General features: G+C 69.5%; 192 protein-coding genes, 4 tRNA genes, 3 pseudogenes and 1 riboswitch (1 of these 200 only partly in view). Of the genes and pseudogenes, 88 read left to right on the top strand and 111 right to left on the bottom strand.

The annotated features are described in order from the left end of the window. Positions 1-965 precede the first annotated feature (965 nt). Together ACIA8X_RS03065 and ACIA8X_RS03070 are read right to left on the bottom strand one after the other, a co-directional pair. Positions 966-1601: pseudogene (locus ACIA8X_RS03065) on the bottom strand (hypothetical protein); the annotation flags it as partial. A 63-nt stretch (positions 1602-1664) separates the two neighbouring features. Beyond that, a complete protein-coding gene (locus tag ACIA8X_RS03070) occupies positions 1665-2909 on the bottom strand; it encodes an RNA-guided endonuclease InsQ/TnpB family protein (RefSeq protein WP_399457668.1) in 1245 nt (414 codons plus the stop codon). Between the two features lie 27 nt (positions 2910-2936). Here ACIA8X_RS03070 and tnpA point away from each other — a divergent pair, with 27 nt between their 5' ends. Then, positions 2937-3353, top strand: a complete 417-nt coding sequence (gene tnpA / locus ACIA8X_RS03075; protein WP_393454201.1) for an IS200/IS605 family transposase — start codon at positions 2937-2939, stop codon at positions 3351-3353. 190 nt (positions 3354-3543) lie between these two features. Here the strand turns inward: tnpA and ACIA8X_RS03080 are convergent, their stop codons facing one another. Then, the gene (locus ACIA8X_RS03080) at positions 3544-4788 is read right to left on the bottom strand and encodes a PP2C family protein-serine/threonine phosphatase (protein ID WP_399457669.1); all 1245 of its coding nucleotides are present in this window, start codon (positions 4786-4788) and stop codon (positions 3544-3546) included. 180 nt (positions 4789-4968) lie between these two features. Between ACIA8X_RS03080 and ACIA8X_RS03085 the strand changes: the two genes are divergently transcribed. Continuing rightward, entirely contained in the window at positions 4969-5430 is a 462-nt protein-coding gene (locus ACIA8X_RS03085) for a hypothetical protein (protein ID WP_393454195.1), read from the top strand. 108 nt (positions 5431-5538) lie between these two features. On the opposite strand, the gene ACIA8X_RS03090 is transcribed toward ACIA8X_RS03085, so the two are convergent. Beyond that, positions 5539-5856, bottom strand: coding sequence for a hypothetical protein (locus ACIA8X_RS03090; RefSeq protein WP_393454192.1), 318 nt, complete (start codon positions 5854-5856; stop codon positions 5539-5541). A gap of 129 nt (positions 5857-5985) precedes the next feature. Here ACIA8X_RS03090 and ACIA8X_RS03095 point away from each other — a divergent pair, with 129 nt between their 5' ends. Then, positions 5986-6906: a hypothetical protein gene (locus tag ACIA8X_RS03095; protein WP_399457670.1), complete on the top strand. Its 921-nt coding sequence runs from the start codon at positions 5986-5988 to the stop codon at positions 6904-6906. 62 nt (positions 6907-6968) lie between these two features. On the opposite strand, the gene ACIA8X_RS03100 is transcribed toward ACIA8X_RS03095, so the two are convergent. Then, positions 6969-8291, bottom strand: a complete 1323-nt coding sequence (locus ACIA8X_RS03100; RefSeq protein WP_399457671.1) for a PLP-dependent aminotransferase family protein — start codon at positions 8289-8291, stop codon at positions 6969-6971. 78 nt (positions 8292-8369) lie between these two features. Here ACIA8X_RS03100 and ACIA8X_RS03105 point away from each other — a divergent pair, with 78 nt between their 5' ends. Next, the gene (locus tag ACIA8X_RS03105; protein WP_399457672.1) at positions 8370-9170 is read left to right on the top strand and encodes an alpha/beta fold hydrolase; all 801 of its coding nucleotides are present in this window, start codon (positions 8370-8372) and stop codon (positions 9168-9170) included. A gap of 51 nt (positions 9171-9221) precedes the next feature. Here the strand turns inward: ACIA8X_RS03105 and ACIA8X_RS03110 are convergent, their stop codons facing one another. Then, on the bottom strand, positions 9222-9422 hold the full coding sequence (locus tag ACIA8X_RS03110; RefSeq protein ID WP_393454180.1) for a hypothetical protein: 201 nt from the start codon (positions 9420-9422) through the stop codon (positions 9222-9224). Between the two features lie 154 nt (positions 9423-9576). Between ACIA8X_RS03110 and ACIA8X_RS03115 the strand changes: the two genes are divergently transcribed. After that, positions 9577-10581 (top strand): endonuclease/exonuclease/phosphatase family protein, encoded by a 1005-nt coding sequence (locus tag ACIA8X_RS03115; RefSeq protein ID WP_399457673.1) that lies wholly within the window; start codon positions 9577-9579, stop codon positions 10579-10581. A 29-nt stretch (positions 10582-10610) separates the two neighbouring features. Beyond that, positions 10611-12566, top strand: a complete 1956-nt coding sequence (locus tag ACIA8X_RS03120; protein WP_399457674.1) for an FUSC family protein — start codon at positions 10611-10613, stop codon at positions 12564-12566. 175 nt (positions 12567-12741) lie between these two features. Here the strand turns inward: ACIA8X_RS03120 and snpA are convergent, their stop codons facing one another. Next, positions 12742-13401 carry a snapalysin gene (gene snpA / locus ACIA8X_RS03125; RefSeq protein ID WP_393454171.1) on the bottom strand — a complete coding sequence of 220 codons (660 nt, stop codon included), beginning with the start codon at positions 13399-13401 and terminating at the stop codon, positions 12742-12744. A gap of 183 nt (positions 13402-13584) precedes the next feature. On the opposite strand from snpA, the gene ACIA8X_RS03130 reads away from it, so the two are divergent. Then, on the top strand, positions 13585-14529 hold the full coding sequence (locus tag ACIA8X_RS03130; protein WP_393454168.1) for a LysR substrate-binding domain-containing protein: 945 nt from the start codon (positions 13585-13587) through the stop codon (positions 14527-14529). Between the two features lie 22 nt (positions 14530-14551). On the opposite strand, the gene ACIA8X_RS03135 is transcribed toward ACIA8X_RS03130, so the two are convergent. After that, complete coding sequence (locus ACIA8X_RS03135) at positions 14552-16630, bottom strand: PhoX family protein (RefSeq protein WP_399457675.1); 2079 nt, start codon at positions 16628-16630, stop codon at positions 14552-14554. A gap of 287 nt (positions 16631-16917) precedes the next feature. Between ACIA8X_RS03135 and ACIA8X_RS03140 the strand changes: the two genes are divergently transcribed. Then, a complete protein-coding gene (locus ACIA8X_RS03140; RefSeq protein ID WP_399457676.1) occupies positions 16918-18633 on the top strand; it encodes a VWA domain-containing protein in 1716 nt (571 codons plus the stop codon). Positions 18634-18781: 148 nt separating this feature from the next. Further along, entirely contained in the window at positions 18782-20497 is a 1716-nt protein-coding gene (gene metG, locus ACIA8X_RS03145; protein ID WP_399457677.1) for a methionine--tRNA ligase, read from the top strand. A gap of 56 nt (positions 20498-20553) precedes the next feature. Here the strand turns inward: metG and ACIA8X_RS03150 are convergent, their stop codons facing one another. From ACIA8X_RS03150 to ACIA8X_RS03160, 3 genes are all read right to left on the bottom strand, one after another. After that, positions 20554-21549, bottom strand: coding sequence for an NUDIX hydrolase (locus ACIA8X_RS03150; protein ID WP_399457678.1), 996 nt, complete (start codon positions 21547-21549; stop codon positions 20554-20556). Further along, positions 21546-27647 (bottom strand): hypothetical protein, encoded by a 6102-nt coding sequence (locus ACIA8X_RS03155; RefSeq protein ID WP_399457679.1) that lies wholly within the window; start codon positions 27645-27647, stop codon positions 21546-21548. Before ACIA8X_RS03155 ends, ACIA8X_RS03150 begins: the two co-directional genes overlap by 4 nt. Positions 27648-27858: 211 nt before the next feature. Further along, positions 27859-28206, bottom strand: a complete 348-nt coding sequence (locus ACIA8X_RS03160; RefSeq protein ID WP_393454152.1) for a DoxX family protein — start codon at positions 28204-28206, stop codon at positions 27859-27861. Between the two features lie 228 nt (positions 28207-28434). Between ACIA8X_RS03160 and ACIA8X_RS03165 the strand changes: the two genes are divergently transcribed. Together ACIA8X_RS03165 and ACIA8X_RS03170 are read left to right on the top strand one after the other, a co-directional pair. Continuing rightward, positions 28435-28911, top strand: coding sequence for a hypothetical protein (locus ACIA8X_RS03165; RefSeq protein WP_393454149.1), 477 nt, complete (start codon positions 28435-28437; stop codon positions 28909-28911). A gap of 29 nt (positions 28912-28940) precedes the next feature. Next, entirely contained in the window at positions 28941-29306 is a 366-nt protein-coding gene (locus ACIA8X_RS03170; RefSeq protein ID WP_093907565.1) for a PH domain-containing protein, read from the top strand. 76 nt (positions 29307-29382) lie between these two features. On the opposite strand, the gene ACIA8X_RS03175 is transcribed toward ACIA8X_RS03170, so the two are convergent. Together ACIA8X_RS03175 and ACIA8X_RS03180 are read right to left on the bottom strand one after the other, a co-directional pair. Next, a complete protein-coding gene (locus ACIA8X_RS03175; protein WP_393454146.1) occupies positions 29383-29598 on the bottom strand; it encodes a hypothetical protein in 216 nt (71 codons plus the stop codon). 178 nt (positions 29599-29776) lie between these two features. Continuing rightward, positions 29777-29974 carry a hypothetical protein gene (locus ACIA8X_RS03180; RefSeq protein WP_399457772.1) on the bottom strand — a complete coding sequence of 66 codons (198 nt, stop codon included), beginning with the start codon at positions 29972-29974 and terminating at the stop codon, positions 29777-29779. Between ACIA8X_RS03180 and ACIA8X_RS03185 the strand changes: the two genes are divergently transcribed. The 3 genes from ACIA8X_RS03185 to ACIA8X_RS03195 all read left to right on the top strand — a co-directional run bounded on the left by ACIA8X_RS03185 (position 29939) and on the right by ACIA8X_RS03195 (position 35395). After that, positions 29939-30583, top strand: a complete 645-nt coding sequence (locus tag ACIA8X_RS03185; protein WP_399457767.1) for a nucleotidyl transferase AbiEii/AbiGii toxin family protein — start codon at positions 29939-29941, stop codon at positions 30581-30583. The genes ACIA8X_RS03180 and ACIA8X_RS03185 overlap by 36 nt on opposite strands. 68 nt (positions 30584-30651) lie before the next feature. Continuing rightward, positions 30652-33846 carry an FG-GAP repeat domain-containing protein gene (locus ACIA8X_RS03190; protein WP_399457680.1) on the top strand — a complete coding sequence of 1065 codons (3195 nt, stop codon included), beginning with the start codon at positions 30652-30654 and terminating at the stop codon, positions 33844-33846. A gap of 121 nt (positions 33847-33967) precedes the next feature. Continuing rightward, positions 33968-35395: a VCBS repeat-containing protein gene (locus ACIA8X_RS03195; protein ID WP_399457681.1), complete on the top strand. Its 1428-nt coding sequence runs from the start codon at positions 33968-33970 to the stop codon at positions 35393-35395. On the opposite strand, the gene ACIA8X_RS03200 is transcribed toward ACIA8X_RS03195, so the two are convergent. The 3 genes from ACIA8X_RS03200 to aspS form a co-directional block, all read right to left on the bottom strand. Beyond that, a complete protein-coding gene (locus tag ACIA8X_RS03200; protein WP_399457682.1) occupies positions 35388-36398 on the bottom strand; it encodes an MFS transporter in 1011 nt (336 codons plus the stop codon). The genes ACIA8X_RS03195 and ACIA8X_RS03200 overlap by 8 nt on opposite strands. A gap of 171 nt (positions 36399-36569) precedes the next feature. Continuing rightward, positions 36570-37556 carry an intradiol ring-cleavage dioxygenase gene (locus ACIA8X_RS03205; RefSeq protein WP_399457683.1) on the bottom strand — a complete coding sequence of 329 codons (987 nt, stop codon included), beginning with the start codon at positions 37554-37556 and terminating at the stop codon, positions 36570-36572. A gap of 131 nt (positions 37557-37687) precedes the next feature. Then, entirely contained in the window at positions 37688-39451 is a 1764-nt protein-coding gene (gene aspS / locus ACIA8X_RS03210; RefSeq protein ID WP_399457684.1) for an aspartate--tRNA ligase, read from the bottom strand. Positions 39452-39652: 201 nt separating this feature from the next. Here aspS and ACIA8X_RS03215 point away from each other — a divergent pair, with 201 nt between their 5' ends. After that, positions 39653-41881 carry a SpoIIE family protein phosphatase gene (locus ACIA8X_RS03215; protein ID WP_399457685.1) on the top strand — a complete coding sequence of 743 codons (2229 nt, stop codon included), beginning with the start codon at positions 39653-39655 and terminating at the stop codon, positions 41879-41881. Here ACIA8X_RS03215 and ACIA8X_RS03220 read toward each other — a convergent pair. Next, the gene (locus tag ACIA8X_RS03220; protein WP_399457686.1) at positions 41776-42909 is read right to left on the bottom strand and encodes an AI-2E family transporter; all 1134 of its coding nucleotides are present in this window, start codon (positions 42907-42909) and stop codon (positions 41776-41778) included. The two genes, ACIA8X_RS03215 and ACIA8X_RS03220, sit on opposite strands and share 106 nt — an antisense overlap. A 265-nt stretch (positions 42910-43174) precedes the next feature. On the opposite strand from ACIA8X_RS03220, the gene ACIA8X_RS03225 reads away from it, so the two are divergent. Further along, positions 43175-44044 (top strand): Bro-N domain-containing protein, encoded by an 870-nt coding sequence (locus ACIA8X_RS03225; RefSeq protein WP_393454122.1) that lies wholly within the window; start codon positions 43175-43177, stop codon positions 44042-44044. 79 nt (positions 44045-44123) lie between these two features. Here ACIA8X_RS03225 and ACIA8X_RS03230 read toward each other — a convergent pair whose 3' ends face one another. The 3 genes from ACIA8X_RS03230 to ACIA8X_RS03240 all read right to left on the bottom strand — a co-directional run bounded on the left by ACIA8X_RS03230 (position 44124) and on the right by ACIA8X_RS03240 (position 47809). After that, positions 44124-45095 carry a pirin family protein gene (locus tag ACIA8X_RS03230; RefSeq protein ID WP_393454119.1) on the bottom strand — a complete coding sequence of 324 codons (972 nt, stop codon included), beginning with the start codon at positions 45093-45095 and terminating at the stop codon, positions 44124-44126. A gap of 115 nt (positions 45096-45210) precedes the next feature. After that, complete coding sequence (locus tag ACIA8X_RS03235) at positions 45211-47154, bottom strand: YncE family protein (RefSeq protein WP_399457687.1); 1944 nt, start codon at positions 47152-47154, stop codon at positions 45211-45213. Between the two features lie 181 nt (positions 47155-47335). Continuing rightward, positions 47336-47809 carry an SseB family protein gene (locus ACIA8X_RS03240; protein WP_093907574.1) on the bottom strand — a complete coding sequence of 158 codons (474 nt, stop codon included), beginning with the start codon at positions 47807-47809 and terminating at the stop codon, positions 47336-47338. A 179-nt stretch (positions 47810-47988) separates the two neighbouring features. Here ACIA8X_RS03240 and ACIA8X_RS03245 point away from each other — a divergent pair, with 179 nt between their 5' ends. The 6 genes and pseudogenes from ACIA8X_RS03245 (at position 47989) to ACIA8X_RS03270 (ending at position 53220) form a co-directional block, all read left to right on the top strand. After that, complete coding sequence (locus ACIA8X_RS03245) at positions 47989-48825, top strand: intradiol ring-cleavage dioxygenase (RefSeq protein WP_399457688.1); 837 nt, start codon at positions 47989-47991, stop codon at positions 48823-48825. Positions 48826-48954: 129 nt separating this feature from the next. Continuing rightward, complete coding sequence (locus tag ACIA8X_RS03250) at positions 48955-50781, top strand: acyl-CoA dehydrogenase (protein ID WP_393454110.1); 1827 nt, start codon at positions 48955-48957, stop codon at positions 50779-50781. A gap of 166 nt (positions 50782-50947) precedes the next feature. Next, positions 50948-52243, top strand: a complete 1296-nt coding sequence (locus ACIA8X_RS03255; RefSeq protein ID WP_393454108.1) for a M18 family aminopeptidase — start codon at positions 50948-50950, stop codon at positions 52241-52243. Between the two features lie 59 nt (positions 52244-52302). Continuing rightward, positions 52303-52551, top strand: a complete 249-nt coding sequence (locus ACIA8X_RS03260) for a DUF6458 family protein (protein ID WP_393454106.1) — start codon at positions 52303-52305, stop codon at positions 52549-52551. Between the two features lie 40 nt (positions 52552-52591). Next, a pseudogene (locus ACIA8X_RS03265) lies at positions 52592-52726 on the top strand (AraC family transcriptional regulator); the annotation flags it as partial. Continuing rightward, complete coding sequence (locus ACIA8X_RS03270; RefSeq protein WP_393454104.1) at positions 52723-53220, top strand: LURP-one-related/scramblase family protein; 498 nt, start codon at positions 52723-52725, stop codon at positions 53218-53220. The pseudogene ACIA8X_RS03265 and the gene ACIA8X_RS03270, both read left to right, overlap by 4 nt. Before the next feature lie 10 nt (positions 53221-53230). Here ACIA8X_RS03270 and ACIA8X_RS03275 read toward each other — a convergent pair whose 3' ends face one another. Continuing rightward, positions 53231-54028, bottom strand: a complete 798-nt coding sequence (locus ACIA8X_RS03275; protein ID WP_399457689.1) for a carbon-nitrogen family hydrolase — start codon at positions 54026-54028, stop codon at positions 53231-53233. A 200-nt stretch (positions 54029-54228) separates the two neighbouring features. Here ACIA8X_RS03275 and ACIA8X_RS03280 point away from each other — a divergent pair, with 200 nt between their 5' ends. Together ACIA8X_RS03280 and ACIA8X_RS03285 are read left to right on the top strand one after the other, a co-directional pair. Further along, on the top strand, positions 54229-55053 hold the full coding sequence (locus ACIA8X_RS03280) for a maleylpyruvate isomerase family mycothiol-dependent enzyme (RefSeq protein WP_399457690.1): 825 nt from the start codon (positions 54229-54231) through the stop codon (positions 55051-55053). A 305-nt stretch (positions 55054-55358) separates the two neighbouring features. Next, the gene (locus ACIA8X_RS03285) at positions 55359-56132 is read left to right on the top strand and encodes an SAM-dependent methyltransferase (protein ID WP_399457691.1); all 774 of its coding nucleotides are present in this window, start codon (positions 55359-55361) and stop codon (positions 56130-56132) included. A 22-nt stretch (positions 56133-56154) separates the two neighbouring features. Here the strand turns inward: ACIA8X_RS03285 and ACIA8X_RS03290 are convergent, their stop codons facing one another. Then, the gene (locus ACIA8X_RS03290) at positions 56155-57450 is read right to left on the bottom strand and encodes a nitrate/nitrite transporter (protein ID WP_393454092.1); all 1296 of its coding nucleotides are present in this window, start codon (positions 57448-57450) and stop codon (positions 56155-56157) included. Further along, positions 57447-58109 carry a GntR family transcriptional regulator gene (locus tag ACIA8X_RS03295; RefSeq protein WP_393454089.1) on the bottom strand — a complete coding sequence of 221 codons (663 nt, stop codon included), beginning with the start codon at positions 58107-58109 and terminating at the stop codon, positions 57447-57449. The genes ACIA8X_RS03290 and ACIA8X_RS03295 overlap by 4 nt, the downstream gene beginning before the upstream one ends. 205 nt (positions 58110-58314) lie before the next feature. Between ACIA8X_RS03295 and ACIA8X_RS03300 the strand changes: the two genes are divergently transcribed. After that, positions 58315-59214 carry a D-alanyl-D-alanine carboxypeptidase family protein gene (locus ACIA8X_RS03300; protein ID WP_393454086.1) on the top strand — a complete coding sequence of 300 codons (900 nt, stop codon included), beginning with the start codon at positions 58315-58317 and terminating at the stop codon, positions 59212-59214. 83 nt (positions 59215-59297) lie between these two features. Here the strand turns inward: ACIA8X_RS03300 and ACIA8X_RS03305 are convergent, their stop codons facing one another. The 4 genes from ACIA8X_RS03305 to ACIA8X_RS03320 all read right to left on the bottom strand — a co-directional run bounded on the left by ACIA8X_RS03305 (position 59298) and on the right by ACIA8X_RS03320 (position 64987). Then, positions 59298-60737 carry a dihydrolipoamide acetyltransferase family protein gene (locus ACIA8X_RS03305; protein ID WP_399457692.1) on the bottom strand — a complete coding sequence of 480 codons (1440 nt, stop codon included), beginning with the start codon at positions 60735-60737 and terminating at the stop codon, positions 59298-59300. 10 nt (positions 60738-60747) lie between these two features. Continuing rightward, positions 60748-61752, bottom strand: a complete 1005-nt coding sequence (locus ACIA8X_RS03310) for an alpha-ketoacid dehydrogenase subunit beta (RefSeq protein ID WP_393454080.1) — start codon at positions 61750-61752, stop codon at positions 60748-60750. Position 61753: 1 nt separating this feature from the next. Then, a complete protein-coding gene (pdhA, locus tag ACIA8X_RS03315; RefSeq protein WP_393454077.1) occupies positions 61754-62932 on the bottom strand; it encodes a pyruvate dehydrogenase (acetyl-transferring) E1 component subunit alpha in 1179 nt (392 codons plus the stop codon). Positions 62933-63421: 489 nt separating this feature from the next. After that, a complete protein-coding gene (locus ACIA8X_RS03320; protein ID WP_393454074.1) occupies positions 63422-64987 on the bottom strand; it encodes a protein kinase in 1566 nt (521 codons plus the stop codon). Between the two features lie 386 nt (positions 64988-65373). Here ACIA8X_RS03320 and ACIA8X_RS03325 point away from each other — a divergent pair, with 386 nt between their 5' ends. Then, the gene (locus ACIA8X_RS03325; RefSeq protein ID WP_393454071.1) at positions 65374-67080 is read left to right on the top strand and encodes a protein kinase; all 1707 of its coding nucleotides are present in this window, start codon (positions 65374-65376) and stop codon (positions 67078-67080) included. 120 nt (positions 67081-67200) lie between these two features. Here the strand turns inward: ACIA8X_RS03325 and ACIA8X_RS03330 are convergent, their stop codons facing one another. Both ACIA8X_RS03330 and ACIA8X_RS03335 read right to left on the bottom strand, forming a co-directional pair. Next, the gene (locus ACIA8X_RS03330; protein ID WP_093907591.1) at positions 67201-67743 is read right to left on the bottom strand and encodes a bacterial proteasome activator family protein; all 543 of its coding nucleotides are present in this window, start codon (positions 67741-67743) and stop codon (positions 67201-67203) included. A gap of 86 nt (positions 67744-67829) precedes the next feature. Continuing rightward, positions 67830-68381, bottom strand: a complete 552-nt coding sequence (locus ACIA8X_RS03335) for a PadR family transcriptional regulator (protein WP_393454067.1) — start codon at positions 68379-68381, stop codon at positions 67830-67832. A 1117-nt stretch (positions 68382-69498) separates the two neighbouring features. Here ACIA8X_RS03335 and ACIA8X_RS03340 point away from each other — a divergent pair. After that, entirely contained in the window at positions 69499-69804 is a 306-nt protein-coding gene (locus tag ACIA8X_RS03340) for a hypothetical protein (protein WP_393454064.1), read from the top strand. A gap of 129 nt (positions 69805-69933) precedes the next feature. Here ACIA8X_RS03340 and ACIA8X_RS03345 read toward each other — a convergent pair whose 3' ends face one another. Next, a complete protein-coding gene (locus tag ACIA8X_RS03345; protein WP_393454061.1) occupies positions 69934-70914 on the bottom strand; it encodes an NAD(P)H-quinone oxidoreductase in 981 nt (326 codons plus the stop codon). A 264-nt stretch (positions 70915-71178) separates the two neighbouring features. On the opposite strand from ACIA8X_RS03345, the gene ACIA8X_RS03350 reads away from it, so the two are divergent. Both ACIA8X_RS03350 and ACIA8X_RS03355 read left to right on the top strand, forming a co-directional pair. Further along, positions 71179-72198, top strand: coding sequence for an ATP-binding cassette domain-containing protein (locus ACIA8X_RS03350; RefSeq protein ID WP_393454058.1), 1020 nt, complete (start codon positions 71179-71181; stop codon positions 72196-72198). Beyond that, positions 72195-73043: an ABC transporter permease gene (locus ACIA8X_RS03355; RefSeq protein WP_399457693.1), complete on the top strand. Its 849-nt coding sequence runs from the start codon at positions 72195-72197 to the stop codon at positions 73041-73043. Before ACIA8X_RS03350 ends, ACIA8X_RS03355 begins: the two co-directional genes overlap by 4 nt. A gap of 33 nt (positions 73044-73076) precedes the next feature. Here ACIA8X_RS03355 and ACIA8X_RS03360 read toward each other — a convergent pair whose 3' ends face one another. From ACIA8X_RS03360 to pdhA (ACIA8X_RS03385), 6 genes are all read right to left on the bottom strand, one after another. Next, entirely contained in the window at positions 73077-74183 is a 1107-nt protein-coding gene (locus tag ACIA8X_RS03360; protein ID WP_393454052.1) for a potassium channel family protein, read from the bottom strand. Then, positions 74171-75547 carry a molybdopterin molybdotransferase MoeA gene (locus tag ACIA8X_RS03365; RefSeq protein WP_393454049.1) on the bottom strand — a complete coding sequence of 459 codons (1377 nt, stop codon included), beginning with the start codon at positions 75545-75547 and terminating at the stop codon, positions 74171-74173. Before ACIA8X_RS03365 ends, ACIA8X_RS03360 begins: the two co-directional genes overlap by 13 nt. Further along, positions 75544-76491, bottom strand: coding sequence for an NTP transferase domain-containing protein (locus tag ACIA8X_RS03370; RefSeq protein ID WP_399457694.1), 948 nt, complete (start codon positions 76489-76491; stop codon positions 75544-75546). The genes ACIA8X_RS03365 and ACIA8X_RS03370 overlap by 4 nt, the downstream gene beginning before the upstream one ends. Before the next feature lie 69 nt (positions 76492-76560). Next, a complete protein-coding gene (locus tag ACIA8X_RS03375; protein WP_399457695.1) occupies positions 76561-78081 on the bottom strand; it encodes a dihydrolipoamide acetyltransferase family protein in 1521 nt (506 codons plus the stop codon). A gap of 17 nt (positions 78082-78098) precedes the next feature. Continuing rightward, positions 78099-79103 (bottom strand): alpha-ketoacid dehydrogenase subunit beta, encoded by a 1005-nt coding sequence (locus ACIA8X_RS03380; RefSeq protein WP_393454040.1) that lies wholly within the window; start codon positions 79101-79103, stop codon positions 78099-78101. Next, a complete protein-coding gene (pdhA, locus tag ACIA8X_RS03385; protein WP_393454037.1) occupies positions 79100-80236 on the bottom strand; it encodes a pyruvate dehydrogenase (acetyl-transferring) E1 component subunit alpha in 1137 nt (378 codons plus the stop codon). The genes ACIA8X_RS03380 and pdhA (ACIA8X_RS03385) overlap by 4 nt, the downstream gene beginning before the upstream one ends. A gap of 190 nt (positions 80237-80426) precedes the next feature. Between pdhA (ACIA8X_RS03385) and ACIA8X_RS03390 the strand changes: the two genes are divergently transcribed. Beyond that, complete coding sequence (locus ACIA8X_RS03390) at positions 80427-80912, top strand: Lrp/AsnC family transcriptional regulator (protein ID WP_399457768.1); 486 nt, start codon at positions 80427-80429, stop codon at positions 80910-80912. Between the two features lie 53 nt (positions 80913-80965). Here the strand turns inward: ACIA8X_RS03390 and ACIA8X_RS03395 are convergent, their stop codons facing one another. After that, positions 80966-81556 carry a TetR/AcrR family transcriptional regulator gene (locus ACIA8X_RS03395; RefSeq protein ID WP_393454034.1) on the bottom strand — a complete coding sequence of 197 codons (591 nt, stop codon included), beginning with the start codon at positions 81554-81556 and terminating at the stop codon, positions 80966-80968. After that, complete coding sequence (locus ACIA8X_RS03400; RefSeq protein ID WP_393454031.1) at positions 81553-83070, bottom strand: 3-hydroxyacyl-CoA dehydrogenase; 1518 nt, start codon at positions 83068-83070, stop codon at positions 81553-81555. The genes ACIA8X_RS03395 and ACIA8X_RS03400 overlap by 4 nt, the downstream gene beginning before the upstream one ends. Before the next feature lie 160 nt (positions 83071-83230). On the opposite strand from ACIA8X_RS03400, the gene paaN reads away from it, so the two are divergent. Next, on the top strand, positions 83231-84922 hold the full coding sequence (paaN, locus tag ACIA8X_RS03405; RefSeq protein ID WP_399457697.1) for a phenylacetic acid degradation protein PaaN: 1692 nt from the start codon (positions 83231-83233) through the stop codon (positions 84920-84922). Between the two features lie 8 nt (positions 84923-84930). Here the strand turns inward: paaN and ACIA8X_RS03410 are convergent, their stop codons facing one another. From ACIA8X_RS03410 to ACIA8X_RS03420, 3 genes are read right to left on the bottom strand one after another with little or no spacing between them, the layout of a single operon-like run. Next, a complete protein-coding gene (locus tag ACIA8X_RS03410) occupies positions 84931-85677 on the bottom strand; it encodes a TrmH family RNA methyltransferase (RefSeq protein WP_393454025.1) in 747 nt (248 codons plus the stop codon). Beyond that, the gene (locus tag ACIA8X_RS03415) at positions 85674-86900 is read right to left on the bottom strand and encodes an HTTM domain-containing protein (protein WP_393454022.1); all 1227 of its coding nucleotides are present in this window, start codon (positions 86898-86900) and stop codon (positions 85674-85676) included. Before ACIA8X_RS03415 ends, ACIA8X_RS03410 begins: the two co-directional genes overlap by 4 nt. Continuing rightward, the gene (locus ACIA8X_RS03420) at positions 86897-87739 is read right to left on the bottom strand and encodes a DUF5819 family protein (protein ID WP_393454019.1); all 843 of its coding nucleotides are present in this window, start codon (positions 87737-87739) and stop codon (positions 86897-86899) included. Before ACIA8X_RS03420 ends, ACIA8X_RS03415 begins: the two co-directional genes overlap by 4 nt. A gap of 246 nt (positions 87740-87985) precedes the next feature. On the opposite strand from ACIA8X_RS03420, the gene ACIA8X_RS03425 reads away from it, so the two are divergent. Beyond that, the gene (locus ACIA8X_RS03425) at positions 87986-89119 is read left to right on the top strand and encodes an acyl-CoA dehydrogenase family protein (protein WP_393454016.1); all 1134 of its coding nucleotides are present in this window, start codon (positions 87986-87988) and stop codon (positions 89117-89119) included. Positions 89120-89165: 46 nt separating this feature from the next. Here ACIA8X_RS03425 and ACIA8X_RS03430 read toward each other — a convergent pair whose 3' ends face one another. The 4 genes from ACIA8X_RS03430 to ACIA8X_RS03445 all read right to left on the bottom strand — a co-directional run bounded on the left by ACIA8X_RS03430 (position 89166) and on the right by ACIA8X_RS03445 (position 92767). Then, positions 89166-89495: a rhodanese-like domain-containing protein gene (locus ACIA8X_RS03430; RefSeq protein WP_393454751.1), complete on the bottom strand. Its 330-nt coding sequence runs from the start codon at positions 89493-89495 to the stop codon at positions 89166-89168. A gap of 109 nt (positions 89496-89604) precedes the next feature. Further along, a complete protein-coding gene (locus tag ACIA8X_RS03435) occupies positions 89605-90507 on the bottom strand; it encodes a J domain-containing protein (protein ID WP_393454013.1) in 903 nt (300 codons plus the stop codon). A gap of 238 nt (positions 90508-90745) precedes the next feature. Continuing rightward, positions 90746-92230 (bottom strand): DUF2252 domain-containing protein, encoded by a 1485-nt coding sequence (locus tag ACIA8X_RS03440; RefSeq protein ID WP_393454010.1) that lies wholly within the window; start codon positions 92228-92230, stop codon positions 90746-90748. A 171-nt stretch (positions 92231-92401) separates the two neighbouring features. Continuing rightward, a complete protein-coding gene (locus ACIA8X_RS03445) occupies positions 92402-92767 on the bottom strand; it encodes a winged helix-turn-helix transcriptional regulator (RefSeq protein WP_393454007.1) in 366 nt (121 codons plus the stop codon). Between the two features lie 119 nt (positions 92768-92886). On the opposite strand from ACIA8X_RS03445, the gene ACIA8X_RS03450 reads away from it, so the two are divergent. Continuing rightward, entirely contained in the window at positions 92887-93537 is a 651-nt protein-coding gene (locus ACIA8X_RS03450) for an FMN-dependent NADH-azoreductase (RefSeq protein ID WP_393454004.1), read from the top strand. Between the two features lie 108 nt (positions 93538-93645). Here ACIA8X_RS03450 and ACIA8X_RS03455 read toward each other — a convergent pair whose 3' ends face one another. Both ACIA8X_RS03455 and ACIA8X_RS03460 read right to left on the bottom strand, forming a co-directional pair. Next, positions 93646-93819 (bottom strand): hypothetical protein, encoded by a 174-nt coding sequence (locus ACIA8X_RS03455; protein ID WP_393454001.1) that lies wholly within the window; start codon positions 93817-93819, stop codon positions 93646-93648. Between the two features lie 28 nt (positions 93820-93847). Next, positions 93848-95335: a glycosyltransferase 87 family protein gene (locus tag ACIA8X_RS03460; protein ID WP_399457698.1), complete on the bottom strand. Its 1488-nt coding sequence runs from the start codon at positions 95333-95335 to the stop codon at positions 93848-93850. Between the two features lie 257 nt (positions 95336-95592). Here ACIA8X_RS03460 and ACIA8X_RS03465 point away from each other — a divergent pair, with 257 nt between their 5' ends. The 5 genes and pseudogenes from ACIA8X_RS03465 to ACIA8X_RS03485 all read left to right on the top strand — a co-directional run bounded on the left by ACIA8X_RS03465 (position 95593) and on the right by ACIA8X_RS03485 (position 103655). After that, positions 95593-95955, top strand: coding sequence for a DUF1304 domain-containing protein (locus tag ACIA8X_RS03465; RefSeq protein WP_393453995.1), 363 nt, complete (start codon positions 95593-95595; stop codon positions 95953-95955). A gap of 331 nt (positions 95956-96286) precedes the next feature. After that, positions 96287-96491, top strand: a pseudogene (locus ACIA8X_RS03470) (LUD domain-containing protein); the annotation flags it as partial. Positions 96492-96827: 336 nt separating this feature from the next. Further along, the gene (locus ACIA8X_RS03475) at positions 96828-100550 is read left to right on the top strand and encodes a helix-turn-helix domain-containing protein (RefSeq protein ID WP_399457699.1); all 3723 of its coding nucleotides are present in this window, start codon (positions 96828-96830) and stop codon (positions 100548-100550) included. 927 nt (positions 100551-101477) lie between these two features. Further along, positions 101478-102239: a ribosome-inactivating family protein gene (locus ACIA8X_RS03480; RefSeq protein WP_128434007.1), complete on the top strand. Its 762-nt coding sequence runs from the start codon at positions 101478-101480 to the stop codon at positions 102237-102239. A 153-nt stretch (positions 102240-102392) separates the two neighbouring features. After that, complete coding sequence (locus ACIA8X_RS03485; protein WP_399457700.1) at positions 102393-103655, top strand: hypothetical protein; 1263 nt, start codon at positions 102393-102395, stop codon at positions 103653-103655. Between the two features lie 184 nt (positions 103656-103839). On the opposite strand, the gene ACIA8X_RS03490 is transcribed toward ACIA8X_RS03485, so the two are convergent. After that, a tRNA-Leu gene (locus ACIA8X_RS03490) sits at positions 103840-103923 on the bottom strand. 494 nt (positions 103924-104417) lie between these two features. Between ACIA8X_RS03490 and ACIA8X_RS03495 the strand changes: the two genes are divergently transcribed. The 6 genes from ACIA8X_RS03495 to pknB all read left to right on the top strand — a co-directional run bounded on the left by ACIA8X_RS03495 (position 104418) and on the right by pknB (position 112611). After that, positions 104418-105287: an FhaA domain-containing protein gene (locus ACIA8X_RS03495; RefSeq protein WP_393453982.1), complete on the top strand. Its 870-nt coding sequence runs from the start codon at positions 104418-104420 to the stop codon at positions 105285-105287. Positions 105288-105297: 10 nt separating this feature from the next. Continuing rightward, positions 105298-105813 (top strand): FHA domain-containing protein, encoded by a 516-nt coding sequence (locus tag ACIA8X_RS03500; RefSeq protein ID WP_393453979.1) that lies wholly within the window; start codon positions 105298-105300, stop codon positions 105811-105813. 98 nt (positions 105814-105911) lie between these two features. After that, positions 105912-107498, top strand: a complete 1587-nt coding sequence (locus tag ACIA8X_RS03505) for a Stp1/IreP family PP2C-type Ser/Thr phosphatase (protein WP_393454748.1) — start codon at positions 105912-105914, stop codon at positions 107496-107498. A gap of 27 nt (positions 107499-107525) precedes the next feature. Continuing rightward, positions 107526-108962: an FtsW/RodA/SpoVE family cell cycle protein gene (locus ACIA8X_RS03510; protein WP_399457701.1), complete on the top strand. Its 1437-nt coding sequence runs from the start codon at positions 107526-107528 to the stop codon at positions 108960-108962. Beyond that, positions 108959-110434, top strand: a complete 1476-nt coding sequence (locus ACIA8X_RS03515; RefSeq protein WP_399457702.1) for a peptidoglycan D,D-transpeptidase FtsI family protein — start codon at positions 108959-108961, stop codon at positions 110432-110434. The genes ACIA8X_RS03510 and ACIA8X_RS03515 overlap by 4 nt, the downstream gene beginning before the upstream one ends. A 170-nt stretch (positions 110435-110604) precedes the next feature. After that, a complete protein-coding gene (gene pknB, locus ACIA8X_RS03520; RefSeq protein WP_399457703.1) occupies positions 110605-112611 on the top strand; it encodes a Stk1 family PASTA domain-containing Ser/Thr kinase in 2007 nt (668 codons plus the stop codon). A 74-nt stretch (positions 112612-112685) separates the two neighbouring features. Here the strand turns inward: pknB and ACIA8X_RS03525 are convergent, their stop codons facing one another. Genes ACIA8X_RS03525 through ACIA8X_RS03550 form a run of 6 tightly spaced genes read right to left on the bottom strand, consistent with a single transcriptional unit; the run spans position 112686 to position 117162 of the window. Then, positions 112686-113453 (bottom strand): class E sortase, encoded by a 768-nt coding sequence (locus ACIA8X_RS03525; RefSeq protein WP_393453967.1) that lies wholly within the window; start codon positions 113451-113453, stop codon positions 112686-112688. 6 nt (positions 113454-113459) lie between these two features. Then, entirely contained in the window at positions 113460-114812 is a 1353-nt protein-coding gene (locus tag ACIA8X_RS03530) for a class E sortase (protein WP_399457704.1), read from the bottom strand. Further along, a complete protein-coding gene (locus ACIA8X_RS03535; RefSeq protein WP_393453961.1) occupies positions 114809-115447 on the bottom strand; it encodes an aminodeoxychorismate/anthranilate synthase component II in 639 nt (212 codons plus the stop codon). The genes ACIA8X_RS03530 and ACIA8X_RS03535 overlap by 4 nt, the downstream gene beginning before the upstream one ends. Continuing rightward, on the bottom strand, positions 115444-115641 hold the full coding sequence (locus ACIA8X_RS03540) for a hypothetical protein (RefSeq protein ID WP_399457773.1): 198 nt from the start codon (positions 115639-115641) through the stop codon (positions 115444-115446). The genes ACIA8X_RS03535 and ACIA8X_RS03540 overlap by 4 nt, the downstream gene beginning before the upstream one ends. Before the next feature lie 17 nt (positions 115642-115658). Next, positions 115659-116366 carry a class E sortase gene (locus ACIA8X_RS03545; protein ID WP_393453958.1) on the bottom strand — a complete coding sequence of 236 codons (708 nt, stop codon included), beginning with the start codon at positions 116364-116366 and terminating at the stop codon, positions 115659-115661. Positions 116367-116385: 19 nt separating this feature from the next. After that, entirely contained in the window at positions 116386-117162 is a 777-nt protein-coding gene (locus tag ACIA8X_RS03550) for a DUF881 domain-containing protein (RefSeq protein WP_393453955.1), read from the bottom strand. Positions 117163-117304: 142 nt separating this feature from the next. Here ACIA8X_RS03550 and crgA point away from each other — a divergent pair, with 142 nt between their 5' ends. After that, positions 117305-117559, top strand: coding sequence for a cell division protein CrgA (crgA, locus tag ACIA8X_RS03555; protein WP_356579566.1), 255 nt, complete (start codon positions 117305-117307; stop codon positions 117557-117559). Positions 117560-117883: 324 nt separating this feature from the next. On the opposite strand, the gene ACIA8X_RS03560 is transcribed toward crgA, so the two are convergent. Then, positions 117884-118771, bottom strand: a complete 888-nt coding sequence (locus tag ACIA8X_RS03560; RefSeq protein ID WP_399457705.1) for a rhomboid family intramembrane serine protease — start codon at positions 118769-118771, stop codon at positions 117884-117886. Positions 118772-118874: 103 nt separating this feature from the next. Next, positions 118875-119408, bottom strand: a complete 534-nt coding sequence (locus ACIA8X_RS03565) for a peptidylprolyl isomerase (protein ID WP_393453949.1) — start codon at positions 119406-119408, stop codon at positions 118875-118877. 325 nt (positions 119409-119733) lie between these two features. Here ACIA8X_RS03565 and ACIA8X_RS03570 point away from each other — a divergent pair, with 325 nt between their 5' ends. Continuing rightward, a complete protein-coding gene (locus ACIA8X_RS03570; RefSeq protein ID WP_393453946.1) occupies positions 119734-120447 on the top strand; it encodes a DUF5324 family protein in 714 nt (237 codons plus the stop codon). 554 nt (positions 120448-121001) lie between these two features. Here the strand turns inward: ACIA8X_RS03570 and ACIA8X_RS03575 are convergent. After that, positions 121002-121074: transfer RNA gene (locus ACIA8X_RS03575), tRNA-Ala, on the bottom strand. A gap of 182 nt (positions 121075-121256) precedes the next feature. On the opposite strand from ACIA8X_RS03575, the gene ACIA8X_RS03580 reads away from it, so the two are divergent. Both ACIA8X_RS03580 and ACIA8X_RS03585 read left to right on the top strand, forming a co-directional pair. Continuing rightward, the gene (locus ACIA8X_RS03580; RefSeq protein ID WP_031484606.1) at positions 121257-121805 is read left to right on the top strand and encodes a DNA-binding protein; all 549 of its coding nucleotides are present in this window, start codon (positions 121257-121259) and stop codon (positions 121803-121805) included. Between the two features lie 346 nt (positions 121806-122151). Continuing rightward, complete coding sequence (locus ACIA8X_RS03585; RefSeq protein ID WP_399457706.1) at positions 122152-123939, top strand: serine/threonine-protein kinase; 1788 nt, start codon at positions 122152-122154, stop codon at positions 123937-123939. A gap of 259 nt (positions 123940-124198) precedes the next feature. On the opposite strand, the gene ACIA8X_RS03590 is transcribed toward ACIA8X_RS03585, so the two are convergent. Together ACIA8X_RS03590 and ACIA8X_RS03595 are read right to left on the bottom strand one after the other, a co-directional pair. Then, positions 124199-125497 carry a hypothetical protein gene (locus tag ACIA8X_RS03590; protein ID WP_393455603.1) on the bottom strand — a complete coding sequence of 433 codons (1299 nt, stop codon included), beginning with the start codon at positions 125495-125497 and terminating at the stop codon, positions 124199-124201. Between the two features lie 393 nt (positions 125498-125890). Next, positions 125891-126019, bottom strand: coding sequence for a DLW-39 family protein (locus ACIA8X_RS03595; protein WP_003999697.1), 129 nt, complete (start codon positions 126017-126019; stop codon positions 125891-125893). Between the two features lie 347 nt (positions 126020-126366). Between ACIA8X_RS03595 and ACIA8X_RS03600 the strand changes: the two genes are divergently transcribed. Then, a complete protein-coding gene (locus ACIA8X_RS03600; protein WP_393455606.1) occupies positions 126367-126741 on the top strand; it encodes a DUF6344 domain-containing protein in 375 nt (124 codons plus the stop codon). A 215-nt stretch (positions 126742-126956) separates the two neighbouring features. Here the strand turns inward: ACIA8X_RS03600 and ACIA8X_RS03605 are convergent, their stop codons facing one another. From ACIA8X_RS03605 to gyrB, 5 genes are all read right to left on the bottom strand, one after another. Continuing rightward, a complete protein-coding gene (locus ACIA8X_RS03605; protein WP_393455609.1) occupies positions 126957-127700 on the bottom strand; it encodes an AAA family ATPase in 744 nt (247 codons plus the stop codon). A 78-nt stretch (positions 127701-127778) separates the two neighbouring features. Then, a tRNA-Ile gene (locus tag ACIA8X_RS03610) sits at positions 127779-127855 on the bottom strand. A gap of 111 nt (positions 127856-127966) precedes the next feature. Beyond that, the gene (locus tag ACIA8X_RS03615) at positions 127967-128773 is read right to left on the bottom strand and encodes a DUF3566 domain-containing protein (RefSeq protein WP_393455612.1); all 807 of its coding nucleotides are present in this window, start codon (positions 128771-128773) and stop codon (positions 127967-127969) included. Positions 128774-128791: 18 nt separating this feature from the next. Next, positions 128792-131389, bottom strand: a complete 2598-nt coding sequence (gyrA, locus tag ACIA8X_RS03620; protein WP_393455615.1) for a DNA gyrase subunit A — start codon at positions 131387-131389, stop codon at positions 128792-128794. A gap of 42 nt (positions 131390-131431) precedes the next feature. Further along, the gene (gene gyrB / locus ACIA8X_RS03625) at positions 131432-133492 is read right to left on the bottom strand and encodes a DNA topoisomerase (ATP-hydrolyzing) subunit B (protein WP_393456317.1); all 2061 of its coding nucleotides are present in this window, start codon (positions 133490-133492) and stop codon (positions 131432-131434) included. A gap of 522 nt (positions 133493-134014) precedes the next feature. On the opposite strand from gyrB, the gene ACIA8X_RS03630 reads away from it, so the two are divergent. Continuing rightward, positions 134015-134422, top strand: a complete 408-nt coding sequence (locus ACIA8X_RS03630; RefSeq protein ID WP_393455618.1) for a hypothetical protein — start codon at positions 134015-134017, stop codon at positions 134420-134422. Between the two features lie 144 nt (positions 134423-134566). Here ACIA8X_RS03630 and ACIA8X_RS03635 read toward each other — a convergent pair whose 3' ends face one another. From ACIA8X_RS03635 to dnaA, 5 genes are all read right to left on the bottom strand, one after another. After that, on the bottom strand, positions 134567-135130 hold the full coding sequence (locus ACIA8X_RS03635; RefSeq protein WP_393455620.1) for a DUF721 domain-containing protein: 564 nt from the start codon (positions 135128-135130) through the stop codon (positions 134567-134569). Then, on the bottom strand, positions 135127-136248 hold the full coding sequence (recF, locus tag ACIA8X_RS03640) for a DNA replication/repair protein RecF (RefSeq protein ID WP_393455623.1): 1122 nt from the start codon (positions 136246-136248) through the stop codon (positions 135127-135129). The genes ACIA8X_RS03635 and recF overlap by 4 nt, the downstream gene beginning before the upstream one ends. Before the next feature lie 157 nt (positions 136249-136405). After that, the gene (gnd, locus tag ACIA8X_RS03645) at positions 136406-137281 is read right to left on the bottom strand and encodes a phosphogluconate dehydrogenase (NAD(+)-dependent, decarboxylating) (protein ID WP_393455626.1); all 876 of its coding nucleotides are present in this window, start codon (positions 137279-137281) and stop codon (positions 136406-136408) included. Positions 137282-137457: 176 nt separating this feature from the next. Beyond that, the gene (gene dnaN / locus ACIA8X_RS03650; protein ID WP_093907643.1) at positions 137458-138588 is read right to left on the bottom strand and encodes a DNA polymerase III subunit beta; all 1131 of its coding nucleotides are present in this window, start codon (positions 138586-138588) and stop codon (positions 137458-137460) included. Between the two features lie 884 nt (positions 138589-139472). After that, entirely contained in the window at positions 139473-141371 is a 1899-nt protein-coding gene (gene dnaA, locus ACIA8X_RS03655) for a chromosomal replication initiator protein DnaA (RefSeq protein ID WP_393455631.1), read from the bottom strand. Between the two features lie 382 nt (positions 141372-141753). Here dnaA and rpmH point away from each other — a divergent pair, with 382 nt between their 5' ends. The 9 genes from rpmH to ACIA8X_RS03700 all read left to right on the top strand — a co-directional run bounded on the left by rpmH (position 141754) and on the right by ACIA8X_RS03700 (position 148683). Then, a complete protein-coding gene (gene rpmH / locus ACIA8X_RS03660) occupies positions 141754-141891 on the top strand; it encodes a 50S ribosomal protein L34 (RefSeq protein WP_005482975.1) in 138 nt (45 codons plus the stop codon). 21 nt (positions 141892-141912) lie between these two features. Next, positions 141913-142284, top strand: coding sequence for a ribonuclease P protein component (rnpA, locus tag ACIA8X_RS03665; protein WP_093907646.1), 372 nt, complete (start codon positions 141913-141915; stop codon positions 142282-142284). Beyond that, a complete protein-coding gene (gene yidD / locus ACIA8X_RS03670; RefSeq protein WP_393455634.1) occupies positions 142281-142634 on the top strand; it encodes a membrane protein insertion efficiency factor YidD in 354 nt (117 codons plus the stop codon). Before rnpA ends, yidD begins: the two co-directional genes overlap by 4 nt. A 3-nt stretch (positions 142635-142637) precedes the next feature. Continuing rightward, positions 142638-143912 carry a membrane protein insertase YidC gene (gene yidC / locus ACIA8X_RS03675; RefSeq protein WP_393455637.1) on the top strand — a complete coding sequence of 425 codons (1275 nt, stop codon included), beginning with the start codon at positions 142638-142640 and terminating at the stop codon, positions 143910-143912. 15 nt (positions 143913-143927) lie between these two features. Beyond that, entirely contained in the window at positions 143928-144440 is a 513-nt protein-coding gene (locus tag ACIA8X_RS03680; protein ID WP_393455640.1) for a protein jag, read from the top strand. A 124-nt stretch (positions 144441-144564) separates the two neighbouring features. Further along, positions 144565-145281: a 16S rRNA (guanine(527)-N(7))-methyltransferase RsmG gene (gene rsmG, locus ACIA8X_RS03685; RefSeq protein ID WP_393455643.1), complete on the top strand. Its 717-nt coding sequence runs from the start codon at positions 144565-144567 to the stop codon at positions 145279-145281. Between the two features lie 298 nt (positions 145282-145579). Continuing rightward, positions 145580-146653, top strand: coding sequence for a ParA family protein (locus ACIA8X_RS03690; protein WP_393456320.1), 1074 nt, complete (start codon positions 145580-145582; stop codon positions 146651-146653). Beyond that, entirely contained in the window at positions 146650-147744 is a 1095-nt protein-coding gene (locus ACIA8X_RS03695; protein WP_393455646.1) for a ParB/RepB/Spo0J family partition protein, read from the top strand. The genes ACIA8X_RS03690 and ACIA8X_RS03695 overlap by 4 nt, the downstream gene beginning before the upstream one ends. A 321-nt stretch (positions 147745-148065) precedes the next feature. Then, complete coding sequence (locus ACIA8X_RS03700; protein ID WP_393455649.1) at positions 148066-148683, top strand: GNAT family N-acetyltransferase; 618 nt, start codon at positions 148066-148068, stop codon at positions 148681-148683. 72 nt (positions 148684-148755) lie between these two features. On the opposite strand, the gene trxA is transcribed toward ACIA8X_RS03700, so the two are convergent. The 7 genes from trxA to ACIA8X_RS03735 form a co-directional block, all read right to left on the bottom strand. Next, complete coding sequence (gene trxA / locus ACIA8X_RS03705; protein ID WP_031484651.1) at positions 148756-149088, bottom strand: thioredoxin; 333 nt, start codon at positions 149086-149088, stop codon at positions 148756-148758. 40 nt (positions 149089-149128) lie between these two features. Then, on the bottom strand, positions 149129-150097 hold the full coding sequence (gene trxB / locus ACIA8X_RS03710; RefSeq protein ID WP_393455654.1) for a thioredoxin-disulfide reductase: 969 nt from the start codon (positions 150095-150097) through the stop codon (positions 149129-149131). A 170-nt stretch (positions 150098-150267) separates the two neighbouring features. Next, positions 150268-151185: a hypothetical protein gene (locus ACIA8X_RS03715; RefSeq protein ID WP_393455657.1), complete on the bottom strand. Its 918-nt coding sequence runs from the start codon at positions 151183-151185 to the stop codon at positions 150268-150270. Further along, entirely contained in the window at positions 151182-151922 is a 741-nt protein-coding gene (gene sigM / locus ACIA8X_RS03720; RefSeq protein ID WP_393455660.1) for an RNA polymerase sigma factor SigM, read from the bottom strand. The genes ACIA8X_RS03715 and sigM overlap by 4 nt, the downstream gene beginning before the upstream one ends. 20 nt (positions 151923-151942) lie before the next feature. Continuing rightward, entirely contained in the window at positions 151943-153643 is a 1701-nt protein-coding gene (locus ACIA8X_RS03725) for a protein kinase family protein (protein WP_393455663.1), read from the bottom strand. A gap of 137 nt (positions 153644-153780) precedes the next feature. After that, positions 153781-156027 (bottom strand): murein biosynthesis integral membrane protein MurJ, encoded by a 2247-nt coding sequence (gene murJ / locus ACIA8X_RS03730; protein WP_393455666.1) that lies wholly within the window; start codon positions 156025-156027, stop codon positions 153781-153783. Between the two features lie 45 nt (positions 156028-156072). Next, the gene (locus ACIA8X_RS03735; protein ID WP_399457707.1) at positions 156073-158481 is read right to left on the bottom strand and encodes a DUF6049 family protein; all 2409 of its coding nucleotides are present in this window, start codon (positions 158479-158481) and stop codon (positions 156073-156075) included. Between the two features lie 266 nt (positions 158482-158747). On the opposite strand from ACIA8X_RS03735, the gene ACIA8X_RS03740 reads away from it, so the two are divergent. Then, on the top strand, positions 158748-160190 hold the full coding sequence (locus tag ACIA8X_RS03740) for a CCA tRNA nucleotidyltransferase (protein WP_393455672.1): 1443 nt from the start codon (positions 158748-158750) through the stop codon (positions 160188-160190). 121 nt (positions 160191-160311) lie between these two features. Here ACIA8X_RS03740 and ACIA8X_RS03745 read toward each other — a convergent pair whose 3' ends face one another. The 4 genes from ACIA8X_RS03745 to ACIA8X_RS03760 all read right to left on the bottom strand — a co-directional run bounded on the left by ACIA8X_RS03745 (position 160312) and on the right by ACIA8X_RS03760 (position 164188). Beyond that, on the bottom strand, positions 160312-160845 hold the full coding sequence (locus tag ACIA8X_RS03745; protein ID WP_393455675.1) for a hypothetical protein: 534 nt from the start codon (positions 160843-160845) through the stop codon (positions 160312-160314). A 109-nt stretch (positions 160846-160954) separates the two neighbouring features. Next, positions 160955-162232, bottom strand: coding sequence for an MFS transporter (locus ACIA8X_RS03750; RefSeq protein ID WP_399457708.1), 1278 nt, complete (start codon positions 162230-162232; stop codon positions 160955-160957). Between the two features lie 145 nt (positions 162233-162377). Beyond that, positions 162378-163460 carry an inositol-3-phosphate synthase gene (locus ACIA8X_RS03755; RefSeq protein WP_393455681.1) on the bottom strand — a complete coding sequence of 361 codons (1083 nt, stop codon included), beginning with the start codon at positions 163458-163460 and terminating at the stop codon, positions 162378-162380. A 44-nt stretch (positions 163461-163504) separates the two neighbouring features. Continuing rightward, positions 163505-164188, bottom strand: a complete 684-nt coding sequence (locus ACIA8X_RS03760) for a PadR family transcriptional regulator (RefSeq protein ID WP_393455684.1) — start codon at positions 164186-164188, stop codon at positions 163505-163507. Positions 164189-164540: 352 nt separating this feature from the next. On the opposite strand from ACIA8X_RS03760, the gene ACIA8X_RS03765 reads away from it, so the two are divergent. After that, entirely contained in the window at positions 164541-167225 is a 2685-nt protein-coding gene (locus tag ACIA8X_RS03765; protein ID WP_393455687.1) for a transglycosylase domain-containing protein, read from the top strand. A gap of 221 nt (positions 167226-167446) precedes the next feature. Next, the gene (locus tag ACIA8X_RS03770) at positions 167447-168946 is read left to right on the top strand and encodes a glycosyltransferase family 87 protein (RefSeq protein WP_399457709.1); all 1500 of its coding nucleotides are present in this window, start codon (positions 167447-167449) and stop codon (positions 168944-168946) included. 115 nt (positions 168947-169061) lie between these two features. Here ACIA8X_RS03770 and ACIA8X_RS03775 read toward each other — a convergent pair whose 3' ends face one another. The 3 genes from ACIA8X_RS03775 to ACIA8X_RS03785 form a co-directional block, all read right to left on the bottom strand. Next, positions 169062-170093, bottom strand: coding sequence for an alanine racemase (locus ACIA8X_RS03775; RefSeq protein ID WP_393455693.1), 1032 nt, complete (start codon positions 170091-170093; stop codon positions 169062-169064). 98 nt (positions 170094-170191) lie between these two features. Continuing rightward, positions 170192-171310: a peptidoglycan bridge formation glycyltransferase FemX gene (gene femX / locus ACIA8X_RS03780; RefSeq protein WP_345015378.1), complete on the bottom strand. Its 1119-nt coding sequence runs from the start codon at positions 171308-171310 to the stop codon at positions 170192-170194. A 215-nt stretch (positions 171311-171525) separates the two neighbouring features. Further along, on the bottom strand, positions 171526-171837 hold the full coding sequence (locus ACIA8X_RS03785) for a hypothetical protein (RefSeq protein ID WP_126393479.1): 312 nt from the start codon (positions 171835-171837) through the stop codon (positions 171526-171528). Between the two features lie 289 nt (positions 171838-172126). Between ACIA8X_RS03785 and rpsF the strand changes: the two genes are divergently transcribed. The 4 genes from rpsF (at position 172127) to rplI (ending at position 173844) form a co-directional block, all read left to right on the top strand. Then, positions 172127-172417: a 30S ribosomal protein S6 gene (rpsF, locus tag ACIA8X_RS03790; protein WP_005482942.1), complete on the top strand. Its 291-nt coding sequence runs from the start codon at positions 172127-172129 to the stop codon at positions 172415-172417. A gap of 80 nt (positions 172418-172497) precedes the next feature. Beyond that, a complete protein-coding gene (locus ACIA8X_RS03795; protein WP_393455697.1) occupies positions 172498-173097 on the top strand; it encodes a single-stranded DNA-binding protein in 600 nt (199 codons plus the stop codon). 45 nt (positions 173098-173142) lie between these two features. After that, entirely contained in the window at positions 173143-173379 is a 237-nt protein-coding gene (rpsR, locus tag ACIA8X_RS03800; RefSeq protein ID WP_003949403.1) for a 30S ribosomal protein S18, read from the top strand. An 18-nt stretch (positions 173380-173397) separates the two neighbouring features. Continuing rightward, positions 173398-173844, top strand: a complete 447-nt coding sequence (rplI, locus tag ACIA8X_RS03805; protein WP_217212371.1) for a 50S ribosomal protein L9 — start codon at positions 173398-173400, stop codon at positions 173842-173844. A 133-nt stretch (positions 173845-173977) separates the two neighbouring features. On the opposite strand, the gene ACIA8X_RS03810 is transcribed toward rplI, so the two are convergent. After that, the gene (locus ACIA8X_RS03810) at positions 173978-175315 is read right to left on the bottom strand and encodes an MATE family efflux transporter (protein WP_393455701.1); all 1338 of its coding nucleotides are present in this window, start codon (positions 175313-175315) and stop codon (positions 173978-173980) included. Between the two features lie 460 nt (positions 175316-175775). Here ACIA8X_RS03810 and dnaB point away from each other — a divergent pair, with 460 nt between their 5' ends. Then, the gene (gene dnaB, locus ACIA8X_RS03815) at positions 175776-177254 is read left to right on the top strand and encodes a replicative DNA helicase (RefSeq protein WP_393455704.1); all 1479 of its coding nucleotides are present in this window, start codon (positions 175776-175778) and stop codon (positions 177252-177254) included. 60 nt (positions 177255-177314) lie between these two features. Next, complete coding sequence (locus ACIA8X_RS03820) at positions 177315-178706, top strand: serine hydrolase domain-containing protein (protein WP_399457710.1); 1392 nt, start codon at positions 177315-177317, stop codon at positions 178704-178706. 47 nt (positions 178707-178753) lie between these two features. Here the strand turns inward: ACIA8X_RS03820 and ACIA8X_RS03825 are convergent, their stop codons facing one another. Together ACIA8X_RS03825 and ACIA8X_RS03830 are read right to left on the bottom strand one after the other, a co-directional pair. After that, a complete protein-coding gene (locus tag ACIA8X_RS03825; protein WP_393455710.1) occupies positions 178754-179206 on the bottom strand; it encodes a GNAT family N-acetyltransferase in 453 nt (150 codons plus the stop codon). Positions 179207-179215: 9 nt separating this feature from the next. Then, the gene (locus tag ACIA8X_RS03830; RefSeq protein WP_393455713.1) at positions 179216-179674 is read right to left on the bottom strand and encodes a MarR family winged helix-turn-helix transcriptional regulator; all 459 of its coding nucleotides are present in this window, start codon (positions 179672-179674) and stop codon (positions 179216-179218) included. Positions 179675-179814: 140 nt separating this feature from the next. Here ACIA8X_RS03830 and ACIA8X_RS03835 point away from each other — a divergent pair, with 140 nt between their 5' ends. Together ACIA8X_RS03835 and ACIA8X_RS03840 are read left to right on the top strand one after the other, a co-directional pair. Then, entirely contained in the window at positions 179815-181026 is a 1212-nt protein-coding gene (locus tag ACIA8X_RS03835) for an MFS transporter (RefSeq protein WP_399457711.1), read from the top strand. Positions 181027-181112: 86 nt separating this feature from the next. Then, positions 181113-181535: a heme-binding protein gene (locus ACIA8X_RS03840; RefSeq protein WP_393455719.1), complete on the top strand. Its 423-nt coding sequence runs from the start codon at positions 181113-181115 to the stop codon at positions 181533-181535. 86 nt (positions 181536-181621) lie between these two features. On the opposite strand, the gene ACIA8X_RS03845 is transcribed toward ACIA8X_RS03840, so the two are convergent. Then, positions 181622-182488 carry a GNAT family N-acetyltransferase gene (locus tag ACIA8X_RS03845; RefSeq protein ID WP_393455722.1) on the bottom strand — a complete coding sequence of 289 codons (867 nt, stop codon included), beginning with the start codon at positions 182486-182488 and terminating at the stop codon, positions 181622-181624. A 276-nt stretch (positions 182489-182764) separates the two neighbouring features. Between ACIA8X_RS03845 and ACIA8X_RS03850 the strand changes: the two genes are divergently transcribed. Continuing rightward, a complete protein-coding gene (locus ACIA8X_RS03850) occupies positions 182765-183397 on the top strand; it encodes an HAD family hydrolase (RefSeq protein WP_393455725.1) in 633 nt (210 codons plus the stop codon). 415 nt (positions 183398-183812) lie between these two features. Next, a complete protein-coding gene (locus ACIA8X_RS03855; protein WP_393455728.1) occupies positions 183813-185576 on the top strand; it encodes a globin domain-containing protein in 1764 nt (587 codons plus the stop codon). A gap of 12 nt (positions 185577-185588) precedes the next feature. On the opposite strand, the gene ACIA8X_RS03860 is transcribed toward ACIA8X_RS03855, so the two are convergent. The 5 genes from ACIA8X_RS03860 to ACIA8X_RS03880 form a co-directional block, all read right to left on the bottom strand. Further along, positions 185589-186071: an NUDIX domain-containing protein gene (locus tag ACIA8X_RS03860; RefSeq protein WP_393455731.1), complete on the bottom strand. Its 483-nt coding sequence runs from the start codon at positions 186069-186071 to the stop codon at positions 185589-185591. Positions 186072-186230: 159 nt separating this feature from the next. Further along, entirely contained in the window at positions 186231-187136 is a 906-nt protein-coding gene (locus ACIA8X_RS03865; RefSeq protein ID WP_393455734.1) for a LysR family transcriptional regulator, read from the bottom strand. A 235-nt stretch (positions 187137-187371) separates the two neighbouring features. Next, positions 187372-188526, bottom strand: a complete 1155-nt coding sequence (locus ACIA8X_RS03870; protein ID WP_399457712.1) for a cystathionine gamma-lyase — start codon at positions 188524-188526, stop codon at positions 187372-187374. Further along, a complete protein-coding gene (locus tag ACIA8X_RS03875; protein ID WP_393455740.1) occupies positions 188523-189014 on the bottom strand; it encodes a low molecular weight protein-tyrosine-phosphatase in 492 nt (163 codons plus the stop codon). The genes ACIA8X_RS03870 and ACIA8X_RS03875 overlap by 4 nt, the downstream gene beginning before the upstream one ends. Positions 189015-189021: 7 nt before the next feature. Then, the gene (locus ACIA8X_RS03880) at positions 189022-189399 is read right to left on the bottom strand and encodes a phage holin family protein (RefSeq protein WP_393455743.1); all 378 of its coding nucleotides are present in this window, start codon (positions 189397-189399) and stop codon (positions 189022-189024) included. A gap of 60 nt (positions 189400-189459) precedes the next feature. Between ACIA8X_RS03880 and ACIA8X_RS03885 the strand changes: the two genes are divergently transcribed. From ACIA8X_RS03885 to ACIA8X_RS03900, 4 genes are all read left to right on the top strand, one after another. After that, positions 189460-189777 (top strand): cupin domain-containing protein, encoded by a 318-nt coding sequence (locus ACIA8X_RS03885; RefSeq protein WP_393455746.1) that lies wholly within the window; start codon positions 189460-189462, stop codon positions 189775-189777. 162 nt (positions 189778-189939) lie between these two features. Continuing rightward, positions 189940-190152, top strand: a complete 213-nt coding sequence (locus ACIA8X_RS03890; RefSeq protein ID WP_030048440.1) for a DUF5326 family protein — start codon at positions 189940-189942, stop codon at positions 190150-190152. Between the two features lie 331 nt (positions 190153-190483). Beyond that, entirely contained in the window at positions 190484-191218 is a 735-nt protein-coding gene (locus tag ACIA8X_RS03895; RefSeq protein ID WP_393456323.1) for an IclR family transcriptional regulator, read from the top strand. A 98-nt stretch (positions 191219-191316) separates the two neighbouring features. Next, positions 191317-191754, top strand: a complete 438-nt coding sequence (locus tag ACIA8X_RS03900; protein WP_062707976.1) for an SsgA family sporulation/cell division regulator — start codon at positions 191317-191319, stop codon at positions 191752-191754. Positions 191755-192036: 282 nt separating this feature from the next. Here ACIA8X_RS03900 and ACIA8X_RS03905 read toward each other — a convergent pair whose 3' ends face one another. Further along, a complete protein-coding gene (locus tag ACIA8X_RS03905; RefSeq protein WP_399457713.1) occupies positions 192037-193632 on the bottom strand; it encodes a YibE/F family protein in 1596 nt (531 codons plus the stop codon). 320 nt (positions 193633-193952) lie between these two features. Then, positions 193953-194142, top strand: a riboswitch (TPP riboswitch). Here ACIA8X_RS03905 and thiC point away from each other — a divergent pair. Continuing rightward, a complete protein-coding gene (gene thiC / locus ACIA8X_RS03910) occupies positions 194135-195937 on the top strand; it encodes a phosphomethylpyrimidine synthase ThiC (protein WP_399457714.1) in 1803 nt (600 codons plus the stop codon). Its footprint overlaps the riboswitch before it by 8 nt. Positions 195938-196132: 195 nt before the next feature. Here thiC and ACIA8X_RS03915 read toward each other — a convergent pair whose 3' ends face one another. From ACIA8X_RS03915 to ACIA8X_RS03925, 3 genes are all read right to left on the bottom strand, one after another. Further along, positions 196133-197002, bottom strand: a complete 870-nt coding sequence (locus tag ACIA8X_RS03915) for a hypothetical protein (protein ID WP_393455757.1) — start codon at positions 197000-197002, stop codon at positions 196133-196135. A gap of 193 nt (positions 197003-197195) precedes the next feature. After that, positions 197196-198272 carry a metallophosphoesterase gene (locus tag ACIA8X_RS03920; RefSeq protein ID WP_399457715.1) on the bottom strand — a complete coding sequence of 359 codons (1077 nt, stop codon included), beginning with the start codon at positions 198270-198272 and terminating at the stop codon, positions 197196-197198. Positions 198273-198582: 310 nt separating this feature from the next. Next, positions 198583-199695 (bottom strand): LacI family DNA-binding transcriptional regulator, encoded by a 1113-nt coding sequence (locus ACIA8X_RS03925; protein WP_393455763.1) that lies wholly within the window; start codon positions 199693-199695, stop codon positions 198583-198585. A gap of 428 nt (positions 199696-200123) precedes the next feature. Between ACIA8X_RS03925 and hisC the strand changes: the two genes are divergently transcribed. Further along, positions 200124-201203, top strand: coding sequence for a histidinol-phosphate transaminase (gene hisC, locus ACIA8X_RS03930; RefSeq protein WP_399457716.1), 1080 nt, complete (start codon positions 200124-200126; stop codon positions 201201-201203). Positions 201204-201214: 11 nt separating this feature from the next. Here hisC and ACIA8X_RS03935 read toward each other — a convergent pair whose 3' ends face one another. Continuing rightward, complete coding sequence (locus ACIA8X_RS03935; protein ID WP_393455769.1) at positions 201215-201601, bottom strand: cyclophilin-like fold protein; 387 nt, start codon at positions 201599-201601, stop codon at positions 201215-201217. A gap of 142 nt (positions 201602-201743) precedes the next feature. Here ACIA8X_RS03935 and ACIA8X_RS03940 point away from each other — a divergent pair, with 142 nt between their 5' ends. The 4 genes from ACIA8X_RS03940 to ACIA8X_RS03955 all read left to right on the top strand — a co-directional run bounded on the left by ACIA8X_RS03940 (position 201744) and on the right by ACIA8X_RS03955 (position 209060). Continuing rightward, the gene (locus ACIA8X_RS03940) at positions 201744-203252 is read left to right on the top strand and encodes a cytochrome ubiquinol oxidase subunit I (protein WP_399457717.1); all 1509 of its coding nucleotides are present in this window, start codon (positions 201744-201746) and stop codon (positions 203250-203252) included. Positions 203253-203272: 20 nt separating this feature from the next. Beyond that, positions 203273-204292, top strand: a complete 1020-nt coding sequence (gene cydB, locus ACIA8X_RS03945; protein WP_393455775.1) for a cytochrome d ubiquinol oxidase subunit II — start codon at positions 203273-203275, stop codon at positions 204290-204292. A 72-nt stretch (positions 204293-204364) separates the two neighbouring features. Then, complete coding sequence (gene cydD, locus ACIA8X_RS03950) at positions 204365-207868, top strand: thiol reductant ABC exporter subunit CydD (protein ID WP_399457718.1); 3504 nt, start codon at positions 204365-204367, stop codon at positions 207866-207868. 112 nt (positions 207869-207980) lie between these two features. Beyond that, on the top strand, positions 207981-209060 hold the full coding sequence (locus ACIA8X_RS03955) for a peptidoglycan DD-metalloendopeptidase family protein (RefSeq protein ID WP_399457719.1): 1080 nt from the start codon (positions 207981-207983) through the stop codon (positions 209058-209060). A gap of 28 nt (positions 209061-209088) precedes the next feature. On the opposite strand, the gene ACIA8X_RS03960 is transcribed toward ACIA8X_RS03955, so the two are convergent. From ACIA8X_RS03960 to ACIA8X_RS03985, 6 genes are all read right to left on the bottom strand, one after another. Further along, entirely contained in the window at positions 209089-210012 is a 924-nt protein-coding gene (locus tag ACIA8X_RS03960; RefSeq protein WP_393455784.1) for a Cof-type HAD-IIB family hydrolase, read from the bottom strand. Between the two features lie 112 nt (positions 210013-210124). Continuing rightward, a complete protein-coding gene (locus ACIA8X_RS03965) occupies positions 210125-211027 on the bottom strand; it encodes an LLM class flavin-dependent oxidoreductase (RefSeq protein WP_393455787.1) in 903 nt (300 codons plus the stop codon). A gap of 132 nt (positions 211028-211159) precedes the next feature. Beyond that, complete coding sequence (locus ACIA8X_RS03970) at positions 211160-211708, bottom strand: RNA 2'-phosphotransferase (protein ID WP_393455790.1); 549 nt, start codon at positions 211706-211708, stop codon at positions 211160-211162. A 122-nt stretch (positions 211709-211830) separates the two neighbouring features. Beyond that, positions 211831-212763 (bottom strand): MerR family transcriptional regulator, encoded by a 933-nt coding sequence (locus ACIA8X_RS03975; RefSeq protein ID WP_393455793.1) that lies wholly within the window; start codon positions 212761-212763, stop codon positions 211831-211833. Between the two features lie 101 nt (positions 212764-212864). Further along, positions 212865-214622 (bottom strand): SDR family oxidoreductase, encoded by a 1758-nt coding sequence (locus ACIA8X_RS03980; protein ID WP_399457769.1) that lies wholly within the window; start codon positions 214620-214622, stop codon positions 212865-212867. Positions 214623-214630: 8 nt separating this feature from the next. Then, positions 214631-215482, bottom strand: coding sequence for a M24 family metallopeptidase (locus ACIA8X_RS03985; RefSeq protein ID WP_393455796.1), 852 nt, complete (start codon positions 215480-215482; stop codon positions 214631-214633). Between the two features lie 267 nt (positions 215483-215749). On the opposite strand from ACIA8X_RS03985, the gene ACIA8X_RS03990 reads away from it, so the two are divergent. The 6 genes from ACIA8X_RS03990 (at position 215750) to ACIA8X_RS04015 (ending at position 220016) form a co-directional block, all read left to right on the top strand. Beyond that, entirely contained in the window at positions 215750-216751 is a 1002-nt protein-coding gene (locus ACIA8X_RS03990; protein WP_393456329.1) for an ABC transporter ATP-binding protein, read from the top strand. After that, positions 216741-217664, top strand: a complete 924-nt coding sequence (locus ACIA8X_RS03995) for an ABC transporter permease (RefSeq protein WP_393455799.1) — start codon at positions 216741-216743, stop codon at positions 217662-217664. The genes ACIA8X_RS03990 and ACIA8X_RS03995 overlap by 11 nt, the downstream gene beginning before the upstream one ends. Beyond that, positions 217661-218572, top strand: coding sequence for an ABC transporter ATP-binding protein (locus tag ACIA8X_RS04000; RefSeq protein ID WP_393455802.1), 912 nt, complete (start codon positions 217661-217663; stop codon positions 218570-218572). Before ACIA8X_RS03995 ends, ACIA8X_RS04000 begins: the two co-directional genes overlap by 4 nt. 10 nt (positions 218573-218582) lie before the next feature. Further along, on the top strand, positions 218583-219302 hold the full coding sequence (locus ACIA8X_RS04005) for an ABC transporter permease subunit (RefSeq protein ID WP_393455805.1): 720 nt from the start codon (positions 218583-218585) through the stop codon (positions 219300-219302). 125 nt (positions 219303-219427) lie between these two features. Beyond that, on the top strand, positions 219428-219628 hold the full coding sequence (locus ACIA8X_RS04010; RefSeq protein ID WP_393455808.1) for a hypothetical protein: 201 nt from the start codon (positions 219428-219430) through the stop codon (positions 219626-219628). Positions 219629-219910: 282 nt separating this feature from the next. Continuing rightward, positions 219911-220016, top strand: a tRNA-OTHER gene (locus ACIA8X_RS04015). A 193-nt stretch (positions 220017-220209) separates the two neighbouring features. Here the strand turns inward: ACIA8X_RS04015 and ACIA8X_RS04020 are convergent. The 8 genes from ACIA8X_RS04020 to ACIA8X_RS04055 form a co-directional block, all read right to left on the bottom strand. Continuing rightward, positions 220210-221013 (bottom strand): HAD family hydrolase, encoded by an 804-nt coding sequence (locus ACIA8X_RS04020; RefSeq protein WP_393455811.1) that lies wholly within the window; start codon positions 221011-221013, stop codon positions 220210-220212. After that, the gene (gene serS / locus ACIA8X_RS04025; RefSeq protein ID WP_393455814.1) at positions 221010-222287 is read right to left on the bottom strand and encodes a serine--tRNA ligase; all 1278 of its coding nucleotides are present in this window, start codon (positions 222285-222287) and stop codon (positions 221010-221012) included. The genes ACIA8X_RS04020 and serS overlap by 4 nt, the downstream gene beginning before the upstream one ends. A 587-nt stretch (positions 222288-222874) precedes the next feature. Beyond that, complete coding sequence (gene pheA / locus ACIA8X_RS04030; RefSeq protein WP_393455817.1) at positions 222875-223807, bottom strand: prephenate dehydratase; 933 nt, start codon at positions 223805-223807, stop codon at positions 222875-222877. 120 nt (positions 223808-223927) lie between these two features. Continuing rightward, positions 223928-225274, bottom strand: coding sequence for an iron uptake transporter deferrochelatase/peroxidase subunit (efeB, locus tag ACIA8X_RS04035; RefSeq protein WP_393455820.1), 1347 nt, complete (start codon positions 225272-225274; stop codon positions 223928-223930). Positions 225275-225282: 8 nt separating this feature from the next. Further along, positions 225283-227292: a copper resistance CopC/CopD family protein gene (locus ACIA8X_RS04040; RefSeq protein WP_393455823.1), complete on the bottom strand. Its 2010-nt coding sequence runs from the start codon at positions 227290-227292 to the stop codon at positions 225283-225285. Between the two features lie 13 nt (positions 227293-227305). Next, positions 227306-227752: a copper chaperone PCu(A)C gene (locus tag ACIA8X_RS04045; RefSeq protein WP_393455826.1), complete on the bottom strand. Its 447-nt coding sequence runs from the start codon at positions 227750-227752 to the stop codon at positions 227306-227308. Then, positions 227749-228402, bottom strand: coding sequence for an SCO family protein (locus tag ACIA8X_RS04050; protein ID WP_393455829.1), 654 nt, complete (start codon positions 228400-228402; stop codon positions 227749-227751). Before ACIA8X_RS04050 ends, ACIA8X_RS04045 begins: the two co-directional genes overlap by 4 nt. Positions 228403-228498: 96 nt before the next feature. Continuing rightward, positions 228499-228729, bottom strand: partial view of a YcnI family protein gene (locus ACIA8X_RS04055; protein ID WP_393455832.1) — the end only. The gene runs 507 nt beyond the window's last position; only the last 231 of its 738 coding nucleotides appear in the window; the start codon falls outside the window, past its right edge; its stop codon occupies positions 228499-228501.

A 228729-nucleotide genomic window follows, 5' to 3' on the forward strand; every position in this document is an offset into this window, starting at 1 on the left:
GGAAGTTGCTGCGACGCAACCTCCGCCGGGCCCTGCCCCGGCAACTGCACGGGACTCTCCGAAGGTGCTTGCGACAGCGCCTCATTGAGGGCCTGCGCTGGGAGCTGCGCGAGGCCCTGCATGGGGCTGTCGAAGGGGCTCTGCTCGGGGCTGTCGAAGGGGCTCCGCGGCGGGACCTCTGCGGGGAGCAGCGCCGAACTTTGCGGGGCCTCGTGCGGCATGGCCTGCGCGGCACTCCGCCCCGGGACCTCTACGGGACTCTCCGCGGGCTTCTCGGGCTGGACCTGTGCCTGGCCCTGCCCTGGGATCGGTGTGAGTCCCTGTCCCTGGATCGGTGCGGGGTTCTGGACAGGGCTCTGCGCTGGAACCGGTGCGGGAGTCTGCGGGAGCTGCTGCTGCGGCGCCTGCCCCGGAACCTGTGGCGGCAGCTCCGAGGGCTTCTGCGGCAGGGCCTGCGTCGAGTTCCCCGCGAGCGGCTGCGACAGAGCCGGCGTCGAGCCCCCCGCAGGCGAGTGCGGCAGAATCTGCAACGGGCTCTGGCTCCCCGCAGGCGGCTCCGACAGAGCCTGCACCAGGCTCTGACCTCCCGCGGGCGGCTGTGGCTGAGCCTGCATCTGACTGCCCGGCGGGCCCTGCGGCAGAACCTGCTCCGGAGCCTGGCCATGGACCAGGGCCGGGACCTGCGCAGGTGCCTGACCCTGGGCCGGTCGCGGGACCTGCGCAGGTGCATGGCTCTGGACCGGTACCGGGACCTGCAGGGGTGCCTGGCCCGGGACCGGTACCTGCAGGGGCGCCTGGCCCGGGACCGGTACCTGCGCAGGTGCCTGACCCTGGGGCGGTGGAGGGACCTGGACCGGTGCATGGCCCTGGACCCGGACCTGCACAGGTGCACCCGGGACCGGTGCCGGGGCCTGCGCTGCGCCCCGCGGAGGGACCTGCGCCGGACCCCGGGACGGGAACTGCGCCGGGCCGTGTGGCGTCAGGACGATGTCCGTGCCTGCTCCGCCGTCGGGGGAGATGCGGGACAGGGCCTGCTGGTGGAGTTGGTCGAGGGGTGGGCGGTGGCCGCTGCGGAGGATGGTGGCGAGGGCCTTCATGTAGGTCGGCGTCGCCACCGTGCGGCGGCTCGGGGGCGGGGCGATACGGCCGTACACCGCGTTGTTGCGGCCCGAGTCGAGGGGGTTGGCGCGCAGCCACTCCCAGGTCTCCGCGTCGGCGTGCAGGTCGAGGAGGAGGGACGTCGAACCCGGTGCGCGCAGGCGCAGTTCCTCGCGGATCCACTGCCAGGGGAACCCGGTGTAGCGGACCGTCGCGGGGGTCGTGCGGGCCAGCGCCAGGTGGGGCAGGTGCTGGCGGCGGTCCAGTTGGAGCTGGCCGGTGACGAACACGGTGAGCGGGGCCTGCACGGCCGCGGCGGCACGGAGGCGGGTGAGGACGGCCTGCGGCTCCAGGGGGTCGGCGAGTTCCACCACGTTCGCCGTGTCCGTGCCGGACAGCACCGCGGGCGGAACCGCGGCGAGGACCGGGAGCACGGAGGCGGCGTCCACCAGACAGCCCTTGCCCGCCGGCGCGGCGGCCAACAGCAGAACGGTTCCGGGCATCGGTCCCTCCCCATCCCCCGTCGACGATCACGTACAGAGCAGCACCTTGACGTGCTCCCTGGCCTAAAGTCCAGGGATTCCGGCCTGGGTCGTCTGACCCTTCCGGGGGCTTCCTGCTTCACCGCGCTGTGCGGGCATGTGTGCCCGTCTTACCGGCACTCCACAGGCGTTTAGCGTCTCCACCCGTTCGATGGCGACGATTCGACGTCCTTCGAAGAGGACGTTACGGGCCGCGTTGTGGTCGCGGTCGTGCACGGTGGCGCACTCGCCGCATGTCCACTCGCGGACGTGCAGGGGCTTGGGGCCGTCCCGGAATCCGCAGGCCGAGCAGACCTGAGAGGACGGGAAGGCCCGGTCCACCTTGGCGAAGGTGCGGCCGTGCTTGACCGCCTTGTACTCCAGCATGCCGACGAACGCGGACCATCCCGCGTCGTGCACGGACTTGGCGAGCCGGGTGCGGCCGAGGCCGGACACCGCGAGGTCTTCCACGTACACCGCTTGGTTGTCGCGAATGATCTGTGTGGAAGCCTTGTGGTGCCAGTCCCGGCGCCGGTCCGCCACCTTGGCGTGCTGGCGTGCGACCTTGATCCGGGCCTTGGCCCGGTTCTTCGATCCCTTGGCCTTGCGGGACAGCTCCCGCTGGAGGCGCTTGAGTTTCTTCTCGGCCCGGCGCAGGAAGCGGGGGCTGCTGATCTTCCTGCCGTCGGACAGGACGGCGAAGGCGGACAGACCGAGGTCGATACCGGACTCCGCTTCCACCTCGGGGAGGATGTCCGGCTCGGTGTCCACGACGAAGCTGAGGAAGTACCGGCCGGAGCTGTCTTTGGTGACGGTCAGGGACGTGGGCGCGGCCGGAAGCCGACGGGACCACTTGACCTTGAGGCTGCCGACCTTGGCCACGTACACCGTGCCGTCGTCCTGGAGGGAGAAGGCGTTGGTGTTGAGGCGGATCGACTGCCGGGTGTCCTTCTTCGATTTGTAGCGGGGCGGGCCGGCCTTGCGGCCCTGCCGCTTACCCCTGACCGAGTCGAAGAAGTTCTTGTAGGCGGTGTCCAGGTCCCGCAGAGACTGTTGCAGGACGACCGCCGACACGTCGGCGAGCCAGGCGCGTTCTCCGGTGTGCTTGGCCTGGGTGATGCGAAGCCGGGACAGCTCGGCCGACTTCACGTACGGCAGTCCTGCCGCGTGCGCTTCCCTGCGGTCGCGCAGGCAGTCGTTCCACACCACGCGGGCGCACCCGAACGCACGTGCCAGCGCACGGCGCTGGGAGGCGTCCGGGTAGGCCCGGTAGTTGTAGCGGAGCTGCACACCCAAGATCCTACTACGATTGGTCTCATGGACGGGAAGAACGACTACAGGCGTGGCAGGCATGTTGTTTCGGCCATGCATGTGCACTTGGTCTTTGTGACGAAGTATCGGCGCGGGGTGTTCAACGACGAGATACTGATGCGCTGCGAAGAGATCATGCGCAAGGTCTGCGAGGACTTCGAAGCGGAGCTGAAGGAGTTCAACGGCGAACGTGATCACGTCCACCTCCTGGTGCACTACCCGCCCAAGGTCGCCGTCTCGAAGCTTGTCAACAGCCTCAAGGGCGTCTCCGCTCGCCGGATACGGCAGGAGTTCACCGGCCGGATCAACCGCGCCATCATGCACGGGCACCTGTGGTCGCCCTCGTATTTCTCCGCATCGTGCGGCGGAGCACCGTTGGCGATCGTCCGCCAGTACATCGAGCAGCAAAAACGTCCGCTCTAAGGTGCACGTCAGAGCAGCCTTGAGATGCATTCATCCCCGGCGTGAACGCCGGGGCTTTCTGCAAGAGTCCCGGTAACCGCTGCGGCTGCAATGCGGGATCTCAGGACTGTTTACGCCCGATTCCGTCCCCATTCCCCACGACATTCCCCCGGACCTTCCCCACCACCCTCCTCACGACCTTCCTCGCGGCTTACCCTCCGAGTTTCCGCTCGCCATTCCCCTCGCCACTCACCCCGAGTTTCCGCTCGCCATCCCCCTCCCCACTCCCCTCACCCGTCCCCATACCGCCCCTCCTCCGCACCGCGAACACCGTCGTGTCGTCCGCCAGACGCCCACCGCAGTGCAGCAGCGTCCGCTCCCGCACGAACGCGACCAGCGGCGCGGGCCGCGCGAGGCCCGGGTCGGCGGCGACGGCCGCGACGACGTCGGTGGTGAGCGGGTAGAAGTCGCCGTCGCCGTCCCTGGCCTCGGTCACGCCGTCCGTGGTCAGCAGCAGCGTCTCGCCGGGGGCGACGGGCACGCGGATCAGGGGCGGCGGGCCGTCTGCGGGGACGAGGTCGCCGTAGCCGAGGGGGAGTCCGTGCTCGGGCGGGAGGGGCCGTACGCCGTCGGGGCCCACGACCAGCGGGGCGTCATGGCCGAGTACGACGGCTTCCAGCGCCCCCGGCTGCCCGTCGGGGAACCCGAGCAGCACGGCGGTGGCGAACCGGTCGCCCTCCTCCTTGCCGAGCGCCGCGCGCAGCCGGATGTGCCGCTGCATACGCAGCTCCAGGCATACGGCGACCGTCCTCAGGTCCGCCTCGTGGTACGCGGTCTCGCGGAACGTGCCGAGCAGCGCGGCCGCCGCCTCCACCGCGCCGAGCCCCTTGCCCTGGACGTCGCCGAGGATGACGCGGGTGCCGTGCAGGCCGATCTGGATGTCGTAGAAGTCGCCGCCGACCCTGGCCTCGCTGTCGGCGGAGAGATACACGGCCGCGTGGTCGAGGCCGCCCCAGCCGGGGGGAAGCGGGCGCAGCACGGTGCGGCGGATGGTCTCGGTGACGTCCCGCATGTGCAGCACGCGCTGCTCGCCGCGCACCCGGACCACGCAGGCCAGCGTGGCGAGGACGCCACCGATGCCGGCGAGCACGAGGTCGGGCAGGCCGGCCTGGTACTCGTGCGGCAGGACGGCGTCCGCTGCGATGTACGTGGCGGGCGCGAGCACCGCGTACATCGCCGTCCCCCACACCCCGCAGATCGCGGCGGCGATACCGGGCACCAGCACGATCCACGACAGGATCCGGAAGTCGCTGCTGGTCCGGAAGTCGACCAGCACGATGCCGACGAGCAGCAGCAGCGGCGGCACCCAGGCGACACTGCGGCCGCGCACGCGCAGCAGCTGTGCCCGGCGCGTGTCGCCCTGCGGGCCGGCCGAACCGTCGCTTACGGCCCTCATGGGCCTCAGCGAAACACGGCGTTCGGCGGGCCGCATCCGGGTACCAGGGGCTGCGGTGGCCGCCCACCTCAGGGGCGTCGTCCGCAAACGCCGACCGGCCGAAAGCCGTCGCCGACTTGCCAGGCGGCCCGCCCAGGTGTGCCCTTGATGGCGGGGGCGACGAGTGAGAGGAGTGCTCTCATGGCTCATGCGGCACCCGCGTCCGGCGGAGGGACTCCGAGGGCGGTGACCACCGGCCCGAGCGGCAGCCTGCCCGACGTGTTCAGCGAGCGGACGCACCGCATCGCGAGCGTCGCCACACCGGTCACCCTCGGGCTGATCTACGGCTACTGGGCCGCGGCGAACCGGCGCTCCGGCGGCGAGATCACCGGCTGGAACCTGCTCTTCGGCTTCGTCACCGCGGCGGTGTTCATGGCGCTGTACGTGGCCGTGCGCGCCCTCGCGCCCCACATGAGGCGCGAACAGCACGCGATCCTGTGGGCCGCCTTCGCCGGCGCCGCGTTCGGGTTCCTGTACGACCAGACCGGCAAGAGCGTCGTCAGGTCCGCGCTCATGGGGCTCGTGATCGGCGCGGTCTGTTTCGCCGTGCTCTTCTACCGCTACTACACGCACGAGGACGCCCAGGGCCGCCGTATCGGCTGAATCGGCTGCATCGGCCGAGGGACTCACGGAGCGGCCCCGGTGCCGGCGTCGGCGTCGACCGGGACCGGGCCGTTCCCCTTCATCCGCTACTTCATCCACTCATGGGCACTACCGGAACTGGTTCCACGAGGGGTCCCAGTTGTTCCAGGAGCCGTTGTTCCAGTCATGGAATGAGTCGTGGCAGTCGGGTATGTGGCTCTGGCCGGAGTCCACGAAGACGACGATCACCCTGCCGTCGGAGCCCACCAGCCAGTACCAGAACAGGTTGCCGTCGAAGTGGTCACCGCGCACCCTGCATTCGTTGCGCTGGCCCAGTCCACTTTGATCGTCGACGGCCGCCGCCGGGGTCCCGACCGCCGCGACGGCGAGGAATCCACCGGTGAGCAGAGCCGCGGCCATGATCCGCAGGCTCGTGGTGGTGTGCATGATCCGCCTCCTTGCTCCCCTGTCCATGAGACACCCGTTCGGGTGAACGCTCCACCGGAGAGCGGCGGTGTGCGGCCGTATGCAGGCACACCGCTGGCGCCCCGGCCCCCGCGCCCCTTGCCTGAGAGGGTGCTCACCCGTCTGCGGAACGCCCTGTCGGCAGCGCTGATCGCCCTGTCGTGCCTCCTCGTGCCGTTCGGCGCGCTGGCGGCCTGGGTGACGTACGGGCTCGCCGACACCGGCCGCTATGTCACCGCGATGGCGCCGCTCGCCGCGGATCCGGCCGTGCAGAGCGCGGTGGCGGACACCGTCGGGGCCGGGATCATGCACGAGGTCGCTCCCCGGCTCGACGACGCCCTCGGCGCCCGCGACGACAGCGGTACCGTGCGCCCCTTCGTGTACGACGCGGTGCGGTCCTTCACTCGGACCGAGGCCTTCCGCGCGGCGTGGGAGACGGCCAACAGGACGGTCCACGACGCCGTGCTCAGTGCCCTTCGGGACGGGCACGAGGGCACGGTCACCGTCGACATCGCCCCGGTCACCGCCCAGGTGAAACACCAACTCGCGGCGGACAACGTCCCGTTGGCGCAGAACATCCCGGTCGAGCACACCGAGGTCCCCGTGCTCCCGGCACACGAGCTGGACCGGCTCAGGAAGGGGTACCACGTGCTCGAAGTCGCCGGTTTCTGGCTGCCCGTCTCGGCCTCCGTCCTCGCCGCGACCGGCATCACCGTCGCCGCCTGCCGCCGCCGCGCGATCACGGCGACCGCGCTGGGCACGTCCCTCGGCGGCGCGTTCCTGCTGCTCGCGCTCGCGATCGGCCGCCGCCTCACGCTGGCCGACCTGCCCGAGGCGGCCCACCGCCCGGCCGCGGGCGCGGTCTACGACGCCCTGACGCAGACCCTGCGCACGGTCTCCTGGCTACTGATCGCCCTCGGCCTGACGACGGCCCTCGCCTGCCGCCTCACCGACCTGCTCGCGCGACGCCTACGAGCCTCCGCAACGCCCACCGCGGATCCCGCCCCGGAGCCGACGCGAGCCCGAGTCTGACCGCGTCCGCGTCCGGGATGCGGCGCGGGTCGACGACGAAGGCAGGGCAGGGGCCGCCCACCTCACCAACCCCCACGCGCAACACCCGCAAGCACCCGCAGCGCCCGCCGCAGCTCCGCCTCCGCAGCCGACGCGAGCCCCAGTCTGACCGCGTCCGGCGTGCGGTTCGGGTCGACGGCGAAGGCGGGGCCCGGGGTGACGGCGATGCCGTGTGCCGCCGCGGCGGCCGTGAAGGTGTCGGCGCGCCACGGGGTCGGCAGCTCCCACCAGGCGAAACAGGCGCGCGGATCGGACCGTACGGCGAATCCGCGCAGTTCCTCGCCGAGGATCCGCTGCCGGTGCGCCGCGTCCGCCCGCTTCGCCGCGACGAGCCGCGTCACCGTCCCGTCCTCGATCCACCGCACGGCCGCCTCCAGCGCGAACCGGCCCGCGTTCCACCCCCCGGACCGGATGGCGGCCGCCACGGCCTCGCCCCGCTGCGGCGGTGCGACCACGAAGCCGACGGTGAGTCCCGGCGCGACGCGCTTGGAGAGACCGTCGACGACGTGGGTGAGTCGGGGCGCGTGGGCGGCGAGCGGGTCCCCGTCGGCGAGGAAGGACCAGATGCGGTCCTCCACGACCGGGATGCCCAAGTCGGTTACGGTGCCCGCGAGTTGACGACGGCGTTCGTCGCCCATGGTGCGGGACGTCGGGTTGTGCAGGGTCGGCTGGACGTAGAGCGCGGACAGGGAGGCGCTGCGGTGGGCGGCGGCGACCGACTCCGGGCGCGGTCCCTCCTCGTCCGTCGCCAACGGCACCAGGGTGATGCCGAGCCGCGCCGCGATCTCCTTCACCAGGGGATACGTCAGCGGCTCGACGCCGACCCGGCCACCGGGGCGGACGAGCGAGGCGAGGGTCGCGGCGATGGCCTGGCGGGCGTTGCCCGTGAAGTGCAGCCAGTCGGGGCTGGGGCGCCAGTGGGGCGTGACGAGGAGGTCGGCCGCCGCCCGGCGCGCCGGGCCGGTGCCGTCGGCCGGCGCGGGGCGCATCGCCTCCGTCAGGACGTCGGGCCGCAGCAGGGGCGCGAGTGCCGGCGCGAGCAGCTCCGACTGGCCCGGCGCCGAAGGGTAGTTGAGCTCCAGGTTCACCGGCGGCCCGGCCATCGGCTCGGTCAGCGCCCGGCCGACCGGCCCGGTCCCCGCGGCCCGCACGAACGTCCCCCGCCCGACCTCACCGACGACCAGCCCCCGCCGTACGAGTTCGGCGTACACCCGCCCCGCCGTCGACCCTGCGACCCCACGCCGCCGCGCGAACACCCGCTGCGGCGGCAGCCGTTGGCCGGGCTTGAGCCGTCCGGCGGTGATGTCGTCGGCTATGCGGTCGGCGAGGTGCCGATAGTCGTTCACGTGCTTCTCCCCCTGACATTGCACCGAGGGCAAAGATCTTATTGCACCGAGGAGTTGAGCCGATCTAGGGTCGTTCACATGACCCCTTCCACCCCATCCATCTCATATCTCGCATATGAGGACAAAGGCGGCGTCGATACGTCATCGACGCCCCTCGTCCTCATCCACGGCCACCCCTTCGACCGCACGATGTGGGCCCCGCAGACCGAGACGTTCTCCGCCGCCCGCCGGGTGATCGCCCCCGACCTGCGCGGCTACGGCGCCTCCCCGGTCGTCCCCGGCATCACGCTCCTCTCCGACTTCGCCCGGGACATCGAGGCCCTGCTGAACGACCTGAAGGTGGAGACCTGTGTGCTGGCGGGCCTGTCGATGGGCGGCCAGATCGTCATGGAGTGCTACGACCGCTTCCCCGACCGCATCCGCGGCCTGGTCCTCGCGGACACCTTCCCGGCGGCGGAGACGGCTGAGGGCAAGCGGGCGCGGGGCGCCATGGCGGACCGGCTGCTGCGCGAGGGCATGCGCGGATACGCCGACGAGGTGCTGGAGAAGATGGTCGCGCCGTACGCGGACGCCGAGGTCAAGGCCCACGTCCACCGCATGATGACGGCGACGCCGCCCGAGGGCGCCGCGGCGGCCCTGCGCGGCCGGGCCGAGCGCCCCGACTACCGCGCGCTGCTGACCCGCGTCACGGTCCCCGCCCTGGTCGTCGTGGGCGCGGACGACACCTACACCCCGGTCGCCGACGCGGAGGCGATGCACGCGGCGCTCCCGGACTCGACCCTGCGGGTGATCGACGGGGCCGCGCACATGCCGAACCTGGAACGGCCGGGGGAGTTCAACGAGGCGCTGGAAGCGCTTCTGGCCCGGGTCGACGAGTAATCCGTACCCAGGGTCCGCACCCCTGGTCCGCACCCTGGATCTGCACCCCGCCTACGAACCGCTCAGCGCCATGTTCATGACGGCCACGAGCAACACGCAGGCGATCGCCACACCCTGGGTGGCCGTCGCCCAGCCGGGCATCGGCTCGCCCTTCCTGGACGCCGACTGCCTGGCGGTGAAGGCGACCAGCAGCCCGATGACGCCGATGGGGGCGAGCAGCAGGGTCAGCCAGTCGGCCTGGACCTGTGTCATGTCGGATCTCCTCGTTCCACTCGATGACCGGCGCCTCAGCATCAGCCCGCACCACCGGGACCCCTCCCGACCGGCTCTCACGCAACCTTCGCCGCACGGTCCTCGTCTTTGAGGGAGGATTCGGGCATCCCACCCGCGAGCGGAAGGCCGGGCATTGAAGACTGCGGCCACCTGGCCGGCCGCCCTGCTGTTCCTGGGCGTCAGCGCGGTCGTCGGCTGTCGTGTCGCCGACACCGACGGCATCACTCCCGTCACCCAGCTCCTCGCCTTCCTGCCGTGGCTGCTCGTGCCCACCGGGGTCGGGCTGCTGCTCGCGCTGTTCTCCCGCTGGTGGGCCGGCGTCGTATGGGCCGTGGCGCTGCTCGGGCTGCTGGCGTGGTTCATCGAGCCGTACGGGAAGACCGGTGAGCCGGGCGGGCCGCCGCTAGCCTCCTTCCGGGTGCTGACCTCGAACGTCGAGTTCGGGCACGCGACCGACGCGCTCGTCGACGCCGTCCGTCGCGAGAAGCCGGACCTCGTGTTCGTCCAGGAGTGCGAGTACACCTGCGACGCCACGCTCAGGGAGGCCCTCGGCACCGACTATCCGCACCGGGCGGCCCAGGTGGCCGGCGGCTCGGCGGGCTCGGTCGTCCTCAGCCGCTTCCCGCTCACGTCCGCCGACGGCGTCCCCGGCACCATGGCCATGCCCGGCGCCGTCGCCGACGTGCGCGGACACGCCGTACGCCTCCAGCTCGCGCACCCCATGCCGCCGCTGCCCGGCGGGACCGACTTGTGGCGCGAGGAACTCGGTGACCTGCGCGATTTCGCCGCCAAGCACGCCGAGAGAGTCGAGAACTCCGAAACCACTCAACCCCCCCGGTCCACCGAGACCACCGGCGACAGCCGTACGCCCCTGATCCTCGCCGGCGACTTCAACGCCTCCCAGGACCACGCCGCCTTCCGCCGCATCCTCGACACCGGACTGCGCGACGCCACCCGCCTCACCGACGACGACCGCACCCCCAGCTGGCCGGCCCGCACCACGCCCGCCTTCGGCGTGCAGATCGACCACGTGCTGCTCTCCGCCGACTTCTCCGCCCGCGCCGCCCGCTTCCTCGACCTGCCCGGCACCGACCACCGCGCGCTTCTCACCGACGTCACGCTTCACCAGCGCCGATGAGCTGAACGAGGGTGCTCATAATGGGGCGCATGTCCCGCGAGTTCCCCATCGGCCGCACACCTCCCGACTGGCTGGTGCGGAACCTGCGGGCCCAGCCGGCCCCCGTCAACCGGCCGGCCGTGATCCGCGCCGCGATCGCGATCCCCCTGCCCCTGGCCATCGGCCTCGCCACCGGCCGGCCCGAGTACGGCGCCCTCGCCGCCATGGGCGCCCTGAACGGCGTCATCAGCGACACCGCCGCCGCGTACCGCGTCCGCATCCCCACCATCGCGATCCCCCAGCTCTTCGGCGCCGTCGGCATCACCCTCGGCTGCCTCGTGTACGGCCACGGCTGGGTCGCCGTCGCCGCGGTCACCGGCGTCGCGCTGGTCTCCGGGATGATCTCGACGATCGGCGCTGTCGCCTCCGTGTCGGGGCTGTTGCTGCTGCTGACCTGCGTGATCGGGGCAGGGCTGCCGCTGCCCGGCGCGTGGTGGCACGCACCGCTGCTGATGTCCGGCGGCGGGCTGCTCGTCCTCCTCCTCGGGCTGCTCGCCTGGCCGCTGCGGATGGGGGTGCCGGAACGGAGCGCGGTCGCGGACACCTACCGGGCGGTCGCCGACCTGCTCACGGTCTGCGGCAGCGGCAGCAGCCAGGCCTACGACGACGCCCGGCACGCCGTCACCCAGTCCCTGAACGAGTCGTACGACACCGTCCTGGCCCACCGCGCCCGCCATCACGGCCGCAGCCCCGAACTGACCCGGCTGCTGGCCCAGTTGAACGCCATCACCCCGGTCGTGGAGGCCGCCCCCGCGGCACACCTCAGCGGCACCCCCCTCCCGCCCGAGGTCCCGCAGTCCGTACGGCACCTCGCCTCCGCCGTGGAGACCGGCTACGCGGGCCCGACGGCCCTGAACCTGCCCGCCCCCACCACCGAGGCCGCCCGCGCCGTCGGCCACGCCCTGCGCCACACCGCCGAGGTCGTGGCGTCCCCCGACGTGGACCCCCGTGGCATCGACGACCGCCTCGGCCGCCCCGCCGCCCTGAGCATCCGCGCCGCCCGCGCACTGCGCAACGTGACCCTCTCCGCCGCCTCCTGGCGCTACGGCCTGCGCCTGGCCCTGTGCATCGGGCTGGCCCAGGCCCTGGTGTCCCTCATCGCCGTCCCCCGCTCCTACTGGGTCGCCCTGACCATCACCTTCGTCCTCAAGCCCGACTTCGGCTCCGTCTTCTCCCGCGCACTGCTGCGGGCCATGGGCACGGTCGCCGGGCTGGTGATCGCGGCGGCGGTGCTCGCCCAGGTGCCGCGCGGCTGGGCGGACGTACCGACGCTGATGCTGCTCGCGCCGCTGATCCCTGCGCTCACCCCGCGCGGGTACGGCTACCAGACGGCCGCCATCACCCCGGTGATCCTGCTCCTGTCGGACGTCCTGAACCGCGCGGGCACCGCACTGCTGCTCCCCCGCCTCGTCGACTCCCTCCTCGGCTGCGCGATCGCCCTGGTCGCCGGCTACCTCCTCTGGCCGGAGAGCTGGCACACCCGCGTCGGCGACCGGCTCGCGGACGCGGTGGAGGACACGGCACGCTACGTGGAGGGCGCCTTCGGCCCGCACGCCGTGGCCCCCCCGGCCCGCGCCCGCATGCGACGCCGCCTCTACCGCAACCTCTCGGCCATCCGCACAGAATTCCAACGCGCCCTGACCGAACCCCCACCGACGGGCCGCCGAGCGGCGGCGTGGTGGCCGCTGGTAGTGGCAGTGGAACGCATCGTCGACGCGACGACGGCGGCACGGGTACGGGTGAAACACGGGGCGGCCAGGCCGTCGGCGGGGGAAGTATCCCAAGTCGCCCTCCAGCTGAGGGAGTTGGCGACAGGCGTGAGAGAGGCCGAGACCCTGTACGAGGTCCGCACAGATCTGACAGGCCCGGCAGACAGCGTCCTGGAGCCACTGCGCCAGGAGGTGGCGGCGGCAAGAGCAATCGCATCGCCTCACGGAGGAAGCTGAGCGGCAGCCGACATAAGGGGCGCGGGGAACTGCGCGATCAACCACACACAACCCGCAGCCGCACACCAAGACAGACCACCCGAGCTGCTAGGCGCTCCACAAGCCGGCGCGGCCGCCCCGTGCAGGAGGGCGACCGCGCCGGGTGTGGGGGGTGGTCCTTGGCGGAACTGCAGAACTAGTGGGCGACCTTGTGCAGAGCCTTGTCCATCGCCGCAGCGAGCCCATTGGCCCACAACTGCTCCACCCGAGCCCGCTCGTTGGCATCCGGGACGGAATTCGTGCAGGACGTACCGGGCCCGCCACCGGACATCAGCTCACTGCACGGCCCCTCATAGTGGTCCGGCAGCCCGAGCACATGCCCCGTCTCGTGCGCGGTGACGCGAGTCGAGTCGTACTCCTGGTTCTGCTGGTAGTCGAGGAAGATGTACCCGTTGCCGTGCCCGTCGGTCGAGGCGTACGAGCCACGCGGGTCGTTGCCCTCCCGGTAGGTGAAGTCGGCGTTCGAGCCCTCCTGGAGCTGGACGTTGGACACCGAGCCGTTCCATATCTCGGTGCTGCGGGCTATCTGTGCGCTGAACGCGGGCGCGTCGGAGGCGTCGTAGACGACCGTGACGGCCGCGGCCTTCGGGTTCGCGGCGCGCTTCTCGGCGACGGACTTCAGGACCGCCTCGAAGAACGCCCGACTGGCGTCGGATTCGGCCGACTTGGCGATGTAGCCGGCGCCGGCGTGGACGGGCGCCGCCGTCGCCGGGGCGGCCGTACCCAGGCCGAGTGCTGCGACACTGAGGCCGACCGCCACCGCCGTACGGGCGGACAGGGACGTGGACATACGCATTGATGACTCCTAGGTGGGGGGTGAGTCGTCAAGGCGAGTGTCGACGCCTGTGTGGCCGCTGTGATGATGGCAACCGGCGATAGCACGGCCCTATCGGGAGCGCTTCGGTACCCCGATTAGCGTGCATCAGAGGGGGTTTGTACGGCTGGTGAAACCATTGCTTCCGCTTTAGTCTCCGAGGGCATGGACCTTGAGGTCAGACACCTCCGCGCGCTGTGCGCCATAGCCGACACCGGCAGTCTGCACCGGGCCGCCCGCCAACTGGGCGTCGCTCAGCCATCGTTGAGCACGCAACTGCGGCGGATCGAGCAGGAGCTCGGCGGCGCGCTGTTCGTGCGCGCGAGATCCGGCTGCCGCCCCACCCCGCTGGGCCGCCTGGTCCTCAGCCGCGCCCGCCCCCTCGTGGCCGATATGCGCGCCCTGGTCGCCGAGGCGAGGGCGGCCGCGGTGGGCGGCCCCGAGCTGCGCGTGGGCTCGACGGCCAGCAAGGCCCTGGCGGGCTGGCTACGGCGCCTGCGCGCGCACGGCCAGGACCCGACCCTCCATATGAACGTCTCCCCGAACGCCCTGCTGCGCATGGTCGCCGACGGCCAACTGGACGTGGCCTTCGTGCACGAGGTGGAGGGCTGCCCACTGCGCATCCCGCCGGAACTGCGCCTGCGCGTGCTCATGGAACGCGAGCCACAGTTCGTGTCCCTGCCCACCGACCACCCGGCCGCGGCGAAGGCCGAGGTCCGGCTGCGTGACCTGGCCGACGACCGCTGGATGGTCGACCCGACGGTCGACGGCGAATGGGACGCCGTGCAGCGGATGTTCCGCGCGGCCGGCGTCAACCCCCATGTCCTGCACGGCGACTACTACACGGCGGACGCCCTGGTCGCCACCGGCGAGGTGGTCGCGGTCTGCCAGCCGACCCACGCCGACAGCCCCACGATGGCGGTACGGCGCCTGCACGGCGACCCCCTGGGCGTACGGCTGTTCCTCGCGGCCCGTACGGAGACGGACCTGGACGGTGTCTATCCCGCCCTGGAGGAGGCGTACCGGGAGGCGGCACAGCAGGCGCCGGCGTACCGGGAATGGCTGGAACGCGACGGCGAGCGGCAGCCGCCGGTCCCAGCACTCCCGTAAAACGTCGATCGTCGACCGTCGATCAGACGCCGATGTCGCACCCGTCCTTGCGCCAGACCGCCACGACGGCCGGCCGGTTGATCTTGCCGGGACCCTCGGGCCAGTCGCTGAGCGGCTTCTCGGCGGTCGCGCCGTCGATCTCGCCCGGGTGCTGCACGGCGACGAGCACCCGGCGGTCCTGGATGACCGGGCCGCAGGTCTCCGCGCCCTTGGGCACCGTGAGGAACTGCTTCAGCTCACCGCGCCGGTCACCGCGCGTGGCGACGCCGAAGAGACCGTCGTGCGAGCCGAGCTGGGCGCCGTCGGTGGAGATCCACAGGTTGCCGTACGAGTCGAAGGCGACGTTGTCCGGGCAGGAGATCGGGGAGACGTCGTCCTTCGGGAACCCGGCGAAGTAGGTGGCCGGGTCGTCCGGGTCACCGGCCACCAGGAACAGCGACCAGGCGAACTTCTTGCTGTCGGCGCGGTTCCAGCGCTCGGTCAGCTCCAGGATCTGGCCGTGCTTGTTGGCGTTGCGCGGGTTGGCCTCGTCGGCCTTGGCGTTCGTACCGACACCGCGGTTGGAGTTGTTGGTGAGGGCGACGTACACCTTGCCGGTGTGCGGGTTCGGCTCGATGTCCTCGGGCCGGTCCATCTTCGTCGCGCCCACCTTGTCCCCGGCGAGACGCGTGAACACGAACACCTCGTCCGCGGTCATCCCCTCGACGTGCGAGACGGCACCGTCGTCGGTGGCGGTGGCCAGCGGAATCCACTCACCGCTGCCGTCGAACTCACCGTCGCCGGGAAGCTTGCCCGTGCCGTCGATCTCGATGGCGGGGGAGTCACCGGTGAGCTTGGCGACGTAGAGCGTCCCCTCGTCAAGCAGCGAGAGATTGTGCTCCCGCACAGCCCGGCTCGTGCCCTTCTTCATCCGCTTGCTGCTGACGAACTTGTAGAAGTAGTCGAAGCGCTCGTCGTCACCGGAGTAGACGACGGGCCGCCCGTCCTCGGTCAGCCGCACGGTCGCGCCCTCGTGCTTGAAGCGGCCGACCGCGGTGTGCTTGCGCGGCTTGGAGGTGGGGTCGTACGGGTCGAGCTCGACGACGTACCCGAACCGGTGCGGCTCGTTCGGCTCCTGGGCGACGTCGAAGCGCTTGTCGAACCGCTCCCACTTACGCTCACTCGCCCCGGTCCCGAGCCCGTACCGCTTGTCCGTCGCCCGGGTGGCATTGGCGAAGTACTGGTTGAAGTTCTCCTCGCCGTGCAGCGTGGTGCCCCAGGGCGTGACGCCACCGGAGCAGTTGTTGAGCGTCCCCAGGACCTTGGTGCCGGTCGGGTCGGCGGAGGTCTTCAGCAGGTCGGAGCCGGCGGCGGGCCCGGTGACCTTGAACTCGGTGGTGGCGGTGACGCGCCGGTTGAGCGGATGCCGAGGCACGGCGGTGAGCTTCCCGCTACGCCGATCCCCTTCCACGACTACGGCGGAAAGCCCATGCGCGGCCCAGGCAACCTCGACCTGCTGCTTGGTGGGATTGGCGGCATCGTAGCCACGGAACATGAGCACCTCATCGGTGTACTCGTGATTCGCGACGAGGATCTGCCGCCCCCGCTCCCCCGGCAGCGGAAGGAGAGCAAGGAAGTCGTTGTTGTACCCGAACTGCTGGGACTGCGACGCTCCGGTCTGGTTCTCCGGGTCGAAGGCGGGCGCACCGCGCAGGATGGGCTCGCCCCAGCGGATGACGATGTTCTGCGCGTAGCCGTTCGGGATGGTCACGGTGTCGGCGGTGTTCGGCGCGACAGGGCTGAAGCGCAGACCACGCGCACCGCGCGAGAACGTGCCACCGGTCTTCTCACTCACGGCGGCGGCCTCGGCGGCGTCGGCCTGCGGCGCGGCGACGGTGGCGGTGGCGCCCACGGCGGCGGCCGCGCTGACGACGGCGGCGGCGCGCAGCGTCGTACGGCGGCTGATGGCGTCGGCGATGACGTCACCGACGTACGGGTTCGTGGTGGTGTTGGGCACCTCGTGGAAACAGGCGTCACCACACCGGAACCGGCAGGTCAGGGCGGATCGCCCACCAGAGTGCGAATCACTGTTTGTGCGGACGATCGGCAACGGAATGCGCATGGTGTTTTGTTCTCCCCTTGCTTCCCCTTTAGTGCAGCGTGGGGGACGGTAGGGGCACGTTTGTGCGGGAGTGGGGCGATCGAATGAACGGAAGGTGAACCAGAGGTAGATGTACGGCAGTTGACTGCGCGCGGGGGCTGCGCCCGGACGCGACTCGATGCAGCCCTTGACGTACGGGGACCCCTTGTGTCCGCCCCTCCCCAAGATCGCCATCTGGGGCCGCTAACCTTACGTGTCCGTCCTGGCCAGGGATCTACGGGCATCAACTCACGCGAAGGGTTGCGCACATGGGCATTCTCACTCTCCTGCGGAACGCATTCGGCCGGTCACGCAAGACGCGGACCGCCGATGCAGAGGGTGCGACTCCTTCGCCGGAACCGCAGCCGACGGTCCCCTCCCCGTCCCCCGAACCCCAGCCGACGGCAACCGCCCAGGTCCCGGAACCACGCGTCTCGGAACCGAGCGCGCCGGAGCGGGTGGAGAGCGCGGAGAAGGCGGAGAAGGCGGACAAGTCGGCCGGTGCGGTTGCGTCGGACGAGTCCGACAAGAACGAACACGAGCTGGTCTCGGCCGCCTTCAACAACGTCACGGTGCCGAAGCCGGCTGACTCGGTGGAGACGGGGGCGTTGGAGGGGGCGGAGGCAGAGGCGCCGGTTGCGGAGACGGCGGTTACTGAGGAGCCGGTTGCCGAGGAGCCTGTGGTGGAGGCGCCGGCGGCTGAGGAACCGGTCGCCGAGACGCCGGTTACCGAGGAGCCTGTGGCGGAGACGCCGGCTGTCGAGGAGCCGGTTGCTGAGGAGTCGGTTGCGGAGACCCCGGTTGCCGAGGAGCCGGTCGCGGAGACGGCTGCTGTCGAGGAGCCGGCCGCCGAGGAGGTCGTGGCGGAGACGCCCGTTGCCGAGGAGCCGACTGCTGACGAGCCCGTCGCGGAGACGCCGGTCGTCGAGGAGCCGACTACTGACGAGCCCTTCGCGGAGACGCCGGTCGTCGAGGAGCCGACTACTGACGAGCCCTTCGCGGAGACGCCGGTCGTCGAGGAGCCCGTCGTCGAGGAGCCCGTCGTCGACGAGCCCGTCGTAGAAGAGCCGGTCGTAGAAGAGCCGGCTGCGGAGACGCCGGTCGCCACCGAGCCGGAGCCGGAGCCTGTCGTCGAGGAGCCCACCCCGGTCGCCGCTGCCGAGGAAGCGGCGCCCGAGCCGGAGCCGGTCGACGAGGTCACCCCCGCCCCCGAGCAGCACGACGAGCCCGCAGCCGCCGACGGCGAGGAAGCCCCTCAGGGGCCACTCGCCGTCGACGACGAAACCAGCACGGGTGGTGCGGGTGGGAACACGAAGTCCGAAGGCGAAGCCGAGGACACACCCACCCCCAACCTCCCCGCGGGCCTCCTCACCGCCTACAAGGCCGCCCGAACCGTCCTCCACCAGCACAACCTCACCACCACCCGAGCCAAGATCTACCTCGTCCTCGACCGCTCCGCGAGCATGCGCCCGTACTACAAGGACGGCTCCGCCCAGGCCCTCGCCGAGCAGACCCTCGCCCTCGCCGCCCACCTGGACCCCGAGAACACCAAGGTCCACGTCACCTTCTTCTCCACAGAGGTGGACGGCACCGGCGAGCTCACCCTCCCCGACCACGAGAACAAGATCGACGACCTGCACGCAGGGCTCGGCCGCATGGGCCGTACCAGCTACCACGCCGCCGTCGAGGACGTCCTCGCACACCACGCCAAGGAAGCCCCCGGCACCCCCGCCCTGGTCGTCTTCCAGACCGACGGCGCCCCCGACGCGAAGACCCCGGCCACCCAGGCCCTGACGGACGCCGCCAAGAACCACCCCACCGTCTTCTTCTCCTTCGTCGCCTTCGGTGACCCGGAGAACAAGGCCTTCGACTACCTCCGCAAGCTGAAGCTGGCCAACACGTCCCACTTCCTGGCCGGCGAGTCCCCGAAGGAGCTCACGGACGCGGAGATCTACGAGGGCATCCTGGCGACCTGGCGCCCGTAGCCGGCGAAGATCACCCCAGCGCCCGGGCCGCCCCTTCCCACCCCTCAAAACGGGAAGCGGGCGGCCCACCCATGTCGGCTACGATTTCAAGGTTCGCAAAGCACCAAGAAATCCAACCGGACCGACCCGACCTGGGAGCAACCCCGCGATGGCTCGACACCTCATCACCAGCGCCCTTCCGTACATCAACGGAATCAAGCACCTGGGCAACATGGTGGGGTCCATGCTCCCGGCGGACGTGTACTCCCGGTACCTCCGCCAGCGCGGCCACGACGTCCTCTACATCTGCGCCACGGACGAGCACGGCACCCCGGCCGAGCTGGCGGCGAAGGAGCAGGGCCTGCCGGTGGCGGACTTCTGCGCCCAGGCGCACGACGCGCAGAAGGCGGTCTACGACGGCTTCGCGCTGGCCTTCGACTACTTCGGCCGGAGTTCCTCCCCGCAGAACGTCGAGATCACCCAGCACTTCGCCCGCAAGCTGAAGGAGAACGGCTTCATCGAGGAGCGGGCGATCCGCCAGGTGTACAGCCCCACCGACGGCCGCTTCCTCCCGGACCGCTACGTCGAGGGCACCTGCCCCCACTGCGGCTACGACAAGGCCCGCGGCGACCAGTGCGAGAATTGCACCCGCGTACTGGACCCCACCGACCTGATCGACCCCCGCTCCGCGATCTCCGGCTCCACGGACCTGGAGGTCCGCGAGACCAAGCACCTCTTCCTCCTCCAGTCCAAGCTGCAGAGCGAGGTCATGGAGTGGGTCGCCCGCCACGACGGCGTCTGGCCGCACCTGGCCTCCTCGATCGCCCACAAGTGGCTGACCGAGGGCCTGCACGACCGCGCGATCACCCGTGACCTGGACTGGGGCGTCCCGGTCCCGGCGGACACGTGGCCGGAGCTGGCGGCGGAGGGCAAGGTCTTCTACGTCTGGTTCGACGCCCCGATCGAGTACATCGGCGCGACGAAGGAGTGGTCGGACCTCGACCCGTCGACGCGTGACTGGAAGTCGTGGTGGTACGACGTCGACACCGACGTCCGCTACACGGAGTTCATGGCGAAGGACAACGTCCCGTTCCACACGGTCATGTTCCCGGCCACCGAGCTCGGCATCCGCGAGCCCTGGAAGAAGGTCGACTTCGTCAAGGCCTTCAACTGGCTGACGTACTACGGCGGAAAGTTCTCCACCTCCCAGAAGCGCGGCGTCTTCACCGACCAGGCCCTGGAGATCCTCCCCGCCGACTACTGGCGCTACTTCCTGATCGCCAACGCCCCGGAGTCGGACGACTCGTCGTTCACCTGGGAGCACTTCACGGCCACGGTGAACAAGGACCTCGCCGACACCCTCGGCAACTTCGTCAACCGCGTCCTGTCCTTCTCCAGGAAGCGCTTCGGCGACGACGTCCCCGCGGGCGGCGAGGCCGGCGAGGCGGAGGCGAAGCTGGGCGAGGAGATCGCCCGTCTCCTCGCCGAGTACGAGGAGCAGATGGAGGCCCTCCAGTTCCGCAAGGCGGCCGCGGCCCTGCGTGCCCTGTGGTCCGCGGGCAACTCCTACCTGGAGGAGAAGGCCCCCTGGCTGGAGATCAAGACCGACAAGGACGGCGCCGCCCTCACCCTGCGTACCGCGATGAACCTGATCCACCTCTACGCGGTGGTCTCGGAACCGTTCATCCCGGCGACGGCGAAGACGATGCGCGAGGCCTTCGCCCTGAGCAACGACACCGCGACCTGGGTGAGCCCGGCCGAGGCCAAGTCCCTCACCACCGTCCCCGCCGGCACCCCCTTCACCGTCCCGCCGGTCCTCTTCGCCAAGCTCACGGACGAGGACCTGGAGACGTACAAGGAGCGCTTCGGCGGCACCGGGGCCTAGTCACCCCTCGTCCTCCAGTCCCCTCATCCCCCTCATGCCCCTCATGCCTGGTCGTGTCAGACCAGGAGCGGTATCAGTGACACGACCAGGCCGATCACCCCGATCACCAGGCCCGCCATCTCCCAGGGACGATCTCTGATCACCGCGCCGAGCCCTCGGCGCGGTGATACGGGAAGGCTCCACGGCAGACCACGCAGGCCGCCGGGGAGCGTGCCCTCCAGTCTCCGCAGGGCTGCCACGTTCAGCGAGGCCCGGCCGATGCGGAAGTCGGGGTCGAAGAGGTCCCGCTCGTCGACCCAGCGGGCGCCCGGCCCCGGCCGCAGTTGATCGGTGTCGGTGTTCAGCAGGAAGAAAGTCATCCGGTACTCGGTGAGGGCACCGTGGGTACGTGACGGCTGGACGACGTCCACGACGCCGAGTTCGGTGAGGACGTCCCGGTCGGGCCGGTGCTCGTAACCGTCCAGTTCCTCTTCCAGCTCCCGGACGGCGGCCGCCCGCGAGTCCACGTCGGAGGTGCGGACATGGCCTCCCGGCAACTGGTACTGCCGGGCCCTCTCGTCGTACTGCAGGAGATACCTGGCCCGGTCCCCACGGCTGCGCAGCCGGTCCTTGATCACGACTTGGACGATGTCGACCGCGCGCAGGGGCGGTGCGGACGGGTCCAGCGCCAGCCGGTGCGTCTCCGCCAGATACAGGAACTGCGGACCGGCCAGCACCTGTCCGGCCGTGAACGGCCCGCTCTCGGCCCCGGCCCGTTCCCAGTTCTCGAGGATCGCCTGGCCGGAGCGTATGTAGGCGGCCAGACAACGCAGGAAGTAGGCCGCCTGCGGACTGATCACCGAGGTGGCCGGGGCGCCGTCCGAGGTGCTCTCCTCGCGCAGTGTGCCGAAGGCGCCCGCGATGGCGAGAACGCCGACCACGGTGGCCTCCGCCTCGGCCGGGGCAAGCCCTGACGAGCGGGCGAGTTCCGCCGTCGTGACCGGGCCCGCTCCGTGCCGGTCCGCCAGCAGTTCCAGCAGCACCGCGGTGATCATCCTCGACGCCGCGGTCATGACCCGCCCCCGGACCCGTCGCCGTTGTCCCCGCCCGCATCGGGGCGGCGCAGACACCACGCGCCCGGCCTGAGCTCGTACGTCTCGAAGCCGTGCTGCTCGGCCAGCCGGCGCAGGCCCCGTGCTCCGACGACACTGCGGTAGGTCTCCAGCCCCCACCGTTCGACGAGCCGGTCCCCGACGATGGGAGGGACGGCCTCCCTGCCCTCGACGGCCAGAGCGGCCAGCACCGCCGCGAGGTCCAGGGCGACATCCGGGGACTCGTCACCGGACGCCGCCGGCGCGGTCGCGTGCCGGGCCCGGTCCGGCTCGTCGGGCGTGTCGTCCAGACGCCGCACCACCCGATGCCCCGGTCCGCTCTCCTGAACCTCCCAGCCCGGAAAACTCTGCACCCAGGACGTGAGCGAGCCGACCACGACGGACCTGTACGCGTCGCCGAGCCGCTCGTGCAGCTCCTTGGCGAGCAGGGCGAGGCTGGGCTGTCTGCCCTGGTTCCGCAACGCTCGCACGGCCTCTTCGAGGACGGCGTCCCCGGGGGACTCGGGTCTTTGATGCGACGGGGCGACCGCGCCGTCGCCATCGCGTGGTGGGGAGGCCTGGCCCTGAGAACGCTGTGGTGGCACACCCGTCCCCGGCGCGCGGTCCAGCGCCTCGGGCGTCCTGCGGACAAAGCCCGGCTGACCCGGCTCGTTGAACACCTCCCAGCCGGGCTCGGAGCGGATGCGGCGGTTCAGGGAGCTGCCGCCGTTCGGGCCGACGATCTTGCGGTATCTCCCGCCGAGCGTGGCCCGCAGCCGTTTGTTGACCATATTGAACGTCGGGTCCGTGCCGTCCTCCTCACGCAGTGCGTCGACCACGTCGGCCAGAGCCTCACCGAACGAGGCCGGCAGGGCTCCGGCGGACGAGCCGGGCCTGCCCCGGGACTCCAGTCGGCCGAAGACGGCCTGTGACTCCAAGGACAGGAAATGGTCGCCTTCCGCCGTCCGGCAGCGCAGCCAGTCCAGATCGCCCCACAGGGCGGACATCCGGCCGACCCCGAGTCGGTCCGCAAGGGAGACCGCTCCCTCGAACCGCTCCTCCAGCCAGTCGATCACCTCGTCCTCGGGCACGCTCTGCCGGCCCTGGTTCGCCCAGGCGTCCATCTGGTCGCGCAGGTCGCACTCCAGCCGTTCCCGCAGCCGGTCGGCGAGCACGAGTTCGTCGTCGACCACGGTGGAGTCCAGTGGAAGCAGCTGCACGGACCGCGCAACGCTCTGGTTGCGCCGGTCCAACTCGACCTCCATCCACACCAGTTGACCGTGCTGGGGCAGCTCATCGGCCCCCTGGACGTCCTCCAGATGAAGCTTCGCCAGCAGTCCGCCGGGCTGTACGACCATCCCGCTGCGGGTGTCCTGCTGCACCTGGATGACCCGGCCCAGCACCCGGCGCCCGGCGCGGAGGGACGAGCCCGGCGCTGCCATGCCCGTGCTCTGCCGCGCCACCGGCCTACGGGGAGCGGCATCGTCCAGGCGGACCTGCGGGTCGTCGCCGCCCGAGTAGCTCACGCGGCCGGACCGGTCGAGCAGGACCTCGACCGCCTCGGCGTCGACGTCCTGGCGGTAGCGGGCGCCCAGTCGCTCGGTGAGTGCGGACAGCCGGGGCGTCTGCCCGACCTCCTTCCAGGCCTGCAGCAGGGACAGCAGGAACGCGAGCCGCTGTTCGTCCCGGATCTCGGTCGCCCGCGCGGCCAGCGCCGCCGTCGGCACCACGGCCGCCTCACGGCCGGGCTCCGCCGGCACGGTGGCCGGCAGCTCCGTCACCACCGCACTGCGCGCAGTGACGGCGTCGGACCGGTGCCCGCGCTTGACCTCCCAGGCCTGCAAGCCGTCCGGGCTCATCCCGAGGAAGAAACTGACCGGCTTTCCCTCATCGCTGCCCGGCAGGAAGTCCCCCTGCTTCGGCACGAAGAACGCCGTGACCGAGCCGTCGAGCTGGATGAGGCCCGACCAGAGGTTGTGCATCAACTCGATCCGGCCGTTGACGCGGCGCAGCGGCTCGGGGTTCTTCCAGAAGTTCTTCTTCCGGTCCCATTCGCCGAGGTCGCTGTCCGCGATCAACTTGTATCCGCCGGGTTTCCTGGCGAACCACAGATAGGACTGCTTCGGCCGGACGGACACCAGCTCCCGGCTGATCCGCTGAGCCTCCCGGAAGTCGGCGCTGCCGTCGTTGAGACCCATGAACCACAGATGGAATTGCAGGCAGTAGCGGTAGTAGTGGCCACGCCAGATGGGCCGGCGGTCCAGCCATCCTTCGAGCAGGGCCACCGCTTCGTCGGCGTCGAACTCCGGCAGTTCCTTGTATGCCTCGAACCACAGGCGGTAGTCCTCCACCCGGCCGTCGCCGGGGGAGAGATTGCGTCGGGCGAGTTCGACGATGCGGCGCAGTTCGGGCGGTTCGAGATCGCACCAGCGGCGGCCCGCACGGATGTAGTAGGCCTGCGCGAGGGCCCGCTGCACCATCGGGTTGCTCCGGCCCCCGGTGGCGGCGACCTCCCATTTCTCGATCACGGCGTCCAGGTCGGCGTACAACTCGTCGATGCCGGTACGGCAGCCCACGACGAACCTGTCCTGGTCGTCGAGGGTGCCGCGGACCCGGGTCGCCTCGTGCAGGAGGGCGTTGGCCTGGCCGATCTGGTCGGTCACCCAGTCGTCGGCAGCGGGGTCCAGCTCCGCGACCGACTTCACGTCGGCGGCGACCTTCAACGTCTTGGCCGCGAGGATGATGGTCTGCACGTGCGTGATGTAGGCGTGCAGGTTCTCCGGGTTGAGCCGTCTGGACGTCTGGAAGCAGTCGACGGTCCACTCGAAGTGATCCTCGATCACCCTCATGACCGCCTCGGTGCCACGGCGCTTCTTGCGCGCCAGCTCCTGCTTGAGGATCGCCCGCCGGGTGAGCCCGAGGGTGTGATGGTGGATGAAGCTGTCCTCGGCCAGGGAGACGGCGTGGGCGACGTACTCCTCCGCCTTCTCCAGCTCCCGGCCGAGCCGGTACATCTGGTGCCGCCCGAGGTGGTTCCAGAAGTGCGCTTCCTTCGGTACGTACCGGGTCAGGGCGCTCAGCACCTCGTGGGCCGGATCCACGTAGAGGGCCTCGATGAGCGGGGCGAAGTCCTCGCGCTCCTCATCGCCCGCCTCGTCCACGGTGCCGCCCTGCCGTATGACGAACATCTGCTGGAGCAGGGCCCGGACCGGGTCGGAGGAGACGTCGGTGGTGTGGGTGAGGGCCTCGATGAAGTCGATCGCGAGGTCCTTCAGGTGGTATCTCCACTGCTCCTCGTCGAACAGGCAGGTGAGGACCTGCTCGGCGATCAGCTGGTGCTGGAGCCTGACCCGGCCGGCGCGCACCACGACCAACCGGGCCGCGCCGGGCCCCAGCACATCGGCGAGTTCGAGGCCGGCCGCGGACGGGGTGTGCCGCATCAGCTTGTGGACCTGCTCGGACTGCAGCCCCGTGTTGGAGAAGATGGTCACCAGGGCCAGGTACTTCATCACCTCGGCCGCCCGGCCCTTGACCTGCTCCAGGTGGCTGCTGACGTAGTCCGAGAGCTTGGTGAACTTCCGCTCGAAGGTGATCAGGCCGTAGAAGAAGGGGGTCCGGTACTGCTCGTTGGCCTGGCGGGAGAGCTGTCGCAGCTCGCTCTTGCGGGCCCCTTCGTCGACGAGCGCGCTGTAGCGCCACTCGAAGTCGGCGGTCTCCTTCGGGTTCAGGAACTCCTCCACCACCAGGCTGCCGCTCTTCGACCCGCTGACTCCGCGCCGTACGTAGAGAAGGGTGGTGTGGGTGCCGCGCTTGCCGAGTTCCTGATAGAGCGCCTCGCGGTCGGACTCGCTGAGGTCACCGGATTCCGCGACCAGCAGCACCGGCTTCTGCGTGGTGTTGTGCAGCAGGTTGAGACGGTCGGCGATGAGGGGCACGCGGGCGCGGTCGACGACGACGCCGTGCGGCAGGACCGCCACCGGGTACTCGTGGTGCAGGTCCCACGCGGCACGTAACGCCACCGTCGTGCCGCCGGTGCCGGGCTTGTGCTGGAGGAGCACGGTGCGGGTGCGGTGCTCCTCCAGACTGTCGCGCAACGTCGTCACCAGGCTCGGCGTGATGGTGCGCGGCAGGTCCCGGCCCTGATCCAGATCGGCCCAGCTGATCAGTCCACCGCGCCAGAACTCGTCGTTGTGCCGGCCGTCCGCGCGCTGGATCGTGAGCTCGATCCCGTCGTGCAGGACGACCATGTGCTCCCTCAGCTTCTGCATGGTCTCGGGCGACAGTGCCGCCGTGCCCCGGACAGCGGCCGGCACGGTGTAGTCGACCTCGTCCGGGGTGGTGCCGACCTCCTCGGCGAGTCGGTCCAGCAGCGCGGGCAGCGGCAGGGGCACCGTGTTGAGTTCGGCGCCGACGGACGGCGCCGACGGCCCCACGTGCAGGAAGTCCCCGCGGCCCTGGAGCGCCTCGTCCACGGCGTCGATGACGCGCAGCAGGCGGTCACGCTCGGTCCCGTAGCCGCCTTGTCCGTCGCCTTCGAGCACGATCACGCGAACGGTGGTGTCTCCCACGGCCTGGAGGAAGGCGGACACCAGTTGCCGTACACCGCCCAGCCGTTTGTAGCCCCAGATGCGCAGGTCGTCCGGGGGCTCCTTGAGCCGCACCGAGCCGACGGCGAGCATCCAGGCGGTGCCGCGGCTGTAGTCGGTCGGCAGTGGGTCGCGGGTGAAGAGGTGGACGGCACGCTGGGCTTCCAGCACCGGGCCGGCCCGGTGGTAGAGCCCGTCGTGGTCGGAGCGGGGGTCCAGGTCCACGATCAGCGACCAGGGGATGCGGCCCAGCGCGGCCACTGAGGCAGCGTCCGGCATGCGTTCGGCGATCAGGACATAGTGGGCTGCGCCCGCCGAGAAGCCGCAGACCGAGTCCCACACCGACTCCCACAGCGCGGCCTCCGCCTCCGCGCGCCCCCGCTCCTCGTCCTGCGCGTGCGTCTCGGCCCGGGGCAGGAGATCGCCGACCGTGGCGGTGGCCTCCCGGTAGTTCTTGGCATACCAGCCGGCGTAGACGAGGCAGATCTTCGCCGAGTGGCTGCCGGCGGGAAAGCGCCGCGCCCACAGCAGGCCGGCGATCATGCGGACGAGCATGAACTGGCAGGCGAGCTGGTCCGCCCGGCCGGGCTGCTCGGCGATCCATTCCTGGATCCCCTCGCGGGACTCCCGCAGGAACCCCATCAGCCAGTCGCACCCGTCCGGCGCCGACCGGACGACCACGTCCTCGACGCGGGTCAGGCAGCGGTGGAGGTCCGAGAGACGGATGTCGGGCATGAGGTTCACCAGGACGGCGACCTCCAGGTACGCGAGGTCGAATCCGGCGGCTCCCTCGTGCGCGCGGTCCGTGTCGACGATCCAGTAGGCGGTGTCGGTGTCGGCCAGTTCGTTGCGCGGCACCAGCAGGTTCCTGTTGTGCAGGTCCCCGTGGCAGCGGCCCCACATCACCGGCACGGCACCGCCCCGGTCGGGGCCGACGATCTCACGGGGATCCGGGACGGGGTAGCCGCACTCGTCGTTGTAGACGCTGTCGCCGAAGAAGTGCCGGGCGGCCTGAAGGCACTGCGCCGCCCGGTCCTCGCCCACGAGCTCGGTCAGCAGGTCGTACGGGGTCATGAGCCGCATGTCGGCGGGATCGGACCAGGCGGTGAGGACGCCCTTGGCCACCCTGCGCGCCGACGTGCGTAACCCCGCCGACCGGGTCCGGGACGCCACGTAGCGGCTCAGACTGTCCCCGGCGAGCTGGTGCAGGGTGACGACCAGGCGGTCCTTGCCCTCACCTGTCGGGTAGACGCGCAGCAGCCGGGGAATGTGCTCGGCGGCGAACTCGCGGTCGGCGCCGCGCAGCAGGTCACTGGCGGCGAGTTCGTTGCGCTGCGTCAGCCGGTCGTCGGGCGGCCCGACCCGCAGGATGTAGCCGCCGGCCACGAACTCGCCGGTGTCACCACTGACGTCGACTCCGACGAGTTCGGCTCCGGACGTCCCTTGCGGGGTCTCCGTGAACAGCAGCGTGGCGTTGGGCAGCCACTCTTCCAATGCTTTTACAGCGGCGACTCTTTGAGCCTCGTTCCGCAGTGGCACCCCGTTGTCCACCCGGCCCCCCTCGGTCCTCGTGCAGGAGCACAACGCATCGGTTGTAGCACCAGCACGAGCAGCGTGCCCTGTATCCCGCGATATCGAACCACCGATGGGAGTTTGTACGGTCTCCGAGATCCGTACGCCGGTGCGGGGGAGCCCCCTGCTCCGGTCAGCTCGCGTAGGCCAGCGCCAGGGCACCGGCGACCGGGGCGGCGTACATCAACGGGAACGGAATGTGCGCGTACCACCGGGCCCGCGCCACGGTCACCGCGGCCCCGAGGAAGTACAGCACCAGCCCGACCCCCGCCAGCACCCCGATCACCGGCACGAACAGCCCGGCGACCAGACCGATGGCCCCCGCGGCCTTGGCCAGCCCGAGCCAGGTCCACCACGACCGGGGCACTCCGTAGTCGGTGAGCGCCCGCACGATCCACTGGGCGCGCAGGAGCAGGACGGCGCCGGAGAAACCGGCCATGAGGGCGGCGACGGCGGTGACGACGACGTGGGCGGTCTGCATGAGGAACTCCAGGTCAGCTGCGGTCGGTACCGCACGGCCGGTGCCGCGCGGCGGGTCCACTGCCTCCCTGACGCCGGGGGGCGCGGAAGTGTGACGGCTCCGCGCCGGTGAATCTTTTGGCTGATCGGTGCTCAAGTTGGGGACATCACGCGGATGTTGCCCATCCCCTTGGCATAGATCGCACCCCACCCCCACCATGCCCCCCGCGACGACCGTAAGGTTTCCGCCATGGCAGTCCCAGAGGTCATCCCGATCGCCTACGAGCCGCACGGCCGTACCGAGGCGATCGGCCGTTACGCGGACGGGCAGTTCATCGGATCGGTCACGTACGCCTTTCCCAAGGGGTTCGAGCTCGATGCCGGCTGGGAGGACCACAAACGCCTCTATTCGGTCCTGCACACCTTCGACGCCGACGGCAAGTACCGCGACTCGGAGATCTGGTGCGCCGGCACCTGGGCCGAGCAGCAGCGCGCCCCGCACGGACCGGAGTCCGTCCTGGCCCGCGCCCGTGCCCACCTGGCGTCGATGCTGCGCAGTCTCCCGCGACGCACGTACACGGACGTCGCGATACGTCCCTTCCAACTCACCCTGGACGGCGTGCTGTTCGGCCTGCTGACGGGTGAGGACGAGGGCGAGCCGTGGGCGGAGCTGTACCCCGACCTCCTGGGTTTCGGGGCACCCTGGGACGGTACGTACGACACCTGATCGTTCAACACCCGTGGGGGGATTCATTCATGGCACTGTTCGGGAACGCGCACACCATCGACCAGGGGCAGGCACAGCAGGACTACGCCCGTCTGCTGGGCCACGGTGAGCAGGTGCACGCCGCGTACCTGCTGATACGCGACACCATCCTGTTCACGGACCGTCGGCTGATCCTGGTCGACAAGCAGGGCATCACCGGCAAGAAGGTGGAGTACCACTCCATCCCCTACCGCAGCATCACGCACTTCGCGGTGGAGACCGCCGGCACCTTCGACCTGGACGCCGAGCTGAAGATCTGGCTGTCGGGTTCGGCGACGCCGGTCCAGAAGACGTTCACCAAGGGTGTCGACATCTACGAGGTGCAGGCGATCCTGACGCAGTTCGTGGCGAAGTAGCCCGCTCACACGTGTGCGGCCGCTCTCCCGTCGGGGAGGGCGGCCGCACACGTCGTTCTACGAGCGAACTTCCCGCTCAGGGGGCCAGGCAGCTGACGCCCGGGAGGCCCGCCGGGTCCACCAGGCCGGCCGGGTCCACCAGGGCGGCCGGGTCGACGAGCTCCGTCACGCCGCCGGGAGTCTCCGCGACACACGTGATGGTCGCGACCGGGTCCGGAATGGCGTTGGCGGCCGGGGCCATGGCGCCGGCGAGGGCGAGGGTTCCGAGCAGGACGGTGGCGGTGCGCCGCATGGCGACCATCTCCTTGTCAGAAAGGAAGGGAATCGTCCGGTTGGACAAAGCGATCATTACGGCTTCCCTCCCGCGAAATCGCCCTCCGTCACCCGCACGGGGATGAAGCAACGATCCTCCACCCGGCACCGGGTTGACCGCTCCACCGAGGCGAGGCGAGCACCTGCGCGGCGGCATGTCAGCGGCCCGCCGATCCGGTGCCGATCGCGATAATCGGGCCACCATGCAGCCGCCCCAGCCCCAGCCCCAGCCCCAGCCGCAACTCCAACCCCAACTCCAACGCCAGCCCCCGCACCGCGACCTCCTGCCCGACCTCCTCACCGTCGGCGCCCCCTACCCGCTGGTTCTGGCAGGCGACATCGCGGTACGGGCGCATGGCCTGACCTCGGAGGCAGCACGAGAGGCCTCGGCAAAGGGGCCTGCGGAGGGGCCGTTGGAAGTGGCGACCGAAAGCCCCGAGCCCATGGGCGAGATGGCGGCCGTGGTCGGGTCCGGCCTGACGGAACGCGGCTGGCGGGTACGCCCCTTGGAGACCGACCCGCTCTCCGCCCGCCTGCTCGTCACGGACCCCGGCACCGGTGAGGAACGTACGGTCGACCTCCTCAAGGAGACCCTCTGGCGCCCGCCGGTCACGACCGGCCTGGGCCCCGCCCTCTCCCTCGACGACCTCATCGGCACGAAGGTCCGCGCCCTCACCGACCGGGGCGCCGCCCGCGATCTGATCGACGTCCACACCGCCGCGGTCCACTGGAGCTTCCCCGACCTGGAGGAACTGGGCCGCCGCCACGCCTGGGACCAGTTCGACCCGGCGGACCTCCAGTCCCGGCTGGAGGCGACCGAGCTGCTGGACGACCGGGAGCTCATCGCTCAGGGCCTCGCCGAGGAGTCCGTCCCGCTGGTGCGGCGGTGGGTCCGCGCCTGGGCCGACGACATCGCCGAACGCCTGCTGGAGGAGCAGGCGTTCGAGCCGCCGTCGGACGAGTGACGGTGCCTTGAGATAGGATCCGGCCACTTGTGCGAGGGCGGGGGCCCTCGTTGGGGAGGAAAACTCACGTGGGCAGACACGCCCCGAGACGGGGTGGGTTCGCCGCCCTCGTCTCCGCTCTCTCGGTCGCCGTAGCGGCCGGATCCATCACCTTGTTCTCCGGTACCGACGGCAACGGCGGCGCCGCGCAGGCCGCCACGACCGCTGCCGCCGCCGGGACCACCGAGATCGTCCTGGACGATCCGAGTACCGCGAACATCCGCAGTGACCGGCTGCTCGCCGCCGGCGAGACCGGATTCCTGCACCGGCAGGCCGCCGTCGCGGGGCTGCTCTGGACGGACTACGACGACGGCACGACCGTGACCGTCGAGGGCGCGTCCGGGGTCTACAAGCCGACCACGACCACCTGCTGGGACATCTCGACGCGCTGCGCCTCGGGCATGTACGGCCAGTCCGCCGACATCGTGGCCCTGCCGGACAGAACGTACGGCGACCCGGTGTCGCTATGGACCCCGGACGGCGATGCGCTCGGGACCGTGGACCTCCGCCAGTCGGCCGACTACCTGGGCACGTTCGGCGACACCCTCGTCACCATCGAGCACGACGGCGTGGTCGACGGCGAGGAGCTCTCCGGCTACCGGCTGCACCTCGTCGACCTCGTCGACGGCGAGCAGCGCGACCGCGTCGTGTCCGGCTACCCGGCCGACGCCTCCTTGGGCGGGAGCGCCTCGCGCACCGGCGACGAGAACGGCTTCCTGCTGTCCTACTCCGTCGACGACCCGAACAGCGACGTCGACACACGCACCGTCGGCTACCTCGACTTCGCCACCGGGCAGCTCACCCCGGTCTTCACCGGGCTGGACGCCGCGCCGGAACTGGTCCTCACCGACGATCGCGTCGGCTGGTACACGACCGGCGCCGGTCTGCACGTCAAGCCGCGCGCCGACCTCACCGCCACGGAGACGGTGGTCGTGCCCGAGGTGACGACCGTCGGCGCCCCCGTCCCGGTCCTTGTCGGCGACTGGGTCGTCCTGACCGCGCCCGGCGCCGTCACCGCCGTATCCCTGGCCGACGGCGCCAAGAAGTCCCTGCTGAGCCGGTCGTACGGCACCCCGGTGGCCACCCCGGACGGCGGCGCGCTCATCACGGGCGGCACCGCGACGGCCGACTGGTGGATCAACCGCGTCACCGCGGGCGCCGACGGCACCCCGCAGCTGAAGAAGCTGTACAAGGTCGCGCCGTACGAGAACGCCAAGACCGGTCTCGCGCTCAGCCGCGGCAGTCTGCGCGTCGCGGAGGACAACCCGAGCAGCGCCTCCGACACGACCTCGCTGCGCACGCTCACCACCAACGGCAGCACCGAGCTCACCGCGTCAGCCGCCACGGACAGCTCCTCGATCAGCCCGAAGTGCCCGTACCCGGGCGCCACCTGCTCGGCACTGTGGGGCAACTTCGACGGCACCGACGCCAGGGACGTCTACCTCGACACCTACTACGACGGCGACGAGGGCGGCAGCGGTCTGGAGAACGCGGACAAGCTGGTCAACATCGGCTACGTCCCGCTGGAGTTCCACACCGAGGGCGGCTCGATCGTCGACGTCTCCGACGACTACGCCGTCTACAACTCCGGTGGCTCCGCCCCGATGCAGTACATCGGCGAGTTCGGCCAGGGCCAGAAGCTGAAGCGCTCCGTGCGCGCCGCCGCCCTGAACGGCTCCACCCTCTGGAGCGCCACCTCCACGGCCGGCCAGCTCACCTCGTACAGCCTCACCACCGACAAGACCCTCGCCACGGTGACCGTCCCCGGCCTCGCCTGTGTGCCGAGCGAACTCCAGGCGGCGGGCCGCTGGGTGTACTGGGCGTGCGGGACGGGCTCGGCCGGTGTGTACGACACCAAGGCGCGTACGTCCGTGGCCGTCACCCCCGGTGACGTGCTCCTCGGCGACGGCTTCACCGTCCGCCACGACCACGACGCGGACCGGCTGGTCCTGACCGAGGCGGGCACCGGCACCTCCCGCGTGATCGCCTCCGGTCTGCCCGACAGCGGGCTCGCGGTCGACCGCCGGTTCCGCTGGACGGTCGACGAGTACACGGGCCTGGTCGCCTGGTTCGACGCGTACGAGCAGACGCACGTCGCCACCACCGGCGTCACCCCGTCCGCGGTGACGGCCTTCACCTCGGAGGCCGGGTACTACGTGGACCCGAACGCGCCCTTCCAGGGCCAGTGGCTGGCATCCCGCCCGGTCACCTCCTGGTCGCTGACCTTCACCTCGGTCCAGAGCGGCGCGAACGGCAAGGCGACGCGCACCCTCACCGGCGGCGCGTCCTCGGCGGTGCTGTCGGCGACCTGGAACGGCAAGACGTCGAGCGGGAGTTACTTCCCCAACGGCTGGTTGACGTGGACTCTCAAGGCGACCGGCCTCGGTACCGCCGCCCCCGTCACGCTCACCACCGGCGAGGTCTTCGCCACCCGCGGAGCACCCGTACGCCACGACTTCGACAGCCCCGACGGCCCGGACGGCCGCGGCGACCTGCTCACCCTCAACTCCTCCGGCGGCCTCACCTTCCACGCGGGCACCGGCACGGGCAAGGTCGGCGAGAAGAGCACGGGCACCGGCTGGCCCACCACCGTCACGGCCGTCCCCTTCGGCGACCTGAGCGGTGACCGCTGCAACGACGTCCTCGTCCGCTACAGCAGCGGCGCCCTGCGCCTGTACAAGCCGGGCTGCGGAGCGGCGGTCAAGCCGTCGACGTCGTACACCACGCTCGCGACCAGCGGCTGGACGCAGTACAACGCGCTCACCTCGCCCGGCGACGTGAGCGGTGACGGCCGCCCGGACCTGATCGCCCGACAGTCGTCGACCGGCACGGTCTACCTCTACAAGGGCACCAGCGACGGCAAGCTCGCCGCCCGCGTGAAGCTCTACGACAACTGGAAGGGCTACAAGAAGATCGTCGGCGTCGGCGACATCACCGGCGACGGCCGGCCCGACCTCCTCGCCCAGGACACGGCGAACACCCTCTGGCGCTACAACGGCAAGGGCGACGGCACCTTCGCCGCCCGCGTGAAGGTGTTCGGCAACTGGGGCGGCAACTACAACGCCGTCGTCGGCATCGGCGACATCACCGACGACGGCCGGCCGGACCTCGTCTCCCGCGACACCAGCGGCAACGCGTGGCGCAACAGCGGGGACGGGAAGGGGTCGTTCGGCTCGCGGGTGAAGATCGCGACCGGATGGAGCGGTTACAAGTTCCTTGCCTAGCAAGTGAGTTGAGGGATTGAGAAATCCGAGGCGCCCGGGGGCAAGAGTCCTCCGGGCGCCTTTACACTTCCCCGCGTGATGTCGGCGCACAGGTGGTGCGCCTGGGGTGGAGGGGACACACATGGGCTCTTACACGGGCAGATGGGGCGCGTCCGCGTGCGTCGTCGTCGGTCTGATCGCGGGCACCCTGGTGCCCGCCGTTCCGGCGGCCGCCGTGCACGGGGCGGTCCCCGGCGACTTCAACGGCGACGGTTACCGCGACGCCGTCCTGCCCGCGCCCGGTGCGAACGTGTCCGGCAAGGAGGCCGCGGGTGCCGTCGTCGTCCTGTACGGCTCGGCCTCAGGACTGTCGGCCACCGGCCGCAAGACCCTCACGCAGAACACCTCCGGGGTGCCGGGCACGGCCGAGGCCTACGACCGCTTCGGCTCCGCCACCGCCACGGCCGACCTGAACCGGGACGGGTACGCCGACCTGGTGGTCACGTCGCCGTACGAGGACACGGCGAAGGGTACGAACTCCGGGGCGGTGACGGTGCTGTGGGGCGGCAGCGGGGGTCTGACGAGCGGGACGGATCTGCCGACGCCGAGTGACGCACCGGCGTACTACGGCCTGGACGTGGCCGCCCTCAGCACCGGCGCGGGCGCGAAGACCCAGGTCATGGTCGGCGGATACGACGGATCGGTCCGCTTCCAGGGACCGTTCAGCCGCAAGGGCACCTTCGGATCGGCCGCGCTCAACCAGGACACCCCCTCGGTGGAATCCGTCGCGCTCGGCGACTTCGACGGGAACAGCACGCCGAACCGGGTCGTCGTCACGTCGCGCTTGAGCGGGCTGTCCGGCGGTGAGGTGTACATCGAGCCCGTGACCGGGTCGTCCCCCTTGGCGGCCGGCAACGGCCTCATCTCCGCCACCGGCGACATCAACGGCGACGGCTACGCCGATCTCGCGGTCGGTGACCCGGACGAACCCGAAGTTGCGGGCACCGACGGCGTGTTGGGCGGACGCGTCCTGGTCTGGTACGGCTCGGCGACCGGCATCGCGGCCGACGCGCAGCCCGTGCGGATCACCCAGAACACGGCCTCGGTCCCCGGCACCAGCGAGAAGTACGACGCCTTCGGCGCCTCCCTCGCCGTCGCCGACCTCAACCGGGACGGCCTCGCCGACATCGTCGTCGGCACCCCCTACGAGGGTGTCGCCGGTAAGAACCGGTCCGGCGAGGTGGCGGTGATCCCGGGCCGCGAGACGGGGGCGCTCGGCGCGGGCTCGTACGCGTTCAACCAGTTCACGACGGGAGTCGGGGGCGGCAACGAACTCGACGACTTCTTCGGTACGACCGTCTCCGTCGGGGACGTCAACGGGGACGGCCGGCCCGAGCTGTTCGTCGGCGCGTCCGGTGAGAACAACTTCACCGGTGCCGTCTGGGTGTTCCCCGGCGGCGTCTCGGGGCCGGTCGCCAAGGGCAGCCGCGTGTTCAGCTCGTTCTCCGTCAACCTCACCCAGCAGAACGGCACCCTCCTCGGCGGGAACGGCCTGCACTGGGTCATTTGACGGGCTGCACGTCGGCCGCCTCGGCCGTCGCCCTCGTACCGACGCCCGTCCGGCGGATGAGGGCGACGCCGACCACCGCCAGGAGCGAGGCCGCGGAGAGGGTGTACAGGCCACCGTTCGTGCTGCCCGTGGTGTCCTGGAGGTAGCCGAAGAGGGTGGGCGAGACGAAACCGCCCAGGTTTCCTATGGAGTTGACCAGGGCGAGTCCGGGCGCCGCGATCTTCAGGTCGAGCCCGGACTGGGCCATCGGCCAGAACAACGTGGCCGCGCACTTGCCCCCGACCGCGGCCAGCGTGAGCGCGGCGAGGCCGAACCAGGGCGAGCCGAGGGTGGCCAGGAAGGTGCCGACCGCCGACAGGACGAGGGCGATCGCCAGGAACGGGCGGCGGTCCGGGGCGCGGTCGGTGAAGTGGGCCATCGTGTACATCGCGATCACCGCGCAGATCCACGGCACGGCCGTGAGCAGCCCGACCTGGAAGGGCGACAGTCCGCCGATGTCGTCGACCAGGCTCGGCAGCCAGAAGGTGATCGCGTACCCGGTGAGGGCCATCGCGAAGAACACCGCCGTGAGCACGGCGACCTGGGGGTGGAAGATCAGCTTCCAGCGGGACACGTGGGGAGCCCGGTCACGCGCCTCCTTGTCCCGGGCGACCGCGTCGCTGAGCGCGTCCTTCTCCTCCTGGGTGAGCCAACGGGCGTCCTGGATACGGGAGACGAGGAAGAACCCGGCGATGAATCCGACCAGGATCGAGAAGGCACCCTCCAGCGCGAACATCCAGCGCCAGCCGGCGATGCCGCCCGCCCCGTGCAGTTCCAGCAGCGCGCCCGTGATGGGCCCGGTCACGATGTACGCCGTCGCCGAGCCGCCCAGGAAGATCGCGCTCGCCCGGCCCCGGCTGGAGTCGGGCAGCCACTGGGTGCTGTGCTTTCCCGGGGGATAACCCCCGGACCCCCAGCAGAAACGCAGGTCCGCAGGGACGACCGGCGCGAATATTCGAGGCAAACCTGGGTGATATAGAGCAGCACGCCGGGGAAGAGCCGGCGCCTCCGCGACACCGAGCAGGAAGAGCAAGGCGCAGAGTATCCCCCGGGTCAACGGGCCGATCTGATGTACACGCATGTGAACGTGGGGCGGATGTGTCCGCACACACCCGCCCCGAGCTCCGTGGGTTCGTCAGCTCGCCGAAGCCGACGCCCCCGGCTGGACCGAGTCGTCCGTACCGGTGTTCGTCGCCTCCGGGTCGACGCCGACCGTGATGGTCGCGAGGACACCCTTGGCGATGTCGTTCTTCTTGTACTTGAGCTTCAGCAGCCCGCCGGTCGTCCCGCTCTGGTCGTAGATCGTGTCCTCGTCGAGCGTGGTGCGCTCGGTCGTGGTCATCGAGTACGGATCCACCTCGGCGGAGAGCAGCACCGACTCCTCGTCGAAGAAGAACTGGCCGGTGTGGCAGGTGGTGCCGCCCTCGTACCCGGCGTCCGTCCACTCGCCGCTCACATGCACCTTGGTGTGGATGTGGACGCAGCGGCCCTGGTACCAGCCCGGGAAGATGGTCTTGAAGGTGACGAAGCCCTTGCGGTCCGTCCGCCAGGTGCCGCGCAGGTAGCGGGTGTCGCTGGTGGGCTCCTCGTGCCCGCCGCCACCGCCACCGGCCGGCGGCTCACCGGTCGGAGTGCCGGACGGCACATCGGTGGGGGTGCCTGTAGGGGTGCCCGAGGGGGCGTCCGTGGGCGGGGTGCCGCCTCCGCCGCCGCCCGAGAAGCTCTCGTAGCCCGAATACAGGCCCAGCGCGTCGCAGTGCCAGATGTCCACGGCCGCGTTGGAGACCGGCTTGCAGGTCTCGGAGTCGATCACCTTGATGCGGAGGGTGAGCGGGATGCCCTCCTTGTCCTCGGTGATGTCCTGGCGGAGCTTGTCGGCGTCGATGTAGTAGGGGCCCTCGGTGGTCTCCGAGGTGAGCTTGTAGCAGGCCTCGGCACCGGTGGAGGTCGCCGATGCGTTCGGCTGCGCGCCCTTCGCTCCGGACTCACCCGCGAACGCGCCGGCCGCGAGCGAACCGCCCACGCCCACCGCGGCGGCGGCTCCCGCACCGGCGACGACGACCTTGCGACGCGTGAGGTCCCGCTTGTGTTTCGGCCCTTCGGCCGTCTGGTTTCCCGTCATGTGCAGGGAAGTTAGGGACCGCGCCTGTCAGGAGGTTAGGTAAGAGCTGGGTGAGAGCCCTGCATGAGGGCGGTAAACGAAAGTGGCCCGGAACCGGCGTAGGTTCCGGGCCACTTTCGTTCAAGTACCGCTTACTTCGGCTGCGGCTTGCGCACCGACAGGTGCAGCTCCTTCAGCCGCGCCTCCTCCAGCTCCGTCGGCGCGCCCATCATCAGGTCCTGGGCGTTGCCGTTGAGCGGGAAGGCGATGGTCTCGCGGATGTTCGGCTCGTCGGCGAGCAGCATGACGATGCGGTCGACGCCGGGCGCGATGCCGCCGTGCGGCGGGGCGCCGAAGCGGAAGGCGCGCAGCATGCCGGCGAACTTCTCCTCGACGGTCTCGCGGTCGTAACCGGCGATCTCGAAGGCCTTGAGCATGATCTCCGGCTCGTGGTTCCGGATCGCGCCGGAGGACAGCTCGACGCCGTTGCAGACGATGTCGTACTGCCAGCCCAGGATGTCCAGCGGGTCCTGCGTCTCCAGGGCCTCAAGACCGCCCTGCGGCATGGAGAACGGGTTGTGCGAGAAGTCGATCGCGCCGGTGTCCTCGTCCTTCTCGTACATCGGGAAGTCGACGATCCAGCAGAACCGGAAGACGCCCTCCTCGAAGTGCCCGGCACGCTTGGCGGCCTCGACCCGCACCGCGCCCATGATCTTCGAGACCTCGTCGAACTCGCCCGCGCCGAAGAACACGGCGTGACCGGCGGCCAGCGACAGGCGCTTGGTCAGCTCGGCGACGTTCTCCTCGGTGAGGAACTTGGCGATCGGGCCGGTCAGCGAGCCGTCCTCGGCGACGCGGACCCAGGCCAGGCCCTTGGCGCCCTGCGAGACCGCGAAGTCACCGAGCTGGTCGAAGAACTTGCGGGGCTGCGCGGAGACGTCCGGCACGGCCAGCGCACGCACGTGCTTGCCCGCGAACGCCTTGAACTCCGAGCCCTCGAACACGTCGGTGATGTCGACGAGTTCCAGCTGGGCGCGCAGGTCCGGCTTGTCGGAGCCGTACTTCAGCATCGCCTCGCGGAACGGGATCCGCGGGAAGGGCGAGGTGACGTGGCGGCCGCCGCCGAACTCCTCGAAGAGCTCCGTCATGAGCTGCTCGATCGGCTGGAAGACGTCCTCCTGCTCGACGAAGCTCATCTCGACGTCGAGCTGGTAGAACTCGCCGGGCGAGCGGTCCGCGCGCGCGTCCTCGTCACGGAAGCAGGGCGCGATCTGGAAGTAGCGGTCGAAGCCGGAGATCATCAGCAGCTGCTTGAACTGCTGCGGGGCCTGCGGCAGGGCGTAGAACTTGCCCGGGTTCAGCCGGGACGGGACGACGAAGTCGCGGGCGCCCTCGGGGGAGGTCGCGGACAGGATCGGCGTCGCCATCTCGTTGAAGCCCAGCGCCGTCATCTTGTGCCGGATCGCCGAGATGACCGACGTACGCAGCAGGATGTTGCGGTGCATGCGCTCGCGGCGCAGGTCCAGGAAGCGGTACTCCAGGCGCCGCTCCTCGTTGACCCCGTCCTCGGTGTTGATCGTGAACGGCAGCGGGGCGGCCGCGCCGAGCAGCTCGACCTCGCCGACCTCGACCTCGATCTCGCCGGTGGGCAGCTCGGAGTTGATGTTCTCGGCGCCGCGGGAGACGACCTTGCCGTCGACGCGGACCGTCGACTCCTTGGTCAGCTTGTCGAGGGCCTCGTAGGCGGGGGTGCCGGGACGGGCGACGAGCTGCGTGATGCCGTAGTGATCGCGCAGATCGATGAAGAGGATGCCGCCCAGGTCGCGCCGATTGTGCAGCCAGCCACTCAGCCGGACGTCGGTGCCGACGTCAGAGGAGCGGAGCTCGCCGCAGGTGTGGGACCTGTACCGATGCATCGTCGTTCATCCAGTCTTCGCGGATCGGGGGGCCTGTTTCACGTGAAACTTTCCGTGAAAGCTCCCCCAAGCCTACCGGGGACCCCAAGATCGGCTCCCCACCATTTGTGCGAGCCCATGGGCCCTGCCCTGGCCCCTCCGACCAGATGCCCCGTACAGCTTCGGTGGCAGTGTGCGATCACCTCTTCTTAGAGTGGGGCAATGCGCACTGGTGAGCCCCTGCCCGCCGTGGGGGAGGTTCTCGCCGCCCTCGCGACCGGACTGTGGCACTGGAACACCGCCACGGGACTGGTCACGGTCGACGCGGAGGCGGCACGGCTGCTCGGGCTGCCCGCCGAGCGGGCCACGCTCAGCCAGGCCCAGGTGCGTGCCCGGCTGCATCCCGTCGACTGGAACGAGATCAGCGGAGTGATCCAGCTGGCCGTCGCCGAGGGCACGCTCGGCGAGGTACGGGTGCGGATCATGGACGAGCTGGGCCGGGTCGTCCGGCTGGGCCGCAGCCGCTTCCACGCCTCCTTCGATCGCGAGAAGCGGTCGTACGAGGTCACCGGCTCCCTCCAGGAGGTCACCGAGCCGACGCCGGGGACCTCGGCGGGGCGTACGGCGGTCACCGGTGACTGGCGGCGCTCGCGGGAGGCGTTCCTGCTGGACGCGGGCCGGGCGCTGGCCGAGGCGCGCTCGACGGCGGAGGTGCTGCGGGTCGCGGCAGGGCTGTCGATGCCGGGATTCTCCCCGGACGGGCTCGCGGTGTTCGGCGTCACGGGCGACCGTCTGACGATCATCGGCCACCACGGTCACGAGCCCGGGGACGAGGGCCCGTTCACACACATGGCCCTGGAGACGGACTACCCGGCCGCCGAGGTCGTCCGCACCGGCCGTGCCGTCTATCTCTCCTCACCCGAGCGGTACAAGGAGCGCTACCCGGTCACCTGGCCGCTCGCCGCGCACTTCAACCGCCAGTCCTGGGCGTTCCTGCCGCTGACCGTGGCCGGCCGCACGATGGGCGCCTGGATGGCGGCGTTCACCTATCCGGTCGCCTTCACGCCCGACGAGCGCTCCGTGCTGACGACGGTGGCGCGCATGCTCGCCCAGGCCCTGTCCCGCGCCGAGGCCGCCGAGTCCGCACGGGAGCTGACGGACGGTCTCCAGCGCTCGATGCTGCCCCAGCTGGGCCCCGAGATACCGGGCATGAGCATCGCCGCCCGCTATGTCCCGACCGGCGGCGGACTCCAGGTCGGCGGCGACTGGTACGACATGATCCCGCTGCCTGGGGGCACCTCCCGAACGGAGTTCGGGGGAGGCCGCTTCGCCCTCGTCATCGGCGACGTCCAGGGGCATGACGTGCGGGCGGCGGGCCTGATGGGCCAGCTCCGGATCGCCCTGCGCGCCTACGCCTCCGAGGGCCACCGCCCCGACGCCGTGCTCTCCCGCGCCTCGCGCTTCCTGCACGGGATGACGTTCGGCTCCCCCGGCGAGGACCCGTCCGATCTGCGCTTCGCGACCTGCCTGTACGTCGAGGTCGACCCCACGACCGGCCTGCTGGACATCGCCCGGGCCGGCCACCCGGACCCGGCGATCCGCATGAGCGACGGCACGGTGCTCGCCCGCCCGACGGCCGGCGGTCTCCCGCTCGGCATCGACCCGGACGCCGACTACCCGACGACCAGGATCACCCTGGAACCCGGCGAGACCATGCTGATCTGCACCGACGGCCTGATCGAGACCGGCGGCCACGACCTGGAGACCGGCTGGAAGCGCATCCGCACCATCCTCGAAGAGCACGACGGCGACCTGGAGGCCCTCGCCGACGGCCTCGTCCAGGCCGTCCACGGCCCGTCCTCCCACCACACCACCGGCCCGCTCGCCGACCGGCGCGAGGACGACATAGCGGTCCTGCTGCTGCGCCGGCAGGGCGAGGGCTGCAGCGACGCCCCCGTCGCCCGGCCGACGATCCGGCGCACCATGCTGTCGGTCGCACAGGCCGAGCCGGTGCGGGTCGCGGTGGCCCGCCAGCAGCTGCGGGAGCTGCTGCACGACTGGGCCTCCGAGGACCAGGTCGACTCGGCGGTCCTGCTCCTGTCCGAGACGCTCACCAACGTCCTCGTCCACACCGACGCGGACGCCCTGCTCCTCGCCGAGGTCCGGGGCGAGCCGGGGGACCGCCGGCTGCGCGTCGAGGTCACGGACACCAGCGACGACCTGCCGCATAGGCGCAGCCCCGGGGAACTGGCGTCGTCCGGGCGGGGGTTGGTGCTGATCGAGCTGCTCGCCGAGGCGTGGGGCGTGGACCCGCGGGGCGAGGGCAAGAGCACGTGGTTCGAGCTCTACGAGTCCACGGGCGCTGACGGCGCTGGGGGCGGGGACGGCGGCGGGAACGGTTCCGGGGACGCGGACGGCGCCGGTGGCTCGGGGGGCTCCGAGCCACCGTAGAGCTCCCGCAGCTCGTGTACGACGCCGGTGGCGGCGGCGGTGAGCGGTACGGCGAGCAGCATGCCGAGGACTCCGGCCACGGAGGCCCCCGCGGTGATCGTCACCATGACGACGGCCGGGTGCATCTGCACGGTCCGGCTCTGGATCATGGGCTGCAGCACATGCCCTTCCAGGACCTGCACGGCCAGCACGATGGCCAGCACCCACAGCGCGATGACGAACCCCCGGTCGGCGAGCGCGACCAGCACGGCGACCGCTCCCGAGATGAACGCGCCGAGATAGGGGATGTAGGCCCCGACGAAGACCAGCGCACCGAGCCCGACCGCACCCGGCACATCGAGCACGAGCAGCCCGACGGTGATGCAGACGGCGTCGATGAGGGCGATGAAGGTGGTCCCCCGCATGAACCCCTCCACCGCCCGGAAGGCACGCCGGGCCATGGCCTCCACGACGTCCCCGCTCTGCCCCGGCACGACGGCCCGCAGAGCACCGGCGGCCCGGTCGGAGTCCCGCAGGAAGAAGAAGACGAGCAGCAGCGCGAGCACGGCGATGGCGATGGTCTCGCCGACGACGCTCACCCCGCTGATGACACCGGAGGCGGCCGTCCCGCCGAACTTGGTGAGCAGTTCCCTGGAGTTGGACGCGAGGTCGTCCAGCGAGGTCCCGGCGGCCCCGAAGTGGTCGGCGAGATCCTGGCCCGCCTGCTTGAGCGAGGCGACGATCTGGTCGCCGGTCTCGACGATCGCGGCGACGACGATGTACACGGCCCCGCCGACGACGGCCACGACGGCGACGCAGGTGAGCCCGGCGGCGAGGGACCGGTTGACCTTGGCCTTCACCAGCCGCCGGTGCAACGGCCCGAGCAACGCCGTGCCGAGCAACGCCAGCAGCACGGGCACGACGGCCGTACGGAACTCCACGACCAGCCGGATCCCGAGGTAGACGACCCCGGCGACCAGCAGCACGACGACACACCAGGCGGCGAGGCGTCGGACGGGGTCGGGGAGCAGCGGGGTGGAGGCCGGCACGTGTCCAGCGGATCATGCGGCGGCGCGGGTGTCCTGCGCAGTGAGCCGGTCAGGTGACGGCACGTCAGCGGGTGTCCACATCAGCGTCCCGGTGTCCATCGCCACCAACGAGCAGCGCTACGGCGACGAGTTGCGTCGTCGAGGACGTGAAAGGCTGACGCGGGCGACAGAATCGATACGTCTGTCCACTTTCGGGTGAACATCCGTGCTATGGACGCGAGTTGCACCTCCGCGTGTCTACCTTCCGACGCGGAGGTGATGCTCGATGAACGAGCAGAACAACACGCGCAAAGACGCAATCGACATCAACGACTTCGTGTACGCGGCCACCGGCACGCGCGTACGGAGACTGACGATGCCGGACGGAACGCACTGGTTCCCGGCCGTCGACGTCTGCACGGAGCTGGGGTACCGCAACGCTCGTAAGAGTCTGCAGGACCATGTCCCCGAAGGTCACCGAGAGATTCTTGAGACCGTAACTGGAGGGCACGGTCTCAGCGTTCCCGCAGGTCGGGAGTGGCGACGAGACATGAACGTCGTCGATCTCCAGGGCCTGATCCGCTTGGTCAACGGCTGCACGAAGCCGACGGCCCAGCCCTTCAAGGCCTGGGCCTCCGAAGTTATCGCCACCATCCAGCGCGACGGCTCCTACTCCCTGGAACCGGCCCCCGTACAACCCACCCCCACCGGCGTCACCGCATACGCCGTGCCGGAGCAGATCGCCGACGCCCTCGTCCGGCTCGAAGAGCGCGCCTGCCGGACGGACGAAGCGCTACGGCGGATCGACAACAAGCAGGACGTGATCATCGAGTCGCTCCAGGACATCGCCCAGACCCTCCGGCGCTCCAGTGACCGAGCCCGCCCCGTCCAGGCCCCGGAGTTGACGCCCCAGCAGCTGCTGGCCAACTGGAAGGCCAGGAACCTCGTCGTCACCGACGATGTCCACGCGGTGGCCGCCCACCTGGCCCCGGCACTGCTGCACGGCGGCGCCGGTTACAGCGTGGAGGAGATCTCCGTCTGCACCGGGCTGTCGCCCGACCGCGTCCACGACAGCCTTGAGCTGCTGTCCGAGCAGGAATGCGTACGCCAGGTGGGCCGCGCTCCGAACGGCGCTCCGTTCTACGTGCTGCCGTAACCGGCCATCGAAAAGGCCCGAAGTCGCAACTCGAACTTGCGGCTTCGGGCCTTGTCGTACCGTACCCGTCTCGGGCCCCCTACAGGCCACCCTCCGACATTCCATGCACGGCGGGGATCGTCCCCAGCCGCCCCTTCTGGAAGTCCTCGAACGCCTGCTGCAGTTCCTCACGGGTGTTCATGACGAACGGGCCGTAGTGGGCCATCGGCTCGCGGATCGGCTGTCCGCCGAGGAGGACGACCTCCAGATCCGGTGTGTGCGAGTCCTGCTGCTCGTCCGCGCGGACGGTCAGCGAGCCTCCGTCGCCGAACACCGCGGTCTGGCCCACGTGAATCGGCCGCCGCTCGGCGCCCACCGCACCGCGCCCGGCGAGCACGTACGCGAGTCCGTTGAAGTCCTCCCGCCAGGGCAGCGTGATCTCCGCACCCGGCGCGAGGGTCGCGTGGATCATCGTGATCGGGGTGTGGGTGACACCGGGACCCTGGTGGCCGTCCAGCTCACCGGCGATGACCCGCATCAGCGCGCCGCCGTCGGGGGAGGTGAGCAGCTGGACGTTGCCGCCGCGGATGTCCTGGTAGCGCGGCGCCATCATCTTGTCCTTGGCCGGGAGGTTCACCCACAGCTGCAGGCCGTGGAAGAGACCGCCGGACATGACGAGGGACTCCGGCGGCGCCTCGATGTGGAGGAGGCCCGAGCCGGCCGTCATCCACTGGGTGTCGCCATTGGTGATGGTGCCACCGCCGCCCTGGCTGTCCTGGTGGTCGAAGATGCCGTCGATGATGTAGGTGACGGTCTCGAAGCCGCGGTGCGGGTGCCAGGGGGTGCCCTTGGGCTCGCCCGGCGCGTACTCCACCTCGCCCATCTGGTCCATCATGATGAACGGGTCGAGGTACTTGTAGTTGATCCCGGCGAACGCACGGCGCACCGGGAAGCCCTCGCCCTCGAAACCGCTCGGCGCGGTCGTGACGGCGAGCACGGGACGGGCCACGGCCTCCGTGGGTGCGGCGACGCGGGGCAGCGTCAGCGGGTTCTCGACGGTCACTGCAGGCATGTCGGTACCTCCTTGGTGCGTCCAGTTTAGTTGAGTGTTGAACTTTCTGCCACCTTGAACAGAGAAAACCCGGAGGGCATTCCCTCCGGGTTTCTCCGTCCGAACCAGACTGGTGTCAGTTACTGAAGTACAGGTACTTCCAGGCCCCGTACGTCGTCGAGTTCACCGTGTCGCCGGACGAGCCGTTGACGTACACGGACCGCATCCGAGCCCTGATGCCCGACTCGCCGGGCGCCTCGAGGGTCACGGCCGACTTCCCGTTCGTGCCGAGCGGGAAGTACTGCGAGTCCGCCGAGTACCACGTGCCCTGGTAGTAGACCTGCAGGTCGAAGCGCTGCTGGCGGCCCGGGTAGTAGGTCATCGTCGTGGTCAGCAGCGGGTCGGTGCTCTTGTGGAACCAGTAGTAGGTCTTCGTGCCGATCTTCGCCGTCTTGTAGTGCTTGGAGACGGCGGTCGAGACCTTGACCCGGGCGTAGGCCGTGACCTTCACCGTCTTGGGCTTGTAGCGGGCGTCGCCCTTGAAGACCGCGGTGACGGCGGTGTCCCGGGTCATGTCGGCCCAGGCGGAGATGTTGCCGTCGGAGTTGACCGTCCCGCTCTTGATCAGCTTGTTGGGCTTGTCGCCGCCGAAGGGGTCGGCCCAGATCTCGACCGAGCGGTTCTTGTACGTCGTCCCCAGGTGCGCGGTGAACTTGACGTCGGTGCCGTAGCTGTACAGCTTGCCGTTGTTGTTCAGGCTGAGCGAGGTCGAGTTGCGGGAGACCTCGACGGTGTCGGAGGCGCTCGCCGCCGCGTGCTCGGCGTCGCCCGCGTACTTCACCGCGTACTTCACCTTGCCGCCGGCCGGCGGGGTGTCGGTGAAGGAGTAGGTGCCGTCCGCCTTGACCGTGACGGTGGGCAGGGCCTTGCCGCTGGGGCTCTCCAGGTCAGTGCGGGTGACGGCGAGCTGCGTACCCGCGGCGAACGGCACGTTTGCCGTGACCTTGCCGGTGACCGTGAGCTGTTTGGCGCGGGTCGCTGACGCGGGCGCATTGACCGTGAGGGTCGGCACGCTGAGCGCCGGGCCCGTGAACGCCTTCAGGGTGTACGTGTTGTCCGAGTTGCCGGCCAGGGCGAACACCCGGGAGGAGTCGGGGGCCCACGCCACCTCGCCCATGCTGGAGGTCCCGGCGTCGAAGCGCCGCACCGGCGTGGCGGAGCCCGCCTTGTAGATGTTGACGTGGCGGTCGTAGGCCTGGGCGATCAGACCGCCCGGCGAGACGTCGCCGTGCCAGCCGGTCTCCGTGAGGCCCGCGACCTCCGTGAAGGCGCCGCCGGCGTGGTTCAGCTTCCGGTAGCCGTTCCACAGCACCTGGGAGGCGCCGGGCATCAGGTCGATGTCCAGGGTCCAGCGATCGCTGTCCGTCTTGGCGATCACCTGCGGGGTGGCGCCGGAGACGTCGAGGAGGTTGATCGCACCCGCGCGGTCGCCGCTGTCGTGGAAGGCGAGCAGACCGGGTGAGGACGGGTCCGCGTCGAGGACGGCCGCGTTGTAGTACGGGGCGACAGATTCCGGGAGCTGTCCGAGGGCCACTGCGGCAGCCGCGTCGGTGGCGGCGGGGTCGATGACGCCGAGATTGCCGTGGAAGAAGCCGCTCTCGTCCGTCGTCCGGTACGAGAACCACAGCCGCCCGCCCGCGAAGGCGGCCTCACGCGGGTCGACGCCGGCGCCGAGGTCGTAGCGGGTCCTGACCTCCAGCGTGGCCGCGTCGACGGCCACGATCTCGTGGGTCGTCGGCAGGACCGCGTACAGGGTGAGACCGTCGTCCGAGAGCGCGAGGTCGCTGGGGCGGCCGAAGCCGACGTTCACGTCGACCAGGGTGCCGCTGTAGTCGGTGGCCAGGATCCGTCCGTTGTCCTGGTCCGCCACGAAGACGCGCTGAAGCGCGCCGTCCGCGACCAGCCCGACGGGCTGGGTGAGGACGGCCGGCGCGGCAGCGGCGGAGCCCGCCGTGGCGACGCTCAGTGCGACCGAACTGAAGAGGACCGCGAGCGCCGTCGCGGCCGAGGTGCTGCGCATGCGCACAGTGATGAACCCCCACAAGGAATCCCGGGGTTGCCGGGAGATGAGAGCGCCGCGCGACACCCGGACGCGGACCGCGGGAAGGCGGTGGCGTGCGGGGCGCGGCTGCCAGGGGCACTCTATGGCATGGCTGTGACAACCGGGCAGGGAAATTCCGGCCCGGCCCTGTGGGGTCCGACTAGCCGTACATCCGCCGCATCGCGAACTCGACCATCTGCTCCACGGCCTTCGCGTCGAAGACCATGCGGTGCTCGCCCTCCATGTCGAGGACGAAGCCGTACCCGGTCGGCAGCAGGTCGATCACCTCGGAGCCGGTGATGACGAAGTACTTGGACTCCTTGCCCGCGTACCGCCGAAGCTCCTTCAGCGAGGTGAACATCGGGATCACCGGCTGCTGGGTGTTGTGCAGGGCGAGGAAGCCGGGGTTGTCGCCGCGCGGGCAGTAGACCTTCGACGTCGCGAAGACCTGCTGGAAGTCCTCTGCGGACATCTGCCCGGTGGTGAAGGCCCGCACCGCGTCAGCGAGCGAGGGCGGGGACGGCTCGGGGTAGAGCGGTGGCTGCTGGCCGTATCCGCCCACGCCGCCGGACATGGGCTGCTGCGGCGGGACGTAGCCCTGCTGAGCGCCGACGTTCTGGTCGTAGCCGTACATGCGCGCAAGAGTACCGAGAGCGGCGCGGAGACGGGCCGGTACGGGGGCCCTGGCAAACCGACAGCGACTTGACAGCGCGTCGACAGTCCATGCGCTGGTTTCCCACAGCCGCCGCTCCTAGCGTCTGCCCTATCGACAGAAGTGCCCGAAAAGGGCGCCGCACCGGCAAGGGGACAGCCATGCACCGACACCACGACGACGAGGACCACGAGCACGACAGAGGGCTCTCCTACGACCTCCCCGTCCTCGCCCGCCGCCGCATGATCCAGCTGATGGCGGGCGCGAGCCTGGTCCCGCTGGTGGGCTGCAGCGCGGACGGAGAGACCTCGGCGTCGTCGTCCTCTTCCGCCTCCGCGTCCTCCGGCGGCTCCTCCTCGTCCGCCGAGTGCGCGACCATCCCGAACGAGACCGCCGGGCCCTACCCGGGCGACGGCTCGAACGGCGTGAACGTGCTGAAGGAGAGCGGTGTCGTCCGCAGCGACATCACCAAGAGCTTCGGCGACTCCGCGGGCGGCACCGCCGAGGGCGTGCCCCTGACCGTCACCCTCACCGTCGTCGACGCCGCGTCCGGCTGCGGGACGCCGAAGGAGGGCGCCGCCGTCTACCTCTGGCACTGCGACCGGGAGGGCAACTACTCGCTGTACTCCGAGGGCGTCACCGACGAGAACTACCTGCGCGGCGTGCAGGAGACCGATGACAAGGGCCAGGTCACCTTCAAGAGCATCTTCCCGGCCTGCTACACGGACCGCTGGCCGCACATCCACTTCGAGGTCTACGGCAGCCTGGACGACGCCACGGCGGCGACCTCCATCACGAACACCTCCCAGCTCGCGCTGCCGAAGGACGTCTGCGACACGGTCTACGCCACCGACGGCTACAGCCAGAGCGTGCGGAACCTCGGCCAGCTCTCGCTGGAGACGGACAACATCTTCAGCGACGGCCACGACCAGCAGCTGGCGACGCTGGAGGGAAGTGTTGAGAAGGGATACACGGCGACACTGACGGTTCCGGTGTGACCTGTCACAGTGACCGGATCGGGGTTGCGTCTTATTACTGACGGGTAGCATCATCGTAGCTACTTGTTGGTACGTGAACTAGCCGCGAGGATCCCAGTGCCTCGCCGATCCCTCTACGGAGCCGTCACCATGGGGCACTACAAGTCGAATCTCCGCGACATCGAGTTCAACCTCTTCGAGGTACTCGGCCGCGACAAGCTGTACGGCACGGGTCCGTTCGAGGAGATGGACGTCGAGACCGCGAAGAGCATCCTTGAGGAGCTGACCCGGCTCTCGGAGAACGAGCTGGCCGAGTCCTTCGCGGACGCCGACCGCAACCCGCCGGTCTTCGACCCGGAGACCAACACCGCGCCGGTCCCCGCGTCCTTCAAGAAGAGCTACAAAGCCTTCATGGACTCCGAGTACTGGCGGCTCGGTGTCCCCGAGGCGATCGGCGGCACGACGGCTCCGCCGTCCCTGATCTGGTCGTACGCGGAGCTGATCCTCGGCTCGAACCCGGCCGTGTGGATGTACTCCTCCGGCCCGGCGTTCGCCGGCATCCTCTACGACGAGGGCAACGACGTCCAGAAGAAGATCGCCCAGATCGCGGTCGACCGGACCTGGGGCTCCACCATGGTGCTCACCGAGCCGGACGCGGGGTCCGACGTCGGTGCCGGCCGCACCAAGGCGATCCAGCAGGAGGACGGCTCCTGGCACATCGAGGGCGTGAAGCGCTTCATCACGTCCGGTGAGCACGACATGGAGGAGAACATCCTCCACTACGTGCTCGCGCGCCCCGAGGGTGCCGGCCCCGGCACCAAGGGCCTGTCCCTCTTCCTCGTCCCGAAGTACCTCTTCGACTTCGAGACCGGCGAGCTGGGCGAGCGCAACGGCGCCTACGCCACCAACGTCGAGCACAAGATGGGCCTCAAGGCCTCCAACACCTGCGAGATGACCTTCGGCGACCGTCACCCCGCCAAGGGCTGGCTGATCGGCGACAAGCACGACGGCATCCGCCAGATGTTCCGCATCATCGAGTTCGCCCGCATGATGGTCGGCACGAAGGCGATCTCCACGCTGTCCACCGGCTACCTGAACGCCCTCGAGTACGCCAAGGAGCGCGTCCAGGGCCAGGACCTGGCGGACTTCATGGACAAGGCCGCGCCCAAGGTCACCATCACGCACCACCCGGACGTGCGCCGCTCGCTGATGACGCAGAAGGCGTACGCCGAGGGCATGCGCGCCCTGGTCCTCTACACCGCCTCCATCCAGGACGCGATCGCCGTCAAGGAGGCCGCCGGCGAGGACGCCAAGGCCGAGCACGCGCTCAACGACCTCCTGCTGCCGATCGTGAAGGGCTACGGCTCCGAGAAGGGTTACGAGCAGCTGGCCCAGTCGCTGCAGACCTTCGGCGGCTCCGGGTTCCTCCAGGAGTACCCGATCGAGCAGTACATCCGGGACGCGAAGATCGACACCCTGTACGAGGGCACCACGGCGATCCAGGGCCAGGACTTCTTCTTCCGGAAGATCGTCCGCAACCAGGGCGCGGCCCTGAACGGTCTCGCCGAGGACATCAAGAAGTTCCTGGCGGTCGGCACCGGCGGCGAGGAGCTGGCCGGCGCCCGCGAGCACCTCGCGAAGGCCGCCGTGGAGCTGGAGGCGATCGTCGGCCTGATGCTGACCGACCTCGCGGCCACCGAGCAGGACGTCAAGAACATCTACAAGGTGGGCCTCAACACCACCCGCCTGCTGCTGGCCTCCGGCGACGTCGTGGTCGGCTACCTGCTGCTCAAGGGCGCCGCGATCGCGGCCGAGAAGCTTCAGACCGCCTCCGCCAAGGACAAGGCGTTCTACCAGGGCAAGATCGCGGCGGCGAGGTTCTTCGCGGCCAACGTCCTGCCGGGCGTCACCGGTGCGCGCAAGCTCGCCGAGGGCGTCGACCTGGACCTGATGGAGCTGGACGAGGCGGCGTTCTAGCCGACGGCTCCCACCGCCCGGCTCAGCCGAGCGGCCGAACCACTCGGTCCGGCCACTCGGTTTCAGCCAGGCTTTCCAGTCACTCACGGACAATCCACATCGCCCTTACGCGGGCCCGCTCTCCTTCACCGGGAGCGGGCCCTCGTACGTCGTTAAGGTGAACCCCATGAGCGCACCCCCCCGCTTCGACCGCGGCCACACCGACGACCTCATGTCCTTCCTGGCGGCGAGCCCGTCGCCATACCACGCCGTGGCGAACACCGCCGAGCGGCTGGAGAAGGCCGGCTTCAGGCAGGTCGCTGAGACGGACGCCTGGGACGGGTCGAGCGGCGGCAAGTACGTGCTGCGCGGTGGCGCGATCGTGGCGTGGTACGTCCCCGAGGGCGCGGCGCCCCACACGCCGTTCCGGATCGTGGGCGCGCACACGGACTCCCCCAACCTGCGCGTCAAGCCGCTCCCCGACAGCGGGGCGCACGGCTGGCGGCAGGTGGCCGTGGAGATCTACGGCGGGCCGTTGCTCAACTCCTGGCTCGACCGGGACCTGGGCCTGGCGGGCCGGCTGACGCTGCGGGACGGTTCGTCGCGGCTGGTGAACGTGGACCGTCCGCTGCTGCGCGTCCCCCAACTCGCCATCCACCTGGACCGCTCGGTGTCCGCGGAGGGGCTCAAGCTCGACAAGCAGCGGCATCTGCAGCCCGTCTGGGGCCTCGGCAACGACGTGCGCGACGGCGACCTCATCGCCTTCCTGGAGGAGACGGCCGGGATCGCGGCGGGCGAGGTCACCGGCTGGGACCTGATGACGCACTCCGTGGAGCCGCCGGCCTACCTGGGCCGGGACAAGGAGCTGGTCGCCGGCCCGCGCATGGACAACCTGCTCTCGGTGCACTCGGGCGTGGCGGCGCTGACCGCGGCGGCCTCGGGTGGCGCCCTGCCCTCCATCCCGGTGCTGGCCGCCTTCGACCACGAGGAGAACGGCTCGCAGAGCGACACGGGCGCCGACGGGCCGCTGCTGGGCAGCGTCCTGGAGCGCTCGGTGTTCGCGCGGGGAGGATCGTACGAGGACCGGGCACGCGCCTTCGCGGGCACGGTCTGTCTCTCGTCCGACACGGGCCACGCCGTCCACCCCAACTACGCGGAGCGCCACGACCCGACGCATCACCCGCGCGTCAACGGCGGGCCGATCCTCAAGGTCAACGTCAACAACCGCTACGCGACCGACGGTTCGGGCCGCGCGGCGTGGGCGGCCGCCTGCGAGAAGGCGGACGTCCCCTTCCAGTCTTTCGTCTCCAACAACGCCATGCCCTGCGGCACCACCATCGGCCCGATCACCGCGGCCCGGCACGGCATCCGGACCATCGACATCGGCGTGGCGATCCTGTCGATGCACAGTGCGCGGGAGTTGTGCGGTGCGGACGACCCGCATCTGCTGGCGAACTCGCTGGTGGCGTTCCTGGAGGGGTAGTTCCGGCAGCGTTGGGTACCCGCCCGCGACCGGAACCACCGGCACAAGGAGGCGACACTATGGGCCTCGGCGGATGCATCATCCTCATCGCCGCGGGAGCCATCCTCACGTTCGCGACCGACTGGGAGATGGAGGGGGTCAACCTCGACCTGGTCGGCGTCATTCTGATGATCGTGGGGCTGATCGGCACCACGACGTTCAGCAGCATCGCCCGGCGCAAGCGGGTGGTGGTACCGCCCTCGACGCCGGTCGTCCAGGACGAGCACCACCACCGGCGGGACGGCTACAGCGACGGTTACGGCGTCTGAGAGCAGGTGGGTTCGAGGACGGGGGCGGCGGCCGGTGCCGGACGGGGTGGCGGCGCGGAGCGGGCTCGGTACGGCAGCGAACCCGCGCGCGCGTGTGCGGCGCGGGACCGGGCTCAGCCCGTCGGCCTACAGACGGCGTTTCGGGCCGGGTGGCGGGGAACCCCTCGTGTCATGAGATTCCTCGTACGCGACCGGCTCCTCGGCTTCGGTGACGACTACTGGATCGAGGACGACCGGGGCAACAAGGTGTTCCTCGTCGACGGCAAGGCGATGCGGCTGCGGGACACCTTCGAGCTGAAGGACACCCAGGGGCGCGTCCTCATCGACATCCGCCAGAAGATGCTCGCGCTGCGCGACACGATGGTGATCGAGCGGGACGGCGAGCCGCTGGCGAAGATCCGCCGCAAGCGACTGTCCCTGCTGCGCAACCACTACCGGGTGTCCCTGGCGGACGGCAGCACGGAACTCGACGTCAGCGGCAAGATCCTCGACCGGGAGTTCGCCGTGGAGTACGACGGCGAACTGCTGGCCGTCATCTCCCGGCGGTGGCTGCACGTCCGGGAGACATACGGCGTGGACGTCGTACGGGACGACGCGGATCCGGCGCTGCTGATCGCGGTGGCGGTGTGTGTGATCCACCTGGCGGAGAAGGAGCGGGGGGAGGACTGAGGGGGAACCGTCAGCGGCGAGGTGCCGTCAGCCCCAGCATCCGGTCCTTCAGTGCCGGGAACTGCTCCCTGGTCGTCGCCACCTTCGCCGGGTCGAACTCCACCGTGAGGACCTGCTCCCCCGCACCGGCCTGCGCCAGCACCTCGCCCCACGGATCGACCACGATCGAGTGACCGGCCTGCGGAACTCCCGCGTGCGTCCCGGCCGTTCCACAGGCGAGCACGAACGCCTGGTTCTCCACCGCCCGCGCCTGAGCCAGCAGCGTCCAGTGCGCCCGGCGGCGCTCCGGCCAGCCCGCCGGAATGACCAGGGTCTCGGCGCCGGCGTCGACGAGGCCGCGGAAGAGTTCGGGGAAACGTAGGTCGTAGCAGGTGGCCACGCCCAGGGTGGTCTCGGGCAGACGGACCGTCACCAGTTCCTCGCCCGCGCCCATCAGCACGGCCTCGCCCTTGTCGAAGCCGAACCGATGGATCTTTCGGTACGCGGCGACCAGATCACCGGAGGGGGAGAAGACGAGAGACGTGTTGTAGAGCGGTCCCTCCGGATCACGCTCGGGAATCGAGCCCGCGTGCAGCCACACGCCCGCGTCGCTCGCGGCCTTGGCCATCGCCTCGTGCGTCGGCCCTTCGAGCGGCTCGGCCTCGGCGGCGAACTCCTCGTAGGCGAACGCCCCGGTGGTCCACAACTCGGGCAGGACAACAAGGTCGGCCGCCCCGGCCTGTTCCCGCACGAGCGAGGCAACCCTCAGCCGACGCGATTCGACCGATTCGCCCTCATTGACGTCGATCTGGAGCAAAGAGGCGCGCACACTACCACCGTCCTGGCATTCGAGCGGTCCACACGGGCATCCACGCGGGGCCTACGATCGTCACACGAAAGCACTGCCGGGGTGCCTCACAGCAGCGTAACTTAGCGTTCCAAGACACCCGCCGACAGCAGCCGCCCACTGGCACCGCCGCCACAAATTGCCCGCGTACCGACGCACCAACCGCCGAGGGGTCCCGTTCCGTGAGTCTGCATCCCACCCTCCAGCCCTACGCCGACGCCTGGACCCACTCCATCGAAGCGATATCCGAGCTGGTGACGCCGCTCGTGGAGGGCGAGTGGAATCGGCGCACGCCGTGCCCCGGCTGGTCGGTGCGCGATGTGGTCTCCCATGTCATCGGCCTGGACTGCGAGATGCTCGGCGACCCGCGCCCCATCCACACGCTCCCGCGCGACCTCTTCCACGTCACCAACGACCAACAGCGCTACATGGAGATGCAGGTCGACGTCCGCCGTCATCACACGGCGCCGGAGATGACGTCCGAGCTGGAGTACACGATCATCCGCCGCAACCGCCAGCTGCGGAACGAGTCCCGCGACCCCGGCACGAAGGTGCGCGGCCCGCTCGGCGCGGAGCTGACGCTCGAAGAGTCGATGCGCAACCACGCCTTCGACGTGTGGGCCCACGAACAGGACCTGCGCGCCGCCCTCGGCCGCCCCGGCAACCTCGACTCCCCCGGCGCCCACGTCGCCCGCGACGTCCTGCTCTCCAAACTCCCCGAGATCGTCGCCACCAAGGCCGACGCCCCGCGCAGCTCGGCGATCGTCTTCGACGTCCACGGCCCGATCGAGTTCCTCCGCACGATCCGCATCGACATCCAGGGCCGCGGCACCCTCGAAACGGCCCCCGCCCTCGGCCCCGCCGCCACCCTCACCCTCGACTGGGAAACCTACGTCCGCCTGGCCTGCGGCCGCGTCACACCGGAGGCAGCCGCGGACCGCGTAAAGGCAGAGGGCGACACGGGCCTGACAACAGCGATCCTGCGCAACTTCACGGTGACGCCGTAGCGACGACACCGGCTCGCGCCGACCAGCACAGTCCAGCGCGCCCGACGTTTGAGGACGAGGCTCCCATCACCTGGGGCGCCTTGGTGGAGCGACGGCGACGTCTCGGCGCCGGTCCGTGCCTTTCAGCCTGTCCGGCGTTTGAGGACGAGGCCCTTTAAGGGCCGAAGCGGGGGTCTGGGGACGGCAGCCCCCAGAAGCGGGCCGGGGTCGAAGGGGCAGCGCCCCTGGTGGATGGGACGGGTAGGGGCGGCGGGGGCGAGAAAAACCGCTGTCTCCGACTCCCCACCCACAGCTACCGTCCGTCCGTGACCGACACAGAAACCAACACCAGCCACCCCCCACGCCTCACCCGCCTGACCTTCCACGGCCCCCTGTCCGAGACCCGGGCGAACACCCTCGTCCACCGCCTCACCCGCACAAACCCCACCACCGTCCTGGACATCGGCTGCGGCTGGGGCGAACTGATGCTCCGCATCCTGACCGCCACCCCCGAGGCAACCGGCATCGGCATCGACCTCAACACCGCCGACCTGACCCGCGCCCGCCACAACGCCGAGACCAGAGGCCTGACCCAACGAGCCGAGTTCATCGAGGAATCCGCCACGGACACCTCGCACGGCCCCGCCGACCTGGTCCTGTGCCTGGGAGCAAGCCAGGCCCTGAGCACAGCCGAACCCCCGCATCACACGCCCGACGCCCTCCGCGCACTACGCCGCCTGGTCAGCGACCACGGCCGAGTCCTCCTCGGCGAGGGCTTCTGGCAGCGCACCCCGACCTCCGCCGAACTCAAGGGCATGTGGCCGGGCGCAGCCGCCACCGACCACCACGACCTCGCCACCCTGCTCGACCTCGCGGTCGCCGCCGGCTTCCGCCCGGAGTGGACCGAGACGGCGACCATGGACGAGTGGGAGGAGTTCGAGTCGGCATACCAGGCGGACCAGGAGATATGGCTGGCCGGCCACCCCGACCACCCCCTCGCCGCCGAGACCCGCGAACGCCTGGACCGCCACCGCGCCCAGTGGATGAGCTACCGCGGGGTCCTGGGCCTGGCCTACCTCACCCTCGTCCCGGCCCGCTGAACCCCCGTACCGGTCTGCCGGCTCACGCGGGAACGTGCACCGTCTCCACCCTGCTGGCCACCAGCCGTTCCCGCTCCCGCCGCGCCGCCCGCTTCCGCAGCCGCAGGATCTGGCTGACCCCCAGCGCCTGGAGCACGAACACCACCGAGAAGGCGACGGCGTAGTCGCCCCCGGTCGCATCCAGCAGCACACCGATCGCGAACAGCGTCGTCATCGAGGCGACGAAACCGCCCATGTTGGTGATCCCGGACGCCGTCCCCTGACGCTCCGGCGGATTCGCCGGCCGCGCGAAGTCGAACCCGAGCATCGAGGCCGGCCCGCACGCCCCGAGCACCGCGCACAGCACGAGCAGCAACCACATCGGCGCCGCCTCACCGGGCCAGACCAGCGTCGTCGCCCACAGCACCGCCGTCGCCCCGACGGTCCCGAGCGCCAGCGGCAGCCGCGCCTCGTGGTGCCGGGCGACGACCTGGCCGTAGACCAGACCGAACACCATGTTCGACAGGACGACGAGGGTGAGCAGTTCACCGGCCGTGGCCCGGGACAGCCCCTGCGCCTCCACCAGGAACGGCATCCCCCACAGCAGCAGGAACACCATCGCCGGGAACTGCGTCGTGAAGTGCACCCACAGGCCCAGCCGGGTGCCAGGCTCCCGCCAGGACGCGGCGATCTGGCGTCGTACGTACGCCGCGCCCAGGTGCGGAAGCGGCTCCGGCTCGTGCCCCTCGGGGTGGTCCTTCAGGAACAACAGCATCAGCACGAGTACGACGACACCGGCCCCCGCACTGCCGGCGAACGCCGCCGTCCAGCCCACCCCGTGCAGCAGCCGCGCGATCACCAGCGTGGAGACGAGGTTGCCCGCCATGCCCGCGAGCCCCGCGAGCTGGGCGATCAGCGGACCGCGCCGGGCCGGGAACCAGCGGGTGCCGAGCCGCAGCACGCTGATGAACGTCATCGCGTCGCCGCAGCCGAGCAGCGCGCGCGAGGCGAGGGCCATGCCGTACGACGGCGAGAAGGCGAAGCCGAGTTGGCCCGCCGTGAACAGCACCACGCCCAGGGTCAGCACCTTCTTGGTGCCGAGCCGGTCGACGAGCAGGCCGACGGGTATCTGCATGCCCGCGTACACGAGCAGTTGGAGGATCGAGAACGTCGACAGGGCCGAGGCGTTCACGTCGAAGCGGTCGGCGGCGTCGAGGCCGGCGACCCCCAGCGACGTACGGAAGATGACGGCGACGAAGTAGACCGAGACGCCTATGCCCCAGACCGCGATGGCGCGGCGGCCGCCCGGAGGATCGCCGGGCAGTGCGGCGTACTTCATCGTTCCTCACCTCGTGCGAGGTGCGAGAACCAGTCGATGTGCCGGTGGACCAGCCCGACGGCGGCCTCGGCGTCCCCGGAGCGCAGGGCCTGGAGGATCTCCTCGTGCTCGACGAGGGTCTTGGCGATCCGGTCGGGGTGGGAGTGCAGTACGGCGACGCCCATGCGCAGTTGCCGGTCGCGCAGTTGGTCGTACAGCCGCGAGAGGATCTCGTTGCCGCCGCTGCGGACGATCTCCGCGTGGAAGCACCGGTCGGTGACGGCGGCTCCGGCGAGGTCACCGGCGGCGGCCTGCGCCTTCTGCCGGGCGAGCAGTTCCTCCAGGCGCTCGATGAGGCCGGGCGGCGCCGGTACGGCCTTGCGCGCGGCGTGCTCCTCGACGAGTATCCGCGTCTCCACGACGTCCTTGATCTCCTGTGCGGAGACCGGCAGGACCAGTGCGCCCTTCTTCGGGTAGAGCTTGATCAGCCCCTCGACCTCCAGCCGCAGCAGCGCCTCCCGCACCGGGGTGCGCGAGACCCCCACGGCCTCGGCGAGCTCGCCCTCGGTGAGCAGCGTCCCGCCCTCGTAACGGCGATCCAGGACGCCCTGTTTGACGTGGGTGTAGACGCGGTCGGCGGCGGGGGGCTGCTTCAGGGGGGCGGGTGGGGCGGTAGGCATGAGCACAGCATAGATACAACACGTACGCATGGCGGTATTGGTCCATCATGCGGACGCACGGCCGACTCTCGCCCACAAAGGACAACCCGCCTCAACAACCACACAACCTTCTGTGCTACTTACGTGTCACACACGTGCGGCCCGCCTGTCTTCCCCTCCAACTTGGCCGCACTCAGGGGCATTCGACGTAATCGGGGTATTTCAGTTGATAACCGCCACCAAGGGCTTCCGCATCCGCAGAGCCGCAGCCGTCGCCGTGACGACCGGCGCCGTGCTCGCCACCGGAGCCCTCACCGCGGCACCCGCGCAGGCCGTGACGGCGCCCACCATCACCGCCAAGGGCGGGTACCTGATGAACAGCGCGACCGGCACGACCCTGTTCGCCAAGGCCGCTGACACGAAGAGGCTCACCGCCTCCACCACGAAGGTCATGACCGCGAAGGTCGTGCTCTCGCAGTCGAACCTCAACCTGGACACCAAGGTCACGATCAAGAAGGAGGTCAGCAACTACATAGTCTCCAAGGGCGCGTCGTCGGCCAACCTGATCGTCGGTGACAAGGTCACCGTCCGTCAGCTGCTGTACGGGATGATGCTCAAGTCGGGCTGTGACGCCGCGATGACCCTCGCCGACAAGTTCGGCACGGGCACGACGGTGAACGCTCGCGTGAAGTCGTTCATCGGCAAGATGAACACCATGGCCAGGAGCCTGGGCATGACGAACACGCACTTCGACTCGTTCGACGGCATCAGCAACGGCTCCAACTACTCGACGCCGCGCGACCTGACGAAGGTCGCCCGCAGCGCGATGAAGAGCTCGACGTTCAAGACCGTCGTGAAGACCAAGTCGTACACGGCGAAGACGATCACGAAGACGGGCGCCACCCGCACGATGGCGGCGTGGAAGAACACCAACACGCTGCTCGGCTGGAACGGCACGCTCGGCATCAAGACCGGCTCCGGCACCGAGGCCAAGTACTGCCTCGTCTTCGCGGCCACGCTCAACGGCGAGTCGGTGATGGGCACCGTCCTCACCGCTCCCAATGAGGCCAGCCGCACGACGGACGTGAAGAAGCTCATCAACTACGGCTACGCCAAGATCAGCTGACACACGCAGTCACACAGCAAAGGGGCGGCCACTCGAGAGTGGCCGCCCCTTTCGCTACCGCCTGTGTCGGTACCGCCTGTGCCTCACGCCCAGGTGATCAGCCGCTTCGGCTGCTCCAGGATCGCCGCCACGTCCGCCAGGACCTTGGAACCCAGCTCGCCGTCCACCAGACGGTGGTCGAAGCTGAGCGCCAGGGTCGTCACCTGACGCGGCTTCACCTTGCCCTTGTGGACCCACGGCTGGAGCTTGATCGCGCCGACCGCGAGGATCGCGGACTCACCGGGGTTGAGGATCGGGGTCCCGGTGTCGACACCGAAGACGCCGACGTTGGTGATGGTGACCGTGCCGCCCTGCATCGCGGCGGGGGTGGTCTTGCCCTCCCGCGCCGTCGACACCAACTCACCGAGTGCTTCGGCCAGTTGCGGAAGCGTCTTGGTGTGGGCGTCCTTGACGTTCGGGACGATCAGACCGCGCGGGGTCGCCGCCGCGATGCCCAGGTTGACGTAGTGCTTCCGCACGATCTCCTGGGCCGCCTCGTCCCAGGACGCGTTGACGTCCGGGTTGCGCTTGATCGCGACCAGGAGGGCCTTGGAGATCAGCAGCAGGGGGTTCACGCGCAGGCCCGCGAACTCCTTGTCCTCCTTGAGCTCCTCGACCAGCTTCATCGTGCGCGTCACGTCCACCGTCACGAACTCCGTGACATGCGGTGCCGTGAACGCCGAGCCGACCATCGCCGCCGCCGTGGCCTTGCGGACGCCCTTGACGGGGATACGGGTCTCCCGGGCCGTGTCGTACGCGGCGACCGGCGCCGGGGTGGCGGCGGGAGCGGCGACCGGGGCGGCCTGGGGCACCGGCTCGGCGGCCGGGGCCGGCGGGGCCACCGCCGCGTGCACGTCCTCCCGGGTGATGATGCCGTCGGGGCCGGTGGGCGTCACCGTGGCCAGGTCGACGCCCAGGTCCTTCGCCAGCTTGCGCACCGGCGGCTTCGCCAGCGGGCGGGGCGGCTGCGGCGCCTGGGCGGGAACGGGACCATGTCCGTTGAGCCCGTTCAGCTCGGACTGCACGGCCTGCACTGCCTGCGCCGCCGCCACGGGCTCCTGGCGCGCGGCGTCGGCCCCCTTGCGCGGGCGGCGCTTCGTCGAGGACGCGGCCACGCCGTAGCCGACCAGCACCGGCTGACGGCCCGAGCCCGCCGACTTGGGCTCGTCCTCCGGGGCCTCCGGCTGCGCGGCCGGCGCCGGAGCGGCGGCGGCCGCCGACCCGCCCGCGACGTCCACCGCGATGATCGCCGTACCGACGTCCACCGTCGCGCCCTCGGGGAAGTGCAGCTCGCTGACCACCCCGTCGTACGGGATGGGCAGTTCCACGGCCGCCTTGGCCGTCTCGACCTCGCACACCACCTGGCCGTCGGTGACCGTGTCGCCCGGCTGGACGTACCACTTGAGGATCTCCGCCTCCGTGAGGCCCTCGCCCACGTCGGGCATCTTGAACTCGCGCACGGACGCTTCCGTCATCGTCGTCACGACCCTCTCCTCAGTACGCCAGGGCACGGTCGACGGCGTCGAGCACCCGGTCCAGACCCGGCAGGTACTCCTCCTCCAGGCGCGCCGGCGGATACGGGGCGTGATAGCCGCCGACCCGCAGAACCGGGGCCTCCAGGTGGTAGAAGCAGCGCTCCGTGATCCGGGCGGCGATCTCCGCGCCCGAGCCGAAGAACACCGGGGCCTCGTGGACCACCACCAGGCGGCGGGTCTTCTCGACGGAGGTCTGGATGGAGTCGAAGTCCAGCGGCGAGACCGAGCGCAGGTCCAGGACCTCCAGGTTCCTGCCCTCCTCGGCGGCCGCGTCGGCGACCTCCTGGCACAGCTTCACCAACGGGCCGTACGCGGCCAGGGTGAGGTCCGTGCCCTCGCGGACGACCTTCGCCTTGTGCAGCGGGCCGGGGATGGCCTCGGTGTTGACCTCGCCCTTGTCCCAGTAGCGCCGCTTCGGCTCGAAGAAGATCACCGGGTCGTCGCTCTGGATGGCCTGCTGCATCATCCAGTACGCGTCCGACGCGTTGGACGGCGACACGATCTTCAGGCCCGCCACATGCGCGAAGAGGGCTTCCGGCGACTCCGAGTGGTGCTCCACCGCGCCGATGCCGCCGCCGTAGGGGATGCGCACGACGACCGGCAGCTTGACCTTGCCGAGCGAGCGCGCGTGCATCTTCGCGAGCTGCGTGACGATCTGGTCGTACGCCGGGAAGACGAAGCCGTCGAACTGGATCTCCACCACGGGCCGGTACCCGCGCAGGGCGAGGCCGATCGCCGTGCCCACGATGCCCGACTCGGCCAGCGGGGTGTCGATGACCCGGCTCTCGCCGAAGTCCTTCTGCAGGCCGTCCGTCACACGGAAGACGCCGCCGAGCTTGCCGACGTCCTCGCCCATGATGAGGACCTTGGGGTCCGTGTCGAGGGCGCGCCGCAGCGACTCGTTGATCGCCTTGGCCAGAGCCATGCTTTTCGATGTCACAGCCTTGCCGGTCTCCGCTGCCATGTCAGGCCCCCTCTACGTCCGCGAACGACGCCTGGTAGGCGGCGAACTGGGCGCGCTCCTCGTCGACGAGCGCATGCCCGTCCGCGTACACGTTCTCGAAGATGGCGAAGTGGTCCGGGTCCGGCATGGCACGGACCGCTTCGCGCACTCGTTTGCCCAACGCCTCGCTCTCGGCCTCCAGTTCCGCGAAGAATCCCTCGTCCGCGTGGTTTGAAGCCTCGAGGTACCGGCGAACGCGCAGGATCGGGTCCTTCGCCTCCCAGGCCTCGCGCTCCTCGTCGGCCCGGTACTTCGTCGGGTCGTCGGAGGTGGTGTGGGCGCCCATGCGGTACGTGTACGCCTCGACCAGCGTCGGTCCCTCGCCGGACCGGGCGCGCTCCAGCGCCCACTTCGTCACGGCCAGGCAGGCCAGGACGTCGTTGCCGTCGACGCGGACGCCGGGGAAGCCGAAGCCCTGTGCGCGCTGGTAGAGCGGCACCCGGGTCTGCTTCTCGGTCGGCTCCGAGATCGCCCACTGGTTGTTCTGGCAGAAGAACACCACGGGGGCGTTGTAGACCGCGGAGAAGGTGAACGATTCCGCGACATCGCCCTGGCTGGAGGCGCCGTCACCGAAGTACGCGATGACCGCGCTGTCGGCGCCGTCCTTGGTGATGCCCATCGCGTATCCGGTCGCGTGCAGCGTCTGGGAGCCGATGACGATCGTGTAGAGGTGGAAGTTGTTGCTGTTCGGGTCCCAGCCGCCGTTGTTCACGCCGCGGAACATGCCGAGCAGGTTGGTCGGGTCGACTCCGCGGCACCAGGCGACGCCGTGCTCGCGGTAGGTCGGGAAGACGTAGTCGTCCTCGCGGGTGGCCCGGCCGGAGCCGATCTGGGCGGCCTCCTGGCCCAGCAGCGACGCCCACAGACCCAGCTCGCCCTGACGCTGCAGGGAAGTGGCCTCGGCGTCGAAGCGACGGGTGAGCACCATGTCGCGGTAGAGGCCGCGGAGCTCTTCGGGGGTGATGCCGGCGACGTACTTGTCGTACTCGGCGTTTTTGACGCGCTTGCCCTCGGGGGTGAGCAGCTGGACCAGCTCAGGGTCCGTGCTCGCCGATTTCCTTGTGGTCGTGCTCTTGCCGGCCGTGCTCTTGGTACCGGCGCTGCGTCGCGGTTTCCGCGCGGCAGTGCTCTCCACGGTCACGTGTGCTCCTCCGTCGGTCCGGCTACCCGGGTTCGCCGGGTGCCAGTGCAGCTCACCTGCGGCCCTCGAGCGCACGGGGTGGGGTGCGGCTCGATGGGGACAGGCGTGACAGGTGCCCCGGCGAGCGCCCTGCAACAGGCACGTTACCCAGTGCTCCACATTTCTGTGAAACCCCTCCTGACCTGCGTTTTTGCTTGGATATCCAAGTAAATCGCGAAAGCCGGGAACAAGTCCTGGTCACAGCCTTGCAGGGGGCCGGAACAACGGCACGTTATATCGGTGACCCAGGTCACGGGAAGAGTCATCGAGGGCGAGGTCACCGAAGTCGTGTGACGCTGCTCTCGTTCACGAGGGCAGATATGTCAGGTTATGCCCGCTGAGTGATTCGGCCACCCGTCGTAAACGGCCCGCGCGCGTGAAGCCCGTTTCCGGGCCGCACGCGCGCGTGGGGACGTTTTCGGTCAGTCCGAGCCGGTGGGGCGGGGCCGGTCAGACACCGCCGCCGGTGCCGCCCGTCGGCAGCGTGGGCTCCTCGGTCGGATCCTCGGTCGGATCCACCGTCGGGTCCTCCGTGGGCTCCTCGGTCGGATCCTCGGTCGGCTCCGCCGTGGTCGGATCCTCGGTCGGCGAGTACGTGGGATCCTCGGTCGGCGTGAACGTCGGATCCTCGGTCGGCTCGTAGGTCGGGTCGATGCCCGTGCCGGTGCCGTCGTCCGTGACCGTGTCGGTCGGCTCCTCGGTCGGCTCGTCGCTCGGCGTCTCGCTGTCCTTGTTCTCGTCGGTGGTCTGCGAGGTCGTCGGCGTCGGCGTGGTGTCGCCGCCCCCGCCGCCACCGCCGCCGTTGTTCAGCGCCAGCGCGACACCCGCCGCGATGGCGATCACCGCGAAGACGGCGAGGATCCACAGCTTGCCGCGGCCGCTGCCCTTGTTGCCGTGCCCCTCGAAGCCGCCGTCGTCCCCGCCGCCGTATCCGGAGGGCAGGATCGGCTGCGGGATCTGCGTCGTACCGGAGCCGGAGTCGCCGGGGTGCCCCATGACGGTCGTGTTCGCGAAGCCCGCGGCCGGGGTGTGCCGGCCGTCGTGCATCGCCACCGGGCCGGTGTTCCAGGTGCCGGTGTGGCCGCCCTGGTCGTACAGCATCTGCAGGCCGTACTGGACGAGGCCGCGCATCTCCTCGGCCGTCTGGAAGCGGTCGTCCGGCTCCTTGGCGAGCGAGCGCATGACCAGGCCGTCGAGCTCCGGCGGCGTCGCGTCGGAGACCTCGGACGGCGGGGTCGGGATGTCCTGGACGTGCTGGTAGACCACCGACAGCGGGGTCTCGCCGGTGAACGGCGGCCGCAGCGCGAGGAGTTCGTAGAGGAGGCAGCCGGTCGCGTACAGGTCGGAGCGGTGGTCGACCGCCTTGCCGAGCGCCTGCTCGGGCGAGAGGTACTGCGGGGTGCCCATGACCATGCCGGTCTGCGTCATCGTCGACTGAGCGCCGTGCAGCGCGCGGGCGATGCCGAAGTCCATCACCTTCACGGCGCCGTTGTGGGTGATGATGACGTTGGCGGGCTTGATGTCGCGGTGCACGATGCCGTGCTGGTGCGAGTAGGCGAGGGCCTCCAGGACACCGGAGACGATGATCAGGGCCTGCTCGGGCCCGGGCGCCTCGGCGTTGAGGAGGAGGTCGCGGATCGTACGGCCCTCGACGATCTCCATGACGATGTACGGCACCGCGTGGCCGTTCACGAAATCCTCGCCGGAGTCGTACACGGCGACGATCGCGTGGTGGTTGAGGCCGGCCACCGACTGGGCCTCGCGCGTGAAGCGGGCCTTGGAGACCGGGTCCTCGGCGAGATCGGAGCGCAGCAGCTTGACCGCCACGGTGCGCCCGAGGCGCACGTCCTCGGCGGCGAACACCTCGGCCATGCCGCCCCGGCCGAGTCTGCGGGTCAGCCGATAACGGCCGTCCCCGACAAGTCCGCCGTTACCCCACATCTCCGGCGCGTCTGACATACCGCCGCCAGCCGCCTCGGGGTCGGACGGGCCCTGAGCGCGCTGCTGCTGTGCCATCGGTCCTCGCCGTCGTTTCTGCCCGCGGTGCGCGCGGTGTTGTTACGGTCTCCGTCGGCCACGCTACAGGCTCCGCGCAAGCCGTCGGTCCGAGACGGTCGCCCCAAACCGGAAGGAGACGGACCGGCCATCAAACCGGTACCCCGTCCCCTCGTGCAAATTCTGTGTACCGCCCGTACTGCCCCTGTAACGCTTCCGAGACTCTTCTTTCGCGTACGGTCACGGAACGGGCACCTCGCTTGACCTGTCAGTGCCGTGGGGCAGACTTGGCCGGGAATAGCACATGGATCACTCGGACCACGCGGATCAACTGATCCACACAACTGATCCACTCAACCGATCCACGGCAATCGCAGGGGCCCAAGAGGCTACGGGGGAAGCAGAACATGAGCCAGGACGGCGCACAGGGCGCGAACGCGGGGCGGGCCCTGGCCGGCGGCCGCTATCAGCTGCGCGACCTGCTCGGCCAGGGCGGCATGGCCTCGGTGCACCTCGCGTACGACACCGTGCTCGACCGGCAGGTCGCGGTCAAGACGCTGCACACCGAGCTCGGCCGCGAGCAGGCGTTCCGCGAGCGCTTCCGCCGCGAGGCGCAGGCCGTGGCGAAGCTCACGCACACCAACATCGTCTCGGTCTTCGACACCGGCGAGGACACGCTGTCCGACAGCGGCTCCCCCGCGGGCGACGGCATGCCGACGCCGTACATCGTCATGGAGTACATCGAGGGCCGGCCGCTCAGTTCGGTCTTCGACGAGGACATACGGCAGTTCGGCGCGGTGCCCGCCGACAAGGCGCTGAAGATCATCGCGGATGTGCTCGCGGCGCTGGAGATCAGCCACGAGATGGGGCTGGTCCACCGGGACATCAAGCCGGGCAACGTGATGGTGAACAAGCGCGGCGTCGTCAAGGTGATGGACTTCGGCATCGCGCGCGCCATGCAGTCCGGTGTGACCTCCATGACACAGACCGGCATGGTGGTCGGCACCCCGCAGTACCTCTCACCGGAGCAGGCGCTGGGCCGGGCCGTGGACGCCCGCTCCGACCTGTACTCGGTCGGCATCATGCTGTTCCAACTGGTCACCGGGCGACTGCCGTTCGACGCGGACTCGCCGCTGGCGATCGCGTACGCGCATGTGCAGGAGGAGCCGGTGGCGCCCTCCTCGATCAACCGCGCCCTGCCGCCGGCCGTGGACGCGCTGGTCGCCCGCGCGCTGAAGAAGAATCCGAACGAGCGCTTCCCGAGCGCCGAGGCCATGCGCGACGAGAGCCTGCGCGTGGCCGCGTCCTTCCAGGCGGCTCCGCCGAGCATCGTGCCGGGCGCGCAGACGCAGAACGGTCAGGGTGTCGGCGCGGCGGTGTTCCCGCCGGTCGTCCAGACGCCCCCACCGGCCGCCCCCGTCCAGACGCCGTACCAGCAGACCCCGCCCCCGAACCCGTACAGCACCCCGCCGCCGGCGATGCCCGCGGCGTACGGCTATCCGCAGCAGCCCGGTCATGGGACGCCCCCGCCGGCCGCTTACTCCCCGCAGCCGGGCATCTCGACCCCGCCGCCGGGTGTCCCCGCCCCGCCGCCGTACGGCATCCCGCCCCAGCCGCAGCGCCCTTCGGGCGGCGGCAAGAACCGGTCGACGATCATCGTCTCGATCGTCGTGTCCGTCGTGGCGGTGGTCAGCCTCATCCTGGCGACGACGCTGAACGACGACGGCGGCAACGACGATCCGTACAGCCTGCCGACGAGCGACTACACCTACAGCTACAGCCCGTCCCCGAGCCCGACGGGCACGGGGACGGACGCGCCGGGATACCGGGAAGGGGACACCACGAACACGGTCGAGACGACCGCGTGCACCGACCCGTTGAAGACCTACGACGACACCGGCTACGTGCGGGCACCGAGCTTCATGTTCAAGTCCTGGCCGTCGGTCAAGAAGTGCCTGGACGCCGCGGGCTGGGACTACAAGACGGTCGAGGTGAACGAGAACCTGTTCGGCCACAACACCGTCATGGCGCAAACGCCCAAGTCCTACAAGGAGTTCGACCCGGACAACCCGCCGGTGTTCACGATCGAGGTCTCGACGGGTCTTCCGAAGTAAGGCGGCGGTAACGTCCGTCCATACCGACGTCCGTGATGACGTCCGTGATGTGAAAGGGCCCGGCAGCATCGGCTGCCGGGCCCTTCTCGTGTCGGGGGACGGTGGTACGGGTACGGCCCGTTACAGGTACGGCCCACCCACTCGGCCGCCCTGGCCCGGCTCGCCGTCCTCGTGGCCGCCGACGCCCGGCGGGAGGGCGCGACGCATCTGCTCCAACTGGGCGCGGGCCGCCATCTGCTGGGCGAACAGCGTGGTCTGGATGCCGTGGAAGAGGCCCTCCAGCCAGCCGACCAACTGGGCCTGCGCGATGCGCAGTTCCGCGTCACTCGGGGTCGCTTCGTCCGTGAACGGCAGGGAGAGCCGCTCCAGCTCCTCGACGAGCTCCGGCGCCAGACCGTCCTCCAGCTCCTTCACCGAACTGGCGTGGATCTCCTTCAGCCGGACCCGGCTCGCCTCGTCCAGAGGAGCCACGCGGACTTCTTCGAGCAGCTGCTTGATCATGCTTCCGATGCGCATGACCTTCGCCGGCTGCTCGACCTGCTCCGTCACCGGGATCTCGCGGGAGTCCTCGTCTCCGTTGCCGCCGGTGAGCGCCATCCCGTCCTGGCCCACGACCAGGATCTGGGGGGTCTCGGGCGACCTTTCGTTCCTCGGCATCTCCATGCCGCCATTCTCTCGCACCCGTACAGCTCATCATCGTGGTGCCCCCCGTGGGGAGAGATCCACCGTTTACGGTGCGGGACTTTTCGTCACTCTTCGGCGTCCCCGGCCCGGGTGAGTCGCAGGAGACGGGCCTCGCAGATGTCGAGCCAGCGGCTCTCCGCCTCGGCGTGGAAGACGAGCTGCTCCAGGACGAGCAGCCGGGCCAGCTCGTCCGGATGCTCGTGCGCCCGCGCCAGCGCCTCGGCCCGCTGCCGTACGTAGCCGTGCAGGGCCTCGGTCACATGTCTGCGCTGCGTTCCCACGACTTCGCGTACGTCGATGCCGGGCGCTCCGACCGCCATCACCAGCTTGATCGCCAGCTCGTCGCGGGGCGGGCTCACCCGCTGCACGGGACGCGCGAACCAGGCCCGCAGCTCGGCGCGGCCCGCCTCCGTCAGCGTGTACAGCACCCGCCCCGCCTGGTCCACACCGTCCTGCACGACCAGGCCGTCCCGCTCCAGCCGGCCGAGGGTCGTATAGACCTGGCCGATGTTCAGCGGCCAGGTCCCACCCGTGCGCGCCAGGAATTCGGTACGCAGCCGCGAGCCGTAGCGGGCGCCGGGTTCCAGGAGCGCCAGCAGCCCGTGTCGTATCGACATACCCGGATTGTGCGCCGGATTCGGTCGGGTGGCGGAGTGCGGAATGCCGGGTGTGGTGGGTTCTGTGAGGCTTGTCCCTATGACTCCATGGCTGGCCGTGGTGGGAAAACGACGGGTACGGGATGCGTCCGGTGGTGTGGGGGCCGGGTGCGGGTCGGCGGGTGCGTGGTGCCGGCCGGCGGGTGTGGGGGTGACTGGGGCTGCGAGTGCGGCTGGGGCTGTGGGCACGGGTGTGGATGCGGGTGCGGCTGCGGGTGCTGGTGCTGGTTCCGTAGAGCAGCGGATGATGCGGGCCGCCTCGGGGCCTGCCGTCAGGCCCGGGCAGTTCGTCCCGGGTGCTGCGATCGCCGCCTCGCCGAGGGCTGGGCGCGGGGGCGCCGTCGCCCGGTTCTCACCGTCGGGGGGCGTGGGCGGGATCAGCGTGCGGTTGGCCCTGGGGGCGGTGCAGGGGCGGCCAGCGATTCAGGGGCGGTCGGCGGTGCGTGGTCTCGTGGCTCTTCGGGCGTGGAGATTCCTGGTTGTGCTGGTGGTGGGGGTGGCTATGGGGCTGTGGGGGGCTGGAGTGTCGTACGGCCATGAGGGTCCGCGCGGTGCGGGCGGTGCCGGTAGAGCCGGTGTGCTCGGGACTCCCTCCAGCTCCGCGGCCGGGTCCCGGGCTCCCTCCGCGCCTACAGGTTCGCCCAGGAGTTCCTTCGGGGAAGCCTCGGGGGAGTCATCGGGCTCCCCAGCCGAACCCCGGCCCTCCTCCAGCCGTTCGGATGAGTCCGAGGCAGCCTCTGACCTCTCCGCAGCGCCTGGAGAGTCCACGGCGCCCAAGGAGCCCCGGGAATCCGGGAAGCCCCAGGAATCCAGGGAGCCCCGGGCTTCCGGGGAGTCCAAGGCATCCAGGGGATCCGGAGAGTCCAGGGGGTACGGCAAGCCCAAGCAGCCCCGGGAGTCCAGGGAGCCGAAGGCGTCGTCCGCCTCTGCCGCTCACGGGCCCGTCACCTCCCCGCCCGCGCCCTCCGACGGGCCGTCCCGGGCCGGGAGCCGGGCGGGCGAGGGGCGGCAGCGGCCGGGGCGGGAGAAGGGACCGCTGGAGGACGAGGAGGCGACACGGGACGAGCCGGACGGCGGCGTGGGCGACGACGGCGACGACACGGGCGACGAAGAGCGCGACGGCGCGACGTTGCCGGAGGCGGAAGCTGAGGGCGAGGACGACGGCGGCAGTGCGCCCGAGAGTGCGGATACTGCCGACGACCCCGCTCGGGACGCCTCCGCGGAGCCCTCCGCCCCGCTCACGCAGCACGTACGGCAGCCCGTCACGCATGCCGAGGGCCCCGTCGAACCCGTGATGCAGATCCTGCCGCTCGGCAGCGGGCTGGTACTCGTCGGACTCGGCCTGGGCCTCGCCTTCGTCGGCCTGCGGCTACGGCGCGGCTAGAGGGGCGGAGGTCCTCCGGAGCAGGCGGACTCCGGGTAACGACTCCTCGTGGGCGACCGAGTCGAGCCGCGCACAGCCTCCGCCCTCCGCCGCCCGGCGACGCTCGCCCCGACAACCGCTCAACCACCCCTACGGCACAACAAGCAGCACCTTCCCCACATGCCCGCTCTCCTCCACCACCCGGTGTGCCTCGGCCGCGTCGCTCATCGGGAGTTCGCGGTCGACGACGGGACGTACGTGGCCGGCGTCCAGCAGCGGCCACACATGCTCGCGTACTGCCGCCACGATCGCCGCCTTCTCGGCGACCGGGCGGGCGCGCAGTGAGGTAGCGCTGATGGCGCCGCGCTTGGCCAGGAGTGCGCCGATGTTCAGCTCGCCCTTGACGCCGCCCTGCATGCCGATGATCGCGAGACGGCCGCTGACGGCGAGGGTCTGGACGTTGCGGTCGAGGTACTTGGCGCCCATGTTGTCGAGGATGACGTCGGCCCCGGCCCCGTCGGTGGCCTTCTTGACCTCGGCGACGAAGTCCTGTTCCCGGTAGTTGACCAGGATGTCGGCGCCCAGCTCGGCACACCGGTCCAGCTTCTCCTTGCTGCCCGCGGTGACGGCGACCTTGGCGCCGACGGCCTTGGCGAGCTGGATGGCCATGGTGCCGATGCCGCTGGAGCCGCCGTGCACGAGCAGGGTCTCGCCGGGGCGGAGGTGGGCGACCATGAAGACGTTCGACCAGACCGTGCAGACCACCTCGGGCAGGGCGGCGGCCTGGGTGAGGCTCAGGCCCTTGGGCACGGGGAGCAGTTGGCCGGCCGGTACGGCGACCTTCTCGGCGTAGCCGCCGCCCGCGAGCAGCGCACACACCTCGTCGCCGACGGCCCAGCCGGAGACGCCGGGGCCGACCTCGGCGATCCGGCCGGAGCACTCCAGGCCGGGGTAGGGGGAGGCGCCGGGCGGCGGGTTGTAGAAGCCCTGTCGTTGCAGGATGTCGGCGCGGTTGACGGCCCCGGCCACCACCTCGACCAGCACCTCGCCCTCACCGGGCACGGGATCGGGGACCTCGTCCCACACCAGCGCCTCGGGCCCACCAGGTTCGGGAATCGTGATCGCATGCATGGCACGGACGCTACTCCTCGGCCTTCGCTCACCGGCCCGCGTACCCCACACGGGGCGTCCCGCCCGCACCCTCACAGCCTCGCCGGGACCGTCCCCAGCCCCGCCCGCGGCCTCCCGCCTCCGTCCCCGGCCCCATCCCCCCTCGGACCTTGGACCGGTCTCTTCGAAAATCCCTGTGCGCCGCCGATGAGTTTGCGCGACCGTAAAAGTCTCCCCATGCGTAGCCAAGAACGCGGAAGGACCACCCGGAAGGACCCCGACAGCATGAGCACGCAGACGACGACCGGTCTCGCCATCGAGACCGCCGGCCTGGTGAAGACGTTCGGTGAGACACGGGCCGTCGACGGCGTGGACCTCGCGGTTCCGGCCGGCACGGTCTACGGCGTCCTCGGCCCGAACGGCGCCGGCAAGACGACCACGGTGAAGATGCTCGCCACCCTCCTACGACCCGACGGCGGCGAGGCCCATGTCTTCGGCCACGACGTCGTGCGCGAAGCCGACGAGGTGCGCGGCCGGGTGAGTCTCACCGGGCAGTACGCCTCCGTCGACGAGGACCTCACCGGCACCGAGAACCTGGTCCTGCTGGGCCGGCTCCTCGGGCACGGCAAGCAGGCCGCGCGGCAGCGTTCCGGGCAGCTCCTGGAGGCCTTCGGACTGACCGACGCGGCCGGGAAGCAGGTCAAGAACTACTCCGGCGGCATGCGGCGCCGTATCGACATCGCCGCGTCCATCCTGAACACCCCCGACCTGCTCTTCCTCGACGAGCCGACGACCGGTCTCGACCCGCGCAGCCGCAACCAGGTGTGGGAGATCATCCGGGCGGTCGTCGCCCAGGGCACCACCGTGATGCTGACCACGCAGTACCTGGACGAGGCCGACCAGTTGGCGTCCCGTATCGCCGTCATCGACCGCGGCAAGGTCATCGCCGAGGGGACCAAGGGCGAGCTGAAGGCGTCCGTCGGCGCGGGGTCCGTACATCTGCGGTTGCGTGACCCGGCACAGCGGGACCTGGCGGCGGACCTGCTGGTCCGTGCCCTCGACGCGCATGTGCAGCCGGAGCCCGACCCGGTGGCGCTGACCGCCCGCCTTAGTGGGGCGGCGAGCGACGACACCGCGGCCGAGCAGGCCGCCCGCGCGCTGAACGAACTCGCCCGCGCCGGCGTCACCGTCGACAACTTCTCGCTGGGCCAGCCCAGCCTGGACGAGGTGTTCCTCGCCCTCACCGGACACGACACCGGCGAAGCCGGCGACGCCGACGACAGGAAGGACGAGGTGGCGGCATGAGCACCGCGACGACCACCGAGAACAAGGAACTCGCCCCGGTCAGGGCCGAGTCGCTCGCCGCGCTGCTCGTCGCCGGGGAGCGGCCGCCGCGGCCCAGCGCCTGGTCGGCCTCGATGACCTTCGGCTGGCGGGCGATCCTGAAGATCAAGCATGTGCCGGAGCAGCTCTTCGACGTCACCGCGTTCCCGATCATGATGGTGCTGATGTACACGTACCTGTTCGGGGGCGCCCTGGCCGGGTCGCCGAAGGAGTACATCCAGTTCCTGCTGCCGGGCATCCTGGTGATGTCGGTCGTGATGATCACGATGTACACCGGTGTCTCGGTGAACACCGACATCGAGAAGGGCGTCTTCGACCGCTTTCGGTCGCTGCCCATCTGGCGGCCGTCGACCATGGTCGGCTATCTGCTCGGCGATGCCCTGCGCTACACCATCGCATCCATCGTGATGCTCACCGTCGGCATCATCCTGGGCTACCGCCCGGACGGCGGCGTCGTCGGCGTGCTCGCCGGGATCACGCTGCTGGTCGTCTTCTCGTTCGCGTTCTCGTGGATCTGGACGATGTTCGGGCTGATGCTGCGTTCCGAGAAGTCGGTGATGGGCGTCAGCATGATGGTGATCTTCCCGCTCACCTTCCTGTCCAACGTCTTCGTCGACCCGAGCACCATGCCGGGCTGGCTCCAGGCCTTCGTCAACAACAGCCCGATCACCCATCTGTCCTCGGCCGTGCGCGAGTTGATGGCGGGTGACTGGCCGGCCGACGAGATCGCCTGGTCACTGGGCTGGGCCGGGCTGTTCGTGCTGGTCTTCGGGCCGATCACGATGCGGCTGTACAACCGCAAGTAGCCGGCCGACGCAAGTAATCCGCCGACCGGGGCTTCAGCCCTGAGGCAGACGCCGGGTGTCCGGGGCGACGTGGGCACTCGGCGTCGCCCGTACGATCGTGATCAGCCGGTCCGTCAACTGCAGTGTCCCGACGGCCGCATCGTCGTATCCGAGCACCCGGTGCCCGCGTACGACGCTCACCACCAGGTCGTCGGTCTGCCGAGGGCTCTTGCCCACCTCGGCCTTGACGACCGGCCGTTCGACGATGTCGAGCCCGCTGCCCTGCTGGATCAGGTCCTCCAGGACCATGCCGGCGGCGGGGCTGAGCACGGAGAGGCCGAGCAGTCGGCCGGCCGCGCTGGCGCTGGTGATGACCGCGTCGGCGCCGGACTGCTTCAGCAGCGGCGCGTTCTCCTCCTCACGGACGGCTGCCACGATCTTCGCGCCGCGATTGAGCTGCCGGGCCGTCAGCGTGACCAGGACGGCGGTGTCGTCGCGCTGGGTGGCGATGATGATCTTCCGCGCCTTGTGCACCTCGGCCCGCTTCAGCACCTCGCTGCGGGTCGCGTCCCCCGTGACTCCGGCGTAGCCGTCCGCGACCGCCGCCTCGATCACCTTGGAGCTCGGGTCGACCACGATGACCTGCTCCTTCCGCAGGCCCGTGGCGCAGACGGTCTGGATCGCCGACCGCCCCTTCGTGCCGAAGCCGATGACGACGGTGTGGTCGCGCAAGGTGGACCTCCAGCGGGTCAGACGCCATTCCTCCCGGGTCCGCTCGGTGAGGACCTCCAGCGTGGTGCCGACCAGGATGATCAGGAACAGCACGCGCATGGGCGTGATGACGAAGATATTGGTGAGCCGGGCGGCGTCACTGACCGGGGTGATGTCGCCGTATCCGGTCGTGGAGAGGCTGACGGTCGCGTAGTAGAAGGCGTCGAGGAGGTCGACGGAACCGTCGGAGTTGTCGTTGTAGCCGTCGTGGTCGGCGTAGACGATCAAGGCGGCCGCCACGAGCAGCGACAGGGCCACCAGGACGCGCTTGGCGACCTGCCGGAACGGATGCTCCACGATCTTCTTCGGGAGTTTGACCCGATACGTCGCGACCCTCTCGTCCGCCCCACGGGCGATCGCGTCCTGGCCCGGAAGTTTCACGTGAAACACACCTCGATACCGGCGCTGGCCCAGGGCAGATCGAGCAGCTCCGTCTCCTGACCCGCACGGGCACCGCCCGGCGGTACGACGGCGACCGCGTCCGCCGCCGCCATCCCCCGCAGCATGGCCGGGCCCTGGTAGTGCAACGGCACGGCGTGGTCGCCGCGCAGCACGACCGGGATGAGCCGGGTGTCGTACGGATGCCCGTGCGCCGCCTCGCTCAGGGGCAGCGTGTACGGCTCCGGGGCCGGGCGCGCGGCGAGGGTGCGCAGCAGGGGTTCGGCGAGGGTGAGCAGGCCGGAGACGGCGGCGAGGGGGTTGCCGGGCAGGCCGACGAGGTGCTGATCCTCCTTGGTGCGGGCCAGCAGCATGGGGTGGCCGGGCCGCACCTTGACGCCGTCCACCAGGAGTTCGGCACCGATGCGTTCCAGGATGGGGTGGACATGGTCGACGGGTCCGGCCGCGGTGCCGCCGGTGGTGACGATGAGGTCGGCGTCGGACTTGGTGAGCGCCTTGTGCAGGGCCTTGGCGTCGTCGCCGAGCCGGCGCAGGGCGGTGACCTCGGCGCCGAGCGCCCGCAGCCAGGGCGGCAGCATCGGGCCGAGCGCGTCACGGATCAGGCCGTCGTGCGGGAGCCCTTCGGTCAGCAACTCGTCGCCGAGGACGAGGACTTCGACGCGGGGGCGGGGTACGGCGGTCAGGGTGTCGTATCCGGCCGCCGCGGCCAGTCCGAGCACGGCCGGGGTCACCAGGGTGCCGACCGCGAGCAGGTGGTCGCCGTTACGGCACTCCTGGCCGCGTGGGCGGATGTCCTGGCCGGGCTCGATCTCCCGGGTGCCGTGCAGGCGGTCCTTGCTGTCCATCCGGCCGTGCTCGCTGCGCAGGACGGCGGAGGTATCCGGAGGGATACGCGCGCCGGTCGCGATGGGGACGGCCTCGCCGTCGGTGAGCCGCTCGGGCTCGGCATGCCCCGCCAGGACACCCTCGTCCCGTACGTCCCAGGGGCCGGGGCCCGCAACCGCCCAGCCATCCATCGCCGAGGTGTCGAAGGAGGGCAGGTCGGTGAGGGCGGTGAGGGGGGCGGCCAGGGTGAGGCCGAGGGCGGCGTCGAGGGGGACGGAGACGGGAGCGCGGCGGGCGGACCGGGTGGCGGTGCGGGCGGCGCGGGCGGCGATCTCGCGGGCGTCGGGCCAGGGGGTGGCCTTGTGGTGGCGGTCCGGGGTGTGGGGGTCCGAGGTGTGCGGGGTGGGGGCGGGCACGTGGTCGCCGGAGGTGGGGTGGCCGTTGCCGTTGCGTTCCTTCACGAGTGCGAGCACCTCATCGACGTCGAAGTCCTCGGCGTCCTCGTCCGCCTTGATGCCGCGGGCGGTCATCCGGCGTCCGGGCGGGTGTCGGGGGTGGCGTCGGGGGCCGCGTCGGGCTTGGCGGCGGCAGCCTCCTCGGCCCAGCGGAGGGCGAGGGCGGCGGCCTTGCGGGATGCCTCGGCGACGGCTTCGGGGCCGCCCTCACCGCCCTTGGCCTGCGCTGCCGCGTACCCCACGAGGAAGGTGGTCAGCGGGGCCGCGGGCCGCGCCACGCCGTGGGCGGCGTCGCGGGCGAGGTCCAGCAGCAGCTTGGTGTCGACGTCGAGGTCGAGGCCAAGTTCGTCCTTGACTGCGGAAATCCATTCATCCAACACGTGCCCATGCTCCCTGATGCGTGCCCTGGCGGTGGCGATGTCGTCCCAGGTGTCGCAGTCGAAGGACGCGACGGGGTCCTGGACGCGGGTGAGGTCGAGCGCGCCGGTCAGCCGGCGCAGGGGGAGGCCGGTGACGCGGCCGTCGGCGTCGGCGAGTGACGCCAGTTCGCGGCGCAGCGCGGACGCGCGGTACGCGGCGACGAGCGGCTGGTCGCGGCCGTCGGCGTCGGTGAGCAGGGCGCCGTCGGCACCGCCGGTGCCCAGGGCGGCCAGCAGCCGCCGGACCGTGCCCTCGTCGAGGAACGGCAGATCGGCCGAGAGGGCGACGACCCGCTGTGCCGTGGTGTGCCGCAGCCCGGCGTCGAGGGCGGCCAGCGGGCCGCCGCCGGGCGGGTCCTCGCGCGCCCAGGTCACGGGACGCGCGGTCGGCCGGGGATCGGCGACGACGACGGTGGTGCGCGCGTCGGCGCAGGCGGCCAACACCCGGTCGAGCAATGCCCGCGCGCCGACCCGCACCCCGGGCTTGTCCGCCCCGCCGAGCCGCCGGGCGGCACCACCGGCGAGCACGACGGCGTCGTACACGTCGCCGCTGCCGGCATCGGCGGCGGCTTGCTCGCCCGGCGGTTCGTACGCGGTCATCCCCCGAGTATGCGTGCCTCCACGATCACAGGGAACGCAGGGGAGGCAGCGGGCCCGCGAGCGGCTCCGTCACAGCGTGCGCAGCAGCACCGCCGGCTGTTCCACGCAGTCCGCGACATACCGCAGGAAGCCTCCCGCGGTGCCGCCGTCGCAGACCCGGTGGTCGAAGGTGAGCGAGAGCTCGACGACCTGCCGCACCGCCAGCTCGCCCTCATGCACCCAGGGCTTGGGGATGATGCGGCCGACGCCGAGCATCGCGGCCTCGGGGTGGTTGATGATCGGCGTGGAGCCGTCGACGCCGAACACGCCGTAGTTGTTCAACGTGAAGGTGCCGCCGGTGAGTTCCGCGGGCGTGAGGGTGCCCGTGCGGGCCGCCTCGGTCAGCCGGGCGAACTCCGCGGTCAGCGACTCCGCGTCGCGCGCGTGCGCGTCCCGCACCACCGGGACGACCAGGCCACGCTCGGTCTGCGCGGCGAATCCGAGGTGCACATGATCGAGCTGGATGACCTCCCTGGCCTCCATGTCGACCGTGGAGTTGAGCTCGGGGAACCGGGCCAGGGCGGCGGTGCAGATGCGGGCCAGCAGGGCGAGGAGGGAGATCTTCGGCCCGCCGGCGGCGTTCATCGCGGTCCGGGCCCGCATGAGCTCCGTCGCGTCGGCGTCCACCCAGCAGGTCGCGTCCGGGATCTCCCGCCGGCTGCGGGAGAGCTTGTCGGCGACGGCGCCGCGGATGCCCTTGAGGGGGGTGCGGATGCCACCGGGCGGCGCGGAGGAGCGGATGGGGGCCTGCGCGGCCGGGACGGGTGCGGAGGTGGCCGGGGACCTCGGGGTCATCGGCGTCATGGGCGGGTGCGGCTCGGCCGACGGCTGTGCCGTGCGTCCGTGCGCCTCGGCGGCACGCAGCGCGTACTCGACGTCGGCGCGCAGGATCAGCCCGTCCGGTCCGGAGCCGTGCAGCTCCCTCAGGTCCAGGCCGTGCTCCCGGGCGAGGCGGCGGACGAGGGGGGAGATCACGGGCACGGGGCCGTCGCTGCGGATCTCGGCGTCGGCCGGTGCGGTGTGCGCGGCGTCACGGCCGTGGCCGACGGTACCGTGCCCCGCAGCGGCGCCGGTGCCGACGGGCCGCGCCACGCCCGTGGTGGCGGGCTCGACGGCCGGCGTGGCCCCACGCGCGGCGGTGCCGTTCGCCGCCCCGGACGGCGGCTGCCCCGTCGAGGTCGTCGGCGCGGTCGGCCGTACCCGCCTGCGCCGCTCCGGGGGCGCGCCGGTTCCGTAGCCCACGAGGACGTTGCCCGAGCCCTCGTCGGAGCCCTTGCCCGGCTCCTCGGCGGAACCGCCGGAGGCGGGCGCACCCACCGCCACCGTCAACAGCGGTGCCCCGACGGGCAGTTCCGTGCCTTCCTCGCCGAAGCGGGCCGTGACCACGCCGCCGTAGGGGCAGGGGATGTCGACCATCGCCTTCGCCGTCTCGACCTCGACGACCGGCTGGTCGACGGCGACGAGGTCTCCGACCTCGACGAGCCAACGCACAATCTCCGCCCCGGTGAGCCCCTCCCCGAGGTCGGGGAGCTTGAACTCCAGACTGTGCATGTCAGAAGCGTGTGCCATCAGCTCTCGGCCTCCCATTGCAGACGCCCCACGGCGTCCAGGATCCGGTCCACGCCGGGCAGGTGGTGACGCTCCAGCATCGGCGGCGGGTAGGGAAGGTCGAACCCGGCCACGCGCAGCACCGGCGCCTCCAGGTGGTGGAAGCAGCGCTCCGTGACCCGGGCCGCGATCTCCCCTCCCGGTCCGCCGAACCCGCCCGACTCGTGCACTACGACCGCCCGTCCGGTCCGTCGTACCGAGGCAGCGACCGTCTCGTCGTCGAACGGCACCAGCGAGCGCAGGTCGACGACTTCCAGGTCCCAGCCCTCCTCCCGCGCCGCCTCGGCGGCTTCGAGGCAGACGGGCACGGACGGTCCGTACGTGATGAGCGTGGCGCTCCGGCCCGAGCGCCGCACCATCGCGCGGCCAATCGGTTCAACGTCCGTCGGATGATCGGGGTTCCAGGAGTCCTTCGACCAGTACAGGCGCTTCGGCTCCAGGAAGACGACCGGGTCGTCGGAGGCGATGGCGGCGCGCAGCAGGCCGTAGGCGTCGGCGACGGTCGCGGGCGTGACGACATGGAGCCCCGGAGTCGCCATGTAGTACGCCTCGGAGGAGTCGCTGTGGTGCTCGACGCCGCCGATGCCGCCGCCGTAGGGCACGCGGACGGTGATCGGGAGCGGCATCTTGCCGCGGGTGCGGTTGCGCATGCGGGCGACGTGCGAGATGAGCTGCTCGAACGCCGGGTAGGCGAACGCGTCGAACTGCATCTCCACGACCGGACGCAGGCCGTACATGGCCATGCCCACCGCCGTGCCCAGGATCCCCGCCTCGGCCAGTGGGGTGTCCGTGCAGCGGTCCTCGCCGAACTCCTTGGCGAGCCCGTCGGTGACCCGGAAGACGCCGCCGAGGGTGCCGACGTCCTCGCCCATGACGTGCACGGTGGGGTCCTCCGCCATGGCGTCGCGCATCGCGCGCGTGAGGGCCTGCGCCATGGTGGCCGGTTTGACGGCGACGGTGGTCATCGATGCGGGCCTTCCGACTCGGCGTCGAGCTCGGCCTGCAACTGGGCGCGCTGTTCGCGCAGTTGCGGCGTGGGCTCGGCGTACACGTGCGTGAACAGGTCCATCGGGTCGAGCGCCGGGTCCTGGTTCATGCGGTCACGCAGGTCGGCGGCCATCGCCTCGGCGGCGTCCCGCGCGGCCTGCTTGCCGGCCTCGTCCAGGAGGCCGCGCTCGGTCAGCTCGTGCTCCAGAAGCGCGATCGGGTCGTGCCCGCGCCAGGTCTCGACCTCGGAGTCGCCGCGGTAGCGGGTCGCGTCGTCGGCGTTGGTGTGGGCGTCGATGCGGTAGGTGATCGCCTCGATCAGCGTGGGGCCGCCGCCCGCGCGCGCGTGCCGTACGGCGTCGCTCAGCACCTCGTGCACGGCGGCCGCGTCGTTGCCGTCGACCAGGCGGCCGGGCATGCCGTAGCCGACGGCCTTGTGGGCCAGCGACGGGGCCGCGGTCTGCTTGGCGAGCGGGACGGAGATCGCGAAGCCGTTGTTCTGGACGAGGAAGACGACCGGCGCCTGCCATACGGCGGCGAAGTTCAGCGCCTCGTGGAAGTCGCCCTCGCTGGAGCCGCCGTCGCCGACCATGGCCAGCGCGACCACGTCGTCGCCCTTGAGGCGGGCGGCGTGCGCCAGGCCCACGGCGTGCGGGAGCTGGGTGGCGAGCGGCGTGCACAGGGGGGCCACGCGGTGCTCGTACGGGTCGTAGCCGGTGTGCCAGTCGCCGCGCAGCAGCGTCAGCGCCTCGACGGGGTCCACGCCGCGTGCGACGGCGGCGAGGGTGTCGCGGTAGCTCGGGAAGAGCCAGTCGCGCTCCTCAAGGGCCAGCGCGGCGGCGACCTCGCAGGCCTCCTGGCCGGTGCTGGACGGGTAGACGGCGAGTCGGCCCTGCTTGGTGAGCGCGGTCGCCTGGGTGTTGTACCGGCGTCCGCGCACCAGCTCCGCGTAGAGCCGGCGCAGCAGGCCGGCCTCGACCTCGGCGGCCGCCTCGGTGCCGAGGACGCGGTAGGGCTCGGCGTCGGGCAGCAGCGGCGCGGGGTCCATGCGGGGCTGCCAGGCGGGCGGCGGCGATGGCCGATACGCGCCTCGCTGCTCCATGACCGTCATGACGGCACCTCCTCGTGGGAGCGGCTACGGGAGGCGCAGCTTCGGTGATGCGCCTCACCTACCGATTGTTCGGTCGTCGGCACATTTTGGCTACAGGCCCCCTCAGGCTGTGGACAAACGGTTCTCCACAGCCTCCAATGAACGCAGTACGTCCACAGCGGGAAGGTGGGGGGACATGGCGCCTGAACAAATGGCCGAAAGCCCGGACGGCGGCAGCCCCCTGCCGCCGGCGCGTCCGCTCGACGCCATTGATCAGGACATCCTGCAGATGCTCCAGGCGGACGGCCGCGCGTCGATAAGGTCGGTCGCCGAACGGGTCCATGTCTCGCGCGCCAACGCCTACGCCCGCATCAACCGCCTCGTCGAGGACGGCGTCATCCGCGGTTTCGGCGCCCGCGTCAACCACGAACGCGCCGGCCACGGCACCTCGGCGTACATCACCCTGAAGATCGTCCAGAACACCTGGCGCACGGTCCGCGAACAGCTCCGGCAGCTGCCCGGCGCCTCCCACATCGCGCTGGTGGGCGGCGACTTCGATGTCCTGCTCCTGGTACATACCCCCGACAACAGGGCGCTGCGCGAGCTGGTCCTCACCCGTCTCCAGGCGATCCCCGAGGTACAGAGCACGCGCACGTTGCTGGTGTTCGAGGAGGAGGACCTGGAGCCGCAGGGCTGAGCGTCCGCTTCGGCCCCGGCTCGCAGCCCAGGGCTTTGTCGCAGGAGGAGCGGTCAGCCCTCCTGCCGCAGCCCTCCGAACACCAGCCGCGCCACCGTGTCCGCGACCTCGCGCTCGTTCATGCCGCGGCCGTCCGGGCGGTACCACTCCACGATCGAGTTGATCATCCCGAAGACGAGCCGGGTCGCCAGCCGTACCTCCACGTCGGCGCGCACCTCCCCGTCGGCGGCGGCCGCCTTCAGGAGTGCGGCGACCTGGTGGTCGAAGTCGCGGCGGCGTTCCAGGGCCCACCGCTCGGTGTCCGTGTTGCCGCGCACCCGCAGCAGCAACGTCACATAGGGCAGGTCGGCTATGAGCACCTCGACCATGCGCCGTACGACGTACTCCAGCCGGTCCGCGGCGTGCCCCACGCGCGCGTGCTCCTCGTCGAGGATCCCGAAGAGCCCGTCGAGCGCCCGGCTGACGGCGCGGCGCAGCAGCTCCTCCTTGCCCGTGACGTGGTGGTAGATCGACGACTTGGAGATACCCGCCGCCTTGGAGAGGTGCTCCATGGAGGTGCCGTCGTAGCCGCGCTCGTTGAAGACCTGCACGGCGACGGAGAGCAGCGTCTCCGGGGTGTACGTGTCGCGCTTGGCCGTGGTCATGAGGTGCTGCCCTCCCGCTTGTCGGAGGCGTACGCGTGGCGGTACAGCGCGAGGGACGGCGCGTAGCGCCCGGAGGGGTCGCGCAGGTGCAGGTCGTCGAGGAGGGCGTACGCCCAGTTGCGGCCCAGCCTGCGGCTCCATTCGAACGGGCCCAGGGGGTAGTTCACCCCGAGCCGCATCGCGGTGTCGATGTCCTCGACGGTGGCCACGCCCTTGGCGACGGCGTCGTGCGCCAGGTCGACGATCCGGGCGACCGTGCGGGCGACGATCATGCCGGGGACGTCACCGAGGACGCTGACGTCCTTGCCGAGCGCCTGGAAGAGGCCGATGGCCTCGGTGAGGGTACGCGGCGAGGTGTCCTGGGAGGCGGACAGGGCGATCCGGGTCGCCCGGCGGTAGTCGAGGGCGAGGTCGAAGTAGACGACGTCCCGGAACTCCACCGAGGTCTGGCCGTCGGCGAGGGCGAGCTGGCCGCCGCTCGGCAGCACCAGGCGGGTGCCGTGATCCTCTTCCTCCTCGCGCACGGCGATGCCCGCCTCGCGGATCAGCGTGAGCAGTTCGGACGCCGGGCCCAGGTCGCCCTCGGCGACGACGTAGGCGGGCTGCGGCTGCTGCTCCGCGGTGTGCGGCTCGTCCCGCTCGGCATCCTCGGAGTAGTCGAACCAGCCGTGCCCGCTCTTGCGGCCGAGCCGGCCCGACTCGACCAGGCGCCGCTGGGCGAGCGAGGGCGTGAAGCGCACGTCCTGGAAGAAGGACTGCCACACGGAGCGTGTGACGGACTCGTTGACGTCCTGCCCGATGAGGTCGGTGAGCTCGAACGCGCCCATCCGGAAGCCGCCGCACTCACGCAGGACGGCGTCGATGGTGGCCGGGTCGGCTCCTTGCGCCTCGTAGACCGCGAAGGCCTCGGCGTAGAACGGCCGCGCGATGCGGTTGACGATGAAGCCGGGGGTGTCGGCGCAGGCGACCGGCGTCTTGCCCCAGGCGCGTGCCGTCTCGTACGCGCGCGTGGCCGACGTGACGTCGGTGGCGAACCCGGAGACGACCTCGACCAGCGGCAGCAGCGGCGCGGGGTTGAAGAAGTGCAGGCCCACCAAGCGGCCCGGGTTGGCGAGGGCGCCGCCGATCGCGGTCACCGACAGGGACGAGGTGTTGGTGGCGAGCAGACAGTCCTCGCCGACGATGCCCTCCAGCTCCCGGAACAGCTCCTGCTTGACGTCGAGGCGCTCCAGGGCGGCCTCCACGACCAGGGTGCAGTCCGCGAGGTCGGCGAGCGACTCGGCGGGCAGCAGCCGCGCGCCGGCGGCGTCGCGGTCGGCCCCGGTGAGGCGGTCCTTCTCGACGAGCCGGTCGAGACGCGCGCCGATGGCGTCGGCCGCCTCCTGGGCCCGCCCGGGCAGGGCGTCGTACAGCCGGACGGGATGGCCCGCGACCAAGGCGACCTGGGCGATGCCCTGGCCCATGGTGCCGGTGCCGACGACGGCCACGGGGCTGCTGAGGTCGAGTGCTGTCATGTGCGCGATCCTCCCGCACGGGGTTTTCCACAGATGCGGCGGACCCCCTTGTCCCGACCGATCGTTCGGTTACTCTAACTCTGTCTGGCTGTTCCTGCCCATGTTTCTGCCCAGGTCATGAGCTCGACGGTGAGCTCTGGAAACGAGGAGTTGGTCTCGCATGGCCGCCGAACTGACCGCCCACGAGCTGATCGCCAAGCACCGGCCCACCCTCGACCAGGCGCTGGAAGCGATCCGTACGCGCGCGTACTGGTCTCCGCACCCCGAGCACCCCAAGGCCTACGGCGAGAACGGCAGCCTGGACGCGGCGGCGGGCAAGGCCGCATTCGACGCCCTCCTGGGAGGCCGCCTCGACCTCGGCCAGCCCGGCACCGACGACTGGGTGGGCGGCGAATCCTCGCCGTACGGCATCGAGCTGGGCGTCGAGTACCCGCACGCGGACCTCGACGCGCTGCTGCCGGCCATGAAGTCCGGTCAGCGGGCGTGGCGGGACGCGGGCGCGGAGATGCGCGCGGTGGTCTGTCTGGAGATCCTCAAGCGGATCAGCGACCGGACGCACGAGTTCGCGCACGCGGTCATGCACACCTCCGGCCAGGCCTTCATGATGGCGTTCCAGGCGGGCGGCCCGCACGCGCAGGACCGCGGCCTGGAGGCGGTGGCCTACGCGTACGTCGAGCAGGTCCGCACCCCCGACACGGCGGAGTGGACCAAGCCGCAGGGCAAGCGCGACCCACTGGCGCTGACCAAGCAGTTCACACCGGTCCCGCGCGGGATCGCCCTGCTCATCGGCTGCAACACCTTCCCGACCTGGAACGGCTACCCGGGCCTGTTCGCCTCCCTGGCCACCGGCAACGCGGTCCTCGTCAAGCCCCACCCGCGCGCGGTGCTCCCGCTCGCGCTCACCGTGCAGGTCGCGCGGCAGGTGCTCGCCGAGGCGGGCTTCGACCCCGACCTGGTCGCGCTGGCCGCCGAACGGCCCGGCGAGGGCATCGCGAAGACCCTGGCCACCCGCCCCGAGATCCGGATCATCGACTACACGGGCTCGACGGTGTTCGGCGACTGGCTGGAGGCCAACGCGCGCCAGGCGCAGGTCTACACGGAGAAGGCCGGCGTCAACACGGTGATCGTCGACTCCACCGACACCTACAAGGGGATGCTGTCCAACCTGGCCTTCTCGCTGTCCCTGTACAGCGGCCAGATGTGCACCACCCCGCAGAACCTGCTCATCCCCCGCGACGGCATCCGCACGGAGGAGGGCCCGAAGACCTTCGACGAGGTCGTCGCCGACCTCGCCCGCGCGGTCGACGGCCTCCTCGGCGACGACGCCCGCGCGAACGCGCTGCTCGGCGCGATCGTCAACCCGGACGTGAAGGCCCGCCTGGAGGCCGCCGCCGGCCTCGGGGAAGTCGCCCTCGCCTCCCGCGAGATCACGAACCCCGAGTTCCCGGACGCGGTCGTACGCACGCCGGTGATCGTCAAGCTCGACGGGGCCAAGCCGGATGACGAGGCCGCGTACATGAGCGAGTGCTTCGGACCGGTCTCCTTCGCCGTCGCGGTCGACTCGGCCGCGGACGCGGTGGAGTTGCTGCGCAGGACGATCCGCGAGAAGGGTGCGATGACCGTCGGGGCTTACACCACCGACGAGGAGGTCGAGGGCGCGATTCAGGAGGCCTGCCTGGAGGAGGCGGCCCAGTTGTCGCTCAACCTCACGGGTGGGGTGTACGTGAACCAGACGGCCGCGTTCTCCGATTTCCACGGTTCGGGTGGCAACCCGGCGGCCAACTCGGCGCTGTGCGACGGGGCGTTCGTGGCCAACCGGTTCCGGGTTGTCGAGGTGCGTCGGGAGGCCTAGGGCCTGCCCTATGCCCGGAAAGCGCCCCCGGTGAGACTCCAGTGGTACAGCGTCATCGCCACGCTCGTCGCCAAGTTGTAGCTGGACACCTGGGGACGCATCGGCAAGGCCACCAAATGGTCGGCACGCGCGCGTAGTTCGGCGGACAACCCACTGCGCTCCGACCCGAAAGCGAGGACGGCGTCGTCCGGGAGCTTGGTGCCCCGGATGTCGTCGCCCTCCGGGTCGAGGGCGAACAGCGGGCCCGGCGGCAGCTCGTCCACCGCGAGGCGCTCCACCGCGGTCGCGAAGTGCAGGCCCGCTCCGCCGCGTACGACCGTGGGGTGCCAGGGATCGAGCGTGCCGGTGGTGACCACGCCGGTCGCGCCGAAACCGGCGGCCAGCCGGATCACGGCGCCCGCGTTGCCGAGGTTGCGGGGGTTGTCGAGGACGACGACCGGGGCGGTGCGGGGGGTGTGCGCCAGCTTCTCCAGGTTGGCCGCGCGGGACGGACGTACCGCCAAGGCCGCCACCGCGGTCGGATGCGGCCGCGGCACGAGCGACGTGTACGTCGCCTCCGGGACCTCGGTCAGGAGCGCGTCCAGCGTGTCGCGTACGTCCGGAGCCAGCTCCTCGGCGAGGGCCAGCACGGCTTGCCGGTCCACGGCGACGGCCACCGGGACCTCGGCTCCGAAGCGCACGGCGTGCTTGAGGGCGTGGAAGCCGTCGAGCAGGACGGACGTCTCGGCGAGCCGGTTCCAGGAGGTCACGGTCATGCCGTGAAGCCTACGTGCGCGTGCTCGGGGTTCTCCGGGATGCGCGGCTCGGGGAGATCCGTACGGTCGTCGCCGCGTCGGACCAGACGTGACAGACGTCCACGCGCGCGTGCCGCCCAGTCGCCCAGGCGGCGCAGGAACGACGTCGGCAGGAAGACCGCGTCCGCCGCGATCATCGCCAGCGAGAAGAACGGCAGTCCGAGGACGACCGCGATCACGGCGTGCTCGGTGATCATCGCCGCGAGGAGGACGTTCTTGACCCGCCGGTTGAACAGCGTGAACGGGAAGGCGACCTGCACGATCACCGTGCCGTAGGTGATGAGCATCACCATCGTGCCGCTGGACGACAGCAGGTCGGCGAGGGCGGGCCAGGGCGAGAAGTAGTCGAGGTGCAGCGGGTAGTAGACGGCGGTGCCGTCCTGCCAGCGGGTGCCCTGGATCTTGTACCAGCCGGCGGTCGCGTAGATCAGACACGCCTCGGCCATGATCACCAGCAGGGCGCCGTTGTGCACGATGTTGCCGACGACGTCGAGCAGGACGCGGGGCTGGGCGGTCCGCGCACGGCGGCCCACGATCCACCACACGGCCAGGGCCAGCCAGACGCCCCACAGGATCACCGGCACGGTCAGATCGCCGTCGAGGCGGCCCGCAGCGGTCACCGCGACCAGCGCGAACCCGAGCACGCCCCACAGTGCCGGACCGACCCGGTCCGGACCGACCAGCTCTCCACGCGCGCGTGCCTCGCGCTCGCGCCGTGCCCGGCGTTCGTCCAGCGACCAGACCTGACTGCAGCGCGTGAACACGAGGTAGACGCACATCAGGTGCAGCACGTTGTCGCCGCCGTCGCCCATGAAGACGGAGCGGTTCTGCAGCGAGAGCACACCGACCATGAACAGCACGGACATCGTGCGGGTGCGCCAGCCGAGCAGCAGCAGCACGCTGGTCAGGACGGCGAGGACGTAGACGGCCTCGAACCAGAGCCGGCCATTGGTCCAGATCAGGGCGGTGAAGGCGCCGTTCGTCTGGATCAGCTGCTGGGCGAGGTCGAACTCCCAGGGGCCGTCGGGACCGTACATCTCCTGGCGGTGGGGGAACTCCCGCAGCAGGAAAAGCAGCCACGTCGCGGTGAAGCCGATGCGGATCACGGCCGTCTGGTACGGGCCGAGGGCGGACTCGGTGACGCGGGCGATGCCGGAGGAGATCGCGAGCGAGAAGCGGTTCACCGGGCGCCTCCCGCGCCGGCGTCCTCGCCGTCCGCCGGAACCCACCACCACGGCAGCACGCGGTAGGTCGCCTTGTCCGAGACCTGCTCGTCGCTCCACTCCGGCGGCGGCACGTTGGTGGTGCGGGAGCGGACCTGGACGCGTTCGACGGTGCCGCCCTCACCGGCCGCGTTCACGCGGTCGAGGCGCGCCTGCACTATGTGCCGCAGATACGTCTCGGACAGGGCGCCGCGCAGGCCCACGGGCCTGTTCTGGGCGTCGTGCGTCGCGACGTAGAAGTCCCAGGCCCGGCGCAGTTCGTTCTGCTGGGTGTGGCTGGGCAGCAGATTGCCGTCGATGGCCCGGCCGTCCTGGGCGGACAGGTCGTACCAGCCGGTGGTGCGCACGTCGCCGTCGCCCGTGTCGATCTCGGCCCGGACCTGCACCGCGATGTTCTGCTGCAGCGGGTTGGGCGCGAACAGCTTCCAGTTCTGTTCGAACTCCGGGTATATCCAGTCGTCGATCGCCTTGCCGTGCTGCTTGGTGACCGTGTTCGGCGGCGCGACGTGCAGAAAGACCATGCCGATGTGCACACAGACGGCGATCGCCACGACCGCCAGGGCGAGGGCGGCGGCGATCTGGTACCTCAGGGAGAGGGCGGCCACGCCGGTTCGGGGTTCGAGGGACGGCGACGGGAGGAGGGCAGCGGGAACAGCAGGTGCAGCAGGAAGGGTGGGCGGGGCCACGACGGCAGGCGCGGGCACGACGGCAGGCGCGGGCACGACGGCGGGCGGGGCGTCCCCCGGCTCCTCGTCCGGCCCGTGCCGGGCGGCCGAGCCTGCGTCCTGCGCGTCTGCCATTCCGTTCCGTTCCCCGATTCCGGTCCGTGGTCCCTCGGCGCTCGCACGGGAACGGTACTCAGGCCCACCCGCCGGGCACAGCCCCTGGCGGACTGCCGTCGTCCACACCATACGGGGGTCCCAGGGGATCCCACGGGGGTCCTACGAGACCCTCACACACGGCCTACGAGGAGCATTCCCTTCTTCTAGAACCTGTTCTATCTTGACGCTCCGTCAGATAGCCGTGTGTGTCGGAGGGCAGGGACCGTGGACTTCACCTTCACCGAGGAGCAGCAGGCGGCGGCCGAGGCGGCGCGCGGGGTGTTCGCCGGGGTCGCGCCGGACGCGGTGCCCTCGCCCGCGCTCACCCCGGGCGCCGTCGCCGACGACTTCGACCGCCCGCTGTGGCGCCGCATCGCGGACGCGGACCTGCTGAGCCTGCTGCTCGCGGAGGAGTACGGCGGGGCCGGCCTCGACGCCATCGCGCTGTGCCTGGTGCTGCGCGAGTCGGCGAAGGTGCTGGCACGGGTGCCGCTGCTGGAGAGCAGCGCGGCGACGGCGGCCGTCCAGACATACGGCGGCCCCGAGCTGAAGGCCGAGCTGCTCGCCCGGGCGGGGCGCGGAGAGGTCGTGCTGACGGTCGCCGCGCACGGCCGCACCGGCCACGACCCGGCCGAGCTCGCGGTGACCGCTCGACAGGACGATGCCGGGTGGGTGCTGGACGGCGTGCAGACCATGGTGCCTTGGGCGTACGACGCCGATCTCGTCGTCGTACCGGCCCGTACCGCCACCGACCGCACCGTCCTCGCGCTGCTGCCGTGCGATGCGGAGGGGCTCTCGCTCGCCGAGCAGTTCTCGACCAGCGGGGAGCGGCTGGGGGAGCTGCGGCTGGAGTCGGTGCGGCCGGCGGCGGGATATGTCATCGACGCCGAGGGGGCGTGGGAGTGGCTCCGCGAGCTGCTGGCCACCGGGACGTGTGCGCTGGCGCTCGGGCTGGGTGAGCGGGTGCTGGGGATGACCTCCGACTACGCGAGCAAGCGGGAGCAGTTCGGTCATCCGATCGCCACGTTCCAGGCGGTCGCCGTGCAGTCCGCCGACCGCTACATCGACCTGCGCGCGATGGAGGCCGCGCTGTGGCAGGCCGCGTGGCGGATCGCCTCGGGGGCAACGGGAGCGCTTCCCGCCTCGGGGGACGTGGCCGTGGCCAAGATCTGGGCCTCGGACGGCGTACGGCGGATCGTGCAGACCGCCCAGCATCTGCACGGCGGGTTCGGCGCCGACGTCGACTATCCGCTGCACCGGTACCACGCCTGGGCCAAGCACCTGGAGCTGGCGCTCGGCCCGGCGGCGGCACACGAGGAGGCGCTGGGGGAGCTACTGGCGGCACATCCGCTGGCCTAGCTCCACGGCAGGTGGCCAGGTGGCGGTTGTCAGGTGGCCAGGTTGGTCAGAGGACGAACCCCTGATTGCCCTCGTCCGTCACGACGGGACGTCCCACCGCTGCCCACACCTGCATGCCACCGTCGACATTCACGGCGTCGATGCCCTGCTGGACGAGGTACATCGCGACCTGGGCGGAACGCCCACCGGAACGGCAGATCACGTGGACCCGGCCGTCCTGCGGGGCGGCCTCGGTCAGCTCGCCGTAGCGGGCGACGAAGTCGCTGATGGGGATGTGCAGGGCGCCTTCGGCATGCCCCGCCTGCCACTCGTCGTCCTCACGGACATCCAGCAGGAAGTCGTCGTCCTTGAGGTCCGCGACCTCGACCGTGGGCACGCCAGATCCGAAATGCATGCCTACGACGCTACCGGACGTTGCGCGAGGGCTGTCGGGCTCCTGAGGTGGAGGGTGGATCCGCAGCCAGGAGTGCCGCCGCCCTGCCCGGCTACCCGAGCAGTGCGGCCAGCTCCGCCTCCCGCTCCGCGACCTGGGCCAGGAGCTGTTCGGCGATCTCTTCGAGGAGGCGGTCCGGCTCGTCCGGGGCGAGGCGGAGCATCGCGCCGATCGCGCTCTCCTCCAGCTCCTTCGCGACCAGGGCGAGCATCTCCTTGCGCTGAGCCAGCCATTCGAGACGGGCGTAGAGCTCCTCGGCCGGGGTCGGGCCCTGCTCCTTGGGCGCCGGGCCGGCGGCCCACTCCTCGGCCAGCTCCCGCAGCAACGCCTCGTCGCCTCGGGCGTAGGCCGCGTTGACGCGGGTGATGAACTCCTCGCGCCGGGAACGCTCGGCATCTTCCTGAGCGAGGTCGGGGTGGGCCTTGCGGGCCAGCTCACGGTAGAGCTTGCGGGCCTCGTCGCTGGGGCGCACCCGCTGCGGCGGCCGTACCGGCTGCTCCGTGAGCATCGCCTCGGACTCCGGGAACAGCCCGCTGCCGTCCATCCAGCCGTGGAACAACTCCTCGACGCCGGGCATCGGCATCACACGCGCGCGTGCCTCGTCGGCCTTGCGGATGTCCTCGGGGTCGCCGGTGCGGGCGGCCGTGGCCTCGGCGATGCAGGCGTCCAGCTCGTCGAGCCGGGCGTACATCGGGCCGAGCTTCTGGTGGTGCAGCCGGGAGAAGTTCTCCACCTCGACGCGGAAGGTCTCCACCGCGATCTCGTACTCGATCAACGCCTGCTCGGCGGCCCGCACGGCCCGCTCCAGCCGCTCCTCGGGCCGACCGGCCCCGTCCTCGGCCGTCACCTGCGCCTCACCACCCTGCTCAGCTCCATCGGCGGGCACCTCGGCACCACCCCGCGTCCCCGCACCAACGGGCTCGACCTGGGACTGCTCAGCTTCCGGCGTCGTCACCCGACCAGCGTAGGCCACACCCTGCCCGGCCCCCTCGCCCACGCCGCCCAGCCCTTCGCCCACTGCGCCGAGCCCTTCGTACGCTCCGCGCCCAGCCCTTCGCCCTCTCCGGCCGCCGTCACCGGGCTCACGGTCACCGAACCGCCGTCACCGAACCGCCGTCAGCGAACCCGCCGTCACCGGACCACCGCCGAGGTCGACGAACTTCACCGAGCCCTCGCCGAGAGCAAGCCGCCCCTCACACCCCCAGCTCCGCCGCGATCCGCCCGGCCCGCACAGCTGTCACCAGTGCCGCGTGGTCCGCCTCCGTGCGGTCGGCGTAGGCGACGGCGAAGTCGGCGATCGCCTCGTCCAGTTCCTCGTTCTTGCCGCAGTAGCCGGAGATCAGGCGGGGGTCGACGCTGTGGGAGTGTGCGCGGGCCAGGAGGGCGCCGGTCATTCGGGCGTAGTCGTCTATCTGGTCGGTGGCCAGCGCGGCCGGGTCGACGCTGCCCTTGCGGTTGCGGAACTGGCGTACCTGGAAGGGGAGCCCGTCGACCGTCGTCCAGCCCAGCAGTATGTCGCTGACCACCTGCATCCGCTTCTGGCCGATCACTACGCGCCGCCCCTCGTGATCCACCTCCGGCGCCTCGAAACCGGCGGTCACCAGGTGCGGGAGGAGAGCGGAGGCGCGCGCCTCCTTCACCTGGAGGACCAGCGACTCGCCCCGGTGGTCCAGGAGCAGGACGACGTATGAGCGGGCGCCCACGCTGCCCGTGCCCACCACGCGGAACGCCACGTCGTGCACCGCGTGGCGGGAGAGGAGGGGGTGGCGGTCCTCGGACAGCGTGGTGACGTAGCTCTCCAGCGACGCCGCCACGACGGCCGCCTCCGCGTCCGGGACCCGACGCAGTACCGGCGGTGCGTCGACGAAGCGACGGCCGCCGTCCTCGGTTGTCTCGGTCGACTTCGCGGCGAAACGCCCGCTGGTGTTGGCCCGTGCCTTCTCCGCGACCCGCTCCAGCGTGCCGAGCAGATCATGGGCGTCGGTGTGGGAGACGAGCTCCTCGTCCGCGATCGCGTTCCACGCGTCCAGCACCGGGAGCTTGGCCAGCAGCCGCATGGTGCGCCGGTAGGCACCGACCGTGTCGTTGGCCGCCTTGCGGCAGGCGTCCTCTCCCGCACCGGCCTCCCGGCCCGCCAGCACGAGCGAGGTGGCGAGCCGCTTGAGGTCCCACTCCCAGGGGCCGTGCAGCGTCTCGTCGAAGTCGTTCAGATCGATGACCAGTCCGCCGCGTGCGTCCGCGTACAGCCCGAAGTTCCCCGCATGCGCGTCGCCGCAGATCTGGGCGCGGATCCGGGTCATGGGGGTGCGGGCGAGGTCGTACGCCATCAGCCCCGCCGAGCCGCGCAGGAACGCGAAGGGCGTCGCCGCCATCCGGCCCACCCTTATCGGCGTCAGCTCGGGGAGGCGGCCCAGGTTGGACTCCTCGACGGCGGCCACCGCGTCGGGCCGGCCGGCGTCGACATCGAGAACCGCGTGCTCGGCGCGCGGCACCCGGCTGCGCAGCGCCTTGCCCTCCTCCTTGGGCGACCCGCCGCCGGGCCACTCGGCGAAACCGCCCACCCGGGGCAGCCGACGGGCCACGGACTTCGACGGCGACTCAGACGTCACCGCGGCCGCCTCCACCGCGGCCTCGGCACCCGCCGCACCCGCCGCAGCCCCAGCACCGACCTCGGTCATACGACCGCCTCCCCCGCTCACGCACGAACATCAACTCGTGCCGACGTTACAACCGGTGGCCGAAAGTCGTCAGACCCTGTGGACAACTCCACACCTGTGGAAAACCCGCACGGCGGAACACCGCTCTCAACAGCCCTTGTCCTGCCGCACCAGCAGCCCTGTCCTGCCGCCTCAGCAGCCCTCCGCCCGCTCCCCGTCCGGCAGATACTTCTTCGCCCATCCCCCGAGCTCCGTGAGCGCAGGCTCCAGCGCGGCCCCCGCCTCCGTCAGCCGGTACACGACCCGAAGCGGCGGCCCCTCGTACACCTCGCGCACCACGAGCCCCGCGGCCGCCAGCTCGGTGAGCCGGTCGGAGAGCATGCGCTCGCTAATGCCGGGGACAGCGCGGCGCAGGGCGACGAAGTACGCGGGCCCGGCGGTCAGGACGGACACGATCGGGCCGGTCCAGCGCTTTCCGAGCAGCTGGAAGACGCGGCTGATGCCCTCGTCGACCCGCTTGCACGCCGCTACGTCGTGGCCCTGCTCACCCACCGCCATGCCTTCAGGGTACTGCCCTGCCGTATGGGGATGAAAAAAAGTAAGTGACTGTGCTATCCATAGTCGAGTACGAATTCTCAGCCCCTCGCTCGGGGTGCCCGTCCTCTCCTGGAGACCTCATGGCCACGCTCCTGCACATCGACTCCTCGGTCTTCCCGACCGACGCCTCCTCCTCCCGCGCCGTCACCGACGCCTTCCGGCGCACCTGGCAGGAACAGCACCCCGAGGGCACGGTGATCCACCGCGACCTCGCCACGAACCCGGTGGCGCACATCACCGCCCACGCCCACACCGCCGGCTTCTCCGATCCGGCCACGCACAGCCCCGAGCAGGCCGCCGCCTACGCGCAGCGGCTGAAGCTGATCGAGGAGCTGGAGCGCGCGGACGCCGTGCTGATCGGCGCCCCGATGTACAACCTGGCGATCCCGTCGACGCTGAAGGCCTGGTTGGACAATGTGGTCCTGATGGGCCGTACGGCGGGCAACGCCCAGTCGGTCAAGGGCACCCCGGTTACCGTGGTCGCCAGCCGGGGCGGCGCGTACGGACCGGGCACGCCGCGTGAGGGCTACGAGTACGTGCAGAACTACCTGTCGGCGATCCTCACCGACTTCCTCGGCGCCGACCTCGAATTCATCGTCCCGGAACTGACCATGGCCCCGGTCAACCCGGACATGGCCGACCTGGTCCCCCTCTTCGAGGCCTCCCGCGAACGCGCCCTCGACGAGGCCGCCACGAAGGCGAAGCAGCTGGCGCAGCGGCTCGTGGCGTAGCCCAGGCCGGCGCACCGGGCGTAACTCGGGTCTGGTCCGGCGCAGCCAGAACTCGAGACGTACGTCCCTACGCTCGCGTGCTGGCGAGTCGAAGCCGGCCACTCCACCTCACCGGCCGTCTTCGACTCCCCGCACCGACACACCGTTCGAGGCCGCCGGCGGATCCCCCGCCCCGTGCTGCCCCACCGACGGCAGACACAGCGCCACGACCAGCCCGACCACCGCGAGCACAGTGACCCGCGCCAAGTACGCGCCACGCTCCACCACTCCCGAGGGAAGCACGCCCCACCCCTCACCCATGCGCCGCCGCTCACCCACGCCCGGCACCCACCAACCGCTCGTCCTCCACCAACCGCTCCACTCGCCGCTCATCCCCGATGCGCCGCTCGCTCTTCACGGGCCCCTCGCCCTTCACCGACCGCTCACCCCGCACCAACCGCCCTACCGACACGACTCGCCCCACCGGCACCACCCGCACCACCCGCACCACCCGCCGAGCAACCGTCACCAGCTCCGCACGCCGGAACCACACCGCCAGGACCAGCGGATAGACCAGGTACCCGAATCGCGTCGCCGGTATCAGGCACATCGCAAGCCCCAACCCGATCGCCAGCCGGTCCGCCGCCGCGACGACGGTCCGGGGCGGACGTACCGCCAACGACACCGCCACGCCGACCGCGGCTGCCGCGAGGGCGGCCATGGCGAGGGTGGAGCCGCCGGGGACGTACGTGGCCAGCAGGTAGCCGGGTAGCGGGCTGGTCGCAGGCGAGCGCACCCCGCCCTCGCCGAGCGGGAAGAGCACCACGTGCTCGACGAAGGCGCGCGGGTCCGCCAGGGCCACCGGCACCACGGCCAGCACGGCCACCAGCACGGCGACGATCCCGGCCCGAACGGCCGCCCGCCGCCCCGCCGTCATCGCGAGCAGCACCAGCCCCACCGGCAGCAGCGGCCAGGCGGTCCACTTCAACGCGGCCGCGGCCCCCATCGCGAGCCCGGCCGCGGTACCGGACCCGCCCCGGCCCGCCAGCGCCAGCCCCAGGCACATCAGTCCGATCACCGGAAGATCCACCCCGCCGACGGCCAGCGGCAACGCGACGGCCGGGAAGGCCGCGAGCAACAGCACGGCGTTCGCACTCGACGCCCCGTCTGCCGTACCCACGCCCAGAACCCCGCCTACCCACCCCGCCCCCGAAGCCCCGCCCCACCAAAGGGAGTTACGGCCCGTCCCCCGCCCCGCGACCGCCGTGCACGCCAGGAACGCCACGCAGAACCACACCCGGGCGTCCGCAAGCGGCGTGCCGCCGAACAGCGCGTGGGGTATCCCGAAGAGCGCCATGCCGGGCAGGTAGGGGTTGTAGTCGTCGACGTCGGACGGGTGCGGCAGGTAGGGGCTCCCGGAGTCCAGCAGCAGACGGCCGGAGTGCTCGACGACGTGCACCTCCGACTGCCCGGCACCCACCGCGACCATCAGCGCCAGCGGGACCACGACCGAGCCGAGCAGCGCGGCGACCGCACTGCTCCGGCTCCAGGGGCGCGGCGAGCGACGGGCGAGCTCCGCCGCGGCGGCGTACCCGACGGCCGCGCAAGCCCCCCAGATCCGGTGCGGGGTGAGCGACGTGACCACGGCCAGCGCCAGCGCGAAGCCCGCGCACCCGAGCCAGAACAGCACGTCGTGGCGCACGCGAGGGACCTTGCGGGACGACTCGCGGGCTGCCTGGGAAGGTTCCTGTCGTGCGGGGGCGAGGACCGAGCCGCCGGGGCGGACTCCGGCGAAGAAGGTGACTGACTCGGGTGGCATCGGTGGGCTCCTGGGGAAGGGGAGCTCCAATCTCGCGCCGGAGCGACATCGGCCACCTCGGCCGAACGGCCACCCTTCACAGCCCCCGAAACCAGCGGCTCAGCCGAAAGGCTGACCAACACCGGGGACCACCGGGGACCACCGGGGACCACCGGGAACCACCGGGGACCACCGGGGACCACCGGGGACCACCCACAAACACAGCGAAGACAGAACCGGTTGACCGACCACCGACACACCACGGGCACAATCACCGCATGCATCTGATCTCCGTCGTCCTCGTCGCCCTCATGGCGCTGCTGCACGTCTACATCCTGGTCCTGGAGATGTTCCTGTGGCAGCGCGGCCCGGGCCGCGGCTTCTCCGGCTTCGACGCCGACCTGGCCCGCTCCACCGCGACGATGGCGGCCAACCAGGGTCTCTACAACGGCTTCCTGGCCGCGGGCCTGATCTGGGGCCTGATCGCCGACGACCCGACCGGTTACCGGGTCCAGATCTTCTTCCTGTCCTGCATCGTCGTCGCGGGCGTCTACGGCGCGGCCACCGCCAACCGCCGCATCCTCTTCGCCCAGGCCCTGCCCGCCGCCGTGACCCTCGCCACGGTCATCGCGGCCGGCTGAACCCGGGCCGTGGCCTGAGAGCTTCATCACAGGTCACGGCCGCCGAGGACGCCGTACCGACCACATGTGTCGAACACAACAGAAGAGGCGGCATCGTCTACGATGCCGCCTCTTCGAGGGTGGGAACCGACGGAATGCGCTGGTCAGGGGGTATGCGCCCCTGCGAGAAGATCGTTTCCCGCGCTGTGCCGTCGGTTTTCCCGCGGCCCAGGCCAGAGGCTGGTTCAAGGATTCAGAGGTGGCGTGGGATCCGCGAGGGGCCGGGTGCGCAGAGTGTCCCGGCCCGACCCCCGAGCGGCGGGACGGCCGTCCACTCCGGCAGCAGCACCACGGCCCCGGCCAGGGGCTCAGGGCCCTGGCCCTACTGCCGGACCAGCACATCTGCGTGGACCGGGCGGACCAGATCGCCCCCGATATGCCTGAGGCGCTGAGCCGGCTCGACCCGTACTGGCCGCTGCCGCTCATCTCCGGGCCCTCGGCGACCAGCGACAGCACTCGACCGTGTCGAGGACGTGCACGGGCCACGGAGCCTGGAAGACGGAGCCGCCGGCCGTCGGGATCGTTTGCTTTCGGTGACGAGAGCTCCGTACGGGGTCCGTCGTGACGACGTCCGATGGGGCCGCCATGGTTCTGCTTCTCCTGGTTGCCAGGTGTTCGCTCGGCAATGAGAGCGCCGAGGCGGGAACGAGCCCGGCAACCCGGGAGTTGTCAACCATCCCCCCTCTCATCAGGGAAAACAGACTCGGCGCCGCTGGTACGAACAACTTCTCCGGCGGACGTCACAGTCGGAAAGGGTTCTCGCCCGAGGGGGACGAAAAGTACCTTGTGCTGCTGATCAGCTTTTTCCTCTCGTGTGCGAAAGAGGCTTCGCGATGGGCCGTCCCGAACTACCGGTAGACCCGGCGGCCGGTCCCGTGCAGCGACTCGCCCACGATCTTCGGGAGCTGCGCCGTTCGGCGGGTGGCGTGTCGTACCGGGCCATGGCGAAGAAGGCCGGCTTCTCGGTGACGACCCTGGCGAAGGCGGCGAGCGGCGAGCGACTGCCGTCGTTGGCCGTGCTCCAGGCGTACGTCCAGGCATGCGGCGCCGACCCCGTTCCGTGGGAGGCACGGTGGGCGGAGGCCGAGGCGCTGGCCGGGGAGGAGAGGCAGGAGGATGCCGACGCCGCACCGCCCTACCGTGGCCTCGCGCGTTTCGAGCCGGACGACCGTGAGCTGTTCTTCGGCCGGGACCGGCTGATCGACGAGCTGAGCGAGCTGGCGTGCGGGTCCCCGTTCGCCGTGGTGTTCGGGGCGTCCGGCAGCGGCAAGTCCTCCCTGCTGCGGGCCGGTCTGATTCCCCTGCTGCGGGAGAAGATCGCGCAGCAGGGGCGTAAGGCGGTGCTTCGGATCCTCACTCCGGGAGAGCGGCCCGCCGCCACCTACGGACATCTGCTGACGCCGACGGCCGACGATCCGGAGAGCTGGGTGGTGGTGGACCAGTTCGAGGAGGTCTTCACCCTCTGCCGCGAACGAGCCGAGCGGGACCGCTTCCTCGACCTTCTGCTCACCGCGCGCGACCCGGGAAGCCGACTGCGCGTGCTCATAGCCGTACGGTCCGACTTCTATGCGCGGTGCGCCGAGCACCCGCGACTGGCGGAGGCGCTGCACGGAAGCGGGCTCCTGGTCAGGGCCATGACCGCCGACGAGCTGCGCGAGGCGGTGATCGGTCCCGCGCAGGCGGCCGGGCTCATCGTGGAGCGGACCCTGACCGCGCGGATCGTCGAAGACGTGCTGGACGAGCCCGGCGGACTGCCGATGCTTTCCCATGCCCTGTTGGAGACCTGGCGGCGGCGCAAGGGACGGATGCTGATCCTGGACGCGTACGAAGCGGCCGGAGGGGTACGCGGCGCGATCGCGGCCAGCGCCGAGGAGGCGTACGCGGAACTCTCACCGGCACAGGCGCACGCCGCCCGGCACCTGCTCCTGCGGATGGTCGAGCCCGGCCAGGGCAACGCCGACACGCGCCGCCCGCTCAGCTGGGAGGAGATGGCCGGGTGGGAGGACCCCGAAGTGCGAGCGATCGTCGGGCGGCTGGTCCGTGCCCGGCTGCTGACCACCGACGACGACGGAGTTCAGCTCGCCCACGAGGCGCTCATCACGTGCTGGCCGCGGCTGCGCGAGTGGATCGACGCGGACCGGGAGCGGCTGCGCCACCACCGGCAGCTGACCGACGCCGCCCGCACCTGGCTGGAGCACGACCGCGACCCGGGCACGCTCTACCGGGGCACCCGCCTGGCGCGGGCCGAGGAACTGTTCGCGGGCGACGACTGCGGCTACGACGGCCTGACGTCCGAGGAGACGGCCTTCCTGGTCACCGCGGCGGAGCAACGGTCGACGGAGGAGCGGGCCGCCACCCGGGCCCGGCGCCGAAGCCGCACGCTCACGGCCTCGCTCTGCGCCGTGCTGGCGGTGGCCCTGGTCGTCGGCCTGACCGCCGTACGACTGCGTCAGGACAGCGAGAAGCAGACCACCGACACGGCGGCCCGCCGGGTGGCCGCGGTCGCCGACGCACTGCGCACCACCGACCCGCGCACCGCGATGCTGCTCGGCGTCGCCGCATGGCGCATCTCTGAGCTGCCGGAGTCCCGCCGAGCCCTGTTGGGCGCGCTGGCCCAGCGCGAACTGGACAACTTCACCGACCCGGCGCCCGGTGACGAACCGAACCGGTTCCTCGACAGCTCCGGGCGCACTCTGCTCAGCATCGGCGACAACACCTGGCGGACGTGGGATGTGGGCACCCACCGCCGTATCGCCTCGGGGCCGGTACCGCACGGGGCGATACTCGGCGCGGGTCCGGGCGGCCGGGTGCTCGTCATCCGGACCGCCCAGCAGACCCAGCGGCTGTGGGACACCCGAACGAGGCGCTGGATCGGGGACCCCCTGCCGTTCAGGGACACCGTGAGCTTCGGCGCGAGTGGCCGCAATTACCTGGTGAGGAGCCCGGACGACAACCGGGCTGGGCTGTACTCCGTCGCCGACGGCCATCTGACCTTCCGGACCCCGTCGACCGGCGAGGACGTCGCCGACGCAGCGGCCGACGACGGGCTGCTGGCCGTCTGCCCGCGCGGCCGGGCCCCGCAGGTCTGGGACACCTCCGCGCGCACCGTCCGGCCCGGGGCCTGGACGAGCGCTCGCGGCCTCTGTGGTGGTGACCGCACCCTCCTCCGCCTCACCGGCGGCCGGCTCCTCGCTCTCGCCGGGGACCGGGTGCGTGTATGGGACCCCGCGTCGGGACGAAAGCTCGCCGACGTCGTCCACCCGGGTGTCGTTACCGCTGCCGTGAGCGCGGACGGCTCGTTTCTGGCGACCGGCGGCGGCCAGGAGATCAGAGTGTGGCGTATGCCCAACCGCGGCGCCCCCGTTTTCCGGCACTCCTTGGACAACGAGTCGCTCTCCGGTCTCGCCTGGGACTCCTCGCGGCCGCTGCTGCGGTACCTCGAAGGGGGCACGGTCCACACCCTCGACCTCACCACGACGCTCACCCGCGCCTGGCGCAAGAGTCCGCTCGCCGGGGTCCGGCTCAGCCCCGACGGCAGGACGCTCGCCACCGCCGAACGTATCGGTGAACGCTACGTCGTCCAGCTGCGGAACACGCGCGACGGCCGTCTGCTGCGCACCCTGCCGACCCCGTCACTTCCCGCCTTCCGCACCGGCACAGCGACGGTCCCCGCAGAGGCCACCGAGCCTTTGCTGTCCTTCAGCCCCGACGGCGGCACGTTCGCGTACGGAGTCTCCGCCCCTCTCAGGGACACGACGCCTCAGCGTCTGACGGTGTGGGACGTGGCCGCCGGACACGTGAAGACCACTGTGGACGTGGCGACGGCGTCCGCAACACCTACGGACGCGATCGCCCTGGGACCGGGCGGTCGTTCGCTCCTCACCGCACATTCGACCGAAGGCGGCTTCGTCAACGAGATATGGGACACCACGCGGCAGCGGAGGACGGCGCTCCTCCCCGGCCCGGGCGGCGATCATCTGGCCGTCAGCCGGGACGGCGGGCTCCTCGTGACCGACAACCGCGTCGTCCGAGCGGGCCGGTCCCACACCCATGACCTCGTCCAGCACGACGGCATCGGAGCCATCGCCTTCGCTCCCGACGGCTCCGGCCTCGCGGCGGGCGACTGGACAGGGCGGGTGGCCATCTGGGACGGCGACCTCCGGCACCGGGCGGGCATCCTGAGGAACGTCTTTCTGGCGCCCGTCGATCCGTCCTCCGACTCAGCCGAGACCGTCACGGCTCTCGCCTTCAGCCCGGACGGCAGCACGCTCGCCGTGGGCGGAAACGCGGGGACCGTCCAACTCTGGGACATCGCAACCCAGCAACCTCTCGGTCCTTCTCTGCCCACCCCGGGTGGAAGCATCGACACGCTCGCCTTCAGCCCGGACAGCACCATGCTGTACGCGGGCGGCGAGCACGTCCCGCTCCAGCGGTACGTGGTGGATCCGGACCGAGCGGTGTCCCTTGTCTGCGCCCGTGCCGGGAAGTCCGAGCTGACTCGTGCGCAGTGGCGCACCTACGTTCCGGACCGGCCGTACAGACGGGTCTGTCCCTGACCGTCTCTGTGGATCACGAAAGTGGCCGGGCCAATTGATGCTTCCACTGAGCGTGGTGGTGGCGCTGGCGGCCCTGGCCCGCACCCGCCGTTCCCTGCCGACAGCCGCGGTGCTCGCCCTGGCACTCCTCGGGCACTGGGGCATCCAGGCCGGGCTCGTCTACAAGCATGCGGGCAACCATCAGCAGGCCCGCGGAGACTGGGTCCGGATCGCCTCCGTGCTGCGCGAGCACGGGGTGCACCCGCCGTGTGTCCTCGCGGGGAACACATCGACGATTCCCATCGCCCACACCGCGGGCTGCACTGTCTCGGAGACGGATCCCCCGGCGCCCCCAGCGCGCTGGTCCTTCGCGAGCGGAAGGCACCGCACTGGGCGCGCGACTGGCAACGTTTTCCAGTGCCGGACACCTACAACCCCGGATGGACCGTCGTCGTGCGTCCATGACGGCCGACTGCGCGCCTCAGGGCCGGCAGGGCGATACGGCCCCCGAGGTCCACTGCGGCGCCGGCGGCTCCCGAGTCGCCACAAGGCGAGCCGGCATCGAGTTGGACAAAGACCCAGGGGATGGCCGCTTCCGCCGGTCGCTGACATCGCCTGCTGCACGAACGACTCCTGCAGCCTGTTTCACACTGCCGTGGCCTGGCCGTCGCCGCCATCACTCCGGGAAACGTGCGCGGGGCGATCGCGCGGGCGAGGGCTTCGGCCCCCGGCGCGAAGAGGCGGGCGGGGCGAGCAGGTTGCCGGGCAGCCGCCGTACGCCGGGGCTCCGCGACCCGTCGTTCCCGCGCACTGCCTTACGTCCGGACAAGCAATGTGGCATGCGATCCTCCGGAATTGTCTGCGGCGGCAAAAGGGGCCTGCCAAACAACCTCCCGGCTGTGAACGTCGGTCGTGACATCGCTGCACGTCGAACAACCGGAGCACACCATGCCCACCAGCGTCCTGATCGCGGTCGCCTTGTCCGTCCTTCTCGGGATCCTGGTGTTCTTCACGGTGCCCAGGGACACCGAGACATCCGCCTCGACGGCGGCGGACCATGTGACGATCAACGCCGAGACCGTCGCCGGCAAAAAACACGTCGACTTCCCACAGGTCCGCTGGAACATCAACCGCGGCTCGGGCGCCTATCTGACAATGCTCGACCAGCTGCGTAACCTCGCCGAGACCTCGGCCAACGGCCGCGTCATGCCTGACTTCGACGCCGAGGTGAACGTCGCCATCACCGGCAACACGGAGAGCCGGAGTTTCGCCGACATCGTGATCAGCAGCGGCAACCACACCCCCGCGGTGCATGCGATCGTACGGCTCAGCGACTTCTGCGTCGTGCGGTTCTTCTCCAGCGACACCCCGCACAACTTCGCCCTGAACCTCGCCTCCGACGTCCCCAACCATGAGGACGCCGACGACAACTGGTTCCTCGGCAAGGAGGGCTACGACGCCCTCGCCCGCGTCGCGAACCAGTCGCTGACCGCCGTCAACCTGAACGAGTTCAGCCTTGAGAACAGCCTCAGGGACCTCGGCATCCGCGGCACCGACCGCACCGCCCAGGCGCGCGGCATGCTGCGCTACATCATCGCCATCACCGAGGCCTCCCGGTTCCGCCCCATCGCCAACCGCATCGCGAACGGCATGGACAACGGGTCCGACGTCTTCGTCACCGCACAGCAGGTCGGCCTGATACGTAACTAGGCTGGCATCAGCGATGTCTTCATCGGCCACACCAACCGCACCGACCTCTCCGCCAGCACCAGCGTCGCCAGCAACACCATCGCGGACGTCCGCGTCGCCGCGGACCTGCTCGCGGTCACATCGGACGCGTTGCGGTGCGGTTGGTACCAGCGGATGGAATCGGCGCCAGCGTGGCTCGTACTCAGTTGGCAGAAGTCCAGCCTGCTGACAGAGCTGGGGGAAGTCTCCCTGGGCGTGGACGCCACACCCGTCCGAACGTTCTTCCGCGGCCGCCGCACGAACGGGCCGGAGCTCGCCACGGACCCGGATGCCGGCTGGTACGTACGGGAAGGCGACCACAGGGACCCCGACGCGCCGGTCTCCGAGTCCATGCGCCCCTCCCAGGGCACGAAGAAGACCTCGCTCAAGAAGAAGTACCTCTTCGGCTACGACGCCCAGCTCATCGTGACCCGCGACGCCGAGCATGACGCCGTACTCCTCGACGACGGCACCCCCAACCCCGAAGTCCTCCCGGCCCTCGTCCTCGGCGTCTCACTCGACAAACCCGGTCACCGCCCCGCGTACAACGGCCTGAAGATCCTCAACGGACTCCGGGAACGTGGATACAAACCCGGCTACCTTGCAGGTGACCGCGCCTACAACAACTCCGAGCCCGACGAGTGGCAGCTACCCGTCCGGGCCATGGGCTACAAGCCCGTCTACGACTACCGCGCGGACCAGCTCGGCACGCAGGCCGGTACGCACGGCGCGATCCTCGTCGAAGGCCGCTGGTACTGCCCCTCCATGCCCGAGCCCCTCATCAAGGCCACGATCGACCTGCACGCCGATCGCATCGACCGGGAGACGTGGATCAAGCTGGTCGCCGCTCGCCGCGGCTACCGGATCATGCCGAAAGAGCACGCCGACGCCGACGGCTACCAGCGGGTGATGTGCCCCGCTGAGGCAAGCAAGGCCCAGTGCCCCATCAAGCCATACACGATGGGCCGCGGCATCCACCTGCCCCTCATCGACCCAGAGCCCAGCCCCACCGGACCGCTCAAAGTCTGCCGCCAGCACACGATCACCGTCAGCCCCGAAGCCGGCGCCAAGCAGTGGCAGGCCCTGGACTACGGCAGCCCGGAATGGCAGAAGGTCTACTTCCGGCTCCGCAACAGCGTCGAGGGCTACAACGGCTACGCCAAGAACCCCCTCGCCGAAGGCATCGAATCCGCAGGCTCACGCCGCATCCGCGGCATCGCGGCACAAACGATCCTGCTCGCCTTCCAGCTGGCCCACGCGAATCGCCGCAAGACCAAGAAATGGCTGGACACCCTGTCGCTCGGTGGCGAGCGGCCTCGACGGCGCACCCACCACCGCCGGCAGACAAAAGAACCGAAGGGCTGGACCCCGACCGGCCACCTGGCACCAGCGGCATAGATCACTCCGCCCCAGCACTCCAGCACGACTGAGACAGGCCCCACCCGTGAGATAGCTCACGCGCGGGGCCTGCCGTATGCCCTGATCAGGCTGTGTGATGCCTCACAACGATCATGGAACGAGAAACGGGCCCCTGCGGTGACTTCCGTCACCTGCAGAGACCCGTTTCGTCGGTTTCTCAGAGTGCGCGAGGGGGGAGTTGAACCCCCACGCCCTTGCGGGCACTGGAACCTGAATCCAGCGCGTCTGCCTATTCCGCCACCCGCGCATTGGGTGTGTCTTCGGGCCCTTCCCTTGCGGTTCGGCGCCTTTCGACATCCAGAACATTAGCACGGCGGCCAGGGTGGGTTCACATCCCTTATCCCTGGGCAGCCGCCCTGCGGCCGCCCACCAGCACAGTCGACGAACACCCCCGGACACCGGGCAACCCGCGGTGCCCTCCGCTCCGTATCAACGAGTACCTGTTCACGTATCAACCTCGTACCGGTACCGCCCATCTCCCCAGGAGCCGGTCGGGCTCCACAGTCAGGTGCGGGACACTGGTTTGCGGCCGCCTCTACGATCCATGGCAAGACTGTGTCCGTAAGGAGTTCGAAGGGGAGCTCCGAAGGGAACTTCGAGGGCGTCGACACCCGTCGACCGGGCCGACAGGGGGAACCAGCCGATTCACCGGCGCGTGGATACGATCAGTAAGCAGTACCAGGTAAGGCAGTGCCCGCCCGGCGGGACACAGGACGAAGGCAACGACGAAGGAGGTGCCTCATGGGAGTCCTGAAGAAGTTCGAGCAGCGTCTCGAAGGTCTGGTCAACGGCACCTTCGCCAAGGTGTTCAAGTCCGAGGTCCAGCCCGTGGAGATCGCGGGAGCGCTCCAGCGTGAGTGCGACAACAACGCCACGATCTGGAACCGCGACCGCACGGTCGTCCCCAACGACTTCATCGTGGAACTGAGCGCACCGGACCACGAGCGGCTGAGCCCCTACTCCGGCCAGCTCGGCGACGAGCTCGCCGGCATGGTCCGCGACTACGCCAAGCAGCAGCGCTACACCTTCATGGGCCCGATCAAGGTCAACCTGGAGAAGGCCGACGACCTCGACACCGGCCTGTACCGCGTGCGCAGTCGCACCCTCGCCGGCTCCACCGACCAGCAGGGCCCGCAGGGTCCCGCACCCGCCGCCCCGGCCGGGCGGCCCGGCGGCGCCCAGGGCGGCTACGGCTACCCGCCGGCCGCCGCACCCGCGAGCGCCCCGCCCATGCCGGCCGCGCCGCCCCCCGGCGGCCGCCCCGGCGGCTACGGCTACCCGCAGCCCGCGGGCGGCCAGCGTCCTCCCGCCGCACCCGCGGCCGGCGGCCGCACCCGCTACTGGATCGAGATCAACGGCACCCGCCATCAGATCTCCCGCGCGACGCTCGTGCTGGGCCGCAGCACCGAGGCCGACGTGCGGATCGACGACCCCGGCGTCTCCCGCCGGCACTGCGAGATCCGGACCGGAACGCCCTCGACGATCCAGGATCTCGGCTCCACCAACGGCATCGTGGTGGACGGGCAGCACACCACCCGCGCTACGCTCCGCGACGGCTCGCGGATCGTCGTGGGCAGCACCACCATCATTTACCGGCAAGCCGAAGGGTGAAGCGGGGGCAATGTCAGAGCTGACCCTGACGGTCATGCGGCTGGGTTTCCTGGCCGTCCTGTGGCTGTTCGTGATCGTGGCCGTACAGGTCATCCGCAGCGACCTGTTCGGCACGCGCGTCACCCAGCGCGGGTCCAGGCGAGAGGCCGGACGCCAGCAGCAGGCCGCCCGGCAGGCGGCCGCACCGCCGCCGCAGCGCGGCCAGCAGAGCGGCGGCCGGCAGCGCCGTAACGCCCCCACCAAGCTGGTCGTGTCCGAGGGCACGCTCACCGGCACCACCGTCGCGCTCCAGGGCCAGACCATCACTCTGGGCCGGGCGCACGACAGCACTATCGTGCTGGACGACGACTACGCCTCCAGCCGGCATGCCAGGATCTACCCGGACCGCGACGGCCAGTGGATCGTCGAGGACCTGGGTTCCACCAACGGCACGTATCTCGACCGAACGCGGCTGACGACCCCCACACCGATTCCGCTGGGCGCGCCGATCCGCATCGGCAAGACCGTCATCGAGCTGCGGAAGTAGTCCTACGTCATGAATGAGCGCGAGCGGAGCGAGCACGCAGCGGCGGCCCACACCACGGGCCCCGGCGCGCTCCCGACCGGAGGGTGGGCACCGTGCGGATGTACCCGGAGCCGACGGGCGAGGTGCGCATGAGTCTGTCACTGCGCTTCGCCGCCGGATCGCACAAAGGCATGATCCGCGAGGGCAACGAGGACTCCGGATACGCCGGACCCCGCCTGCTCGCCATCGCCGACGGCATGGGCGGCGCGGCCGCGGGCGAGGTCGCCTCCTCCGAGGCGATCTCCACCATCGTCGCCCTCGACGACGACATCCCCGGCTCCGACGTCCTCACCTCCCTCGGTACGGCCGTCCAGCGCGCCAACGACCAGCTGCGCTCGATGGTCGAGGAGGACCCCCAACTGGAGGGCATGGGCACCACGCTCACCGCCCTGCTGTGGACCGGCCAGCGCCTCGGCCTCGTCCACGTCGGCGACTCCCGCGCCTACCTGCTGCGCGACGGCGTCCTCACGCAGATCACCCAGGACCACACCTGGGTGCAGCGCCTCGTCGACGAGGGCCGCATCACCGAAGAGGAAGCCACCACCCACCCGCAGCGCTCCCTGCTGATGCGCGCGCTGGGCAGCGGCGACCACGTCGAGCCCGACCTCTCCATCCGCGAGGTCCGCGCGGGTGACCGGTACCTGATCTGCTCCGACGGCCTGTCCGGGGTGGTGTCCCACCAGACCCTGGAGGACACCCTCGCCAGCTACCAGGGCCCCCAGGAGACCGTCCAGGAGCTCATCCAGCTCGCGCTGCGCGGCGGCGGCCCCGACAACATCACCGTGATCATCGCCGACGTCCTCGACCTGGACACCGGCGACACCTTGGCCGGGCAGCTGTCCGACACCCCGGTCGTGGTCGGCGCGGTCGCCGAGAACCAGCAGCACCACCTGCACGACAACGGCATCATGCAGACCCCCGCCGGCCGCGCCTCCGGGCTCGGCCGCCAGGTGCCCGGACAGGGCGGCGGTGGCGGCGAGTTCGGCCCGCCCGGATCCGGCGACACCACCGGCTACATCCCCGCGGGCAGCTTCGGCGACTACACCGACGACGACTTCGTCAAACCCCGCACCGGCCGCAAGTGGCTGAAGAGATCCTTCTACATCGCCCTGGCGCTCGGTGTGATCGGCGGCGGTCTGTACGGCGGCTGGCGCTGGACGCAGACGCAGTACTACGTCGGCGCCAACGGCGACCACGTCGCCCTCTACCGCGGCATCAGCCAGGACCTGGCCTGGGTGTCCCTGTCGGAGGTGGAGAAGGACCACCCCGAGATCGAACTCAAGTACCTGCCGCCGGTCTGGCAGAAGTCGATCTCGGAGACCATCGCCGAGGGCGGTCTGAAGGACGCCCAGAAGAAGATCGACGAGCTCTCCGTGCAGGCCTCCGCGTGCAAGAAGCGGTCCGATCAGCAGGCCACCGAGAGCGAGAAGAACTCCGGGACCGGCGAGGGCGAGGCCGGAGGCACCACGGGAACCAGCCGTACCTCCCTTACGTCCAAGGCGACACCGACGCCGAATCCCTCGGCCTCCACCAAGACCCCGCCCCCGTCCTCCTCCACCTCCCCGACACCGACTGCGCCGCCAAGCCCCGGCCCCACACTCTCGGAGGAAGAGCAGAAGGTCGTCACGAACTGCGGTACGCAGTAGGCACGCCGTGAGAGGCCCCGTCACACCATGAGCAGTAGTACAAACTCGCCGACGCACCACACGTCCACGATCGGCGCGATCGGCGCGCCGAGCCGGCGCAACACCGAACTCGCGCTGCTGGTGTTCGCGGTGGTCATTCCGGTGTTCGCCTACGCCAACGTGGGCCTGGCGATCAACGACGAGGTCCCGGCCGGCCTCCTGAGCTACGGCATAGGCCTCGGCCTCCTCGCCGGCATCGGCCACCTCGCCGTACGGAAATTCGCCCCATACGCCGACCCGCTGCTGCTGCCGCTGGCCACGCTGCTGAACGGACTCGGGCTCGTCGCCATCTGGCGGCTGGACCAGTCGAAGCTGCTGCAACAGATCGGGCAGGCCGGCACGGCCGCACCGCGGCAGCTGATGTACACGGCCATGGGCATCGCCCTGTTCATCGTGGTGCTGATCTTCCTCAAGGACCACCGCGTCCTGCAGCGCTACACCTACATCTCCATGGTCGGCGCGCTGTTCCTCCTGCTGCTGCCGCTGGTGCCGGGCCTCGGCCAGAACATCTACGGCGCCAAGATCTGGATCTCGGTCGCCGGATTCTCCATCCAGCCCGGCGAGTTCGCGAAGATCGTCCTCGCGGTCTTCTTCGCCGGCTACCTGATGGTCAAGCGCGACGCCCTCGCCCTCGCCAGCCGCCGCTTCATGGGCCTGTACCTGCCGCGCGGCCGCGACCTCGGACCGATCCTCGTCGTCTGGGCGATGTCGATCCTGATCCTGGTCTTCGAAACCGACCTCGGTACGTCGCTGCTGTTCTTCGGAATGTTCGTCATCATGCTGTACGTCGCCACCGAGCGGACCAGCTGGATCGTCTTCGGTCTGCTGATGTCCGCGGTCGGCGCCGTCGGCGTGGCCTCCTTCGAGTCGCACATCCAGCAGCGCGTCGACGCCTGGCTCGACCCCCTGCGCGAGTACACACTGAGCCAGGCAGGCGTCGGCGGTCACTCCGAGCAGGCCATGCAGGCCCTGTGGGCCTTCGGCTCCGGAGGCACCCTCGGCACCGGCTGGGGCCAGGGCCACTCCGAGCTCATCAAGTTCGCCGCCAACTCCGACTTCATCCTCGCCACCTTCGGCGAGGAACTCGGCCTGGCCGGCGTCATGGCACTCCTGCTGATGTACGCCCTGATCGTCGAGCGCGGCGTACGCACCGCCCTCGCCGCCCGCGACCCCTTCGGCAAGATGCTCGCCGTCGGCCTCTCCGGCGCCTTCGCCCTCCAGGTCTTCGTCGTCGCAGGCGGCGTCATGGGCCTGATCCCGCTCACCGGTATGACGATGCCGTTCCTCGCGTACGGCGGATCCTCCGTCATCGCCAACTGGGCCCTCATCGGCATCCTGATGCGCATCAGCGACACCGCCCGCCGTCCGGCGCCCGCCCCCGCCCCCAGCCCCGACGCCGAGATGACCCAGGTGGTCCGACCGTGAACAAGCCACTGCGCCGGATCGCCATCTTCTGCGGCCTCCTGATCCTGACCCTGCTCATCCGGGACAACTGGCTGCAGTACGTCAAGGCCGACAGCCTCAAGGACGACCCCAAGAACCGCCGCGTCCTCATCGCCCGCTACGCCACACCCCGCGGCGACATCATCGTCGGCGGCAACCCGATCACCGGGCACACGGAGACCACCTCCGGCGACTTCAAGTTCAAGCGCACGTACAAGAACGGCGCGATGTGGGCGCCCGTCACCGGCTTCGTCTCGCAGGCCTACGGCGCCAACCAGCTGGAGTCCATCAACGACGGCATCCTCAGCGGCACCGACGACCGGCTCTTCTTCCGCAACACCCTCGACATGATCACGGGCAAGGACAAGGAGGGCGGCAACGTCGTCACCACCCTCAACGCCGCCGCCCAGAAGGCCGCCTACGACGGTCTGAAGAAGCAGGGCGGCAAGGGCGCCGTCGCCGCCATCGAGCCGTCCACCGGCAAGATCCTGGCGCTGGCGTCCTTCCCGTCGTACGACCCCTCCACGATCGCCGGCGGCAGCAAGTCCGACGAAAAGGCCTGGGCGAAGCTCCAGAAGAAGGTCAACCCGGACGACCCGATGCTCAACCGGGCCCTGCGCGAGGTCTACCCGCCCGGCTCGACCTTCAAGGTCGTCACCGCGGCCGCGGCGCTGGAGAACGGCCTCTACACGGAGGCGGACCAGAAGACCAAGACGCCCCTGCCGTGGACCATGCCGGGCACCACGACCGTGCTGAAGAACGAGGGGAACATCCCCTGCAAGAACGCGACTCTGCGCGTCGCCCTGCAGTTCTCCTGCAACACCGTCTTCGGCAAGGTCGGCTCCGACCTCGGCAACGAGAAGATGCTGGAGGAAGCCAAGAAGTTCGGCTTCACCGAGGAGCAGTTCACGCCGATCCGCACCAGCGCCTCGGTCTTCTCCGACGACATGAACCCCTCGCAGACCGCGCTGTCCTCCATCGGCCAGTTCAACACCGCCGCCACCCCGCTGCAGATGGCCATGGTCGCCTCGGCCGTCGCCAACGACGGCACGCTGATGAAGCCGTACATGGTCGACGAGGTCCAGACGCACAACCTCGACCCCCTCGAGAAGACCGACCCCGAGGAGCTGAGCAAGCCGCTGTCCGCGGAGAACGCGCAGATCCTGCAGTCGATGATGGAGACCGTCGTCGATGACGGCACCGGCAAGAACGCGCAGATCGAGGGCGTCAAGGTGGGCGGCAAGACCGGTACCGCCCAGCACGGCGTGGACAACAGCGAGAACCCCTACGCGTGGTTCATCTCCTACGCCAAGGCCGAGGACGGCAGCTCGCCGGTCGCCGTCGCCGTCGTCATCGAGGACGAGAAGGCGATCCGCGACGACATCTCCGGTGGCGGCCTCGCGGCCCCCATCGCCAAGAGCGTCATGGAGGCGGTCATCAACAGCAAGAAGTGACCCCGCTCACGTCCCCTTCACATCGGTGCACGTTGCGATACCGGTCCTGTATCGGGTTACGGGCTTGGCCAGGTCACACAAGATGAGCCGGGTACGGTATGCCCGGACGGCACACCGACGCACCCACAAGGGTGAGGTCGGGACCGACGGAGAGGGCTGGTAGGTAGCTTATGGAAGAGCCGCGTCGCCTCGGCGGCCGGTACGAACTGGGCCAGGTGCTCGGTCGTGGTGGCATGGCGGAGGTCTACCTCGCGCATGACACCCGCCTCGGCCGCACCGTGGCGGTGAAGACGCTGCGCGCTGACCTCGCGCGCGACCCGTCCTTCCAGGCCCGGTTCCGCCGGGAGGCCCAGTCGGCCGCCTCGCTCAACCATCCCGCGATCGTGGCGGTCTACGACACGGGCGAGGACTACATCGACAACGTGTCGATCCCGTACATCGTCATGGAGTACGTGGACGGCTCGACGCTCCGTGAGCTGCTCCACTCCGGCCGCAAGCTGCTGCCGGAGCGTTCCATGGAGATGACCATCGGCATCCTCCAGGCCCTGGAGTACTCCCACCGCAACGGCATCGTCCACCGCGACATCAAGCCGGCCAACGTCATGCTGACCCGCAACGGCCAGGTCAAGGTCATGGACTTCGGCATCGCCCGCGCGATGGGCGACTCCGGCATGACGATGACGCAGACCTCCGCGGTCATCGGCACCGCCCAGTACCTCTCGCCGGAGCAGGCGAAGGGCGAGCAGGTCGACAACCGGTCCGACCTGTACTCGACCGGCTGTCTGCTCTACGAGCTCCTGACCGTCCGCCCGCCGTTCGTGGGCGACTCCCCGGTGGCCGTCGCCTACCAGCACGTACGCGAAGAGGCGCAGGCCCCGTCGGTGTTCGACCCCGAGATCACGCCGGAGATGGACGCCATCGTCCTGAAGGCACTGGTCAAGGACCCGAACTACCGCTACCAGTCGGCCGACGAGATGCGCGCCGACATCGAGGCCTGCCTCGACGGCCAGCCCGTCGCCGCCACGGCCGCGATGGGCTCCGTGGGCTACGGCGGCTACCCCGACGACCAGCCGACCACGGCCCTGCGCGCCACGGACGGCGGCGCCACGTCGATGCTGCCGCCCATGAACCCGGACGACGGCGGCTACGGCTACGACGACCGCGTGGACCGGCGCCGCCAGAAGAAGTCCAACACCTCGACGATCCTGCTGGTCGTCGCCGCGGTGCTGGTCCTCGTCGGCGCGGTGCTGATCGGCAAATGGGTGTTCGACAGCGACGGCGTGGCCAATGACACGGTGCCGGTGCCGAACTTCAAGGGCCTGACGCTGAGCGAGGCCGAGAAACAGGCGACCAACAGCGACCTCACGCTGACCCCGACGAAGAAGCCCTGCGAAAACCAGAGCACAGGCAAGATCTGCTCGCAGGACCCGGAGTTCGGGAACAAGGTCAAAAAGGGCACCAGCATCAACGTCGTGGTGTCGACCGGGGCCCCGAAGGTCGACGTGCCGGACGTGGAGGGCCAGCAGTTCGACAAGGCCAAGGCCGACCTCGAGGACAAGGGCTTCGAGGTCGAGAAGAAGACCGAGGAGTCCGAGCGGACACCGGGCGTGGTCATCAACCAAGACCCCGAGGGGGGCACCGAGCAGGAGAAGGGCTCCACGATCACCCTCACCGTCGCCAGGGAGGCGGAGAAGTCCACCGTCCCGGACGTCCTCGGCAAGACCTGTGACGAGGCCACGGCCCAGATGACGGCGAACGACCTGGTCGGCAGCTGCACCGAGGTGGAGACCCAGGACCCGAACCAGGTCGGCAAGGTCATCTCGACCTCGCCCCAGGCCGGTACCGAGGTCAACAAGAACGACACGGTGACCATCCAGATCGGCAAGGCGGCCGAGCAGCAGCAGGTGGCGGTGCCGAGCGTGACCCAGCTGTCCCTGAAGGACGCCAAGAAGGCCATCGAGGACGCGGGTCTGACGGTGGGCAACATCCAGGGCTCCCAGGAGGACGACGCCATCGTCTTCACCCAGGACCCCCAGCCGGGCACCCAGGTCGCCCAGGGCACGGCGGTCAACCTGGTCGCCGTCGGCGGCGGCCAGAACGGCGACAACGGCGGCGGTGACAACGGCGGCCAGGTCTTCGGCGGAGTCACCGGAACAGCGGCCCGCACGGAGGACTGACACCGACCGCACGTGACTGAGCCCCGGTGCCCGGAACAGGGCATCGGGGCTCAGTCATGCTGCGAGGAGGTCGGTCAGCCCAGTTCCTTCGGCGGCGTCCGCTCCTCGTCCACCTTGTCCACCCGCTCCAACTCCCCCCACACGATGTACCGGTACCGGCTCGTGTACACCGGCGTGCAGGTCGTCAGCGTGATGTAGTGCCCCGCCTTCGTCTTGCCCGACTCCTTCGGGATGCCGGAGAGGACCTTGACGTTGTACTTCGAGGTCTCGGGAAGGACGGCGTAGACCTTGTAGACGTACCACTTGTCCTTCGTCTCGAAGACGATCGGGTCGCCCTTCTTGATCTTGTGGATGTTGTGGAACTCGGCGCCGTGCCCGTCCCGGTGGGCGGCGACGGAGAAGTTGCCCTTCTTGCCCGACGTCGGCAGGGTCGCCTTGACCGGGTCGGTGTAGTAGCCGGCGACGCCGTCGTTGAGGATCTTCGACGTCGTGCCCTTCTCGACCAGGATGTCGTCACCGCTCATCGCGGGCACGTGCAGGAAGCCAATGCCGTTCTTGGAGTCGAACTCGGCGGGACGGCCGGAATCCTCGTCCTGGTTGGCCCAGATGTCGCGGACCTTGTCGGCCTGTTTGCTCGCCGCCCGGTCGGCGACGACGTTCGTCCACCACAGGGAGTAGACGACGAACAGGCCGAGCACCAGGCCCGCCGTGATGAGGAGTTCGCCGAAGACGCTGACCGCCATCGCGATACGGCCCATGCGGCGGCGTGGCCTGCGCGGGGACCCGGGCGCGGCGGTGCGCTCAGCGTGCTCGGTGTCGTCGGTGGTCGCTGCCACGTTCATCTGCCCTTAACTGACGAGTGCGTCCGGCTTGCCCTTGCTGCGCGGCCGTTCCTCGACCATCTTGCCCCAGACGATCAACCGGTACTTGCTGGTGAACTCCGGCGTGCACGTGGTGAGTGTGATGTAGCGGCCCTGCTTGGTGAAACCCGCGTCCCGCGGAACCGGGTCCAGCACGCTCACGTTGCTCGGCGACGTCACCGGCAGGATCGACGCCATCTTGTACACGTAGTACTTGTCCTGCGTCTCGACGACGATCGCGTCGCCCTGGGCGAGCCGGTTGATGTAGCGGAACGGTTCACCGTGGGTGTTGCGATGGCCGGCCAGACCGAAGTTGCCCGACTTGTCCGCCGGCATCGCCGTCTTCAGCTTGCCCTCGCCGTAGTGACCGACCATGCCCCGGTCGAGCACCTGCTTGTTGCTGACGCCCTCGGCGATCGGGACGACGACGTCCAGCTTCGGGATGTGCAGGATGGCGAAGCCCTGCCCGGGCTCGAAGCTTCCCGGGGCCCGTTTGCCGCTCGCCCAGTCGTCCTGGAGGCTGCTCGCCTCCTTGTCCGCCTGCGCGTGCGCCCGGACGTTCGTCCACCACAGCTGGTAGCTGACGAACAGCAGCATCAGCACACCGGTGGTGATGAACACCTCACCGATCGCCCGACTGGCGAGCACCCCCGGACTTGGCCTGCGCGCCCGCGCCTGTCTGCGCGCCTCCACACGGGAGAGAGGGGCTTGCGAGGCCTCGGAACCGCTCTCCGCGGCCTCCGACACCTGCCGTGAGCCTCCATGACGCCCATGACGCCGCTTGGCGGCCTTTCTGCGGGCCGCACGGCCACCCGTTGGGGTTCCGGTGGCCGACGCGGCAGAAGGGGCGGCAGAAGCCGATATGGACTCGCCTACGGGTGGATCCGCTATCCGCAGCGCTACGGTCTCGTCGTCCGGCGGCGGTATGTACGGCTCCGTGTACGGCTCTTCGGACGCGGCGGCACTCTCGACACCGAGGCCGCCAGCTCCGTAGTCCTCGCGGGCGTAGTCCTCGCGGGCGAAATCCTCGCCGCCCCGCCCGTCACCGCCCTGCCCGTCGGCGCCATAGCCCTCAGAGCCGTATCCCTCAGCGCCGTAGCGCTCGCTGCCGTATCCGCCGGCGCCCTGCCCCTCGGTGCCGTATCCGCCGGCGCCGTATCCCTCGGCACTCTGCCCCTGAGCGACCTGGTCCTCCCCGCCGTACCACTCCCCGAGCGCACCGGACCCCTCGTACGGCTGCTGCCCGTACGAGGTGCCCTGGTCGCCGGCGTCGCCGTAGGAGTCCGTGAAGGACTCCCCGTAGGCGGCGCCGGACTTGCGCTCGGGGCGCAGGGCGGTCACGCCGTGGCCCTGCCCACCACCGGGGCGAGCCCCGTCGACCTCGCCACCGCACCCTGGTCACCGCACTCCACCAGCCAGTTGGCGAGCATCTGATGACCATGCTCGGTCAGCACCGACTCGGGGTGGAACTGCACGCCCTCGACCGGGAGTTCACGGTGACGCAGGCCCATGATGATGCCGTCGTGCGTGCGCGCGGTCACCTCGAGCTCGGCCGGCACCGTCTGCGGCTCGGCGGCAAGGGAGTGGTAGCGCGTCGCCGTGAACGGCGTCGGCAGGCCCGCGAAGACGCCCTTGCCCTCATGCTCGACCAGCGAGGTCTTGCCGTGCAGCAGCTCCGGCGCACGGTCCACGACACCGCCGTACGCCACCTGCATCGACTGCATGCCGAGACAGACACCGAAGACCGGCACCCCGGTCGAGGCGCAGTGGCGCACCATCTCGATGCAGACCCCGGCCTCCTCCGGCGTACCCGGACCCGGCGACAGCAGGACGCCGTCGAAGCCGTCCTGGGCGTGCGCCGTCGACACCTCGTCGTTGCGCAGCACCTCGCACTCGGCGCCCAGCTGGTACAGGTACTGGACCAGGTTGAAGACGAAGCTGTCGTAGTTGTCCACGACCAGAATGCGCGCGCTCACTGGTTGTCCACCGTCACATCGTTGAAGGGCAGCAGCGGTTCGGCCCACGGGAAGACGTAGTTGAACAGGACGTAGACCACGGCCACGACCAGAACGAGCGAGAGCAGCGCCCTCACCCACATGTTCCCCGGCAGATGCCGCCAGATCCAGCCGTACATGCCGTCCCTTCCGTCGCACCACGGCACCAGACTCACGCCGTACAGCCAACAGACTAACGGCGCAACGCTTCCGGTTTCCCGGCCTCCACAGGCTGCGTGGAGTCCAGATGGGCCCACACGATCAGCCGGTGGCTGTGTCCCCACTCGGGATCACACGTGGTCAGGGTCAGATAGCGGCCCTCACGCGTGTACCCCGACTTACGGGGCACAGGGTCGATCACCTCAATGTCAGTGGGCAGGGTTTTGTAGGGGCCTTTGTCGATCCGATACGTGAACCAGGTAGTCCCGTCGGTCAGGACCACCGCATCACCCGGGCGCAGCTTCGGGAAGTCCTTGAAGGGATCGCCATACGTCCGCCGGTGACCGGCCACCGAGAAGTTGCCCTTCTGGCCCAGCTGGGCGGTGCTCCCGTAGTGGCCAAGGCCCTTCTTGAGGGTCTCGGTGGCGGTGCCTTCGAGCACCGGCTTGTTCCACGTGAAACCAAGGCGCGGAATGTACATGATCGCGAAGGGCTCGTCCGAGGTGTACGGGGCCGGCGTCGACGGACTCGTGGTCGTACCCGGACTCGCCGAACCGTCGGGCGCCGCAGCGGACGGCCGTACCGCCCCCCGCGCCCACTGCTCCTCCAGCCGATCGATCTGGTCGCCCATGACGTTGTCGGCCTTTACGCCGGTCCAGAACAGCACATAGACGACGAAAAGGACGATCACGGTGCCGACGGTGATGCACAGCTCGCTGACGGTCCTGACGACGACACGCACCGGCCACTCCAGAGAGGGCTCACTCCACGGGCTTGGCGTACTGCAGATCCACTGTGCCCGAGTAACCCGGCAGAGTCACCGTCCCGTCCTCGGTGACTTTCCAGCCGAGGCCGTAGACATTTACGTACACCATGTAGTTCTGGATCGACGGCGACGCCGTCAGCGCCTGCTGCAACTTCTCCGGATCACCGACCGCCGTGATCTTGTACGGCGGCGAATAGACCCGGCCCTGAAGGATCAGGGTGTTGCCCACGCACCGCACCGCACTGGTGGAGATCAGCCGCTGGTCCATGACCTTGATGCCCTTGGCACCGCCCTGCCACAGGGCGTTCACCACGGCCTGCAGATCCTGCTGGTGAATGACCAGGTAGTCGGGCTGCGGCTCCGGATACCCGGGCAGCTTGGCCGTGGCGTCCGGCGGCGCGTCGTTGAGCGTGACCGTGACCGACTCGCCCGTCACCTTCTGTGTACCCGCGCGCCGCTCCAGCGCCGCCAGCTTGTCGTCCTCGGCCTTCGTGCTGCCGTCGTCCCGCTCCGCCAGCGCCTCCACGTCGTCACGCAGAGCGGCGTTGGACTCATTGAGCCGGCCGTTCTCGTGGCTGCGCTCCTGGATGAGGTCCGAGAGCTTCAGCAACGAGGCATCCGTACGGATATCGGTGCCCTTGGCCGTGTTGAAACTCGTGAAGAAAATCAGCCCCGCGAGGGCGAAGACGGCCGCGGTGAGCACCCGCACCGGCCGGAAGCGGCCGCGGACAGGACTGGATTCCGTCCCGGGGGAGTCGGCAGAATTGCTCAACGTACCCTTATCTCCTTCGGCGCCGCGGAAGCACTACGCTAACGGACGCCCGGGGGAGCAATCAGAGTCCCCTTGTACGCTGCCCCGGAGCCAGCCAAAGTTCCCTGCGCGGCCACGCAGCGCATCGACAGGAGAGACCCTCGTGCCGAAGTCACGTATCCGCAAGAAGGCCGACTACACGCCGCCGCCGTCGAAGCAGGCGACCGCGATCAAGCTGAACAGCCGCGCCTGGGTCGCGCCCGTGATGCTGGCCATGTTCGTCATCGGCCTGGCATGGATCGTCGTTTTCTACGTGACCGACGGTTCGCTGCCCATCGACGCCCTCGGCAACTGGAACATCGTGGTGGGCTTCGGCTTCATCGCCGCCGGATTCGGCGTCTCCACGCAGTGGAAGTAGCCGTCGAAGGGCCGACTGAAGAGGCGGCCACTTCGCGGTGAACAGAGCTCTGCCCAGGGCTATCCGCCGAGTTATCCACAGCCGTTGTCCACAGTGTTGAAAAGAACGACGTAAGAACGACGATCTGTGGATAACCCATCGAGTGTTGACGCCGGTGTGACGGAACTACCGGACCGCCACCACCGGCCGAAAACTTGTTCGCCCCCTGTCTGACCTGCAGAGATGCGGGTCTATGACAGGGGGCACAGTTGTTCCCACACGGCGTGCACAAGATCCGCCACACACTGTGGACAACAGGGCCGCTCACGTGGATAACGGCGTGGCTCAGGTGAGCTGCAGCGTCCTGAGCACGGTCGTCAGGACAATCACGGCCAGGACCAGCGCGCAGGTGCCGTACTGGACCAGGGCCCGTCGCTGACGTGGTGCGTGGACCATGGCGTAGCCGATGACGACGCCGGCGACGAGGCCGCCGATGTGGGCCTGCCAGGAGATGTTGAATCCCGGGCTGAAGGTGAAGATCAGGTTGATCACCAGCAGCGCGATGATCGGCCGCATGTCGTAGTTGAGGCGGCGCATGAGGACCGCGGTGGCGCCGAAGAGGCCGAAGATGGCACCGGAGGCGCCGAGTGTGGCGGTGTTCGGGGAGGTCAGCAGGTAGGCCAGTGCGCTGCCCGCGAGGCCGGAGAGAACGTAGAGCGTGAGGTAGCGGGCGCGGCCGAGGGCGGCTTCGAGGGGGCCGCCGAGCCACCACAGGCTGAGCATGTTGAAGGCGATGTGCCAGGGGGCCTCGTGGGTGAACATCGAGGTCACAAGGCGATACCACTCGCCTCCGGCGACGCCTTCGGTGGGGTTGAAGGGGGCGGGCGGCCAGGCGCCGAGGAGGTAGAGGTGGTCCAGGAGCGTCTCGCTGGCCTGGACGGCGATGAAGATCGCCAGGTTGATCCCGATGAGGATCTTGGTGAGCAGGCGGGGGTCGTCGGTGATGGTGCCACCGGCGAGGGTGCGGGGCCGGGCGGCGTCGGGCGCGTGTCCGGTGCCGGAGCCGTCGCGTACGCAGTTGGGGCACTGGAAGCCGACGGAGGCGCTGACCATGCACTCGGGGCAGATCGGGCGTTCACAGCGGGTGCAGCTGATGCCGGTCTCTCGGTCCGGGTGTCGGTAGCAGACGGGCAGGCTCTGGGCGTCCTGTGAGCTGCCGGCCGGCTGGTCCATGAGGTCCCCTAGGTCGTCGTACGCGATGGCATGTGCGCATGCCTCGCCCCGCTCTTCCTTACGGACGAGCGGGGCGTTTGGTTCCCTGTGGGAGGTGTCGCGCTCAGCCCTCGCGGGTCTCGACGACGACCGACTCGATGACGACGTCGTTGACCGGTCGGTCGGTGCGGGGGTTGGTCTGGATCGTCGCGATGGCGTCGATGACCTTCTGGCTGGCGGCGTCGGTGACCTCGCCGAAGATGGTGTGCTTGCGGTTCAGCCAGGTGGTCGGGGAGACCGTGATGAAGAACTGCGAGCCGTTGGTGCCCGGTCCGGCGTTGGCCATGGCGAACAGGTACGGCTTGTCGAAGGAGAGGTCCGGGTGGAACTCGTCCTGGAACTGGTACCCGGGACCGCCGGTGCCGTTGCCCAGCGGGTCACCGCCCTGGATCATGAAGCCGCTGATGACCCGGTGGAAGACCGTGCCGTCGTAGAGCTTGGCCGTGGACTTCTCTCCAGTGGCGGGGTTCGTCCACTCACGCTCGCCCTTGGCGAGTTCGACGAAGTTCTTGACCGTGATCGGCGCGTGGTTCGGGAGGAGCCGGACCTCGATGTCGCCGTGGTTGGTCTTCAGGGTGGCGTAGAGCTGCTCGGCCACGATCTGCCTTCCGTTGTCTTCCTGTGACCCCCTGATCCTCGCATGGACGGCGGCTTACGTCGCCCGGCACCCGTTCACCGGCGCGCAACCGTGGCGATCGCTTGCAGAAAACCGGGCGAGAAGGCCCGTGGCGGGGGCAGGAAGCGGCGAACCATGGCATTGTCGACGACAAGCCCGTGTTGGCCCGCATTGATCCGTTATTGCACTTGATCAAGTCAATCGGCACCCATATGCCCGCCCTCGCATGCCGCGGATCGTTCTGGCAGGCATGATCCGTAAAAGGGTGGAGAGTCGAAAACCGTACGCCACCGAGGAGGAGGATCCCGTGACCCGCATTGACAGCGTGCGCGCCGCGACCGGCTCGGCGAAGGACAGCGTGCTGCACGCCGCGGAAGTGGTGGCGCCCTACGCCGACACCGCCAAGGACAGGGCCGCGCACTATGCGCACGAGGCACGCGTACGGCTCGCGCCCGTGATGTCGCAGGCCACCGAGCAGGCCCGCGCGCAAGCTCTTCTGCAGTACGGCGCACATGTGGCCCCGCGTCTGGAGCAGGCCCGTTCGCATGTGCCGCCGAAGGTCGACCACGCCGCTCATGAGGCGGCCGCCCGTACGCGCAAGGCTGCCCGGCAGGCCGCCGACTACTCGCGGCCGAGGATCGAGCAGGCAGTGGCTGCGGCGGGGCCCGCCAGGGACGAGGCCGCCGCGCGCGGTGCGGCCGCGTTGGCCGCGCTGCGCGGTCAGGTCTCGCCGCAGGAAATCCAGAAGCTGGCCCGCAAGCACGAGAGGCGCGCCAAGGCCGGTCGTGCCGCGAAGGTGCTGGCGGTGTGCGGTGTCATCGCGGGCGCCGCCTTCGCCGCCTGGAAGTGGTGGGACAAGCAGGCCAACCCGGACTGGCTGGTCGAGCCTCCCGCCGCTACCGAGGTGCCTGAGTCGAACCGTCTCGCTTCGGTGGACGGCAGCGGCCAGTCCGTCCTCGATCCGGAGGTGCAGGCGAAGGAGGCCGAGGAAGAGGCAGCCCGGCGCGACGAGGGCCGCTGATGTGAGGGCCGGCTCCGGGCCGGCTTGGTGAACTCCGCCGTGGGGCGGGAGACTTGAGGGTCTCCCGCCCCACGGCGATGTTTCACGTGGAACGTGGGCACCGTTTCACGGAAGGGTCGATCGCCTGGACGCCCGGCAGTTGCCGGATCTGCCGATGCCGGCCAAGGCCCGCCCATGCCTGCAGCGCTCCCGGCGGCCTCAGAGCGGCGCGCGTTTACGCCTTCCGTTCACGATGACGTTTGCAACGCCCCATGTGTGCAAGTCCCGCACAGATTTCCTTAACGGTGCGCGTCCTTCTGATTACCGAATCACCTTCACGCCAGCTCACACAGGGCCTCCACGCCGCAGCGCGCCCTTTGGAGCCACGTCGGCCACCCGCGCAACCACCTTGAGGACTTCACTCACCCCACCTGTTTGCGCAAACTCCAGCAACGACGCCACTTCCCGTGGCGTGATGCACGTCACCGATGCAGGCCATCGAGGGCCAGGGCATGCGGTCCGCGGAACGCAGAGACCGGCCAGAGGCCGCGAGGGCGTCTGACCGGTCCGAGGTGTGGAGCCTAGGGGAGTCGAACCCCTGACATCTGCCATGCAAAGACAGCGCTCTACCAACTGAGCTAAGGCCCCGGAAGGGAAGCATCCAGCCGGAAGAACCACACTCCGGCGGGCGCCGCAGACCAGAGTACCGGGTCGCCCCCCGTATCTCGCAAAAAGATTGGGGGTCCCGATGAACGACCACTCTCCGTAAGATGCTCGGCGTGGTTCGCTACAGCGAACCACGGTTCTTGGGGAAGCGATGGGGAGACGCAATGGACGCCGCACAGCAGGAAGCCACCGCAAGAGCGCGGGAACTGCAGCGGAACTGGTACGGGGAGCCGCTGGGGGCGCTCTTCCGTAAGCTCATCGACGATCTTGGTCTGAACCAGGCTCGTCTCGCGGGGGTACTGGGACTGTCCGCACCGATGCTGTCGCAGCTGATGAGCGGCCAGCGGGCGAAGATCGGCAATCCCGCCGTGGTCCAGCGGGTGCAGCTGCTGCAGGACTTGGCCGGGCAGGTCGCGGACGGCAGCGTGAGCGCGGCCGAGGCCACCGAGCGCATGGAAGAGATCAAGAAGTCGCAGGGGGGCTCGGTGCTCAGCAACACGACGCAGACGACGAGCAGTTCGGGGGCGCCGACGGTCAAGCGGGTGGTCCGCGAGATCCAGTCGCTGCTGCGCTCGGTGGCCGCCGCGGGAGACATCATCGAGGCCGCGGACACCCTCGCCCCCACCCACCCGGAACTGGCAGAGTTCCTCCGGGTGTACGGCGCCGGCCGCACCTCCGACGCGGTCACGCACTACCAGTCCCACCAGAACTGACCCCGAAGCCCGGTCACCGAAGGGGGTTCGGCAGCCGGGCCGACGGCCTGCGTCCTGAGCGGCACGAGGGGGTCGTGCGGTTCAGGGGCGAGGTCACACGGGCGGTCTGGTCGACGCGTTCGCGGTGAGCTGCACGACGGGGGCGGGTAGCTCGGCGGGGAGAGTCGGGTCAGGTCGGGGCGGGGAGCCGGTGGAGCCGGTTACGGGGGAGCCCGGCAGTACGGAATCCCGAGAGGGAGTCCGTCCGGGGGCGGAGGAGCGCGGAGGAGGTCGGCGAGGGGGAGTCGTATCGCTCATCGAGGGGGAAGCAAGGGGGTAGCCGAAGGGGGAGGAGCGACGCACAGCCATGGGTGAGGTCTTCGCAGGCCGGTACGAACTGGTCGACCCGATCGGACGCGGAGGTGTCGGCGCCGTCTGGCGTGCCTGGGACCACCGCCGCCGCCGGTACGTGGCCGCCAAGGTGCTGCAGCAGAGCGACGCGCACTCGCTGCTGCGGTTCGTCCGCGAACAGGCCCTGCGGATCGATCACCCCCATGTGCTGGCGCCCGCCAGCTGGGCCGCCGACGACGACAAGGTCCTGTTCACCATGGACCTGGTGGCCGGTGGTTCGCTGGTCCATCTCATCGGGGACTACGGCCCCTTGCCTCCCTCGTTCGTCTGCACGCTCCTCGATCAGCTCCTCGCTGGGTTGGCCGCGGTGCACGCGGAGGGTGTCGTCCACCGGGACATCAAGCCTGCCAACCTGCTCCTCGAGGCCACCGGCACAGCGCGCCCTCGGCTGCGTCTGTCCGACTTCGGTATCGCCATGCGGCTGGGCGAGCCCCGCCTGACCGAGACCAACCTCGTGGTGGGAACGCCCGGTTATCTCGCGCCCGAGCAACTCATGGGCGCGGAACCGGACTTCCCGGCCGACCTGTTCGCCGTAGGGCTGGTCGCGCTGTATCTGCTGGAGGGCGCCAAGCCTGATGCCAAGGCGCTCATCCAGTACTTCGCCGAGCACGGAACTCCCGGTGCGCCCAAGGGAATTCCCGAACCGCTGTGGCAGGTCGTGGCCTCGCTGCTGCAGCCGGATCCGCATGCGCGGTTCCGAACGGCCACAGGTGCACGCAAGGCTCTCGCCTCTGCCACCGAGCTGCTGCCGGAACCCGGCCCCGACGACGAACTGATCGAGATCTTCGACCAACTCGGGCCGCTGCCACCGGGGTACGGGCCGGGTGGGCCGCTCAAGCCGGCTCCGGGGGTTGGAGGGGGCAGGGGTGGTTCGCGGCAGTTCGGGGCGGGCTCGGTGGGGGCGGATATCACCGGGTCCGTATCGAGCGGATCTGGCTCCGTGTCGAGGGGGGCCGACTCCGGATGGGCGGGCTCCGGGTCCGGGTCCGGCTCCGGCTCCGGCTCCGGCTCCGGCTCCGGGTCGATGGATACCGGGCCCTCCGGCCGCACACCGAGCGATCCGCGCCACGGCGTGGCCGGGCCGATCCAGGCGGGTGACGTCACTGCGTCCCAGTCCGGGCGCGCCGCGCATCCGCCTCAGCCGGGGCTCCAAGCGCCCTTCGCCCAGGAGCCGTCCGTCCCCTCGCAGTCCGGCGACGGCAGCGGGCCCCTCAGCATGTCGGACACCGGCAGCTTCCATCTGCCGCCGCCCCAGGCCACCGGCTCCTCCCCTCAGACTCAGACGCCCCCGCCGCAGCCGGGACAGGCCCCACCCCACCCGCAAGCACACAGGCCCGGGCAGACGGGCCAGGCCCAAGGCCGAGACCAGGCCCACGCTCACGTACACCAGGACGCTCAGCACCACTCCGCTCACAGCTCCCCTTACGACACCACGCACGTCCTGTCCTCCCCTCCTCGGCACGCACCGCAATACCCGGCTCAGCCCCCGACGCCGACGCCGACACCGGCGCCGGCGCATCTCGTCGATGCCTCTACTGCTTCGTACACCGCTCAGAGCCCGCAGGTTCCACCCTCGGCACCCTCAATTCCGCAGCCACACCGCCGCGGCAGCCATCGCGCCGCCCGGCGCGCCCCCCAAGGCCTCACACGCCGCCCCGGCCCGCCCGCCAAGGTGGCAGTCCCGCTCCTGCTGCTGGCGCTGGCCTGCTATGCCGTGGGGTTCTGGGCGTTGGCCCACATCTGAGGTTTCTGGGGCACTGAGGCGCTGGGGCTCTGAGGCGCCGAATGCACGAGCCTGCGAGCCCACGAGCGCGAGGCCACAGGTCAAGAGCCCACGCCCCCGAACTCGCGACCCATGGGCCCGTGAGCGCACAATCCCGCTCCCGCGAACCCGTGAGCCCTGTATCCCCCAGCCCAGGAACCCGAGCGCTCCCGAACCGCGCCCCGAGCAAGCGCTCACCACTACCGGGGCCCGCCCCTCCGCCGAGAGCACCACGCCCGCCCTACGAAACCCCGACCCTCCGCCGAGCCACCACCGTCCACACCCCCAGTACCACCAGCACCACCGTCCCCGCCCCGATCCCACTCACCGCGAGCACGGTCATCGTGGCGTCACCGCCGCCCCTGGCCCCGTCTTCAGCCGCAGCCGTGCCCGCAGCCGCAGCCTCGGCCGCATCCCGATCGCTTTGCGAGACCTGGAAGACACCCCCCGGCCGGGACTCCCCCGCATAGCCGGGGCCGGCCGCCTCCTCGCCCCCCACCCGCACGCGCAACGTCAGCCCGAACGGCCCGTCGCCGTACCTCTCGGCCACCTCGGCGGCGAGATGCACCACGAGGAAATAGGCCCCGGCGAACCGCATGCCGCTGAACCGGTCGGAGACGGCGTACCGGTTCTCGTACGTGACCGGTGGCAAGGGGTCGAGTTCGGCGGCCGTCCGTCTGCCGTTGTAGTTGGCGCTCGTGTCGTCGACGAGGCCGCGCGCGGGGTTGTAGAGCGCGAGGTTGAGGGCGCCGCCCGCGGAGCCGTCGCTGCTGCCCGAGCCGCTCAGTTCGGCGGTGGCGTACAACTGCCGGCCCCAGTCGAGGGGCACCTTGTAGAAGAGCGTTCGGCCGGGCTCGATGTCGGAGCTCCAGACGCCCTGGCCGATGGCTGCCGCCGAGGCGAATCCGGAGCCTGCGTCACGGGGCACGTCCTCGTCGGTGAGGGGGGCCGGGGAGGCGGAGTTCCAGGCCTCGGGGGCGCTCGTGGCGCCGGCCTGCTCCAGGGGCGGCTCGGAGGTCGGGAAGAGCTCCAGGTCCCAGGTGTCCGGCGCGGAATCCGCCGGACGGACGCGCTCGACGATCACGTAGTAGGTGCCCGCTTTGTTGCAGCGAGCCCGATGGGCGAAGACCTCGCGCGCGCCCCACGCCGCGATCGGACGCGCACTGTGGGCGACGCCGAGCCTCTTGGTTTCGGTGGAGCAGAGACGGCCGTCGGCGGCGTCCTCCACGGACACCTTGATGCCGTCGCCCGCGGTCACGGTGCTGCCGGGGGTGGGGATTGCGGTCACGGAGACGTACACGTCGGAGGTGGCGTCGAGGTCGAGGCTGTAGTGGATCTCTCCGCTGCTCGGCAGGGAGCTCTTGTACGTCGTGCCGGGCGTGAGGGGCGGAGCGTTGGTGGTGCTCGCCGAGCCAGTGACGGGCCGGGCTCCCGGCGAGAAGGCGTAAGGGGTGGGCGTTCCGGCCGCGAGTGCGGTCTGGGCCGGCAGGGCAGCCGTCGTACAGAGCAGCAGTGCCACCCCTATGAAGGCCGCACGCACGCGTGTGAAGGCCGCACGCACGCGTGTCGAAGCCGAACGCGAGGGATGATCACGCCGCACCCTCTCCCGGCGCCATCGCGCCGCACGCCGCCGCCCCATCACGCGCCACTCCTGTCGTCACCGGACCATGGACGTCGCCCATCCTGCCCAGCCCGGCCGCGCGTCACCCACGCAATCCGTACGGCCGTCCGAAACGCCCGGCTCTAAGGCACCCCGGACGCTCCCGCAACTCGACGCGACGGCACTCCACGACCGGAGCGCGACCCGCCTCAGCCTCTCCGCGCCCCTCCACGAAACCGCGCGCCCCCGAGCCCAGGCACCGCACGCCCCCGAACACACAAAACCCCGACCGCGATGACGGCCGGGGTCTGCTTCAGATTCCGCTGTGATGGCTCACGAACCCGTGGGCACGGAGTCAGTCGCCTCCGTCCACAGATCCTGCTCGGCGCGATCCGCCTGGATCTGGCGGTACACGAGGAGCCCGCCGATGGCGGCCAGTGCGACCAGGAGAAGCTTCTTCACCGCGCGACCTCGTCTTTCCTTGACGTAGGGGACCTCTGGCGCCCGACTATACACACCGACCGATATCGATCGGTGACCTGCGTCGGGGCTCAACTGCCGTTCGGAACAGCGCAGTAGAAGCGGATTGCGCCGCTCCGATCGGAGGGTGATCACACCTCGACAGACGGTGACTTTCATCCCCTTCCTCCCACCTACCGCACTTTCTCGGACTTTCCAGGCTTCGTACGCCCATCCGTGTGGTGTTCATCTGAAGATCGACGCGCCACGGGCGTCGGTCCATGACTTCTCGGTCCCCATACACATCATGAGGAAAGTACGCAAATCGCCCAACCCGAAAGTGAGGGGCCATGGCCAGGAACAGGGTCATGAACCTGTGGACCAGCATCGTCACCGCCTTCCTCGCGCTGTTCACGGCGCTCGGATTCGTCACGACCTCCGCCGCCGCGGCCGTACCGCACACCGAGACGGCTCGCAGAAGCGACAGCGACGACGGCGACCGCAACACGATGCAGTTGACAGTTCCGGCGATGCCCCAGTGGGCCTGGTCCTACGCGAGATCGCTGCCTCCAACGATGAAGCAGCGCATTCGCGCCGAGGCCCACGGCAGAACCCCCAGCTGCCGCCACCGCCCGCTCACGGAATCGGAAGCGGCCACCTCGGCCACCAGCGGGTGCGACTCCGTCGCCGCCCCGGACCGGCCACTGGTCCCGCACCAACGCTGAGCCGACGGCTCGCCCCGAGACGTCACCCCTGGTGCCGAAGCGCACCGACCCTCTCCCAGACAGCACCGCCGCAGCGAGCTTGCGTACACAGCACCGCTCAAGCGCACCTGCCGTACAGCACCGCTGAGCAGCACCGCCATGCCGTACCGCTGGACAGCACCCCTGATGCCGTAATTCTCATGACAACGCTCGTGCCGACGCCCCCACGGCGAACCTCATCCCTCTTCGACGATGTGCCGGAGATAGGCCCACGGGTCGTTGAGGTAACGCCGCCAGTGGTCGACGAGCTGCAGATCCCGCCAGTCGGCGGGACGCATTCCGTGGTCGCCCACCTCGATGACCTCGGCGCCGGGCAGCGCCGTCAGCACGGGTGAGTGGGTGGCGCAGATGATCTGCGCGCCGGAACGCCCCAAGTCATGCAGCAGCCCGACGAGTTGAAGACAGGAAGCGAAGGACAGCGCGGCCTCGGGCTCGTCCAGGACGTACAGCCCCGGCTCGCGGAACCGTTCGCGGAAGGCCATCAGAAAGCCCTCACCGTGGCTCATCTCGTCCACGGCCCCGGACAGTCTTCCCGTCTGCTGCTCCCGGCCCAGCGCGTCCAGCGCGGTCTCCGCCCGCAGGAAGAAGCCTCTGCGGCGCGTACGAGGCCCGTGCAACATACGGCGGCCGGCCACGGTCGCCTCGAAGCGCATCCGCCCGCCGAGCGCCGAAGGCTCACGCCAACTCGCGTACTTGTAGCCTGCGGATCCGCCCCAGGAGTCGAGCCCGAACCCCTCCGCCAGCGCCTCGACCAGCGTCGACTTGCCCGAACCGTTCTCCCCCACCAGGAACGTGACCGGCGCGGTGAACCTCAGGCCGTCTTCCAGCAGCTGCCGCACGCACGGCACCGACCACGGCCACTGGCTGCCTTCCTCCAGCTCGCCCGCGGTGGCATGCGCGTATGCCCGTTCGACGATCATTTCGCCAGGCTCTCACCTGGCACTGACAATCAGGCATGCAGAAGGCCCCCGGTCCGTGTGGACCGGAGGCCTTCTCGCTGGTGGGGCTAACAGGATTTGAACCTGTGGCCTCATCCTTATCAGGGATGCGCTCTAACCAACTGAGCTATAGCCCCGCCGCGCTGTGCGGTGTGTATCCCGCGCGCTGACTCCTGAAGATTAGCGCACGACTGGGGCAGTCCCAAAATCGGTTGTCGGGGGACCGTCAGCCGCGGTTTAGGAGCAGGTCACTCGTCCTCCGCGAGCGTCAGCTCGACGCCGCCCACGAATCCGGCGGAGAGGTTGTAGATGAACGCGCCGAGGGTCGCCAGTGCCGTCGCGAGGACGACGTCGATGACCGCGATGATCGATGTGAACATCAGCACGTGCGGCAGCGACAGGAAGGACTGCAGGTCGAAGCCGTTCGACTCGTTCGAGCCGGTCGCCTCGGAGATCGTGCCGCCGACCGTCGAGAAGACGCCCATCGCGTCCATGACCATCCACAGCACCGCGGCCGCGACGATCGTGCAGATGCCCAGCGCGATGGAGAGCAGGAAGCTGACCTTCATCACCGACCACGGGTCGGCCTTGGCCACGCGCAGGCGCGCCTTACGGGTGCGGGGCGTCGTACGGGCGCCCGTGCGCGGCCGGCGTACCGAGCCGCCCGGAGCGTCCGTCTGGTAGGCCTGCGGCGGGTGGTAGGGCCCGGCGGGCTGCTGCGGCTGCCGTTCCCCGGGCAGCGGCGACGCCGACGGCGTGTGGGCCGCCTGCTGCGCCCCCGTGGGCACCGGCTGGGGCTGAGGCTGGGCGCCCGTAGCCGCGCCGGCCGCGTACTGCTGGGCCTGCGGGCCTCGGGTGTCCGTCACGGGTCCCCCCTGGGATCCAGGTGCCTCGGGCGAGGGCGAGTTCTTCGCGGACGGCTTGATCGCCTTCAGCTGGGTGGTGTGCGTGTCGGGCGTACGCGCGGCGGAGCCACGGCCGCCGCCGTCCGTGTCCTTACCGGCCGTAGAACCGGTCGAGGTACCGGACGATCCGGCGCCCGTGGCTCCGCTCACGATGACTCTCTCCTCGTGCTACTCGGCCGAGGGTGCGTCACCCTCGTCCGTGCCGATGGTCGTGGCGGCACCTTCGGCGATCTCGTCGACAGCCACGTCACCGTCGACCTCCTCCGCCTCGCGTCCCGCCTCGGCGTTACGAGCGATGCCTACCACGGCATCGCGCTTGCCCAGGTTGATCAGTTGGACGCCCATGGTGTCACGGCCCGTCTCCCTGACCTCGTTGACTCGCGTACGAATCACGCCGCCGCCCAGCGTGATGGCGAGGATCTCGTCGGTCTCCTCGACCACCAGCGCACCGACGAGCGATCCGCGGTCCTCCACGATCTTGGCGGCCTTGATACCGAGGCCACCGCGACCCTGGACGCGGTACTCGTCGACGGGCGTCCGCTTCGCGTACCCGCCGTCGGTGGCAGTGAACACGAACGTACCCGTTCGAACAACATTCATCGAGAGCAGCTCGTCTCCCTCGCGGAAGCTCATGCCCTTGACACCGGACGTGGCGCGGCCCATGGGGCGCAGCGACTCGTCCGTGGCCGTGAACCTGATCGACTGTGCCTTTTTGCTGATCAGAAGCAGATCATCGTCGGCCGAGACGAGTTCGGCGCCGATCAGTTCGTCGTCGGAACCGTCCTCGCGCTCACGCAAGTTGATCGCGATCACGCCGCCGGAGCGGGGCGAATCGTAATCCTTCAGCGGCGTCTTCTTCACAAGTCCGCCCTTCGTGGCGAGCACCAGGTACGGCACCGCCTCGTAGTCGCGGATGGCGAGGATCTCGGCGATCGCCTCGTCCGGCTGGAAGGCCAGCAGGTTCGCCACGTGCTGTCCACGCGCGTCACGGCCGGCGTCCGGCAGCTCGTAGGCCTTCGCCCGGTACACCCGGCCCTTGTTGGTGAAGAACAGCAGCCAGTGGTGCGTGGTCGAGACGAAGAAGTGGTCGACGATGTCGTCTTCCTTCAGCTTCGCACCGCGTACGCCCTTGCCGCCGCGCTTCTGCGCGCGGTAGTCGACGGTCTTGGTGCGCTTGACGTAGCCGCCGCGCGAGACCGTGACGACGATGTCCTCCTCGGCGATCAGGTCCTCGATGGACATGTCGCCGTCGTAGGGCACCAGCATGGTCTTGCGGTCGTCGCCGTACTTCTCGACGATCGCGGCGAGCTCCGCGCTGACGATGCCGCGCTGGCGGACCGGCGAGGCCAGGATCTGCTGGTACTCGGTGATCTTCGCCTGGAGTTCGTCGTGCTCCTGGATGATCTTCTGGCGCTCCAGGGCGGCCAGTCGCCGCAGCTGCATCTCGAGGATGGCGTTGGCCTGGATCTCGTCGATCTCCAGGAGCTCCATCAGGCCCGTACGCGCGATCTCGACCGTGTCGCTGGCCCGGATGAGGGCGATGACCTCGTCGATGGCGTCCAGGGCCTTGAGGAGGCCGCGCAGGATGTGCGCGCGCTCCTCGGCCTTGCGCAGCCTGAAGCGCGTACGGCGGACGATGACCTCGATCTGGTGCGTCACCCAGTGGCGGATGAACGCGTCGAGCGAGAGGGTGCGCGGGACACCGTCGACGAGCGCCAGCATGTTGGCGCCGAAGTTCGACTGCAGGTCCGTGTGCTTGTACAGGTTGTTCAGGACGACCTTGGCGACGGCGTCGCGCTTCAGCACGATGACGAGGCGCTGGCCGGTGCGCGACGACGTCTCGTCGCGGACGTCCGCGATGCCGCCGATCTTGCCGTCCTTCACCAGGTCGGCGATCTTCTGCGCGAGGTTGTCGGGGTTGGTCTGGTACGGCAGTTCCGTGACCACCAGGCACTGGCGGTTCTGGATCTCCTCGACCTCGACGACCGCGCGCATCGTGATGGAGCCGCGGCCGGTGCGGTACGCCTCTTCGATGCCCTTACGGCCGACGACGAGCGCGCCGGTCGGGAAGTCCGGGCCCTTGATGCGCTCGATGAGCGCGTCCAGGAGCTCCTCGTGGGAGGCTTCCGGGTTCTCCAGGTACCACTGGGCGCCGGCCGCGACCTCGCGGAGGTTGTGCGGCGGGATGTTGGTCGCCATACCGACCGCGATACCGGCCGAGCCGTTGATCAGCAGGTTCGGGAAGCGGGCGGGCAGGACGGTCGGCTCCTGGGAGCGGCCGTCGTAGTTGTCCGTGAAGTCGACGGTCTCCTCGTCGATGTCACGGACCATCTCCATCGACAGCGGCGCCATCTTGCACTCGGTGTAGCGCATGGCCGCCGCCGGGTCGTTGCCCGGAGAGCCGAAGTTGCCGTTGGAGTCGACGAGCGGCATGCGCATCGACCACGGCTGGGCGAGACGGACCAGGGCGTCGTAGATCGAGGAGTCGCCGTGGGGGTGGTAGTTACCCATGACGTCGCCGACCACGCGCGCGCACTTGTAGAAGCCGCGCTCGGGGCGGTAGCCGCCGTCGTACATGGCGTACAGGACGCGGCGGTGGACGGGCTTGAGGCCGTCCCGGACGTCCGGCAGCGCACGCGAGACGATGACGGACATCGCGTAGTCGAGGTACGAGCGCTGCATCTCCGTCTCGAGCCCGACGGGCTCGACACGCTGGGCGATGTCGCCGCCCTCGTCAGGCGTGACGGGAGTGTTCTCGTCGGTCATTGCGGGTGAAGATCCTTCCTGATGCGGTCAGCTGAGACCGACTCAGATGTCGAGGAAGCGGACGTCCTTGGCGTTGCGCTGGATGAACTGGCGGCGGGCCTCGACGTCCTCGCCCATGAGGACCGAGAACAGGTCGTCGGCCTGGGCGGCGTCGTCGAGGGTGACCTGGCCGAGGACGCGGTGCTCCTGGTCCATGGTCGTGATGCGCAGCTCCTCGGCGTTCATCTCGCCGAGACCCTTGAAGCGCTGGATCGAGTCCTCGCGGACGCGCTTGCCGCGCTGACGGCCCATCTCCAGGAGGGCGTCGCGCTCGCGGTCGGAGTACGCGTACTCGACCTCGTCCCGGCCCCACTTGATCTTGTAGAGCGGGGGACGGGACAGGAACACGTGCCCGGCCTCGACCAGCGGCCGCATGAAGCGGAACAGGAAGGTCAGCAGCAGGGTGTTGATGTGCTGGCCGTCGACGTCGGCGTCCGCCATCAGGATGATCTTGTGATAGCGCAGCTTCTCGATGTCGAAGTCCTCGTGGACTCCGGTGCCGAAGGCCGAGATCAGCGCCTGGATCTCCTGGTTCTGCAGGATCTTGTCGATCCGCGCCTTCTCGACGTTGAGGATCTTGCCTCGGATCGGGAGGATCGCCTGGTACTCGGGGTTGCGGCCGGACTTGGCCGAGCCGCCGGCGGAGTCACCCTCGACGATGAAGATCTCGCACTTGGTGGGGTCGTTCGACTGGCAGTCGGAGAGCTTGCCCGGCAGGGACGCCGTCTCCAGCAGACCCTTGCGACGCGTCAGGTCACGGGCCTTGCGGGCCGCCACGCGCGCGGTGGCCGCCTGGATGCCCTTGCGGATGATGTCCGCGGCCTCGTTCGGGTTGCGGTCCAGCCAGTCGTTGAGGTGCTCGTAGACGACCTTCTGCACAAAGGTCTTCACCTCTGTGTTGCCCAGCTTGGTCTTGGTCTGGCCCTCGAACTGCGGCTCGCTCAGCTTCACCGAGATGATCGCGGTCAGACCCTCGCGGATGTCGTCACCCGTGAGGTTGTCGTCCTTCTCGCGCAACAGCTTCTTGTCGCGCGCGTACTTGTTGATCAGCGAGGTCAGCGCCGCACGGAAGCCCTCTTCGTGCGTACCGCCCTCGTGTGTGTGGATGATGTTGGCGAAGGAGTACACACCCTCGCTGTAGCCGCCGTTCCACTGCATCGCGAGCTCGAGGGACAGGCTCTTGTCCTTGTCCTCGGCCTCCAGGTCGATCACGGTGGGGTGCACCACTTCTCCCTTACGGGAGTTGAGGTACTTCACGAAGTCGACGATGCCGCCCTCGTAGTGGTACGAGACGGCCTTGACCTCGTGCTTCTCGTCCTCGCCCGCCTCGTCCGCACCGGCGGTGGCCTTCGCCGACTCACGCTCGTCGGTGAGGTTGATGCGCAGGCCCTTGTTGAGGAACGCCATCTCCTGGAAACGCCGCGACAGCGTCTCGAAGGAGTAGTCGGTGGTCTCGAAGATGTCCGGGTCGGCCCAGAAGGTGACCGAGGTGCCGTGCTCGTCCGTGGCCTCGTGCTTGGCAAGCGGGGCCGTAGGGACTCCCAACTTGTAGTCCTGCGTCCAGCGGTAGCCATCGGTCTTGATCTCGACGGACACCTTGGTCGACAGGGCGTTCACGACGGAGACACCCACGCCGTGCAGACCGCCGGAGACCGCGTAGCCGCCGCCGCCGAACTTGCCGCCCGCGTGCAGCACGGTCAGCACGACCTCGACGGCCGGCTTGCCCTCGGACGGCACGATGCCCACCGGGATGCCACGGCCGTTGTCGACGACCCGTACACCGCCGTCGGCGAGGATCGTCACGTCGATCGTGTCCGCGTGCCCGGCCAGCGCCTCGTCGACGGAGTTGTCGACGACCTCCTGCACAAGGTGGTGCAGTCCGCGCTCGCCGGTCGAACCGATGTACATACCGGGTCGCTTGCGAACCGCGTCCAGACCCTCGAGGACGGTGATGGCGCTGGCGTCGTACGAGGCGGTGACCTCGCCGTTCGACGAGGTGACCGCGCCGTTGGCGCCGGCGTCGGTGGACGGGATGTTCTCGTTGGGGTTGCCGGAATCGGCCACGAAGCGCCCTTTCTGGCACAGCACGAGCCAGGCTCCTCGGCGGGTTGCCGGAGCGGCTGCGGCATGTTGCGTTGGTAAGCCTTGATCAGCGTTGCTCAGCTTTTCCCGGCGGTCCCCACGATTGGGGCGGGATTAGCTTCCAGTCTACCGGTAGCGCCGACAGTGATGGGGGTTTGCCGGTACCTAGGCCCGCATGTGCCGCCCTGAACAGGCCCCGTCCGACTCCCCGTATACGGAGCGGGGCCCTGAGAGGCTCACGGCGGCACTCAGCGCTTCGTTTGGTCAACCTTCAGCTACCGGGTCGCCACCGGACCGAAGGAGCGCCACCTCCGAGAGCCCAGTATCGGACATATAGCCCACTTAATAAAATAAGGGCGGAATTGAAACTTTTCTCCACCTATCAGACCTTCATGAAGTCATTGCCGATTAAACGTTTCATTGACGTATTGCTCTCTGTTAAAGTGAGAACTGCGTAAGGAATTGCGCATCTTTCGCTCAACAAGTAAAGAAACGGCGGGAATAGTGAAGATCCGCAAGCGTTCCCTGGCTAAGGCAGGAATTGTCCTCGGCTCGGCTGCTCTCATGGTGGGTTCGGCAACGAACGCCTGGGCAGCGAACGGCGATCCCATTACGGTCAAGACCACGGATGACAATCCGGGTGGTTGGGCCACCTTCTGGCCCAACGGGGACAAGTTCGTCGTCACTGACCATGACGACGACGGCATGCGAGCCTCTGGCTACATACGGTTCAACGGCAACACTCACCGTCTGGACGATGCCAACGGTGCCGCCACTGGGTCTTCTTCCGGCTCGGTGTCGCGTATCTTCTCGATCGCGGAAGACACCAAGGTCGAGATCAAGGTCTGCATCAGGGATGGAGCCGACGGGACGGCCAGATTCTGCAGCGGATGGCGAGCTGCACTGGCCTGAGCCAATCGTTGGGACCTGACATCGCCCAGCAATTCGGGCAGCATCGGTTCTGACTGATAACTCACGGGGGGCTTGTAGCACACCAGCTACAAGCCCCCGCGCTCGTTATCCGAATTCCGACTCAAGCGCCGGACAGTGCCTGTCCTAACCGTACGTGTCGCCGGGCCCCGTACTGCCGGGGGCGCGCAACGGGCCGTAACGGCGAGCGGGGCCACCCGGACCCTGCACCCTGATCTGGCGCACCGCGCCATGGCCAAGATCCTCATTGAGGCGGGCGACCAGCGTCGGGGCGAGCAGCCGCAGGTTCGTCGCCCAGGCCGTCGAGTCACAGCGCACGACCAGAATCCGCTCGTCCTCGTCGTACTTCTCCGGCACACAGTGCTTCGCGACGTCCTCGCCGACGATCTGCGGCCAGCGGCCCATCACACCGCCCACCGCGGCCGGCGTCTCCCAACCCCGCTCGGTGATCAGGCGGTTAATGGCAGCGCCGAGCGCCAGCGGATCCCGCCCGTCGGCCCGCGCACCGGAACGCAGGCCGCCCCCGCGCCGCGCCTGCTTCTTCTGCCGTGCCGCGTCCCCACGCGCGCGTGCCTGCTCCTTGGCCGCCCTGAGCGCCACGCGCGCGAGGTCGACACCGGAGGCGCCGGAGGGCTCGGGAGTCTTCCCAGGGCTGCTTCCGGAGGGGTTCTCGGACGGTTTCTCGCTCATACGGGCTCCACCGTCCCCTCGGCCACCGCGTACCGCGCGCCGGCCAGCACATGCGGCACGTCGTCATCGACCGCGGCCGTCACCAGCACCTGCTCACCGGGCGCCACCAGCTCGGCCAGGCGCTCCCGGCGCCGGGCGTCCAGCTCGGCGAAGACATCGTCCAGGACCAGCACCGGCTCATTGCCCTCCGCCCTCAGCAAGTCGTAGGAGGCCAGGCGCAGCGCCAGCGCATAGGACCAGGACTCGCCGTGCGAGGCGTATCCCTTGGCAGGAAGCTGACCGAGTTTGAGAATCAAATCGTCCCGATGAGGGCCTACGAGCGTCACGCCCCGCTCGATCTCCTGCTTACGGGCCTCGGCGAGCGCCGCCATCAGCTGCTCGAAGAGATCCTCACGTGTGTGTGCCTCGCCGGGAGCCGACGGCTTGTAGTCCAGGGCGACCGGGCCACCGCCGGGGGCCAGCTGCTCGTACGCCTTGTCGGCCAGTGGCGAGATCGTCGCGATCAGGTCCAGTCGCTGAGCGAGCAACTCGGCGCCCGCGCGCGCGAGATGCTGGTCCCAGACGTCGAGCGTGGACAGGTCCATCGTGCGACCGCCATGGCGGCGGGCCAGCGCGGCCGTCTTGAGAAGGGTGTTGCGCTGCTTGAGCACCCGCTCGTAGTCGGAGCGCACGCCCGCCATGCGCGGGGAACGGGCGGTGATCAGCTCGTCGAGGAAGCGGCGCCGCTCACCGGGATCGCCCTTGACCAGGGCGAGATCCTCCGGGGCGAACAGGACGGTTCGCACGATGCCGAGCACATCACGGGGTCTGACCTGCGAGGACCTGTTGATACGGGCGCGGTTGGCCTTGCCGGGGTTCAGCTCCAGCTCGACCAGTTGCTGCCGTTCGCCCTGCCGGATCTGCGCCCGGATGACCGCCCGGTCGGCGCCCATGCGGACGAGAGGGGCGTCGGAGGCCACGCGATGGCTGCCGAGGGTTGCCAGATAGCCGATGGCCTCGACGAGGTTCGTCTTGCCCTGGCCGTTGGGGCCGACGAAGGCGGTGACGCCCGGGTCGAGCGGGACCTCGACCCGGGGATACGAGCGGAAGTCGGCCAGCGACAGATGCGTGACGTGCATGGTCGTTCGCCGACCTCCCCCAACGTGGTACTTCGGGTTTCCCCGGCTCATCCACGGCCTGTGGACAATCGGGCCACCCCCGAGGGCGCCAGGCCGGCATCCCCAGGGTGTGGATTACTTCCTCCCGGGCTCTGCGCGCTCCCGGGCGTTTCTCGGACTACCTCTTCTCGACCGCGTGGCCGCCGAACTGGTTCCGCAGCGCCGCGATCATCTTCATCTGCGGAGAGTCCTCCTGGCGGGAGGAGAACCGCGCGAACAGCGACGCGGTGATCGCCGGCAGCGGTACCGCGTTGTCTATGGCGGCTTCCACAGTCCAGCGTCCCTCGCCGGAGTCCTGTGCAAAACCCTTCAGCTTGTCCAGGTGCTCGTCCTCGTCGAGGGCGTTCACCGTGAGGTCCAGTAGCCAGGAACGGATGACCGTGCCCTCCTGCCAGGACCGGAAGACCTCCCGGACGTCGGTCACGGAGTCGACCTTCTCCAGCAGCTCCCAGCCCTCGGCATAAGCCTGCATCATCGCGTACTCGATGCCGTTGTGGACCATCTTCGCGAAGTGCCCCGCGCCCACCTTGCCCGCGTGCACCGCGCCGAAGTCGCCCTTCGGCTTCAGGGCGTCGAAGATCGGCTGCGCCTTGACGACGTTCTCCGCGTCGCCGCCGTACATCAGCGCGTAGCCGTTCTCCAGGCCCCAGACGCCGCCGGAGACACCGCAGTCGACGAAGCCGATGCCCTTGGCCGCCAGCTCTTCGGCGTGCTTCTCGTCGTCCGTCCAGCGCGAGTTGCCGCCGTCCACGACGACGTCACCGGGCTCCAGCAGCTCGGCCAGCTCGTCGATGGTCGACTGGGTCGGCGCACCCGCCGGGACCATGACCCAGACGACGCGCGGGCCCGAAAGCTTGCCCACAAGCTCTTCCAGGCTGTGGACATCCGCGAGGTCTGGGTTGCGGTCGTATCCGACGACGGTGTGGCCTGCGCGGCGGATCCGCTCGCGCATGTTGCCGCCCATCTTGCCGAGGCCGACGAGACCGAGCTCCATCAGTTGTGTTCCTTAGGTTGCTGTGGCGTCTGTGGCACTTTCGTACCCACGTACGAGCCTAAGCCCGGACGCTCACGCACAGCTGTGGGCATACGCGCTCAAACGTACGCCCTCACCTGCGGGTTTCCCACAGGCCGGGGTCAGCTTCTCCACGGCCTGTGGACAGCTCCAGCCGCTCAGCCGCTCAGGCGCACCGGCATGATCAGGTACTTGTAGGCCTCGTCCGCCTCGGCGTCCAGCGCCGGCTTGCCGCTCAGCAGCGCCGGCTTCGTGGACGTCGTGAACGACAGCTGGGCCACCGGGGAGTCGATGGCGCTCAGGCCGTCCAGCAGGAAGGTCGGGTTGAAGGCGATCGACACGTCGTCGCCCTCCAGCTGGGCGTCGACCCTTTCCACAGCCTGTGCGTCGTCGCTGGAACCGGCCTCCAGGATGAGCACGCCCTGCTCGAAGCTGAGCCGCACCGGGGTGTTGCGCTCGGCGACCAGGGCCACGCGCTTGACGGCCTCCACGAAGGGAGCGGTCTCGATCACGGCGACGCTGTTGAACTCCGTCGGGAACAGCGAGCGGTACTTGGGGAGGTCCCCCTCCAGGAGACGGGTCGTCGTCCGACGGCCGGCGCCCTCGAAACCGATCAAGCCCTCGCCCGCGCCCGAGCCGGACAGCGCCAGGATGACGCTGTCGCCGCTCGTGAGCGCCTTGGCGGTGTCCAGGAGCGTCTTCGCGGGCACCAGGGCGACCGCGGACGCCTCGGGGTTCTCCGGCTTCCACAGGAACTCGCGGACCGCGAAGCGGTAGCGGTCGGTGGAGGCCAGCGTGACGGTGTCGCCCTCGATCTCGATGCGCACACCGGTGAGGACGGGCAGCGTGTCGTCGCGGCCGGCGGCGATGGCCACCTGGGCCGCGGCAGAGGCGAAGACCTCGCCGGGGACGGTGCCGGTCGCCGTCGGCATCTGCGGCAGCGCCGGGTACTCCTCCACAGGCAGGGTGTGGAGTGTGAATCGCGAGGAGCCGCAGACCACTGTCGCCCGTACACCGTCTGTGGAGATCTCCACCGGCCGGTTGGGCAGGGCACGGCAGATGTCGGCGAGCAGTCGGCCGGAGACCAGGACCGTGCCCTCCTCGTCGACCTCCGTCTCCACGGAGACCCTCGCGGAGACCTCGTAGTCGAAGCTGGACAGGCTCAGCTGGCCGTCCTCGGCCTTGAGGAGGAGGCCGGCGAGGACAGGCGCCGGCGGACGGGCCGGGAGGCTGCGCGCCGCCCAGGCCACTGCCTCCGCGAGTACGTCGCGTTCCACCCGGATCTTCACTGTTGCCGCCTCCTGCTGTTGCCGGCGCTTCTTCGGCCTGCCTGGCTTCGTCGTCTGTGTCGGTGTCGTCAGCCCCTGTGAGGGGAAGGACACCGGGGAACAGTCTGACGCACCCCACTGACAGTAGGTGCCTCTCGGGGTCAAGTCGTGACGAGGGGCAGCCGGGAGCCGGACAGCGAGTTGTGCACAGGACCCCCTTCGAAACGAATTCCCAGCTCTCTCTAGTTGGGAGTAGTAGTAGGGGCTGTGGATACCGTGGATAACCCCGTTTTCCCAGGTCAGAGCGGAGATTTTGTCCACGGGCCCTGTGGGCGACGACGGTGGACAACTAGGCATCTCTGTGGAGAACGGAAAGTTCTGCACACCCCATGCACAGCCTGAGGGGACTTCTCCCCAGCGCCGTCCCCAGCTTTACCCACCTTTCCCACAGCCCAACCCGGCAGCTTTGTGTGACGCCTTTCACTCGACCCGGTGAGGAGGCGCGTCGCGTTGCCGAACAGTGGACAGCGGTGTGGAGAAGCTGGGGATCGCTGGGGACAACCGGCCCCAGCCTGTGGGTTGCCCGTGGACAACTTCATGCACAGCCTGTGGATCTCCGCTCTGTCCACAGTCTGTGGAGATCGTTTGTCCACGAATCCACACCCGGGTGACCTGGTCTGATGGTCCTTCAACAGGAGCGCCTGTGGACACAGTCTGGACAACTTCCCAGTCCCCAGGGTGTGGACGGGAAAAACTCACCGAATCTGTGGAGAGTGGCCGTAACGCGGCAAGTATTCGAACAGCCGACGTCCGCGACATGACGAAGGGCGCCCCCGGAATCTGCTCCGGGGGCGCCCTGGGCGTCGTACGACGGGCTCTTCCGGCCGTCTCGTCGGCCGGCTCCGTCAGCCGTTCTTGATGCGGTTGGTCAGCTCGGTGACCTGGTTGTAGATGGAGCGTCGCTCGGCCATCAGATTGCGGATCTTGCGGTCGGCGTGCATCACGGTGGTGTGGTCGCGGCCGCCGAACAGCGCGCCGATCTTCGGCAGCGAGAGGTCCGTCAGCTCGCGGCAGAGGTACATGGCGATCTGGCGGGCCGTGACCAGTTGGCGGCCGCGGGAGCTGCCGCACAGGTCCTCGACCGTGAGGCCGAAGTAGTCGGCCGTGGCGCTCATGATGGCCGTCGAGGTGATCTCAGGCGTCGCGTCGTCGCCACCGGGGATCAGGTCCTTGAGGACGATCTCTGTGAGGCCCAGATCGACTGGCTGCCGGTTGAGCGACGCGAACGCCGTCACCCGGATCAGTGCGCCCTCCAGCTCGCGGATGTTGCGCGAGATGCGGGAGGCGATGAACTCCAGTACCTCCGGCGGGGCGTTGAGCTGCTCCTGGACCGCCTTCTTGCGCAGGATCGCGATACGCGTCTCCAGCTCGGGCGGCTGGACGTCGGTGATCAGGCCCCACTCGAAACGGTTCCGCAGCCGGTCCTCCAGCGTGACCAGCTGCTTGGGCGGCCGGTCGCTGGAGAGCACGATCTGCTTGTTGGCGTTGTGGAGCGTGTTGAAGGTGTGGAAGAACTCCTCCTGCGTCGACTCCTTGTCCGCGAGGAACTGGATGTCGTCGACGAGCAGGATGTCCATCTCGCGGTAGCGCTTGCGGAAGCTGTCGCCCTTGCCGTCGCGGATGGAGTTGATGAACTCGTTGGTGAACTCCTCCGAGCTCACGTAGCGCACGCGCGTGCCGGGGTAGAGGCTGCGCGCGTAGTGCCCGATCGCGTGCAGCAGGTGCGTCTTGCCGAGGCCGGACTCCCCATAGATGAACAGGGGGTTGTAGGCCTTCGCCGGTGCCTCGGCGACGGCGACCGCGGCCGCGTGCGCGAAGCGGTTGGAGGCGCCGATGACGAACGTGTCGAAGAGGTACTTCGGGTTCAGTCGCGCGGTCGGTTCGCCGGGACCGGGTGCCGGCGCGGGCTGTGCGGCCAGCGGGCCGGGGGCGCCGGTGGTCGGCAGGTTCCCGCCGACGGGGCCGCCGCGGTGCACATGGCCGGAGCCGGCGGGCGGCTCGGAATGGTCGCGGCGGGCGTCGCGGTCGTAGTCGGAGCGAGGGCGGTCGTAGTCGCCGCGCGGCTGGTCGTAGTCCGGCCGCTGCTGCTCGTAGTCGGAGCGGTGTCCGTCGTACGACGGCCGTTCCATCGGCTGCGGGCGATAGTCCTGGGTGGGCGCGCCGTAGTTGTCCTGTGCGTAGGAGTCCTGCGACGGCGAGGCGTACGGGTCCCGCTCGGGGAAGCCGAGTCGCTGCTGCTGCCAGCTGTATTCGTCCTGTGTCGGGCGTGGCCAGCTGCCGGGTGCGGGCTCGGGGCGCTGGTACTCGTTCGGGTAGGCGGGGCGTGCGGTGGGCAGCGGGTCGGTGGGGGCGGCGGTGCGGCGGTCGTCGGCGCGGTGGCGGCCGTAGCCCTCGTACGAGGGGAGTTCGGGTTCCTCGTAGCGGGACTTGGGCGGGGCGGGGGGCAGCGGTGGGGCCGGGGGTTCGCCGGCGGAGTCGTCGACGGTGATCGCGATGCGGATCGGGCGGCCGCACTCGCGGCTCAGGGTCTCGCTGACGATGGGGGCCAGACGGCCCTCCAGTACGCCCTTCGCGAATTCGTTGGGTACGGCGAGCAGGGCGGTGTCGGCCACCAGCGCGAGGGGCTGGCAGCGTCGGATCCAGTGTTCGTCCTTCACCTCGACACCCTGTGCGCGGCCCTCACCGAGGAGCTGCTCCAGTACTCGTGGCCACACTGCGGCAAGATCGGCAGGTACGTCAGCCACAGGGCACGCTCTCTCACGGGTCCCACGAACGTGTGATTGTGGGACGGGTCGGGGTTCAAACGGGTGGAGCCGGAATCATGGGGACAAGGGAACGAATCAGAGTTCAGTCACGGTAGTCAGGGCGGCGGGTGCGGTTCAAGTTGTTGTCCCCAGGCTGTGGATAGTGTCTCCCAGTGACCTCTGGTTTGACCGGATGGCGTAGCCGCGCGTACCGTAACCAGGTCGAGTTGTCGATGGCTGCTGCCGCCTGCCTCCGATGGGCACAGATCGCGTCAAGGTGATCGGTAAGCGGTGCACTCGGGCGTAACGCGAGCTACTCGTGGGCGCACGGTGACAGCCAGGACGGCACCCGCAAACCCCGATTTATCTCTGGAGCCCCCGAGTGAGCAAGCGCACCTTCCAGCCGAACAACCGTCGTCGCGCGAAGACCCACGGCTTCCGCCTGCGGATGCGTACCCGTGCCGGCCGCGCGATTCTCGCGAACCGCCGTAGCAAGGGTCGCGCCAGCCTGTCCGCCTGATCCTGATCAGGTCATGACGTCGTGCTGCCTACCGAGCATCGGCTGAGGCGGCGCGAGGACTTCGCGACCGCAGTACGACGAGGTCGCCGGGCCGGTCGCCCGTCCCTCGTCGTCCATCTTCGTAGCGGTGCCACGGACCCGCACGCGCCTGGGGAGAGCGCTCCCCCGACGCGTGCGGGTTTCGTCGTGAGCAAGGCTGTGGGCGGTGCGGTAGTGCGGAACAAGGTGAAGCGCAGGCTTCGCCATCTGATGCGCGACCGAGTCGACCTGCTGCCCCCCGGTAGCCTGGTAGTCGTACGAGCGCTGCCCGGTGCGGGTGACGCCGACCATGCACAGCTGGCCCGAGACCTGGATGCCGCTCTGCAGCGGCTGCTGGGAGGGGGCGCGCGATGAAGTACCCACTGCTGGCCCTGATCAAGCTGTATCAGTGGACGATCAGTCCGCTGCTCGGGCCGGTGTGCAAGTACTACCCGTCGTGCTCCCACTATGGGTATACGGCCATCGACCGGCACGGTGCGATCAAGGGCACGGCGCTCACCGCCTGGCGCATCCTGCGGTGCAATCCGTGGTCGTTGGGTGGTGTGGACCATGTCCCGCCACGCAGGCGCCCACGGTGGCACGAGATGCTGCGCAATGCGTGGCGTGCACGGAAGGGCGGGCCCTCCGCCGCCGAAACGGCCACCGAGGAGAATGTTCCTTCGAGCCCGGCCGCAGAGACCTCGCCCCATGCCCAAGGAGCATGATTAGTGGACACGATTGCCAGCCTCTTCAGCTTCATCACGACACCCGTTTCCTGGGTCATCGTCCAGTTCCACACGGTGTACGGCGCCCTCTTCGGCGAGAACTCCGGGTGGGCCTGGGGCCTGTCCATCGTGTCCCTGGTGATTCTGATCCGTATCTGCCTGATCCCGCTCTTCGTGAAGCAGATCAAGGCGACCCGGGCCATGCAGACGCTGCAGCCCGAGATGAAGAAGATCCAGGAGCGCTACAAGAACGACAAGCAGCGTCAGTCCGAAGAGATGATGAAGCTGTACAAGGAGACGGGTACCAACCCGCTCTCCTCGTGCCTTCCCATCCTGGCGCAGTCGCCGTTCTTCTTCGCCCTTTATCACGTGCTCAACAGCATCGCGACGGGCAAGACGATCGGTGTCATCGACGAGCAGCTCCTGGGGAGCGCCCGTCAGGCTCACATCCTCGGGGCTCCCCTTGCCGCGAAGTTCACGGACAGCGCCAGCAAGGTCGCCGAACTCGGTGCCTCTCTCACCGATGTCCGCGTCGTTACCGCGGTCATGATCGTCCTGATGTCGGCGTCGCAGTTCTACACGCAGCGCCAGCTGATGACGAAGAACGTCGACACCACGGTGAAGACGCCGTTCATGCAGCAGCAGAAGATGCTGATGTACATCTTCCCGGTCATGTTCGCCGTCTTCGGTATCAACTTCCCGGTCGGTGTCCTCGTCTACTGGCTGACCACCAACGTGTGGACCATGGGCCAGCAGATGTACGTCATCCGCAACAACCCGACCCCGGGTTCCAAGGCCCAGGCCGCGTACCTGGAGCGCCTCCACAAGCACGTCACGAGCCATGGCAAGACGCGTGGCCGTGGTGAGAGGGCCATCGTCAAGGCCATCGTGGCCAAGGGCCGTGACCGTAACGAGTACGAGCGCAAGTTCATCAACGGCCTGACCAAGGCGGGGCTCGCGGCGCAGGCCGACGGCACCGTGGCGAAGAGCGAGGGTGCTGTCGCCACCATGGCCGAGGACGGTACGCCGACCACCACCGCGGCTGCCCCGAAGCGTCAGCAGCCGAAGCGGCAGAGCAAGTCTCAGCGTCAGTCCGGCGCTGCGAAGCAGGCCGATGAGCCGACCTCGCTCAAGAAGTCCGATGACGAGCCCGAGGACGCCAGGCCGGACGCTGCCAAGAAGGCCGCGCAGAAGCCTGCCAGCGGCACCCGCAGCAAGGCCCAGTCCGGGCAGCGCAAGGGCGGTCCGCAGCGCCCCAAGTCCCCGTCCAAGAAGTAAGAAGGAGTCCATCCCGTGACGGAAGGCACCACCTCCGCCGCTGCCGAGGGTGCAGACACCCTGACCCGCCTGGAGCAGGAGGGCGAGATCGCGGCGGACTACCTCGAGGGTCTGCTCGACATCGCCGATCTCGACGGCGACATCGACATGGACGTCGAGGCTGACCGCGCCGCTGTCTCGATCATCAGCGACGCGGGCGGCCGAGACCTGCAGAAGCTGGTCGGGCGTGACGGCGAGGTGCTGGAGGCGCTGCAGGAGCTCACGCGCCTGGCCGTGCACCGGGAGACCGGGGACCGCAGCCGCCTGATGCTGGACATCGCGGGCTACCGGGCCAAGAAGCGTGCCGAGCTCTCCGAGCTGGGCGCCAAGGCCGCCGCCGAGGTGAAGAACACCGGGGAGCCCGTGAAGCTGAAGCCGATGACACCGTTCGAGCGCAAGGTCGTGCACGACGCGGTGAAGACGGCGGGTCTGCGGAGCGAGTCCGAAGGCGAGGAGCCGCAGCGGTTCGTCGTTGTGCTTCCTGCCTGATCGGCCCGTACGTATCCTCCGGCCCCGTCTGTCCGCAGGCGGGGCCGAACTTTGTCAGCCTGATAGTTCTGGTGGTTCTGGTGTCGGTGCACGGCGCGCCGGCGGTACGGAAGGACGGTCCCCCGTGACGGAGGCAGCGGAGCTTCCCCCTGCGCCCGAGCAGGCACGTGAGGTGTTCGGCGATCGCTTCGCTGATGCGGTCCGCTACGCCGAACTGCTCGCCGAGACGGGTGTGCAGCGTGGCCTGATCGGCCCACGTGAGGTGCCCCGCCTGTGGGAGCGGCATCTGCTGAACTGTGCGGTGCTCTCCGAGGTCGTTCCTGAGGGCGTGACGGTGTGCGACGTCGGCTCGGGTGCCGGCCTGCCCGGCATTCCCCTGGCGCTGGTCAGGGAGGACCTGAAGATCACGCTGCTGGAGCCTCTGCTGCGGCGTACGAACTTTCTGACGGAAGTCGTGGAGCTGTTGGGGCTGGACCATGTGACGGTCGTCCGTGGCCGTGCTGAGGAGGTCATGGGGACGCTGCAGCCGGTGCATGTGGTGACCGCGCGTGCGGTGGCTCCGCTGGATCGGCTGGCCACGTGGGGGATTCCCTTGCTGCGCCCGTACGGCGAGATGCTGGCGCTGAAGGGCGACACCGCGGAGGAGGAGTTGAAGAGCGCGGCGACGGCTCTGAGTAAGCTGGGTGCGGTCGAGACGTCCATCCTCCATGTCGGGGAGGGCGTCGTGGATCCGATGTCCACCGTCGTGCGGGTCGAAGTCGGGGAGAGCCCGGGCGGTGTGCGCTTCGCTGCGAAGCGGGCGAAGGCGGCCAGGACGGGACGTGCTCGTCGGCGCCGCTGATCCGTCCTGACGACGAGACGTACTCCACACAAGCTGGCAAACCTACGCACGCCGGAGTGTCGCGACAGTTCGGCCACGTCTGCTGTGCATCGTGTTTCACGTGAAACGTCGCTCACTGCTGCACGGGATCATCAGCCGCGGCCGCGCTGCGGCCGAACCTCGCGACCGACAACCCCTTGGTTCTCTCGGAGAAGGTCCTCCTGATGACACTCCGTCCCCCTTGAGGGGCACGGAGTTGTCCACAGAGGTGGATTTCTCCACAGAACAACAGGCCTCACTGGTTCACGACCCCGAAGACATGGGAGGCTCTGTTCATTGCGAGCCTGAAGTCGAGGAGAGTGAATCCTTGCGGTCCGACGCCAACATCGCGGGACCGATGACCGATCCGGTCCCCGGTCCCCGTACCGAGTCGATGGGGGACGATGTTTCACGTGAAACACCGCCCCCGATGGACGACACTCCCATCGGTCGTGCTGCCCAACTGGCGGTGGAGGCTCTAGGCCGCGCCGGCGAGGGCCTGCCACGGCCCGAGCAAACCCGCGTCATGGTGGTCGCCAACCAGAAGGGGGGCGTGGGCAAGACGACGACGACCGTCAATCTTGCCGCGTCGCTCGCTCTCCATGGCGGCCGCGTGCTGGTCATCGATCTCGACCCGCAGGGCAATGCGTCCACCGCCCTGGGGATCGACCATCACGCAGAAGTTCCTTCCATCTATGACGTGTTGGTCGAGAGCAAGCCGCTCGCGGAAGTCGTCCAGCCGGTCCCGGATGTCGAGGGCCTCTTCTGTGCCCCTGCCACGATCGATCTCGCCGGTGCGGAGATCGAGCTGGTGTCTCTGGTGGCACGCGAGAGTCGACTTCAGCGAGCGATCCAGGCCTACGAGCAGCCGCTGGACTACATCCTCATCGACTGCCCGCCTTCACTCGGCCTGCTGACGGTCAACGCGCTGGTTGCCGGGCAGGAGGTCCTGATCCCGATCCAGTGCGAGTACTACGCGCTGGAGGGCCTGGGACAGCTGCTGCGCAACGTCGACCTGGTGCGGGGGCATCTCAACCCCACTCTGCATGTCTCGACGATCCTGCTCACCATGTACGACGGCCGAACACGGCTCGCGTCCCAGGTCGCGGACGAGGTGAGGAGCCACTTCGGCGACGAGGTGCTGAGGACGAGCATTCCCCGCTCGGTGCGTATCTCCGAGGCGCCGAGCTATGGACAGACGGTGCTGACATACGATCCAGGTTCGAGCGGTGCGCTGTCCTATCTTGAGGCGGCACGAGAGATCGCGCTGAGGGGTGTCGGCGTCAGCTACGACCCGACGCACGCCCATATCGGCGCTCAGAGCAACCCGAGCATGGTGGAGGGGATCCAGTGAGCGAGCGACGGAGGGGGTTGGGCCGTGGTCTCGGCGCACTGATCCCTGCAGCACCGACGGAGAAGACGGTGGCCCCGGCCCCTGTGGGAGGCGGTGCTTCCACGTCCCCGGCCGTTGTCCCGGTGCTGTCCGAGCGAGGGGTGGCCGCGGCGAAGGTGGCCACGCTGCCCCATGTTTCACATGAAACCGAGGAGCCGTCGCTGAGCGGCACCGTGGAGACGCCCGTGGCTCCCATGGGCGCACACTTCGCGGAGATCCCCCTCGACGCGATCACGCCGAACCCGCGGCAGCCCCGTGAGGTCTTCGACGAGGACGCTCTGCAGGAGCTCGTCACCTCCATCCAGGAAGTCGGCCTCCTCCAGCCGATCGTCGTACGGCAGATCGGTCCGGCCCGCTACGAGCTCATCATGGGCGAGCGGCGCTGGCGGGCCTGCCGTGAGGCCGGCCTCGAAGCGATTCCGGCGATCGTGCGGGCCACGGACGACGAGAAGCTCCTCCTGGACGCGCTCCTGGAGAACCTGCACCGCGCCCAGCTGAACCCGATTGAAGAGGCGGCTGCCTACGATCAGCTGCTGAAGGACTTCAACTGCACGCACGACCAGTTGGCGGACCGCATCGGCCGTTCCCGGCCGCAGGTCTCCAACACCCTGCGTCTGCTGAAGCTCTCGCCCAAGGTCCAGAACCGAGTGGCCGCCGGAGTCCTCTCCGCCGGTCATGCGCGGGCTCTCCTCTCGGTCGAGGATCCGGAGGAGCAGGAGCGTCTGGCCTACCGCGTGGTGGCCGAGGGACTGTCGGTCCGCTCCGTCGAGGAAATCGTGACGCTGATGGGCTCCCGCCCGCAGAAGACCCAGCGTTCCAGGGGGCCGCGGGCCGGCTCTGTGCCATCGCCGGCGCTGTCCGATCTCGCTACCCGGCTCTCGGATCGCTTCGAGACGCGGGTGAAGGTCGAACTGGGCCAGAAGAAGGGCAAGATCACCGTCGAGTTCGCCTCCCCGGAGGACCTCGAGCGGATCCTCAGCACGTTCGCTCCGGGCGAGAAGCTGGCTCTCCAGAGGAGCCTTCTTGAGGATGACGAAGAATCCGAGGACTGACGCCCGATAGGCCGGGCCTTGCTTCCCGGCCCAGCAGCGCGGGCCGTGTCCGGTGTGTACCGGAACACGGCCCGCTCTTTGCTTTCTGGCTGGTATCGATGGAATCGCATCGTGGATACGATGCGTTCGGGTATGGCGCATCCACCTGGCAGACCTCTTAGGGGAGGCGGGGTCCATGCGAACGGTGAGCCGCACCGGACTGGTGAGCGCGGGTCTTGGGCTGGGCGCGGTCGGCGGGTTCGTCGGCAGCCTGCTCAGGGAACGCAACGCCCTGACAGCTGCTCGCGACGCCGCGGGCGAAGGAAGCGAGGAACAGCCTTCATGGGGCGTCGGCTCGTACCGCTCACGCTGGACAACCTTCAGGACCTTCCCAAGCGTTGCCGCACGTGTGTCTTCTGGGAGTTGGACCCGGTCAGCGGTGAAGCCGCGGTAAAAGCGGGGACGCCCGCCCTGGAGAAGGAAGGCTGGATCTCCGCCGTCCTGCTGGACTGGGGCTCGTGCGGGCGGGTGGTCTACGTCGACGACGTGCCGGTGGGCTTTGTGCTGTACGCGCCTCCGGCGTATGTGCCCCGCTCGACGGCCTTCCCCACGAGCCCTGTCTCACCGGACGCGGTGCAGCTGATGACCGCGTTCATCATGCCCGGCTACCAGGGCCAGGGACTGGGCCGGGTGATGGTCCAGACGGTGGCCAAGGATCTGCTCCGGCGGGGCTTCAAGGCGATCGAGGCCTTTGGGGACGCGCGTTGGAAAGAGCCGGCGTGTGTTCTTCCAGCGGACCATCTCCTGGCCGTGGGCTTCAAGACAGTTCGCCCGCACCCCACCTTTCCGCGGATGCGGCTGGAGCTGCGGACGACGCTGTCCTGGAAGGAAGACGTGGAGATGGCGATCGACCGGCTGCTGGGGGCCGTACAGAAGGAGCCCGCCCTCCGGCCTCTCTAGGCAAGCTGCCGCTCTCAAAAGCGAAATGGGCCAACCCGCTTGGGTTGGCCCATTCGTGTTTCACGTGAAACGTCACTCGGCGATGAAGTCCTCAAGGTCGCGGAGGATCGCGGCCTTCGGCTTGGCGCCGACGATCGTCTTGGCGACTTCACCGTTGTGGTAGACGTTCAGCGTCGGGATGGACATGACGCCGTACTTGGCGGCCGTACCCGGGTTCTCGTCGATGTTGAGCTTGACAATCTCGATCTTGTCGCCGTGCTCGGCGGCGATCGCCTCAAGGGACGGCGCGATCTGGCGGCACGGACCGCACCAGGCGGCCCAGAAGTCCACCAGGACGGGCTTGTCGCTCTTGAGGACGTCCTGCTCGAAGGAGTCGTCGGTCACGTTCTTCAGGGTGCCGGCCACGGCGGGCTCCTTAACTTTGGTGCGTGGGGTGGGTGAGGGGTCAGACAGAGGTCTTCTCGGGCTCGGCGTTCTCCTCGTCCGCGAGGGCGGCGAGGAAGCGCTCGGCATCGAGAGCGGCGGAGCAACCGGTGCCGGCTGCGGTGATCGCCTGGCGGTAGGTGTGGTCCACCACGTCGCCGGCGCCGAAGACACCGGTCAGGTTGGTGCGCGTGGAGGGGGCGTCGACCTTGAGGTAGCCCTCCCCGTCCAGCTCCAGCTGGCCCTTGAACAGCTCGGTGCGAGGATCGTGGCCGATCGCGATGAACAGGCCGGTGACCGCCAGGTCCGAGAGCTCGCCGGTCTTGACGTTGCGCAGCTTCAGGCCGGAGAGCTTCTGGTCGCCCTGGACCTCGGCGACCTCGCTGTCCCAGACGAACTTGATCTTCGGGTCGGCGAAGGCGCGGTCCTGCATCGCCTTCGAGGCGCGCAGGGTGTCACGGCGGTGGACGATCGTCACGGACTTGGCGAAGCGGGAGAGGAAGGTGGCCTCTTCCATCGCGGTGTCACCGCCGCCGATGACGGCGATGTCCTGGTCCTTGAAGAAGAAGCCGTCGCAGGTGGCACACCAGGAGACACCACGACCGGAGAGGGCGTCCTCGTTCGGCAGGCCGAGCTTGCGGTGCTGCGAGCCGGTGGCGACGATGATGGCCTTCGCACGGTGGACCGTGCCCGCGGTGTCGGTGACGGTCTTGATCTCACCGCTGAGGTCGACGTTGACGATGTCGTCCGGGACGAGCTCGGCTCCGAAACGCTCGGCCTGGGCGCGCATGCTGTCCATGAGCTCGGGGCCCATGATGCCGTCCTGGAAGCCCGGGAAGTTCTCCACCTCGGTGGTGTTCATCAGCGCACCACCGGCGGTGACGGCGCCCTCGAAGACCAGCGGCTTCAGCGACGCGCGCGCGGTGTAGAGCGCCGCCGTATAGCCGGCGGGCCCGGAGCCGATGATGATCACGTTACGGACGTCGCTCACGGCTTGGTTCCTCGTCTCTGGAATACCTCGTCGGACCGGTGGGAGCCCCTTTCAGAACTCTCACCCCACCCAACGGATCCTAAGGGGCGCGCATTCCCACTGTGTCCGGGCACACGGTTGCGCCTCGCTGCGGGGGTTGGCGCCTTCGACAGAGACGAACTTTCGGCCTCTCAGTGGCGGGCGTACGAGTCCCTCAGAAGAACCTCGGCCGTCGCGGTTGAGGGGTGCTTCACACAGGTCGCGTCCATGACGTAGACGGTGACTCGGCTGACATCAGAGGAGTCGGGCAGCACGACAAGCAGAGCGTCCTTGCCCTTGTAGACGCCTTCCTCGGTGGCGAGGGCCACGTCGTTGCGACCGATGCCCTTGCGGATGCAGTCGGGCACCGTGACCTCGCGGAAGACCCGGGGGCGTTCGGTGTCGGATCCGCCCTCCACGCCCATGCTGTGGTCCGGCTTGCGGGAGCTCCCCACAGAGCCCTCGTTCTTGGCGAGGAGATCGGAGACCTGGTTCTCCAGCTTCGCCGCGGAGAAGGTGTCGGCGGTGGTCTGTCCTCCGTCGGCCGACGGACCGGACCCGCCCATCAGTGAGGTCAGCAGCACGGAACCGAGTCCCAGAGCGGCGGCCGTGAACGCGGCGCTCAGAACCGCGACCTTCCGTCGCCCGGCCTTCTTGCGGTCCTTGCGGCCGGGGCCGGTGGTCGAGGAGCGTGCGTTGCCCGCCGGACGTCCTGCTGCCGATGTTTCACGTGAAACATGCGTGCTGTCGTTCGCGTCGGAGGCCGAGTGGGCAGCCTCGGCGAGCTTGGGCTGGTCGACGTCCTCGGGCGCCGTGGCGCTCAGCAGAGCCTCTGCGGCGAGGGCGGCGTCGATGCGTTCGGCGACATCAGTGGGCATGCGCGTCGGGCCGGGCAGCGTGCCGAGCAGCCCTCGGATCTCCTCCAGCGACGCGTGGACGTCTGCGCACAGCGCGCAGTCATCCAGATGCCGTCGTAGATCGGCGGTCCTGGACGGGGGGAGAAGGCCCTCGGTGAGGTCGGAGATCTCGGCGACGTCCGGGTGCCCGGCCGTGTCCGTCGTGGATGTCACGCTCGCCCACCTCCGCCCTTCACTGCAGCTGAATCACTCGGCCCGGTATCCCGCGGATCCCTTGCTTGTGGCCCCGTGGCACGTGGACCCGCTGCCGGTGGGACGGATGTCCCCTGCGTCCGGTTCCGCCTCTCGCCCGGATCCTTGCCGTCTCCGGCACTTTCCGGCCGTAGATGGGTGAGGAGAGGCAGGAGTCTGGCTCTGCCGCGCGCGCACCGGCTCTTGACGGTGCCGGTCGGCACGTCGAGGATGCGGGCCGCTTCGGCGACGGGGTAACCCTGCATGTCCACCAGGACGAGCGCCGCCTTCTGATCGGGCGGCAGCGTGCCGAGCGCTTCCAGGAGCTGGCGGTGCAGGTCGTTGCGCTCCGCGGGCGCCGAGGCGGACTCGTGCGGCTCCAGCAGCTGCTCGAGGCGTTCGGTGTCGTCGACCGGAGAGGTCTTCCGGGAGGCCGCCTTGCGCGCGCGGTCCAGGCAGGCGTTCACGGTGATCCGGTGCAGCCACGTCGTGACGGCTGAATGGCCCCTGAAGGTGTGGGCGGCCCGGTAGGCGGAGACGAGGGCGTCCTGGACGGCGTCAGCGGCTTCCTCGCGGTCGCCGAGCGTCCGCAGCGCCACCGCCCAGAGCCGGTCGCGGTGACGCCGCACGAGCTCACCGAAGGCGTCCGGGTCGCCCTCTACATGACGGGCGAGGAGGTCCTGATCGCTTGTGTCACGGTACGCGCTGCCGTCTGCCATCGGACCCCCTCCCCTCGGTCTCAGCTGCTCACCTTGACGTCCGCGATCCTGCCGCGGAACTGCCCGTCGTCCACCTGCTTCGGCAGGTTGGTCAGCCAGACCAGAAGATAGCGGGACTTGAGGGACTCGCCGGGCTTGAGCGTCACGCTAGTGCCGGAGCCCTTGGCCGCCATGGTGTAGCTGTCGAGGGATGTCGGTGCGGTACCCGTGTCACCGGAGGCGGCGCGCAGTTCGACGGAGGTGTCGCCCACGAAACTGACGGTCACCTTTCCGACCTCCTGGACCTTGCCGAGATCGAGGATGACTCCGACGCCGGACTTCAACCGTCCGAAGTCGGCACTGGCGTAGTAGCTCGACTGCCAGTACGAGCTCGGATCGCTGTCGTAGATGTTGTCTATGTCACGCGGATTCTCGGAGCCGTCCGTGCCGAGCGGGTCGAAGTCACTCACCCCCTCGATGGCGATGGGCTGGCTGGCCTTCTGCGTCGGGCCCTTGTCGTTGTCGTCGTCCGTCGTCTGCGTCTGGTTGGTGTCGTCGGACTTGTTGCCCTGGTCCATGAGCGCATCCGCCAACTGCCAGCTGCCAAGGCCCAGGGCGGCGATCAGGAGCGCCGACACGGCCCACTTCAGGGCCTTGCCGGTGCGGCTCTGCAGCGGGGGCGGCGGGGTCGGCACCGGCTGGGTGACGCCAGGACGCTGCGTCTGGCGGCCGTACGTGCCTTGCTGGTACGTCGTGCGCTGATAGTCCGGCGGCGCCGTGAACGAAGGCTCCGGCGGGCGGATGCGGGGCATCTCGCCGATCGCCTTCACCAGCTCCTCCGGCGACGTGCAGGCGGACTCGTGCCGGGAGGCGGTCGCGCCGTTGTTGGACAGCGCGCGCATGGTGAGTTCGGACAGCCCGCGGTGAACGCCGGCGCGCACCTGGTCGGGGGCGATCAGACCGACGTCCTTGGGCAGCCCGGACAAGCCGTAGGCGTCGCTCTCGTACGGCCAGCGCTGGGTGAGCGCGGAGTACAGCAGCGCGCCGATGGCCTCCGTGTCGGTGCGCTGTGGGGTCTCGGAGGCGATGCCGCGCAGTGCGGCGTTCACCGCGAGGCCGCGGATGCGCCACTGGCCCGATGAGGTGCGCAGCACGGCGTTCGGGTTGAGACGGAGGTGGGCCAGGCCCTCGCGGTGGGCCGCGGCCATGGCGGCGGACACCTGGGTGACCATCTGGTAGGTCTCGTACACCTCCAGCGGGCCGGAGGCGAGGAGCGTGGTCAGCTCGGTGGCGTCGGGCAGCCACTCGTGGACGACGTAGACCAGGTCGTTCTCCTCGACGGCGTCGAGGACCTGGACGAAGCGAGGGTCGCCGAGCAGTGCGGAGGAGCGGGCCGCGGCCAGGACGGAGCGGGCCCGTGCATGGTCTGCGGGCAGGATGTGGACGCCCACGGCGCGACGGAGTTTCTCGTCGACCGCACGCCAGCTGCTGAATCCGTCCAGACGGGTGACGCACTCCTCGAGGCGGTAGCGTCTGGCGAGTTTGTGTCCGCTGTGCAGTTCGGGTGGTGAGGCCTTTCCGGGACCCTCGGTCCCGCCACTCCCCTGTGCCTCGTCGGTGTCCGTGTCCCGCTCCCGATTCTTGGCCACCCCGTCGGCCGTGGACTGGTCCGCTTGTGCGGTCAGCGGCTCGTCGCCGCTGTTGTCTGCCACGTCGACGGCAGCCGTGCTCCGTTCCGCCACCGTCGTTCCTGCCTCCCCATCCATTGCGCGCCGTCCGACTCCGTGCGCGCCGTCCGACGCCGAAACCAATTGTGCCCACAGTCTGCCGCTATGCACGACACACAGTGGCGGACGATGGTTGTGCGCGTACCCAGGCCTCAGCGACCCAGGCGCCCGCGGACCATGCCGACCAGTGAGGTCAGTTCCTCGATACGCATCCTGCGGGCGGCGACGAAGAAGACCCCGAACAGCACGGCTCCGCCGGCCAGCAGGGCGGCGAAGGAGCCGAGCACGCCCTGACCGAGGGTCTGGGCGACCCCGTAGCAGGCCGCACCGCTCAGCAGCGCCGCGGGCACCGAGGCGATGCAGAGTCTGGCGTACGTCCGCATCACCCGGGTGCCGTCCAGGTCGCCGCCGAGCTTGTTGCGCAGCCGGTTCCAGGCGACGCCGACGCCGATCGTGTAGGCCAGTCCGTATGCGGCGGCCATGCCGACCACGGCCCAGCGGGCCGGGAGCAGCAGGTAGCAGAGCACCGAAGCGCCCGCGTTGCCCGCGGCCACGATGACCGTGTTGTAGAAGGGGGTGCGGGTGTCCTCGTACGCGTAGAAGGCGCGCAGCACGACGTACTGCACCGAGTAGGGGATCAGGCCGAGGCCGAAGGCCATCAGCATGAAGCCCATGTTCGTGGCCTCGCTCGTGCCCGAGGTGCCGAACATCAGGGTGCACATCGGGATGCCCAGCGCTACGAAACCGAAGGCGAGCGGCACGATCGCCACCGCTGTCGTGCGCAGGCCCTGGGAGATGTCGTCGCGTACGGCGCCCGCGTCGTCCTCGGCGGCCGAGCGGGAGATGCGGGGCAGCAGGGCTGCCATCAGGGAGACGGTGATGATGGCCTGCGGGAGGCCCCAGATGAGCTGGGCGTTGGCGTAGGCGGCGTAGCCGGTGCCGTCGACGCCTGAGCCGATGCCGGCGGACGTGGACAACTGGGTGACCACGAGCGCACCCGCCTGGTTGGCCAGGACGAACAGGATCGTCCACTTGGCCAGCATGGCGGCCTTGCCGAGGCCGTGGCCCTTCCAGTCGAAGCGCAACCGCAGCCGGAAGCCGGTCTCGCGCAGGTAGGGGATCATCGCCAGGGCCTGGACGACCAGGCCGAGGAGAACACCGACGCCGAGCAGCCGCTGGCCCTCCGGCGGGATGTTCGTGACCTGCATGCCGGAGTGCTCGGCGGTGCCGTACACCCACAGGAACGCGCCGAGCGTCACGATGATGACGATGTTGTTCAGGACCGGCGTCCACATCATCGCGCCGAAGCGGCCGCGGGCGTTGAGGATCTGCCCCATCACCACATGGACGCCCATGAAGAAGATCGAGGGCAGGAAGTAGCGGGTGAAGGTGACGGCGACGTCGTTGGCCGCGGGGTTGCCGGCCACGGGGTTGGACAGTGCGCGGACCAGGTACGGCGCGCCGACCATCGCGAGCGCGGTGAGTGCGGCGAGCGCCACCATCACCAGGGTCAGCAGGCGGTTCGCGTATGCCTCGCCGCCGTCCTCGTCGTCCTTCATGGCGCGCACGAGCTGGGGTACGAAGACGGAGTTGAGGCCGCCGCCGACGGTCAGGATGTAGATCATCGTCGGCAGCGTGTAGGCGACCTGGAAGGAGTCGCCGAGCAGGCCGAGGCCCAGTGCCGAGACGATCATCATCGAGCGGACGAACCCGGTGAGCCGGGAGACCAGCGTGCCCGCCGCCATCACTGCGCTCGACTTCAGCAGACCGCCGACCCGCCCGCCCTTCTTCGCGTCGGACGCCGGCGCGGGCGCAGAGGCAGGCGCGGCGGGCTCGGCTGCGGCAGGCGGCGCAGGAGATCCCTGGTAGGCGCCGAGGGCGGCGGGCTCCGGCGAAGGTCCCGGAACCGCGGGCGGCTGGTACTGCGGATGGCCGCCCTGCTGCTGGTCCCGGAAGAGATGAGCGAAGGCGTCGTGTTCCTGGTGGCCCTCGGTGGAATGCGTGACCAGGTCGTCGACGCCCACGTACTGGGTCGTACGGTGGTCGTCGCCGTACGGCAGGTGGGGGGCAGGGCCCTCCGGCTCGGGAGCCGGGGTCTGGGCCCAGACGTGCGGGTCGGGGGCGTAGGGGGACTGGGGCGGCTGGGCGTAGAGCGACTGCGGCACCTGGTAGGTGCCCGGCGGGGGCGGTGGGTGGGCGGCACGGTCGTAGAGCGCCTCGGCGACCGGGTCCTGGGCGGAGAGGTCCTGGGCCCGGTAGGGGTCCTGGGCGTAGGTGTCCTGGAGGTACATGTCCGCCGGCTGCTGCGGCGGCACCTGGCCCGGCTCGGGCGGCGGGCCCTCGGGGTGCCCCGAGCCGCCCGCGGCCTGGCCGCGGTCACCGTCGTACGGCGCGTTCATGGCTACCCCACCTCATCGTCCCGGGCCCACCGGCCACGACATCGCTCAACGGTCCACTCTCTCACCCGTGCCGGACGGGTCGGCGCTTTCCGCTGGGGTGTCCGGTGTCAGGTCACTCGGCTGCTCCGGCGCGTCTGCCCGGGTTCCGGTGACGGACTCCTCCTTGAGCAGGTCCTCGGGCGTGAGACGTTCCTCGGGGCCCTCCGGGTTCTCCGGGCCGCCGTCGGTCTCGCCCGCCTCCTGGGAGCCGTCCTGCTCGGCCTCACGGGCCGCCGCGCGCTTGCGCTGCGTGTACATCCGGAATCCGGCGAGGACGAGGAGGAGGAAGCCGCCGCCGATGACCAGCATCACGGTGGCCGTGAACTCGGTGACCTTCACATCGAAGGTGACCGGTGCGCCGTACGGCTGGCCGTCCTCCGTGAACAGCTGGGCGACCACCGTGGCCTGGCCGTTGGCCTGAGCAGACGTGGGGAACTTCACCGTCTGGCTGTGCCCGCCGGAGACCGTGACGGGCTGTTCGTCGAAGTTCTCGCCGTCGATCTCAAGGCGCCGCGGGCTCTTCGAGGTGAGCCGCAGCACCAGGTGGTCGACGCCCTGGACCAGGTTGTTCTGCACGGTCACGGGGATCGTGGCGCTGCGTCCGGAGAGCTTGGTCTCGGACTTCTGGATCAGCTTGACCTGGCCGGCCAGGGAGTCGATGTACGCCTCGATGCCGTTGCGGTAGTCGGCTGCCTCGGCGGAGCGGCCGCGCCAGGCCGCGGACATCTCGCGGTTCATGGCCCGCCCGAAGGGGGTCACCACGCGGGACTGCCTGCTGAGGATCACCTTGAAGTTGTCGAGCTTGTCCTGCGTGGTCGCGATCTGCTCGAAAGCCGCGCGCGGCAGCTCCTGCTTGCGGAGCGAGGAGGGGTAGGCGGACGCCGCGGGCACCCTGGTGGTGGCACCGGAGTCGGGCTTGGCCTTGGCCGCGGCCCCGAGTTCCTGGGACTCGGACCACGTGCCGCCCTGGAGCGCCGTCACCGCCTCGGCCATCGCCTGGGCCTGGCTCGCCGTCGGCATCCGCTGCGGGGCGACGACGATGCTGCGCTGTTTGTCCGACTGCAGGTTGAGGGTCAGGCTCTGGGCGAGGAACCTCTGCACGGCGAGCGTCGAGCTCGACGCCCTGGTCAGGTTCCCCTGGAACGCCGTCGACATCCGTGTGTCCGCGACCACCGCCGTCGTGCCACCGCCGATGGGGCGGGCCGCGGAGGGGGTGTAGGGCAGGCCGCCGGTCTCCACCAGGCTGTCGCTGCGGGCGATCACCTTGTCCGCGCCGGCGGAGGTGGCGACCTTGACGATGGACGGGTCGACGGCGCCGTTCACTGGCCAGGCGAAGTCGGTGGTCGGCTCCACGTGGAGGATCGAGTCAACGGTGTCGGCCGCGACGTCGGTGGCCTCCTTGAGGTGGCTGAGCGAGCCGGTGACGTTCGTGCCGTTGTGCGCCAGGGAGGCCAGGTCGGGGTCGGCGAAGGGCAGGGCGACGACCTCCTTGTCCAGCACCGCATCCTGCAACTCCGCCAGCCACTGGCTGGCGACGTCCTGGTGGGTGCCCGCCGTGGTCGTGTCGCCCTCGCCCTGGACGCGATAGCTCTCCGTCATCGCGTCCACGGAGGCCAGCAGGTCGGGGTCGATCACCCAGGTGACGTCGAGCTCCTTGCCCAGCGACACGAGCTGCTGCAGTCGGCCGCCCGCGGAGATCTCCTTGGCGAGGTCGTCGTTGCGGAAGACCGGAGTCTGCGACTCGTTCGACCCCGTCTGCGCTGTCATGTGCCCGGTGGAGACGAGCGGCCACAGAACCGTCGTCCGGGTCTTCCTGTCGGCCTCGTCGGGCTGCCACGGCAGGAACGTCCGCTCGATGCCGAGCACCTGCTCCCAGGGCTGCGCGGACGTCTCACCGGACAGGGAGACGGAGAACTGGTAGACCCCGTCCCCGCCGAGATCCAGCTTGTCGACCGGCACGGAGATGCTGAAGCGCTGGGAGACGCCCGGGGTGAGCTTGGAGAACTCCTTGACGTACTTCCCGCCCACCGGGGCCCCGTCGAGGCCCGGCTGGTAGTCGGAGCGGTTGGCGACCGTGTCGATATCGGAGCGTGTGTTCAGGGCGGATCCCAGGAGCAGGTCCACCTGCGCGTCGGTGACCGCCTGCTTGCCCTTGTTGGTCACCGTGCCTGACACGGTCAGGGTGTCGCCCTCACCGGGCACGGTCGGTGTGAGCGAGTCCACGGCGACAGCGACCGTCTCCGAGCCGGAAGCGGCCTTCAGGGAGTCCTGCCCGGCGGCATGCGCGGGCGCCGCGACGGGCAGCTGGAGCAGGCCGGCCAGCAGAGGTGCTCCGGCGAACAGTGCTCCTGTCCGCCGTAGCCACCGGCGGGCAGGTGAGGGACTCGTCCCCTGGAAGTCTGCCGCCTCGGCCACGCGCTCGCCCGTCCCTCGTCGTCAGTGGTCGTCGGAATGTGCGTCCACGCATGGTAACGATGCGCGCTGAGGGGAAGTGCCGCGGAGTGCTCCGCGAGATCGGTCCGTACCGTCGGTCTGTCCCATATGTGTAGGTATAAAGAGGAGCGTTTGCCTGCGCCTCAAGAGCAGGCCTTGTGCCCGTATGGATAGACGTGTCCGTGCACGCGGTGTGCACGTTTAATGGAGGAGCTCGCGGCCGCCGGGGCCACGTACCCTCTTCTGTTGTGCCGAACGCCAACGAAGACAAGCCCAGTGTCCTGAGTCAGGTGCAGCACCGCGCGGTGAGCGAACTGCTGCGGGTAGCCCCTGTCGCCGACGACCTCGCCCGCCGATTCCAGGATGCCGGGTTCTCACTCGCCCTGGTCGGTGGATCGGTCCGGGATGCGCTGCTTGGCCGGCTCGGCAACGACCTGGACTTCACCACCGACGCCCGCCCCGAGGACGTACTGAAGATCGTGCGCCCGTGGGCCGACGCCGTGTGGGAGGTCGGGATCGCCTTCGGCACGGTCGGGGCGCAGAAGGACGGCTACCAGATCGAGGTGACGACCTACCGGTCGGAGGCCTACGACCGCACCTCCCGCAAGCCCGAGGTGTCGTACGGCGACTCCATCGAGCAGGACCTCGTCCGGCGCGACTTCACGGTGAACGCGATGGCCGTCGCGTTGCCGGAGAAGGAGTTCATCGATCCGCACGGCGGGCTGGAGGACCTCGCGGAGCGTGTGCTTCGCACTCCGGGCACCCCCGAGGAGTCCTTCTCGGACGACCCGCTGCGCATGATGCGGGCGGCGCGGTTCGCGGCGCAGCTCGACTTCGAGGTGGCTCCCGAGGTGGTGGCGGCCATGACGGACATGGCCGGGCGTATCGAGATCGTCTCGGCGGAGCGGGTGCGGGACGAGCTGAACAAGCTGATCCTCTCCCCTCACCCGCGCAAGGGCCTGTCGCTGCTGGTCGACACCGGGCTTGCCGGGCATGTGCTGCCGGAGCTGCCGGCTCTACGGCTGGAGAGTGACGAGCACCACCGGCACAAGGACGTCTACGAGCACACGCTGATCGTCCTGGAGCAGGCGATGGCTCTGGAGGAGAACGGACCCGATCTGACTCTCCGGTTGGCCGCTCTGCTGCACGACATCGGCAAGCCGCGCACGCGCCGCTTCGAGACGGACGGCAGGGTCTCGTTCCACCACCACGAGGTGGTCGGCGCGAAGATGACGAAGAAGCGCATGACGGCGCTCAAATACCCCAACGAGGTGGTGAAGGACGTCTCACGTCTGGTCGAACTCCACCTGCGCTTCCACGGCTACGGCACCGGCGAGTGGACGGACTCCGCGGTCCGTCGCTACGTCCGTGACGCGGGCCCGCTCCTGGACCACCTCCACAAGCTGACCCGCTCGGACTGCACGACGCGGAACAAGCGCAAGGCGGCCACCCTGTCCCGCGCCTATGACGGCTTGGAGGAGCGGATCACCGAGCTCCAGGAGCGGGAGGAGCTGGACGCCATCCGCCCCGACCTCGACGGCAACCAGATCATGGAGATCCTCGGCGTCGGCCCCGGGCCGGTCATCGGCAGCGCGTACAAGCACATGCTGGAGCTGCGGCTGGAGAACGGGCCGATGGAGCACGACGAGGCGGTGGCCGCGCTCAAGGAGTGGTGGGCCGAGCAGAGCTGAGGTGGCTGCGCAACGGGGTCATGTTTCACGTGAAACATGACCCCGTTGCGCAGAGAGCGGTACGCACTGAGGGGCTGTGTTTCACGTGAAACACAGCCCCTCAGTATGCGGAGACGTCAGATCAGACGTCCGACAGGCACAGCAGGAAGTTGTCGCCGTCGCCGGTCTGCGCGTAGAAGCTGGTGGCGCCGCTGACCTTGCGGCACTCGCTTTCAGCCGTGAGCGAGGTGTAGGTGCCGTCGATCTTCTTGAGCACCTTGGCCTCGGCCTCGGAGGAGGAGCACTCCACGACCTCCATGCTCGGCTTCGAGGCTGTCGACGTCGAGGCGGACTTCAGGCAGTCGCCCACCGCGGCGTTCTCGGCGTCGTCCAGGCTGATTATGTAGCCGACGATCATCATGGTGCCGACGATCACGACGAGAGCGATGTTCTTGATCTTCTTGAAGTTGAACCCACGGCTCGGCTGCTGCGGCGGAACCGGCGCATACGGCGCCGCCCCCTGCGGGGGGAAGCCCGGCTGGCCCGGCTGCTGCGGGTAGCCGCCCTGAGGCGGGTACGGGGCCTGGCCCTGGGGCTGGCCGTAGGGCTGCTGAGCCTGGGCGTACGGGTTCTGGCCCTGGGCGTACGGGTTGCCCTGGGGCGGCGGAGTTGTCACTTGGGGATCCCCCTGGAACATGGGTGTGTGGCGCGAGCAATGCGCGCTATAAGACGCACGTAAGTTATCGGCCACCACTGACAGCCCTGCAACCGAGGGGGACTCTGTGTCATTGATGTGACACGGATCGCCGTTCAAAGCGGGCCATAGCCACAGCAACTGCCGCGTAGATAACGGCGACTGTGACCAGGAGAGGCGCCGATCGGCCGTCGGGCGGCAGTATCAGGGCGGCCACGCCGGCGGCGCCGACGAAGGCGACGTTGAACAACACGTCGTAGACGGAGAAGATCCGGCCACGGAAGTCGTCCTCGACCGAGGTCTGCACGATGGTGTCGGTCGCGATCTTCGCTCCCTGGGTCGTCAGGCCCAGGACGAATGCCGCCACCAGCATGGGAGTTCTGGCGAACGGAAGGCCGAGGGCGGGGACCAGGATCGCCGCCGTCGCCGCGCACACCACGATCCAGCGGCCCGGGCCAAGCCGCCCTGCCGACCAGGGGGTTGCCACGGCGGCGGCGAAGAATCCCGCTCCCGAGATGATCAACGCAAGCCCCAGCAGGGCGAGTCCGTCGTCGGCGGTGGATGTGAAGGCGTACCGACAGAGCATCAGCAGCATGACCAGCAGGGCGCCGTAGCAGAAGCGCATCAGGGTCATCGTGAGCAGTGCCCAGGCCGCCTCTCGGCGAGGCGGGGTGGCGAGATGGCGTACTCCTGCCGCCAGGTCGTGCGCGGTGCCGGAGAGGACCGCCGTGAAGCGTGGTTTCGTCAACGCGCGGTCGGGACCCAGCAGTTCCCGTGCCATGCGCAGTGACGCCAGTCCCGCGCACAGGTACAGGGCGGCGCCCAGGAGCACCACGGCGGCATCGGAGTCCCAGACCACGAGCCGTACGACGAAGGCCAGACCGGCGCCCACGGTCGCGGCGAGCGTTCCAGCGGTCGGGGACAGGGAGTTGGCGATCACGAGGCGGTCTTCGTCGACCACACGCGGAAGTGCGGCGGACAGGCCGGACAGAACGAAGCGGTTGACGGCGGTGACGCACAGCGCGGAGACGTAGAAGAGCCAGTCCGGGACCCCGGTGATGATCAGGACGGCCGTGGCCGAGGCCAGAACGGTGCGCAGCAGGCTGCCGTACAGAAGGACCTGGCGGCGGCGCCAGCGGTCCAGCAGGACGCCGGAGAAAGGGCCCACCAGGGAGTACGGCAGGAGCAGGACCGCCATCGCGGAGGCGATCGCGGCGGCCGAGGTCTGCTTCTCCGGGGAGAAGACGACGTATGTGGCGAGCGCGGTCTGGTAGACGCCGTCGGCGCCCTGTGAGAGCAGGCGTACGGAGAGCAGGCGCCGGAAGTCCCGGAAGCGCAGCAGGAGCCGCAGGTCGCGTACGACGGACATGGGGCACAGCCTCACATACGGGAAGGGTCCCCGGGCGGTACAACCCGGGGACCCTTGGCAGCTCTGGCAGGAGCGTTCTGGTGCGACGCTGTGGTGCTGCGGCGCTGTGGTGCCAGGGCGCTTCAGTGAGCGGCGCCCTGTCTTGCTAGCGCTCTACTTCGCCCTTGATGAACTTCTCGACGTTCGTGCGGGCCTCGTCGTCGAAGTACTGGACCGGCGGGGACTTCATGAAGTAGCTCGACGCCGACAGGATCGGGCCGCCGATGCCGCGGTCCTTGGCGATCTTCGCGGCGCGCAGGGCGTCGATGATGACGCCGGCGGAGTTCGGGGAGTCCCAGACCTCGAGCTTGTACTCCAGGTTCAGCGGGACGTCACCGAATGCGCGGCCTTCGAGACGGACGTAGGCCCACTTGCGGTCGTCGAGCCACGCGACGTAGTCGGACGGGCCGATGTGGACGTTCTTCTCGCCGAGATCCCGGTCGGGGATCTGGGAGGTGACGGCCTGCGTCTTGGAGATCTTCTTGGACTCCAGGCGGTCACGCTCGAGCATGTTCTTGAAGTCCATGTTGCCGCCGACGTTCAGCTGCATCGTGCGGTCCAGGACGACGCCGCGGTCCTCGAACAGCTTCGCCATGACGCGGTGCGTGATGGTGGCGCCGACCTGGGACTTGATGTCGTCACCGACGATGGGGACGCCCGCCTCGGTGAACTTGTCCGCCCACTCCTTCGTACCGGCGATGAAGACCGGCAGAGCGTTGACGAAGGCGACCTTGGCGTCGATGGCGCACTGGGCGTAGAACTTCGCAGCGTCCTCGGAGCCCACGGGCAGGTAGCAGACGAGGACGTCGACCTGCTTGTCCTTGAGGACCTGGACGACGTCGACCGGGGCCTCGGCGGACTCCTCGATGGTCTCGCGGTAGTACTTGCCGAGGCCGTCGAGGGTGTGGCCGCGCTGGACGGTCACGCCGGAGCGCGGAACGTCGCAGATCTTGATGGTGTTGTTCTCGCTGGCACCGATGGCGTCCGCGAGGTCGAGGCCGACCTTCTTCGCGTCGACATCGAAGGCGGCGACGAACTCGACGTCACGGACGTGGTAGTCGCCGAACTGCACGTGCATCAGGCCGGGGACCTTGGACGCCGGGTCGGCGTCCTTGTAGTACTCGACTCCCTGAACCAGCGACGCGGCGCAGTTGCCGACGCCGACGACGGCTACGCGAACCGAACCCATTCCGGTTGCTCCCTGTGTGTACGAGTGAGGCCCTGACTGGGCGCTCACGTGGCGGTGTCGCCCGGCGAATCCGTCCTGGGGGTGTCCCCGGGACGGGGCAGATCGCCCGGCGCTCCATGTGTGGTGTCCTGTTGAGCGGACCCCCCGGAAGCGGAACCCTTCAGGTCCCGCCCGGCCCGCTCGCTCTCGATGAGCTCGTTCAGCCAGCGCACTTCGCGCTCCACGGACTCCATCCCGTGGCGCTGGAGCTCAAGCGTGTAGTCGTCGAGGCGCTCTCGGGTACGTGCCAGGGAGGCGCGCATCTTCTCCAGACGCTCCTCCAGCCGGCTGCGGCGGCCCTCCAGGACGCGCATGCGTACGTCCTGCGGTGTGCGACCGAAGAAAGCAAATCGGGCAGCGAAGTGCTCGTCCTCGTACGCGTCGGGCCCCGTCTGTGAGAGCAGTTCCTCGAAGTGCTCCTTACCTTCCGCGGTCAGCCGGTAGACGATCTTCGCGCGGCGTCCGGTGAGTGGCGCTGCGAGCGCGTCCTCGGCGGTGTTCCCCGGTTCCTCGATCAACCAGCCGTTGGCGACCAGCGTCTTGAGGCAGGGGTAGAGCGTGCCGTAGCTGAACGCGCGGAACACGCCCAGCGACGTATTGAGTCGTTTGCGCAGCTCATAGCCGTGCATCGGGGACTCGCGGAGCAGTCCGAGGACGGCGAACTCGAGGATCCCGGACCGTCGGCTCATCCCCTCGCCTCCTCGTCATATCTCGCGCTGATGTATCGACTCGATACATCACGACGATAGAACGGCCTTCCGGGCTCGACAAGTGGGGGAACGGTGAACGGGATCACATCAACGATTCATGTGGAGCGAGTTGCCTGATTTGGGGTGAAGTTCGGGGCTAGGTGGGCTTTGACGGTGCGTAGTCTGTGCGCCATGCAGAGCACCGGGAACCGAGTGACGCCTGAGGGCGTCGTCGTCCTTGGTGCAGTACGGGTGAATGCGGAACCGACCGCATCCGTACTTCGGGGGGACCGGAAAACAGCCGCCGTTGCCAGGCGCCCAGGCGTGCGCCTGCCCGAGGAGTAGTCGTTCGATGAGCGAGCACCGTCGCAAACCGCCGCAGCCGCAGGGAGGCGGACGTGCCGCGGCCCGACGCGGCCAGTCCGGCTCGTCCTCCGGCCGCCGAGCGGCACCGCGAGGCGCCACCGGATCTCCTTCCGACTCGTACGGGTCGGAAACCAGCGGTTCGGGAGGCGAGGAACGTCAGTACGGCGGCCGCGCCGAAGCACGACGCGCGGCCCAGAGAGGTGGGAGTCGCCGCAGAGCGGCCGAACCGGGCCGGGGTGGCCGCCGTGCCGCTCCGGGCGGGCCGAACGGTCCCGGCCGGGGCCGCGGTCGGGCCGCTCCCCCTGGAAAGAAGCGGTTCATCGACTATCCGCGGGCGGGCAAGTACGGCGTCGGGCGCTGGGTGCCGTCGTGGAAGCTCGTGGCCGGCATGTTCATCGGCTTCCTTGGCAGCCTGGTGGCCGTGGCGGGCATCGGGTTCGCCATGGTTGGCACCCCCAAGGTCGACGAGACTGCCGAGGCGCAGAACAACGTCTACCACTGGTCCAACGGTGACGAGATGGTCTCCACGGGTGGTGAGACCAACCGGCAGATCATCAACCTGTCGCAGATTCCCAAGGCCATGCAGAACGCGGTCATCTCGCAGGAGAACAAGACCTTCCGCACCGACAGCGGGATCGATCCCAAGGGCATCGCCCGTGCCGTGTTCAACATGGCCAGTGGCGGTGAGACTCAGGGTGGCTCGACGATCACCCAGCAGTACGTCAAGAACGCCATGCTGAACGACCAGTCCCAGACGATCTCCCGGAAGTTCAAGGAGATCTTGGTCTCGGTCAAGGTGGGCACCACGGTGTCGAAGGACGAAATCATGGCTGGCTACCTGAACTCCGGCTATTACGGGCGCAACGCCTACGGGATCCAGGCCGCTGCCCGCGCGTACTTCAACAAGGACGCCATCGACCTCAACGAGGGGCAGTGCGCCTTCCTGGCGGCCATGCTCAAGGGCGCGACGTACTACGACCCAGCGGGTTCGACGTCGATCGACCCGGCGGCCACTGCCGAGGCGAACAGCAGGCGGGCCCTGGTCCAGATGCAGGACACCCTCGACAAGATGGTCGAGTACGGGCATCTGGACGCCGCGACGCGCGCCAAGTACACCAAGCTGCCCGACGTGCAGAACCCGCGCTTCAACACCGCGTTGAGCGGCCAGACCGGCTACCTCGTTGATCTTGCCAACAGCTACCTGGTCAACAACAGCGACACGACCGGGATCACCGAGCAGAAGCTGCGGGAGGGTGGTCTCTCGATCTACACCACCTTCGACAAGAAGCAGGTCAAGCAGCTCCAGGATGCGGTGACGAAGGTCTACAAGGCCAACATCAAGCCCGAGGAGCGACCGAAGACCGACACCCACGTCCAGTTCGGCGGGGCCTCCGTGGATCCCACTACGGGGGCGATCAGAGCCTGCTACGGAGGCACGGACGCGACCAAGCACTTCACCAACAACTGCGACGTGACCGGTGCGCAGGTCGGTTCGACGTTCAAGCCGTTCGTGCTCGCTGCCGCGATGAAGTGGGGTGTCCGGGACAAGGACGGCCCAGCGGAACAGGCACAGGACGAGCGCACCAAGGTCTCTCCGAAGAGCCTCTTCAGCGGCAAGAACAAGCTCAAGATCAAGGACTACAAGGGCGACGTCTGGCAGAACGAGAAGGGGGAGGAGTGGAACCAGGTCAACGACGGCGACCAGTCGTACGGCACTCCCCCGAACTACCAGATCGACCTTCGTGAGGCGATGCGGGAGTCGGTGAACTCCGCCTTCGTGCAGCTCGGCATGGACGTCGGGCTGGAACAGGTGAAGGAGGCGGCCGTGGATGCCGGCGTTCTGGAGAGCAGCCTCGCCGGCGCCGACTACCCGTCCTTCTCCATCGGCACCTCCCAGCCCAGTGCCATCCGCATGGCGGGCGCATACGCCACCTTCGCGGCCAGTGGGAAGCAGCGTGCTCCCTTCTCCGTCACGAAGGTGACTAGCAAGGACGGCGAGGTCTTCACTCACGAGACCGCGACCAAGGATGCCTTCACCTCGGCGGTTGCCGACAACGTCACGGACGTCTTGAAGACCGTGGTCGAGAAGGGCACGGGTACCAACGCCCAGCTGACCGGCCGTGAGGTGGCCGGCAAGACCGGTACCACCGACGGCAACCGGTCCGCCTGGTTCGTGGGCTACACCCCGCAGCTGTCGACGGCGATCTCGATGTTCCGGATGGACGACAACGAGAAGAACCAGAACCGCGAGTTCCTGAAGATGTTCGGAACGGGTGGCCAGGAGAAGATCCACGGTGCCTCGTTCCCGGCCGAGATCTGGCATGACTACATGGAGCAGGCGCTGAAGAACAAGCCGGCGAAGGACTTCCCGACGCCGGAGCCCATCGGCGTGATCGTCAACGAGATCCCGACTCCGACGCCCACTCCCACGCCCACCGAGACCGAGGAAGCGAGCCCGACTCCGAGCCCGACGCCCAGTGAGTCGCTGATCTCGCCGACGCCCACGCCGACCGAGACCTGCTTCGGCTTCCAGTGCCCCGGCAACGGTGGCACGGAGAACGGCGGCACGGACGGGGGCGTGACGTCGACGCCGACTCCGACGGAGACGGAGACCGACGGCAACGGGAATGCCAACGGCAACGGAGGTATCTTCGGCGGCCCATCAGGCTGACCGACGGCTCACCGTCACGCGAAGGCCGGTGGCCGGTACCCCGCTTGGTGGGTGCCGGCCACCGGCCTTTCTCGTCCCTCGGGGCCGCCTCGGACGCCAGCCTGTTTCACGTGAAACGTCGGTTTCACGTGAAACACTCACCCGCCGGACCGGGCGCAGCCGCAGGCAACGTTCACCGGAGACTTGGGAACGTCTCAGGGACGTACGGCAGGATGTGCCCCATGTCCAGTGCAGAGACGACGCCCACGAGCGTGCACGAGCAGGACCCGGTGCGGCCGACCAAGGAAGACGAGGTCGCCGCGAGGGGGAGTGAACTGATCGGTGGACCCATCGGACGGCGCGCCCTGCTCGGGACGTCCTGGTGGACCCCCGTGCGGATCGTCGCGCTCGTGGCGATCGGCATGTTCGCCCTCGGTCTGGTCCAGAAGGCACCGTGCTACAACGGCGCCTGGTTCTTCGGCGCCAGCTCGCAGTACACGCATGCCTGTTACTCGGACATCCCGCATCTCTACCAGGGACGCGGATTCGCCGACGGGCTCGTGCCGTACTTCGACAAGCTCGCCGGTGACATGGAGTACCTCGAATACCCGGTGCTGACCGGTGTGTTCATGGAGGTCGCCTCCTGGCTCACTCCAGGGAGCGGCAGCATCCAGGACCAGGAGCAGTGGTACTGGATGGTCAACGCCGGGATGCTGATGGTGTGCGCGGCCGTCATCGCCGTCTGCGTGACCCGCACCCAGACCCGGCGCCCCTGGGACGGTCTGCTGGTCGCCCTGGCCCCTGCCTTCGCGCTGACCGCGACGATCAACTGGGACCTGCTGGCCGTGGCCCTGACGGCCGCGGCGATGCTGATGTGGTCCCGGGGCCGTTCGCTCGCGTTTGGCGTCCTGCTGGGGCTCGCCACGGCCGCGAAGCTCTATCCCGTCTTCCTGCTCGGCCCGCTGTTCGTGCTGTGCTGGCGCGCGGGCAAGTGGCGGGACTTCGGGAAGGCGCTGGTCGGCACGGTCGTCGCCTGGCTGGTCGTGAACCTTCCGGTGATGCTCCTCGCGTGGGACGGGTGGTCGCAGTTCTACCGGTTCAGCCAGGAACGGGGCGTCGACTTCGGCTCCTTCTGGCTGATCATGGCCCAGAACTCCACCGACCCGCTGAGCACCGAGACCGTCAACACGCTCGCCACGCTGCTGATGCTGCTGTGCTGTGCCGGCATCGCCGCGCTCACGCTCACCGCGCCGCGACGTCCGCGCTTCGCCCAGCTGGCCTTCCTGATCGTCGCGGCGTTCATCCTCACCAACAAGGTCTACTCGCCGCAGTACGTCCTGTGGCTGGTGCCCCTGGCCGTGCTGGCCCGGCCGAGGTGGCGGGACTTCCTCATCTGGCAGGCCTGCGAGGTGGCGTACTTCCTGGGGATCTGGCTGTACCTCGCGTACACGACCAGCGGGGATGCCCACAAGGGACTGCCGCCCGACGGTTACCACTGGGCGATCGGTCTGCACCTGCTCGGGACGCTGTACCTGTGCGCCGTCGTCGTACGGGACATCCTCATGCCGGAGCGGGATCCGGTACGCAGGGCAGGCGACGACGATCCATCGGGCGGGGTGCTCGACCGGGCGGAGGACGCCTTCGTACTCGGTCCCGCGGCCCATCCACCGCGCCACGCGGCCCACTTCGACGGGCAGCCTGTGGAGTGGGGCACCCGGGAGGCGACCGACGGTTCGCTCTGAGCGAACAGGGCGTAGGGAGAGTACGCAAAAGGCCGTACACGGAGGAGTCCGTGTACGGCCTTCGCCCGTTACGGCGTTGCCGAGCGGCGGGGGTTCAGCCGCCGAGCGGCGTCGTTCAGCGGTCGACGATCCGGTCGAACTGCGTGGTGGTGTGCCGCAGATGGGCGACCAGCTCGTCGCCGACCGTCGGCTCGGGAGCGTCGGAGGGCACGAACAGGATCGAGACCTGCATGTGCGGCGGCTCGGCGAACCAGCGCTGCTTGCCGCCCCAGACGAACGGAGAAAGGTTCCGGTTGACCGTGGCCAGGCCGGCCCGGGCGACGCCCTTGGCGCGCGGCATGACGCCGTGCAGGGCCTTGGGGGCCTCCAGACCCACTCCGTGCGACGTGCCGCCCGCCACGACCACCAGGAAGCCGTCGGAGGCCGCCTTCTGCTGCCGGTAGCCGAAGCGGTCGCCCTTGGAGACACGCGTGACGTCCAGGACCGCGCCGCGGTACTCGGTGGCCTCGTGGTCCCCGAGCCACAGCCGCGTGCCGATCCGGGCGCGGAAGCGGGTCTGCGGGAACTGCTGCTGCAGGCGGGCGAGTTCCTCGGCCTTGAGGTGGCTGACGAACATCGTGTGCAGCGGCAGCCGGGCCGCACGCAGCCGGTCCATCCAGCCGATGACCTCCTCGACGGCGTCCGAGCCGTCGGTGCGGTCCAGCGGCAGGTGGATGGCGAAGCCCTCGAGCCGGACGTTCTCTATGGCGGCGTGCAGCTGCGGCAGCTCGCGCTCACTCACGCCGTGCCGCTTCATCGAGGACATCACCTCGATGACGACGCGGGCACCGACGAGGCCGTACACGCCGTCCACCGACGACACAGAGCGGATGACGCGGTCGGGCAGCGGCACCGGCTCCTCGCCGCGCCGGTACGGCGTCAGCACCAGCAGGTCACCGCCGAACCAGTCCTTGATACGCGCGGCTTCGTACGTCGTGCCGACGGCGAGGACCTCCGAGCCCAGCCGAGTGGCCTCCTCCGCCAGCCGCTCGTGCCCGAACCCGTAGCCGTTGCCCTTGCAGACCGGGACGAGTCCCGGGAACTGCTCCTGCACGTGCTTGTGGTGCGCCCGCCAGCGCGCGGTGTCGACGTAGAGCGTGAGCGCCATGGCCGGACCTGGAACCTTTCTCGTGGCTGCGGTGTATCAGAGATATGGAAGCTATCGACGGTGCAGCAGTTGACGGTATCGAAGCTGGGTACGCGAGGTCAGCGACGCGACATGTAGATGTCGAGCGCCTTGTGGAGCAGCTTGTTCAGCGGGAAGTCCCACTCGCCGAGGTATTCGGCGGCCTGGCCGCCTGTGCCCACCTTGAACTGGATCAGGCCGAAGAGGTGGTCGGTCTCGTCCAGCGAGTCGGAGATGCCGCGCAGGTCGTAGACGGTCGCGCCGAGCGCGTAGGCGTCGCGCAGCATGCGCCACTGCATCGCGTTCGAGGGCCGGACCTCACGGCCGATGTTGTCGGAGGCGCCGTAGGAGTACCAGACGTGGCCGCCGACGATCAGCATCGTCGCCGCCGACAGGTTCACACCGTCATGGCGGGCGAAGTACAGCCGCATGCGGTTGGGGTCCTCGGTGTTGAGGGCCGTCCACATGCGCTGGAAGTACGACAGCGGGCGTGGCCGGAAGTGGTCGCGCACGGCGGTGATCTCGTACAGCCGCTGCCATTCCTCAAGGTCCTGGTAACCGCCCTGGACGACCTCGACGCCGGCCTTCTCGGCCTTCTTGATGTTGCGGCGCCACAGCTGGTTGAAGTTCTTGTGGACCTCTTCCAGGGAGCGGTTCGCCAGCGGCACCTGGTAGACGTACCGAGGCTGGACGTCGCCGAAGCCGGCGCCGCCGTCCTCGCCCTGCTGCCAGCCCATACGACGGAGCTTGTCGGCGACCTCGAAGGCGCGCGGTTCGATGAAGTCGGCCTCGATGTCGCGCAGGCGCTTCACGTCCGGGTTCTGGATACCCGCCTTGATGGAGGTGGCCTCCCAGCGGCGGATGATCACCGGCGGGCCCATCTTCACGGAGAAGGCGCCCTGGTGCTTGAGATGCGCGAGCATCGGTTCCAGCCAGTCGTTCAGATTTGGCGTGAACCAGTTGATGACCGGGCCTTCAGGCAGGTAGGCGAGGTAGCGCTTGATCTTGGGCAACTGCCGGTAGAGGACGAGGCCGGCGCCGACCAGTTCACCGGACTTGTCGAACCACCCGAGGCTCTCCGAACGCCACTCCGCCTTGACATCAGCCCAGGCCGGAACCTGCATGTGGCTCGCCGACGGCAGGCTCTGGATGTATGCCAGATGCTGCTCGCGACTGATCGTCCTCAGGGTCAGGCTCATTCGGGGCGCTCCTCGGGCTGGTGTGTCCCCATGGGTACAGGGGCTCCGGCTCTCGCGGAAGCCTACTGCGCCTGGGGAGCGCCCCGACTGGGCGTACGGCAGCTTCGCCTCGGCCTGCGGAGCTCCGAGACGTTCGATGCTGTTCTATGTGGTGTTCTACCGGCGTTCGAAGGGCTGCCTCCGGGGCCGGTTGGGGACGGACAGTGCCCCTGGCGTCAGAAGACCCCGCCGAAGAGACCGCCGTGCGCCATGCCCAGGAAGAAGCCGACCGCCGAGGCACCGAGACCGATGATCAGTCCGAAGCGCTCGCGGGTCGTCTCCGAGACCCACTGGCCGTAGGCGCCGGTGAGGATGCCCACCAGGCCCGTCCAGGAGCTGAGCAGATGCAGGCTGTGGAACATCGCCGTGACGAAAGACGTGATGCCCAGCACCAGGGTCACCGCGAGCAAGGTGTCCTGGAGAGGGTGGGGCTTTCCGTCCGTGGCGAAGAGGCCTCCGACGGTGTTGGGTCGCAATGCCTGTGCCATAGGGCACCTCCTGCGAAAGGCGGCGCATCGTAGCGCCATACACACCCGATGTGTACAGATTGACGGGCTCCCCGGCCTGATTTCAACCGGAAGCACGTGTGCGGGTACTCTGTACCGTCTGCACCGGTGTCTGCCCAGGCCATGCCAGGGAGTCCGCCCAGTCCACGCAGGGGAAGCCGCCTAGCCGGCCCCCCGATTGTCAGTGGCGGCCGATACCGTTGCGTACGCATCACGACCCTCCTGCCACGGAACGACCGTGGCCGCTGAGTCCAAAGGAGGTGGGTTCCACATGCGTCACTACGAGGTGATGGTCATCCTCGACCCCGATCTGGAGGAGCGCGCTGTCGCCCCCCTGATCGAGAACTTCCTCTCCGTCGTCCGTGAGGGCAACGGCAAGGTCGAGAAGGTCGACACCTGGGGCCGTCGTCGTCTCTCGTACGAGATCAAGAAGAAGCCCGAGGGCATCTACTCGGTCATCGACCTGCAGGCCGAGCCTGCGGTCGTCAAGGAGCTCGACCGCCAGATGAACCTGAACGAGTCGGTCCTCCGGACCAAGGTCCTCCGCCCCGAGACCCACTGAGCTCTCCCGCTCAGCTGATCTCGGGATTCGAGTAGCAGCAACCAAGCAGCCAGAGCAGCAAACCCGCCGAGAGGTTCCCCATGGCAGGCGAGACCGTCATCACGGTCGTCGGCAATCTTGTCGACGACCCCGAGCTGCGCTTCACCCCCTCCGGTGCGGCGGTCGCGAAGTTCCGTGTCGCGTCCACTCCCCGCACCTTCGACCGCCAGACGAACGAGTGGAAGGACGGCGAGAGCCTCTTCCTCACCTGCTCGGTCTGGCGTCAGGCGGCGGAGAACGTCGCCGAGTCGCTTCAGCGAGGCATGCGCGTCATCGTGCAGGGCCGACTGAAGCAGCGGTCCTACGAGGACCGTGAGGGTGTCAAGCGCACGGTCTACGAGCTGGACGTCGAGGAAGTCGGCGCCAGCCTGCGCAACGCCACGGCCAAGGTCACCAAGACCGCCGGCCGCGGTGGCCAGGGTGGTTACAGCGGCGGTGGCGCTGGCGGCCAGGGTGGCGGCGGCTGGGGTGGAAACTCCGGCGGCGGTCAGCAGGGTGGCGGCGGCGCTCCCGCCGACGACCCGTGGGCGACCGGCGCTCCCGCCGGTGGCAACCAGGGCGGCGGCGGTGGCGGCGGCTGGGGTGGAAACTCCGGCGGTGGCAGCGGCGGTGGCGGCTACTCGGACGAGCCCCCCTTCTAGGGACGGGTTCGTACCCAAACTTCTTGATCACACAGGAGAAACACCATGGCGAAGCCGCCTGTGCGCAAGCCTAAGAAGAAGGTCTGCGCTTTCTGCAAGGACAAGGTCACGTACGTGGACTACAAGGACACGAACATGCTGCGGAAGTTCATTTCCGACCGCGGCAAGATCCGTGCCCGCCGCGTGACCGGCAACTGCACGCAGCACCAGCGTGACGTCGCCACGGCCGTCAAGAACAGCCGTGAGATGGCGCTGCTGCCCTACACCTCCACCGCGCGATAAGGGAAGGGTGACCGAAACATGAAGATCATCCTCACCCACGAGGTCTCCGGCCTCGGCGCCGCGGGCGACGTCGTCGACGTCAAGGACGGTTACGCTCGCAACTACCTGATCCCGCGGAAGTTTGCTATCCGCTGGACCAAGGGCGGCGAGAAGGACGTCGAGCAGATCCGTCGTGCTCGCAAGATCCACGAGATCCAGACCATCGAGCAGGCCAACCAGGTCAAGGGCCAGCTCGAGGCCGTCAAGGTCCGTCTGGCCGTTCGCTCCGGCGACGCCGGTCGTCTCTTCGGTTCCGTCACCCCGGCCGACATCGCTTCCGCGATCAAGGCTGCCGGTGGCCCCGAGGTCGACAAGCGCCGCATCGAGCTCGGTGCGCCGATCAAGACTCTGGGCGCCCACGAGACGTCCGTGCGTCTGCACCCCGAGGTTGCCGCCAAGGTCAACATCGAGGTCGTCGCGGCCTGATCGCTGCGCTCGGCTTGAACAGCTGAATGAAGGGGTCGTACCCGCTGAGGTACGGCCCCTTCGCTGTGAGCTCTGCGGGTGGGAGCGGATCGGGCTCCGTTTCACGTGAAACACGCTGTTTCACGTGAAACGGTCAGCGAGTCGCTCCCGTGACGATCCAGCGGCCTGAACGGGCGCGTAGCCAGAGCGTCAGCATGCGCACCGCCATCATCAGCGTCATCGCTCCCCAGATCGCGGTGAGACCACCACCGAGCACGGGCACGAGCAGCGCGACCGGAGTGAAGACCGCGAGGGTGAGCACCATGGCCCAGGCGAGGTACGGCCCGTCGCCGGCGCCCATCAGCACGCCGTCCAGGACGAAGACGACGCCGCAGATCGGTTGGGAGAGAGCCACGATCACCAGGGCGGGCAGCGCGGCGTCCTTGACCGAGGAGTCGCTCGTGAACAGCGGCAGGAAGGCCGGCCGTGAGATCACCACGAGCAGTCCGAGGACGACACCGGCAGCGATGCCCCACTCCACCATGCGGCGGCAGGCGGCCCGGGCGCCCTCGGTGTCGTTCGCACCGAGATACCGACCGATGATGGCCTGCCCGGCTATGGCGATGGCGTCCAGAGCGAAGGCGAGCAGGCTCCAGAGCGACAGGATGATCTGGTGTGCCGCGATGTCGGCATCCCCGAGGCGGGCCGCGACAGCCGTGGCAATCATCAGGATCGCCCGCAGCGAGAGGGTGCGGACCAGCAGGGGAACCCCGGCTTGTGCCGATGCCCTTATCCCCGTCGCGTCGGGGCGCAGGGAGGCGCCGTGTTCACGGGCGCCTCGGATGACGACCACGAGGTAGGCCCCAGCCATGCCGCACTGGGCTATCACGGTGCCCCAGGCTGAACCGGCGATGCCGAGGTCGGCGCCGTAGACGAGACCCACGTTGAGGGCGGCGTTGGCGACGAAGCCCGCGATGGCGACGTAGAGAGGTGTCTTGGTGTCCTGTAGGCCGCGTAGTACGCCGGTGGCGGCGAGTACGACGAGCATCGCTGGGATGCCGAGCGCCGAGATCCGTAGGTAGGTGGTCGCGTACGGGGCCGCGGTGTCCGAGGCGCCGAAGAGTTCGACGAGGAACGGTGCGGAGGGGAGAACGACCGCGATGACGGCGGCGCCGAGGAGGAGCGCCAGCCAGATGCCGTCCATGCCCTGACGGATGGCGGAGGGCAGGTCGCCGGCGCCGACGCGTCGGGCGACAGCCGCAGTGGTGGCGTAGGCGAGGAAGACGAACACGCTCACGGCCGTCATGAGGAGGGCCGAGGCGACCCCGAGTCCGGCGAGCTGTGCGGTGCCGAGATGGCCGATGATGGCGCTGTCGGCCATGACGAAGAGGGGCTCGACGACGAGTGCGCCGAAGGCCGGGACGGCCAGTGCGACGATCTCTCGGTCGTGCTGTCGCCGGGCGGCCTTGGGAGTCGCGGGAGCCTGTGTCATGACCACCAATCTAATCGTCCACAGGTAAGAGATGCAATGAAGTAGTGCCCCTTACTGAGCGTCTCGTGGTGTGTGCTCCCGCGCACCGTTCGAAGCGAACTTGGTCCGACTGGGGAAGTTTTTCTTCTGCACAGCCGGTGGACGGTAAACATGCAGGTCAACGGCTGTGCCCGGGAATCGTGATGGGCTTGTTCACAGGGCTGTCCACCGGGTCGTGCACAGGTTTTGTGGAGTTCTCCACAGCATCCGGGCCGTCGTCCACATGGCCTGTGGATAACCAGATTGGCTGACGGTGCTTGCAGGCCTAACGTGGACCGGCGCCCACTCCGTCCGTCGGGCTTGGAACCGTCACAAAACCGACGTGCCAGAACCGGAGTTGGGCCTCTTATTTGTCAGTGGCGTGCCGTAGAACAGAGAGGCACGGCGAGGTCCGCTAGGCGGACGGGAGGAGGTCGCTCGGGTGAGCATTTCCGAGCCCTTGGACGATCCGTGGGCCGACAGCGGTCCCAGCGATCGTCTGCCCGCTTCCCGCCGACGCGGTGACGGTGGCCGAGGACGTGACGAGCAGCACGACCGCGGCCGGGAAAGCGGCGAGTGGGACGGCGGGGGCTCGGCCTTCGAGCGGGTACCACCGCAGGATCTCGACGCCGAGCAGTCCGTCCTCGGCGGCATGCTTCTGTCCAAGGACGCCATCGCCGACGTGGTCGAGGTCATCAAGGGCCACGACTTCTACAAACCGGCGCACGAGACGATCTTCCAGGCGATCCTCGATGTCTACGCCAAGGGGGAGCCGGCCGACCCCATCACCATCGCCGCCGAGCTCACCAAGCGCGGCGAGATCAACAAGGTCGGCGGCGCCTCGTATCTCCACACCCTCGTCCAGACGGTGCCGACGGCGGCGAACGCCGAGTACTACGCCGAGATCGTCCATGAGCGCGCTGTGCTGCGCCGCCTGGTCGAGGCAGGCACCCGCATCACACAGATGGGATACGCGGCCGACGACGACGTCGACGAGATCGTCAACCGTGCCCAGGCCGAGATCTACGCGGTCACAGAGCAGCGCACCAGCGAGGACTATCTGCCGCTCGGCGACATCATGGAGGGCGCGCTCGACGAGATCGAGGCGATCGGCTCGCGCACCGGCGAGATGACCGGTGTGCCCACAGGGTTCACCGACCTCGACTCGCTCACCAACGGCCTGCACCCGGGCCAGATGATCGTCATCGCTGCACGTCCGGCCATGGGTAAGTCCACGCTAGCGCTGGACTTCGCGCGGGCCGCGTCGATCAAGAACAACCTGCCGAGCGTCATCTTCTCCCTCGAAATGGGGCGCAACGAGATCGCGATGCGTCTGCTGTCGGCCGAGGCGCGGGTGGCCCTGCACCACATGCGCTCCGGCACCATGACGGACGAGGACTGGACGCGCCTCGCGCGCCGGATGCCCGAGGTCTCGGCCGCGCCGCTGTACATCGACGACTCGCCGAACCTGTCGATGATGGAGATCCGCGCGAAGTGCCGTCGGCTGAAGCAGCGTAACGACATCAAGCTTGTGATCATCGACTATCTGCAGCTGATGCAGTCCGGTGGTTCGAAGCGTTCCGAGAGCCGTCAGCAGGAGGTCTCGGACATGTCCCGTAACCTCAAGCTCCTGGCCAAGGAGCTGGAGGTCCCGGTGATCGCGCTCTCGCAGCTCAACCGTGGACCCGAGCAGCGCACGGACAAGAAGCCGATGGTGTCCGACCTGCGTGAGTCCGGCTCCATCGAGCAGGACGCCGACATGGTGATCCTGCTGCACCGTGAGGACGCCTACGAGAAGGAGTCGCCCCGCGCGGGAGAGGCGGACATCATCGTGGGCAAGCACCGTAACGGCCCGACGGCGACGATCACGGTCGCCTTCCAGGGCCACTACTCGCGGTTCGTGGACATGGCGCAGACCTGATCCGACTCACCCCGCGGATATGCGCTCGACTCCCGAGAGTTCGCCGGGTGGACTGGGGGCATGACGACATCCCAGGAAGAGCTGCTCCCCGCCACGCGCCGGGCACTGCTGCACCGCATCGCCGTGGCCCAGGCCGAAGGCCGCGCGCCCTCGCTGGTCGCCGCGGTCGTACGGGACGGCACAACCGTGTGGCACGGCTCGCGCACCTCGGTGGAGGGGCACGCGCCGGACGAGAACGTTCAGTACCGGATCGGCTCCATCACCAAGACCTTCACCGCCGTTCTCGTCCTGCGTCTGCGCGATGAGGGCCTGCTCGACCTCGGTGACGCGCTGGAGAAGCATCTGCCGGGCACCGGCGCGGGGGAGGCCACCATCGCCGAACTGCTCGCGCACACCAGTGGGTTGGCGGCCGAGTCGCCCGGACCGTGGTGGGAGCGGACTTCCGGAACCCTGCGGCCCGAACTCTCCGACGTCCTGGGCGAGCAGCCCTTCCTGCATCCGTCGGGCCGCCGGTTCCACTATTCGAACCCCGGCTACACCCTGCTGGGCGCGCTGGTCGAGAAGCTGCGCGGCGCTCCGTGGGAGGACGTACTCCGGCGTGAAGTGCTCGAACCTCTGGGTCTGAAGCGCACGAGTACGCGGCCGCAGGCACCACACGCGGGAGGCTGGGCGGTGCATCCCTGGGCCGACGTGATGCTTCCCGAGCCCCTCGAAGACCTGGGACGGATGGCGTCGGCTGGTCAACTGTGGTCGACGACCGATGACTTGGCGCGGTTCGCGGCCCTCCTGGCCAAGGGCGACGAGCGGGTGCTGAGCGTTGAGTCACTGCGGGAGATGAGGATGCCGGCGGCTCCGTCGGAGGCGGCGGATGTGGCGAGCGGCTATGCCTACTGCCTGGGACTGGAGATCCGGCACCAGGACGGCAGGACCCTCGTCGGGCATTCGGGGTCCCTGCCGGGCTTCCTTGCCTGCCTTGCTGTGAGTGTGGAGGACGATCTCGCAGCCGTCGTCCTGGCCAACTGCACATCGGGCCCCCTGCTGTTCACCGTCGCCGCCGACCTCGTCCGCATCGTCGCCGAGGCCGAGCCACGCATCCCCGATCCTTGGCGTCCGATGCCCGAGGTCGACTCTGCGGTCCTGGAGCTGGCGGGCCAGTGGTACTGGGGAACGCATCCCTTCGCTCTGCGGCTGACGGCCGATGGGACCGTCTCGCTGGAGCCGTTGTCCGGCAAGGGACGGCGTTCGCGTTTCCGGGCCAACGGTGACGGCACATGGACCGGGCTGGAGGGCTACTACGCCGGCGAGCTCCTGAAGGCCGTACGACGCCCGGACGGGGCCGTGGACCATCTGGACCTCGGGTCGTTCGTCTTCACGCGTCAGCCGTACGACGAGGGGGCCGCTGTGCCCGGAGGTGTGGATCCCGACGGGTGGCGGGGCAGCGGCTCGTTCTGACGGTCCGAGGATGGGCCTGTTTCACGTGAAACAGACCCATCGGCGTTTCACAACTGGATCTTGAAGCCCATGTGCGAGGACGTGAAGCCGAGCCGCTCGTAGAAGCGGTGGGCGTCCGTGCGGCTCTTGTCGGAGGTCAGTTGCACCAACTGGCAGTTCTGCCGACGGGATTCATCGATCGCCCACTCGATGAGCTGTGTGCCCAGTCCGCTGCCGCGCTCGGCGGCGTGGATGCGTACGGCTTCGATGATCGACCTGGTCGAGCCGCGCCGCGACAGCCCGGGAATGATCGTGAGCTGGAGCGTGCCGACGACACGGCCCTCGCGGACGGCGACGACCAGGTGCTGGTTCGGGTCGCTGCTGAGTCGCTCGAACGCGGCGCGATAAGGGGTCAGGTCGTCCAGTGACTCACGTTGGGCGCCAAGCGGATCGTCCACGAGCATGCCGACGATCGCGGGGATGTCGTCGGTGACGGCGGGGCGTATCTCAAGATCTCCCATGCTCGCACCCTATGCGGGTGCCTGGAGCGACTCCACGACACGGACCAGCGGGGCCAGTTCGGGATTCTGCGCGGCTTGGTCGAGGGCTTGGCGCAGGGCTGTGTCGTTGGTGGGGCGGGCTTCTTGGAGGAGTGTGAGGCCTGCTGGGGTGACGTTGGTGTAGATGCCGCGGCGGTCGGTGGGGCAGAGGTAGCGGGAGAGCAGGCCGCGGTCTTCGAGGCGGGTGACGAGGCGGGTGGTGGCGCTCTGGCTGAGGACGACCGCGTCGGCGACCTGCTTCATCTGGAGGTGGCCGCCTTCGCCGTCGTGCTGGCGGCTGAGGACGTCGAGCAGGGAGTACTCGCGCACGCTGAGGTCGTGTCCGGTCTGCAGGGCGCGTTCGATGTGTGCCTCGATCCTGCCGTGCAGCAGGGAGAGGGCGCACCAGCCCTGGGCGAGGGCGGTGAGCGCGGGGTCCGTCGCCGTCATGGCGTTTCCTCCGTCCTGGAGCGACTGAAGCCAAGGTAGAGCAGGGCGCAATAGACCGCGCTTGCAAGTAGGCCGCGCATGCAAGTATTGTCATCACATGTAAAGCGCTCCTGCAATCGTATGGGAAGGTGCACCCCTTCATGCCTCTCGCGCTTCTGGCCCTCGCGATCGGGGCCTTCGGAATCGGAACGACCGAGTTTGTGATCATGGGGCTGCTGCCCGAGGTCGCGGGCGATTTCGGGGTCTCCATCCCCACCGCCGGGTTCCTGGTGACCGGCTACGCGCTCGGCGTCGTTCTCGGTGCTCCCCTGATGACCGTGCTCGGCACCAAGGTCTCTCGCAAGCGCATGCTGATGCTGCTGATGGGGCTGTTCATCGTCGGCAACCTGCTGTCCGCGGTCGCTCCCGCCTTCGCCGTCATGCTGATCGGTCGTGTGGTCGCCTCGCTCGCCCACGGTGCCTTCTTCGGGATCGGCTCGGTCGTGGCGGCCGACCTGGTCGCCCCGGACAAGAAGGCCGGAGCCATCGCGATGATGTTCACCGGCCTGACCGTGGCCAATGTCGTCGGCGTCCCGCTGGGCACGTTCGTCGGGCAGTCCGTCGGCTGGCGCGTCACCTTCGGCATCGTCGCCGCCCTCGGCGTCGTCGGCCTGGCGGGCGTGGCCAAGCTCGTCCCGGACATGCCCAAGCAGCAAGGCGTACGCCTGCGCCACGAACTGGCCGCGTTCAAGAACGCCCAGGTCCTGCTCGCCATGGCGATGACGGTCCTCGGCTTCGGCGGCGTCTTCGCGGCCATCACCTACATCGCGCCGATGATGACCCATGTCGCCGGCTTCTCCGACGGCTCCGTCACCTGGCTGCTGGTCCTGTTCGGGCTCGGCATGGTCGGCGGCAACCTGATCGGCGGCAAGTACGCCGACCGTGCGCTGATGCCCATGCTGTACGTCTCCCTGGGGGCCCTCGCCCTCGTGCTCGCGCTCTTCACGCTGACCGCGCAGAACAAGATCCTCGCGGCGATCACGATCGCGCTGATCGGTGCCCTGGGCTTCGCCACCGTGCCTCCGCTGCAGAAGCGCGTCCTCGACCAGGCGCACGGCGCCCCGACACTCGCCTCGGCCGTGAACATCGGCGCCTTCAACCTCGGCAACGCCCTGTCCGCCTGGCTCGGCGGCCTCGTCATCGAGGCCGGGTTCGGCTACACGTCCCCCAACTGGGTCGGCGCCGCCCTCGCCGCCGCCGCGCTGCTGCTCGCCTTTCTCTCGGCCGCACTGGAGCGCCGCGACGGAGCAGCCCCCAGCGGCGTCGTCACGAGCACCGTGCCGGCTGAGCAGCGAGCCGCCGCTCACCACTGAGTCGCCCCGTGTGCGGCGTCAGGGCCGCCGCCGCACATACGGCCCGTGATCGTCCACCTCAGCACCACACCGCAAGGAGAACCCCCATGAGCACCGCCACCGCCGTCGTCCCCTTGACCACCCAGGACGCCGACGTCCTCGTCGCCACCGCCCACCAGGCCGCCGAGGCTGCCGGGGTGACCGTCAGCGTCACGATCCTGGATGCCGGAGGTCAGCTGCTCGCCTTCCGGCGGGACGACCGAGCCGTGCTGATTTCCGGGGAGACCAGCACGCGTAAGGCCTACACGGCACTCCAGCTCGACGCCCCCACTGTCGATCTCGTCGACGCCGTACAGCCTGGTGGCCTCTTCCACACCCTGCCCACCGCCCTCGATCGGCCACTGCTCTTCATCGCGGGCGGTGTGCCGATCCATCGAGACGGCCGGCTGATCGGCGCGATCGGGGTCGGCGGCGGCGCGCCCGAGCAGGACCACCAGTTCGCGGCGGCAGCGATCGAGGCACTTGGCTGACAGCGCACCGCAGTGTCGACGATGAAGCGCCGGTCCCTGATGGGGCCGGCGCTTGCTGTGGGTGCTTCAGCTCGTAGCCACGTGCCTCAGCCCGCCGCCACCGTCAGGGGAGCGAATCGCCTGGTCCAGTCGCCGGGGAGTTCGGCGATGCCGTGCGTCATGACCGAGTTGAAGGCGACGGATGCCAGACCGTGCTCCTTCGCCCAGGTCAGCAGCTCCTCGTGGCGTACGTCGATGTCGGTGCGCAACGGGCGGTCGGTGTGGGCGCCGAGGGAGGCGATGAGTGCCTTCGCGGTCTCCGTGTCGCGGGCGATCAGCGGGCCCACGACCTGTGTGTCCATGTTGGGCCAGGCGCCCGCGTATCCGACGATCCGGCCGTCCGCCTCGGCGACGCGCAGCTGATCGGTGAAAGCGGGGAGCCGCGTGATGATGTGCGTGCGGTCGGTGCCGAACACCTCTTCGTCGAGCCGCACGATCGCGGTCAGATCCTCGGCGGTGGCCGCGCGCGTGGCGACCTCGGGTGCCGAGGGGCCGGGGCGGAAGTGGCCACGCAGCATCTCCGCACGACCGGTGGCCTTGAAGCCGAGCTCCTCGTAGAGCGGCCGGCCGTTCGGCGTCGCGTGCAGCGTCAGCGGGGTCGTACCCATCGCGGAGATGACGTGACGCATCAGGCGGCGTCCGACGCCCTGTCGGGCATGCCGCTCGGCGACCAGGACCATGCCGACGGCTCCCAGATCGGGTCGGCCCTGAGGCCCGTACTCCGTGACCACGCAGGCGCTGACGAGACCGCCGTCGGGGTCGTCGATGCCGTATCCCTTGCCGGCCGTGAGGAGGAACCCCCACTTGTGTTCCTCACGGGGCCAGCCCCGATCCTCGGACAAGTCGGCGCAGGCGGTGAGGTCGCGAGGCGTCAGACGGCGGATGGGCAGAGCGGCGAGGGAAGGAGTCGGCACGCAGGTCAGGCTGTCTGACGACTGCCCTGGTCGTCCAGCCGTTTCCGGGGAGACGTACGAGCTTTTGGCCATGTCATGGACCACCGCACAATGTGCCGACTGACGCCGGGTGTTTCACGTGAAACATGGACGAACGGCGAGCGACGATAAAAGGGCCTCCATCAAAGGGCCTCCATCAGGGGGCGTTCGGTGAGCGTTCTCCGATACGTGGGAGCGCGTCTCGCGCCCGAGTCGATGAAGGTGATCTTCCCGCCCGTCCCATTAGCCTCAAGGCCCATGGCCAGACTTCACCTCTTCGACCTCGATGGCACACTCCTGCACGGAACGACCGCCCCTGTGGAGATCTCACGGCAACTCGGCCTGGAAGCGGAGACCGTGGCGCTCGACCGGGAGATCTCGGCGGGGCTGATCGGACCGCCGGAGTACGCGACGCGGGTGTACGCGCTCTGGGCGGATCTCACTGAGGCCCATGTGATGGCTGCCTTCGAGGATGCTCCTTGGCTGGCCCGGATCCGTGACGTCTGGGCGGAGATCAGGGGACAGGGCGACTACTGCGCCGTCGTATCCCTCTCGCCCTCCTTCTTCGTGGAGCGGCTGACGGGCTGGGGAGCGCACGCGGCGTACGGTTCCCGCTTTCCAGCCGTGCCGTTCACCGAGCCCGTGGACCCGGCGGGAGTGCTCAGCGCCGCGGCGAAGGTGCGTGTCGCCGACCGGCTCTGCGAGGAGTTCGGGGTGACGCGGGCCGACTGCGTTGCCTATGGCGATTCACTGTCGGACAAGGACCTGTTCGGTGCTGTCCCGGTTTCCGTCGCCGTCAACGCGGATCGCCATCTGGCCGGACTCGCGACCCACACTTACATGGGGATGGATCTGTGGGAAGCCTATGAATTGGTACGCAGTAGCCGGTAATCGAAGGAACTGCTCGTTCGCAGCCTTGCCCAATTCGTGAGAGATGAAGGGGGGACTTGTGATCGGGCCGTCGGCCGGTAGGGTCGACTCCGGTTCGTGTCCGAGCTGTGATGCAGAGCCCCGGCGCGGACCGACCGCAAGACAACGCAGCTTAACGGGACGGAGAGATCGAAGACCCGCATTCTCGGGTAAGCGGCCAGGGTGCCCACGCGCGGTGGGATGCTGCGGTAAGAGTACTGCGGCCAATGTCACACTCTCGCCTTACTTGTCCGTACCGAGTGTGAATACGGGTTGAATGTGGCCGCATTGGTCACGGCAACGAACGGGGAAAAGCAAGCCGTCGCGGGGGAAGCAGGCATCTTCCGACCGAGGAAGTGCGTAGACCGACCGAAAGATGTTCGAGGCGAGGCACACGATGGACGCTCCGACCACCACGTCGGCCGACAACGGCACTTCCGGCGGCGGGGGCGGCTGGTTCACGCCGCGCAAGCAGCCGGCGGCGACACCGGGCACCGAACAGGAGACGGCCGAGGGCCGCCGCTTGGCAGCGATGCGTCCGGTCGGCAGGACGGCGACGGCCGCGGGCACGGCCCCGCCGCCCCAGGACGGCACACAGCCCGCCACTGCCGACGGCCGGTCGGAGTCGGCCTCCGCGGACGGCATCGGCTTCGGTTCCGGCATACCGGACCCCGCAACCCGCCCCGCCCCTGAACAAGGTGCACCGGCCGCGATACCGACTCCAGCCACGCCCACCCCGAGCCACATATCGTCTCCGCCGTACGCACCGGCCTCGGCCACAGGCCAAGTGGCCTCAACCCTCGCCCCGGCGCCCGGCCGGTCCCCTGCCTTCGCCCCGGCGCCAGGCCAAGAGCCGCCCGCCTCCGCCTCCGCGTTCGCCTCGCCCCAGGCCCAAGCTCAGGCCCACGCGCAGGCCCAAGGCCAGACGCCCCCCGCCCACACCCAGGCGCCCACAGGTCACCCGGCGATATCGAGCCCCGCTCCCATATCCCCGTCCTCCCCCCACCTGCACGTTCCGACCCAGCGCCCCGCCCCACCCCAAGCCGCCTCTCCGGACGCCATCCTGATTCGCCGGACGATGGCCGAGGTCGCCCCGGTCGCTGACAAGGTCACCTCGTACTTCTACGCGCTGCTCTTCGTGCGCCACCCCGATCTGCGCTCGCTGTTCCCCGCCGCGATGGACACCCAGCGGGACAGGCTGCTGAAGGCCCTCCTCACGGCGGCCGAGCACATCGACAACAAGCCCGTCCTCGTCGAGTACCTGCAGAACCTCGGCCGCGGCCACCGCAAGTACGGCACCCGGCCCGAGCACTACCCGGCCGTCGGCGAATGCCTCATCGGCGCGCTGAGCAAGTACGCCGGCGGTGTCTGGGACGGGGAGATGGAGGCCGCCTGGGTCCGGGCGTACACGACCATCTCGCAGGTCATGATCGACGCCGCGTCGGCGGACGAACTACGCGCCCCCGCCTGGTGGTACGCGGAGGTCGTGGCGCACGACCTCAGGACCCCGGACGTCGCGGTCGTCACCGTCCGTCCCGACCAGCCCTATCCCTTCCTCGCCGGGCAGTACACAAGCCTGGAGACGCCTTGGTGGCCGAGGATCTGGCGGCACTACTCCTTCGCCTCGGCGCCCCGCTCCGACGGGCTACTGACGTTCCATGTGAAGGCCGTGCCCGCGGGCTGGGTCTCCAACGCGCTGGTGCACCGCGCCCGGCCGGGGGACATCATCCGGCTCGGCCCGCCGGCCGGTTCGATGACCGTGGACCACACCACGGCCAGTGGTCTGCTCTGCCTGGGCGGAGGCACCGGCATAGCGCCCATCAAGGCGCTGATCGAGGACGTCGCCGAGCACGGTGAACGACGACCGGTCGAGGTCTTCTACGGCGCCCGCAGCGATCAGGACCTGTACGACATCGACACGATGCTCCGGCTCAAGCAGTCCCACCCGTGGCTGGAGGTCCGCCCGGTGGTGGACCGGCACGGGCTCCTCCAGCTTCCCGACGCCATACGGGAGTACGGGCCCTGGACCGAGTACGACGCCTACGTCTCCGGACCGCCCGGCATGATCCGCAGCGGTGTGGACGCGCTGAGGGACGTCGGTGTCCCGTCCGAGCGCATACGGCATGACTCCGTGGAGGAACTCGTCGTCATCGGGGACTGAACGTCGGTTGGATCAGCCCAGGTCGGGGGCGTGCATCGCACGGACGCCCTCGATGTTCCCGTCCAGGTAGTGCCGTAGCGAGAGCGGCACGAGGTGGACAGAGGCGATTCCGACCCGGGTGAACGGCACCCGCACGATCTCGTACTCGCCGATGGGCTCGTCCATTTCAGGACCGTGCCGCAGGGACGTGTCCATCGACTCCAGGCGGCAGACGAAGAAGTGCTGCACCTTCACACCGGTTGCGCCGCCGTCCTCGCCTATGTGCTCGACGGTGTCGACGAAGCAGGGCACAACGTCGATGATCTTGGCGCCGAGCTCCTCGTACACCTCGCGGTGCAGGGCATCGACGACAGTGGGGTCTGTTGACTCGACTCCGCCACCGGGAGTGAGCCAGTAGGGATCCACACCGGGCTTGGTGCGCTTGATCAAGATCAGGTCGTCGCCGTCCAGCAGAACGGCGCGGGCGGTGCGCTTGACCACGGGTCGGACGGTCATGGGAGAAATGTGGCCCGGCTGGTTCCACGTGAAACATCGCGAGACGTCACCGGTCGAGCTCACCCAGTGATGGCCCCGTATGCCCTGCTCAGGCCCTCTTGGCAGTCGCCGCCCGGACCGGCTCGGAAGCCCCTGCTCAGACCGCTCCGAAGCCGCTGCTCAGGCCCAGTCGGAAGCCGCTCTGAGCAGCCACTCGTGGGCCCGCACGATATGCGGCATCGCCAGCGTGCCGGTGCGGACCACCAGGAAATACGTCCGCAGCGGCGGCACCGGTGGATCGTGCAGGGCGACGACGTCGCCGCGCTCCAGCGCGGCCGCGCACAGATAGCGGGGCAGTACCGCGAGCCCCGCCCCCGCGACGGCGCACGCCAGGACCGCGCGCAGATCGGGGACGATCACGGTGCCGGGGGCGGCGGGACGGGAGTCGAAGATCGAAGCCCAGTACCGGGAGACGAACGGGAGGGACTCGTGCACCTCCACCACCGGAACGTCCTCCAGTGCGTGCGCCCCCTTGTGGCGCAGCTGCCCCGAGCCGATTCGGTCGACCCAACGGGGGGCGGCGACGAGCACATGTTCCTCGTCGCAGAGCGCAGTCGCGGTGAGCAGACCGCCGCGCGGACGGGCCGTACTGATGGCCAGATCATGATGCCCTGCGGCCAGCCCCTCCAGGCTCTCCTCGGCGTTGCCGAAGGACGCGCGCAGCGCGAATCCCTGGCCGTCCTCGCCGGTCAGCTCGGTGAGCGCGGGCAGCGCGCGCTCGGCGGTGAACTCGGGAGGGCCGGCCAGGTGCAGGGTTCGTAACGAGGACTCGTCGTCGAGACCCGTCTCGGCGATCTCCACCAGGGCGTCGAGGTGCGGGGCGGCCTTGTGGGCGAGTTCGTCGCCTATGGTCGTCGGCGTCACCCCGCGAGCCTGCCGCAGGAAGAGGGGGCGGCCCAACTGCCGTTCCAGGGTGCGGATCTGTGAGGTCACGGCCGGCTGCGACAGTCCGAGCAACGCGGCGGCGCGGGTGAAGGAGCCGGCCCGGTGCACGGTCACAAAGGTGCGCAACAAGGCCAGATCCATGCGACACCCTCCCCTTTCCCGCCCTTCTCCTCACCCCCAGGGCAGGCAGGGTCCAACTATAAATAAGTCGATAGGTCGCTGTCGCTACTGTGATTGGACACTGACAGAGAGTCAACTAGCCTTGCTTGCGCGGTTCTTCGCGCGCGGAACCGGGGGCGGTCCGAGCCACGAGGGGGGAGGCTCGGACCGCCCGTTGTACGTATGCGGACACCGACGGACGCAGGTAAGGCCTCGGTCACTGCGCCGACTCGTCCAGTGCGCTCAGCACATCCGCCACCAGATCCTCGGGATCCTCCGCGCCGACCGACATGCGGATGAAGCCCTCCGGTACGGCATCGCCGCCCCAGCGTCCGCGCCGTTCGGCCGTGGACCGCACACCGCCGAAGCTGGTCGCGTCGTCGACGAGCCGCAGGGTGTCCAGGAAACGCTCGGCACGCGCGCGCGTGGGCAGCGTGAAGGACACCACGCAGCCATAGCGCCGCATCTGCCGCGAGGCGATCGCGTGCGAGGGGTCGTCGGGCAGCCCCGGATAGCGCACCCCGAGCTCCTCCGGCCGGTCCCGCAGTGCCTCAGCGACCGCCAGGGCGCTGGCGTTCTGCCGCTCGACGCGCAGCTGGAGCGTGGCGAGGGAACGGTGCGCCAGCCAGGCCTCCATGGGTCCCGGAATCGCCCCGACGATCTTGCGCCAGCGCCGTACGGCGGCCATGGCCTCGGCGTCGCGGCCGGTGACGTATCCCAGCAGCACGTCGCCATGTCCCGTCAACTGCTTGGTGCCGCTGGCCACCGAGAAGTCGGCGCCGAGCTCCAGTGGCCGCTGCCCGAGCGGCGTCGCGAGCGTGTTGTCGACGGCGACGAGGGCGCCGCGCGCGTGCGCCTCCGACACGAGCCGCCGGATGTCGCACACGTCGAGGCCGGGGTTCGACGGGGTCTCGATCCACAGCAGCTTCGCGCCGTCCAGGACGCCGAGTTGGGCGTCCCCGCCGGTCGGCGCCGTGCGCACCTCGATGCCGTACGCCTCCAACTGCGCGCGTACCAGGGGCAGCGCCTGGTAGCCGTCGCTGGGCAGGACGACCGCGTCGCCGGTACGCAGCTGCGAGAAGAGCACCGACGACGTCGCGGCCATGCCCGACGCGAAGACCAGCGTCTCGACGCCGTCCTCCGCCGGCGACTCCAACTCGCCGATGGCCCGCTCCAGGTGGGACCAGGTCGGGTTCTCGTCGCGTCCGTAGGTGTACGGCCCCGTCGGCTCGCCCGGCAGGTGGAAGTGGGCGGCGAACACCGGGCCCGGCAGAGTGGGCTCGTACTTGACCGGCTCGGGCAGCCCGGCCCGCACCGCGCGTGTGCCGTCCCCGTCGCCGGAGGGCGGCCCCTGCGTATCCGTGTCGCTCATGCCGCGTGTCCCCCCACCTGCTCGCGGACCGCGGCGAGGAGGCCCGTGCTTGCCGCCTCCACCATCTCGAGGCACTCCTCGAAGCCGTCCAGGCCGCCGTAGTACGGGTCCGGCACGTCCAGGTCGTCGTCCGCGGCGGCGTCGTAGGAACGCAGCAGCCGCACCTTCGCCGCGTCCTGTGGCGAGGGCGCGAGGCGGCGCAGGGCCTTGAGGTGCCCGACGTCGAGCGCGACGACGAGGTCGAGTCGGTCGAACCAGGACGACTGGAACTGCCGAGCCGTGTGGCCACCGTCATAGCCGTGCTCTTCGAGGACGGAGACGGTGCGCGGATCGGCGGGATCGCCCTCGTGCCAGCCGCCGGTGCCGGCGCTGTCGATCTCGACCAGGCCGTCGAGTCCGGCTTCCGCCACCCGGGCGCGGAAGACGGACTCGGCCATCGGCGAGCGACAGATGTTGCCGGTGCAGACGAAGCAGACGCGGTAGGTCATCGGATGCTCAGTCCCCGTCGGGCAGGACGACGTTGAGCGCCCAGGAGACGACCGAGATGATCAGGCCGCCGAGCACGGCGGTCCAGAAGCCCTCGACATGGAAGCTCAGGTCGAACGTGTCGGCGAGCCACGAGGTCAGCAGCAGCATCAGCGCGTTGACGACCAGCGTGAACAGGCCGAGCGTCAGGATGAGCAGTGGCAGGCTCAGAAGCTTGACTATCGGCTTGACCAGGAAGTTCACCAGGCCGAAGATCAGCGCGACGATGAGCAGGGTGCCGACCTTCTTGCCCGTGCTGTCACCGGTGAGGGTGATCTTGTCGAGCAGCCAGACGGCGACCGCCAGGGCGCCCGCGTTGGCGATCGTCTTGACTACGAAATTCTTCATGTGTCTGATCGTGGCAGACGAGATCGGCCATGAGCACTGGGACAAGGGCGGACGACAGCGATGAAGGCATTCCGGCTGGACGAACTGGAGGCGGAGCGCGCCGCCAACGAGGGCGCCTACCTGCAGTTTCTGCGGGAGCGCAACATGTCGGTCGGTCTGTACGCGCTCGACGCCGGGGAGCAGGATCCACAGAAGCCGCACAACCAGGACGAGGTCTACTTCGTTGTGAGCGGCCGGGCCCAGATCACCGTCGGCATGGAGACCACCCAGGTGGCGCGGGGCAGCGTGGTGTACGTGCCGGCCGGGGTCGCCCACAAGTTCCACCACATCAGCGAGGATCTGAGGGTGCTCGTGGTGTTCTCTCCACCCGAGAGCTGACCTCGGGTCTCGGGGTTCCCTAGGGGATCGATCAGGGGATGACAAGGGCTGCGAGGCCCCGCCGGGGCACCTGCTCGTCCTAGCATCGAGTGCAGGGAATCAGCAGATTCGAAGGATCGGGACCCGGCACAGTGACGGGCCGGAGAGGTAAGGACGAGGGCGATGCGTGAGATCTTCGCAGGACTGCCGTGGTGGGTGAAGTGGATCGCGGTGCCGGTCATCGCTCTGGTCGTGTTCGGCGGCCTGATAGCCAGCGTCGTCGGGTTCGTCATCGGACTGCTCTTCAAGGTGCTGGTCTTCGTGGCACTGGTCGGTGGACTGATCTACGTCGTACGGAAGTTCACGTCGAGCTCCTCGTCGCGCAGCGACTGGTGAGGGCCGTGGGGACTGTGGGGACCGGTGGGCGGTAACAGGAATCACCGGTTCCCTCGGCCGAGGGAAGTTTTCCGGGCAGGGCGTCAGCGAGCGGTGACGGGCCAATAGAGTCCGGAAATCGACGCGGGGATGCCCCCGCGAGCGGCGTGCACCCCTCCCGTGTTCCCCCGCACGGGCTCCCCCCTCGGCGCTCAGGGAGTGACCCTTGGCCACGGTTGACACCGCCCCCTCAGACCCCCACGCACCCGTCGGACGGCCGCACTCCTCCGCACCCCAGGTGCCGAGGCAGGCATCCCCGACACCCCCCGAGCAGCCGCACTCCGCGACGCTCATCGGATCCGTCCAACGTGCGATGCGCCTACTGGAATGCGTCGCCGGGCACGAGTACGGCGCTCCCGCCAAGCAACTCGCCCGCGAGACGGGTCTGGCACTGCCCACCGCCTACCACCTGCTGCGCACCCTGGTGCACGAGGGCTATCTGCGCCGCGACAGAGGACTGTTCTTCCTGGGCGAGGCCGCTGTGCGGCTGAGCAGCAGCGGAGCCGAGCAGAAACGTCGCAGCACGGTGGCCGACGCGCTCGCCCACTGTCGTGACGCCCTGGGCCTTCCCGTGTACTACGCCCTGTACCGCGACGGCGAGATCGAGGTCATGGGCGTCTCCGACACCCCCGGCAACCCGGCGGTCGAGGAATGGGCCGACTTCCGCGAGACCGGCCATGCGCACGCCATCGGTCAGTGCCTGCTGTCCCAACTGGGCGAGGACGCCCGCCGGGACCATCTCGACCGCCATGCCGTGCAGGCCATCACCCCGTACACGGTGCGTGACAGCCGCACCCTGCTGCGACGCCTCGAACGGATCCGCCGCATGGATCCGGTGACCGAGCGCCAGGAATACGCGCTGGGCACGGTGTGCGCGGCGATCCCGATCACCGTGGGCAGCACAGCCGCGACCATCGCTATTTCCCTGCCCGTACATCAGGCCGACCGGCTGCTGTCGGCGGCACGTCAGCTGCAGGACGAAGTCGGGCGGCTCCTGGGGTCACTCTCGATCTCTATCAGTATGTGAAAACTCACTCCTTGTGATCTCTCGTGTACGTTCAGCAAGATTCCACCAGTGTCGGGGTCCGTTCCCCGGCCAGTCGACGGCAAACGACGGGGTAGGCGATGCGTGAGTCCGTGCAGGCAGAGGTCATGATGAGCTTTCTCGTCTCCGAGGAGCTCTCCTTCCGCATCCCGGTGGAGCTGCGCTACGAGACCTGCGATCCCTATGCCGTGCGGCTGACCTTTCACCTGCCCGGCGATGCCCCGGTGACCTGGGCGTTCGGCCGCGAGCTGCTGGTCGACGGGGTGGGCCGGCCGTGCGGGGAGGGCGACGTACGGGTCTCGCCGGCCGGATCCGAGACGCTCGGCGACGTGCTGATCCGGCTTCAGGTCGGCGCCGACCAGGCGCTGTTCCGCTCCTCGGTGGCGCCGCTCGTGGCCTTCCTCGACCGCACCGACAAGCTGGTGCCGCTCGGGCAGGAGGGTGCGCTCGCCGACTTCGACGCCCACCTGGACGAGGCCCTGGACCGCATCCTGGCGGAGGAGCAGAGCGCGGGTTGAGGCGCTACGGCGGCCAGGGTGGGGGTGGCGTAACGCTTCGCCGGGTGCAAACGGCGTGCGTGGGAGCGCTTCCTCGCCGGGCGTGCTCCGGATTGCGCCGGGTGGGCGAGGCCGGCCGTGTCGGATCGGCGGGCGGACCCCTCACCGCCCCCCTCCGCTGTCTCAGCGCTTACGTCGCGCCCTGGCTGCCTCTGTCGCCGTCTCAGCGCTCACGTCGCGCTCTCACTGCCCCCACCGCCGTCTCACCGACTCCATCGCCATCTCACCGCTTGCATCGCCGTCTCACCGCTTACGCCGTCGTCCCCGCCCGCCGCGCCCAGGAGCCGGCTGTGCGCCCGCCGGGACCGGCTGGGTACCCGTCGACGCCGCCCCCTTCTCCGGCCGGTCGGCCGAGACCACCAGGGCCGCGAGAGCCGTGGTGACCGGCACCGAGGCGACCAGGCCGATGGAGCCCACCAGCGTGCGCACGATCTCCTCCGCCACCAGCTCACTGTTGGCGACCGTGCCGACGCCGCTCTGCGCGATCGAGAAGAGCAGCAGCAGCGGCAGCGCGGCGCCCGCGTAGGCGAGGACGAGTGTGTTGACGACGGACGCGATGTGGTCGCGGCCGATGCGGATGCCTGCGCGGTACAGCCCGCGCCAGCCCATCGTCGGGTTGGCCTCGTGCAGTTCCCAGACGGCGGACGTCTGCGTGACCGTCACGTCGTCGAGGACACCGAGGGAACCGATGATGACGCCGGCGAGGAGCAGACCGCTCATGTCGATCGACGGGTACAGCCCGTGGATCAGGCCGGTGTTGTCGTCCGTGTTGCCGGTGAGCGCGGCCCAGTCGATGAAACCCGAGCCCAGGAAGCCGATCAGCAGCAGCGAGAGCAGTGTGCCGAACACCGCCACGGACGTACGTGCCGACAGGCCGTGGCACATGTAGAGGGCGATCAGCATGATGGCGCTCGCCCCGACCACCGCCACGACCAGCGGGTTCGAGCCCTGCAGGATCGCCGGCAGGATGAAGGAGGTCAGCACCAGGAAGCTGACGGCCAGCGCGATCAGCGCCATGACACCGCGCATCCGGCCCACCACCACGACGGCGAGCGCGAAGATGCCGGCGAGCACCGTCATCGGCACCCGGCGGTTCACATCGGTGACCGAGTACTGCAGGTCCTTCGGCGCCGAGGGCTCATAGGCGACGACGACCTCCTGGCCCTCGTGCAACTGCCGTGACTGGTCGGGTTGCACGATCTCCGTGAACGTACGGCCCTTGTCCTGGCCCGTGTCGACGCGGATCGTCGCCTTCTTGCAGGTGCCGTTCTCCTGCTGCACGGCGGAGGAACCCTCGGCGGTGGAGGTGTCGCCGGTCGGGGGCACCCCCGAGGCACCCGCGGCCTTGCAGCTCACTTCGATCACCTTGGTGACCGTGGCCTGCTGAGTCTGCCGGTCGAAGCCGACGCCCGTGCGCTCGTGCGGCGGGGCACCGCCCGGCCACAGCACCGCGAGGCCCACCACCACCGCCGCGGCGAAGGGGATCAGGATCGCCGCGATGACCTTGCGCAGGTGTCGGGAGACAGGCGCCGCAGGACCGTGGGCGTGACTGTGCGAGTGCCCGAACCCACCACCGTCATCGCCGCCCCGCGAGCCGCCGGATCCGGTTCCGTGCCCGTGACCGCCGCCGGAATCGCGCCCGGGCCCATGACCGCCACCGCCACCGGAGTCGTGCCCGTGCCCATACCCGTCACCCGGGCCGGGCCCCTGCCGCGGCGGTCCACCGGACCCGGGACCGCGCTCGTACGGTCCACCGGACCCCGGACGGTGCCCATGCGGTCCACCGGCCCCTGGTCCGCGCCCGTGACCGCCGCCGGACTCGCCCCCGAGCGCCTGCATCCCGCCGGTCCCGGGGCCGTGCTCGTGCCAGCCGTCGGATTGAGCCGCGTGATCGTCGTGACCCTCGCCTCCGGATTCGCCTCCAGATCCGCCTCCGGGCCCACGGCCATACCCGCCGTCGTATCTCGCCCCGGGAACCCCCGAACCCCGGCCGTCGCTACGGCCGTTGCCCCGTGCGGAGCCGTTTCCGGCGCCGGATCCGTGGGGCCGCTCGGGCGGTGGGTAGGGCGGTTCATGCGTCGTGGTCACCGCCCGATCATCGCAAGAACGACCGGGGCCCTCTGTTCACCGCGCCCGAATTGACGCTAGCGTGGTGCCACCTTTGTACACGCGGGAGCTCGGAGCACCGGGCTGAGAGGGCGCTGACCTCCGTCCCAGCGATGTTTCACATGAAACATCACTCATCGCGAGTGATGTTTCACACGAAACGTCGGCAGACGGAAGCCGCTGCGTCGACCGCCGAACCTGTTACCGGGTAATGCCGGCGTAGGGAGTAGGTCTCATGACCATCAAGGACGCGCGCACGCCTGCCTCCACCCAGGACGAACAGTCCATTCAGGGCGAAAACCCCACGGAGGCCGGGAAGTCCATCGGCTGGCACAAGGCGTACGTCGAGGGCTCACGCCCCGACCTGCGGGTGCCGGTCCGACAGGTGCACCTCACCAACGGGCAGTCGGTCACGCTGTACGACACATCGGGCCCGTACACCGATCCAGTCGCCGAGACCGACGTCCGCAGGGGACTGACCCCGCTGCGGGAGAACTGGATCATCGGCCGCGGCGACACCGAGGAGTACGCGGGCCGTCCCGTCCGTCCCGAGGACGACGGCATCAAGCACACCTCGCCGCGCGGCGGTCTGCGCAACCTCGACGCGGTCTTCCCAGGCCGGCCGCGCCAGCCTCGTCGCAGCCGTGACGGCCAAGCGGTCACGCAGCTCGCCTATGCGCGCCGCGGCGAGATCACGCCCGAGATGGAGTTCGTGGCCATCCGGGAGAACGTTTCTCCCGAGGTGGTCCGCGAGGAGATCGCCGCGGGCCGGGCGGTCCTGCCCGCCAACGTCAACCACCCGGAGATCGAGCCGATGATCATCGGCAAGCGGTTCCTGGTGAAGGTCAACGCCAACATCGGCAACTCCGCGGTCACCTCCTCCATCGAGGAGGAGGTCGAGAAGATGACCTGGGCGACCCGCTGGGGCGCCGACACGGTCATGGACCTGTCGACCGGCCGCAACATCCACACCACCCGTGAGTGGGTGCTGCGCAACTCCCCCGTGCCCATCGGTACGGTGCCGCTCTACCAGGCGCTGGAGAAGGTCGACGGCCGCGCCGAGGAGCTGACCTGGGAGATCTACAAGGACACGGTCATCGAACAGGCCGAGCAGGGCGTGGACTACATGACGGTCCACGCGGGTGTGCGCCTGCCGTATGTGCCGCTCACCGCCAACCGCAAGACCGGCATCGTCTCGCGCGGCGGTTCGATCATGGCGGCCTGGTGCCTGGCGCACCACAAGGAGTCGTTCCTCTACGAGAACTTCGAGGAGCTCTGCGAGATCCTCGCCGCCTACGACGTGACGTACTCCCTCGGCGACGGCCTGCGGCCCGGCTCGATCGCGGATGCCAACGACGATGCGCAGTTCGCGGAGTTGAGGACGCTCGGGGAACTCAACACGATCGCCAAGCGTTTCAACGTACAGACCATGATCGAGGGCCCGGGACACGTCCCGATGCACAAGATCAAGGAGAACATCGACCTTCAGCAGGAGATCTGCGATGAAGCTCCGTTCTATACGCTCGGCCCGCTGACCACGGACGTCGCTCCGGCGTACGACCACATCACCTCCGGCATCGGTGCCGCGATGATCGCCTGGTGGGGCACGGCCATGCTCTGCTACGTCACGCCCAAGGAGCACCTGGGCCTGCCCAACCGTGACGACGTCAAGACCGGCGTCATCACCTACAAGATCGCCGCCCACGCAGCCGATCTCGCCAAGGGACACCCCGGTGCGCAGGAGTGGGACGACGCGCTGTCCGACGCCCGCTTCGAGTTCCGGTGGGAGGACCAGTTCAACCTGGCTCTCGACCCGGACACGGCACGGGAGTTCCACGACGAGACCCTGCCGGCCGAGCCCGCCAAGACGGCCCACTTCTGCTCCATGTGCGGGCCGAAGTTCTGCTCGATGAAGATCTCCCAGGACATCCGCCGCCAACACGGCGGTTCCCAGGGGGAGATCGAGGAGGGCATGGCTCAGAAGTCGAAGGAGTTCGCGGCGGCGGGCAACCGGGTGTACCTGCCGATCGCGGACTGACGCCGACGTCCTGACCCAGGGCGCCATGCCCCGGTGTCCGGTGCGCGTGGCCGGGTGTCCGGCGCGTGGCCGGGTGTCCGGCGTGCTGCCCGGCTGTTCGGCTTGCGCCTCCCCGAGGAGGTCTCCTCGGGGCTCCGTCGAGGAGGAGGGTCCCCTGGCGGGGGCTCTCCTACGGCGGGGGCGCAAGCCGAGGGGCTACTCCGGCTGGTGTTCCGGCCCTCCGAAGTCCGGGCTGCTGTAGTCCGGGCTGGAGAAACTCGGGCGCGGGCCCGTGGAGGAGCCGTCGCCGGGGCTGCTGAAACCCGGGCGGTCGTAGCCGAGGTTCGGGATACGGCCGGCGGGTGTCGACGGTGGCAAGCGGTGCAGGGCCGATGCCGTGCCGGGGTCGGCGAGTGCCTCTCGCAGGAAAGGCAGGATGCCGCGCTCCAGCAGGGCCTCGCGCCAGGCTTCCCTGGCCCGGGTGACCTCCTCGCTCAGTTCGCCGTGCGGTCCGCTGACGAACGCGGGCCGGTTGCGCAGGGCGGTGAGCAGGAGGCCGACGGCGGCGACCAGGATCGCGGCCGCCGCCACGGCGCCGAACACCCATCCAGTGGTGAGCATCGTCGTGGCGAACGCCGGCTCGGGGTCGAACATCTTCAGGATGTAGCCCACGAGCAGGAAGATCGCCGCGGCGGTGCCGGCGAGGACGGGTGCGAGGACGGCGAGGACGGCGATGACACCGGGGCCGGCGGTCTCGGCGACTTCTCCCATGGTGGTGGCGAGCCCCATCGCGCCCGTGCCCGACTCGGTGGAGCCGGACTCGCGGGCGGACGACGGGGTGGACGGCGCCGGCTGGCGCAGTTCCTCGCGGACCTTCACGTAGTGCTGGTACTCGGTCGCCGCGGCCGCCGTGATGAGTGCGGTGGCGTTGAGCGCCATGGTGCGCAGCTGTTCGGGGTTGAGCCGCTGTCCGACAGCGGTCAGGTCCGGGTGGTGTGGTGCGGAGCGCAGCGCCTCGTCGAGGAACCGCTCGTAATCCTGGCGGTCCTCGCTGTACAGGTGCTGCGGAACGCTGTTCATGTGCATCCCCCGATGCTCCGTAGGGCTTGGGGCTCGCATGGCAACGAGCCGTCGGGCAGAAACGGAGGGGAGCCTGCTACGGATAAGCCGATGGTAGAGCGGTGACGGCACACGGTGACAGGGGGTTTCCAAAAATTGGGCCCTGGCCTGCGCCGTCTTCCGTCACTACGCCCTGGGGCGACGTCTGCCCCGTGAACGCTCAGATATCCAGGGGAAGTTGCTGGACCAGCAGCTTTCCGGCCATGGTCACGCCGCCGTCCATCGCGACGGCGAGGCCGTCGGCGTAGACGTGCGGTCCCTCGACCAGGGGCCCGCTGTCGTCCTCGCCCTCCTCGGAGCCGACATCGCCCACCAGGTACGGAATCGGGCTGTGACCGTGAACGATGCGGGTGCCGCCGTACGTATCGAGCAGGGAGCGCACATGGTCGGCGCCGCCCTCGTCGCGGAAGGAGAAGCGCTTGGTGAACTTGCGGAAGAGATCCCAGACCTCGTCGGCGTCGTTGCGCGTGAGCGTCTCGCGGACGGTGTCGTTGACCGCCTCGATCGAGTCGCCGTAGTCGAGATAGGCGGTGGTGTCCGAGTGCACGAGCAGATGGCCGTCGACCTCCTCCATGGCGTCCAGCCGCGCCATCCATTGCAGATGGTGGTCCTGGAGACGGTCCATGTCGGTCTTCTGGCCGCCGTTGAGCAGCCAGGCCGCCTGGAAGGTGGCGGTGCCCGCACCGGAGTTGACAGGGGTGTCGCCGAACCGCTTGGCGCCGATCAGCAGCAGCTCGTGGTTGCCCATCAGGGCCTTGCAGTAGCCGCCGGCCGCGGCTGCCTCCGCCGACAGCCGCATCACGAGGTCGATGACGCCGATGCCGTCCGGGCCGCGGTCGGTGAAGTCGCCGAGGAACCACAGCCGGGCGGTGCCCGCGCTCCAATTCCCCGCCGCGTCGATGAGGCCCTGCTCCTGGAGTGCGGCCACCAACTCGTCGAGATAGCCGTGCACGTCACCGACGACGAACAGCGGACCGGGGCTCGCCTCCGACTGCGGGACGGGCAGGGAAGCGGGGTCGACCTGCACCTGAACCGTGTCACCGCGGTTGATGACGGGCAGGTCGCGCTGCGTCGGCGTGTATCCCTCCGGATAGGCCTCGTCGACGAGCGGGACGGCGTCACCCAAGTGTGTGCTGTGGTCGTACGGACCGGTCTCGTGTACGTAAGCGGGCACCCGGAAGTCGCGCAACGTCGCCGTCCGCTCCACCTCGGGTCCCTGACCGGCCCCCTGAGTCATCAGACCCCTCCACCATCGCGCCGCAGCTGCACCGCATCGGACTGCCTGGTCGCAGCGGCCCGCGGGTGTCGTGGGCCCATCATAGGAATGCCGATCGCGCCATGTGATGACCCAGGGGTGGTGAATCGGAGCAGGACTCCTGTTCCCTGCGGCTTTCGCCCCGATTGGGCAGGGCTTCGGCCGCCCGATGACCTCGTCCCCCGTCGCTCCGCGACCCGTCTCCGGTGCTCTCGGGCCGGTGGCCGACCCTCCCCCGACCTGCGTCTGCCGCTTCCCCCGACCTGCTGCCACTGTCCTTCGCGAGCTGCCGCTACCGCTCCTCGGGCGACCGAGGCGGGCTGACCGTCGTGCGCGGCGGCCGTCGCTGGGACGAAGTACGCACGATCAGCTCGGTCGGTATCACCTGCTCGACCGGCTGGTCCGAATTCACACTCTCGATGGCGTCGATGAGGAGCTGGACCACGGCCGTACCGATGCGGCGCGGCTTCAGGGAGAGCGTGGTGATGGGCGGCTCGGTGTTGGCGTACACGGTGGACTCGCTGCAGCAGACCAGGAGCAGGTCGTCCGGTACGCGCAGGCCGTAGCGGCGGGCGGCGGCGAGCAGATCGGTGCCGTTCGGGTCGAACAGGCCGTAGACGGCGTCGGGGCGGTCGGGGCGGGCGAGCAGCCGGTCGGCGGCGACGGCGCCGGCGCACGGGTCGTGTGCCGGGTAGGCCTCGTACACCGGGTCCTGGCCGACCCGCTCGCACCAGCGCAGGTACGCGGTCGTCGACAGATGGGTGTACGTGTCCGTCGTAGTACCGGTCAGCAGGCCGATGCGGCGGGCGCCGGCGTCGGCCAGGTGGTCGAGGATGCCGAGTACGGCGGCCTCGTGGTCGTTGTCGACCCAGGCGGTGACCGGGAGCGAGCCGGCCGGACGGCCGTCGGAGACCACCGGCAGCCCCTGTCTGACCAGTTCGCTGACGACCGGGTCCTGGTCGGACGGGTCGATGACGACCGTGCCGTCGAGGGCGACGTTCGACCACACGTCGTGGCGTGAGGTCGCGGGGAGGATCACGAGGGCGTAGCCGCGGGCGAGCGCGGCCGAGGTGGCCGCGCGGGCCATCTCGGCGAAGTACGCGAACTCGGTGAAGGTGAAAGGTTCATCCCCGTATGTCGTCACGGTCAGGCCGATGAGGCCCGACTTACCGGTACGGAGCGTGCGGGCGGCGGCCGAGGGCCGGTAGCCCAGTCGGTCGGCGACCTCGCGGACATGGCGTCGGGTGGCGTCCGGGAGCCTGCCCTTGCCGTTGAGAGCGTCGGAGACGGTTGTGATGGAGACGCCGGCAGCGGCGGCCACGTCTCTGATCCCCGCCCGCCCGGGCCGACTGCCTCGGCGTGAGGTTTCCGCGCGGCTCACCTGGTGCTTCCCTGCTGCTGTCATGGCGAGCCGATAGTAGGGCTCATGCGGTGGGGTAGTGCGGACGCATATGCACCCGTTGACAGGTACGTTTCTGCAAGGTCAATAGGCGTCAAAGCCCTTGGAAACCAAGGGAGTTGAACGATCCAATAGTAGGACGTGACTTGTCGGCACGCACGGGCCTGCCAAGTGCCCGATGTTTCGAAGAGGTCTCAACTCACCTTCACGGGTGATGCGCGCCAGGGCGTGAGCCACCGGCGCATAGATATATGTGTGATGCGCCCCCCAATTCGTACAGCTTCGTACAGTGATGCCCCTGATGCAGGTGTGACAGAAGGGGTCCGCAGTCGAGGGCGTCCCACCTGTACGCATCGGCGTCGAATCCTCATAAGGTGAGGAGTATTGGAGCCGGCGGTGATGACGGGCCGCCGGTGGTCGCGAGGAGGACTGCGGTGAGCGAGACGAGCCCCAAGCTGCGCGCCGAGCTGGAGGGTATCCCCACCTACAAGCCGGGCAAGCCCGCCGCGGCCGGTGGTCCGGTGGCCTACAAGCTGTCCTCCAACGAGAACCCCTATCCGCCGCTGCCCGGCGTGATGGAGTCCGTGACCGCCGCCGCCTCGTCCTTCAACCGCTACCCGGACATGATGTGCGCGGCGCTCATGAACGAGCTGTCGGACCGCTTCGGCGTCCCGGCCTCCCACCTGGCCACCGGGACCGGCTCGGTCGGCGTCGCCCAGCAGCTGGTGCAGGCCACCTCCGGGCCCGGCGACGAGGTCATCTACGCCTGGCGGTCCTTCGAGGCGTACCCGATCATCACGCAGATCAGCGGCGCCACCAGGGTGCAGGTGCCGCTGACGCCGGGTGATGTGCACGACCTGGACGCGATGGCCGCCGCGATCACCGACCGGACCAGGCTGATCTTCGTCTGCAACCCCAACAATCCGACGGGCACCGTGGTGAAGCGGGCCGAGCTGGAGCGGTTCCTGGACCGGGTGCCCGGCGATGTGCTGGTGGTGCTCGACGAGGCGTACCGCGAGTTCATCCGCGACCCCGAGGTGCCGGACGGCGTGGAGATCTACCGTGAGCGGCCGAACGTCTGCGTCCTGCGGACGTTCTCCAAGGCGTACGGCCTCGCCGGTCTCCGTGTCGGCTTCGCGATCGCCCATGAGCCGGTCGCGGCGGCGCTGCGCAAGACGGCCGTGCCCTTCGGGGTGAGCCAGCTGGCGCAGGACGCGGCGATTGCCTCGCTGCGTGCCGAGGACGAACTGATCGGCCGGGTCGGCTCGTTGGTGTGCGAGCGGAACCGTGTGGTCGACGGGCTGCGTGCCCAGGGCTGGACGGTGCCCGAGACCCAGGCCAACTTCGTGTGGCTGCGGCTGGGGGAGCGCACGGTCGACTTCGCGGCGGCGTGTGAGCAGCACGGCGTGGTGGTCCGGCCGTTCCCGGGCGAGGGTGTGCGGGTGACGGTCGGGGAGGCCGAGGCGAACGACATCTTCCTGAAGGTGGCGGAAGGGTTCCAGAAGGAGCTGTAGGGCTCCGCCCGTCAGGCCAGTTCCACGCGCACGGGGTCGCCGTCGCGCACCGTCGCCAGCAGGCCCGGGTCGCCGTCAATGGTCCCCAGAATGTTGCACGGGCTCGCCAGGCGGCACTCGTCACCCTTCGAGATCGGCGTGGGCCCGTAGGGGAGGGCGAGGGCGTCGCCGTCCGTCCAGAAGGCGACCGTGCCCGGCTCTACGACCTGCCGGGCGTTGGTTTCACGTGGAACGGCGACGCCTGTGTCGAAGTAGACCTCCTCGCCCCATGTGCGGGCGGTCGAGACGAGGGGCAGTGCCTTGGTGAGGGCCTGCGCGGTCGGGGTGTCGTCGAGGCTCGCGGTGAGGTTCCCCGCGGGCCATGAGATCCGTATCCGGAGGGGTGTCTGTGTCTGCATGCAGCAGATTCAACAATATGTTGAAGTTCACGCCAAGGGGTTGACCCGAACAAGGGACCCCCCGTACGGGCCCGGTTGGCGCGTGCTGCATAATTGCTTGTGAATGTGAACGCTTTCACAAGCGTAGGTAAGGAGCGGCGACGTGGACCTGGCTTTGGCGCCGGAGACTCTGGCGCGCTGGCAGTTCGGTATCACCACCGTCTACCACTTTCTGTTCGTCCCCCTGACGATCTCGCTGGCCGCCCTGACGGCCGGGCTGCAGACCGCCTGGGTGCGCACGGAGAAGGAGAAGTACCTCAGAGCGACGAAGTTCTGGGGCAAGCTCTTCCTGATCAACATCGCGATGGGTGTGGTCACCGGCATCGTGCAGGAATTCCAGTTCGGCATGAACTGGTCCGACTACTCCCGCTTCGTCGGCGACGTCTTCGGCGCTCCGCTCGCCTGCGAGGCCCTGATCGCCTTCTTCTTCGAGTCCACCTTCATCGGTCTGTGGATCTTCGGCTGGGACAAGTTGCCCAAGAAGATCCACCTGGCCTGCATGTGGATGGTCTCCATCGGCACGATCCTGTCGGCGTACTTCATCCTGGCGGCCAACTCGTGGATGCAGCACCCGGTCGGCTACCGGATCAACGAGGCGAAGGGACGGGCCGAACTCACCGACTTCTGGCTCGTGTTGACCCAGAACACCGCGCTCGCCCAGGCCTTCCACACCCTCTCGGCGGCCTTCCTCACCGGTGGCGCGTTCATGGTCGGCATCTCCGCCTTCCACCTGGTCCGCAAGAAGCACATCAGTGACATGAAGACCTCGCTGCGGCTCGGCCTGGTCACCGTCGTCATCGGCGGCATGCTCACCGCGATCAGCGGTGATGTCCTCGGCAAGATCATGTACGAGCAGCAGCCGATGAAGATGGCCGCGGCCGAGGCCCTCTGGGACGGCGAGGCGCCCGCGCCCTTCTCGGTCTTCGCCTACGGCGACGTCGACAAGGGCCACAACAAGGTCGCCATCGAGATCCCCGGCCTGCTGTCCTTCCTCGCCAAGGACGACTTCACCTCGTACGTCCCCGGCATCAACGACGTCAACAAGGCCGAGCAGGAGAAGTTCGGGCCCGGCGACTACCGGCCCAACATCCCCGTCGCCTACTGGGGCTTCCGCTGGATGATCGGCTTCGGCATGGCGTCGTTCACCATCGGCCTGATCGGACTCTGGCTGACCCGCAAGAAGTTCATGCTGCCGCAGCACCTGAGGGTCGGTGACGACGAGGTGCCGCATCTGGTGCTGCTCCCGAAGAAGGCGCTCGGCCCGAAGCTGACCAAGTGGTACTGGCGCATCGCGATCCTGACGCTGGGCTTCCCGCTGATCGCCAACTCCTGGGGCTGGATCTTCACCGAGATGGGCCGTCAGCCGTGGGTCGTCTACGGCGTCCTGCAGACCCGGGACGCGGTCTCCCCCGGTGTCTCCCAGGGTGAGGTCCTCACCTCGATGATCGTCTTCACCACGCTCTACGCCATCCTCGCCGTCGTCGAGGTCAAGCTCCTCGCGAAGTACGTCAAGGCCGGCCCGCCCGAGCTGACGGAAGCCGACCTGAACCCGCCCACGAAGATCGGCGGCGACTCCCGTGACGCCGACAAGCCGATGGCCTTCTCGTACTAGGCCGAGGGAGCTGCACAGTCATGGAACTTCACGACGTCTGGTTCGTCCTGATCGCCGTCCTGTGGATCGGATACTTCTTCCTGGAGGGCTTCGACTTCGGGGTCGGCGTCCTCACCAAGCTGCTGGCCCGCAACCGGCCCGAGAAGCGGGTGCTGATCAACACCATCGGCCCCGTCTGGGACGGCAACGAGGTGTGGCTGCTCTCGGCCGGCGGTGCGACCTTTGCCGCCTTCCCCGAGTGGTACGCCACGCTCTTCTCCGGCTTCTACCTGCCCCTGCTGCTCATCCTGGTCTGTCTGATCGTCCGGGGTGTCGCCTTCGAGTACCGGGCGAAGCGGCCGGAGGAGAAGTGGCAGCGCAACTGGGAGCACGCCATCTTCTGGTGCTCGCTGATCCCGGCGTTCGCGTGGGGCGTGGCCTTCGCCAACATCGTGCGGGGCGTGAAGATCGACCAGAGCCATGAGTACGTCGGCAACGTCCTGGACCTGCTCAACCCGTATGCGCTCCTCGGTGGTCTGGTGACGCTGACGCTGTTCACCTTCCACGGCGCGGTGTTCACCGCTCTCAAGACCGTCGGGGACATCCGGGAGCGGGCGCGGAAGCTGGCCCTGTGGGTCGGCCTCGCCACCGCTGTGCTGGCGCTGGTCTTCCTGCTCTGGACGCAGGTCGAGAACGGCGACGGTCAGAGCCTGGTCGCCCTCGTGGTGGCCGTGGTCGCGCTGGTGGCGGCGTTGGTGGCGAACCAGGCCGGGCGCGAGGGATGGTCGTTCGCCTTCTCCGGCGTCACTATCGTGGCCGCCGTCGCGATGCTCTTCCTGACGCTCTTCCCGAACGTCATGCCGTCCTCGCTCAATGACGCGTGGAGCCTCACGGTCACCAACGCCTCGTCGAGCCCCTACACCCTGAAGATCATGACCTGGTGTGCGGTGATCGCCACGCCGATCGTCATGCTCTACCAGGGTTGGACCTACTGGGTGTTCCGCAAGCGGATCGGTACGCAGCACATCGCTGCGGATGCCGCCGCGGGATCCGCGCACTGAGTCCGCTGCGGCGGGGCGGTTCACGATGTTTCACGTGAAACCCCCCGCCCTGGACCGAAGGGCCTGTTTCACGTGAAACCGATCGATCCGCGGCTTCTCCGATACGCCCGCGCCACTCGCCTCTTCCTGATCACGGTCGTCGGCCTGGGTGCCGTCGGTGCCGGGCTGGTCATCGCGCAGGCGATGCTCATCGCCGAGATGGTGGTGGGTGCCTTCCAGCACGGGATGGCCGCCGCTGAACTGCGCACTCCCCTGCTGTTGTTGGTGGCTGTCGCGGCCGGTCGCGCCGTGGTCGCATGGCTCACCGAACTCGCCGCGCACCGCGCCGGCGCGGCCGTGAAGTCGGAGCTGCGGGGGCGGCTGCTGGAGCGGGCGGCGGAGCTGGGGCCCGGCTGGCTGAGCGGACAGCGGACCGGATCGCTGGTCGCCCTCGCCACACGGGGAGTTGACGCGCTCGACGACTACTTCTCGCGCTATCTGCCGCAGTTGGGGCTCGCGGTGGTCGTACCGGTGGCGGTGCTGGCGCGGATCGTGACCGAGGACTGGGTCTCGGCGGCCATCATCGTCGGTACCCTGCCGCTCATTCCGATCTTCATGATGCTGATCGGCTGGGCCACGCAGTCCCGGATGGACCGTCAGTGGCGGCTGCTGTCCCGGCTGTCCGGACACTTCCTGGACGTGGTCGCGGGGCTGCCGACGCTGAAGGTGTTCGGGCGGGCCAAGGCGCAGGCCGAGTCGATCCGGCGGATCACCGGCGAATACCGCAGGGCGACCATGCGGACGCTGCGGATCGCCTTCATCTCCTCCTTCGCGCTGGAGCTGCTCTCGACGCTCTCGGTGGCCCTCGTCGCCGTGACCATCGGCATGCGGCTCGTCCACGGCGAGATGCATCTGTACGACGGCCTGGTCATCCTCGTGCTGGCGCCCGAGGCCTATCTGCCGTTGCGTCAGGTGGGTGCGCAGTACCACGCGGCGGCCGAGGGGCTGTCCGCGGCCGAGGAGATCTTCGAGGTGCTGGAGACTCCCGTGCCGGCGGCGGGTACCGCCGCGGTGCCGACGGGAGCGGTGGCGTTCGCGTTCGAGGGAGTCTCGGTCCGCTACCCCGGGCGGTCCGCCGACGCCGTGTCGGACACGTCCTTCACCGTCGAGCCCGGGGAGACGGTCGCGCTTGTCGGACCGAGCGGCGTGGGCAAGTCGACGCTGCTGAACGTGCTGTTGGGGTTCGTGCGGCCGACCGAGGGGCGCGTGTTGGTCGGCGGAGCCGATCTCGCCGACCTCGATCTGGAGGAGTGGTGCTCACGGATCGCCTGGGTACCGCAGCGACCGCACCTGTACGCCGGGACGATCGCCGAGAACGTACGGCTGGCGCGTCCCGACGCCGACGACGCTGCCGTACGGCGGGCGCTGGAGGACGCCGGGGCGCTGGAGTTCGTTGACGCGCTGCCCCTGGGCGTCGACACCGCGCTGGGCGAGGACGGGGCCGGGCTGTCGGCGGGGCAGCGGCAGCGGCTCGCGCTGGCCCGGGCGTTCCTCGCGGACCGGCCCGTGTTGCTGCTCGACGAGCCGACGGCCGCACTCGACGGGGCTACCGAGGCCGAGGTCGTGGAGGCCGTGCGGAGGCTGGCGGTGGGCCGGACGGTGCTGCTGGTGGTCCACCGGCCCGCGTTGCTGGGGGTGGCGGATCGCGTGGTGCGACTCGCGGAAGCCGTGGGACCCGTACCGGCGGAAGGCCTGCCCAGGGCGTCCGTTGTCCGTCCGATCGAGCAGCACGCGCACGGCGGTTCCGCCTCGGACGACGCCGAGGCCGTGTCGCTCACCACGGACGCACAGGGTGTCCTCGCCCGCGTCCGCGCGATGTCCGGTCCCCGGCGTGGCCGTCTCGCCCTCGCGCTGCTGCTCGGGAGCCTCGCGCTCGGCAGCGCCGTCGGGCTCATGGCCACCTCCGGGTGGCTCATCTCGCGGGCCTCGCAGCAGCCGCCCGTGCTCTATCTGATGGTGGCCGTGACGGCGACGCGGGCCTTCGGTATCGGGCGGGCCGTGTTCCGGTACGCCGAGCGGCTGGTGTCGCACGACGCCGTGCTGCGGATGCTGGCCGACACCCGGGTCGCCGTGTACCGGCGGCTGGAGCGGCTGGCACCCGCCGGGCTGCGCCGCACCCGACGGGGCGACCTGCTGTCGAGGCTCGTCGCCGATGTGGACGCGCTGCAGGACTACTGGCTGCGGTGGCTGTTGCCCGCCGCTGCCGCGACCGTCGTGTCCGCGGGGGCCGTCGGCTTCACGGCCTGGCTGCTGCCCGAGGCCGGTGCCGTGCTCGCCGTAGGGCTGCTGGCCGCCGGAGCCGGAGTCCCGCTGGTCACGGGCGCCGTGGCCCGCCGTGCCGAGCGCAGGCTGGCGCCCGCCCGCGGAGTCCTCGCGACGCGCGTGACGGACCTGCTCACCGGCACCGCCGAACTGACCGTCGCCGGCGCCCTGCCCGGCCGTACGGCCGAGGTGCGGCGGGCCGACGGGACGCTCACCCGGATCGCCTCGCGGGCCGCCACCGCGACCGCGCTCGGCGACGGACTCACCGCGCTGGTCTCCGGGCTCACCGTCGCCGCCACCGCCCTCGTGGGCGCTCAGGCGGTCGCCGACGGGCGGCTGGGCGGCGTGACGATGGCCGTCGTCGTCCTCACCCCGCTGGCGGCCTTCGAGGCCGTCCTGGGGATGCCGCTCGCCGTGCAGTACCGACAGCGGGTGCGCAAGAGCGCCGAGCGCGTCTACGAGGTGCTGGACGCGCCCGAGCCCGTACGGGAGCCGGAGAGCCCCCGGCAGGCGCCCACGTCGCCCTTCCCGGTCGCCGTCAGGGGCCTGACCGCCCGCCACACGGGGCAGGACCGGGATGCCCTCGCCGGCCTCGACCTGACCCTGGAGAAGGGGCGCCGGATCGCCGTCGTCGGGCCGTCCGGGTCCGGCAAGACCACGCTGGCGCAGGTGCTGTTGCGGTTCCTCGACGCGGAGGCGGGCTCGTACACGCTGGGCGGTGTGGACGCGCACGCGCTGGACGGCGACGACGTACGGCGGCTCGTCGGGCTGTGCGCACAGGACGCGCACCTCTTCGACAGCTCCGTACGCGAGAACCTGCTCCTCGCCAAGAAGGACGCCACCGAGGACGAGCTGCGCGACGCCCTGAAGCGGGCCCGGCTACTCGACTGGGCCGACGGTCTGCCCGACGCGCTGGACACACTCGTGGGCGAGCACGGGGCGCGGCTGTCGGGCGGGCAGCGGCAGCGGCTCGCGCTGGCCCGCGCGCTGCTCGCCGACTTCCCCGTCCTCGTCCTCGACGAGCCCGCCGAGCATCTCGACCTGCCCACCGCGGACGCCCTCACCGCCGACCTGCTGACCGCCACCGAGGGCCGTACGACCCTGCTCATCACCCATCGACTGGCCGGGCTGGAGGCCGTGGACGAGGTGGTCGTCCTGGACGAGGGGCGTGTGGTGCAGCGAGGGGCGTTCGCGGAGCTCGTCGCCGCGGACGGGCCGTTGCGGGGGATGGTGGCGCGGGAGGAACAGGCGGATCTTCTGGTGGGGACGCCGTAGCCCTGGCGTCACTCGCGTCAACACCAATACTGACCCGTCCGCAGCAACACATTCCCCCAGGCGTACGACCTGAACAGGACCGTGACCCGGTTCGCGGGCCACGATCGCTGACATGCGCTCACATCGCCGACGTCTCGTGCTCGTCCCGGCACTGCTGTGCGCGCTCGCCGTCCTTGCCGTCCTGCCTGCCGCCGCCGGCGACGGGAAGGGCACCGCGGGCCGCAACAGCAGCGGGACCGGTGGCGACTCGGTGCTCAGCGCGCAGGTGGTGCGGCTGTACGCGGACGCGGCCAAGGCGACGCAGCGGTACGAGGCGGGCCGGAAGAAGGCCGAGGTGCAGCGGGCCAAGGCACAGCGGATCGAGTCGCTGCTCGACCGCGAGCGGCGGGAGATCAGCGCTCTGCACGAGGACCTGGGACGGATCGCAAGCGCCCAGTACCGCAGCGGCGGTGGGATGCCGCTCACCGCGCAGATCATCCTCGCGAAGAACCCGGACGAGCTGATGCGCGGTCAGCACGTCTTCTCCCAGACGAACATGGTCGTCAGCAACGCCATCGAGAAGAACCGGCGCGCCGAGTCCCGGCTCGCCAAGGACGAGTCCAGGGCCGCGGCGGCCTGGCAGAAGCTGGAGAAACGCAACGCCGAACTCGCCGACCTGAAGAAGGGCATCGAGCAGAAGCTCGAAGAGGCGCGGTGGCAGTTGCAGGGGAAGGCCGACGCTTCGGTGGCCGCCGGCTCCTGCAGTGGTGCCGTCCGGCTCGACCAGCCGAAGAGGGACTTCAGGAGCGAGTGGGTCGCGCCGGTGGAGACGTACGAGTTGTCCGCGGCGTTCGGCAACGGCGGGGTGAGGTGGGCGCACCTGCACACCGGGCAGGACTTCGCGGTGCCGATCGGCACGCCGGTGCGGGCCGTCGGGGACGGGCGTGTGGTGAGGGTGTCGTGCGGGGGCGCCTTCGGCATGGAGATCGTGCTGCGGCACGCGGACGGCTACTTCACGCAGTACGCCCATCTGGCCGCCGTCACCGTGGACCAGGGCGAGCGGGTCGATGCCGGGCAGTGGATCGGCCAGTCGGGCACGACCGGGAACTCCACCGGCCCGCACCTGCACTTCGAGGTGCGGGTCACCGCGGAGCTGGGCTCGGCGGTGGATCCGGTGCCGTGGCTGACGGCGCGGGGAGTGGGGCTCGGGTAGGCCCGGGGACTGCCACGCAGGACGGGCGCTAGTTCCGCTCCGCCAGCAGCTGTTCGATCACGACCGCCACACCGTCCTCGTTGTTGGCGACCGTCCGCCCCGACGCGGCGGCGATGACGTCCGGGTGCGCGTTGCCCATCGCGTACGACTGCCCCGCCCAGGTCAGCATCTCCACGTCGTTCGGCATGTCGCCGAAGGCGACGACCTCCTCGTGCGAGATACCGCGCTCGGCGCAGCACAGCGCGAGTGTGCTGGCCTTGGAGACGCCGGGGCCGCTGATCTCCAGCAGGGCGCTGGGGCTGGAGCGGGTGACGTTGGCACGGTCGCCGATGGCGAGGCGGGCGAGGGTGAGGAAGGCGTCGGGGTCGAGGGTGGGGTGGTAGGCGAGGATCTTCAGCACCGGCTCGCCGGCTCCGGGGGCGTCCGGTGCCAGGAGGTGCTCGGCCGGCGCGAGCTCGTCCGGTATCTCCATGTGCAGCTTGGGGTAGTCCGGCTCCTGGTAGAAGCCGTACGTCTGCTCCACCGCGTACACCGTGCAGGGCGCCGCGTCACGCAGCAGCCGTACGGCGTCCAGCGCGTTGTCCCGTGCCAGCTCCCGCACCTTCACGAACCGGTGGGTGCCGGGGCCGCCGTGCAGGTCGACCACCGCGGCGCCGTTTCCGCAGATCGCGAGGCCGTGACCGTGGACATGGTCGCTGACGACGTCCATCCAGCGGGCCGGGCGGCCGGTGACGAAGAACACCTCGATGCCCGCCTCCTCGGCCGCGGCCAGCGCGGCGACCGTGCGCGGGGAGACCGACTTGTCGTCCCGCAGCAGGGTGCCGTCCAGGTCGGTGGCGATGAGCCGCGGGCGGAGGGTGGGGGCGCCCTGCCCGAGCGCGGTCGAGAGCTCGGGGGAGGCCGGGGGCTGGGGCCGTCGAGTCGCTGAGGTCACCGGGTCATTCTCCTGCATATGCCTGCACGGCCGTGCGGCAGTCCGCACATCTGATGCGGCACCTGAGGAGAAACCGCCCCTGAGGACGCCGCCGACGACCGCCTCACCAGCACCGTTGCGCCTGGCCGCCTCATCGAAGCTGTGCGGCGGCGTCCATGGCGATCTGCTCGAAGACCTTCTCGTCGGCCGCGAAGTCCGACTCGGGGATGGGCCAGTGGATCACGATCTCGGTGAATCCCAGTTCCTGATGGCGCCCCGCGAAGTCCACGAACGCGTCCAGGGACTCCAGCGGACGGGCGCGGTCCGGGGTGAACCCGGTGAGCAGGATCTTGTCGAGCTCGCCGGCGTCCCGGCCGATCTCCGCGCAGGCGTCGGCCAGCTTCTCGGCCTGTCCACGAATGGCTTGAACCGACTGTTCAGGAGTGCCGTTCTCGTACAGCTTGGGGTCGCCGGTGGTCACCCAGGCCTGCCCGTACCGTGCCGCGAGCCGCAGCCCGCGCGGCCCGGTCGCCGCGACCGCGAAGGGCAGCCGGGGGCGCTGCACACAGCCCGGGATGTTGCGCGCCTCGTGCGCCGAGTAGAAGTCGCCCTCGTACGACACCGTGTCCTCGGTCAGCAGCCGGTCCAGCAGGGCGACGAACTCGGCGAACCGGTCGGCACGCTCGCGCGGCGTCCAGGGCTCCTGGCCGAGCGCGGTGGCGTCGAAGCCGGTGCCGCCCGCGCCGACGCCGAGTGTGATCCGCCCGCCCGAGATGTCGTCGAGGGAGATCAGCTCCTTGGCATAGGGCACGGGATGCCGGAAGTTCGGCGAGGTCACCAGGGTGCCCAGCCGCAGATTGTCGGTGACCGCAGCGGCGGCGGTCAGGGTCGGCACGGCACCGAACCACGGGCCGTCCCGGAAGCTGCGCCAGGAGAGGTGGTCGTAGGTGTACGCGCCGTGGAAGCCGAGCTGCTCCGCGCGCTGCCACTGCTCACGGCCTCCCTCGGACCAGCGGCGGTACGGGAGGATCACGGTGCTCAGGCGCAGACTCATGTTTCGAGCGTAAGCGGCCGAACGGGTTTCACGTGAAACGGTCACCGCACGCGGCTGCTCGGCGACGGAGTGGGGCTGATCATCGGGGCACTCGATGCCCTCGATGGTGACCGGTGCACTCCTCGACGGTGATCAGTGCGACTGGGGAAAGCGCAGGTACTCCGGCGGCACGGCCCGCGTCAGCCACACCCCGTTCGCGCTGACGTGGAAGACATGGCCGTCGCGGTGCATGGCGCCGGCGTCCACGGAGAGCACCACGGGGCGGCCACGCCGGGCGCCGACCCGGGTCGCGGTCTCGCGGTCGGCCGAGAGGTGCACGTCGTGCCTGTTCATGGGCCTGAGGCCCGCGTCGCGGATCGCGTCCAGGTTGCGGGCCACGGTGCCGTGGTAGAGGTACGGCGGCGGTGTCGCCGGGGGCAGTCCGAGGTCGACGTCGATGCTGTGGCCCTGGCTGGCGCGGATGCGGGTGCCCTCGATCGCGAAGCGCTTCTTGTCGTTGGCGGCGACCACGTGGTCCAGCTCTTCCCGGGTGAAGCGGAATCCGTGGGCGGCCGCGGCGGCGATCAGCGTGTCGATTTCGACCCACCCGCCCTCGTCGAGGATCAGCCCGATTCGCTCCGGCTGATGGCGCAGGTGCTTCGAGAGGTACTTCGACACCTTCACGGTGCGTCTTTCGTCCATGCCGCCAGCCTGCCGGGAGCGACACGAATCACGCGAATGATTTCGCTCTCGATGTTTGATCCACAACCAAGTGCTGTTATCCACAGGGGAATTGGCGATTCTGTGGACAACGAGCCGTCGTTTCAAGGGGTTTCGTCAAGATCAGCTGATGAACTGTGATTTGCGGCGAGCAGGTCCAAGGACCGTGCCCGTACTTCCCGTTCGGCGGCAAGTGCGATGAACTCAGCGGCCTGCTTCGGGCCAACCAGTCTCTCCACGGCCTGCATTGTCTCCACGGGGATCGGTACGTTTCGCGTGTTTTTGCGATGATCTGGCTCCTCGTCTGCTCCGAGGCGCTGACGCAGGTGCCGGACCGCCAACAGCCGCATTGCGCGAGCGAGTTCCGCGTCCACCGTGTGCTGTGCGAGCGGGCGCAGCCGTCGTACGAGAGAGGCCGCTTCGGCCGCTTCCGCGTCGGTCGGAAGGTGTGTCCCGTCGAGGTAGCGGGCGAAGACGTGCTCGGTGGTGAACTCCAGGAATCGGGCGGCGATGTGCTCGACCTGACCTCTCAACTCCCTTAGATGATCTGAGATCGCGGACAGTGGGACCCCGGCTTCGTGCAACTCGACGGCCACAGCGAGCTCTTGAGGGCTCGGCACGACGAAGGAGTCCGGGTCGCCCGGGACCGGCTCCAGCACGCCGAGCTCCACGGCGTCGGCCACCGCCGCGTCGTCCGGCGTGCCGCCGAAGCGCTTGTCCAGCTCGGCGCGGGAGATCCGTACCGCCTCCTCGTCGGTCCACGGCCCCTCCACCTCGGCTGCCAGACCGAGCACCCCGCCCAGGCCGCGACCGGCGTCCCAGGCCTCCAGGAGCTCCTTGATGGAGGCCAGGGTGTAGCCGCGGTCGAGGAGGTCGGCGATCTGGCGCAGGCGGACGAGATGGGCGTCCGAGTAGACGTTGGCCCGGCCACGCCGCTCGGGGCGGGGGAGCAGGCCGCGGTCCTGGTAGGCGCGGATGGTGCGGACGGTGGCACCGCTGAGGTGCGCGAGGTCCTCGATCCGGTACGCATGGTCCACGCTCGACCGCCTCCGCCCGCTGTCGTACCGTCAGTTGCCGGCCGTCCACGGCGCAAGTGGCCGTGCGCCTGCCGCGCTCCGCTCGTGCCCGCCGCCTTCGATCACAGCGGTGGCTCCAGCCGTGCGATCGCCCGCAGCGCCCTCGGCGCGAACCTGGACATGAGATACGACCCGCGCGCCTCCGGCGTCACCGGAACGACGGCCTCACCGCGCACCACCGCCCGCAGAATCGCGTCGGCGACCTTCTCCGGCGGGTAGTTCCGCAGCCCGTACAGCCGCGCGGACTTCTTCTGGCGCCGCTTCTCCTCCTCGGCGTCGACCCCGGCGAAGTGCGCGGTCGAGGTGATGTTGGTGTTGACGAGGCCGGGGCATATCGCCGTCACGCCGATGCCCTGGCCGGCCAGCTCCGCGCGCAGGCACTCGCTCAGCATCAGCACGGCGGCCTTGGAGGTGCTGTAGGCGGGCAGTGCCTTGGAGGGCTGGTACGCCGCGGCCGACGCGGTGTTGACGATGTGGCCGCCCTGACCACGCTCGGCCATCTGCCTGCCGAAGAGGCGGCAGCCGTGGATGACGCCCCAGAGGTTGACGTCGAGGACCTTCTTCCAGTCCTCCGGGGTGGTGTCGAAGAAGGAGCCCGACAGGCCGATCCCGGCGTTGTTCACCAGGACGTCCACCACGCCGTAGTCGCCGGCGACCTTCTCGGCGAGCTTCTCCATGGCCTGCTCGTCGGAGACGTCGACGGTCTCCGCCCAGGCCTCGGGCGCGCCGATCAGACGCGACATCTCGGCGGTGCGGGCCGCGGACTCGGCGTCCCGGTCGACGGCGACCACGCGCGCGCCCGCCTCGGCGAACGCGTACGCCGTCGCCCGTCCGATGCCGCTGCCGGCGCCGGTGACGAGGACGAGCTGACCGCCGAAGCGATCGGCGTATTTGCCGGTCGCCGTCACTCCTTCAGGGCGCCCACCTTCCACGGACGTCACGAACTCCGTGATCCACGCGACCAGTTGGTCGGGGCGGCTGCGCGGGATCCAGTGCTTCGCGGGAAGCGTGCGCCGGGTCAACTGCGGAACCCACTGCTCCAGTTCGTCGTAGAGCCGCTCGGACAGAAACGCGTCGCCGAGGGGGGTGATGAGCTGCACGGGCGCGTGTGCGTAGGCGTCCGGGCGCGGCCGGCGCAGTCGGGCCCGAATGTTGTCGCGGTACAGCCATGCGCCGTGCGCCGCGTCCGTCGGCAGGGACGAGGTCGGGTAGCCGCCGCCGGGGACCTTCTCCATGCGTTCCAGGATGCGCGGCCAGGTCTTGCCGAGGGGGCCGCGCCAGGCCAGTTCGGGCAGCACGGGCGTGTGCAGCGCGTAGACGTACCAGGACTTGGCGCCCTGGCCGAGGAGTTGGCCGACCCGGCGTGGGGTGGGGCGCTTCAGACGCCTGTTGATCCAGTGGCCGAAGTGGTCGAGGGACGGGCCGGACATCGAGGTGAACGAGGCGATCCGGCCCTCGGTGCGCTCGACGGTGGTGAACTCCCAGGACTGCACCGAGCCCCAGTCGTGCCCCACGAGATGTACGGGTCTGCCCGGGCTGACCGCGTCCGCGACGGCCAGGAAGTCGTCCGTCAGCTTCTCCAGCGTGAACCCGCCCCGCAGCGGCCGCGGCGCCGTGGACCGGCCATGCCCCCGGACGTCGTACAGCACGACATGGAAGCGGTCGGCCAGGCGCGGCGCGATCTCGGACCACACCTCCTTGCTGTCCGGATAGCCGTGCACGAGGATCACCGTCGGCTGCCCGGGGTCGCCCAGCTCGGCGACGCACAGCTCGACCCCGCCGGTCCGCACCCGGCGCTCGCGCGCGCCCTGAAGAGTCACCGGCACCGTCACTTCTCCTCCGCCCAGCGCCGCACGTGCGGCAGGTCGTCGTCCAGCCAGAAGGCGCTCTCCTCGGGATCCCGGGAGTCGGTCACGACGAGGATCTCCTCGAACTTCGCGCCCGTACCCCTGAAGCCCAGGTGCGGTTCGACCGCCCACAGGCCCGGCTGCGGGGGATGGTCGGAGAAGCGGTACGGCGACCACAGCGGGGACCAGCCCTCGCGGTGACCGTGCAACGCGTCGCTCGCCAGGCCCTTCAGGGACTGGGTGCCGAACCCGAAGACATGCGCTGACCAGCGGCGTTGTCGGACCCGGTCGACTTTGTGCGCGATCACACCGAAGGGGTAGGCGCGGTGCCGGTTGGCGTAGCCCTGGCGGACCATGAGCCGGTCCACGTCCTCGTAGATCTCCCGCAGCGGCCGCCGCTCGCGCACCTCGCGCAGGATCAGCTCCCGGTGCGCCTCCAGGTCGGCCATCAGCTTGTCCTGCACCGGGTTGATGCCGAGCGAGCCCGAGTAGCCGATGTCGGCCGTGCAGCCGTCGTACACAGGGGCCATGTCCAGGATGAACGGCATCCCGGGCTCCAGGCGGCGGTTGGTCGGGAAGAACTGCAAGGGGACGCGGAAGTTCACGAACGCCGTGCGGTCCCCGAACCAGGCGAAGGGCAGATGGAACCAGTCCCGCACCCCGCGCTCACGCAGCCACTCGCGCTGCATGCGCGCCGCCTCGCGCTCGGTGATACCCGGCTCCAGCTGCGCCGCCACGGCCTCCGCGCACTCGTACGCCAGCCGCTGGACCCGTCTGAACCCGTGCAATTCCGCGGATTCCGTACGGAGTTCGCCTGTCGCTGCCGTCGTCATGCCACCGCCCCACTTTGTCCACGCTGACTGCGGTACGTGTCCGTAACTTGACACTGGCGAATGTGACAGTTGTTAGAGGCTGCGTCAATAGGGCTGCCGAGGGCTGTGGAAAACCCTGCCGCCATGCCGGCCGATGTGGAAAACCAGGGCCGCGTTGTTCGACCTCAGGGTGACCCCTAGGTGCCCGTACATCTGGAGTCTGACCCCAAGACAGCTCTACGGGGTGACGACCGGCGTGGTCCGCGTCACTACCTTCGAAGCGTGACTGTGATCGCGACCGAAAGCCTGAGCAAGCGGTTCCCCCGGGTGACCGCGCTTGACCGGCTCTCCGTGGACGTCGGGCCCGGTGTGACCGGACTCGTCGGAGCCAATGGAGCCGGCAAGTCCACACTGATCAAGATCCTGCTGGGTCTGTCCCCCGCCACCGAGGGCCGAGCCGAAGTGCTCGGACTCGATGTCGCCACCAAGGGCGCCACCATCCGCGAGCGGGTGGGGTACATGCCGGAGCACGACTGCCTGCCGCCCGACGTCTCGGCCACCGAGTTCGTCGTGCACATGGCCCGCATGTCCGGCCTGCCGCCCACCGCCGCGCGCGAGCGCACCGCTGACACGCTGCGCCACGTCGGTCTGTACGAGGAGCGCTACCGCCCCATCGGCGGCTACTCGACCGGCATGAAGCAGCGCGTGAAGCTGGCGCAGGCCCTGGTCCACGACCCGCAGCTGGTCTTCCTGGACGAGCCGACCAACGGCCTCGACCCGGTCGGCCGCGACGACATGCTCGGACTCATCCGCCGTATCTACACGGACTTCGGCATCTCGGTCCTGGTCACCTCGCACCTGCTGGGCGAACTGGAGCGCACCTGTGACCACGTCGTCGTGGTCGACGGCGGCAAGCTCCTGCGCTCCAGCTCCACCACCGACTTCACCCAGACCACGACGACCCTCGCCATCGAGGTCACCGACACCGACGCACACCCGGACGGCACCCACGCGGTGCGCGACGCGCTCCACGCGCGTGGGGTGGACGTTCTCGACGGCAGCGGCGGCCTCCCGGGCGCCGGACACATCCTGCTGCTCACCGCGCAGGGCGACGAGACCTACGACCTGGTACGGGACGTGGTCGCCGACCTCGGCCTCGGCCTGGTGCGCATGGAACAGCGCCGGCACCACATCTCGGAGGTCTTCACGGACAGCGAGCAGGGTGAGGAACGCGGCAGCGAACAGAGCACCGACGCACAGCGCAAGGAGGCGGTCGGCCATGGCGGTTGAGCACCCCGTAGCGACGACGTCGGGTGACCAGACCCGTATCCACAACATCGGCTACCGCGCGTACGACGGCCCCCGACTCGGCCGCTCCTACGCCACCCGCTCGCTCTACTCGCAGTCCCTGCGCGGCGCCTACGGCCTCGGCCGCTCGGTGAAGTCCAAGGTGCTGCCGATGCTGCTGTTCGTGGTGATGTGCGTGCCCGCGGCCATCATGGTCGCCGTCGCGGTCGCCACCAAGGCCAACGACCTGCCCGTCGACTACACGCGCTACGCGATCGTCATGCAGGCCGTGATCAGCCTGTACGTCGCCTCGCAGGCGCCCCAGTCCGTCTCCCGCGACCTGCGCTTCAAGACCGTACCGCTGTACTTCTCGCGGCCCATCGAGACCGCCGACTACGTACGGGCGAAGTTCGCGGCCCTCGCCTCCGCGCTGTTCCTCCTCACAGCGGCCCCGCTCCTGGTGCTCTATGTGGGCGCGCTGCTGGCCAAGCTCGACTTCGCCGACCAGACCAAGGGATTCGCACAGGGACTCGTCTCCGTGGCACTGCTCTCGCTGCTGTTCGCCGGTATCGGCCTGGTCATCGCGTCGGTCACCCCGCGCCGCGGCTTCGGCATCGCGGCCGTGATCGCCGTCCTGACCATCTCCTACGGCGCCGTGTCCACGCTCCAGGCCATCGCCGACGCGCAGTCCCTCGACGGCGGCGGCAGCAGCGGCGCCATCGCCTGGATCGGCCTCTTCTCGCCGATCACACTCATCGACGGCGTGCAGTCCGCCTTCCTGGGCGCGAGCTCCGCGTTCCCCGGTGCGGTGGGCCCGAGCAACGGCGAAGGCGTCGTCTACGTCCTCGTCACCCTGGGCCTGATCGCCGCCAGCTACGGCCTCATGATGCGCCGCTACCGAAAGGTCGGACTGTGACCACGCTCACCATCGACCATGTCTCCCGCTGGTTCGGCAACGTGGTCGCCGTCAACGACGTCACCATGACGATCGGCCCCGGCGTCACGGGCCTCCTCGGACCGAACGGCGCCGGAAAGTCCACCCTCATCAACATGATGGGCGGCTTCCTGGCCCCCTCCACCGGCACCGTCACCCTCGACGGCCAGCAGGTGTGGCGCAACGAGGCCATCTACAAGCACATCGGCATCGTCCCCGAGCGCGAGGCGATGTACGACTTCCTCACCGGCCGCGAATTCGTCGTCGCCAACGCCGAGTTGCACGGCCTGGGCGCCAAGGCCGCCCAGACGGCCCTGGCCACGGTCGAGATGGAGTACGCGCAGGACCGCAAGATCTCGACGTACTCCAAGGGCATGCGCCAGCGCGTGAAGATGGCGTCCGCCCTGGTCCACAACCCCTCGCTGCTCCTCCTGGACGAGCCCTTCAACGGCATGGACCCTCGCCAGCGCATGCAGCTCATGGACCTGCTGCGACGCATGGGCGACGAGGGACGCACGGTGCTGTTCTCGTCCCACATCCTCGAAGAGGTCGAGCAACTCGCCTGGCACATCGAGGTGGTGGTCGCCGGACGGCACGCGGCCAGCGGTGACTTCCGCAAGATCCGCCGCCTGATGACCGACCGCCCGCACCGCTACCTGGTGCGCTCCAGCGACGACCGCGCCCTCGCGTCCGCGCTGATCGCCGACCCGTCGACGTCCGGCATCGAGGTCGACCTGGCCGAGGGCGCGTTGCACATCCAGGCCGTCGACTTCGGCCGCTTCACCGCCCTGCTGCCCAGAGTGGCGCGCGACCACGGCATCCGCCTGCTCACCGTCTCGCCGTCGGACGAGTCCCTCGAGTCCGTCTTCTCGTATCTCGTCGCGGCGTAGGAGGCCGAAGATGTACGACCCCACAGTCGCCCGGCTCACCTACCGGGCCCTGCTCGGCCGTCGCCGGGCCCTCATCCTGGGCGCGTTGCCGCTCCTGCTCATCGTCATCTCCGTGTTCGTGCGCCTCCTCGCCGGAGCCGACGACCAGACCGCGTCGGACCTGCTCGGCGGGCTCGCCCTCGCCACCATGGTGCCGATCATCGGCGTCATCGCCGGCACGGGTGCGATCGGGCCGGAGATCGACGACGGCTCGGTGGTGTATCTGCTGTCCAAGCCGGTGAAACGGCCCACGATCATCTTCACCAAGCTGATCGTGGCGATCGCCGTCACGATGGTGTTCTCGGCGCTGCCCACCTTCATCGCCGGATTCATCCTCAACGGCAACGGCCAGCAGATCGCCGTCGCCTACACGGTCGCGGCGCTCGTCGCCTCCATCGCCTACGCCGCGCTCTTCCTGCTCCTCGGCACGGTGTCCCGGCATGCGGTGGTCTTCGGGCTCGTCTACGCGCTCGTCTGGGAGGCCCTGTTCGGCTCCCTGGTGCCGGGTGCGCGCACGCTGAGCGTCCAGCAGTGGTCGCTGGCGGTGGCGCAGAAGGTCGCCGGCGGGGACATGGTTACGTCGGACGTCGGGCTGACCACGGCGACGGTGCTGCTGGCCGCGGTCACCGTGCTCGCGACCTGGTACGCGGGGCAGAAGCTGCGGTCGCTGACGCTGGCGGGTGAGGAGTAGCCGGCCGGGGAGTAGACGGCAGGCAGTGAAGAGCCGGGCCCCTGAGGGGGCCCGCTCTTGACGGGGGCTTCACCTCTGTCCGGGCACACTGGGCAAAAGCGGATGTTCGGTTGAGAGGACCGGGTATGGCAGACGATTGGGACGACCTCGTCCTGGACGAGGACTTCGTACGGTCCGCGGAGACGTCCGAGCCGTCCGCCCGGGCCCGGATGCTGGCCGAGCGCTGGCGCCGTCAGGAGCCCGAGCCGCAGCCGTGGCGCTCGGACGAACCGCCTGCCGGGTGGTTCTTCAGCAAGGCGCGGCGGCGCAAGTGGCGGCGGCGTTGATCCCCGTACGGCCTTGATCCCAGTACGGCCGTTTTATTCGGTGGCGCCCAACTCGGCGTACAGGCAGCATGATTGTGTCGAAGACGCTGGTTGAGGCCGGCGCCGCGCTCTGGGAGAGGAGTTGGGCGATGTCCATGCACGACAGTACGTTCAGCTCCCGACAGGGCAGTCCGCGGCGGGTTCCGGTGTAGTTACCCCACCGTCGACCCCGCTCCGCACACGGAGCTGCCCGGGGCGGCCGCTTCGAGCACGCGATGTCGCTCTCGCGTGGGCCGCCCACCCGGAGGATTGGCCGAGTGGTAAGGCACTGGCTTGCGCTGTGTTCAATTAAAGGCGAGTCAAGGTCGGGCCTGAAAAGCCCGCGCACGTTCGATTCGTGCATCCTCCGCGAGACGTTGCCACTGAGGCTGGGCCGCAGTCCAGGGCTTGGCGCGTTGAGAAGGTACCCGGCGCTGCAGCCCACCCTCCCCCACTCTCGGCTTCGCTCGAGCGGGGGGACCCCCATCGCGCTGCGGAACGACTGCCCACGGCGGTCGCGGATACGGCGGCCCTTGGCTTGACGAGGCGAGGTGCTCGCAGCCTCAGCCGAGCAACCGCTCCAGCACCACCGCGATCCCGTCCTCCTCGTTGGAGGACGTCATCTCGTCCGCCACCGCCTTGAGTTCCTCGTGGGCGTTGGCCATCGCCACCCCGTGTGCCGACCAGGCGAACATCGGGATGTCGTTCGGCATGTCGCCGAAGGCGATCGTGTCGGCGGCCTTGAGGCCCAGGCGGCGGGCAGCCAGCGACAGTCCCGTTGCCTTCGACAGGCCCAGGGGCAGCAGTTCCACGATGCCCTCGCCCGCCATCGCCACCGTGACGAAACCGCCGGCGGCCTGGCGGGCGGCCTCGGCCAGTTCGTCGTCCGACAGCCTTGGGTGCTGTATGTAGATCTTGTTCAGCGGGGCGGACCACAGATCCGACGCGTCCGTGAACGGGGTCGACGGGAGCGTGCCTGTGACCGCGTAGCCGGGGCCCACGAGCACGTCGCCGTCCAGGCCGTCCCGACTGGCCGCCAGGAACAGCGGGCCGACCTCCGCCTCGATCTTGGCCAGCGCCACGCCCGCCAGCTGGCGGTCCAGGGTGACCGAGGTCAGCAGGCGGTGCTCGCCGGCGTCGTAGACCTGCGCGCCCTGGCCGCAGACGGCGAGGCCGTGGTAGCCGAGGTCGTCGAGGATGGGCCGGGTCCATGGGACGGCGCGACCCGTGACGACGATGTGCGCGGCGCCCGCCTCGGTGGCCGCGGCGAGGGCGTCACGGGTGCGGCGCGAGACCGACTCGTCGGAGCGCAGAAGCGTTCCGTCGAGGTCGGTCGCGATCAGCTGGTACGGGAAGCCGGCGCTCACTTGGCGACCGGCTCCAGGACCTCCCGGCCGCCCAGGTACGGGCGCAGCACCTCGGGGACCCGGACGGAGCCGTCGGCCTGCTGGTGGTTCTCCAGGATCGCCACGATCGTGCGCGGTACGGCACACAGCGTGCCGTTCAGCGTCGCCAGCGGCTGCACCTTCTTGCCGTCGCGCATGCGGACGGACAGCCGGCGTGCCTGGAAGCCGTCGCAGTTGGAGGCCGAGGTCAGCTCGCGGTACTTGCCCTGGGTCGGGATCCACGCCTCGCAGTCGAACTTGCGGGACGCCGACGAGCCCAGGTCGCCCGAGGCCACATCAATCACCTGGAAGGGCAGCTCAAGGCCGGTCAGCCACTGCTTCTCCCATTCCAGGAGCCGCTTGTGCTCGTTCTCCGCGTCCTCCGGGGCGACGTACGAGAACATCTCGACCTTGTCGAACTGGTGCACGCGGAAGATGCCGCGCGTGTCCTTGCCGTAGGTGCCGGCCTCGCGACGGAAACACGGCGAGAAGCCGGCGTAGCGCAGCGGCAGCTTCTCGGCGTCGAGGATCTCGTCCATGTGGTACGCGGCGAGCGGGACCTCGGAGGTGCCGACCAGGTAGTAGTCGTCCTTCTCCAGGTGGTAGACGTTCTCCGCGGCCTGGCCGAGGAAGCCGGTGCCCTCCATGGCGCGCGGGCGGACCAGCGCCGGGGTGAGCATCGGGATGAACCCGGCCTCGGAGGCCTGGGCGATCGCCGCGTTGACCAGCGCCAGTTCCAGCAGGGCGCCGACACCGGTGAGGTAGTAGAAGCGGGAGCCGGACACCTTGGCGCCGCGCTCGACGTCGATGGCGCCCAGCGCCTCGCCGAGCTCCAGGTGGTCCTTGGGCTCGAAGCCCTCGGCGCCGAAGTCGCGGATGGTGCCGTGCGTCTCCAGGACGACGAAGTCCTCCTCGCCGCCGACCGGGACGTCGGGGTGCACGAGGTTGCCGAGCTGGAGCGCGAGGCGCTTGGTCTCCTCGTCGGCCTCGTTCTGCTCGGCGTCGGCCGCCTTGACGTCGGCGGCCAGCTGGCTCGCCTTCTTCAGCAGCTCGGCCTTCTCGTCGCCCGAGGCCTTGGGGATGAGCTTGCCGAGGTTCTTCTGCTCGGAACGCAGCTCGTCGAAGCGGACGCCGGACGACCTGCGCCGCTCGTCGGCAGACAGGAGGGAGTCGACGAGCGCGACGTCCTCTCCACGGGCGCGCTGGGAGGCGCGCACTCGGTCGGGGTCCTCACGGAGCAGGCGAAGGTCAATCACGCGCCCAAGGCTACCGGGGTGGGGTGACAGGCCACGACTCGCTATTCCGAACTGCGGCTTACGTTCAGCTATGGGGGAATTGCGAGGCGTGTCAATAAAAAGGGTCTCACTCCCTGGAACGGGGCACGGGTGCGGCGGCCAGTTGACCCGATTCCCTTGTGGAGAACGGGACTTGGGGCTCGGTTGTCCACAGGAATCCCCAGCCTCCGAAGAGTTATCCACAGGCTGTGTGGATGGGTTGTGGACGTCGGAATTGATCACTCCGTAACGCGGCGCGCGAGTCGAGGATTCCCAGGACAAACCCTACGCATCCCCACTTTCGAGTGGATAGCGGTCGCCCCAAAGGATTGCCCAAAGGAAAAGAGTGGACGAAGGGTGACTTGCGCGGTGGTGGACGCCGACGGGCCTCGGGGAGCGATTTGTCGACAGGGTCACGCTTGCCTGTCGACTTGTCCCCAGGTCGAGTTGAGGACCTGTGGATAACTCCTGTGGATAACGATAATCGGCTGGTAGTACCGGCGTGAAACCTGTGCCGAAGCCGTCCGGAACCGGCGGCCACAAGGCCGCTCAGAACCGTCCGGAACCGCTCAGAACCGTCCGTCCTGGCACCGGGCCACCCAGTCCGCCGCCGACACGAACTCCTCGTCCGACGTCCCCAGGCGCGGCGGCTGCACATCCCCCGGCTTCACGTCCGCGCGCGGATACGAGCCCAGGAACCGCACCTCCAGGCAGATCCGCTTCAGCCCCATCATCGCCTCGGCCACCCGGCGGTCGGAGATGTGCCCCTCGGCGTCGATGCAGAAGCAGTAGTTGCCGATGCCGGCGCCGGTCGGGCGGGACTGCAGCAGCATCAGGTTGATGCCGCGGGTGGCGAACTCGCCCAGGAGGTCGCGCAGGCCGCCGGGATGGTCGTCGCGCTGCCACAGCACCACGGACGTCTTGTCCGCGCCGGACGGTGCCGCGGGCCGCGCGGGCCGGCCCACCAGCACGAAGCGTGTCTGGGCGTTCTCCGCGTCGTGGATCCCGGTCTCCAGGGCCTCCAGGCCGTACAGCGCGGCGGCGAACTCGCCGGCGAAGGCCGCGTCGTACTGGCCCTCCTGGACCAGGCGGGCGGCGTCCGCGTTCGAGGCGGCCGACTCCCAGTGGGCGTCGGGGAGGTTGGCCCTGAGCCAGTTGCGCACCTGCGGCTGGGCGGCCGGGTGCGCGGAGACCGTCTTGATGTCCGACAGCTTCGTACCCGGCCTGACCAGCAGCGCGAAGGTGATCGACAGCAGCACCTCGCGGTAGATCATCAACGGCGCGCCCGCGACCAGCTCGTCGAGCGTGGTCGTGATACCGCCCTCGACGGAGTTCTCGATCGGTACGAACGCGGCCTCGGCCTCGCCGACGCGGACCGCGTCGAGCGCGGACTGCACGGACACGTAGGGGATCAGCTCCCGGGTCGCGGCCTCGGGAAGCGTGCGCAGGGCGGCCTCGGTGAAGGTGCCCTCGGGGCCGAGATAGGCATAGCTCGCTGGCATGACCTCACCCTAATGGGCCTTGCGAAACGCGGTGTACACATCTCACTCGGCTGCCTCAAAGGGCGGGCCGACGCCACAGTCACCCCTCCAGCAACTCCTGCCCCACGTACTCCCCCTCCGTCACCCCTCCAGCAACCCCTGCCCCACGTACTCCCCCTCCGCCGCCCCACCCGGCACCGCGAACAGTCCGCTCGCCTCGTGTCGGATGTACTTCGACAGCGCGTCGCCCCGGTCGAGCTTGCGCTGGATGGTGACGAAGCCGCGCAGGGGGTCGGCCTGCCAGCAGATGAAGAGCAGGCCCGCGTCGGGCACCCCGTCCGCGTCGATGCCGTCGTGGTACGAGAACGGGCGCCGCAGCATCGCCGCCCCGCCGTTCTGGTCGGGCCGGGTGATGCGCGCGTGGGCGTTGATGGGGACGACCAGGTTCCCCGCCTTGTCGACCTTCTCCAGGTCCATCTCGGCCGTCTCGGCGCCCCCGGACAGCGGCGCCCCGTCCGACTTGCGGCGCCCGATGACGTCCTCCTGCGCCTTGACCGAGAGCTGCTCCCAGTCGTCGAGGAGCATGCGGATGCGGCGTACGACGGCGTAGGAGCCGTTCGCCATCCAGGCCGGGTCCTTCGAGCCGGACTCGGGCACGAAGATGCGCTGGTCGAAGTCGGCTTCCGTCGGCTTCGGATTGCGCGTGCCGTCCATCTGGCCCATCAGGTTGCGCGCGGTCATCGGGTGCGCGGTGGCGCCCGGCGACCGGTTGAAGCCGTTCATCTGCCAGCGCACCTTGGCCGCCTGGCCCGCGTCCTTCTGGATCGCGCGCAGGGCGTGGAAAGCGACCAGGGCGTCGTCGGCGCCGATCTGCACCCACAGGTCGCCGTTGCTGCGTGCCTTGTCGAGCTGGTCGGAGGAGAAGTCGGGCAGCGGGTCCAGGGCGACCGGGCGCTGCTTCTCCAGGCCGGTGCGCGTGAAGAAGCCGAACCCGAAGCCGAAGGTGATCGTCAGCGACGACGGCCCCGCGTCCCGGGCGACATCCGTGTCGTCCTGCTGCGTCGCCTCGCCCGCCATCAGCCGCCGGGCCGTCTCCGACCAGCGGCGCAGCAAGGCTGCCGCCTCCTTGCGGCCAGCGCCCGCCGCCAGGTCGAAGGCGACGACGTGGCCGCGCGCCTGGAGTGCCTGGAGGATGCCGGGCTGATGTTTCCCGTGAAACATCACCTGATCGGCGCCCAGTGAGGTGAGCGGCGTCGCCTCGGTCGGCCGGGCGGCGTATCCCACGGCCCCGCCGGCCGCACCGAGCACCAGCCCCGTGGCACCGGCGGTGCCGAGCAGCCGTCGCCGCGAGATGCCCTCCTTCAGGGTGGCGCCTTCTCCAACGGCCTCCTTATTGGCGGCGCTCTCGGAAACGCCGCCATTAAGTGCCGTCTCGCCCTTGAGGGGCGTCTGAGGAGTACGGGCCTCCGGAATGGACTGGTCAGCCATGGTGAGGTTCAGCCGATCTGCGCGTTCTTGGAGATGGTGGCCTGGTCGATGTCGGAGGTCCGCACGGTCACGGCGATCTTCCACTCGCCCGCCATGGGGATCTGTACTCCGCTAGCCGACCAGTGCCCGGTGGAGATGTGGTCGGGGACGACGGGCAGCGGCCCGATGTCCTGGGACTCAAGGGTGAAGGCGATCTTCACTTCCGGGATGTCGAAGGCGCGCCCGTTGGGCCGCTGCACATAGACGTGCATCTCGTTGCCGCCCACGCGCGCGGGATCGAGGTCGACCCGTACGACGCCCTTGCCGTCCTCGCCGCCGGTGTCGAAGGACATGTCCAGGGTCAGCGCCCCGGACGACGACGCGTCGGCGGACGCGGACGACGTGGCCGCCTTGGCCTCTTCCTCCGTACGCCCCGGCTCGGTCGACGTCAGCATGGTGGTGACGGCGAGCAGGACGACGGCGACGCCCGCCTCGGCGAGCACCGAGCGGCGCAGCCCGAACCGGTTCGGGTCGGCGTCCCGCTGCCGCTTCTGCCGTGCCGTGTCGATCGCGTCCCGCTGCCGGGCGAGCTGGGCGGCGCGCTTGGAGTCGCCCTTTTCGGATACGGCGGCGGAGACGCCCTTCTTGCCGGAGGTCGAGGTGGAGGCTGGGGCCGAGGTGGAAGCGGATCCGGAATTGCCCGCCTTGGCAGTGGCGTGCTCCCTCTCGCCGTCGACGGTCTCGCCCTCGACGGCTTCCGCCGCCTTCCGCGCCTTCCGCACGACCGTGTCCGCCAGCCGCCCCGTCCACCGCCGCGAGATCCACGCGACCCCGACCAGCAGCACCACGAGCCCGATCTTGACCAGCAGCAGTTGCCCGTACCGCGTGTCGGTGAACGCCGACCACGACCCGAGCTGCCGCCACGACTGGTAGATCCCGGTCGCGACCAGTGCCAGCACGCTGCCGAAGGCGACGCGGGAGAACCGTCGTACGGCGGACGCCTCGACGGGCGTGTCCGTGGGCGCCCAGTACAGCGCCACGAGCAGCGCGGCGAGCCCGCCGAGCCAGCCCGCGACGGCCAGCAGATGGACGATGTCGACCGGCATCGCGATCCCGGCCTGGAGCCCGGTCGAGGCGTGCTCGGACATCGCCCAGCTCGCCGCGAGCCCCGCCGCCACGACGGTCCCGCCGACGGCGAGCCCGAAGGTCAGGTCCCGCTTCTCCTCGTCCTCCCGCTTCTCGTACGCCCCGAACAGCACCGCGATGAACAGCGCCGCCGCGGCGAGCAGCAGCAGCCGGGACACCAGGGCCGCGCCCGTTTTGGTCTGGAGCACCTGGCCGAGGAGCTCCAGGTCGAAGATGTCGCCGACCTTGCCGGTGCTGGTGTACGAGCCGCGCAGGAGCAGCAGGCCGAGCGTGGCGGCGGTCAGGGCCAGCCAGCCGGAGACGACGAGCCGCTGCAGCGCCCGTACGCCTGTTCCGCGCTGCCAGCAGGTGAGCACGAAGGCCGCGCCGCCGACCATGACGATGAAGCCGGCGTACGACACGTACCGCCCGAACCCGTAGAGCCAGCCGACGACTCCGCCGCCCGCCTCCTGCCCGGAGACCGAGACGCTGGTCTGCGAGGGGGCGCCGATGGAGAAGGTGTAGGCGCCGGCGACGGGATGGCTGTCCTCGGACACCACCTGGTAGGTGACGGTGTACGTGCCGTCGGGCAGGCCGCTGTGGAGTTTCACGGCGTACGTCGTGCCGCTGAGGTTGGCAGGGTCGCCCTGGTCGATGCGCTTGCCCTTGGGGTCGAGCACGCGCAGGGAGTCGTCGGACAGGGCGACCTTCTCGGAGAAGGTCAGGGAGACCTGGGTCGGGGCCTTGTCCACCACCGCCCCCTGCTGGGGGTCGCTGCCGGTCAGCGCGGCGTGCGCGGAGACCGGCCCGGCGCCGGCGAGGAGCAGGCCGGCGGCGGCCAGGAGCAGCAGAACCAGGGTCCGGACTCGCGACGGCATCAGGGTCCGGACGCGGGGGGCGATGGTCTGGGTCAAGGCGATCTCTCCCTCAGTGTCCGGTCTTCGGGTTGTACGTCGCGGATTTCACCGGCATCTCGACGGTGACCGTGCCGGACTCGGCGAAGTGGAGCTTCACGGTCACCTTCTCGCCCTGCTCGGGCTTGCGCTTCAGCTTCTCGAACATCAGATGGCTGCCGCCGCTCTTGAACACGAGTTGACCGTGCGCGGGGACGTCGACGTTCTTGACCTCCTGCATCGACGAGTCGACCGTTTCGTGAGCGGTCACCTCGCCGACGTCGCTGGTGACGGAGGTCAACTGGTCCTTCGTACCGCCCTTGTTGGTGATCGTCAGGAAGCCCGCGGCCATGGAGTCGGAGACCGGCTGCGGGATGTAGGCGCCGCTGACGGACAGTTCGGCCTTGGAGTCCTCGGAACCGCAGCCCGCGAGGACCAGGGCCCCGGTCAGTACCGCGACCGGCGCGACGAGACGCCTCACGGCTTGGCCCCCTTGATGAGCTTGGGGAGGTCCTTGGTGTACTCGTCGACGGTGGCGTCCTCGGTGTAGAGGACGTATCCGGCGTCGGACTTCGGCGAGAACGCGACGACCTGGGTGCCGTGGGTGGAGACCATCTTGCCGTTCTTGTCCTTGTGCGGCGGCTCGATGGAGATGCCGAGGGTGCGCGCGCCGGCCTGGATGGTGTCGAAGCTGCCGGTCAGGCCGATGACCTGCGGATCGATGCCCTTGAGCCACTTGCCGAGCGCTGACGCGGTGTCGCGCTCCGGGTCGGTGGTGACGAACACGACGCGCAGCTCGTCCTGTTCGGCCTTGGGCAGCTGCTTCTTGGCGACGGCGAGGTTGTTCATCGTCAGCGGGCAGACGTCGGGGCAGTTGGTGTAGCCGAAGTAGATCAGCGTCGGCTTGCCCTGGGTCTCCTTGCGGAGGTCGTACTTCTTGCCGTTCGTGTCGGTGAGGACCAGGTCCGGCTTCTCGAACGGCTTGTCGAGGACGATGGCGGCCTTGTCGGAGCCGGGCTCCTCGGAGACCACGGTGACGGGGTCGGCGCTGTCGTCGCCGCTGCCGCAGGCGGAGAGGGGCAGGGTGGCGGCGGCGAGCAGGGCGGCCGCGGCGAGTGTTGTCTTACGCATGCTGCTGCAATCTCCCGGGGGACGACCCCCGGCCCCGGCCGAGAGCCAGTGGGCCGGGGACACGGGGGCGTCCCTAGGTGTGGGTGTACGGGTGGGTCAGGCGTTGGTGCGCCGACGGCCGGCGAGCACGCCGTACGCCACGCCCAGCGCGCCGACGACGATGCCGACCACGCCCAGGACGCGGGCGGTGGTGTCACTGCTGTCGGCGGGCTCGGCGGCCTCGGTCTTCGCGGCGGCGGCTTCGGCGTCGTCGGAGTCGGAGGCCTTCTCGGAGGAGGACGAGCCGTGGTGGCCCTCCTCGGCGGCGGACAGTGCGAGGACCGGCGC

The organism is Streptomyces sp. NPDC051738, assembly GCF_044453205.1.
GTDB lineage: Bacteria > Actinomycetota > Actinomycetes > Streptomycetales > Streptomycetaceae > Streptomyces.

Excerpts from the sequence above, each read along its gene's own strand:
- ACIA8X_RS03365 (WP_393454049.1), bottom strand. The coding sequence starts at position 75,547 with ATGACCGCCCGCGGCATCAAGGCGGACGAGGACGCCGAGGACTTCGAC.
- ACIA8X_RS03165 (WP_393454149.1), top strand. The coding sequence starts at position 28,435 with ATGGCAGTCCCAGAGGTCATCCCGATCGCCTACGAGCCGCACGGCCGT.
- rpsF (WP_005482942.1), top strand. The coding sequence starts at position 172,127 with ATGCGTCACTACGAGGTGATGGTCATCCTCGACCCCGATCTGGAGGAG.
- ACIA8X_RS03605 (WP_393455609.1), bottom strand. The coding sequence starts at position 127,700 with ATGATCGTCGAACGGGCATACGCGCATGCCACCGCGGGCGAGCTGGAG.
- ACIA8X_RS03875 (WP_393455740.1), bottom strand. The coding sequence starts at position 189,014 with ATGACCTACCGCGTCTGCTTCGTCTGCACCGGCAACATCTGTCGCTCG.
- ACIA8X_RS03205 (WP_399457683.1), bottom strand. The coding sequence starts at position 37,556 with ATGACGGGAAACCAGACGGCCGAAGGGCCGAAACACAAGCGGGACCTC.
- ACIA8X_RS03995 (WP_393455799.1), top strand. The coding sequence starts at position 216,741 with ATGGCGGTTGAGCACCCCGTAGCGACGACGTCGGGTGACCAGACCCGT.
- ACIA8X_RS03775 (WP_393455693.1), bottom strand. The coding sequence starts at position 170,093 with ATGGCGCTCACGCTCTACGTCGACACCGCGCGCTGGCGGGCGCACCAC.
- efeB (WP_393455820.1), bottom strand. The coding sequence starts at position 225,274 with ATGGCTGACCAGTCCATTCCGGAGGCCCGTACTCCTCAGACGCCCCTC.
- ACIA8X_RS03355 (WP_399457693.1), top strand. The coding sequence starts at position 72,195 with ATGAGCACCGCGACGACCACCGAGAACAAGGAACTCGCCCCGGTCAGG.
- ACIA8X_RS03865 (WP_393455734.1), bottom strand. The coding sequence starts at position 187,136 with ATGGATCTGGCCTTGTTGCGCACCTTTGTGACCGTGCACCGGGCCGGC.
- ACIA8X_RS03140 (WP_399457676.1), top strand. The coding sequence starts at position 16,918 with ATGGGCATTCTCACTCTCCTGCGGAACGCATTCGGCCGGTCACGCAAG.
- ACIA8X_RS03175 (WP_393454146.1), bottom strand. The coding sequence starts at position 29,598 with ATGCGGCGCACCGCCACCGTCCTGCTCGGAACCCTCGCCCTCGCCGGC.
- ACIA8X_RS03755 (WP_393455681.1), bottom strand. The coding sequence starts at position 163,460 with ATGGGTTCGGTTCGCGTAGCCGTCGTCGGCGTCGGCAACTGCGCCGCG.
- ACIA8X_RS03225 (WP_393454122.1), top strand. The coding sequence starts at position 43,175 with ATGAACGAGCAGAACAACACGCGCAAAGACGCAATCGACATCAACGAC.
- ACIA8X_RS03440 (WP_393454010.1), bottom strand. The coding sequence starts at position 92,230 with ATGACCGAGGTCGGTGCTGGGGCTGCGGCGGGTGCGGCGGGTGCCGAG.
- yidD (WP_393455634.1), top strand. The coding sequence starts at position 142,281 with ATGAAGTACCCACTGCTGGCCCTGATCAAGCTGTATCAGTGGACGATC.
- ACIA8X_RS03150 (WP_399457678.1), bottom strand. The coding sequence starts at position 21,549 with ATGACCGCGGCGTCGAGGATGATCACCGCGGTGCTGCTGGAACTGCTG.
- paaN (WP_399457697.1), top strand. The coding sequence starts at position 83,231 with ATGGCCGCCGAACTGACCGCCCACGAGCTGATCGCCAAGCACCGGCCC.
- ACIA8X_RS03350 (WP_393454058.1), top strand. The coding sequence starts at position 71,179 with ATGAGCACGCAGACGACGACCGGTCTCGCCATCGAGACCGCCGGCCTG.
- ACIA8X_RS03830 (WP_393455713.1), bottom strand. The coding sequence starts at position 179,674 with ATGACGGCGACGGACCCCGCGCTCACCGCCCTCGCCCAGGGCTGGTGC.
- ACIA8X_RS03395 (WP_393454034.1), bottom strand. The coding sequence starts at position 81,556 with ATGACCACGGCCAAGCGCGACACGTACACCCCGGAGACGCTGCTCTCC.
- ACIA8X_RS03250 (WP_393454110.1), top strand. The coding sequence starts at position 48,955 with ATGGGGCACTACAAGTCGAATCTCCGCGACATCGAGTTCAACCTCTTC.
- ACIA8X_RS03920 (WP_399457715.1), bottom strand. The coding sequence starts at position 198,272 with ATGACTCAGGGGGCCGGTCAGGGACCCGAGGTGGAGCGGACGGCGACG.
- ACIA8X_RS03600 (WP_393455606.1), top strand. The coding sequence starts at position 126,367 with ATGGCCAGGAACAGGGTCATGAACCTGTGGACCAGCATCGTCACCGCC.
- ACIA8X_RS03760 (WP_393455684.1), bottom strand. The coding sequence starts at position 164,188 with ATGAGCCGACGGTCCGGGATCCTCGAGTTCGCCGTCCTCGGACTGCTC.
- ACIA8X_RS03905 (WP_399457713.1), bottom strand. The coding sequence starts at position 193,632 with ATGCAGGCGCTCGGGGGCGAGTCCGGCGGCGGTCACGGGCGCGGACCA.
- pheA (WP_393455817.1), bottom strand. The coding sequence starts at position 223,807 with ATGCCAGCGAGCTATGCCTATCTCGGCCCCGAGGGCACCTTCACCGAG.
- ACIA8X_RS04005 (WP_393455805.1), top strand. The coding sequence starts at position 218,583 with ATGTACGACCCCACAGTCGCCCGGCTCACCTACCGGGCCCTGCTCGGC.
- ACIA8X_RS03310 (WP_393454080.1), bottom strand. The coding sequence starts at position 61,752 with ATGGCAGCGGAGACCGGCAAGGCTGTGACATCGAAAAGCATGGCTCTG.
- ACIA8X_RS03860 (WP_393455731.1), bottom strand. The coding sequence starts at position 186,071 with ATGACCGTCCGACCCGTGGTCAAGCGCACCGCCCGCGCCGTTCTGCTG.
- ACIA8X_RS03915 (WP_393455757.1), bottom strand. The coding sequence starts at position 197,002 with ATGCACATGAACAGCGTTCCGCAGCACCTGTACAGCGAGGACCGCCAG.
- ACIA8X_RS03260 (WP_393454106.1), top strand. The coding sequence starts at position 52,303 with ATGGGCCTCGGCGGATGCATCATCCTCATCGCCGCGGGAGCCATCCTC.
- ACIA8X_RS03295 (WP_393454089.1), bottom strand. The coding sequence starts at position 58,109 with ATGCCTACCGCCCCACCCGCCCCCCTGAAGCAGCCCCCCGCCGCCGAC.
- ACIA8X_RS03480 (WP_128434007.1), top strand. The coding sequence starts at position 101,478 with ATGCCCACCAGCGTCCTGATCGCGGTCGCCTTGTCCGTCCTTCTCGGG.
- ACIA8X_RS03445 (WP_393454007.1), bottom strand. The coding sequence starts at position 92,767 with ATGGCGGTGGGTGAGCAGGGCCACGACGTAGCGGCGTGCAAGCGGGTC.
- ACIA8X_RS03935 (WP_393455769.1), bottom strand. The coding sequence starts at position 201,601 with ATGCAGACACAGACACCCCTCCGGATACGGATCTCATGGCCCGCGGGG.
- aspS (WP_399457684.1), bottom strand. The coding sequence starts at position 39,451 with ATGCATCGGTACAGGTCCCACACCTGCGGCGAGCTCCGCTCCTCTGAC.
- ACIA8X_RS03765 (WP_393455687.1), top strand. The coding sequence starts at position 164,541 with ATGAGCGAGCACCGTCGCAAACCGCCGCAGCCGCAGGGAGGCGGACGT.
- gyrA (WP_393455615.1), bottom strand. The coding sequence starts at position 131,389 with ATGACCGACGAGAACACTCCCGTCACGCCTGACGAGGGCGGCGACATC.
- ACIA8X_RS03255 (WP_393454108.1), top strand. The coding sequence starts at position 50,948 with ATGAGCGCACCCCCCCGCTTCGACCGCGGCCACACCGACGACCTCATG.
- ACIA8X_RS03460 (WP_399457698.1), bottom strand. The coding sequence starts at position 95,335 with ATGCCACCCGAGTCAGTCACCTTCTTCGCCGGAGTCCGCCCCGGCGGC.
- ACIA8X_RS03900 (WP_062707976.1), top strand. The coding sequence starts at position 191,317 with ATGCGTGAGTCCGTGCAGGCAGAGGTCATGATGAGCTTTCTCGTCTCC.
- ACIA8X_RS03465 (WP_393453995.1), top strand. The coding sequence starts at position 95,593 with ATGCATCTGATCTCCGTCGTCCTCGTCGCCCTCATGGCGCTGCTGCAC.
- pdhA (WP_393454037.1), bottom strand. The coding sequence starts at position 80,236 with ATGACGGTCATGGAGCAGCGAGGCGCGTATCGGCCATCGCCGCCGCCC.
- sigM (WP_393455660.1), bottom strand. The coding sequence starts at position 151,922 with ATGGCAGACGGCAGCGCGTACCGTGACACAAGCGATCAGGACCTCCTC.
- ACIA8X_RS03890 (WP_030048440.1), top strand. The coding sequence starts at position 189,940 with ATGCGTGAGATCTTCGCAGGACTGCCGTGGTGGGTGAAGTGGATCGCG.
- tnpA (WP_393454201.1), top strand. The coding sequence starts at position 2,937 with ATGGACGGGAAGAACGACTACAGGCGTGGCAGGCATGTTGTTTCGGCC.
- ACIA8X_RS03820 (WP_399457710.1), top strand. The coding sequence starts at position 177,315 with ATGACGACATCCCAGGAAGAGCTGCTCCCCGCCACGCGCCGGGCACTG.
- ACIA8X_RS03850 (WP_393455725.1), top strand. The coding sequence starts at position 182,765 with ATGGCCAGACTTCACCTCTTCGACCTCGATGGCACACTCCTGCACGGA.
- ACIA8X_RS03495 (WP_393453982.1), top strand. The coding sequence starts at position 104,418 with ATGGGAGTCCTGAAGAAGTTCGAGCAGCGTCTCGAAGGTCTGGTCAAC.
- recF (WP_393455623.1), bottom strand. The coding sequence starts at position 136,248 with ATGCACGTCACGCATCTGTCGCTGGCCGACTTCCGCTCGTATCCCCGG.
- ACIA8X_RS04010 (WP_393455808.1), top strand. The coding sequence starts at position 219,428 with ATGGCAGACGATTGGGACGACCTCGTCCTGGACGAGGACTTCGTACGG.
- ACIA8X_RS03400 (WP_393454031.1), bottom strand. The coding sequence starts at position 83,070 with ATGACAGCACTCGACCTCAGCAGCCCCGTGGCCGTCGTCGGCACCGGC.
- ACIA8X_RS03925 (WP_393455763.1), bottom strand. The coding sequence starts at position 199,695 with ATGACAGCAGCAGGGAAGCACCAGGTGAGCCGCGCGGAAACCTCACGC.
- ACIA8X_RS03290 (WP_393454092.1), bottom strand. The coding sequence starts at position 57,450 with ATGAAGTACGCCGCACTGCCCGGCGATCCTCCGGGCGGCCGCCGCGCC.
- ACIA8X_RS03965 (WP_393455787.1), bottom strand. The coding sequence starts at position 211,027 with ATGAGTCTGCGCCTGAGCACCGTGATCCTCCCGTACCGCCGCTGGTCC.
- ACIA8X_RS03335 (WP_393454067.1), bottom strand. The coding sequence starts at position 68,381 with ATGTCGATACGACACGGGCTGCTGGCGCTCCTGGAACCCGGCGCCCGC.
- ACIA8X_RS03580 (WP_031484606.1), top strand. The coding sequence starts at position 121,257 with ATGGACGCCGCACAGCAGGAAGCCACCGCAAGAGCGCGGGAACTGCAG.
- rpsR (WP_003949403.1), top strand. The coding sequence starts at position 173,143 with ATGGCGAAGCCGCCTGTGCGCAAGCCTAAGAAGAAGGTCTGCGCTTTC.
- ACIA8X_RS03215 (WP_399457685.1), top strand. The coding sequence starts at position 39,653 with ATGCGCACTGGTGAGCCCCTGCCCGCCGTGGGGGAGGTTCTCGCCGCC.
- femX (WP_345015378.1), bottom strand. The coding sequence starts at position 171,310 with ATGAGCCTGACCCTGAGGACGATCAGTCGCGAGCAGCATCTGGCATAC.
- ACIA8X_RS03505 (WP_393454748.1), top strand. The coding sequence starts at position 105,912 with ATGTACCCGGAGCCGACGGGCGAGGTGCGCATGAGTCTGTCACTGCGC.
- ACIA8X_RS03240 (WP_093907574.1), bottom strand. The coding sequence starts at position 47,809 with ATGTACGGCTACGACCAGAACGTCGGCGCTCAGCAGGGCTACGTCCCG.
- ACIA8X_RS04050 (WP_393455829.1), bottom strand. The coding sequence starts at position 228,402 with ATGCGTAAGACAACACTCGCCGCGGCCGCCCTGCTCGCCGCCGCCACC.
- ACIA8X_RS03160 (WP_393454152.1), bottom strand. The coding sequence starts at position 28,206 with ATGCAGACCGCCCACGTCGTCGTCACCGCCGTCGCCGCCCTCATGGCC.
- ACIA8X_RS03500 (WP_393453979.1), top strand. The coding sequence starts at position 105,298 with ATGTCAGAGCTGACCCTGACGGTCATGCGGCTGGGTTTCCTGGCCGTC.
- ACIA8X_RS03085 (WP_393454195.1), top strand. The coding sequence starts at position 4,969 with ATGGCTCATGCGGCACCCGCGTCCGGCGGAGGGACTCCGAGGGCGGTG.
- ACIA8X_RS03985 (WP_393455796.1), bottom strand. The coding sequence starts at position 215,482 with ATGACGACGGCAGCGACAGGCGAACTCCGTACGGAATCCGCGGAATTG.
- ACIA8X_RS03955 (WP_399457719.1), top strand. The coding sequence starts at position 207,981 with ATGCGCTCACATCGCCGACGTCTCGTGCTCGTCCCGGCACTGCTGTGC.
- ACIA8X_RS03245 (WP_399457688.1), top strand. The coding sequence starts at position 47,989 with ATGCACCGACACCACGACGACGAGGACCACGAGCACGACAGAGGGCTC.
- ACIA8X_RS03840 (WP_393455719.1), top strand. The coding sequence starts at position 181,113 with ATGAGCACCGCCACCGCCGTCGTCCCCTTGACCACCCAGGACGCCGAC.
- ACIA8X_RS03330 (WP_093907591.1), bottom strand. The coding sequence starts at position 67,743 with ATGGAGATGCCGAGGAACGAAAGGTCGCCCGAGACCCCCCAGATCCTG.
- ACIA8X_RS03525 (WP_393453967.1), bottom strand. The coding sequence starts at position 113,453 with ATGAACGTGGCAGCGACCACCGACGACACCGAGCACGCTGAGCGCACC.
- ACIA8X_RS03135 (WP_399457675.1), bottom strand. The coding sequence starts at position 16,630 with ATGCGCATTCCGTTGCCGATCGTCCGCACAAACAGTGATTCGCACTCT.
- ACIA8X_RS03375 (WP_399457695.1), bottom strand. The coding sequence starts at position 78,081 with ATGCACAGTCTGGAGTTCAAGCTCCCCGACCTCGGGGAGGGGCTCACC.
- murJ (WP_393455666.1), bottom strand. The coding sequence starts at position 156,027 with ATGAACGCGCCGTACGACGGTGACCGCGGCCAGGCCGCGGGCGGCTCG.
- ACIA8X_RS03270 (WP_393454104.1), top strand. The coding sequence starts at position 52,723 with ATGAGATTCCTCGTACGCGACCGGCTCCTCGGCTTCGGTGACGACTAC.
- ACIA8X_RS03120 (WP_399457674.1), top strand. The coding sequence starts at position 10,611 with ATGTCCCGCGAGTTCCCCATCGGCCGCACACCTCCCGACTGGCTGGTG.
- ACIA8X_RS03835 (WP_399457711.1), top strand. The coding sequence starts at position 179,815 with ATGCCTCTCGCGCTTCTGGCCCTCGCGATCGGGGCCTTCGGAATCGGA.
- ACIA8X_RS03795 (WP_393455697.1), top strand. The coding sequence starts at position 172,498 with ATGGCAGGCGAGACCGTCATCACGGTCGTCGGCAATCTTGTCGACGAC.
- ACIA8X_RS03885 (WP_393455746.1), top strand. The coding sequence starts at position 189,460 with ATGAAGGCATTCCGGCTGGACGAACTGGAGGCGGAGCGCGCCGCCAAC.
- ACIA8X_RS03235 (WP_399457687.1), bottom strand. The coding sequence starts at position 47,154 with ATGCGCAGCACCTCGGCCGCGACGGCGCTCGCGGTCCTCTTCAGTTCG.
- ACIA8X_RS03750 (WP_399457708.1), bottom strand. The coding sequence starts at position 162,232 with ATGTCCGTCGTACGCGACCTGCGGCTCCTGCTGCGCTTCCGGGACTTC.
- ACIA8X_RS03110 (WP_393454180.1), bottom strand. The coding sequence starts at position 9,422 with ATGACACAGGTCCAGGCCGACTGGCTGACCCTGCTGCTCGCCCCCATC.
- ACIA8X_RS03510 (WP_399457701.1), top strand. The coding sequence starts at position 107,526 with ATGAGCAGTAGTACAAACTCGCCGACGCACCACACGTCCACGATCGGC.
- ACIA8X_RS03410 (WP_393454025.1), bottom strand. The coding sequence starts at position 85,677 with ATGACCGTGACCTCCTGGAACCGGCTCGCCGAGACGTCCGTCCTGCTC.
- ACIA8X_RS03390 (WP_399457768.1), top strand. The coding sequence starts at position 80,427 with ATGGCCGAAAGCCCGGACGGCGGCAGCCCCCTGCCGCCGGCGCGTCCG.
- ACIA8X_RS03810 (WP_393455701.1), bottom strand. The coding sequence starts at position 175,315 with ATGACACAGGCTCCCGCGACTCCCAAGGCCGCCCGGCGACAGCACGAC.
- pknB (WP_399457703.1), top strand. The coding sequence starts at position 110,605 with ATGGAAGAGCCGCGTCGCCTCGGCGGCCGGTACGAACTGGGCCAGGTG.
- ACIA8X_RS03090 (WP_393454192.1), bottom strand. The coding sequence starts at position 5,856 with ATGCACACCACCACGAGCCTGCGGATCATGGCCGCGGCTCTGCTCACC.
- ACIA8X_RS03585 (WP_399457706.1), top strand. The coding sequence starts at position 122,152 with ATGGGTGAGGTCTTCGCAGGCCGGTACGAACTGGTCGACCCGATCGGA.
- ACIA8X_RS03475 (WP_399457699.1), top strand. The coding sequence starts at position 96,828 with ATGGGCCGTCCCGAACTACCGGTAGACCCGGCGGCCGGTCCCGTGCAG.
- metG (WP_399457677.1), top strand. The coding sequence starts at position 18,782 with ATGGCTCGACACCTCATCACCAGCGCCCTTCCGTACATCAACGGAATC.
- ACIA8X_RS03230 (WP_393454119.1), bottom strand. The coding sequence starts at position 45,095 with ATGCCTGCAGTGACCGTCGAGAACCCGCTGACGCTGCCCCGCGTCGCC.
- thiC (WP_399457714.1), top strand. The coding sequence starts at position 194,135 with ATGACCATCAAGGACGCGCGCACGCCTGCCTCCACCCAGGACGAACAG.
- ACIA8X_RS03450 (WP_393454004.1), top strand. The coding sequence starts at position 92,887 with ATGGCCACGCTCCTGCACATCGACTCCTCGGTCTTCCCGACCGACGCC.
- ACIA8X_RS03855 (WP_393455728.1), top strand. The coding sequence starts at position 183,813 with ATGGACGCTCCGACCACCACGTCGGCCGACAACGGCACTTCCGGCGGC.
- ACIA8X_RS03370 (WP_399457694.1), bottom strand. The coding sequence starts at position 76,491 with ATGACCGCGTACGAACCGCCGGGCGAGCAAGCCGCCGCCGATGCCGGC.
- rplI (WP_217212371.1), top strand. The coding sequence starts at position 173,398 with ATGAAGATCATCCTCACCCACGAGGTCTCCGGCCTCGGCGCCGCGGGC.
- ACIA8X_RS03105 (WP_399457672.1), top strand. The coding sequence starts at position 8,370 with ATGACCCCTTCCACCCCATCCATCTCATATCTCGCATATGAGGACAAA.
- ACIA8X_RS03320 (WP_393454074.1), bottom strand. The coding sequence starts at position 64,987 with ATGGCACAGCAGCAGCGCGCTCAGGGCCCGTCCGACCCCGAGGCGGCT.
- ACIA8X_RS03825 (WP_393455710.1), bottom strand. The coding sequence starts at position 179,206 with ATGGGAGATCTTGAGATACGCCCCGCCGTCACCGACGACATCCCCGCG.
- ACIA8X_RS03970 (WP_393455790.1), bottom strand. The coding sequence starts at position 211,708 with ATGGACGAAAGACGCACCGTGAAGGTGTCGAAGTACCTCTCGAAGCAC.
- ACIA8X_RS03700 (WP_393455649.1), top strand. The coding sequence starts at position 148,066 with ATGGGGCGTCGGCTCGTACCGCTCACGCTGGACAACCTTCAGGACCTT.
- ACIA8X_RS03690 (WP_393456320.1), top strand. The coding sequence starts at position 145,580 with ATGGGAGGCTCTGTTCATTGCGAGCCTGAAGTCGAGGAGAGTGAATCC.
- ACIA8X_RS03960 (WP_393455784.1), bottom strand. The coding sequence starts at position 210,012 with ATGCAGGAGAATGACCCGGTGACCTCAGCGACTCGACGGCCCCAGCCC.
- cydB (WP_393455775.1), top strand. The coding sequence starts at position 203,273 with ATGGAACTTCACGACGTCTGGTTCGTCCTGATCGCCGTCCTGTGGATC.
- ACIA8X_RS03325 (WP_393454071.1), top strand. The coding sequence starts at position 65,374 with ATGAGCCAGGACGGCGCACAGGGCGCGAACGCGGGGCGGGCCCTGGCC.
- ACIA8X_RS03380 (WP_393454040.1), bottom strand. The coding sequence starts at position 79,103 with ATGACCACCGTCGCCGTCAAACCGGCCACCATGGCGCAGGCCCTCACG.
- ACIA8X_RS03345 (WP_393454061.1), bottom strand. The coding sequence starts at position 70,914 with ATGCATGCGATCACGATTCCCGAACCTGGTGGGCCCGAGGCGCTGGTG.
- ACIA8X_RS03080 (WP_399457669.1), bottom strand. The coding sequence starts at position 4,788 with ATGAGGGCCGTAAGCGACGGTTCGGCCGGCCCGCAGGGCGACACGCGC.
- ACIA8X_RS03560 (WP_399457705.1), bottom strand. The coding sequence starts at position 118,771 with ATGGACCAGCCGGCCGGCAGCTCACAGGACGCCCAGAGCCTGCCCGTC.
- ACIA8X_RS03770 (WP_399457709.1), top strand. The coding sequence starts at position 167,447 with ATGTCCAGTGCAGAGACGACGCCCACGAGCGTGCACGAGCAGGACCCG.
- ACIA8X_RS03180 (WP_399457772.1), bottom strand. The coding sequence starts at position 29,974 with ATGCGCCCGTACCGCGATGTCGCCTGCCAGAACCAGCGGGTAGGGGGC.
- gnd (WP_393455626.1), bottom strand. The coding sequence starts at position 137,281 with ATGGAGCTCGGTCTCGTCGGCCTCGGCAAGATGGGCGGCAACATGCGC.
- ACIA8X_RS03870 (WP_399457712.1), bottom strand. The coding sequence starts at position 188,526 with ATGAGCGACACGGATACGCAGGGGCCGCCCTCCGGCGACGGGGACGGC.
- ACIA8X_RS03420 (WP_393454019.1), bottom strand. The coding sequence starts at position 87,739 with ATGGCAGACGCGCAGGACGCAGGCTCGGCCGCCCGGCACGGGCCGGAC.
- ACIA8X_RS03785 (WP_126393479.1), bottom strand. The coding sequence starts at position 171,837 with ATGGCACAGGCATTGCGACCCAACACCGTCGGAGGCCTCTTCGCCACG.
- ACIA8X_RS03195 (WP_399457681.1), top strand. The coding sequence starts at position 33,968 with ATGGGCTCTTACACGGGCAGATGGGGCGCGTCCGCGTGCGTCGTCGTC.
- ACIA8X_RS03635 (WP_393455620.1), bottom strand. The coding sequence starts at position 135,130 with ATGAGCGAGAAACCGTCCGAGAACCCCTCCGGAAGCAGCCCTGGGAAG.
- ACIA8X_RS03880 (WP_393455743.1), bottom strand. The coding sequence starts at position 189,399 with ATGAAGAATTTCGTAGTCAAGACGATCGCCAACGCGGGCGCCCTGGCG.
- snpA (WP_393454171.1), bottom strand. The coding sequence starts at position 13,401 with ATGCGTATGTCCACGTCCCTGTCCGCCCGTACGGCGGTGGCGGTCGGC.
- ACIA8X_RS03130 (WP_393454168.1), top strand. The coding sequence starts at position 13,585 with ATGGACCTTGAGGTCAGACACCTCCGCGCGCTGTGCGCCATAGCCGAC.
- ACIA8X_RS03170 (WP_093907565.1), top strand. The coding sequence starts at position 28,941 with ATGGCACTGTTCGGGAACGCGCACACCATCGACCAGGGGCAGGCACAG.
- ACIA8X_RS03485 (WP_399457700.1), top strand. The coding sequence starts at position 102,393 with ATGGAATCGGCGCCAGCGTGGCTCGTACTCAGTTGGCAGAAGTCCAGC.